This window comes from Rhizobium viscosum, assembly GCF_014873945.1.
Lineage (GTDB): Bacteria > Pseudomonadota > Alphaproteobacteria > Rhizobiales > Rhizobiaceae > Rhizobium > Rhizobium viscosum.
The window spans coordinates 1630333-1835000 of record NZ_JADBEC010000001.1 but is presented as its reverse complement, the minus strand read 5'-3'; the positions used below and the strand labels follow the sequence as shown (position 1 = coordinate 1835000).

Sequence of the window (204668 nt, the reverse complement as noted above, 5' to 3'; positions counted from 1 at the left end):
GTCTAAATAAGGGTCTTTGCGCCGAAAATGTAACGGGGCTAAAGCCATGCACCGAAGCTGAGGATTCCTCTTTGAGGAGTGGTAGCGGAGCGTTCCGTAAGCTGATGAAGGGAGACCCGTGAGGGCTCCTGGAGGTATCGGAAGTGCGAATGTTGACATGAGTAACGATAAAGAGGGTGAGAGACCCTCTCGCCGAAAGACCAAGGGTTCCTGCTTAAAGTTAATCTGAGCAGGGTTAGCCGGCCCCTAAGACGAGGCGGACACGCGTAGTCGATGGGAACCACGTTAATATTCGTGGGCCTGGTGGAAGTGACGGATCGCACAAGTTGTTCTGGTTTATTGGATTATCAGGGCAGCGGAGCGGTTCCAGGAAATAGCTCCACCGTATAGACCGTACCCGAAACCGACACAGGTGGTCAGGTAGAGTATACCAAGGCGCTTGAGAGAACTATGTTGAAGGAACTCGGCAAATTGCACGCGTAACTTCGGAAGAAGCGTGACCCCATTGTAGGCAACTATGGTGGGGTGGCACAGACCAGGGGGTAGCGACTGTTTATCAAAAACACAGGGCTCTGCGAAGTCGCAAGACGACGTATAGGGTCTGACGCCTGCCCGGTGCTGGAAGGTTAAGAGGAGAGGTGCAAGCTTTGAATCGAAGCCCCAGTAAACGGCGGCCGTAACTATAACGGTCCTAAGGTAGCGAAATTCCTTGTCGGGTAAGTTCCGACCTGCACGAATGGCGTAACGACTTCCCCGCTGTCTCCAACATAGACTCAGTGAAATTGAATTCCCCGTGAAGATGCGGGGTTCCTGCGGTCAGACGGAAAGACCCCGTGCACCTTTACTATAGCTTTACACTGGCATTCGTGTCGGCATGTGTAGGATAGGTGGTAGGCTTTGAAGCAGGGACGCCAGTTTCTGTGGAGCCATCCTTGAAATACCACCCTTATCGTCATGGATGTCTAACCGCGGCCCGTCATCCGGGTCCGGGACAGTGTATGGTGGGTAGTTTGACTGGGGCGGTCGCCTCCGAAAGAGTAACGGAGGCGCGCGATGGTGGGCTCAGACCGGTCGGAAATCGGTCGTCGAGTGCAATGGCATAAGCCCGCCTGACTGCGAGACTGACAAGTCGAGCAGAGACGAAAGTCGGTCATAGTGATCCGGTGGTCCCGCGTGGAAGGGCCATCGCTCAACGGATAAAAGGTACGCCGGGGATAACAGGCTGATGACCCCCAAGAGTCCATATCGACGGGGTTGTTTGGCACCTCGATGTCGGCTCATCGCATCCTGGGGCTGGAGCAGGTCCCAAGGGTTTGGCTGTTCGCCAATTAAAGCGGTACGTGAGCTGGGTTCAGAACGTCGTGAGACAGTTCGGTCCCTATCTGCCGTGGGTGTAGGAATATTGACAGGATCTGTCCCTAGTACGAGAGGACCGGGATGGACATATCTCTGGTGGACCTGTTGTCCTGCCAAGGGCATAGCAGGGTAGCTATATATGGACGGGATAACCGCTGAAGGCATCTAAGCGGGAAACCCACCTGGAAACGAGTGTTCCCTATCAGAGCCGTGGAAGACGACCACGTTGATAGGCCGGGTGTGGAAGTGCGGCAACGCATGAAGCTTACCGGTACTAATAGCTCGATTGGCTTGATCGTTCTCATTGACTATGCTCATCTCCCGGCAAACACGAAGTGTTTGTCCGGATCGATGATGCTTGACCTTCTGTCCTCACGCGCCAAAGGCGCTGCGGACGGCGCGCCGGACTTCCGGCGACGCGCCTTGCGCTTGCGGCCTCTGGCCGGCAGTGCCTCGCGAAAGGTTTTAAGACGTGTTCAAAAGAAAAAAGAAAACAGGCTAACGCCTGCCAGCTTCTCACACAAGTTGCGCTTCGCTGACCTGGTGGTTATGGCGGGGTGGCTGCACCCGTTCCCTTTCCGAACACGGCCGTGAAACGCCCCAGCGCCTATGGTACTTCGTCTTAAGACGCGGGAGAGTCGGTCGCTGCCAGGTCTGCTAAACGCAACTCGTGAATATCTTCTCAAAACGAAATCTTACGGCCCAAAGCCGACCAAAGGGCCGCTATCAAAGCGGCCTTTTGTGTTTGGGCACGGAGTAAAGGAACACGAGACAAATTGCTGAAGCAATTTGCTCGGCAGTGAGCGTAAAATGCCAGAGGCATTTACGCTATCGCGACAAATCCCAAAGGGATTTGCGCTGGCGCGGGGTGGAGCAGCCCGGTAGCTCGTCAGGCTCATAACCTGAAGGCCGCAGGTTCAAATCCTGCCCCCGCAACCAATCTCTTCCAATCACCAAGACCAGATCTCGCTGGCGCGAAGACTTCATCTTCGCTGGCGATCGGTAGCGCCTCGTCCTGCGGACCATAACCTGAAGGGTGAGCAACGCGAACGGGGCAAAGCCTGAACCCGAAACCAAACAAATAACCCGCTCTCAAGCGGGCTTTTTTGTTGCCAAACAGTCCAGGGCCTAACCTCTCCCCAAGAGGCCGCAAGCAGCCAAAGCAAACAAAGCGGCACAGGAAACCCATAAAGCCTGACAACGCAGCCAATTCAAGCCCGCACACGCGGGCTTTTTTTGTTGCTGAAAAATATCCAGACCAGACGGAATAAAAAGAATGCGCCGATGTCTACGTTCATGAAACCGCTCTGCATGAAAAGGAGCCCGCATGAACGTCTTTCCCCGAAAGAGATTCTTTCCGTTGGCAGCGTCGATCTTCATGATCCTGTCAGCTTCTGCCTTCGCCGACGATCCGGCATCGCATGAACACACAAACTCCGCGGTTACCGACGAGACTCCGTTCCTGACGGAAAACGAAGCAGCCATGGCGAAGATGATGAACGACATGGCGGTCAGGCCGACGGGCGACGTCAACAGGGACTTCGTCGAGATGATGATCCCTCATCATCAAGGGGCTATCGATATGGCGCAGACCTATCTGCGCTACGGCGGCAATGAGCAGCTCAAGCGCATCGCCCAGGAGATCATCGTCGATCAGCAGCAAGAAATTGCTGCGATGCGCCTGGCTCTCGGCGATCCCCTTCCGCCTTCGGATCCGGCGCCAACCCAAATTCCGCCGCAAAACCCCGCCTCTTCCGGCACCGGCATGTCGATGATGCCGGCTATGGATCCGAATATGAAAATGGGTAATTGAAAAGGACCCTGTCATGAAGTCTAGCCTTCTCGCCCTCAGCCTTCTCGCCGGCACGATGCTGGCGCCCTCAGCGAGCTTTGCCGGCCAGGCGCCGGATGCGACCTCTGATCCGGATATCCCGATCAGCAGCAAGGATCGCGTCTATGCGGCCGAACAATTCTCCAACACGGTTTCGGTCACCAACCCATCCACAAACAAACTGCTCGGCGTCATCCGTCTCGGCGATCCGCAGCCGGGCAATCTGAGCCCGCTCTATCGTGGACAGGTCCTGGTCCACGGGATGGGTTTTTCGCCCGACCACAAGACATTGGCTGTCGTTTCGATCGGCTCGAATTCGGTAACGTTCATCGACACGGCGACCAATGCCGTAAAGCACACCACCTATGTGGGCCGCTCACCGCATGAGGCATTCTTTACGCCTGATGGTAACGAAGTCTGGGTCACCGTTCGCGGAGAGGATTACATCTCCGTCATCGATGCGCATAGCTATGAGGAGAAGCTGCGGATCAAGGTGCCGGCCGGCCCAGGCATGCAGATCTTCTCGCCGGATGGCAAATACGGCTACGTCTGCTCGTCGTTCAATCCTGAGACCGTTGTCGTTTCCGTCGCCGATCACCAGATCGTCGGGCACATCAAGCAGGAAAGTCCCTTCTGCCCCAACATTGCTGCGACGCCTGATGGCAAGCAGGTCTGGTTCACCCTGAAGGATACTGGCAAGACGCAGGTCTTCAATGCCGAAGCACCCTTTGATCTCATCAAGACGATCGATACCGGGCCGATCACCAATCACGTCAACATCGTTCACAATGCCAATGGCGACTTTGCTTATATCTCCGTCGGCGGCCTCAACCAGGTGAAGGTCTATCGCACGGATAATTTCCAACAGGTCGCGACAATTCCTGTCGGCAATCTTCCGCATGGTGTGTGGCCATCAGGCGATGGCACGCGCGTCTATGTGGGCCTCGAAAACGCCGATGCGCTCGCAGCGATCGACACGCAGACAAACAAGGTGATTGCCACGATACCGATCGGTCAGGCGCCGCAGGCTGTCAACTATGTTCCCAATGCAGTCCCTGAGGGTGACGGCATGCAGAACCTCCAGCCGCTCGGCGTCGCCGGCGATGTGACGCATCTTGCCCTGCACGCGCCGAACGCAAAGCAGGATGGCGTTGCACCAACGAGTGTTTCTCTTTTCGATCAGGGTCTGTCGCAGGTGCTGCAGGCATCCGTGACGGGGCTGGAGCCCAAGAAGCCTTACATTCTTGCGCTCTCCGCGCGGGCTGACGGTTCTGGCGATCTTCAGCCTCTGGCGTCATTCACGACGAACCCGGCCGGTTCGGCGATCGTCAATGCCGTCGGCCCCATCCGGCAGATCGTCCAGAGTAGCGAGAAGGCAGAGCGCCGCTATCTCGTCATCACCGCTGCGGGGGATAAGAAGCCTGGCGAAGTCGTCCAGATCGAAGCGAAGTAAATCCCTCTCCCCCGTTGCCTGTGGTAGGGTGACGGGCGAAAGCTCCTGAAGGTAAGCCTCTCATGAGTGATATTCTGCAGCTTGTCGAACCGATCATCCCAGCGCTCCGCCGCTACGCCCGCGGATTGCTGAAAGATGCAACGGCAGCCGACGATCTCGTTCAGGATTGCCTGGAGCGGGTTATCGCGCATTGGCATCATCGCCGAAACGACGATCCGCGCACCTGGGTGTTCGCCATCCTTCATAATCTGGCCGTCAACCGGTTGAAACAGACCGCACGCCGTGGCGAACATCTGCCTTTTGAGAAGGTGGAAGAGAGCGCCTTTGCCCGGCAGCCGACACAGGAGGACAGTCTGATGGGCCGCGATATCCTTCAGGCGCTGGAGCAGCTTCCCGAGGAGCAGCGTAGCGTCTTGCTGCTGGTATCGGTCGAGGATCTGTCCTATTCGCAGACAGCGGAGGTCCTGGTGATCCCGATCGGCACCGTCATGTCGCGCCTGTCGCGCGCCCGTGAGCGGCTACGGCAGATATTGGAGAGCTCGGGGCAGACAAAGCAGGGCCCCGCCACCCATCTTCGGAGAATAAAATGAGCGTAAAACCGATCACCGAGGATGATCTCCATGGTTTTGTGGACGGTGCGCTGGACGAAGCGCGTGAAGCCGAGGTTTCGGTCTATCTTGAAACCCATCCCGAAATCGCCGCGCGAATCGACGGCTACGGCAGGCAGCGGCTCGATTTGCGGGCTGCGCTAAACTCTGTCGCGGAAGAACCAGTCCCCAGCCGGCTGAACCTCAGCCATCTGCTGGAGGTGCGCAAGCAAAGCCAGCCGCCCTTCTGGCGTATGGCTGCTGCCGCTGTCGTTCTTCTCGCCGTCGGCGGTTCCGGGGGCTGGATGCTGCATGGCATGTACCGGCAGCCGAACGAAGGCATGGTAATGCTGGCTGATGAAGCGGCCAACAGCTTCGCCACATACGCGTCCGACAGGATGAGGCCGGTCGAGCTCCGTGCCGACAACATGGCCGAACTCGTTGACTGGGCGACGGAGCGAATGGGCCGCAAGCCGGTGCTGCCGGATCTTTCCAAGTCGGGCTATCGCCTGATGGGCGGCAGGATGATCTCGACGTCGCACGGCGCCGGATTGATGCTGATGTATGATGATGATCGGGGAACGCGTCTCGTCATGCTGACGCGGCCAATGCTCGCCGATCAGAACAGGCCTATGGCGCCGCATGCGCAGGGCAATGTTCAGGGCTGGAGCTGGGCGTCCGGCGGTATGGGGTACAGCCTCGTCGGCACCTTGCCAGCCGATAGTCTGCATCCACTCGCCGATGATATCAGACAGCAGACCGAAACCGGTGCCTGAGCTCCGTCAGGCCTAAAGCGTGGCGCTTAAAAAATGCGCGGCGGTTTCGCGGTGGCGACATGTATCAAGCAAGGACCTAGTGCATGCGTGGGCGGCGTTTCTCGCCGCCGCGCTTTCCAGGCAATCCCATCATGCCTTCAGGAATCTGTTCATCGGCTTCCAACGCCGCAATGTGCTGACGTAGACGCCCAAGCGCCACGGAAGCAAATTCGGTATAGGGAATGGCGGCAGGATCGTCGGTATGGATATCCCGGATCGCCGCGAGCACCGTCTCGGCTTGCGTGAAACGGCGTGCTGCGATGAGGGCGATACCTTCCTTGTAGCGGGCCTGAACCACATGGGGCGCTTGCTCCCCGATGCGATGGAAGGTTAGGGCTGCATCCTCATAGAGTTTCAGTGCCAATTGCGTATCTCCAAGGCGAAGTGCAATCGGCAATGGCTCGGCGGTGCGTTCCAGCAGCAACTGATAGGCGGCAAGGGCTTCGGTCAGCTTTCCACGCTCGAAGAGCAGGTTGGCAAGGCCAAATTCGGCACCGGGATGCCCCGGCGACGATTGCAGAACCTGTGTGAAGACGATCTCGGCTTTTCCTTTCTCACCCTTTCGATACATTTCGAGTGCTTGCTCGTAGACATAGTTGACGCTGCGCGGATGCAGAACGCCGCCGAGGTTGCGTCCGTCGCGGGTCCTGAAGAGCGTATAACTGATCCGCCGCTCGTCAGCGCCGAAGACATATTTGTAAGGTTCGTTTCCGCGCAGGAAATCATAGAACAGGAAGCCGTCTTCGATCGCCCGGCGGATGCAATATCCATGCAGCATCAGACCGGGAGATGGCGTTTTCCAGTTCTCGTCACGACCGGTGATATAGAAGAGGATCGTCTTTTTCGGGCGGTCGACGATGTTGGCGAGGGCGCCGAGCGGCTGTTCACCGAACCAGAAGACAGGGACGTCGAGCGTGCCGCTCTTGAAGCAGTCCATCAGCATTTCACGCGTGGAATTGATCAGCCGCTCCGTCCGCTCCAGTCCTTTGCGCTCCGTCCATCGCGTGCGCCAGAAGTCAAAGAGAATGGTGAGGTCGCGGTCAATGGTCTCAGGTGTTGCCATCGTGATCCGGTAGCCTTCGTCGCCATCGAGCTTGCGCAGGAAGCGGCGCAGCTTCTGGCGTGTCTGACTGCTCATCTTCTGATCCAGATAATCATCCCAACTTGCAGGCAGGAAGACGACCGGGCAGATCGTATTGTCGATATTATCATGGCTGGCTAGGGCGTTGTCACGGAACATGACGAGTGGCCCCTGCAACGCCTGGATTATCTTGTCTCGCCGTTCCGGTGGCCCGCTGAAATGCTCCAGCCTGAGATGCGTCCAGTTCTGCTGTTTAAGATAAGCGGCAAAACCGGCGATGGCCTTTTGCTCGTAACCAGGCATGACGATGAGGCCGGTATAGTCGGCCGAATAATTCCCGCCCATGACGATTTCATCATAAAAAAGCCCGCTCTGCTCATCGAGTTTCGTGAGCAATCTCAGCGGCAAAAAGGCGACATAGGGAGCATCCCGCTCCCGCTCGCGCAGCGCCAGAACGAACCAGCGGCCGCGGTGCCCAAGAAAGTCTCTAAGCCATGTCCAGGAGAGGAAATGTTGGGCATCTGGATCGTCCCGATAGACCTGATCCCAGTTGTCGCGAACGGCGTCAAAACCGGCGACGGTATCAATGACATCGATGCGCATGCCCCCCTCCCAATACTCCGTACCTAATTCGGGAAATTCCAGTCTAATGGGAAACATCGATCTTCAAATAAACCGTCCGGGTGAATCCTTGAGACGAAATGGGATTAGCCCAAGGCAGCCGCTTTAGACGGGCAATGTTAGAGCGCTACAATCCGTGGGCTGGCATGGATGAAAGCCCAGAGCGCCTTGCTGATATTGACGATCTCGCCAATCGATTTCTCCAGGAGTTCCAATTCCCGATCATCCATTTGTTCGACCTTTCCGTAGCGAATTTCCTTGTCGTCCTCGACCAGGCGCATGAGCTGCGTGCTGGAGATTTCGCCCTTCTCGTCGAAGGAATAGATGCAATGATTGTATTTGTTGCGCATCTTCGATTCCTTCTTCAGGCGCGACATGGCCGAGAGAACGGCCTTGCGGTCCGCTGCTGGCGTCGAAGGAAGCTTTGCGAGACGCTCGACGAGATCTATGCGTGCACGTGTCGTATTAAGCGTCAGGAAGACCACGATCGCCGCCTCCTTCTCCACTTTGAGAAGGTGGGCTATAATATAGATCAGCAGGCTTTCTGTATTCGTCCAAACATAGTTTAAGCGCCCAACACTCAATAATACATCGGACATAGCCGGCATGCTGAACTCCCTCGGCTCAACGCTGACAATACATGGACTATATCAGATAATGTCGTTGTCCGCTTCGGCCATTTCTGCGCCTAACGCTCCTTAAATGCGCGTGACATGCTGTCGGCGATCGGTTTGCTCAGATATTCGAAGAAGGTGCGCTCCGAACTCTGGATCAGCACTTCGGCAGGCATGCCGGGAACCGGATGGAAGTTATGAACGCGGGCAATTTGCGAGTCCGGGATCTCTACACGCACGATGTATACGTCCTTGACGGACATGCCGGCATTTTCCTCAATGGAGTCGGCCGAAACATAGAAGACCTTGCCTTCCAGAACCGGCGTGGTGCGCCTGTTGAGGGCAGTCAGGCGGATTGCCGCCGTCTGCCCCTCGTGAAGCTGATCGATGGAGGTACGCAATACCTGCGCCTCCAAGATCAGCGGCACATGCGCCGGCAGGATCTCCATGATGGGCTTACCGGTGGTGATGACGCCACCAGCAGTGTGATAGTAGGAGCGCACAACGGTGCCGGTCACTGGCGAACGGATGACCGTACGCTCCAGAACGCCGGCTGCCTCATGCATCTGCTGACGTACGCTGTCGAGGTCTGATTCAGCAGTCTCCAGCGCATCGAGTGCTGCCTGCTTGTTGGAATTGACGGCGATGATGGCTTCCTGCCGGAATTTGGCGATTTCCGCCTCGCTCTCGTTCAGTTCACCGTTCAGGCGCGAAATATCACCCATCGCATCGGCGATGGCGCGCTCGATGGCCAGAAGATCGGTCTTGCGCATATAGCCGACCTTGACGAGCCGCTCCTTGGAGTCCCGCTCATCCGAGAGCAGGGCCAGTTGCCTTTCGAAGGCTTCGCGCTGGCCCTTGTAGCCGTCGAAGCGGTATTCCAGCGACTTGATGTTCTTTTCGATCAGGTTGAGCTGCTCGTCGAGCTTGACCTGCTTGCTGCGAAAGACGACGTTCTGGCTCTGGATGATGGCGTTGACGTCTGGGTCGCTCGCCTCGGCCATGACGATATCAGGAAGCTTCAATTCATTCGTTCCCTGTGCTTCGGCCCTGAGGCGCGCGACCACCGCCTCCAGGCGCAGCCGCCTCAGCTTCAGCATGCGTTCGTTGGTCAGGGCGGCTGTCTGGTCGAGCGTCAACAGTACGTCGCCTTCCTTGACGCTTGCGCCTTCGCCGACCATCATTTCCTTGATGATGCCACCTTCGAGGTGTTGAACGACCTTGTTGTTGCCGGTTGCCACGAAGCTGCCCTGCGCGATGATTGCCGATGCCAGCGGCGCTGTTGCCGCCCAATATCCAAAACCGCCGAAGGAGGCGAAAAGTACCGTTAGGCCAACAAAGCTGTGCAGACGGATGGAGCGCGGAACATCGCCATACCATTCGAGCTGTGCCGGGCCGGTTGATTCCTGCTTCTTCCTTCCCATCGCCCTTACCTTTCGATACGCGGCGTCTGCTGGCCGTTGCCGCCATTGCCCTTGGAGAGGGCCTGCAGCACCTCTATGCGCTCGCCGAACATGGCGACCGTGCCGTCCTTGAGGACCATGATCTTGTCCACGCACTGCAGAAGTGCCGGGCGCTGTGTGATCGTAACCGTTGTGATGCCCTGTTTCTTGGCATGGATCAGCGCTTTTGCGAGAGCGGCTTCACCCTGGGTGTCGAGGTTGGAATTGGGCTCGTCGAGCACGACGAATTTAGGATCGCCGAAGAATGCGCGTGCCAGCGCGATACGCTGTTTCTGGCCGCCCGAAAGCGGCGCGCCATCGGCTGCGACGACGGTCTCATAGCCCTGTGGGAAGCCGGCGATCAGTTCATGCACGTCGGCAAGGACGGCGGCTTCGTAGATCTGCCGGTCTTCGACGTCATCGCGCATGCGGCAGATATTGGCCTTGATGGTGCCCGGGAAGAGCTGCACGTCCTGCGGCAGATAGCCGATGCTCTCGCCGAACTGTCGTTGGTCCCAATTGCGCAGATCCATGAGGTCGAGGCGTACATTGCCCGAGGTCGGCAGGATCGAGCCCACCAGCATCTTGCCGAGTGTCGTTTTGCCGGAACCGGAATTGCCGATGATCGCCAGCGATTCACCTTTCCTCAGCGAGAAGGAGATGCCGTTCAGGATCACCTTCTTCTGAGGGGGCGGGACGAAGAGGATCCGCTCCACGTCCAGCCGCCCTTCCGGATTGGGAAGCCGCAGCCGCGGAAAGTTGAGCGGCGAGGTCAGCAGCAGATTCTTGATGCGGCCATAGGCGGCTGCCGATCGGTTGAACTGATGCCAGCCTTCGATCGCTCCTTCAATCGGCGCCAGCGCGCGGCCGGAAATGATCGAGGCGGCGATGACCATACCGCCCGTCAACTCTCCTGACAGCGACAGATGCGCACCCCAGCCCAGAAGCCCGACCTGCGTGATCATGCGGCAGGCCTTAGAAATGCCGGTGAAGATGATGTTGCGGTCCTGCGCCTGGACGTGGGATTTCAGCGAGCCGGCGGTTTCGCGGCCCCACATCTTCACCGCCTCCGGGATCATGGCGAGCGCGTTGATGATCTGCGAATTCCGCGACATGGAATCGAGATGGAAATTCGCGCGGCTGAGATAGCTATTGGATTCGGCGAACTGTTTGGCCGTGAACCTCTGGTTCAGGAAGGCGATCACAAACAGCACTGCGCAGCAGACCATGATGATGATGCCGAGATGCGGATGCACCAGGTAGACGACGATCACGAAGAGGGGCATCAGCGGCGCGTCGAGGAAGGCAATCAGCGTTCCTGAAGTCAAAAAGCTGCGGAGAGACTGAAGGTCCTGCAGGATCTGGTAATCCTTGCCACTTCCATGCAGCGAGGCGCGAGCAGCTGCACTGAGAATCGGGGCGCCTAGCTGGACTTCCAGTTCAACAGCAGTCCGCATCAGGATGAAGCGCCGGACAGAATCCAGGAAGGCCTGTATGAGGACGGCTCCCACCACCACGATGGAAAGCATCACCAACGTGTCGATGGAACGACTGGTCAGGACGCGGTCCGAAATCTGGAAGAGGTAGAGTGGGATCGCCAGCAGGAGCACGTTGATCGCGATCGTGAAGACCATCACGATGGCGAGGTTGCGCCTGATGACCGCGATGCCTCGCGCAAGGCTCAAGGCGAAATTCACCGGCTCGCTACGCTTGTGGAAGCCGCTGTTTCCGCCGCCGCCACCACCGCCGCCGCCGCCGAAATCCGGCTCCTTGCCGCCTCCGCCGCCGCCACCTGTACGCAGACGACGCTCATTTTCCTTCACCGGGCCGGTGTCGCTGTCGATCGTCTTGGCAAACGGAATATCCGGCTTTGCCTTGAACTCGTTGGGTTCATCGGGCGTCCGCCGTGCCTCGATACCGGGCGTCGCCCGCAGTTCTTGACCTGACTGCGGCTTTGTTTCCGGCTCTACAATATTGGTGACGGGTATGTCGTGGCGGGAACGTTGCCTTTCAGATTGTTCGGTCGGCATCACGGTTTGCACGTCATCCACCTTCTCTTCAGCAACAACCTCGGCAGCCTCGATTTCACGGGGATAGGAAGACACCTTGCGTGTCAGCTGGCGAAGATGATCCACTGCATCGTCGATGGCCGAAACGCAGGACTCCGTCAGAAAATCCTGAGGATTTGCCGCCGTGGGGGATGGCTTTTCGCCACGCAGATCGAGTGCGCTGCCATCTGCAAAAATCTGTTTTGAGATCTGGTTCATCGCGGTCTCTCCCAAGATACCAGGTCACGCGACCACGACTTGCATTACATCGGAAGGATGGGCGGACGACCATGAAAGGTCATGCCCGCCGTTGATGATGCCATCGCCACTGTCCGTGCCTTGGGGGCCATCGTCATCGAGAAAGGCGATGACTTCATTGGCAAGCTTTTCGCCTGCCATCTCGGGCGCGGTGGCATCGTGCTCTATGATCCCACCCTGAATGAGAATAGCGTCGGAATAGAGCTGACCGGCAATGTAAGTAGTATTGCCGAAGCTGTCGTAGTCGACGATTTGAGCGATGTTGGCGACGGTATTGCTGCCTGTATCGATCGTGATCACGGCGTCCTGATTATTCTTTAGGAGCTCGGCTGCGGCTTGGGTCACGTCGTCAGAATCTCCGAGCACGGCGACCTGTTTGATGATGGTCATGTCGAAGAGATTGCCGGTGATGTAGAGGACATTCAGGCCGACATAGCCCTGGAAATTGAGATCGGTGGACAAGCCTTCAGGCATTGTCGGATCGCGTTCCAGAATTCCCTTCTCTGCCTGATGCATATAGTCGGGCATGGTCTCGAACCGGTCATTGGCCCCGACATTGTGGATCGCTGCAAAGTTCCAGATGAGATTGTTGCCGGATTGGATGGCGGCATTGCCGTCCACGCCGTCCTCGGCGCGAACCCAGTCGTTGTCGTAGAGAAGCGAAATCTGCGTGATGCTGTTGATATCGTAGACGCTGCCGCCGACGATCACCAGATCGTATTGCAGGCCCATTTCGAAGAACGACGAGAAATTCAGTGTCGTATTGCCGCCGGTCAGAACAGTCGTTTGCGAGCCGCTCGTCGTGACGGTCATCGTGTCGTTATCGCTGACGAAATGATACTGCTCGACCCAGTTTACGAAAGATACGTCGCCGTTGACGATGCTGACCCGCCAGGCCATCGGAAAAATGGGATCGCCATGTGCATCGACTGTCGTCTCCGGCTGGGTCGATTGGTACGTGTCGCGTTCAAAGCTGGCGATATTGTAGGCCGTGACGCCGGCACCATCGGCCGCATCGGCCGAGGAATGGAACAACGAGGCGATATCGTCATCGTCGCTGTAGGCGTAAACCTGCGTGATGGCATCGATCTGGTGGTAGTCGCCCATGACCGCAGTCACGGAAGAGATTACCGCGGTGTTGATGACGGAGGCTATATTCGCGACGAGGTTTGCGCCGGCAGTGACCTCCAGGCTGCTTGAAGCCGGGTCATGCTGCTCAACCGATGTCTGGGTTTCGTCGGGATCTTCCGGCAGCTTGGCAAGGCCACGGTCCGGCAGCATATCGTCCAGCGCCGGAACCTCTGAAACAAGTTTGCCGTTCATGTGGGTTCCGGTGATCTCGGATCCTGCCAGAACGAAATCATGCGCCTGGTCGTTTGGATTGTCTGCCGGCGGTTCGTTCGTTCCGAACGATGTCTGGCCGGAATCCTTCACCGCACGAATGTAGGCTTCCATATCATTGGCGATATGCTTGACACCTTCGAAAGTGTCGGTCCGCTGCAGACTGGCAAAGGGAGTGAAGATTTCGGTTTGGGCACTGAACTCGGCCAGCCGTTCGGTGACGAAGCTCGTATCACGGGGGGCATGGTGGCCATCCGTCATATCGAGATAGTCGTCGTCAAAGAGAACGTTGACCTGCGTAGCGTATCCGATCACCGATCCGGGACCATTGAAAACCTGCAGCTGTTCGTCGTCCTCGACATTGATGTCCTGTGGGCTGCCGAACCGGGGCAGCGACGACATATCGCGGTGCGCAATCTCGGAGAGCTTTTCAATGCTCTCCTCGAAGGGGCGGCCGAATCGGCGGGCGCCGCCATAGATGATCTCATAGCTGACGCTTCTGTAGTTGACATCAGGATCGTAGTCCTGGAGCGCGAGATCGGAGGCGAAGGTGGGCGTGTTGGCGACCAGATCGTCAAGTGCCGGATTATTTTCGGCAGGGCCTGCACCCTCCGTCAGCTCCGCACGCAGCCTCATCTCTTCGGTCGTCGTTTCGAATATGCCGATGAAATGGGCGATGATTTCTGAGAATTTCTCAATCTGCATTGCCTTGGCCCTCCCTGTCGAAGAAACGACCGGCCATGCGATCCCCTTCTGCTGGAGCCGCGCTGTTCGTCAATTCGCACGCAAGCATTCAAACTGCACCGGCCGAAGCCGGTGCAGCCCTTTCTTGGTCTTGGAGGTTAGTGTCCGCTGGTATCTTCGCCGACATCGGAAACATGCGAGTTACCGCCGATGACGCTGGAGTCCACAGCGTTGCTGAGCATGTTCGCGCCCTGAACGAGCTCCATATGGAAGCCCGAATTGGCAAGAATTGCCGAAGCATCTGCTGTGGAAGTGCCTGTGACGTCGTCACCTGCCTTGAGGTCCCAGCCCTTGCTGTCCATATCCATGCCGTCAGCACCGTGCGCTGTGCCGGCATTCGCACTCAGGTGGTTCTGAGCGCCGCCGTTCTCCATCGTGATGTTCCAGGCCTTATCCTGGTCTGCGAGATGGTTGGCTTGGACAGTGCTGAAGACAGAATCGGCGCCTTCGCCGGAAAGCGAGCCGTTGAGGATATTGTCGATATTGAGGGTGAAGGAGAAGTCATCCCCGATGTCGAAGGTGAGATCGTGGCCGGCTACGCCGAGGTTCCCGAAGTCCTTGACATCGTCAATAACGGCAAAGTCCGTGTCCGTCTTGTTGAAGCTGTCGCTCGTATTGTGGCTACTGGTGGTCGTCTTGGTGTCGGTATCCGTGACCGTCTTGATGTCGGTGTCGATATCGGTCTTGGTGTTCGTGTCGTTATCGGTAATCGTCTTGATGTCAACGTCGTCGTCGCTGTATGACTTGGCGTCATAGCTCCAGTCGTAGTCCGACTTCGTGGTGGTGGTTGTGTCGTTGTCGTTGATGGTGGTCGTCTTGGTGTTCGTGTCGTCGTCCGACTTGTAGCTCCAGTCGTAGTCGTTGTCGCGGTTGTCGCCGTTGTCGGTCTTCACATCGAGATCGACATTGGCCTTGACGTCCACGTCTGTGCTGTTGTCGGTGTTGTTGCGATTGTCACCATTGGCGATACCGCCGACGTAACCGGTGGAATCATCATCGATTTCGGTTGAATTGATAGCGCTGGAAAGGCCGTCGGCCAGCGCGCCCACCTTGACGGTGTCGTCATCTGAGCCCAGCGGACCGGGCTTCGGATCATAAGGCATTACGTTTCCTCCAGAAAAAAACTGGAGCAGCTTTCGAAGTCCCTCTCATCTCAAATGGGATCTTTGCTCGCGCTTGCTCCAATGCGTTAACATCGGCAGATGGACTCGGTACCTTTTCACCTGCAGCTTCATCGCGATTTGTTGGCCAAATTCTGTATTGGGATTGTGCCTATTCAGTACAAGGACGCACAAATCCGGTCCCGGACTCGATATGAGCGCGAGCAAGGCAGTCGAACTTCTTTTTGAGTTCCCTCGAAAGAAGACCAAGTATCAAAAACACAGCTGATACTTGATTTTCACGTCGCCACTTTGGCAACCATTACAGATTGATGGAAAAAACTGGGTCCCGATAGATATCAATTCGGGCTAAGGCAGCTGAAGTCCGGCTCAATACTCCAGTTAAGCCACTGCTGGATCGCAGGCTCGGAGAAAGGCTATGTGCGAATTGGGGATGGCGTCCCATACTTCCGAATCCGGAGGCTTCGAATGATTGCGGTATCGCGAAGTTAAGCTCGAAAGGTTCTCCGTCTTATTTTGAAATATCGTCTGCCCATTACCACTTTGGTTTTGTATGTCTCGAACTAATACATGCTGCTTTATACCGTGATCTAGTCGAAATACCGCCCGCTAGTATGTTTCTTGTCGGAAATGCAACCATAAAGTGGCAGAAAATAAATATAACTTCGTGACAACTAACCCATTTGGGCCATTTCTTTCCTTTGAAATCCATATTACCATAATTAAGAAATGCCTAAAAGATAAGGCGGCCACATGCCTAGGGGCAATGTTCGTCGGCATGTAATACCCGCCATCGCGCCAATGGGAGTAGATGCTCCGAGTTTGAGTATAGTGTAGCGCTAGGGGAGGCGTATATGTTCATGGTTGGGTCGGAAGTAGGAGATTCGGATCAGGCAAGAAGACTGAGCCCGAATGGAGAAACAGTCCTGGTAATCGCCAAGGCGGACTTGTTCTCCGAGTGTATGGTTGAGGCACTGGCAAAGAAATTCCCGAATTTTGATGTCGTAAGCGTATCGAGCGCGCAGTCCATATCCGAGAAGGATATTCACGACATGCGGCTTGTCCTGTTCTATCATGTCGCCGGCGCCGAGTTGCACGATGCGCTGCAGGTCGTTCGTGAAAACCGTCCGGACGCATCCATCGGCCTTGTCGTCGAAGCTATCGATATGATGGAGCCCTATATCAGCCGTCTTGTCGAGGCGCGTGTCGTCGATGGCGTCCTGCCGCTCAATCTGCGTCTGGATGTCTTCATGGCGGCAATCGATCTACTGATGAAGGGCGGCGAACATTTTCCATCCGCGCTTCTGGGCCGTCTGTCCAACCGGCCGACGACCCAGCTCGAGCCCTCGCTGTATCAGACGAAGTCCGTCGACGCAGCGCGCGCCAATGCGCTGAAGCTTCGCCGCAACAGCATGGCGGCTCTGACCACGCGCGAGGTGCAGATTCTCGACCTCATCTGTAAGGGCACGCAGAACAAGATCATCGCCGACAAGCTTCATCTGTCCGAAAACACGGTGAAAGTTCACGTCCGCAATATCTATAAGAAGATGAATGTGAGAAATCGCACCGAAGCGGCCTCGCGTTTCTTCAACGATACGTCGGAAAGCAGCGATCTCTCCGGCCGGTGGCCGCACTAGACATCAATCTATCTGGGGCGAGCGGGCAAAGCAGCGTGATTTCTGGCCGAAACCGCTCGGCGAACAGATGTAAGGCGCGGAACCGGGATAGACCGCGGCGCTCACCTTAGCCGAAGCGGTCTTCGGTTCGGCAGCATAGGCGAAGTCCTTCGCGGCATGTGGCACGCTTGCCACAACGACATTCTTCTCCGTGCTTCCCACGATCGCGGTATCGACCACCGCACAAGAGATCGGTCCGATGGCCGAGAGAACGATCGTCGCAGCCAAAGCCAGAGAGCTGAAGCTGCACGGCGCTCTGCCAGGCATGCGATCATGAGTCGTCATTGAAAAACCCCTCTCTATAACCAGGGCAATAGCGACGCGCCCTCGCACACCAGTGGCTGGCCACTCCTTATATTGGCTTCATTGACTGAAGCTGGAGCGGCCAGGCAGAAAGCATGGCACCATAGTCATTGAGAGGGATTAATCAAGCAAATTCCGAAGTTTAATACTATAGCTATTTAGAATTGCTCCCGTGTTTTGAAGTTGACCTTCCCTGATATCCTCTTATCATTTTGAACATAGGTACAATTATCCGAAGAATAACCGAGTTGGTTATTTCATAGATACCACTTCGCGTTGAAGTTATCGAGGCGGATGAAGAGGGAGCCTAAAGTATAGAAGGGTCTAAGAAGACCACGCACATGGGAAGGAATTTGTAATGCGTAGTATTCCCACCGAAGGATATTCAGGAGCTGCATTCGCATCGCCACAACAGCGGTCAAAAACCGTGCTGGTCAACGGAGGCGCCGGTTTCCTGGGTTCCCATCTTTGCGAGCGACTTCTCGAGCTCGGCCATCAGGTCATCTGTCTCGACAATTTCTACACCGGCCGCCATGTCAATATCGAGCATCTGCTGCAGAATGCCCGTTTTCGGCTTTTGGAACATGACGTGCGCCAGCCCTATGACGTCGAGGCTTCCGTCATCTTCAACTTTGCTTCGCCAGCCTCGCCGCCGGACTATCAGCGTGATCCCGTCGGCACCTTGCTGACCAATGTGCTTGGAGCCGTCAATACGCTCGATGCGGCCCGCCGCAGCGGCGCGACGGTCGTCCAGTCCTCGACCTCGGAAGTCTATGGGGATCCGCACGAAAATCCGCAGCGCGAAACTTATTTCGGCAATGTCAACCCGATCGGCCCGCGCGGCTGCTACGACGAGGGCAAGCGGTCAGCCGAAACCCTGTTCTTCGACTATCATCGCAAGTATGCCGTCGATATCAAGGTTGGCCGGATCTTCAATACCTACGGCCCGCGTATGCGCCTTGATGATGGACGCGTCGTATCCAATTTCATCGTCCAGGCGCTCTCCAACGCCGACATAACGATCTATGGTGACGGCCGGCAGACCCGCTCCTTCTGCTATGTCGACGATCTCGTTGGTGGTTTCCTGCGTTTCGCCGAGGCCGGCGAAGATTGCGTCGGTCCGATCAATCTCGGCAATCCGACGGAGATCACCGTGCGGGATCTGGCAGAAATCGTCCTTGATCTGACCAATTCGCGCTCGCGCATCATTTACCTGCCGGCCGTGGCAGACGATCCGCAGCAACGCCGTCCGGATATTTCCAGAGCCAGAGAAGAGTTGAACTGGTGGCCGACGACGGAGCTGAAGACTGGGCTGAAGCGTACGATATCCTATTTCGATGCGCTGCTTGCCCGCAAGGAAGTGGTGGAGGCCGTATGAGATGCCCCGCTACATCCTGGTTACGGGTGGCGCCGGCTTCATCGGCAGCCACATCTGCAAGGCGCTTGCGCGTGCCGGCATGGTTCCGGTCACCTATGACAATCTTTCCACCGGACATATCGACAGCGTCCGGTGGGGGCCGCTGATCCAGGCGGATATCGCCGATGGCGCAAGGCTGCGGCATGTCATGGCCGAGTACTCGCCGGATTGTGTCATCCATTGCGGCGCCAATGCCTATGTCGGTGAATCCGTCGAAAAGCCGAGCATCTATTATCGCAACAATGTCATCGGCAGCCTATCGCTGCTGGACGCCTGTCTCGATTGCGGTATCGACAGGATCGTCTTCTCCAGCAGCTGCGCGACTTACGGCATTCCAGAGATGCTGCCGATCGGCGAGAAAACGCCGCAACAGCCGGTCAATCCCTATGGCAGGACCAAGCTGATCTTCGAAATGGCACTGGAGGATTATGCGGCCGCCTATAGCATCCGCTTTGCCGCGCTCCGTTACTTCAATGCAGCCGGCGCCGATCCGGAAGGCCAGCTTGCCGAGCGGCACTATCCCGAAACCCATCTGATCCCGCGCGCTCTTCTTGCCGCCAGCGGCCGGATCGAGAGCCTCGATATTTTCGGCACCGACTATGAGACGGAGGATGGCACCTGCGTCAGGGATTACATCCATGTCAGCGATCTTGCGGCAGCCCATCTTGCTGCCGTTCGCCACCTGCTGGTTGGTGGCAATTCCTTGAGCCTCAATCTGGGTTCCGGCCGTGGCACGTCGGTCGGCGAGATTCTCGCTGCCGTTAAACGAAAGACCGGCCACAGGGTGCCGATCTGCTGTCAGCCGCGCCGCGCCGGTGATCCGCCGGTGCTTTTCGCCGATACGAAAAGGGCTCGCCTGGAGCTGGACTTCATGCCGGCGCTTTCGGATATCGATACGATCATCCGCACGGCAGGCCCGACTTTCGGACTGGAAGTGATCGCATGAGCACCAGAGCCGGAATCGACCGCGCATATCGGTCCTCAGTTGCCAAATCCGAGATGTTCGAGCCGGTCTTTACCGGCTGGAATCGAGCCGCCTATGGTCTTGGCATCGTCTGCTGGCTGGCAGCACTCGCCTACTTCTGGCTCTGGTGGGCTGAGCCCACTCACGTCGTTTCATGGCCGGCATTCCTGCTCGTCACCCTCATCCTTGCCTGGGTCACCCTGATACCGGCCTATTTCATCCTGATCTTTCTGGATGCGAGGCAGGTCAGATCATCCGCCGACCTGCCGAAGGGTCGCGTCGCCATGGTGGTCACCAAGGCTCCATCAGAACCCTTCGCCGTCGTGCGCAAGACGCTTCTTGCGATGCTCGATCAGAAGGGCGTCGAGTTCGATGTCTGGCTCGCCGATGAAGATCCATCCGAGGAGACCAAGAGATGGTGCGGGCAGCACGGTGTCATGATCTCCACCCGCAAGGGCGTCAGCGAATATCACCGTCCCGTCTGGCCGCGCCGCACGCGCTGCAAGGAAGGCAATCTCGCCTATTTCTATGATCACTTCGGCTATGAGCGCTATGATTTCGTCGCCCAGTTCGATGCCGATCATGTGCCGACGCCGACCTATCTTCGCGAGGTCCTGCGACCCTTCTCCGATCCCGAAGTCGGCTATGTCTCGGCACCCAGCATCTGCGATGCCAATGCGGCCGAAAGCTGGGCCGCCCGCGGCCGGCTCTACGCCGAAGCGAGCCTTCATGGTTCGCTGCAGGCAGGATACAATAATGGTTGGGCGCCGCTCTGCATCGGCTCGCACTATGCCGTTCGCACGGCCGCCTTGAGGAAGGTCGGCGGGCTCGGTCCCGAGCTCGCGGAAGATCATTCGACCACGCTTATGATGAATGCCGGTGGCTGGCGCGGGGTCCATGCGGTCAATGCCATCGCCCATGGCGATGGACCGGTGACCTTTGCCGATCTGGTGGTGCAGGAATTCCAGTGGTCGCGCAGCCTGGTGACCATCCTCCTGCAGCATTCTCGCCGGCATGTCGCCCGGCTGCCGCTGAAACTGAAGTTCCAGTTCCTGTTTTCGCAGCTCTGGTATCCGCTGTTTTCGGTCTTCATGGCGGTGATGTTCCTGCTGCCGGTCGCAGCCCTGCTCACGGGCCATGTATTCGTCAACGTTACCTATCCGGCGTTCCTGCTGCATTCTCTGCCGCTTTCGATCGTGCTGACGGTATTCGCCGTCTTCTGGCGTGCGTCGGGCACATTCCGGCCATACGATGCGAAGCTCTTCGGCTGGGAAGGGGTGGTCTTCATCCTGCTGCGCTGGCCCTGGTCGCTTGCCGGCAGCCTTGCTGCCGCGCGCGATTACGTGACCGGCTCCTTCGTGGATTTCCGCATCACTCCGAAGGGTGATCAGGGACAGCGCAAATTGCCGGCTCGGATTGTCGCACCATACATCGCGCTGGCAGGCATTTGTGCCGCGGCCATGGTTTTTGCTGCCGATGGCGACGGTGCGCGTGGCTTCCAGATCTTCGCGGCGATCAACCTGCTGATCTATGTATCGCTCGCAATCCTGGTTGTCGTCCGCCATGCCATCGAGAACGGCCAGCCTCTTATGCTGCAAGCGCACAGCCTGCGGTTCGCCGCTGCCGGCAGTCTCGTCGCCTGTCTGGTCGGCGGGGCGCAACTCGGCAACCACGGGCTAACTGCCATGGAAGCGCTTTCGGACGGCCAGCCCTTCATCACCTTTACCCGGTCGCAATTTGCTGTGGCGGGTGCAGGGCTCGGTGGCGGCAAGACAAGGATCGTGAAATTCCGTCTCAAATGGCACGGTTTTGCCGAAGCTGGCCGTGAGCGAAGGGATGTTGGGGAGAACAGAAATGCGTGAGGAGGATAAAATGAGCATGACAATACGATTGAAGGGAGGAGCGCTGGCTCTGTGCCTCAGCCTCGTCCTCCCGACGGGCGCATTTGCGGCACAAAAGACGAAAGCACTGACACCGACGCCGCTGACTGCCGGTGAACTCTACGTGATCTACGCCGACAAGACCTGGACCTGGAATACGGGTGGCGGCCGTTTCATAGGCGAGGGCAGGCATTTCGTCGCCTGGGTGGACAATGGCGGCAAACAGTCTTTCGCCGAGGGCCGCTGGGTCGTCGATGATCTCGGTCAGATGTGCATGCGCGCAACCTGGACCAATAATGAGGGGGCGGCACGTGCCAGTACCTGCTTCGGCCACCGCAAGATCGGTAACACGATCTATCAGCGGCGTCAGCCGAGCGGGGACTGGTACGTATTCCGGCACGCTTCCACGAAAGCCGACGATGAGTTCCGGAAGCTGGTTCCGGCAGACACGGTGAGCCTGAAAGCCAAAGGGCTGAAGCAGGTTCTCGCGACTAATAAATAGCCGAAGGGAAGGAAAAGACCATGAAAACCCTGGCGAAGAAAATCTCGACGGCAACAATCGCGATGCTTCTGCTCGGCGTTGCCGATCTGTCGCACCGAAGCGAAGCGCAGAACGCCATCGCTGTCATGAATGCGGGTGCCCAGACGATCACCGACAAGACGATCACCGACAAGCGGCCGGCCATTCATGCCGATGGCATCAAGTTTGGTGCCTACGACCCGCATGGCGATTTCGGCGCGCAGCAGAGCGTGACAACAGAGCACCTCTTCCTTCCATGGGAGGACGTCGATCTCGAAACGCTGCGTGTGGCGGATGCCTATGCGCTGGCAAGAGGCCGCAACCTGCTGATCACGGTGGAGCCCTGGTCATGGGACGTGGATTGGCGGCTGACCTCAGATGAACTTCGCCGGAAGCTGTTTCGCGGTGATTACGATGTGAACATGCGGGCGATTGCCAGTATGGTCGCCCAGTTGAAAAGCCCGGTCATCGTCCGCTGGGGGCAGGAAATGGAGGACAAGTCCGGCCGCTTTTCGTGGTCCGACTGGAATCCTTCTGATTATATCGCCGCTTACAGGCGCATGATGGATATCGTGCGGGAGGAGGCGCCCGGTACGAAACTCATGTGGTCGCCGAAGGGGCTGCCTGGCCTCAACGCCTATTACCCCGGTGATGGCTACGTCGATTTCGTCGGCCTGTCCGTCTTCGGTCTGGAGCCCTATGACCAGATCGTTCACAAAGGTCCGCGAACTTTCTCCGAGGCGCTCAAGCCCGGCTACGACCTCGTCGCCCAGTATCACAAGCCGATCTGGGTCGCCGAACTCGGCTACGAGGGCAGTGATGGATACATCAAGCCGTGGATGGAAACGGCGACGATGAAGCAGAGCGATTTTCCCGAGCTGCAGGAGGTCGTCTATTTCAATGACCGCGACGTACACAGCTGGCCGTTCAACCTCGGCCGGCCCGATTGGAGGGTTATTGAAGACGCAAGCAACTAAGCTGGGGTTAGCAAAGGAAAAGGCCCGCTATCGGCGGGCCTTTGCTCGTTCACACAGGCGGTATCAACCCTTGATCGTTGCCTTGCCGGTTTCGACGAGCTTGGCTGCGGCATCGGCTACCGAGATGCGCTCGAAGGCGAGCTCATCGCAGGTCGGACGAAGAACACGCTGGTCGAATTCGGTCGCACCCATTGGCACCGGCCGCGGATATTCGCCGACTTGATCCTTGAGCAGGTTGACGTACTTGACCGTTTCCTGCTCCGTCGGGTTGAGCTGCGGCAGGATGGCTTCGCGAACCGCTGTCGACATGGGCACGCCGCGTTCGACGCCGAGGATCTTGCCGGCTTCCGGATCGTTGACGAAGAAGCTGATGAACTTTGCGGCGGCTTCACCCTGCTTGGTCGTGGCACCCACGCTCCAGATCAGGGCCGGGCGATAATAATGGCCCGACGGCCCGCCCTTCTTCTCGCGCGGCAGCATGGTGATGCCGAGCTTGTTCTTGATGATGAGCTGATAGCCGATCATCTGGTTGGAATAAGCCATGCCGATCACCGATTTGCCGAGGCCGAGGCAGTTGGTGTCGATCGTGTTCTGGTCAAGCGTCTGCACATCGGCGGCCACGGTGCCACCGGCCTTGCGCAGCTTTTCCCAATAATCGAACCATTCCTTGGCATCGTCGACCGTGAAGCCGAGGCCGACACCCTCCTTCGCGAAGAGGCTCTTGCCACGCTGGCGCAGCCAGGCGTCGAAGACATAGTTGTAACGCGCCGCATAGGGGCCGCCACCCTTGCCGGAGGCTTTGGCGAGTTCCACGGCGAGCTTGGCATATTCATCCCAGGTGAGATCGGGTGTCGGTAGCGGAATACCCGCCTTTTCGAATTCGACGGTATCGAAGAACATCGCGAAGGAATTGAGGCCGAGGCCGACACCATAGAGCTTGCCGTCAACCGTGGTCAGCTTCAGCATATCGGCACCGAAACTGTCGACCTTCAGCGTCGAAGGCACGAATTCATCGAGCGGCAGGCAGGCGCCGCGCTTCGAATAGTCGGAAATCGTGCCTGGTTCGAGCTGGAAGACGTCGGCGATAGAGCGGCCGGCCATCTGCGTTGCAAGTTTCGTCCAGTAGCCGTCGCCTGAAAGCGATTCACCGACCACGGTGACGCCGGGTGTCTTCGACTGATAGAGCTTGGCGACATCGAGTGTGCGTTTCGCGCGATCGTTGGAGCCCCACCACATGGCACGGAGTGAAGCGTCCTCGGCAAATGCGGGGATCGAGCTACCGGCGCCGAAGGCGAGGCCGGCCGCGGCACCCGCGGTTCCCATCAAGAATGAACGGCGATTGACCTGCATGATTTCCTCCTTTGTCTGATGCTCGATGCCATCCTCCAATGGTCTTTTCGAGCGTTCGGCAGATAGAGTACGCAAAAAATTTCTCTTTGCAAGAATTTATAGTTCTCTTGCAAATTTGCATAATTTGCATAATCTTTGCTGCATGAATGAGATCAAAATGAACGGGACCAAGATCAGAAAGCCGCGCCAGGCCGATATTGCCAGTCTGGCGGGCGTTTCCGTTTCCACAGTCTCGCGGGTGCTCGCCAATGAGCCCGGTATCAGCGAAAGCGTGCGGCGGCATATCTTGAAGGTCGCCGCCGACCATGGCTATCCGGTGAAGGCTGTTTCGGAAAGCGTTCCCGGCGGGCTTGCCCTGATTGCCAGCGACGGGGCGACCGGTGGCCTCAGCGTCTTCTACGAATCGATCGTTGAGGGCCTTCGCGCCGGTGCCGCCGAGGCCGGAATGCCTTTCGAGGTGCGGCTCGTGCGCGAGGACCGCACCACGCCTGACGTCGTCGGCGAATATATGCAGACGGCGGAAGCCGAAGGTCTTTTCCTCGTCGGCATCGATCCCGGCGATACGCTGCGGGTCTGGCTGGAGGAGACGGGAACGCCGACCGTTCTCGTCAACGGTACCGATCCGCGCCTCCGCCTCGATGGCGTCTCGCCCTCCAATTTTTTTGGGGCCTACGAGGCGACGAGCCGGCTCACGAAAGCCGGTCATCGTCGTATCCTGCATCTCACCGGCTCGCATCGCCACACGATCCGCGAACGTGTGCGGGGCTTCGAGGCGGCGATTGCCGCGGTTCCCGGTGCCGAAGGCCGGCTCGTTCCGCTCACCTTCCAGGGCAGCGCCAGCCGCGAGGCGCATGAGCGCACGGTCGCGATGCTCACGGAAGATCCCGGATATACGGCGGCCTTCTGCATGAATGATTTCATCGCCGTCGGCGTGCTCGAAGCCGTCACCGAAGCAGGCCTTCGCGTTCCCGAAGATTTCGCGATCGTCGGCTTCGATGACCTGCCCTGTGCCGTCATGACCAATCCCCGGCTTTCCACCATGCGCGTCGACCGCGCAGCGCTTGGCCGCGAGGCCGTCTCCCTGATGATCTCCCGCTACCGCGACAGGACCGCTCCCGCCCGCCATATCTGCCAGGCGGTCGTTCCCGTCGCCGGAGGCACCGTTCCCGATACCGACAAGCTGTGAGTGATGCCGATGACCTATGATCCCGCCAGCGCCAACCCGCTTGCAGGCAACCCGCTGAAGACCCGCGCCGACATGATCCGCGCCGTCAACGATCTGTTCAATCCGCTGCTTCCCTTCTTCTCAGATGGCAATGCCCGCGTTCGCCTCGATGGCGCCGGCGCTCATTTCGACCGGGCCGCTGCTGATCTCGAAGGCTTCGCCCGTCCGCTCTGGGGTCTTGCGCCGCTCGGCGCCGGCAAGAACGCTTTCGATCACTGGCACCGCTTTGCCGAAGGTCTTGCGAATGGCTGTGATCCGGCCCATCCCGAATATTGGGGTACGGTCAACGCACGCGACCAGCGCATGGTGGAACTCGCCGCCCTCGGTTTTGCCCTGGCGCTGGTGCCCGACAAGATCTGGGAGCCGCTCGACAAGCGCGCCCGCGACAACATCATCGCCTATTTCAAGCATGTCCGGCAGTTCGACTATGCCGACAACAATTGGAAATTCTTCCGGATCTTCGTCGATATCGCTCTCGACCGCCTCGGCGCGGATTTCGACCGCAGCCTGACCAGGCAATACCTTGAGGAACTCGAGGGCTTCTACATTGGCGACGGGTGGTATCGTGACGGTAATATCCGCCGCATCGACCACTACATTCCCTTCGCCATGCATTTCTACGGCTTGATCTATTCCAAGCTGGTTGATGACGACTATGCCAGACGCTACCGCGAGCGTGCCGTGCTCTTCGCCAAGGATTTCCGTCACTGGTTTGCGGCCGATGGTGCGACAATCCCCTTCGGCCGCAGCCTCACCTATCGTTTCGCCTGTGCCGGTTTCTGGTCGGCGCTCGCCTTCGCCGATCTGGAGGCATTGCCCTGGGGCGAGGTCAAGCATCTCTGCCTCGAGCATCTGCGTTGGTGGCAGGACAAGCCGATCACCAGCCACGACGGCGTTCTCTCCATCGGCTTCGGCTATCCGAACCTCTTGATGTCGGAGAGCTATAATTCTGCCGGCTCACCCTATTGGGCCTTCAAGGCCTTCCTGCCGCTCGCCATTGCTGAGGATCATCCCTTCTGGACCGCAGAGGAAAAGGCGCCTGAACAAGCCCCTGAGGTCGTTCCGCAACGTCATCCAGGCATGGTGGTCATGCGTGCCGGAAATGATGTCGTGGCGCTGTCTTCAGGCCAGGAAAACCTGCAGATGCGCTTCGGCACGGAGAAATACGCAAAGTTCGCCTATTCCGCTCGCTACGGTTTCAGCGTCGAAGCCGATGAGCGTGCCTTCGCACTTGGCGCCTTCGATTCCGCGCTCGCCTTCAGTGACGACGGCCTGCATTACCGCGTCCGCGAAACCAATGAAGAGGCAAAGATCGCCGGCAACATCCTTTATTCCAGATGGTCGGCCTTCAAGGATGTGAAGGTCGAAACCTGGCTCGTACCGTCGGCCCCATGGCATATCCGCGTTCACCGCATCACGACACCACGTCCGCTGCAGACCGCGGAAGGCGGCTTCGCGATCGCCAAACGCGATCTCGATGCGGACACGCTTTCAGCGGCTGAAGGCTCGGCTCATGCGATCGGCGAAGTGGATTTTACCGGCATCGTCGACTTGGGCTCGTCGATCAAACGAAACGGCCTTGCACAGAAAGCACTGCCGAATACGAACATGATTGTTTCCAAGACGCTCGTGCCGCAGCTGCGCGGTGAAATTCCTGCCGGCGAGACAGTTCTGATCACGGCTGCGCTCGCGTTAAACGATCCGGCTGCCGTATCGGGATCATGGACCACGCCACCGAAAGCACCCGATATTGTTGCGCTCCAGAAGCTGGTCAACGAGAACGGCGTGACCGTCAGCGCCATCGAAGCGCCAGGACATATGTCATGAACCGTGCCGCCATTGTCCTCGCCATGCAGCCCTCTCGCACCGAGCATGTGCTGCCCGAGGCGCTCCTTCGCCGGCTGGATGGCATCGGGCGTCTGCTCGATGCCGAACCGCTCCAGCACTTCGATGACGAGCGGGCAAAGCATCTATTGTCCGAGGCGGAAATCCTGATCACTGGCTGGGGCGCCCCCTATGTCGGCCGCGAAGCTCTGGCGCTTGCGCCGAAGCTGAAGCTCATCGTTCATGCGGCGGGAACAGTGAAGGGTCTCGTTGATGCCGGCATTTTCGAGGCCGGCGTCATCGTCAGCCATGCGGCCGAAGCCAATGCCGTGCCGGTCGCTGAATTCACGCTCGCTGCAATCATCTTTGCCGGCAAACATGTCTTCCGTTTCCGTGACATCTATGTTGGTGACCGCCATCGCGATCGCACCCATCCGATGCAGCGTGAGGCTATTGGCAATTATCGCCGCACGGTTGGAATTATCGGTGCGTCACGCATCGGTCGCCGCGTCATCGATCTGCTGAAGCCTTTCGATTACAAGGTACTTCTCTTCGATCCCACTATCGATGCCGATCGGGCGCGCGGAATGGGCGTGTACAAGGTGGAGCTCGACGACCTCATGCGTCATTCGGATATCGTCTCCCTCCACGCGCCATCACTGCCGTCCACCTACCATATGATCGATGCCGCAAAACTGGCGCTGATGAAGGATGGTGCGACGCTGATCAATACCGCGCGAGGTGCGCTGATCGATGAAGATGCTTTGCTTGATGTGCTGAAGACCGGCCGTATCGACGCCATTATCGATGTAACCGATCCCGAAATACCGGGACCGGAATCGGCGTTTTACGATCTGCCCAACGTCTTCCTGACGCCGCATATCGCCGGTGCCGTCGGACTCGAGCGCACTCGCCTCGGTGAAATGGCAGCAGATGAGGCTGAACGCTTCATCAAGGACGAGCCCCTGCTTTACCGGCTCACTCTCGAAAACCTGGAAAACACCGCCTGAAGCGTCTTACGACGCCTTCAGCGAGTTCGGCGAACCGTCATTGGCAAGCTCCGGCATAAGGTCCGAGATATTGACGACCTTGCCGGTACGCGAGCTTGTCAGCGCCGCGATGCCACACAGCACGGACATGGCGCCGGCCCGTGTGCCGGCCCGTTGCGCGAGCCTGTCCTGCATATCGGGCTTGAAAATCATGTTGCGCATTCGGTCGTCGCCACCGTAATGGCCGCCGGAGAAATGCGGCACCGTGATGCGCTCGACGGCCTCCTTGCCGTGCGGGAAGTTGCGGATCAGCAGGATCGTGTCTTCCTTCGGCTCTTCCCACGGCTGCGCTTCATATTGGCGGATTTCGATACGGCCTTTGGTGCCGTTAAAAGCCAGATGATGACCTTCGATCGGCTGGAACGTGTTCAGCGAATAGGAGACATGGACATTGTTTCGGTAGCGGATCGAAACAACCATCGTATCGGGAATGTCGATATCCTCGCGAAAAACGCAGCCGTCGCGGAAATAGCCGTCGATCTTCGAGGGATCCTCGTAAAGCGTGTCGAGAAAAGGATCATTTTCGAGATCGAGATAGTAATCGCACTCATGGCTGTGCGGACAGAGCTTGCAGCGCGGACCGCGGAAAGGCCCCTTGCGGCCATAATTCTGCAGGTCGGCAAAGGAGGTCACGGCATCGGGGTCGCTGTCCAGATACCAGTTCAGAAGGTCGAAATGGTGTGTCGCCTTGTGAACGAAGAGGCTGCCGGAATTTTCCGTATAGGCATGCCAGCGCCGGAAATAGTCGGCGCCGTGCTTGGTGTTGAGATACCAGTGAAAATCGACCGAGGTTACGCGGCCGATCTCGCCGGAATTCAGGAGTTCCTTGATCTTTGCAGCCGTCGGGGCATAGCGATAGTTGAAGGAAACGTCGACCCGGCGGCCGGTGCGCTTTTCGGCATCCAGAATCCGGCGAATCTTTTCCACCGAAGTCGTCATCGGCTTTTCGGTGATCACGTCGATGCCGGATTCCAGGGCACGCACGATGATATCGTCATGCGTATGGTCGGGCGTGCAAACGATCGCCAGATCCGGCTTCTGCTCTGCCAGCATCGCATCGATGTTTTCATAGAGCGGCGCGTTGCTGCCGATCATGGTGCGGGCGCGCTCGCCGCGCAGCGAATTCTTCTCGACGATCGCAGTCAGGTCGACATGCTCGCGCCAGCCGGAAAGCAGATCCTTGCCCCACATCGTGGTGCCGCGGTTACCGGTGCCGACTAGGGCAAAACGGCGTTTCTCCATCGAATGATTCCTCCTTCATACGTGATGAAACGATTGGATTTTAAAACTAGACTTGGCAGCAGCTCCTGAAGCGCTCGACGCAGGTGGCGATCACCTCATCGGCCGGACGCTTCCACCAGTTCTCAGCAGAGAAGATTTCGACCTCCTGCGCGCCGAAGAAGCCGGCGGCTTCCACCATCCGTCTTATGCCTTTGAGATCGATGACGCCATCGCCCATCATGCCGCGGTCGAGCAGCATGTCCTTGGTCGGCACCAGCCAGTCGCAGATGTGGTGGGCAAAGATGCGTTTCATGCGTCCGGCACGGGCAATCTGGTTGGCAAGATCAGGATCCCACCAGATGTGATAGACATCGACGGCAACACCGACATCCTCGCCGAGTTGCTCGCACATATCGAGAGCCTGGCCAAGCGTGTTCACGCAGGCACGGTCGGCGGCATACATCGGATGCAGCGGCTCGATCGCGAGCTTCACGCCCGAAGCCTGCGCATGCGGCAGCACGGCAGCGATGCCGTCGAACACCATCTTCCGGGCCGCAACGATATCCTTCGAACTGCCGGGCAGGCCGCCAACGACGAGCACGAGACAATCGGCCGAAAACGCCGCCGCCTCGTCGATAGCCCGTCTGTTGTCGTCGAGGTTCTTTTGCCACTCGCCCTCGCTTGCCGCCGGAAAGAAGCCGCCGCGGCAGAGCCCGGTCAGCTTGATACCGTTCGATTTGACGATACGCACCGCCTCGTCGAGGCCGGCCTTGGCGACCTGATCGCGCCAGGGCGCGATCGAGGTGATGCCGTGTTTCAGGCAGATATCGACGGCTTCGGCAAAGCCGCACTGCTCGCGGATCGTCGCAAGGTTGATCGAAAGTCCTTCGACCTGCATGTCATTCCCCTCCCATTGCCATTGCCGACGCTCAGTGAACGCCGTGGACGGCAAGCACCTGCTTCATCCGATTAGTCGCGACTTCCGGATCGGCGAGAACCCGAGCCTTGTCGGCAAGGCGGAAAAGCTCCGCCAGATGCGTCAGCGAGCGCGTGCTCTGCTGGCCGCCGATCATCGTGAAATGATCCTGCAACCCGTTGAGATAGGCGAGGAAAACGACGCCGGTCTTGTAGAAGCGGGTCGGCGCTTTGAAGATGTGGCGCGACAGCGGAACGGTCGGCTCGAGCAGGTCGAAGAATTCGTGGTTGCTCTTGCGGCCAAGCGCGTCGAGTGCGGCCGAAGCGGCAGGCGCGATGGCGTCAAAGATGCCGAGCAGGGCATCCGAATGGCCATGCTCGTCGCCAGCGATCAGTTCGGCGTAGTTGAAGTCATCGCCGGTATACATGCGCACGCCTTTCGGCAGCTGCCGGCGCATAGTCACTTCCTTCTCCTTGGAAAGAAGCGAAATCTTGATGCCGTCGACCTTTGCGGCATTGGCTTCGATGACCTGCAGGCAGGTTTCCATTGCCTTCAGATGGTCCCCATTGCCCCAATAACCCGCAAGCGCCGGGTCGAACATTTCACCAAGCCAATGGATGACGACGGGTTCTTTTACCTGGCGAAGGATCCGGTCATAGACCTTGCTATAATCGTCCGGGCCCTTGGCTGCGGCGGCAAGAGCGCGGCTCGCCATGAGGATGATGCGACCACCGGCGGCTTCCACCGTCTCGATCTGCTCCTCATAAGCCCTAATGATCGTGTCGATAGTCACATCGGGACCGGGCGTCAGATGGTCGGTGCCGGCACCGCATGCAATGAGTGCGTCCTTGCGGCCGGCGGCTTCGGCAAGCGCCCGGCGGATCAGTTCGCGGGCTTCCGGCCAGCCGAGCCCCATGCCGCGCTGCGCCGTATCCATCGCTTCGGCAACGCCGAGGCCGAGATCCCAGAGGCGATGGCGGAAGGCGAGGGTACGTTCCCAGTCGATCGCCGGTGTCAGCCAGGGATCATTGTCGGCGAATGGATCGGCGACGACGTGGGCGGCGGCAAAGGCAATGCGCGGGAAGCTCTTGGCATCCCGCTTCTTGAGTTCGATCGGCGCGCCGGTCAGCGTATAGGGGATGATCTTGCCGTCTAGGGGAAGATTGATCGTCGTCACGGCTCAGAACTCCAGCGTGGGAACATCGAGCCAGCGGCGCTCGGCCCAGGATTTCAGGCCGAGTTCTGCAAGCTGCACGCCCTTGGCGCCGGCTTCCAGCCCGTAGGGCCATGGAGCATCTTCGACGACGTGACGGATGAACATCTCCCACTGCGCCTTGAAACCGTTGTCGAAGGCCTGCGTATCCGGCACTTCGTCCCAGGTCTTGTAGAAATCGATCGTCTGCGGTTGGTCGGGATTCCAGACCGGCTTCGGCGTGTTGACGCGATGCTGACTCCAGCATTTGGTGAGGCCGGCAACGGCAGAGCCGTGCGTGCCGTCCACCTGGAAAGTCACGAGGTCGTCGCGGCGCACGCGCACCGCCCAGGAGGAGTTGATCTGCGCGATCGCGCCGCCTTCCAGCTCGAAGGTCGCATAGGCTGCATCATCGGTGTCGCAGTTGTAGGGCTTGCCCTGTTCATCGATACGCTGCGGAATATGGGTGGCGCCCAGGCACGAAACGGCCTTTACTTCGCCGAAGAGATTGTCGAGCACATAACGCCAGTGGCACAGCATATCGAGAATGATGCCGCCGCCATCGGCCTTGCGGTAGTTCCAGGACGGGCGCTGGGCCGGGACGCCCCAGTCGCCTTCGAAGACCCAGTAGCCGAATTCGCCGCGCACCGAGAGGATCTTGCCGAAGAAGCCGGAATCGCGCAGCAGCGCCAGTTTGCGCAGGCCGGGCAGGAACAGTTTGTCCTGCACGACGCCGTGCTTGAGGCCGGAGCCGCGCGCCTTGCGGGCGAGGTCGATCGCCACCTGCAGATCGTCGGAGATAGGCTTTTCGCAATAGACGTGCTTGCCTGCATCGAGCGCCTTGGACAGCAGTTCTGCGCGCATCAGCGTCGTTCCGGCATCGAAGAAGATGGTGTCATCGGGATTGGCGAGCGCAGCATCAAGATCGGTGGACCAGCGCTTGATATTATGCTTGCGGGCAAGCTCCTCCATCTTTGCGCCGTTGCGGCCGACGATGATCGGATCGATTTCCAGTTTCTCGCCTGATTTCAGCGTGATGCCGCCCTGATCGCGAAAGGCGAGGATCGAGCGAACGAGGTGCTGGTTGTAACCCATACGGCCGGTAACGCCGTGCAAAATGATCCCCAAACGTGCCACTTTTTCCTCCCTGGAAGCTTTTATGCATCGGGAGCGGGCAGTCAGGCCCGACCCTCCCGAGTTGGTAACTAAACAGTTACTTGATGGCAGAAGAGGAATATTGCTGTCAATAGCCAATTCGGTTTTTTGAAAATCAGCGCTTTATCGAAGCGAGCGTGACGTGAACGATGTGGCGTTCCCAAGCCTCGAGGTTGGCTGGCGTGATGAGATCGCGGCCGAAGATCGTCGAAAGCGTGTACTGGTTGGACAGGTAGAAATAGCCAAGTGAGGCGATTGTCAGATAGACATGCAGGGGATCGGCAGTCTCGATGAAGACGCCAGCCTTCTTACCTTCTTCCAGCACCTGCGAAAGCTCGCCGATCAGGTGCGAATGCAGCTCCTTGAGCCGCACGGACTGGCGCAGCCAACGGGCGCGGTGCAGGTTTTCCGTGCCGAGAAGGCTAAGGAATTCCGGATGCTGCAGGAAGTAGCGCCAGGTGAAGAGAGCAAGTTCCCCAATGCCTTCCTCAGGGCTGCGGGTGCCGATATTCAGTGCGCGCTCCGCTGTGCGGATGCTGACATAGGCTTCCTCCAGCACGCGTAGATAGAGCTGCTCCTTATCGCCAAAATAGTGGTAGAGCATGCGCTTATTGGTGCCGGCACGCTCGGCGATGGAATCGACTCGCGCACCACCCATGCCGTTTTCGGCAAATTCCCGCGTCGCGGCTTCAAGAATGGCTGCGCGCGTGCGCTCCGGATCGCGCTGAGCGGTTCGCTCGGCGGATGGACGCTTGGTCTTCTTTTTTGCGCTCTCCCCGGTGTCGTTCATGCGATTTCCCCTATCTTCCCTATGTTGTGCTGATAAAGCTTAAGCGGGAGAATGTAAAAACCCGAATTGATCAACGAAACTGGGTCACCAACACCGCTTGACAGCCCGGAGGCTTTGAACATAACTTGTAACCAATTAGTTATTTGTTGCAAGATAGCTAATTCGGAAGCGTGTGGAGGCGCTTCCTGTTGGGAGGAGGAAACCAATATGACTTTTCGCGTAAGCAGACGTAATTTCATGGCGGGAGGCGCAACGCTTCTTTCGCTTTCGGCGCTCGGAAACAGCGCTTTTGCCCAGGAAAACCGCCTGCGTCTCATCTGGTGGGGTTCTCAGCCGCGGGCTGACCGCACCAACAAGGTCTCCGACCTTTTCAAGGCGCAGCACAGCGGCGTTTCGATCACCGGCGAATTCCTCGGATGGGCCGATTACTGGCCGCGTCTCGCCACGCAGGTGGCTGGCCGCAACGCTCCCGACGTCATCCAGATGGACTATCGCTACATCGTCGAATATGCCCGGCGCGGCGCTCTCGCTCCGCTGGAATCCTACATGCCTTCGAAGCTGCAGCTCGATGATTTCGACCCGGCGCAGATCGAAGGCGGCAAGGTCGATGGACACTTCTACGGCGTCAGCCTCGGCGCAAACTCGGCAGCGACCGTCATCAACACCGTTGCCTTCAAAGAAGCCGGCATCGACGTGCCGACCAACAAGACGACTTGGGAGGAATTCGGCAAAATCGGTGCTGAAATCACCAAGGCCGGCAAGCGCAAGGGCTATTTCGGCTTTGCCGATGGCAGTGGCGGTGAACCGCTCTTCGAAAATTACCTGCGTCAGCGCGGCAAGGCGCTTTACACGTCGGATTCGAAGATTGCCTTCGGTGCCGAGGATGCTTCCGAATGGTTCGACATGTGGGCCAAGTTCCGTGAGGCCGGCGCCTGCGTAACGCCCGATATTCAGGCGCTCTACAAGGATACGATCGATACCAGCCCGCTGACCGTCGGAAAGGCTGCCTGCGATTATGCCCATTCCAACCAGTTCGTTGGCTATCAGGCGATGGTCAAGGACAAGTTGATGCTCAGCAACTATATGAGGATCAAGCCGGACTCGAAGGGCGGTCACTACCGCAAGCCTTCGATGTTCTTCTCGGTTTCCGCCCAGTCCAAGGCGATCGATCAGGCTGTCGATTACGTGAACTTCTTCGTCAAGAACCCCGATGCCGCCAAGATCCTCGATGTCGAGCGCGGTATTCCGGAATCGAAGGCGATGCGCGACGTCGTTGCCGGCACGCTCGATGAAACCGGCAAGGTCCCGCTCGAATATGTCAGCGGTCTCGGCGATCTCGCAGGCCCGCTTCCGCCCCCGCCGCCGACCGGTGCCGGCGAAGGCCAAGTTGTCCTGCGCACTATCTCGGAGCAGGTCGCTTTCGGCCAGCTTACGCCTGCTGATGCTGGCAAGCAGCTCGTGGATGAAATCACGCGAATTCTCGCGCGGGGTTGATCTTATATGACCAATGCGATGCGCACGTCCGCAGGGACGGTAACTGTGGAAAGATATCAGGGAGTACGGGCTGACGGACGCTTCCGGCGGCTGTGGAATGCCAATGCTCCCGGCTATCTTTTTCTGCTTCCGTGGCTGATAGGCTTCTTCGGCCTGACGCTCGGCCCGGCCCTGATTTCGCTCTACCTCTCCTTCACCGACTTCGACATGTTGAGGGCGCCGGGATGGGTAGGGGCCGCAAACTACGTGCGCATCGCCACGGCCGATCCGAAATTCGCTTCGGCCATGTCCGTCACGCTGACCTATGTCGTGCTGTCGGTTCCCTTCAAGCTGACCTTCGCGCTACTCGTCGCGCTTGCCCTGAACAGGGGTCTGCGCGGCCTGCCGATCTACCGCGCGATTTTCTACCTTCCGTCGCTTCTCGGCGGCAGCGTGGCGATTGCCGTGCTGTGGCGCCAGCTTTTCGCCAGCGATGGTCTCGTGAACGCCGCACTCTCGCATTTCGGCATCGTCGGCCCGAGCTGGATCTCGCATCCGAGCTATTCGATCTACACGCTGGTCGCGCTCTCCGTCTGGCAGTTCGGCTCGCCGATGATCATCTTCCTGGCCGGCCTGCGGCAGATCCCGCAGGACATGTATGAGGCTGCAAGCCTCGACGGTGCCTCGAAATTCCGCCAGTTCTACAAGATCACCCTGCCGCTTTTGACGCCGGTGATCTTCTTCAACGCTGTCGTTCAGACGATCGATGCGTTCAAGGCCTTCACGCCGGCCTTCATCATATCAGGCGGTACCGGCGGCCCGATCAATTCGACGCTGTTCTATACGCTCTATCTCTATCAGGAAGCCTTCGGCAATTTCCGCATGGGCTACGCCTCGGCACTCGCCTGGATCCTCGTGGTGATCATCGCGATCTTCACCGCCTTCTCCTTCCTGACCTCGCGCTACTGGGTGCACTACGATGACTGAGATGACCGCTTCCGTCACCGCGGCCAGGCCGCCATCGGATATCACCAAACGCAGCCTGCCGGCTTCGATCATCATCCATGCGCTGCTGATCGCCGCCTCGCTTCTGATGCTCTATCCGCTCTTGTGGATGGTGTCCGCATCGGTCAGGCCGGAAAACGAGATCTTCTCCTCGACTTCGCTCATTCCGTCGTCGGTCGATTTCTCGTCCTATGTGCGCGGCTGGACCGGCCTCGACATTACCTTTGGCCGCTTCTTCTGGAATTCGCTCGTCATCTCGCTGCTGGTTGTCGCTGGCAACGTCATTGCCTGCTCGCTGACCGCCTTTGCCTTCGCGCGGCTGCGTTTTGCTGGCCGGAATTTCTGGTTCGCGATCATGCTCGGCACGCTGATGATCCCCTATCACGTGACACTGATCCCGCAATATGTGCTCTTCCTCGATCTCGGCTGGGTCAACACCATCCTGCCGCTGGTCGTGCCGAAGTTCCTGGCGAGCGACGCCTTCTTCATCTTCCTCATGGTGCAGTTCTTCCGCGGCATCCCGCGCGAACTCGATGAAGCTGCCATGATGGACGGCTGCAGCGCCTGGCGCATCTATTGGAAGATCATGCTGCCGCTATCGCTGCCGGTTCTGGCAACGGCCGCCATCTTCTCGTTCATCTGGACCTGGGACGATTTCTTCGGTCCGCTGATCTACTTGAATGACATGAACACCTACACGATCCAACTCGGCCTGCGCACCTTCGTGGACTCCACCAGCGCATCGGACTGGGGCGGACTGTTTGCCATGTCGACGCTGACCCTCGTGCCCGTGTTCTTCTTCTTCCTGTTCTTCCAGCGCCTCTTGATCGAGGGCATCGCCACGACCGGCATGAAGCGTTGATGGACCGGGCAGGAAAGCCAGACAGGATAAAATGACATGAGCATCAAGACAGTCGCGATCGTCGGCTGCGGTATCGGCCGCTCTCACATCGTCGAAGGCTACCTGCCGCATCCAGACAAGTTCAAGGTCGCAGCGATCTGCGACCTGAACGAAGAACGCCTGAAGACGATCGGCGACGAATTCGGAATCGAGCGGCGCACGACCTCCTTCGATGAACTGCTTGCTGATGACAGCATCGACATCATCGATATCTGCACGCCGCCCGGTATCCATAAGGAGCAGGTCATCGCAGCACTTGCCGCCGGCAAGCATGTGGTCTGCGAAAAGCCGCTCACCGGCTCGCTCGCCAGTGCCGACGAAATCATCGCGGCCGAAAAGACTGCCAAGGGCACGCTGATGCCGATCTTCCAATATCGGTATGGCGATGGCGTCGAAAAGGCCAAGCGCATCATCGATGCCGGTCTTGCCGGCAAGTTCTATATGGGCTCGGTCGAAACCTTCTGGCGCCGCAAGCCGGAATATTATTCCGTGCCCTGGCGCGGCAAATGGGCAACCGAACTCGGTGGCGTGCTCGTTACTCATGCACTGCATCTGCACGACATGCTCTTCTATCTCGCCGGCCCGGCAACCCGTGTCTTCGGCCGTGTGGCCACACGCGTCAACGAGATCGAGGTCGAAGACTGCGCCTCTGTCAGCCTGCAGATGCAGAACGGTGCTTTCGTCTCGCTGTCCTGCACGCTTGGTTCGCAGAACGAAATCAGCCGGCTCCGGCTTCATTTCGAAAACATCACTTTCGAAAGCAATCATGAGGCCTATGCACCAGGCCAGGATCCCTGGCAGATCATCGCTGCCAATGATGAAGTACAGGCGAAGATCGATGCCGTCATCGCCGACTGGCAGCCCGTGCCGTTGCGCTTCAACACGCAGATGCTGCGCTTCCACGATTATCTGATGGGCACGGGATCGCTTCCGGTGACGAGCGCGGATGCAAGGCGCGCGCTGGAACTGGTCACGGCTATCTACCAATCCTCCGATAGCGGCGCCGATGTCGCCCTGCCGATCGGTCCTGACAGCCCGAAATACGCCGACTGGCGTGCAAGAACCAAATAAGAGGGGATTTCGGAACATGGCAACGAGTGTCGTTCTTCAGAAGGTCGAGAAGCGCTATGGCCAGCTGGATGTTATCCACGGCATCGACCTGACGATCGATCCCGGCGAATTCGCCGTTTTCGTCGGCCCGTCAGGCTGCGGCAAGTCCACACTGCTGCGCATGATTGCGGGCCTCGAGGAAATCTCCGGAGGCGCGCTGCTGCTCGACAATGAGCGCATGAACGAAGTGACGCCCGCCAAGCGCGGCATCGCCATGGTCTTCCAGTCCTATGCGCTCTATCCGCATATGTCGGTCTACAAGAACCTTGCCTTCGGCCTCGAAACGGCGGGCTACAAGAAGGCCGAGATCGAGCCGAAGGTGCGCCGTGCCGCGCAGATCCTGCAGATCGAGAAGCTACTCGAACGCAAGCCGAAGGCGCTCTCGGGCGGCCAGCGCCAGCGTGTCGCGATCGGCCGCGCCATCGTGCGCGAGCCGCGCATCTTCCTCTTTGACGAGCCGCTGTCCAACCTCGATGCCGAACTGCGCGTGCAGATGCGCGTGGAGATTTCCCGCCTGCATCGCAGCCTCGGCAACACGATGATCTACGTCACCCACGATCAGGTGGAGGCCATGACGATGGCCGACAAGATTGTCGTCCTGAATTCCGGCCGCATTGAACAGGTCGGCGCTCCGCTCGACCTTTACAACAATCCCGCCAACCGTTTCGTCGCCGGTTTCATCGGCAGCCCGAAGATGAACTTCCTCAATGCCAGGATCGAGAGCGTCACTGACACTGGCTCGACGCTCAATGTCTGCGGCAACGCCATTCAGCTCGACCGCCGGCTTGCCGGACAGGCGGGGCAGGACGTCACCTTCGGCATCCGCCCTGAACATCTTGCGTTGACGGAAGGCGGCACGGTTCTTTCGACCGTCAATGTCGATCTCGTCGAAAATCTCGGCGGCGCCACGATGCTCTACGCAACGACGCCGGACAATCAGGCGCTGACCATTGCGCTCGATGGCCAGCAGAAGGTCGAGCGCGGCACCAACGTGAAGGCGTCCTTCGATCCGGCACGCTGTCACGTTTTCGACGCCACCGGCAAGACGATCTGAAAAAAGCCGCGGCTTGACAGCCGATCCCTCTCAAGCCCATCATTTCCTTGAGGGCTACGAGGGGGATACGCGTGACGCCTGAAGAGAGGATTCATGCGCTTGGCATCTGGCGAGGCCCGATCGATATAGCCCCGATCACCGGAGGCCTCACCAACCGGAACTACCTGGTGAGAGATGGCGCGCAGCGTCGCGTCGTCCGTCTGGGCGATGATATTCCGGTTCATCATATCAGCAGGCAGAACGAGCTTGCGGCGAGCCGTGCCGCTCATGCGGCCGGCATCTCGCCCGCCGTTATCCATCACGTGCCAGGTGTGCTGGTTCTCGACTTCATCGATGCCGCGCCGCTGTCGCCCGAAGACATCCGCAAGCCGGAAACGCTTGCTCGTGTCATTCCGTTGATCCGTGCCTGCCATCACGACATGGCCCGCCATTTTCGTGGTCAGGCGATGATCTTCTGGGTCTTCCATGTGGTCAGGGATTATGTCGCCAACCTAAGGGCTGCAAACAGTCGGTATGTGCCGTTGCTGAACGGCCTGCTTGAGAAGGCGGAGCGTCTTGAGCGGGCGGCAGGTCCCTTCGAAATCGTCTTCGGCCACAATGATCTGCTGGCCACCAATTTCCTCGACGATGGCCGGCGGCTTTGGCTGATCGACTGGGATTATGCAGGCTTCAACACGCCGCTCTTCGATCTCGGCGGCCTTGCCTCTAACAGCGAGTTTTCGGAAGAGGCGGAGCGCCTCATGCTGGAAACCTATTTCGATCAGCCGCTGACGGGTGATCTCAGCCGCCGCTACCAGGCCATGAAATGCGCCTCGCTGCTGCGCGAGACGCTCTGGAGTATGATCTCCGAGATCCATTCGACCATCGATTTCGACTACGCTGCCTATACCGCCGAAAATCTCGCCCGCTTCGAGCGCGCCTATCGGGCATTTGAACAGGATCATTGAATGACGAAGGAATTACCGAAGACGGCAAAGGCCGTGGTCATCGGCGGCGGCATCATTGGCTGCTCGACCGCCTATCATCTGGCCAAGCTTGGCTGGACCGATACGGTGCTGCTGGAGCGTAAGAAGCTGACGTCAGGCACGACATTCCACGCCGCCGGCCTCGTCGGGCAATTGCGTACCAGCGCCAACATCACCCAGCTTCTGGGATATTCCGTCGATCTCTACAAGAAGCTTGAAGCCGAGACCGGTCTTGGCACCGGCTGGAAGATGAATGGCGGCTTGCGGCTTGCCTGCAATGAGGAACGCTGGACCGAGGTTAAGCGCCAGGCGACGACGGCGCAGTCATTCGGCCTCGAAATGCATCTTCTGAATCCGCAGGAGGCCTTTGATCTCTGGCCGCTGATGACGGTAGACGATCTCGTCGGCGCCGCCTATCTGCCGACGGATGGACAGGCCAATCCTTCCGATATCACCCAGGCGCTGGCAAAAGGCGCCCGCATGGCCGGCGTCTCGATCTTCGAGGATACAGAAGTTCTCGACCTCGAAATCGACAAGGGCAGAATCCGCGCCGTCATCACGGCACAAGGCCGCATCGAATGCGAACGGGTCGTGGTCTGCGCCGGCCAATGGACCCGCAGCTTTGCCGCTCGCTTCGGAGTCAACGTGCCGCTCGTCTCCGTCGAACATCAGTATATCATCACCGAATCCTTCGGCGTGCCCTCCAATCTTCCCACGTTGCGCGATCCCGATCGGCTGACCTATTACAAGGAGGAGGTCGGTGGCATGGTCATGGGCGGCTACGAGCCGAACCCTATTGGCTGGGCTCTGGACGGCATTCCCGAGGGCTTCCACTATACGCTGCTCGACAGCAACTTCGATCATTTCGAGCAGATCATGGAGCAGGCGCTCGGCCGTGTCCCGGCGCTTGAAAATGCCGGCATCAAACAGCTTCTGAACGGGCCTGAGAGTTTTACGCCCGACGGCAACTTCATTCTTGGCGAGGCACCGGAACTGAAGAATTTCTTCGTCGGTGCCGGTTTCAACGCTTTCGGCATTGCGTCTGCCGGTGGCGCCGGCATGGCGCTTGCCGAATGGGTGACGAAGGGCGAGCCGCCCTACGATCTCTGGCCGGTCGATATCCGCCGCTTCGGCCGCCCGCATTTCGATACGGACTGGGTTCGCACGAGAACGCTGGAGGCCTACGGCAAACACTACACGCTGGCTTTCCCCTTCGAGGAATACTCGAGCGGCCGCCCTTGCCGCAAGTCGCCGCTCTATGAACGGCTGAAGGCGCAGGGCGCCTGCTTCGGCGAAAAGCTCGGCTGGGAGCGGCCGAACTGGTTTGCCGATCTCTTCTCCAATGAAGAGCCGAGGGACATCTATACCTACGGCCGCCAGAACTGGTTCGATGCCGTCGGCCGCGAGCACAAGGCGGTGCGCGAGGCAGCCGTCATCTTCGACCAGACCTCCTTTGCCAAATTCGTGCTGAAGGGTAGGGATGCCGAGGCTGCCTTGTCATGGATTGCCGCCAATGACGTCGCAAAGCCCGAGGGATCGCTGATCTACACGCAGATGCTGAACGAAAAGGGTGGCATCGAATGCGACGTCACCTGCGCACGCATCGCCGAAAACGAATATTACATCGTCACCGGGACCGGTTTTGCCACGCACGATTTCGACTGGATCTCGCGTAGCATTCCCGACGGCCTCCACGCCGAACTCGTCGACGTCACCTCGGCTTACACTGTGCTCTCACTGATGGGACCGAATGCTCGTGCCATTCTCGAAAAGGTCACGACCAGCGATGTTTCCAATGCCGCTTTTCCCTTCGGTCGCGTCAAGACGATCGGTATCGCCGGCTGCCCTGTCCGGGCGCTACGCATCACCTATGTCGGTGAGCTCGGTTATGAGCTGCACGTGCCGATCGAATACGCAACGACCGTCTATGACGCTCTGATGGCCGCGGACGGCCAGTTCGGCCTCATCAATGCCGGTTACCGCGCCATCGAAAGCTGCCGCCTGGAAAAGGGCTATCGCGCCTGGGGTTCCGATATCGGCCCTGATCACACGCCTGTTGAAGCCGGCCTCGGCTGGGCGGTGAAGACGCGAAAGAACACGCCCTTCAAGGGCCGCGAGGCGATCGAGCGTCAGCTCGAAAGCGGTGTGAAGAAGATGCTAGCCTGCTTCGTACCTGACGATCCCGATATTGTGCTGCTCGGTCGCGAGACCATCTATCGTGACGGCAAGCGCGTCGGCTGGCTCTCCAGCGGCGGCTTCGGCTACACCATCGGCAGATCGATCGGTTATGGCTATGTCCGTAATCCTGACGGCGTAACGGAGGATTTTGTCCTCTCCGGCACGTATGAACTGGATGTCGCCCGCGAGCGCGTGCCCTGCAAGGTTTCGTTGAAGCCGCTCTATGACCCCGAAATGAAGCGAATAAAGGCTTAGAGCAATTGCAATGGGAACCGATTCCCCTGGCGTATTCTCATCTCATGGCAGCCATGGGATGAGAAGGGCTGGCTAACCCTTCAATAAAGGGGTAGCCTGTTATCCTGGATGAGAATCTCCAGCTTGTTCGCCACGTCCTCGGTCCACGCGATATTCGCGGTGAGCGCCTTCGGAAACAGCCCTGGCAGCTTGAACAGTGCAGCTGAGACCGCCCCGCCATTGCGTGGCACATCGGCAATCAAAGCCGTAATCTCCCCAGCTCGAGGATCACGCAACTCATAGCGCTCGCCATTGCGGTCGATGCCCATCGCATAGCGCATCCAGGCTGCGACGGCGATGGCATAGGTCTCCGCCTTGCTACCCTTGGCAAGCGCTTCCGTTGCCGGCTCCAGCAGTCGCTGCGGCAGTTTCTGCGTGCCGTCCATGGCGATCTGATAGGTGCGGTGGGCGATCGCCTTGTTTGCAAAGCGTGCTATCAATTCGTTCGCATAGACGTCGAGGTCGATCCCGGGAACCGGATCCAGCGTTGCCGCCGCCGCATTCATGTGCCGGCGCGCGAGTGCTGAAAGTCCGGCATCATCCATGACATCGCGGACGAATTCATAGCCTGCTGTATAGCCGAGATAGGCGAGCAGCGAATGCGCGCCATTCAGCATGCGTAGCTTCATCTTCTCATAGGCCGAGACTTCCTCGACCATCAGCGCGCCGTGAACCTCCTCCCAGGCAGGACGGCCGTTGGCGAAATGGTCTTCGATCACCCATTGGGTGAAGGGCTCCGTCTCGATTGCCGCCAGGTCCGTACGGCCCGTCAACCGCTTGGCATCGGCATAGGTCGCGTCGGTGCTTGCCGGTGTAATGCGGTCGACCATCGTGGACGGGAAGGGCACATTCGCCTCGATCCAGTCGCGCAACTCGGCATCGATACGGGCCGTGAATTCCAGAACGAGACGCTTGAGCACCGCGCCATTGCTCGGCAGGTTGTCGCAACTGAGTGGCGTAAAGGGCGCGATACCCTTTTGCCGGCGTCGCGCCAGACCCTCGACGAGGTAACCGATGACGCCACGCGGTGCATGCCGGTTGGCAAGGTCGGCGATGATATCGGGATGCTTGAGATCAAGCCCTCCGGTAGCCGGATCGAAACCATAGGCTTTCTCCGTCACCGTCATGCTGACGATGCGGATATCAGGGTCTTCGAGCCGTGCCAGCAGGCCCGCCGGATCGCGCGGCGCCACATGTGCTTTCAGGATCGAGCCCATAACATGCGCCGTCGTGCCCGAAGTATCGCGGATCAGCACCGTATAGAGCCCGTTCTGGGCGGAGAGATTGTCCGCGACATCGGGCGTGCGCAGGCTCGCCACCTCGATGCCCCAGTCGCCGCCGGCAGCCGCCAGTGCGCCATCCGTGAAAGGTGCGAAATGCGCACGGAAGAAGGCACCAGGGCCGAGGTGCAGGATGCCGGCCTTCAGGGCATTGCGGTCATAGGCAGGAAGCTTCGCCGTCGGCGCAAGGCCGGTTACGTTCTGCAGTCTGTCGCTCACAGCTTGTAGGCCTTCTTTGCATTGTCATAGGAAAGTTCGCGTGCGACAATCTCGGCTTGCTTCCTGGAAATCCGGTGCTCGGCCGCCAGCTGCGCCAGGAAGCGGCAGACCTCGCGGCGCCAGACATCGTGGCGGGCAGGGATCGACAGCAGCGCACGCGTATCGTCGTTGAAGCCGGCGAGATTGGCAAAGCCAGCCGTCTCCACCACTTGGTCGAGGTAACGGCGGATGCCAAGCGGGCTGTCGTGGAACCACCAGGGCGGGCCGATCATCAGGCAGGCCCAATGGCCGGCCATCGGCGCGAGTTCGCGGGCATAGGTCGTCTCGTCGAGCGTGAAAAGCAGGATGCGCAGATCAGGTGCATGGCCGTATTTCGACAGCAGCGCATTGAGGCCGCCGACCCAGTCGGTGCGCGTCGGAATATCGGCGCCCATGTTCGGTCCGCGGGTTTCGAAGAGCTCGCGGTCGGTATTGCGGCGCGAACCGGCATGGATCTGCATCACCATGCCATCTTCGGCAGAAAGGCCGGCCATTTCCGTCATCATCTGCCCACGGAAAAGTTCCGCGTCGGCGGCTGAAAGCGACCCCTTCAGTGCCTTTTCGAGCAGCGCCTGCTTTTCAGTAAGCGCTAGATCGGCGGTAAAGGCACTCGGCACGCCGTGATCGGTTGCCGTCGCCCCGAATTGACGGAAATAGGCGCGCCGTCTGCGATGCGCCTCAATGAGGCCATCCCATTTGGTGATGTCGCAGCCAGTGATCTCTCCGAACTTGATCAGATTGTCGCGGAAGCCGACGGCATCCGGATCGGTGACGCTGTCGGGCCTGTAGGTGGTGCGCACTTTGCCGATCCAGCCGTCCGCCGCCATCTTCTGGTGATGCGGCAGCGGGTCGAGCGCGCCTTCGGTCGTGGCGATCGTCTCGATGCCGAAGCGCTGGTGCAGCGCCCGCGGCCGGAACTCAGGAAGCTTGAGCTGTGCATTGATGTGGTCGTAGAGCGCATCGGCGCTGTCGGTCGTCAGCGGCTCGGTGCAGCCGAGCACGGCCGACATGGCGTGATCGACCCAAAGGCTCGACGGTGTCCCGCGGAAAAGATGGTATTTGGCGGCGAAAGCGCGCCAGATATCGCGGCCGCTCGAAACCGTCTTGCCGTCGAGACGCGGCACACCGAGCTGGTCAAGCCTGGTGCCGGTGCTGTGCAGCATACGGAAGAGGTAATGATCGGGAATGACAAGCAGCGAAGAGGCGTCTTCGAAGGCCTTGTCGTCAGCGAACCAGGATGGTTCCGTGTGCCCGTGCGGGCTGACGATCGGAAGAGCGCGCACCGTCTCATAGAGATCGCGCGCTATTGTCCGCGTTGTCGGATCGGCGGGAAAGAGCCGGTCCGGATGAAGAAAGCCATTGCCTACATCCATCAGTTTTCCTCCCTGATGGACAGTGGCCTACCCCACATCATCAGACGCGGCAAGGCCTTTTGGTAACCAGACGGTCCACTTTCGGATCGTTTTCGCGAGGACTCGAAACCATTGACGCTCTGGCCTATTTCGGCTTTGGAATGCCACCTGGTATCAGGGGAGAAAACCGATGTCCGACGAGGCAGCCCGCATCACAAGGCTCGAAGAAATGCTGGCCCACCAGGCAAAGACGATCGACGAACTTTCCGATCAGCTTGCCCAACAATGGAAGGTCATGGAGCAGACGCGCGCCAAGCTCGACCGATTGACCGAGCGCTTCCTCAGTCTCGAGGAGCAGTCGCTGGAAGCGCCGGCGATCACCAAGCCGCCGCACTACTGAGCGGCCCTGCCGCCGAACCGTGCTCGGCGGCGTCCGAAGGCTTCCTGCAGCAGGAAAGCGGTTTCGCGCTTTCGCCCTTTGCGCTATAGCCCGGAAAGACGAAGCTGAACGAGAGACATCCCATGGCGGCCACCATTCGTTATCACCAGGGCGATATTTCCGCGGCGGACGCCGCCCGTTACACTGGCGCGATCGCGATCGATACCGAAACGCTGGGCCTCGTGCCTCGCCGGGACCGCCTCTGCGTCGTGCAGCTTTCGCCGGGTGACGGCTCTGCCGATGTGATCCGCATCGCGGCCGGCCAGAAGGAAGCGCCGAACCTTACCGCGCTGCTTGCCGATCCGTCACGCCAGAAGATATTCCATTACGGCCGCTTCGATATCGCCGTACTCTTCCATACGTTCGGTGTCACCGCGACGCCGGTCTTCTGCACGAAGATCGCCTCGCGCCTCATCCGTACTTACACGGATCGTCACGGCCTGAAGGATAATCTCAAGGAAATGCTCGACGTCGATATCTCCAAGACGCAGCAATCTTCCGACTGGGCTGCCGAAACCCTCTCGCAGGCGCAGCTCGAATATGCCGCCTCCGACGTGCTCTACCTGCATGCGCTGCGCGACAAGCTGAACGAGCGCCTGATTCGCGACGGCCGTCTGGAGCATGCGACGGCGTGTTTCGAATTCCTGCCGACGCGCGCCAAGCTTGATCTTCTTGGCTGGGAAGAGGCGGATATCTTCGCCCATAGCTGATATGCCCTTTTATCGGACATGCCGGCACGGCCGTAGACTGGGCGTCTGCGGCCGTTAGCTATTCGTTAGGATATTTTCAGTAACATTATTCTTAATTTTTATGCATTCGACGGCGCGAAATGCGCCGATGCGGACAGGAGGATCTGCCGGGATGCAAGAGGCCGGATGAGCGCGGTCTCTTTGTAGAACCTGCTTTCATAGCCACTTTGCGAAAGGAGCGTGCCTGTGTTGTCTCCCATTCGTTCAGCGTCCAATGCAAGCCTTTCTTCTCAGGGCCAGACGGCGGCAATCGTTGCCGGTGGCCTCGACCGTTCGGTGGTCGCCCCCACCCCGGTGAATGCAGTTGAAGCAGCCGACCTCAATGCCGCGATTGCCGGCAAGCTCAATATTCTGCTCATTGCCGCGCGCCAGCGCATGATTGAAGCGCTTCTCGACATCATCAATGCTACGGGACGCAACATCGCACTACAACGCGGTGAGGGCGAATCCGATCAGGCCTTTGCCGCCCGTGTCGCTGATGCCATCCGTCGCATGCCCGATGCCGAGATCGATGCGGTCGAGCGTCAGCTTTCCGACGACGGACATAGCCTGCCGCTGAGAGTGATCGCCGCTGCCCTCAAGGACCCGACCGGGCCGGAGGCCACCCGTGTCATCGCCTATTTCGAGATTATCAGTTACAAAGACAGGGATCTCGCAGCCCGCGCCGTTGTCCGCTCTTATCGCCAGAATGATGCCGCGCCGCTGCCGCGCACCGAGCCGCGGCCGGAAATCAAGCTTCAGGGAGAAAACCTGTCCGCTGCACGTCAGTCCGCCGCAAAACCGGTTGAAAGTGCGGCGATGTCCGCTGCCGAAGAAATCGTTTCGGCCGAAGCAGTTGTTGTCATGACGACCGATCCAACCGTCGAGGACCAGCAGACCGGCAGTCAGCCCGCCACAGCGGCGCATGAAGCTTCATCGCAGGCGACCACCTTGAGAGAGACAGAAGAGGTCCAGGCTGCGCCGGTAGAACAGGAAGCGGTCGAGCCGGAACAGGCCGGGCCTGCTCTCGAACAGCAGACGATCTCCCCTAAGTCTGATCCGGTTATCCCGCGCAACTGGACCGGCATCGCCAGCTCCATGACCGAACAGGTTTCGCAAATGATCGCAACGATCATCCGCGAGCAGGAAGCAACTGTTCTGTTGACGGATACGCCCGTCGAAGCCGCCGTCGAAATCGATGTTATGCTGGACGAGGCCGTCATCAGCGAGGCGACGGAGAGCCTGGTTCGCACAACCCCGGAAGATGTGATCGAGCCTGCATCTGCCCAGGCCGCCCAGGCTTCTCGCCCATCTCAGGCAGAAGTCGCTGCGGCTGCCCAGACAGCGCGCCCTATCAGGGAAGCCGCTGCACAGCCGCAGCCGGTTCCCGTCCCGGTCGTCGAGACGCCTTCCTACGTTCCGCTCGCGGCCCGCATGCCGGAAGGGTTTCCCTACGCGCAAACGCCTTACCAGTTCGCCCGCGATGAATATAAGGCGACCAAGGCCGATGAACTCCCTCGTCGCCATCACGAAAACGGCAGCTCGCAGGATCAGCAGCAACAGCAGGCGCAATCCGGTCAGGGTGGCGACGAGCAGCAGGCCGGCGGGGAGGAAGCTCCACGAGAGGAGCGGCGACAGCCGAAAATGTTTGATCCCGATCCGTCTGCTGCTCCGGCAACGGTTGCCGACCCGGTCTATGCCCTCTACCAGCGCATGGTCGGCTGGGAATAATCCAGCCGGGAATTCAAATGCTCTCCCAAAACGAAAGAACCCGCCGGATCGCTCCGGCGGGTTCTTCATTTCAATGGATCAGCGAAGGATTATTCGCCGCCGCGGTTCTTCAGAGCCGCGCCGAGGATGTCGCCGAGCGAAGCGCCCGAGTCGGACGAACCGAACTGAGCAACGGCTTCCTTCTCTTCCGCGATTTCCAGAGCCTTGATGGACAGCATGATCTTGCGGTCCTTCTTGGAGAAGTTGGTAACGCGGGCGTCAACCGTCTGGCCGACCGAGAAGCGCTCAGGACGCTGCTCGTCGCGGTCGCGGGCGAGGTCTGCGCGACGGATGAAGGAAGTGATGTCCTCGTGGTTGACGAGCTTCACTTCGATACCGCCGTCGTTGATCGCGATGACTTCGCAGGAAACGACTGCATTCTTACGCAGGTCGCCGGAAGCTGCTGCTTCACCAACTGCATCCTTGCCGAGCTGCTTGATGCCGAGCGAGATGCGTTCCTTCTCGACGTCGACGTCGAGAACGACTGCCTTGACGACGTCGCCCTTGTTGAACTCCTCGATGACCTGTTCGCCCGGACGGTTCCAGTCGAGGTCGGAGAGGTGAACCATGCCGTCGACATCGCCGTCGAGGCCGATGAACAGGCCGAATTCGGTCTTGTTCTTGACTTCGCCTTCGACTTCAGTGCCGGCCGGATGGCTGCGGGCGAATGCTGCCCACGGGTTTTCCAGCGTCTGCTTGAGGCCGAGCGAAATACGGCGCTTGGACGGATCGACTTCGAGAACGACGACTTCGACTTCCTGGCTCGTGGACAGGATCTTGCCGGGGTGAACGTTCTTCTTGGTCCAGGACATTTCCGAGATGTGGATCAGGCCTTCGATGCCCGGCTCCAGCTCGACGAACGCACCGTAGTCGGTGATGTTCGTGACGGTACCGGAGATCTTCTTGCCTTCCGGATACTTGGCCTGGATGCCATCCCACGGATCGGACTCGAGCTGCTTCATGCCGAGCGAGATGCGGTGGGTTTCCTGGTTGATGCGGATGATCTGAACCTTGACCTGCTGGCCGATGTTCAGGATTTCCGACGGATGGTTCACGCGGCGCCATGCCATGTCGGTGACGTGCAGCAGGCCGTCGATGCCGCCGAGGTCAACGAACGCACCGTAATCGGTGATGTTCTTGACGACGCCGTCAACAACCTGGCCTTCTTCGAGGTTCTGAACGATTTCAGAACGCTGCTCGGCACGGGATTCTTCCAGAACCGTACGGCGCGAAACCACGATGTTGCCGCGGCGCTTGTCCATCTTGAGGATTTCGAAGGGCTGCGGGTTGTGCATCAGCGGAGTGACGTCGCGGATCGGACGGATGTCGACCTGAGAACGCGGCAGGAAGGCGATCGCACCGTCGAGGTCGACCGTGAAGCCACCCTTGACCTGGTTGAAGATAACGCCTTCGACGCGCTCGCCAGCTTCGAACTTGGCTTCGAGCTTGATCCAGCTTTCTTCGCGGCGAGCCTTCTCGCGCGACAGAACAGCTTCGCCAAGCGCGTTTTCGATGCGCTCGACATAGACTTCGACTTCGTCGCCGACCTTCAGCGAACCGTCCTTGGCACGTGCGCCGAATTCCTTGAGCGCGATGCGACCTTCGACCTTCAGGCCGACGTCAACAACGGCGACATCCTTTTCGATGCCCGTGACGATACCCTTGGTAACATAGCCTTCAGCCAGATCGTTCTTGGCAAAGGACTCTTCGAGAAGGGCCGCGAAATCCTCGCGAGAGGGAGTTGCTACTGACATAAAATCTCCTGCGTGGCCTTCGATAGCGTCAAGGCCCACGTATGCGCCGGTTGGTTCGAGTTGAATGGGCCTGAACCCAGTCCGCCCTCTTTCAGGAAGGCAATCCGGCGCTTGGACGGAATTTCAGGCTTGCTTTCGCATGAGCGTCCCGCGCACGAAGCGCGGAAAACCGCTTGATTTAGGCATTTCGGTTCAAGGCAGCGTCGATAATCGACTGAGCAGCTTGAAACGCGGCCTCTATACTCATTTCCGACGTGTCAAGCAAGTGCGCATCGACTGCCGGTTTCATCGGGCTGTCCGCCCGGTTCATATCGCGATCGTCACGTCGTTTGACGTCGTCGAAAATCGCATCGAAATCTGCTGTACCACCCTTGCCGATAATCTCGTCGTAGCGGCGTTTTGCACGCACTTCCGGCGAGGCCGTCACATAGAGTTTCACTGGTGCGTCGGGGCAGACGACGGTGCCGATATCGCGCCCGTCGAGAACTGTCCCCGGCGCTTTCTCGGAAAACCGCCGCTGCGCCTCGACCAGCGCCCGGCGAACCGCCGGCATGACAGCAATCTTCGAGGCGGCTTCGCCGATCTCATGTCTCGACAATATATCGCGATCCAGACCGGCGAGTTCAACCTCGCGTGCCATCTTTTCGGCGACCGTCTCGTCGTCGAGCGGCAGGCCGGCATCGATGAGCGCCTTGGCCGTCGCCCGATAGGTGAGGCCGGTATCAAGATGATGGAAGCCGTATTGCTCGGCGATCCCTCGCGAAAGCGTGCCTTTGCCTGCCGCGGCAGGGCCGTCGATGGCGATGATGAAGCTGCCGGTCATGAAGTCATTCCGTGCTGAGGCCGCCGTAACGGCGCACCAATTCCTGCATTTCGGCTCGCTCTGCCATCTCGTCGAGGCCCTTGGCAACACCCTCGCGGTCGGCGACCGGCCGATTCTGGCTTACTTTCCACTTGCCCCTCGATCGCGGCGATTTCGATTTCGACACCGATGATACCTTTGAGCTGTGCACGGATGAAGTCCTCCGGCGCACCTGCCGTGATCAGCAGGCCAAGTGGATGCGTACGGATCAGCGCATGCTGCACATTGAGATCGTCTTCGCGGAAATGCGATGGCCGGTACATATCAAGCCTGCTCGATCTTCGCCCCGAGGCTCTCCATCAGATCCATGAACTGCGGAAAGCTGGTCGTAATCATACTGCTGTCATCGATGCCGACAGGATGTTCCGAAGCCAGCCCCATGACAAGGAAGCTCATGGCGATACGATGGTCGAGATGCGTGACGACCCGTTCGCCTGCAGCATTGCCGAACCCCTTGCCGTCAGGCCGGCCGGTGACGGAAAGCCAGTCCTGGCCTTCTTCGCATTCGACCCCGTTGAGCTTCAACCCTTGCGCGATGGCTGAGAGCCGGTCCGACTCCTTGAACCGCAGCTCCTGCAGGCCGTTCATCACCGTCCGGCCCTTGGCAAAGGCGGCGGCGACGGCAAGAACCGGATACTCATCGATCATTGAGGGTGCCCGCTCCGCCGGCACGGTGACGCCCGTTAGTTCTGAGTGGCGCACGCGCAGATCCGCGACATCCTCACCGCCCGCAAGTCGTCGATTGAGGATCTCGATATCGGCGTCCATTTCCTGCAGCGTCAGGATCAGCCCGGTTCTCGTCGGGCTCATCAGCACATTGGAAATGGTGATGTCCGAGCCTGGTACGAGCAAAGCCGCGACGAGTGGGAAGGCGGCGGAAGAGGGGTCGCCGGGCACGTCGATGATCTGGCCGGTCAGTCTGCCGCGGCCCTGCAGCTGGATCGTCCGGGTGCCGTGCTTGTCGGTCTTGACTGATAGTTCTGCGCCGAAACCAGCCAGCATCTTTTCCGTATGGTCACGCGTTATCGCCGGCTCGATAACCGTCGTCACACCCGGTACATTGAGACCGGCCAGCAGTACCGCCGATTTTACCTGCGCCGAGGCGACGGACAGGGTGTAACGGATCGGGGCCGGCGTTTCCGGCCCGCGCAATATGACAGGCAGGCGGTCGCCTTCCACTGCCTTCACCTGCACACCCATGCGGCGCAACGGATCGAGCACGCGGCCCATCGGCCGTTGGGAGAGCGAGGCATCGCCGGTGAAGACCGTGTCGAAATCATAGACGCCTGCAAGGCCCATGGTCAGGCGTACGCCGGTACCAGAATTGCCAAAATCGAGCGAAACCTCTGGGGCAAGCAATGCGCCGTTGCCTGTTCCGTTGATGATCCACGCGCCGCCATCCTTGCGGATCACGGCACCCATGGCCTGCATCACCTTGCCGGTATTGAGCACATCCTCGCCTTTGAGGAGTCCGAAAATGCGCGTTTCCCCCGATGCCAGCCCGCCGAGTATCAGCGCGCGATGTGAGATCGACTTGTCACCGGGAATACGGACGGTTCCGGAAAGCCCAGACGATTTGCGGGCGATGGCCGGCTTCGATGCGGAACCCTGCGACATGGGTTAATCCCTTGCAAAGGCAATATATTCGCGCCGCTCAAAGCGCGCTGCCGGTATGTTTTCCCGGTTGGCCTTGCGGCAATCGCTGCTGGTTAGCACAAACTTGCCGGGAGGTCATCCGGCATGCCGGGCAAAAGCCTGAAGCGCCCTGTGAAGTTTAGCTTTGACACGGGAAGCCGTAGCGATTAAGGGGACCGGCTTATAAATTCCGAATAGAACGCCGGTTTGACGGCATTTGCCGAATCTTCGCATTCGGCCATTCTCACGAGGCTTATAGTGGCGAAAGCGGAACTTGGTACCAAGCGCACTGATCCGGAAACCGGCAAGAAGTTCTACGACCTGAACCGGGATCCGATCGTTTCTCCTTACACGGGCAAGTCCTACCCCCTGTCCTTCTTCCAGGAAACCTCGGCAGCCGCTGAAGTTCAGGACGAGGATGAGGTCGCAGAAGTCGATACCGAAAACACCGAAGTCGAACTGGTTTCGCTCGAGGACGCCGATGACAATTCCGGCGGCGACGACATCCCCGATATGGGCGATGACGATGTCGAAATCGAAGGCGATGACGACGATACCTTCCTTGAAGCCGATGAAGATGACGAAGATGACGACATGAGCGACATCATCGGCGTCACCGGCGACGAAGACGAAGTCTGATCCGACGAATATCGGCCCGGATGACAAAAATTTTCCGGGCCGAATTTTTTAGGCTTGCTATCTGCGAAAACCGCAAGTAATAAGCCGCCACTCCAGAGGAAACGCCCTCCGGAGTATCCCAGGACCGGCGCAAGCCGGACCACCCTGATGGGGCTATAGCTCAGCTGGGAGAGCGCTTGCATGGCATGCAAGAGGTCAGCGGTTCGATCCCGCTTAGCTCCACCAAATCTCTCCAAACGCGGTTCTGTAAGTACTTCAGGTCAGCATAACTGACATTCTTCAGTGATTGCTCAGTTGCTGCTTTGCTGACGGCTGAAAGCAGGTTCATATATTGGTCGTCGAGGTCAGCCGATTCGACGCTTCCCGGACCCGAACCATGACACGAGCAAGACGCCGCCGCATCATCAGAACCCGCAGGACCGCGACCGGTCTCGCGCTGGTCGGCTCGATTTCCTTTCTTGCGGGAATGACGGATGCGACCGGCCTGCTTCTGACCGGCGACTTCGTATCCTTCATGACGGGCAATACGACACGGGCGGCACTGGCGCTGAGCAGCGGTGATGTCAGGCATGCTGCCGTGCTTGTGTCGGCCATCATCGTCTTCGTGCTCGGCAATGCCGCCGGCATCGTCGTCGCGCACCGGGCCGACCGGCGCATCTTCGTGGTGCTCTGCTGCGTCAGCCTCATGCTGGCACTAGCCTCTATGATGACGCTGCGGGATCTGTTGATGACACGTTTCTATATGATCGTTCTCGCAATGGGCATGGTGAATGCGGCGGTCGAGCATATAGAAGGGCTACCGATCGGCCTGACCTATGTCACCGGCGCGCTGTCGCGCTTCGGCCGCGGCATAGGCCGCTGGATCATCGGCGACCGGCGCCTCGACTGGACTATCCAGATCGTGCCATGGGGTGGCATGGTGCTCGGTGCTGTCAGCGGAGCCCTCATGACACGTCTTGCGGGCGCGCAGGCGCTGTGGCTGGTCTCTGTCTTCGCGATGGCGCTGGCGATTGTGGCCCTGTTTATTCCCCGCCCACTGCAGCGTCGGTTCAATCAAAAGATCGGAACCTCCGGCCCGCATTCGGCGCGTGCCAGATAACCGCCCCGTTGGGGATGCCTTCGCGAATGGTACGGCCTCGCCGGCCGCACCTCGGCGTTCTTTCCGAACTGAGGCCTATTTCTTGGAGATGGTGACGAATTTCGTACCCCGCACGCGGGTAGTGACGACGCAAGGATCGCCGCCGGTGCGGTCGCAGAATCGCGGGTTCATTTTCATGGCGAGCACCATATTGCCGAAACGCTGGACGAAGTCGTAGCCATAGATCTGCGCGGTCGCGATCATGAAGTAGCCGCCTTCGGCCACCTGCAGATAAAAATTATAGGTGCAGCCGTCTTCGTTGCATTGCGGACCCTTCTGGCCGTCGCAGGTGAGTTCGCCCTCGTTGACGACCGCGTCCATCAGCCCGTCATTGTTGATATCCTGGCGGGTGAGGAAGCCCTCACCGAAGGATGCTTCCGTGCATTGCTCCTGGAAATGCTTCTTCTCGTAGATCTCCGGGTCAGAGATCAGCGATTGCTGTGCGAAGGCCGCGACTGGCATAACCAGCAGCAAAACGACGTTCAGGAGTACGGGCAACAGCGTCTTCACGGCTTTCCTCTTATGGATAAAGGCTCTCTGGCCTTCCATTCTGAGTGCGCCGCCTTGCGCCGCCCTTGCCGCGATGATTCAGTGTGCCTCGTTCCGCCGGTTTGGAGGCCTTGATGTCATTGCTTGTTTATCTCGATTACGCCGGCATTGCCCTCTTTGCCGCAACCGGCGCGCTGGCCGCCTCGCGCAAGCAGCTGGACCTGATCGGTTTCCTGTTCTTTGCGATCGTAACCGGCACCGGCGGCGGCACCGTACGTGATATTATTCTCGGCCGCGTGCCGGTCTTCTGGGTTTTGAATCCGTTCTATATCGTCATCTGCTGCATCGCGGGCATTGTCGTCTTCTTTACCGCACATCTCCTGGAATCGCGCTATCGCCTGCTGATCTGGCTGGATGCGGTCGGTCTTGCCGCCTATTGCGTGCTCGGCGCCGCCAAGGGGCTGGCCGCGACCGGCTCGCCGACAATCGCCATTGTCACCGGCGCCCTGACGGCGACCTTCGGCGGCATCCTGCGCGATCTCCTGGCAAACGAACCATCCGTGCTGCTGCGCCCGGAAATCTACGTGACGGCAGCCCTGGTGGGATCCGGTGTCTTTACCAGCGCCAACGCGCTAGGCGCTGAGATCTATATCGCGTCGGCCTGCGGTGTCGCGGCAGCCTTTGCGGTGCGTGGCGGAGCCCTGTGGTTCGGCTGGACGTTCCCGACCTATAAGCACAGGCCCGGCCGGCATCCTGACGATGTGATGTAAAAGTCAGCCCTGCTTCTGCCGCAGACGGATCACCACGTCGACATGGGCGATTTCCATGCCCTCGGGCGGCAACGGCAGATTGGCGATCGTCAGATTGCTGATCGGAATATCGAGCACCTCGTTTTCGCCTTCGACGAAAAAGTGATGGTGATCGGAGACATTGGTGTCGAAATAGGTCTTGGCGCTCTCGACGGCGAGAACGCGGATCAGACCGGCCTCTGTGAACTGATGCAACGTGTTGTAGACCGTCGCGAGCGACACCGGCACGCCGGCGGCAACCGCTTCCTCGTGCAGTTCCTCGACGGTCAGGTGCCGGTCGCCCTTCGCAAACAGGAGGTCGCCAAGCGCGACGCGCTGGCGGGTGGGACGCAGGCCTGCGCTGCGCAGCCTGACCTCAATGGCGATCGGGGTCTCACCCGTCATTAACACCAACTCCGGTTATTCTGGCGAAAAGCAATCATGTTTGTTCAAAGCGATATAACTTTTGCGCAAAAGCCTTTCAATAGTTCAATGGGGACAAGAGCCCTCGAAAGGCCGCAAAAACGGGCTTTTGACGCAATTAGGTCTGGTCGCGGCCTTGGCCTTCCTGTATGCGACCACCAAATACTGGCTCAGGCCCAGTCCGGAACGAAGAAATGAAGCCGCCATGCTTGCGCTTCATTTTCTCGTGAACTTGGACTAAAGACACACATCCATCGCCAAGAACGCGGGGGGAAACAGAGATTTATGACGACCAGACAGTCCAGCTACTCGTATGAAGAACTTATTGCCTGCGCACATGGCGAGCTGTTCGGGCCTGGCAATGCGCAACTGCCTTTGCCGCCTATGCTGATGGTTCATCGCATCACGGATATCTCTGAAACGGGCGGTGCCTTCGACAAGGGCTATCTGCGGGCCGAATACGATGTTCGCCCTGACGACTGGTATTTCCCCTGCCATTTCGAAGGCAATCCGATCATGCCCGGCTGCCTCGGCCTTGACGGCATGTGGCAGCTGACCGGCTTCTATCTGGGTTGGCTCGGTGAACAGGGCCGCGGCATGGCGCTCTCGACCGGCGAAGTGAAGTTCAAGGGCATGGTCCGTCCGCACACGAAGCTGATTGAATACGGTATCGATTTCAAGCGCGTCATGCGCGGCCGTCTGGTGCTCGGCACTGCCGATGGCTGGCTGAAGGCGGATGGCGAAACCATTTATCAAGCGACCGATCTTCGCGTCGGTCTCTCGAAAGACAAGACGGCCTGAAACCGCATTTCGAGCGGCTCACGAAAACAACAAGGGTTTGATCAGATGAGACGGGTAGTTGTCACGGGTCTAGGTGTCGTGTCTTCGATCGGAAACGACGCGGCCGAAGTCACCGAATCCCTGCGCCAGGCAAAGTCCGGTATTTCCTTCTCCAGCGATTTTGCCGAACACGGCTTCAAGTGCCAAGTCTGGGGCAGCCCCAAACTCGGCGCCGACAAGCTCGCCGAACTGGTCGATCGCCGCGCCATGCGCTTCCTCTCGCAGGGCGGTGCCTGGAACCATGTTGCCATGAAGCAGGCGATCGCCGATTCCGGCTTGGAAGACAAGGAATACAGCGAAAACGAACGCGTCGGCATCATCATGGGCTCCGGCGGTCCGTCCACGCGCACGCTCATCGAAGCCGCCGAGATCACCGTCAAGAACAACAGTCCGAAGCGCATCGGCCCCTTCGCCGTGCCGAAGGCCATGTCGTCTACCGCATCCGCAACGCTTGCCACCTGGTTCAAGATCCATGGTGTCAACTATTCCATCTCATCTGCCTGCTCCACGTCAGCGCACTGCATCGGCAATGCAGTCGAAATGATCCAGTGGGGCAAGCAGGACATGATGTTTGCCGGCGGCCATGAGGACCTCGACTGGACCATGTCGAACCTCTTCGATGCCATGGGCGCCATGTCCTCCAAGTATAACGACACGCCGGAATCGGCTTCGCGCGCCTATGATGTCAGCCGTGATGGCTTCGTCATCGCCGGCGGCGCAGGCGTCCTCGTGCTTGAAGAGTTGGAACATGCCAAGGCGCGCGGCGCCAAGATCTATGCGGAAGTCGTCGGCTACGGCGCGACCTCCGACGGCTATGACATGGTCGCTCCCTCGGGTGAAGGTGCTGCGCGCTGCATGCGCCAGGCGCTGGCGACCGTGAAGGGCGATATCGACTACATCAACACGCACGGGACCTCGACGCCGGTGGGCGACAGCAAGGAAATCGGCGCCATCCGCGAAGTCTTCGGCGACAAGCTGCCGCATATCCAGTCCACCAAGTCGCTGACGGGCCATTCGCTCGGCGCCGCCGGCGTGCAGGAATCGATCTATTCCCTGCTGATGATGCAGGAAGGCTTCATCGGCGAAAGCGCACATATCAAGGAACTCGATCCGGAATTCGACGGCGTGCCGGTCGTCCGCAAGCGCATCGACAATGCGAAGATCGACCTCGCCCTCTCCAACTCCTTCGGCTTCGGCGGCACCAACGCCACGCTCGTATTCCAGCGCTATAACGGACAATAACATGACGGGAATCATGCAGGGTAAGCGCGGCCTCATCATGGGCGTCGCAAACAACCATTCGATCGCCTGGGGGATTTCGAAGGCGCTCGCTGCACAGGGCGCAGAACTGGCTTTCACCTTCCAGGGCGATGCACTTGGCAAGCGCGTCAAGCCGCTGGCGGCTGAACTCGGCTCCGACTTTCTGCTCCCCTGCGATGTGGAAGATATCGCTTCGGTCGATACGGTCATTGAAGCGATCAAGGAGCGCTGGGGCAAGCTGGATTTCATCGTCCATGCCATCGGCTTTTCCGACAAGAACGAGCTGAAGGGCCTCTACGCCGATACGACGCGCGAGAATTTCAGCCGTACCATGGTCATCTCCTGTTTCTCCTTCACGGAGATCGCCAAGCGCTGTGCGCCGTTGATGGAAGATGGCGGCACCATGCTGACCCTGACCTATAACGGCTCCACACGCGTCATTCCGAACTACAACGTCATGGGTGTCGCCAAGGCTGCTCTGGAAGCTTCCGTGCGTTATCTGGCAGCCGATTACGGTCCGCGCGGCATCCGCGTCAACGCTATCTCGGCAGGCCCGATCCGCACACTCGCCGGCGCCGGCATTTCCGATGCCCGTGCCATCCTGTCATGGAACCAGCGCAACGCACCGCTGCGCAAGACCGTCACCATCGATCACGTCGGCAGCTCGGCACTGTACCTGCTTTCGGATCTCTCGATGGGCGTGACGGGCGAAATCCACTTCGTGGATGCCGGCTACAACATCACCTCCATGCCGACACTGGAGACGCTGCGCAAGGCAGACGTCGAGTAAGGCCGGACAAGGCTCAAAAAGAAAAGGCGGCCATCGGCCGCCTTTTTTATTGTCCATCTATTTTCGGGCCCACAACACCTTGAAACGGGCATTGCGGCAGGTTTCGCCGCTGTCCTTGAAATGCTCCGCAAGCACCGGTTCATATGGCAGGCCGCGGTTGGCCACCAGCATCAACCGCCCGCCGCCGCGCAGCGAAGAGGCCGCCGTCTTGATCATCGCCTGTCCGAGTGAGGGCTCAGCCGCATGGCCCTCATGGAAGGGCGGGTTCATGATGACGAGATCGTATTTGTCCCGCACCTGCTCGCCTGCCAGATCGTGCCAGAAGAAGCGCACAGGCGCGTCCGGGCAATTCTCCGCCAGATTGGCCTTGGCGGCCTCCAGGGCCTCGTGGTTGGCCTCGTAGAGGTCAAGGCGGGCAAGGTTTGGAGACTTCTGCGCCAGTTCGATGGAGAGATAGCCCCAGCCGGCGCCGAAATCGGCCGCATCGCCGGTAAAATCGGTTGGCAGTCGCGAGGCGAGAAGCTGCGAACCGGCGTCCAGCCGGTCATGCGAGAACATGCCGGGCGAGGCAATGAAGCGGCCGTCGACACGTACTGACGACTTGCCGAACTTCGCAACGATCTCGCTGACATCGGCCGGCCGGCCGAACCAGAAGGCGACACCATGATATTTCGGCATATGCTCGGTATCGAGGCCGAAACCTTCCACACGCTTGCGCAGCGGCTGGATACCGTCCTCCTTGCCGCCGGCGACGACGATCAGCCCGCCAGCCTTCACGCGGGAAAGGGCGGCGGCGATATTGGCTTCGTTTTCGCCCTTGTGCTTGGTGCAGAGCACCAGCGCTGCATCATAGTCTTCACCGTCGATCTCCGGCTTCGCCTCGATGCGCTGCGCCAGAAGCTGCCTGTAGAGGGGCTTGAAGCCCTGTACGGCCTCCAGGGACGCGGTAAAGCCCTCGGGCAGTGCGAAGCCCGCCTCGGCGCCGAGGAAGAGCACACGCTCGCCTTCGCCGGGCGGCGTGACGGTTTCGCTGGCAAAGGGGTGGAAAAGGGTCTTCAGCGTCTCGCGGCTCATGATCTGGTCCCGTCATCTGGAGCAATTCCAGGAAACTGCGCAGCGGTTTTCGTCCGCAATTGCGCAAAGGTCGAATACAAAAAAAGGGCGCGGAAACAGTCCCGCGCCCGGATATCAGCGGAGAAGGCGCGGCTTATTCGGCCGCTTCATCCTTCTTCTTGTCGCCCTTTTCGGCGGCCGGGATTTCCTGGCCGGTGGCCTGGTCGACAACCTTCATGGACAGGCGGACCTTGCCGCGCTCGTCGAAGCCGAGCAGCTTGACCCAGACCTTGTCGCCTTCCTTGACGACATCCTGGGTCTTCGCGACGCGCTCGGAAGCAAGCTGCGAGATGTGCACGAGACCATCACGGGCGCCGAAGAAGTTGACGAAGGCGCCGAAGTCGGCGGTCTTGACAACAGTACCTTCGTAGATCTGGCCAATTTCCGGCTCGGCGACGATCGAGTGGATCCACTTGCGGGCGGCTTCGATTTCCTTGCCCGAGGAGGAGGCGATCTTGACGGTGCCGTCGTCCTCGATGTTGATCTTCGCGCCGGTCTTTTCGACGATTTCGCGGATGACCTTGCCGCCGGAGCCGATGACTTCGCGGATCTTGTCGACCGGAATGTTCATGACTTCGATGCGCGGAGCGAATTCGCCGAGCTGGCCACGGCTTTCGGTGATGGCCTTGGCCATTTCGCCGAGGATGTGGGCGCGACCACCCTGAGCCTGGCTGAGAGCGACCTTCATGATCTCTTCGGTAATACCGGCGATCTTGATGTCCATCTGCAGCGAGGTAATGCCGTCAGCGGTACCTGCAACCTTGAAGTCCATGTCGCCGAGGTGGTCTTCATCACCGAGAATGTCGGAGAGGACTGCGAAGCGATCACCTTCGAGGATCAGGCCCATGGCGATACCGGCAACCGGCTTTGCGAGCGGTACACCTGCATCCATCAGCGCCAGCGAGGTGCCGCAGACGGTTGCCATGGAGGACGAACCGTTGGATTCGGTAATTTCAGAGACCACACGCAGCGTGTAGGGGAACTGCTCTGCCGACGGCAGCATCGGGTGGATGGCGCGCCATGCAAGCTTGCCGTGGCCGATTTCGCGACGGCCCGGCGAACCCATGCGGCCCGTCTCACCGACCGAGTAGGGCGGGAAGTTGTAGTGCAGCATGAAGTTTTCCTTGTACATGCCCGTCAAGGAATCGACATACTGCTCATCTTCGCCGGTGCCGAGCGTGGCAACGACGATGGCCTGGGTTTCACCACGGGTGAAGAGGGCCGAACCGTGCGTCCGCGGCAGCAGGCCGACTTCGGCAACGATCGGGCGAACTGTTTCCAGATCGCGGCCGTCGATGCGGCTCTTGGTGTCGAGAATGTTCCAGCGAACGATCTTGGCCTGCAGGTGCTTGAAGATCGCGCCGACTTCTTCGGGCGTATACTTGGCTTCGACGCCTTCCGGCAGGAAATGAGCCTTCACCTTCGCCTTGACGGCGTCGACGGCGGCGTAACGGTCAGCTTTCTGGGTGATCTTGTAGGCTTCGCGGAGTTCCGCTTCGAAATGCTTCAGCATTTCGCCTTCGAGTTCGGAATAGTCTTCCGGCTGGAAGTCACGCGGCTCCTTGGCGGCCACTTCGGCGAGCTTGATGATCGCGTCGAGAACCGGCTGGAAGCCCTTGTGGCCGAACATGACGGCGCCGAGCATGACGTCTTCCGGCAGTTCCTTGGCTTCGGATTCAACCATCAGAACGGCGTCGTAGGTACCGGCAACGACGAGGTCGAGGGTCGACTCGTCCATCTCGTCGAGATGCGGATTGAGAACGTATTCGCCGTTGATATAGCCGACGCGCGCGCCGCCGACCGGGCCCATGAAGGGAATGCCGGAAAGCGTCAGCGCAGCGGAGGTCGCGACCATGGACAGGATGTCCGGATCGTTCTCGAGGTCGTGCTGGATGACGGTGACGACGACCTGCGTGTCGTTCTTATAGCCTTCCGGGAAGAGCGGACGGATCGGGCGGTCGATCAGGCGAGAAACGAGCGTTTCGTTTTCGCTCGGGCGACCTTCGCGCTTGAAATATCCGCCGGGGATCTTGCCGGCCGCATAGGTCTTTTCCTGATAGTTGACCGTCAGCGGGAAGAAGTCCTGGCCGGGCTTCGGCGCCTTGGCGGAAACGACGGTCGCGAGAACGACGGTTTCGCCATAGGTGGCAAGCACGGCGCCGTCAGCCTGACGGGCGATCTTGCCGGTCTCGAGCTTGAGCGGGCGGCCTGCCCACTCGATTTCTACTTTATGTGTATCGAACATGTCTTGTCCTTCAATGCAGCCGACGCGCCGTCTCCGTGAGGAGCAGCACAGCGTCGACCACAATCAGTGTGACGCATCACGGGCAAGACAACGGGAAGCTTCGAGCGGACGATTTCCCTTGGGAAACCGGGCCAAAGCTCTTGCGAAACTCTGGCCGAAAGCATCCGGCAATCCTGCCCCATGACAGGTCAACGATTGGTCTGGCAGAACCGGCCCATCCGGGCCTGCCGTCTTTCCGTTCACGCAGATAGCGCGCGCCTGGAAAATGTCACCGGGAGAGGTACTCCCGAAAAACATTCGGCGGGCGAAGTGCTTCGCCCGCCGAAAAATCATTAGCGGCGGATACCCAGGCCGTTGATCAGCTTGGTGTAGCGGCCTTCGTCCTTCTTCTTGAGATAGTCAAGAAGCGAGCGGCGGCTGGAAACGAGCGTCAGCAGACCACGGCGGGAATGGTTATCCTTCTTGTGGTCCTTGAAGTGTTCGGTCAGGTTGTTGATGCGCTCGGTGAGGATCGCAACCTGTACTTCCGGCGAACCGGTGTCACCTTCGGCGGTCGCATATTCCTTGATCAGCGCAGCCTTGCGCTCAGCAGTGATCGACATCGGACAATCCTTTCGTTGAGAGGAATTTAAGTCGCCAAAAGCCGGGATGTCGTCCAGCCTTGGTCGCGAATGCAATCGGGGATACCCTGATGCTGGCGCTGCCTATAAACCAAATAAGCAGCGTTGGAAAGAGGGGGGCACCCGTAGCGGTTTCAGCGTCCCGCCATGGCATCCCGGATCATTGCATCGTATCCTTGGGGATCCTGCAGCATGGCGAAATGGCTGGCATCCTTCAGGATGACGAGTTTTGCACCTGGAATTTCCTTCGCCATCATCTCCGTATGGTCAATCTTCACGGCCTCGTCATGATCGCCGATGGCGAGCGTGACGGGTATCGTGATCTTTCCGAGATCCGCTGCCGTCCAGGAAGGCTGTGTCGCCCACATTTCCGAGATTTGTTTGACGAAAGCGTCGTATTCGTTCGGCGTCGGCGACAGCTTCTTGTAATATTCGCCAGCGACATTGATGTAGTCGTTGAAGGTCTTGTCGTTCATGACGTCGGATTTCACGCCGTCGGTCGTGACATTTGCCGCCTGGGCGATGACGCGCGTGAGTTTCTTCGGATATTTCATCGCCATATCGATGCCGATGATGCCGCCGTCCGACCAGCCGACCAGCGTCACCTTGCCGATTTTCAGATAGTCGAGAAGTGCTGCGTAATCCGATGTCATCAGATCATAGCCGAAGGGTTGCTGGCTGCGCGTCGAGCGCCCATGCCCGCGGCTGTCAGCGACGATGACAAGGTGATCCTTGGCGAAATCGGCGACCTGATGGCCCCAGACATCGGCATTTCCAAGCCCGCCGTGGATGAAGAGGATCGGATCGCCCTCGCCATATTCGGCGTAATACATCTTGATATCGTTGACATCAGCCATGCCGCTCGCCTTCGGCTCCGGCATGGGAGGAAAGGCCGGAAGTTCGGCCCAGCGCTCGCCAGATTGAGCGGTCGAAACCGTGAGAAACAGCGAAAAGAATGTCAGTATTCCCAATGCAATTCTGCCCATATTCTTCCCCTTTGACGGGCCGTTATGACCCGTCGGGAAACATATCGCATCGTTGCCTTCTGACAATTGCCGCGGTTGTGTAACCGTCAGCCGAAGACGCGCTTCGGCCGGAATTCACCCTGTCCGATCTCGCCGATCGCGATCAGCCTGCCGCGAGCCGTGGCATAGGCCTCGCTTTCGGCAACCGGCGCGTCGCGACCACGCACCAGGATAGGGTTGCCCATTTTCAGCCGGTGCGCCTGATCATCGCTGACGACAAGGTGCGGCAGGGCCGACAGCGCCTCGCAGGTATCGATCAAGAGTGCGTCGAGGGCGGCAAGACGTTCATCAATGTCCTCGATCTCTTCGAGCGCGGTGAGCTTTGCAAGCGGCACCATCGTCTCTTCGGCAAAGGGTGCTACGAAGGTGCGGCGCAGGCCGGAAATATGGCCGTAGCAGCCGAGCTCACGGCCGAAATCGCGGGCAAGCGCCCGTACATACGTGCCTTTGCCGCATTCCACCTCGAAATGCGCCGTATTGGCATCCGGGCAGGCGAGAAGCGTCAGACGATGAACCTCAACCTCGCGTGAGGGGATCTCGACCGCCTCACCGTCGCGCGCCAGATCATAGGCGCGTTCGCCGGCAATTTTGATCGCGGAAAACTGCGGCGGCACCTGGCTGATCGTGCCGATATATTTCGGCAGGATATCGCGGATTTGCTGCTCGTTCGGGCGCTTTTCGGAGCTCTGCGTCACGTCTCCCTCGAGGTCGTCGGTCGCCCGTTCTTCACCCCAACTGACAGTGAATTCGTAGATCTTGCGGCCGTCCATCACATAGGGAACGGTCTTGGTGGCATCGCCGAGCGCGATCGGCAGCATGCCCGAAGCAAGCGGGTCGAGCGTGCCGGCATGGCCGCATTTCTGCGCCTTGAAGAGCCACTTGATCTTGGAAACGGCTTCCGTCGAGCCGAAATCCACCGGCTTGTCGAGGATCAGCCAGCCGGAAATCGGGCGGCCCTTGGGTTTGCGAGGTCTGGACATCGGTATCTTCTGTTATTCGTCGTCATTGTCGAGATCGCGGCTCACCTCGGGCGAGCGCAGCAGGTCGTCGATCTTCTTGTAATTGTCAAAGCTGGTGTCGTCGCGGAAGCGCACTTCCGGCATGTATTTCATCTGCCGGAGCTGCGGTCCAAGCCGGCCCCGGATGAACTTCGCATTACGGTTCAGCGCGTTGATGACGATCGCGTGGTCGGAAACGCCGAGCGGCGTCACATAGGCCGTCGCGATCTTGAGGTCGGGCGACATGCGCACTTCCGAGATCGAGATCACGGTCGCCTCGATGATGTCGTCGCGCACTTCACCACGCTGCAGCACCTGGGTGATTGCTGCGCGAACCTGCTCGCCGACGCGCAGCATGCGCTGCGACGGTGCCGAGGATGTGGGTCTTGTTGCCATTGTTCTTTATCCCAAAAGGATCGGGCGCCGGACTGGATGATCCGGCGCCCGTCCAAGATTTCAATCGTGATCCGATCAGAGCGTGCGCGTGATATGTTCGACGCGGAAGCACTCGATCGTGTCGCCGGCGCGGATGTCTTCGTAATTCTCGAAGGCCATGCCGCATTCCTGGCCCATCGGCACTTCGGAGACTTCATCCTTGAAGCGCTTGAGTGTCTTGAGCTTGCCTTCGTGGATGACGACGTTGTCGCGGATGAGGCGCACGCCCGCACCACGCTCGACCTTGCCTTCCGTGACGCGGCAACCTGCGACCTTGCCGACCTTGGTGATGTTGAACACCTCCAGGATCTCGGCATTGCCGAGGAAGGTCTCGCGCCGTTCCGGCGAAAGAAGACCCGACATCGCTGCCTTCACGTCATCCACGAGGTCGTAGATGATGTTGTAGTAGCGGATCTCGATACCTTCGCGCTCGGCGAACTGGCGTGCCTGCGTATTCGCACGCACGTTGAAGCCGATGATGGCTGCACTGGACGCTTCGGCGAGCGAGATATCGGATTCGGTGATGCCGCCTGCGCCCGAATGGACGATACGGGCCCGAACCTCGTCGGTGCCGAGCTTGTCCAGGGCGCCGGCAATCGCTTCGATCGAGCCCTGCACGTCGCCCTTGATGACCAGCGGGAATTCCTTGACGCCGGTGCTCTGCAACTGCGTCATCATCTGCTCCAGCGAACCACGCTGTCCCGACTGGCGGGCAGCCGCCTTGTCGCGGGCAAGGCGCTGACGGTACTCCGAGATTTCGCGTGCGCGGCTTTCGCTTTCGACGACGGCGAATTTGTCGCCTGCCTGCGGCGTGCCGGAAAGACCGAGAACCTCGACCGGGGTCGCCGGACCTGCCTCCTTCACATGGTCGCCCTTGTCGGTCACGAGGGCGCGTACGCGGCCCCAAACGTCACCGGCAACGATGATCTGACCCGGACGCAGCGTGCCCTTCTGAACGAGCACTGTCGCCACCGAGCCGCGACCGCGGTCGAGCTGGGCTTCGATAACAGTACCTTCTGCCGTCCGGTTCGGATTGGCCTTGAGGTCGAGAATTTCAGCCTGCAGCAGGATCGCCTCAAGCAGCTTGTCGAGGTTCTTGCCGGTCTTGGCCGAAACTTCGACGTCGAGCACTTCACCGCCCATGGATTCGACAAAGACTTCGTGCTGCAGAAGCTGGTTGCGAACCTTCTGCGGGTCGGCCTCGTGCTTGTCGATCTTGTTGATCGCCACGATGATCGGAACGCCGGCCGCCTTGGCATGATTGATCGACTCGATCGTCTGCGGCATCACGCTGTCGTCAGCCGCGACCACCAGGATCGCGATGTCAGTGGCCTGCGCGCCGCGGGCACGCATCGCCGTGAAGGCTGCGTGGCCGGGAGTGTCGATGAAGGTGATCTTCTGGCCGTTCTGCTCTACCTGATAGGCGCCGATATGCTGCGTGATGCCACCGGCTTCGCCGGCGACCACGTTGGCATGACGGATTGCGTCGAGCAGCGAGGTCTTGCCGTGGTCGACGTGGCCCATGATGGTGACGACAGGCGGGCGCGAAACCAGTTCGCCCTCGTCGTCGGATACGTTGAAGATGCCGAGTTCGACGTCGGATTCGGAGACGCGCCTGACTGTATGGCCGAATTCACCGGCAATGAGTTCAGCGAGGTCGGCGTCGATGACGTCGCCCGGCTTCATCATCTGGCCTTCCTTCATCAGGTACTTGATGACGTCAACGGCACGTTCCGACATGCGCTGAGACAGTTCCTGGATGGTGATGGTTTCGGGCAGAACGACTTCGCGGGAGATCTTCTCGCGCGTTTCCTGCATCTGGCTGCGGCGGAATTTTTCCTGCCGGCGGCGCATGGCCGAAAGCGAACGCCCGCGCGCGTTGCCGTCGTCATCGACGTCTGCCGTCGTCACGGTCAGCTTGCCGCGGCGGCGCTCTTCCTCGCTCTTCGGACGGGTTGTCACAGGCTTTGCGGGCTCCGGACGAACCGGGCGGCCGCGGACCGGACCGCCGCGCGAAGCGCCACGGTCTTCATCTTCGCCTTCATTACGGCGACCACGGACGCCTGCCGGCGCGCTCGGCGCAGGCCGGGCGGTTGAGGGCGACGGAGCGGTTTCCGGGCGGCGAGCGACCGGTGCGGATGCCGGCTGCTGTGGACGCGGAGTTTCAGCACGTACTTCCGCTGCAGGAGCCGATGCTTCGGCCACCGCTGCTGCAGCAGCCTCGGCCTGGCGTGCAGCCTCTTCGGCGGCGCGCAGCTTGGCTTCTTCCGCCTCTGCAGCCTGACGTGCAGCCTCTTCGACGGCACGGCGCTTTTCTTCCTCGGCACGACGGACGGCGTCATGTGCGTCACGGGCCTGCGCTTCGGCAAGCGCGCGGCGGCGGGCATCCATTTCCTCGGGCGAAAGGTGGTTCAGAACCACGGGGCGTGGACGATCCTGCTGGCGCTGCGGCTGGTAGGATTGCTGCGGACGCTGGTTGGCCTGCTGTGGGCGCTGATTGTTCTGGCCGCCGGGCTGTTGCACGCGCGGAGCCGGAGCCGGCTGCTGCGGGCGTGCCTGTACGGGCGCCGGCGCCGGTTCGGGCGCGCGCACCGGGGCAGCCGGAGCAGGCGTTATCGGCTTTTCATCTTCAGGGCGCATCGGGCGCCGCTTGCGGGTCTCGACGACAACCGCTTTGGTGCGACCGCGACCCATATCCTGGCGAACGGTACCCTGGCTCATCCCTGACGGTTTGAGGGTGAGGGTCTTCTTCCCCGTTACGCTGATTGTCTTGTCGTCGTTGCTGTCGGTCATTCGTTCCCGTTCCTTCGGACAGGGAACGATGAAGCCATCAGACCCTGTCAATCACATACAATCGATCAATGATATTACGGCCGGCTTCCGCCGGTGACCGCATCATTGTTTTTGCTGGCCGGCGCCGCCCGGTGCCCGGGACTGACCGCCGTTACGGTACTGTTCGAGCATCTTTGCGCGCTTCACTACACCTTCACCCGCCTGCCCTGCAAGCACTGCGGCATGGATAAAAGCATTCTGGCCCATCACCCCTTCCATTTCGCTCTCCGAGAAGAGACGGAAGGAAGGTATTTCTTCCTCGGTTTCCATTCCGAGGTGCCAGGCCTTGCGAGCCTGGTCTATTTTTCTCACGCCATCGGCGGCGGCATCCGTCGAATGGAACACTGCAAGCGCAGCCCCGCTGCGTATTGCGGCATCCACCTTGGCCGAGCCAGTGACGAGCTGGCCCGCCTTGCGCGCCATGTTCATCATCTGCAGAAGCTGCTGCAGAAACAGCCGCTCCACGCGCTCGGCGAGGTCGTCGGCTGCCTTGACATCGGCCTTGAGGGCGCGGGCGAAGAGTTTCTTCGCCACCGCCTTCTCGACCAGCGACCGGTCAATCTTCACCCAGCAGCCGCGCCCCGGCAGCGTGCGCTTCAGATCCGGCACCACCGTCCCGTCAGGGGCGGCCACGAAGCGGATCAACTCATCCGGCGATCCGCTTTCGCGTGTTGCGATGCACATGCGGCCGTTCACGTCGTAACCTGCAAGATCATCGTCCTCAGGAGATGTGTCCGGCGTCAGTGTCATTATGCGTCCTGCTCGGTCACATCGGCTTCGACAGCCTCCGCGTCCTTCGCAAGGTCTTCTTCAGTGATCCAGCCGGCGAGCAGGCGGGCCTGCACAACCATCTGTTCGGCTTCGACGCGCGAAATGTCGAACTTCGAGAACAGGCCCTCGAACTTCTTCGTTTCGCCATTCTTGCGTTCGGTCCAGCCGACGAGATCGTCGGCTGCGCAGCCTGCGAAGTCCTCGATCGTCTTGATGCCGTCTTCGCCGAGCGCGACCATCATCTGGGCGGTTATGCCGTCGATCTGGCGCAGTTCGTCGGCAACGCCGAGAGCCTTGCGCTTCTCGTCCATTTCCGCCTCGAGCTTCTCGAGAAATTCGCGGGCGCGGGTCTGGATTTCCTGCGCCGTGTCCTCGTCGAAACCGTCGATCGAGGAGATTTCGTCGAGATCGACATAAGCCAGCTCCTCGACAGCGGCGAATCCTTCCGAAGCCAGAACCTGGCCGACCATCTCGTCGACGTCCAGCGCGTCCATGAAGAGGTTGGTGCGCTCGTTGAATTCCTTCTGACGGCGCTCGGACTCTTCGGCTTCCGTCATGATGTCTATGTCCCAGCCCGTCAGCTGCGACGCGAGGCGGACGTTCTGACCGCGACGGCCGATGGCGAGCGAAAGCTGTTCGTCCGGAACGACCACTTCGATGCGTTCCGCATCCTCGTCGAGAACGACCTTTGCGACTTCCGCCGGCTGCAGGGCATTGACGACGAAGGTCGCCGGGTCCTGCGACCAGGGAATGATGTCGATCTTCTCGCCCTGGAGCTCGCCGACGACGGCCTGGACGCGCGAACCACGCATACCGACGCAGGCGCCGACCGGATCGATCGAGCTGTCATTCGAGATCACGGCGATCTTGGCGCGCGAACCCGGGTCGCGGGCAACCGACTTCACCTGGATGATGCCGTCATAAATTTCCGGCACTTCCATGGTGAAGAGCTTCACCATGAACTGCGGATGCGTGCGCGACAGGAAGATCTGCGGGCCGCGCTGCTCGCGACGGACATCATATACGTATGCGCGAACGCGATCGCCATAGCGGACATTCTCGCGCGGGATCATTTCGTCGCGGCGGATGATGCCTTCACCACGGCCGAGATCGACGATGACGTTGCCATATTCGACGCGCTTGACCGTACCGTTGACGATTTCGCCGACGCGATCCTTGAATTCGTCGAACTGGCGGTCACGCTCGGCTTCACGCACCTTCTGGACGATGACCTGCTTGGCCGACTGTGCGGCGATACGGCCGAAATCCATCGGCGGCAGCGGATCGGCAATGAAGTCGCCGATGGCGGCGTCCGGATTGCGATCGCGGGCCAGTTCCAGCGGGATCTGCGTAGAATAGTCCTCGGCCTTCTCGACGACTTCGAGCAGACGCTGCAGGCGGATTTCGCCGGTCTTTGGGTTGATGTCGGCGCGGATATTGGATTCGGTACCGTAACGGGAACGCGCTGCCTTCTGGATGGCATCGGCCATCGCGGCAAGCACGATTTCGCGGTCGATGACCTTTTCGCGCGCCACTGCATCTGCGATCTGCAGAAGTTCGAGCCGGTTTGCACTGACTGCCATTGTTGTGTTTCTCCGTCCTTGACTACCCGGGTTCCCGTCCCTGGAGCTTGCGTTGATCGGTTATTCTTCGTCGTCCGCTTCGTTCTGGTTCGCAGCCTGCGCCTTTGCCAGCTTGTCGGCGCGCAATGCATCGCGGATCAGATCGTCGGTCAGAATGAGTTTGGCATCGCTGAGCGCGGTGAAGGGAATGACGACCTTCTGCTCCTCGCCGTAGGCAACCTGATCGCGTTCGATCGTAAACCCGTCGGCGTCCGCTTCGACGATCTTGCCGCGGAAGCGTTTGCGATTGCCGATCATGATCGACGTTTCGCACTTCACGAGGTGGCCTTGCCAGCGAACGAAATCGGATTTCCGCACCAGAGGGCGGTCGATACCCGGCGAAGACACTTCGAGATGATACTCTTTATCGATCGGATCTTCCACATCGAGCACCGGAGAAATCGCCATGGAGACCTGCTCGCAGTCCTCGACGGTCATCGTGCCATCGTTCTTCTCGGCCATGACCTGCATCGTCATGCCATTTTGGTTGAGCATGCGAACGCGAATGAGACGGAAACCGATGTCGATGAGGACAGGTTCGATAATGTCGGCAAGACGCTGGTCAAGCCCGGTCTCGGTGATCAGCCGCGGCTCATGTTGATTGTCTGCGTTTGTCAGATCCGACAAGCGGTGCGCTCCCTGCGATTTCTGGCATTCGGGGTGATCGCGCTAATAAAAAAGAGCGGGTCCTTGCGGCCCACTCTTCATCGAACGATCAAGAATTTGAGTGCCATATAGTCCCGTTTTTTAGAAATTGCAAGGTCGGCGCCGATTCCGCCTCTTCCACGCCTGCAAGTGCGAGCTAACCTATGGCGAGCACTTATCTTCCGCATATATTGCTGTTGAGGCACAACGATAAAAGCGGGGGAAACGTGGCCTATACGTCTTCGACATTTGCGCCTTTGCGACATGAGACCTACCGCACCATCTGGTTTGCAAGCCTCGCCTCGAACTTCGGTGGCCTGATTCAGGCCGTCGGTGCCGCTTGGATGATGACGGTCATCACCTCGTCCGAGGACATGATTGCGCTGGTCCAGACCTCGACGGCGCTGCCGATCATGCTGTTCTCGCTGATCTCGGGCGCTCTCGCCGACAATTATGATCGGCGCCGGATCATGCTGACGGCGCAATCCGCGATGCTCGTGGTTTCAATCGTATTGACGGCCTGCGCCTTTCTCGGCTGGGTTACACCCGGACTGCTGCTCTTCTTTACGTTTCTCATCGGCTGCGGCACGGCGCTCAACAATCCCTCCTGGCAGGCCTCGGTTGGCGACATGGTGCCGCGCGCCGATTTGCCGGGTGCGGTCACGCTGAACAGTATGGGCTTCAACATTACCCGCAGTGTCGGTCCGGCGATCGGCGGCGCCATCGTGGCCGCTGCAGGTGCCGCCGCAGCCTTTGCAGTGAACGCGCTGAGCTACGTTGCGCTCCTCTATGTGCTGTTCCGCTGGCGGCCGGGCACGCCTGCTTCGACGCTGCCGCGCGAAACACTCGGCAGCGCAATTTTTGCCGGCCTGCGTTATGTCTCCATGTCGCCCAACCTCGAGAAGATCATCCTGAGAGGGCTGGTATTCGGTATCGGTGCGAGTTCCATCCAGGCGCTGCTGCCGGTCGTTGCGCTCGATCTCGTCGCTGGCGGGCCGCTGACCTACGGTTTCATGCTCGGCGCTTTCGGCATCGGCGCGATCGGTGGCGCCATCCTGAGCACCAGGCTGCGCGAGATCTTCTCCAGCGAGACGATCATCCGCTTGGCCTTTTCTGGCTTTGCGCTCAGCGCCGTGATTGCAGCTCTCAGCCCAAGTGCCGCGCTCACCTCGGTGGGGCTGCTCATAGCCGGCGCCTGCTGGGTTTCGGCACTTTCGCTCTTCAATATCATCGTCCAGCTTTCGACGCCGCGCTGGGTGGTCGGCCGCGCTTTGTCGCTTTACCAGACCGTCACCTTCGGCGGCATTGCCGGCGGAAGCTGGCTCTGGGGTGTTGCCGCCGACCGGTATGGTCTTTCCAATGCACTGCTGATGTCGGCTGCGGTCCTGCTGCTTGGAGTCGTGATCGGCCTGCGCTTTTCCATGCCGGCTTTCGCCTCGCTCAATCTCGATCCGCTGAACCGCTTCATCGAGCCTGCATTGGGTCTCGATATCACGCCACGCAGCGGCCCGATCGTCATCCAGGTATATTACCAGATTGCCGATGACGACTTGGCTGAATTCATGACGCTGATGGAAGAGCGCCGCCGCATCCGCATCCGCGATGGCGCCCGCAACTGGGCACTGATGCGCGATCTCGAAAATCCCGGCCTCTGGACGGAAACCTATCACACGCCGACCTGGGTCGAATATATCAGGCACAACCAGCGCCGCACACAGGCCGATGCCGAAAATACCGACCGGCTTCGCGCCCTCCACCGCGGCGAGGGCCTGCCGAATGTTCACCGCATGATCGAGCGCCAAGCTATTCCGCCTGTCGATGACGTCTTCCACAAGGCGCCGATCGATCTGCATCATTGAGATCAACCATGCACATCTTCCGAAGCGCACGACAATCCGATCTCGCCGACATCATCCGGCTGCTCGCCGATGATGATCTCGGCAGCACGCGGGAGGTCGTCTCGGATCCCGTCGATCTACGCTATCTCGCAGCCTTCGCCGCAATCGAGGCAGATCCCAACCAGTTGCTGGCCGTTGCAGCCGACGAGACCGACCGGGTCGTCGGCTGCTTGCAGCTGAGCTTTCTTCCTGGCCTTTCGCGAAAGGGCATGTGGCGGGGCCAGATCGAAAGCGTGCGTATCGCCAGGGGCCATCGCGGCTCCGGCCTCGGCTCGCAATTCATCGAATGGGCAATCGCCTGCTGCGCCGAGCGCGGTTGCGGTCTCGTGCAGCTCACATCCGACAAGATGCGCGCGGATTCGATCCGCTTCTATGAAAAGCTCGGTTTTGTCGCGAGCCACGAAGGGCTGAAGCGCAGCCTGTAAAGCATCCGCCGAGGCGGAGGCTTCTTACTTCAGCCTGCTCTTCATCGATGCCTCTGGGAAGCACGTGGGCTTCATGCCGTTCTTTTCCTGCCATTGGCCGATTGAGCGTCGCGTCTTGTAGCCCGGCAATCCATCCGATCCCCCGACATCGTAGCCCTGCCGCTCAAGCGCCTTCTGCATGGCGGCGACATCCGAGCGCAGCATCTTGCCGACATCGCCCCATTGTCCCTGGAAGGCTCCGGAACCGGAGGCGATGCGGTCGGCAAGGTTGCCGATATAAAGGGCATAGAGGTCAGAGTTGTTGTATTCCTTGATGATATAGAAGTTCGGCGTGACGATGAATTCCGGCCCGTCACGTCCGGCCGGCACCAGCATCATGCCCTGCGCTTTTAACTCGCCGGATGGAAAACCCTTGCCGGAAATACGTTTGATGCCGAGTGACGTCCAGTGGGAGAGCGGCTTGGCAAGATCAGGCCCCTCCTGCGCGCAGGAGACGGCTTCCGGGATCGACACTTCAAAGCCCCAGTCGCGGTCGCGCTGCCAGCCTTTCTTCACGAGAAAGTTGGCAATCGAGGCGAGCGTGTCGGGAACCGAGGTCCAGATATTGCGGTGACCGTCGCCGTCGAAATCGACGGCATATTTCAGGTAGCTCGTCGGCATGAACTGCGGTTGGCCGAGTGCGCCTGCCGACGATCCCTTGAAATCCGCAGGGGTCACGTCACCGCCGTCGAGAATATGCAGCGCGGCGATCAGCTCCATGCGGAACATCTCCTTGCGCGTCGACATGAAGGCCTTGGTCGCCAGCACCTCGACCGCCGAACTGGGTATCTTCGCCGCGCCGAAGCCGGTCTCGCGTCCCCAGATTGCCAGCACGATCGGACCCGGCACGCCGTAGGTCTTTTCGATGCGGCTCAGCGTCGAGGCATATTGCGAGGCAAAGCCGCGTCCGGTCATCGCAAGCCGCTTCAGCCGATCCTCGTTGAAATAGGGGCCGGGCGAGGAAAACTCTGCCTGGGTCTGCTTCTGCTCCTTCGGCGGCGGAAAGCCGGGAGGGGCGAGATCGGTCAGGGTCCAATCCAGTTCGACGCCTGAAAAGGCGGCGCGGAAGGTCTTCTCCGAAATGCCGTTCTTCTTCGCGTCCGGCCAGAGATCGGTTTGAATCCATTTTTCGAACTGCACTTCGACATCAGCTTTCGAAGGAGCTGCGTAAGAGGGGAGAGGGAGAAATGCGGTTGCCAAAACAAATGCCAATATCCGCAGCGGCCGCAAAATACCCCCCTCTGCCCTGCCGGGCATCTCCCCCACAAGTGGGGAGATTGGCTGGGCGCGCCATTCTTCACCAGCTTTCGACGTCTCGACGGGGTAAGCCGTTCGTGAGGTGGGAGACCCGAGCCGCTCGTGATCTCCCTCCTTGTGGGGGAGATGCCCGGCAGGGCAGAGGGGGGTAAGTCGCCACATCCTCAGTTCCCTCATATTGCAGTCCGCGCTCGAAGCGCAGCCGACAGCGTACCCTCGTCGAGATAGTCGAGCTCGCCCCCCACAGGCACGCCATGCGCCAGCCGCGTGATCTTCACGTTGAGATCGGCGAGCTGGTCAGTGATGTAATGCGCCGTCGTCTGCCCCTCGACCGTCGCGTTGACCGCGATGATGATTTCCTTGATACCGCCTTCACCAACGCGATTGATCAGCCCGCGGATATTGAGATCGTCAGGGCCGACTCCGTCCAGCGGCGAGAGCGTGCCGCCAAGCACATGATAGGCGGCGTTCAGTGCGCCCGCGCGCTCCAGCGCCCAGAGATCCGAGACATCCTCGACGACGATGATCACGGATTGGTCGCGCTGCGCATCGGTGCAGACCGTACAGGGATCGACCGTATCGACATTGCCGCAGCGCGAGCAGATTTTCACCTTGTCATAGGCTTCACCCATCGCATGCGACAAGGGACCGAGAAGCTGGTCTTTCTTCTTGATCAGATGCAGTGCCGCCCGCCGCGCCGAACGCGGCCCTAGGCCCGGCACTTTCGCCAGAAGCTGGATCAGTTTTTCAATTTCGGGGCCGGTGACTCGCTTTGCCATGCGCCGTTCTTAACTGATATGGAACGAAAACGGAATCACGGAAGAATCGCTGAAACCATGAAAATCCTCGCCGTCTGTCGCGGTGCCGCCGAAAGACTGCCCGGCAAGAGCTACAAGACCGGTATCTTCAAGCATGCCGTCAGCGGCGGCGTCATGGTCGATGCCGAAGGCCTCGTCGGCGATGCGATCTGCAACAGGAAACATCACGGCGGCGTCGATCAGGCCGTCTATCTCGAGGGTTCGATCAGCCTCGACTGGTGGGCGAAAGAGCTTGGCCATCCCGTCGAACCCGGCACTTTCGGCGAAAACCTCGTCGTCGAAGGGCTCGACAACCGGCAGGTCGCAGTAGGCGACCGCTTCGTCACCGGCGAGTTGATCCTTGAAGTCACCTCCTGCCGCATTCCTTGCGCCACCTTCGCGGCGAAGATGAACGATCCGAAATTCGTCAAGCGCTATACCGTGGCCGCTCGTCCAGGCATCTATTGTCGCGTCATTCACGCAGGCATTGTGACGGCCGGCATGCCGGTGCTCTATCAAGCCTATGCGGGCGCGAGGGTAATGCTGCCGGAAATGATGGAAACCTTCGGCCGCCGCCTTTCAGATGAGGACCGGGCGCGATACCTCGCGGCCCCGATTGATTACAAGCTGCGGGCAATGCTGCAGGTCGAAGCCTGAAAATCAGCGCACGGCGATGGTGACGGCAGCCCCCGCCATCGTTCCCGCGCTCACCCGGTTGGCGATTTGCACGGCGCGCCGGCTCTTCAGGAAACCGCGCGCCTTTGCAGCAAGGAACATCCAGCTGAAATCGACGACAGCCAGTACGACGAAGAGGGTGACGACGAGTTCGGCCCAGCCGGCGAGCGACACCGAGGGGATATCGATGATCGACGGCAGAAGGGCCACATAGAACATCATGATCTTCGGATTGCCGAGCGCAATCGCCAGGCCGGTGAAAAACATCCGGCCGCGCGAACGCTCCTGCGGCAGCTCTTCTTCCTCGACTTCGGCTTTGGCAACCCACATTTTCCAGGCGAGATAGAGAAGATAGAGCACGCCGAGCCATTTGATGACGACGAAGACGTGGTAGAAACTTTCAGCGATCGCCGAGAGGCCGGCAATCGCGCAGGTGAGCCAGATCGCATCTCCGGCCCACATGCCGAACAGGAAAGGCAGCACGTCACGCGCGCCTTTCGAGATGACGCGGGCAACAAGCGCCGCGACGCTCGGCCCGGGTGTCCCCGCGGCAATGAAAAGAGCACCGGCAAAGACCAGCAGCGTCGTCAACGTCATCATCTTCCCGTCTCCTCTTCCGGGGTCAGTCAATTACCAGACCGGTCGATGAAATCAGAACGGCAGCTTGAAACCGGGCGGGATCGGCAGGCCGGCCGTCAATGCCTTGGTTTTTTCGGCGGCAATGGCTTCTGCCTTGTCCTTGGCGTCCTTATGGGCGGCAACGATCAGGTCTTCGAGGATTTCGACATCGTCTTCCTTGAAGAGGGAGGGGTCGATCTTCAGGCTCTTGAGTTCGCCCTTGCCGGAGATGATGACGGTGACGAGCCCGCCGCCTGCCTTGCCTTCGGCAGTCAGCTCGGCGATCTCCGCCTGCATCTGCTCCATCTTGGCCTGCATTTCCTTGACTTTGCCCATCATGCCCATGATGTCGCGCATCGTCTTCTCCTTCTTGAAATCAGAATTCTATATCGTCGCCGGGCAGGATATCGCCCTCTTCGGATTCGGCGGCGGCAGGCGGTTTGACCTCCTCCGCTTCTTCCTCGGGTGTCGGCGCCCGCACGCGCACGTCGATGATCTTGGCGCCCGGAAACTGGGCGAGGATTGCCGCGACGTCAGGATCCTGACGTGCATCGCTGACGCGCTGTTCCTGCGCCTTGGCTTCCGCCTCCACCATCGTCGGCCCGCCTTCTTCGCGGCTGGTGCTGACGATCCAGTGGATTCCGGTCCATTCCTTGAGCTTGACGGCAAGCTCGTTGAGCAGCGTGCCCGGCGCTCCCTCGGTGAGATTCACGTCTAGCCGGCCGGGCTCGATCCGTACGGGCCGCACGAAGTTGCGCACCAATGCCTTGAGCTTGACATCGCGTTTTTCGGCAGCGAGATCGACGATATCGCCGATCGAATTGACCGGCACGAGCGGCTTCGGCGCTTCCGCCGGCTTCGTCTCGACGCGGCCGATACTCTGCGGCTCCGGATTGGGCACGGCGCGCAGCATGGCGGTTGGCCCCGAGGGCTGCGGTCGCGGAGCCGTCTCGGGAGCCCGTGCCGTCACATTCGTCTGGTAGGGCACACGCGTGCCGCCGCCATTGCCCGAAGGCGCAGGTGAGGACGGACGTGGCGCACCGCCTTCATTGGAAAATTCCGCAAGTCGCCGCGCCGCATCCTCAGGTGCCGGCAGATGGGCTGCGTGTGCGAGCCGGATAAGCACCATCTCGGCTGCACCCGCCGTGCGCGAAGAATTTTCCGTCTCCGGAATACCTTTCAACAGCATCTGCCAGATGCGCGAGAGCGTCGTAACTGCCACCCCTTGCGCGAATTCCGCAGCCTTCGTGCGCTCTACCTCGCTGAGCGATGGGTCGTTCGCGGCATCAGGCACATATTTCAGCCGCGTTACCAGATGCGTGAAATCGGCAAGGTCCGTCAGCACCACGACCGGGTTGGCGCCGGCCTCGTACTGGCTCTGGAATTCATTGAGCGCGCTTGCGACATCGCCGCGCACGATATGCTGGAAGAGATCGACGATGCGGGCGCGATCGGCAAGGCCGAGCATGCCGCGCACGGCTTCCGCCTGCACCACGCCGCCGCCATGGGCGATCGCCTGGTCCATCAGCGACAGACCGTCACGGGCAGAGCCTTCCGCGGCGCGTGCGATCATCGCCAGCGCATCCGGCTCCGCCTCGATGCCTTCCTTGGCGGCGATCGTCGAGAACAGGCCGACAAGATCGGACGCGCTGATGCGGCGCAGGTCGAAGCGCTGGCAGCGCGAGAGAACGGTGATCGGAACCTTACGGATTTCCGTCGTCGCGAAGATGAATTTCACATGCTCCGGTGGCTCTTCGAGCGTCTTCAACAGCCCGTTGAAGGCGGCCGTCGAGAGCATGTGCACTTCGTCGATGATATAGACCTTGAAGCGTGCCGAAACCGGCCGGTAGCGCACCTGCTCGATGATCTCTCTGATGTCGTCGATGCCGGTATGCGAGGCGGCGTCCATCTCGATCACGTCGACATGGCGGCCTTCCATGATTGCCTGGCAATGTTCGCCAGGCACACGCAGGTCGATCGTCGGCTTGTCGATTTCAGCCGTCTTGTAATTCAGCGCCCGCGCAAGGATGCGCGCCGTCGTCGTCTTGCCCACGCCGCGAACGCCGGTCAGCATATAGGCCTGCGCGATGCGGCCGGTCTCGAAGGCGTTGGTAAGCGTGCGGACCATCGGCTCCTGGCCGACCATCAGGTCCGTAAAATCCTTGGGGCGGTATTTGCGTGCCAGCACCCGGTATCCGGTGCCTGTCGAGGCGGCATCTTGTGACTGTCGCTCGGTGTCGCTCATCGCCCTGCTTGCGCCCGAAAGCTCGGGCCTTTTGGAAGAGAAGGTGGGAGGCTGGCACGATGACCCGTGCCGGGCTCGTTAGGGCTGCTTCCTTCCGGACCTGACCCGGTTGGCGAGTGGCTCGTCCACCACCAACCTCCCGGATGCACATATCGGCAAAAACGTCATCAAAAGCAAGCCAAGCTCCGAAAAAACTGCTAGTCCATTGGAAAACATGAGGAGAATGCCCTTGAGCGATTTCGTGCTCGACCCCAGGCTCGAAAACGACAGCACCAGTATCATGGTGACTGGCCTGTGCGACATCAGGCTGTCGAAGGACGCTCGCTGGCCCTGGCTGATCCTGGTGCCGCGCAGAGCGGGCATCACAGAGATCTTCGAATTGACCCCGCTTGATCAGGTGCTGTTGACCTTCGAAATCGAGCTCGTCTCCGCAGCACTCAAGAAGGTCACCGGTGCCACAAAAATCAATGTCGGAGCTCTTGGCAATATCGTCCGCCAGCTTCATGTTCATGTCATTGCGCGTTCCGAAGGTGACGCGAACTGGCCGGGTCCCGTCTGGGGTTTCGGCAAGGCCGAGCCTTACAAGGACGCAACACGAGACAAATTCATAGCAAAGCTGCGGGAAGCCCTTTCATCATGAGTCATTCGCTTTTCGATTCGGACGTGCCGCATCCGGAACCCAGCAATCTCACCGCCTTTGCCGCAAACGACCTGCACCGCGACAGCGAACATCGCGATGAAGCCTCGGTCGAAAAGGCGCTTGCCCGCGAAGGCACGCATATTTTCGCCTTCGCCAAGGACAAGCTGGTGCTCAAGCACGACGGCCAGGTGCTCGATCCGCTCTTTGCCCGTTACGAGCTGCAGGAGCTGAAACCGAATTGGGATGAAACCGTACTGCTCGGCTATCGCAAAACCGGCGAGCCGCGCCTTGCCGTGCCCGTCGGCATCGATGTCGAGGATATGGCGAGCCAGTACAAGCCGGTCGACGGACGCTCGCTCTTCCGTGACGAGCTTGTCGACGAGATGCTGCTCGGCGAGTTCTCCCAGGCCGCAAGCCTCATTCGCTGGAATGGCGACAACCAGTTTTGCGGCCGTTGCGGCTCGGTCATGGAAATTCGCATCGGCGGCTACAAGCGGGTCTGCACTGCCTGCGAGCACATGATCTTCCCGCGCACCGATCCCGTCGTCATCATGCTGACGATCGACGAGGAGCGCGATCTCTGCCTGCTCGGTCGCAGCCCGCATTTCGCGCCGGGCATGTATTCCTGCCTGGCAGGCTTCCTGGAGCCTGGCGAGACCATTGAAAATGCGGTTCGCCGTGAAACGCTGGAAGAATCCGGCATCAGGACCGGCCGGATCCGCTATCATGCCTCTCAGCCCTGGCCGATGCCGCATTCGCTGATGATCGGCTGTTTTGCCGAGGCAAAGTCGCGTGATATCCATCGCGATGAGGCCGAACTCGAGGATTGCCGCTGGTTCACCCGCGAGGAAACCATCGAAATGCTGGAACGTCCTGGCGCCAACGGCAAGGCATCGCCGCCGAAGGGCGCGATTGCCCATCGACTGATGCGCGATTGGGTCGAGTGGAAACGGTGAGCAGGAAGCCGGACCGTATGGATGATCGTCACCCGGTCCGGCCCGTCTGCATGAGGATGTAATCATGGTCGCCCGCTCCGAACGGCTGCTGACCCTGCTTCAGACGCTCCGGCGCTATCGGCGGCCGGTTACCGGCATCGTGTTGGCAGAGGAAACGGGTGTCAGCCTTCGCACGCTCTACCGCGATATTGCGAGCCTTCAGGCGCAAGGCGCCATGATCGAGGGCGAGGCCGGCATAGGCTATGTGCTGAAACCCGGCTTCATGTTGCCGCCGATGATGTTTTCCGAGGAAGAGCTGGAAGCACTGGTGCTTGGTTCCCGTTGGGTGGCGCGCGCCGCCGAGCCGCGCCTGGCCAATGCCGGTGCTGATGCGCTGGCGAAGATCGCCGCCGTTTTGCCGCCCGACATGCGCGATATGGTCGATTCGGCCACACTTTTCGTCGGCCGCAAACGGCAGGATGAGGACAAGGCGGATGTTTCGGCCATCCGTAAGGCAATCCGCCTGGAGCGTATCCTTGAACTGCATTATGGCGACGAACAGGGGCGTATCTCCCGCCGCCGGGTCTGGCCTTTCGCGCTCGGCTATTTCGAGCATGTGCGCATCATCATGGCCTGGTGCGAACTACGCCAGGATTTCCGTCATTTCCGCACCGATCGCATCATCGATATGACGATCCACGACACGCGGTATCCGCGTCGCCGTACCGTTCTCCTGAAGGAATGGCGGGAAACACAGGACACCCCGATCGAGCACTAACGCTACTGCCATAAACTGTCAGCAGGCAGCGCTATTATCAGTACCAGTCCAGCAGGAAGGAGTACTGATCATGGGAATGCCTCAAGTCGTTCAATATGCCGGCCGTCGTACTTCAGTCGGAGCCGGAAAAACCCTTCGTTCGCGTCTGGTGTGCCTGTTTGCCGGCAGGTTCACAGGAACGTCATCACGCCGTCCGCGCCTCGATCTCGAGACGATGCCGCAATGGCGCAAGCGCGATCTCGGCCTCATGGACGGACAGGACTGGCGCGTCGGCGACGATCTCTTCCGTTAAGGCCGCACGCCGGCCTCATTGATATTCCTCCCGGGAACGAAGCGGCGCTGTCTGCAGCGCTGCGATCGGAGAGCTGCTGCCACAAAATGGCAGCAGCTTTCGGCCGGGCATCTTTCAACCCAATGGAGAACTGAAATGGCCAGCCCCAATCTTATCATCCTCTATGTCAAGGATCCCGCCGAAAGCGCCGCCTTCTATCGCAATATTCTGAGCCGCGAACCGGCTGTGGAGGCGCCGAATTTCGTAGCCTTTCCGCTCGATGGCGGCTTCACGCTCGGCCTCTGGCGCCGCAGCAGCGTCGAACCACAGCCCTCTGCCATTGGCAACCGCGGTGAGGTCGCCTTCATGGTCGATGGCGAAAATGCCGTCGCCAGGCACTACGAAGACTGGCGCGGCCGTGGCCTGCCCTTCGCTCAGGATCTCACTGAACTCGACTTCGGTCCGACCTTCGTCGTGCTGGACCCGGATGGGCACCGGTTGCGTGTTTGTGAGCCGGATAAATAAGCGAGATTTTAGCCTCTCTGACGGCCTGTCAGAGAGGCCTTTTACAGTCCTTATAGAAGCCCGCGCATCGGATGGCCCTTATAGACACCAAGGATGCGGACCTTCTCGGAGAAGAAACGCAATTCCTCTAGCGCCCGGCGCACATGCGCATCGTTTGGATGGCCTTCGATGTCGGCATAGAACTGCGTCGCTACAAATTTTCCGCCGAGCTGATAGCTTTCGAGCTTCGTCATGTTGATGTTATTCGTCGCAAAGCCGCCGAGCGCCTTGTAGAGGGCGGCCGGAATATTGCGGACGTTGAAGACGAAGGTGGTGACGATCTTTTCGTCACTCGCAGCGCGTTCTGCCCATTCCTCATCACGCGACAGCACAACGAAGCGCGTCACATTGTTTTCCGTGTCCTCGACATTCTCGGCGATGATATCGAGGCCGTAGAGGTCGGCGGCAAGGCGCGGTGCAAGCGCCGCCATCGAGCGGTCGCCCGTTTCCTTGACGAGCTTGGCGGCTCCCGCCGTATCGCCGGCGATCACAGGCTTCCAGCCATTGGCGCGTACGATCTTGCGGCACTGGCCGAGCGCGTGGATATGGCTGTGCACGGTACGAATCTCGTCCTTCGTCACCCCCGGCAGCACCATGAGCTGAAAGCGGATCGGCATGAAATATTCGCCGATGATGTGCAGCCGCGATTCCGGCAACAGGTGGTGGATGTCGGCGACGCGGCCCGCGATCGTGTTTTCGATCGGGATCATGCCGATATCGGCATCACCATTGTCGACCGCCGTGAAGGCATCCTCGAAGGTCTGGCAGGGCAACGGTTCCATGGTCGGAAACATGTCGCGGCTCGCCATGTCCGAATTGGCGCCGAAGTCGCCCTGGAAGGCGATCCTGTTGGTCTTGATGTTCATGAGGAAAATCCGTCAGTTGGCCTTCGCGGAGAGAATGCGCCGCGCCTTTTCGAGGTCGGCTGGAGTATCGACACCAAGCGGAACCGTGTCAACGATCTCGGCATCGATGCGCATCCCCGCTTCGAGTGCCCGCAACTGCTCCAGTGATTCGCGCTTTTCGAGCGTCGATGGGCCAAGCGAGACGAAACGCTCGAGTGCCGTGCGTCGGTAGGCGTAGAGCCCGATATGGTGATAGAGCGGCCCTTTGCCGTAAGGCGCGGTCGTGCGGGTGAAGTAGAGCGCACGCAGACGGCGGTCGGAGAGCGGTGAACCGACGACTTTCACAATGTGCGGCGCAGTCTTGTCTTCCTCGTTGTCGATCTCGGTCGTCAGCGTTCCAATATCGACGGCCTCGTTCTCAAGAGGACGCAAGGCCGCACGCACCGTTTCCGGCTCGATCGTCGGCAAGTCGCCTTGGACGTTGACGATGATTTTGGCCTTCGCATCTGGATCGACCTTGTTCAGCGCCTCGAAAATGCGGTCGGAGCCAGACTGATGGTCTTGGCGTGTCATGACCACTTCAAAGCCGGCTGCGGCGACAGTATCGAATACCTGCTGGTCGTCGACGGCGATGACCACCCGGCCGATTTCCGCTTCCTGTGCCCGTTTCGCCACCTGGACGATCATCGGCAGCCCGCAAATATCGGCCAGCGGCTTGCCCGGAAGGCGGGTGGAAGCCATGCGTGCAGGGATCAGCACCAGCACGCCATCCAATTTTGAATCAGTCATTGTTCGGGCCTTCTAATCCGGGCTGAAAAGTGGCAAAAAGTCTCACGCACAAGACCATTTAGACAGTTGCAACGAATAGCCAAAAGACATAGGTTCCGCGCAATTTCAAGATGGTCCGGTTTCTGGTCTGCCGGCTGCAAGGGGAGCATTGCAGATGAATTCATACGTCAATACGGCCGTGGGGGCGCTGCTGGGAACGATCTTCGTTCTTATGTCTATCTCCATTGCGTCCGAGGGGATCTTCCATTCCGAGGCGCCGGAGAAGGAAGGTTTTGCCATCGTCGCCGAGGAGGCACCCGCCGCCGGTGGTGAAGGCGCACCTGCTGCCGTTGCTGTTCCGATCGCGCAGCTTCTTGCCAGCGCCGACGCCAAGGCCGGCGAGACCGTATTCAAGAAGTGTCAGGCCTGTCATGACGGCACCAAGGGCGGACCGAACAAAGTCGGTCCGAATCTCTTTGGTATCGTAGATCGCCCGATCGCCTCGCATGAAGGCTTTGCGTACTCCTCCGCCATGAAGGACTTCTCCAAGGGCGGCAGCGAGCATTGGACCTTCGAAAACCTCAACAAGTTCCTGCTGGCGCCGAAGAAAGATGTCCCGGGCACCGCCATGGGCTTTGCGGGTCTGCCGAAGGATCAGGACCGCGCCAACGTCATTCTTTATCTGCACACGCTGGCAGATTCACCGGCTCCGTTGCCGGATCCGAATGCTCCGACTGCGACGCAGTAAGAAGCGACGAATTTTTCCAGAAGAAGCCCGGTCGCAAGCCGGGCTTTTTTGTTGTCTCAAGCGCCGAGAATATAGGCCCAGAAGGAAACGGTGATGGCGCCGAGCGCTGTGGTCACTGTGATCGTCGAGGCGGCAAGGCTGTGGCCGACGCCGAAGCGGTTGGCGATCAGCCAGGCATTCACCCCTGTCGGCACCGATGCGGTCAGCACCAGAGCCGCTGCCCATTCGTTGCTGAGGCCGAAAAGACGGCTTGCTGCCCACACGCAGCCAGGCAGCAGCAGCAGCTTGAAGGCTGAGGTTGCGCTGGCGATCCCGACATTGCCGGAGACTCCGTATTTCCGCAGCGCCATGCCGAGCGAAATCAGTGCCGCCGGACCGGCCGTGCCGGCGATCTGCCCGACAACTGACCTGATCGTTGCTGGCATGGTCAGGCCAGAGACGTGAAAGATGGCGCCTGCCGCGATGCCGATGACCAGCGGATTATGCAGCAGGTTCAGGCCGATCTGCTTCAGGACCAGGGTCATGCTGCGGTCGCTCTTGCCGGAAATCTTGCGCTCGGCATGTTCCATCATGATCGTGCCGGCCACCATCATGATCGGCAGATGCACGGCAAGCAGGATGGAAAGGGCGACAAGTCCTTCGCTGCCCACGGTGCGCTCGACCAGCGGCAGACCGATGAAGATGTTGTTGGCGAAAGCCGAGGATACGCCGGCAAGCACGCCAATCCGCTCATCGCGCCCGAAGAAACGCGTAGCGACAATGTGCCCGGCGGCCCATGTCACCGCAACGCCGGAGAAATAAACGAGCCAAAGCCGGAACGGCGATGCGCCATGGAAATCGGCCTCGGCGATAGTGCGGAAAAGCAGCAGCGGCACGGCGATCTTGAAGACGAACTCGCTCAAGGCATCCCCGACATTTGCGGTCAATATTCCGACGCGGACGATCAGCCAGCCGATGAGAATGAGAAGGAAGATCGGAAGAACGTCGAAGATGATGGCTGACATAAACTGCTGCTCTGCGCGGGGATCGCCGAGGTCTAGCAGCTAATTGCCAGCCATGACAAACGCCATGGATAAAATATCCTTCGCGGCGCAACAAAAAAAGCGGGCTAAGCCCGCTTTTCCGCATCCGGTCCTGCCGGATAGCCGGTTGCGATACTGCCAGTTCATCCGTGGTCAGCATCGTCCCGGTAAGACTGAAGGGATCATCCCTCCCACACCCGGCCATACGAGATACCTGCATGCCGGTCTTCCTGATGTTGTTTTTAGGTGGGCACGGTGACAGCGGCATGACGAATAAGCGGCAGTTTTGCGAAGACTTGGAAGGCGGTGTGCTGTTTACCCTTCCAATACCGGCAAATTTCGCTAAGACCGACTACCGGCTATCACAAATCCGGGACTTCCCATTTCATGACCAAATTCGATGTTCTGACAGTCGGCAATGCAATCGTCGATATTATCGCCCGTTGCGACGACCAGTTCCTCATTGACAACAAGATCACCAAGGCAGCGATGAACCTCATCGATGCCGATCGCGCCGGACTGCTCTATTCCCGGATGGGGCCGGCGCTCGAAGCTTCCGGCGGCAGCGCCGGCAATACGGCTGCAGGCGTCGCGAGCCTCGGCGGCAAGGCCGCCTATTTCGGCAAGGTCGCAGAAGACCAGCTCGGCGAGATCTTCGCGCATGACATCCGTGCTCAGGGCGTTCACTACCGGACCGAGGCCAAGGGCAAATTTCCGCCGACCGCACGCTCGATGATTTTCGTCACCGATGACGGCGAACGCTCGATGAACACCTATCTCGGCGCCTGCGTCGAACTCGGGCCCGAGGATGTCGAAGCGGATGTCGTGGCGCAAGCCAAGGTGACCTATTTCGAAGGTTATCTCTGGGATCCGCCGCGGGCCAAGGAAGCGATCCTCGATTGCGCCCGCATCGCCCACGAGAACGGCCGCGAAATGTCGATGACGCTCTCCGACAGCTTCTGCGTCGATCGTTACCGCAGCGAATTCCTGGACCTGATGCGCTCGGGCAAGGTCGATATCGTCTTCGCCAACCGCCAGGAAATCCTGTCGCTTTACGAGACCGACGATTTTGAGGAAGCGCTGAACAAGATCGCCAAGGATTGCAAGATCGCCGCCGTGACCATGAGCGAGGACGGCGCCGTGATCCTGAAGGGCAACGAGCGCCATTACGTCGATGCGATCAAGATCAATGAAGTGGTCGATACGACCGGCGCCGGCGATCTCTTCGCCTCGGGCTTCCTCTACGGCTACACGCAGGGCCGTACGCTGGAAGATTGCGGCAAGCTCGGTTGCCTTGCTGCCGGCATCGTCATTCAGCAGATCGGCCCGCGGCCGATGAAGTCGCTCTCCGATGCTGCCAGGGAGGCGGGCCTTATTTAAAGGCCTCGCCCGGATAGGCACCCCAGATTTCCGACTGCGCCACCCAGCCTTCGGCGCCGTCGGTTTTGGCGAAGCACCATTCGCCATTGCACTCGCCGATCGAGATCATCACGCCAGGCTCCAGCTTGGCGACGATGGAGGAGGATGGCTGTGACTCACGGCGCAGGTTGACATAGACGCCCTTGCCTTTGCCCTTCATCCACGGTGCTGCGATTGCGGCCCGCTGGCCCGACAGCAGCGACTGATTGACCCAGCCCTCCGTGCCGTCGGCATCGCGGATACGGCGCCAGTTGTCGTATTCCTGGATGATTTCGACTGGCAAACCCGTCTTCAGATACATCCAGGAAACCGCATAATCCGTTCCCGGGCCGATGCGCAGGTTCACGCGTTTGGACTTCAGCGTCACGAAGCGCGGCAACGGCAGGCCGCTCGGCCCCTTGGCCGCCTGGGCTTGCGCAAATTCGATGGTGCCTGCCGATACGACGAGGGCAACCGCCAGGACGAGGCAGGACTTAAGAACTGTGCGACGCATGGAAGCTTCCGTTGGCTCGAATTCGCAACAGGCCGCGCCTGCTCGCTTTCCGGGATTCCCCGGCCGCCACACGAGTTTTGTTTGTCTTCGCGTGCGGGTCTGGTAGAAAATGCCCGGAACGGGAAAATGATCGCCCATCTTGGTTAAAGACCTCTAAACAAGGCACTGCAAGCCGCTATGACGACGAAGAAAAAACCGAAGGTCTACATAACCCGCAAGCTGCCTGATGTCGTTGAAACCCGCATGCGCGAGCTTTTCGATGCCGAGTTGAATATCGACGATACGCCGCGATCCGTTCCCGAACTCGTCGAAGCCATCAGAACCTGCGATGTACTCGTGCCAACCGTGACCGACCGGATCGACGCGGCCCTCATCGAACAGGCTGGGCCGCAGATGAAGCTGATCGCCAGCTTTTCAAATGGCACCGATCATATCGATGTCGAAGCCGCCGCCCGCAAGGGCATCACTGTCACCAACACCCCGAACGTACTGACCGATGACACCGCCGACATGACCATGGCGCTGATCCTCGCCGTACCGCGACGGATCGGCGAAGGTGCGCGCGTGCTGACCGACAGGCCCGGCGAATGGGCCGGCTGGTCTCCGACATGGATGCTCGGGCGACGCATCCATGGAAAGCGAATCGGCATTGTCGGCATGGGCCGTATCGGCACGGCCGTTGCGCGCCGTGCCAAGGCCTTCGGCCTGTCCATCCATTATCACAACCGCAAGCGCGTCAATCCGGCCACCGAGGACGAGCTCGAGGCGACCTATTGGGAAAGCCTCGACCAGATGCTCGCCCGCGTCGACATCGTCTCGGTCAATTGCCCCTCGACGCCGGCAACCTTTCATCTCTTGTCGGCAAGGCGCCTGGCATTGCTCCAGCCGACCGCCTATCTCGTCAATACGGCCCGGGGTGACGTGATCGATGAAGCTGCCCTCATCAAATGCCTGCGGGAAGGAAAGATCGCCGGCGCCGGGCTCGATGTTTTCGAGAACGAACCTGTCGTCAATCCGAAGCTGGTGAAGCTCGCCAATGAGGGTAAGGTCGTGCTGCTGCCGCACATGAGCTCGGCGACGATCGAGGGGCGTGCGGAGATGGGTGACAAGGTCATCATCAACATCCGCGCCTTCATCGATGGCCATCGACCACCGAATCGGGTGCTGCCGGGCCGGTGACGGCCGGAGCGCTGCCATCTTTAGCCGGCCAGATCAGCCGGCGAGCGCTTTCCGCATCTCGATAAACGTTACCCGCGTAAAGCCCGGATGAGACCTTTCTGCGGTCTTCTCAAACCCCCAGGCCGCGAAGGTCGCGTGATTGCCGAAGAGCTCTATCCGCGTCTCGAGCCGCAAAGCCTGAAGGCCGAGGTCGCGCGCCGTCTCTTCCGCGATCTCAAGCAGGCGCCGGCCGATGCCCTTGCCTTGCGCAGATGGCAGAACTGCAAGTTTTCCGACATAGAGGCAATCGGCCTCCGGGCGCAGGAAAATGCAGCCGGTGAGCTGCCCCTTATTCTCTATGGCATAGGCGATTTCTGCCCTTGCCTTCTCCACCAGCGATTCCATCGTCAGGCGAGTTGCGGAGGAGGGCGGATCGATCCGGCCCTCCATATAGGCGAAGGATACGAGAATGAGATCGAGCAGCTCGGCCCAGCGGGCGAAGCTCTCATCGATGCGAAAAGGCGTCATGCGGTCCGGCTCTGCCGCGCGCGTCGGCGCTTGTAGCGGATCGTATCGAAACGGGCGGACAGGGCGTCATAGAGCAGCAGGCGGCCAATCAGCGGTTCGCCGGCACCCGTAATGAGCTTGATCGCCTCCATGGCCATCATCGTGCCGATCACGCCCGTCAATGCGCCAATGATCCCGGCCTCTGCGCAGGCGGGGATCAATCCGGCCGGTGGTGCTTCGGGAAAGAGATCACGATATCTGGGGTTCTGCGTACCGTCCTCGGCAGCCTCATAGGGTTTCAGCACCGTCAGCGATCCGTCGAAGCGGCCGACGGCACCTGTCACGAGTGGGATACGCGCTTCTTCCGCTGCATCGGCCGCCATATAGCGCGTATCGAAATTATCCGAGCCGTCGATCAAGAGATCAAAGCCGGAGAGGTGCAAACGCGCCGTATCGGCGGAAAGGCGCTCCGTGAAACGGATGACCTTGATGTGTGGGTTCAGCCGAGCGATCGCGATAGCAGCACTTTCCGTCTTCATTTCGCCGATCGTGCCGGAATCGTGGATCACCTGCCGCTGCAGGTTGGAGAGCGAAACACGGTCGTCATCGGCAATACCGAGCGTGCCGACGCCTGCGGCCGCCAGATATTGCAGGATCGGCGCGCCGAGCCCTCCGGCGCCTATGACAAGCACGCGCGCGGCCTTCAGCCTCTGCTGGCCCGCGCCGCCGATTTCCGGCAGCAGGATGTGGCGATGATAGCGTGCGATTTCGTCCGGGCTGAGGGGTTCCATGGGCGTGATGCTAACACGCCCCGAACCGCGGGGAGAAGCGCTATCGCTCATTCGAAAACCCTTCCGTCGGCAACCGTGAAAAACTGTGCCCGCTCGGCAAGTGCCGCAAACATCTGACGGTCCGTTCCCGTCATGAAGGCCTGGCCGCCAAGCCCGTCTATGAGGTCGAAAAGGGCAGCGCGACGTCCCTCGTCGAGATGGGCGGCAATCTCGTCCAGGAGCAGAACCGGCGCATGGCCAGTAAGGTTGCCGACGAGCCGCGCATGGGCAAGCACAAGGCCCACCAGCAGGGCTTTCTGTTCGCCGGTGGAGCAGCGCGCCGCTTCCATCTGCTTCTCGCGATGATGCACGATGAGATCGGCACGATGCGGCCCTTCCAGCGTGCGTCCGGCGCCGGCATCGCGGTAACGATTGGCGGCGAGCGTTGCCGCATACTCATCTTCCAGGTCGACCGAGGGGCGAGAGAATTGACCATCCATGAAGCCCGAGAGCTGCAGCGATGCCGATGGGAAGGGGGAGATCTCCCGGCTTTCCTCGACGAGGCGCGTCAGCAGGCCGAGCATTTCCTGCCGGGCGAGTGCCATGGCTATACCGAGGCTTGCCATCTGCTCCTCGATGCCGGAAAGCCAGGATGGATCGAAACGGCTTTCGTCGAGCAGTTTGTTGCGGCTGCGCATGGCGCGCTCGAAGTCGCTCGCCCGCCTGCCGTGTTCAGGGTCGAGCGACAGCACCAGCCTGTCGAGGAACCGCCGGCGGTCCGACGAGCCACCGGTAAAGAGCCCGTCCATCGCCGGTGTCAGCCAGAGCACGCGCAAATGATCAGTCAGTTCGTCGACTGTTTTTGCCGTCGTTCCGTTGATGCGCAGCCGGCGCGTCATCGCCTCGTCGCTGGCATCGATCCCCGTGCCGATCTCGACATCGCCTTCCATGCCATCAAGCGCGGCAAAGATCGAAAATCCGCCTGTAGCACCGACGCGGGTGATATCGCCATAGGCGGCGCGGCGCAGCCCGCGTCCCGGCGACAGGAAAGAGACCGCCTCCATCAGGTTGGTCTTGCCGGCGCCGTTGTCGCCGGTCAACACCACGTGCCGGCCGTCGAGCGCAAGCGAGGCCGACGCATAATTGCGAAAGTCGGTCAGCTTCAGATGGGAAAGGGCAACCTTGTGCGGCATCGGATATCCGGAAACATCAAGGCTGACAGTTGGAGCCTTTCCTGGTCAGAATGATTCAATCTGACCAGGAAAGGCTCTAAGCCGAAGCGCCAGGGATATCAAGACTGAGAGCCGTTTCGGCTGTCAATGCATGCGAGGCGTGGGCGCCTCGAGCTGTGCCTCGGCCTCCGCAATCGCCTTTTCGATCCAGTAGAGGAGATCCGGCCGGTCTCCGATCGAGCCGCGCAGCGATTTCAATGAATCGATCATCATCGTCAGTTTCTGGCGGCGCATATCGATGACGATACTGTCGGCACCAGATTTCCCGGTGGGAGCGGATGTCATGCAGTATTCGAAGCCTCTTGTCTGACCGGTACTGTGGGGTCCGGCGCGAGTAACTATCGTCCCATACAATGAAGTCAACTATAGGGTGTTCAATTTTTCGCGACATCGCCGCTAAGTCATCAAGCAATAATTAGAAGTTGCAAATCCGTGGAGCGAACAGTTATTTTGGCGGCGTAATGTCCAAAAAAAGTCGGTTGAAAATTGCAACTTCCGGGTTGAGATATTCAGCCGACGCTATATGGTAAATGAAGGGTTTCCGGGGAGAGAGTGCAGCAGTGCCAGATCCGATTGATATCATTGTCGGCCGCAACGTGAGACAGCTTCGCGCCCGCCGACGTGTTTCTCAACTGGAACTGGGCGAAGCGCTTGGCCTTACATTCCAGCAGATCCAGAAATACGAGAAGGGGACGAACCGCGTCTCTGCCAGCAAGCTGCATCAGATAGCGGTCTTCCTGAGGGTCGATATCTCCGAGCTATTTGAAGGCACGGGAATTTCCCAGTTTACCAACCGCATCGAGCTGAGCCCCGAGGCCTATGAACTGGCGGTTAGCTTTGACAGGTTGAGCTCGATTGCGGGCAAGCAGGCGGTCAAGACGATCCTCAACCTCATGTGCGGTCAGGCAACCGAAAACGCTGCTTGATGCATCGCATCTATCCTTGGAATCGATAGGATTTCAGTGAAGTTCGCGCTCGTGCAGAGCGACAAGCAGGGCGTCCTGCGTCTGATAGCCGGCGTGGTAGAGGTCGATCGCGATGCTGGCGATCGAAAGACCCTGCTGGCTGCGAAGCTTGATGCTGCGTTCGGCGCACCATGAATAGAGCGCACCTGCCAACGCATCGACATCTTCAGACAGACAATTTGAAAAACTCGTTGCCGACATGGAGATACCCTCTGTTAGTCCCGGACTGCGGGCCAAAGACACTATGGATTTCAGTAACTTGCAAGCGCCATCGGATCTGTGCGTTAACACAAGACATCTGCGTTTCGATCAGCGTCCCGGCTTGAGACAGCTGTCCCGAATTGGAGCGGACATGAAAAAAGCCGGAGGCGAAACCTCCGGCTTTCACAATTTCGATGCGTGTCGAGATCAGCCCTCGAAGAATTCCTTCATCCGGGCAAAAAAGCCGGTCGATTCCGGATTGTTCTCCTTGGAGGAGAGCTGCTCGAATTCCTGCAGAAGCTCGCGCTGGCGCTTGGAAAGCTTCTGCGGCGTCTCGATCTGGATCTGGATATAGAGATCGCCGGTCTGGCTGGAACGCAGCACCGGCATGCCCTTGCCCTTCAGGCGGAATTGCTTGCCAGCCTGCGTGCCCTCGGGAACGGTCACACGCGACTTTGTGCCGTCGAGCGTTGCCACATCGAAAGTGCCGCCGAGGGCTGCCGTCGTCATGGAGATCGGCACGGCGCAATAGAGATCGGCTCCATCGCGCTGGTAGAACTCATGCGGCTTTACCGACAGGAAGATATAGAGATCGCCAGCCGGGCCGCCACGCGTGCCGGCCTCGCCTTCGCCCTGCAGGCGGATGCGGGTGCCGTCCTCGATACCGGCCGGGATGTTGACCGACAGCGAACGCTCTTCAGTCACACGGCCCTGACCATGGCACTTCGGGCACGGATCGGGAATGATCTGGCCACGGCCATGACAGGTCGGGCAGGTGCGTTCGATGGAGAAGAAGCCCTGTGCGGCGCGTACACGGCCTGAGCCCTGACAGGTGCCGCAGGTCTTCGGCTGGGTGCCGGGCTTGGCGCCGGAACCGGAACAGACGTCGCAGGTGATCGATGTCGGAACACGGATCTGCGCCGTCTTGCCGGAAAAGGCCTCTTCGAGAGAGATTTCCATATTGTAGCGAAGGTCGGCGCCGCGCTCGCGTCCACCCGAAGAGCGCTGCCGTCCACGGCCGCCGCCCATCATCTCGCCGAAAATGTCCTCGAAAATGTCTGAAAAGCCGCCACCGGCAAATCCGGCGCCGCCGCCGAAGCCGCCCGCACCACCCATGCCGCCATGTTCGAAAGCCGCATGGCCATAACGGTCATAGGCCGCGCGCTTCTGCGGGTCCTTCAGCGTTTCGTAGGCTTCGTTGATTTCCTTGAACTTGCGTTCGGCGTCTTTGTCATCCGGGTTCTTGTCCGGATGGAATTTCATCGCCAGCTTGCGGAAGGCGCTTTTCAGCTCTTTTTCATCCGCCGTTTTGGCTACACCCAGAGTTTCGTAAAAGTCCGCTTTTGCCAATTTAAGCCCCGGAAATGGATTTCCGGCTGCCATGGTGAGCAGCCGGATGTCTATCGTCTAGCGTAGGCCGCGAGCCCGCCGATTAAGCGGACTTCTTGCGGTCGTCGTCCTTGACTTCTTCGTAGTCGGCGTCGACGACATTGTCATCCTCAGCCGAAGCATCGGTCGCGCCGCCTTCGGCCTGCTGGGCTTCATAGATCGCCTGGCCGAGCTTCATGGAAACTTCCATGAGGGTCTGGGTCTTGGCCTTGATGTCTTCGGCGTCGGCTTCAGTTGCTTCGGTCGCGGACTTCAGAGCGGCAATCGCATCGGAAATTGCAGTGCGGTCGGCTTCGGAAACCTTGTCACCATAATCCTTGAGCGACTTCTCCGTGGAATGGATCAGGCTTTCGGCCTGGTTCTTGGCTTCCACACCTTCGCGGCGCTTCTTGTCTTCGGCAGCATGCGATTCGGCATCCTTGACCATCTTTTCGATGTCGGCGTCGGAAAGACCACCGGAGGCCTGGATACGGATCTGCTGTTCCTTGCCGGTGCCCTTGTCCTTGGCCGAAACCTGCACGATGCCGTTCGCATCGATGTCGAAGGTGACTTCGATCTGTGGAACACCACGCGGTGCCGGCGGCAGGCCAACGAGGTCGAACTGGCCGAGCAGCTTGTTGTCGGCAGCCATTTCACGCTCGCCCTGCGAGACGCGGATGGTGACGGCCTGCTGGTTGTCGTCGGCGGTCGAGAAGGTCTGGCTCTTCTTCGTCGGGATCGTCGTGTTGCGTTCGATCAGGCGGGTGAAGACACCGCCGAGGGTCTCGATGCCGAGAGACAGCGGGGTTACGTCGAGAAGCAGAACGTCCTTGACGTCGCCCTGGAGAACGCCGGCCTGGATGGCAGCGCCGAGAGCAACGACTTCATCCGGGTTGACGCCCTTGTGCGGTTCCTTGCCGAACAGCTGCTTGACGACTTCCTGCACCTTCGGCATGCGGCTCATGCCGCCGACGAGAACGACTTCATCGATTTCGGCAGCGGTAACGCCGGCATCCTTGAGTGCTGCCTTGCACGGAGCGATCGTACGCTGAACGAGATCGTCGACCAGGCTTTCGAGCTTGGCGCGGGTCAGCTTCAGCGTCAGGTGCTTCGGGCCGGAAGCATCAGCCGTGATGAACGGCAGGTTGATTTCGGTCTGCTGCGAAGAGGACAGCTCGATCTTTGCCTTTTCGGCAGCTTCCTTGAGGCGCTGCAGGGCAAGCTTGTCGTTCTTCAGGTCGATACCGTTGTCCTTCTTGAACTCGGCAACGAGATATTCGACGAGACGCATGTCGAAGTCTTCACCGCCGAGGAACGTATCGCCGTTGGTGGACTTCACTTCGAAGACACCGTCGCCGATTTCGAGGATCGAGATATCGAAGGTGCCGCCGCCAAGGTCGTAGACGGCGATCGTCTTGCCGTCCTTCTTGTCGAGGCCATAGGCGAGAGCAGCAGCGGTCGGCTCGTTGATGATGCGGAGCACTTCAAGACCGGCGATCTTGCCGGCATCCTTGGTTGCCTGGCGCTGCGCGTCGTTGAAATATGCGGGAACGGTGATAACGGCTTTCTCGACCTTTTCACCGAGATAGGATTCGGCGGTTTCCTTCATCTTCTGAAGGATCATCGCGGAAATCTGTGCAGGCGAGTAGCCCTTGCCGTTGGCTTCGACCCAAGCGTCGCCATTATCGCCCTTGACGATCGTGAAAGGAACGAGGTGCTTGTCCTTCTCGACGGTCGGATCTTCGTAGCGGCGGCCGATGAGGCGCTTTACGGCGAAGAGTGTGTTCGTAGGGTTGGTGACCGCCTGGCGCTTGGCCGGCTGGCCGACGAGGCGTTCGCCGTCATCGGAAAATGCCACCATGGAAGGGGTTGTACGCGCGCCTTCAGCGTTCTCGATGACCTTTGCGTCCTTGCCGTCCATGACCGCGACGCAGGAATTTGTCGTTCCAAGGTCGATACCAATTACTTTTGCCATGTCATTCTCTCCTTGAAGCAAGCTGTCGGAACCCCGGTAAGGCATTTCCCTGACAGCCCCTTACGGGATGGGTCTACTAAGATTACGCAATCGTGATTGCGGTGATGCGGCGTATATAAGGAGCGGTTTTCTGGACTGCAAGGCGAGAAATGGCCTGGAATCCAGCAAAACGAATGTGTTGCATTCAATTTTTACAGTAGCCGGAAAAGGGTCTGCTTTGCACTGTCAAACCGTGCAAATCTTGCATGCCGAGCCTTGCGCGGGACGTGCTCCCGCAAGGCGTCTTATCCCGTCTCAATACTGTCTGCTGCCCCCTATTGCCCCATGATGAGATCGAGCAGGGTCGTGCGACGTGACTGCGCCCCTGATATTGCCTGCGGTCCGCCGACATCACCGGGCGGCACCATGTCATCATAACCGCCGCCGGCAACATCGGCGGGCGGTACAGGTCCGCCATTCACCGGCTGTCCGGGCGGCGGCGGATAGCGGTTCACGTCGGCATTGCCACCGAAGACACCGGAAATGATGCTCCCGACCGTCGAAGGCTGCTCAGGTGCCGGCTGCGCCTGCGCCATCGGCTGGCCGTTGGCGGGATCGGCGCCAGGGTTGGAGCCAGGATCGGAGAATGTCTGGCCCATGCCGAAAAGCGGCGCCGGCGAAAGCCCCTTATGCGCGGCGACCATGAATTCCTTCCAGGCCTTGGCCGGAAGCCCGCCGCCGGTCACCTTCTTCATTGGCGTACCGTCGTCATTGCCGAACCACACGCCCGTCGCAAGATTGCTGGTGAAGCCGACGAACAGCGCATCGCGCGAATTCTGCGTCGTGCCGGTCTTGCCGGCCGCCTGCCAGCCGGGAAGCTTGGCGCTCGAGCCTGTGCCGCCGTTGATGACGCCCATCATCATCATGTTCATTTCGGCAACGATCTGCTCGGAAAGCACACGCGGCGGATTGTCGTAGGTATTCTCGTAAAGCACCTTGCCGTCTGCGGTAGTCACCCTGCGGATCACATGCGGGGTCGCCTTGTAGCCGCCGTTCATGAAGGCGGCATAGGAGGCCGTCAGCTCCATGAGTGACACTTCCGAGGTGCCGAGCGCGATCGAGGCATTGGGCTGCAGGTCGGATTCGATGCCGAGGCGGTGGGCGAGCTTGATCACCTGATCCGGCCCGTCATACATCACGAGTTGGGCGGCCACTGTATTGAGCGACTTTGCGAGCGCAGTGCGGAGCGTCACTTCGCCATTGTATTTCTTCTCGTAATTTTCCGGCGTCCAGTTGCCGATGCGGATCGGCGCGTCGTTGAAAACGGAATCCGGTGTCAGGCCCTTTTCGAGCGCGGCAGCGTAAACGAATGGCTTGAAGGAAGAGCCCGGCTGGCGTTTGGCCTTGACGGCGCGGTTGAACTGGCTCGTCGCATAATCCCTGCCGCCGACGAGCGCCCGGATCGCGCCCGTACCGTCGATCGAGACGAGGGCGGCCTGCGATGCATCGAACTTGCCGCCTTCCTTATCGAGCACGTTGACCAGAGACTGTTCGGCTTTCTTTTCAAGATTCTTGTCGATGGTCGTATCGACAATGACGTCTTCCTTCACGTCGCCGACTAGCCCCTGCAACTCGTCCATTACCATATCGGCGACATATTGTCCGGCGCCCGACCAGTAGCTGCGGGCAGAAGCCGGCGTCTGCGACATCGCCGTCTTGATCTCGCCGTCGCTGATATAGCCCTGGTCGCGCATCGCCTGCAGCACGACCTGCGCACGGGCATTTGCCGCCTCCGGATCACGGGCCGGCGAAAGACGCGACGGCGCTTTGACGAGGCCCGCAAGCAGGGCCGCTTCGCCGAGATTCACATCGCGCGCCGACTTGTTGAAATAGCGGCGGGAAGCCGCTTCCACGCCATAGGCATTCGAGCCGAAATAGACGCGGTTCAGATACATCGCAAGGATCTGGTCCTTGGTGTATTTCTGCTCCAGCCAGAAGGAAAGCAGCACTTCCTGCACCTTGCGCTCGAGCGTGCGCTCCGGCGAGAGGAACAGGTTTTTGGCGAGCTGCTGCGTCAGCGTCGAGCCGCCTTGGATCGGCTGGCCGGTCGCATTGTTGACGAACGCGCGTGCGAGCCCGAACGGATCGACGCCGAAATGCGAATAGAAGCGTCGGTCTTCGATGGCGACGATCGCTTCGGGAATATAGGGAGACATGTTCTCCAGGGAGAGCTCCTCGCCGCCGGTCGCACCGCGGTTGGCGATCGCGCTGCCGTCCACGGCGGTGATCTTGACGTTTGGCGGCCGTTCCGGGATTGCCCAGGTGCTGGCGCTCGGCATGCGCGAACCATAATAGAACACGAGGCCGGCAACACCGATGCCGGCCCAGATGCCAAGCACGATGCACCAGTAGACGACCCTGCGCAGGAACGCGAACAGCCCGCCGCCTTCGCGCTCGCGTGGCTCACGACGACGCTTTGCCGGTGTGCGGCGGGGAGCGGGCGATCGCGACGGACGCTTGGAACCGTGCCGCCCGTCGATGCGGTCGTCGTCATCGAGCGCGAACTCGTCATCCTCCTCACGGCCGCCACGGCCGTTGAAGGACGGTTCGATCCTGTCGTCTGATCTGCGTCTGGCTACCATCGTGGAGCGGCTGAACCCTTGCTATAAGACCGCGCCCCCAGGCAACGGTTTTATCCGATTGAACTGTAAATGCGGCGAATTAACGGGCTGTTAAGAACACCGCCAATATGGCCAAGTACTCCCCCTGCCTATCTTTTTCCGTCAACCGGCCGCGACTTCGCCTCGTCTGAGAGGCAGATACGCGATATCCAGGCAGCAAATGACAATCGATCCCGACAGAATGGAAGAAGCTCGCCTCCGCGAAGTCTGGAGCGTGCATGCCTTTGCGCAGCATTATCGCCTCGACAGGATGGAAGAGAGCCGGCTGAAGATGCTGCTCGGCCCCTATGCAGAGATGCGCGACCTGCTGGCGACCCAGCGTCGTACATCTTCCGGCTGGTGAGGGAACCAATAGGCTTTGCAGCAGTTTTACCAAAAGCGGGACTACCCCTCATGTCCCGCTCAGATCGGCCGTCTCCCCTCAACACGCGCCGATCGATATCAGGCCCGGCGTATCACCAGATACGTCGGGTCCTTTTCTTTAGGGGGCGATAAAGCCCGCGCTCGCGATAATAATCCGGCGCAGATTTCTGATTGTCTTTCAAAGGCTTATAGGAGTATTCGGATGAACGCAGCTTGAACGGTGATCAAGGTTACCCCGAGGGGCTTGAAATGTGAAAAGTGGCTTCCGATATAAGGCTACAGAAATCGCAGCCCGGAAATGTTGTGCGCACTATCTGTCGCATCGTTTCCGCGATCTGGTTGAGCCGTTTACCGGCCGTAAACCTTTCGGGAACAGTCTGGCTGTGCACTATCCGCTTCTCCTTTGACCACGGATGTACTGGCACTGAGATGAGGCGGGTAACGGAAGGCCGGTTTGCCCCGGCCTTTTTGTTTGCAGATTTCGGATGGCGTGCCGCGCAGACCGCGGGCACGCCTTTTTCATGTCAGGCCGTCAGTGCAGCAAGGATACGTACCCAGGAGCGGATGCCCTTGTGGTAGGAGGCGAGCTCGTACTTTTCGTTCGGCGAATGGATGCGGTCGTCGGAAAGACCGAAGCCGACGAGCAGGGATTCCATGCCGAGCATCTTCTGAAAATCGCCGACGATCGGAATCGAGCCGCCCATGCCGATGACGATTGCAGGCTTCGGCCATTCATCGGAAAGCGCGTTGCGCGCCTTGGTCAGAACAGGCGAGTCATAGGAAAGATGAATGGCCGGCGAGGCGCCATGCGGATGGAACTCGACAGAGCAGTCGGCCGGGATCTTCGAGCGAACGTAGCTGCGGAAGCTTTCGCGGATCGCTGCCGGATCCTGCGTGCCGACGAGGCGGAAGGAAACCTTCGCCGATGCCTTGGCGGCAATGACAGTTTTAAAGCCTTCGCCGGTATAGCCGCCCCAGATGCCGTTAACTTCGGCCGTCGGGCGCGCCCAGGTGAGTTCCAGGACCGAGCGGCCCTTTTCGCCTGAGGGAATGGAGAGGCCGACTTCGCCGAGGAAGTTTTCCGCCGACTTGCCGAGCGCCTCCCAGGATGCCTTGATGTTGGCAGGCGTTTCCTCGACACCGTCGTAGAAACCTTTAAGCGTGATGCGCCCGGTCTCGTCATGCAGGCCGGCAAGAGCTTCCACGAGAATATGGATCGGGTTGGCGGCGGCACCCCCGAAGAGGCCGGAATGCAGGTCGCGGTCGGCGGCGGTTACTACGATTTCTTCGCCGACAAGGCCGCGAAGAGCGGCCGCGATTGCCGGCGTATCCTTGTCCCACATGCTGGTGTCGCAGACGAGGGCATAGTCGGCCTTGAGTTCGGCGGCATTGGCTTCGAGGAACGGCTTCAAGGACGGCGAGCCAGATTCTTCCTCGCCTTCGAAAAGAATGGTGACGCGGCAGGGAAGCGCGCCATTGATCTCCTTATAGGCGCGGCAGGCCTCGACGAAGGTCATCAGCTGGCCCTTGTCGTCGGCAGTGCCGCGGCCGGTCAGGATCTTGCGGCCGTTGCCGGCATCCTTGATGGCGGGCTCGAAAGGGTCGTTTTCCCAGAGCTCAATCGGATCGACCGGCTGCACGTCATAGTGACCGTAGAACAGGACGTGGGGCGCATCAGCCGAGGCGCCTTCGTGATGGGCGACCACCATCGGGTGGCCGGGCGTGTCGCGAACCGAGGCATCAAAGCCAAGCGTCTTGAGATAGGCCACCAGCCATTCGGCTGCCTTGCGGCATTCGGCCTTGTAGGCCGGATCGGTCGAGATCGACTTGATGCGCAAGAGCTCGAACAGCTTTTCGAGGCTTGAATCGAGATTCCGGTCGGCACGCGCAAGGATGGGATTTAGTTCGGTCATTTCCGACTCCTTCTGAAATTCGGCCGGACGATAGACCCAATTGGCTGCGGTTTCGAGCGTCAAATTTCAGGATGTTATGTTGGCGCTAAATGCTACAATAGAGGAAGTGGCGATGCCTAATGCAATTTACGGTTATTTAGCATACTCTAAATAATCTCGCCCAGAGGTCGGCTTTCGAGGTGGTGAATGTTCTCTGTCATTGCCTGCATCAGGGATAATCATGACTGGCGGCTCGTCATTGCCGCGGTGATCGTCTGCCTTGTCGGCAGTCTGACGACCATGCTCCTTCTCTTCCGTGCCCAGGAATGCGATGTCGGTCAGCGAAAACTCTGGATCGGCACGTCGGCTTTTGCCTGCGGCGTGGGCGTATGGGCAACGCATTTCATCGCGATGCTCGCCTATGATGGCGGCATGCCGATCAGCTACGACCTGCGCCTCACTTTTCTTTCGGTATTCCTGTCGATTTTCGGTTCCTGGGTGGCCATACTGATCGCGTCGGAAGGCAGGAGCGGCTATGCCTTTGCTTTCAGCGGCGTGCTGATGGCGCTTGGCATCACGGCCATGCATATGACTGGCATGCAGGCGATCGAGGCCCAGGCCGTCATCGTCTATGATGCCTTCACGTCGGTCGTTGCTTTCTGCTCCTGCGCGGTTCTGGCGACGATAGCCTTCCTCGCCTTCTTCCAGCTAAAGGGCATGAAACGCTTCGCCGCATCCTCCGGCGCCTTCGTGCTGGCGATCTGTACGCTGCATTTCATCTCGATGAGCAGCATCACGCTGGTGCCCGACCCGACGCGCGAGGTGCCCGCGATGGCGCTTCAGCCCGAGGTGCTTGCGGTGATCGTCATGGTTGTCGCAACCGGCCTCATCCTCATGGCCTTCGGCGCAGTCTTCCTCGAAAGCCATCTGACCGATCTTCGCGGCCTTGCCAACGTTTCGCAGGAGGGCCTTGTCATCCTGCGCGAAGGCAGGATCATCGACACCAATGAGCGCTTCCTGACCTTGTCTGGCTGGAAGCTTGCGGAACTCATCGGCAACATTCCCTCTGCCGTCCTGGCTCTCGTCCATGGTGAGCAGGAGAGCGATCACCGGGAAATGCTGCTGATTGCCAAGGATGAGAGGCAGATCCGTGTCGAGGTCGTCACACGGCCGATCGTCTATCGCGGGCGCCATTGCGATGTTCTCGTCATTCGCGACCTCACTCAGCACAGGCGCGCCGGAGAGATAAGCGAGCATCTCGCCCATCACGATGTTTCGCCAGGCGCTGCAGGTCGCTGAGCCGTCCCACCCCAGAGCGATTCAAAGTGCCTTGGCGTTGTTGATGAGGCGCCGGATATATTCAAGCATCAGCTCCCGCTCGAAGACTCGGAAGCCCTTGAACAGCGCAAGATCGGCCTCGCGCGCCGTGTCGATGGCCTCAGCCTCCATCGCCCTGGCTTTCTCGGTGAGGAAGATCAGCTGGGCGCGCTTGTCGGTGGGGTGCGGGCGGCGTTCGATCAGCCCGTCACGCACCATGCGAGAGAGCGTGTTGGCCATCGTCGCCTGCTCGATATCGACGCGCTCCAGAAGCTGCTTCTGGGTGAGCCCGTCTTCGGCCCAAAGTTCCAGAAGGATAGGGAACTGGCCGGGAGAAAAACCGAGTCCTGCCGCGCGCTGATGCAGCGAGCGGGCAAAACCCTTGGCCAGCTGGCTGGCAAGGTAGGCACCGGAATCCATTCGATTAAATCCCATGATTGTAAATTAGGCTCAAAATCGTGCAGTAGACAATGCAACAAATCGCATACGATCCATCAAAACATATGCGGCAAGCTCTTAAATTTTCGAGAGGTGAAGCGATTGGCTGAAAAACAAAGCCGCCATGGCCTGGAGGATGGCCATGGCGGCTTGAAAATGGGGACAAAGGCCCGGAGAGGGGGATGAGGCCTTTGTCCAAGCCTGACGCGGCGGGGGACAAGCCGGCTATCAGACCCGCGGCGCGATCAAACGCCGGTGACTTTGATTTGTGATTGAGAATGTGGTTTTTCAAGGGAAAGAGAAAAGACCGCCGATTACAAATTGGTAACAGTTTGGTGAGGCGGAATCTTTTTGCGCACCCAAGTTTATATGGACCTTGAAAGGCCGCCGCGCTATCCATGCTGCCATGAAAAAAGGCGATCACCTCTTCCTTGTCGACGGTTCGGGTTTCATCTTCCGGGCCTTTCACGCTTTGCCCCCGCTGACACGCAAATCCGACGGCCTGCCGGTCGGCGCGGTCTCCGGTTTCTGCAACATGCTTTGGAAGCTCTTGAGGGATGCACGCGGTACCGATGTGGCTGCCACGCCCACTCATCTTGCCGTCATTTTCGATTACTCGTCGAAGACCTTCCGCAAGGATCTCTATGACGCCTATAAGGCGAACCGTTCGGCGCCGCCCGAAGAGCTGGTGCCCCAGTTCGGTCTGATCCGCGAGGCGACGCGAGCTTTCAATCTGCCCTGCATCGAGACGGAAGGTTTCGAGGCCGACGACATCATCGCGACCTATGCCCGCCAGGCTGAAGCCGTCGGCGCCGATGTGACGATCGTCTCCTCCGACAAGGATCTGATGCAGCTCGTCACCTCGAATGTCCACATGTATGACAGCATGAAGGACAAGCAGATCAGCATCCCTGATGTCATCGAGAAATGGGGTGTGCCGCCGGAAAAGATGATCGATCTGCAGGCGATGACCGGCGATTCCGTCGACAATGTTCCCGGCATTCCAGGCATCGGCCCGAAGACGGCCGCCCAGCTTCTCGCCGAATATGGCGATCTCGATACGCTTCTCGAACGTGCCCATGAGATCAAGCAGGAAAAGCGCCGTCTGACCATTCTCGAAAACATCGACAAGGCAAAGCTGTCCCGCGAGCTGGTGCGCCTGCGCACCGACGTGCCGCTGGACCTCGATCTCGACGCGCTCGTGCTGGAGCCGCAGAACGGCCCCAAGCTGATCGGCTTCCTGAAGACCATGGAATTCACCACGCTGACGCGGCGCGTCGCGGAATTCTGCAATTGTGACGCCAGCGAGATCGAGCCTGCCTTCGTGAAGATCGAATGGGGTACGGACGCGCATGGCCCGGATCTTGATGCAGCCAAGCCGGAGCCTGTCGCAGGCACCGTTCCTGATGTGGGCGGCGAAGCCGTCGCGGTCCCGCCGCGCGCAAAGGCGAAGACATCAGTCGAAGGAACCTTCGCGCCGGCGGACCTTGCAAAGGCGCGCGCAGAAGCTTTCGCGACCCTGCCGTTCGACCATTCCTCCTATGTGACGATCCGTGACCTTGCGACCCTCGATCGGTGGATCGCCGATGCGAAGGATACCGGCCTCGTTGCCTTCGACACGGAAACGACCTCGCTCGATGCCATGCAGGCCGAGCTCGTTGGCTTCTCCATGGCGATTGCCGACAATGCCGCCGATCCGACCGGCACGCGCATCCGCGCCGCCTATGTGCCTGTTGGACACAAGACCGGCGTGGGCGATCTGCTCGGCGGTGGTCTCGCCGACAACCAGATCCCGATGGGCGATGTGCTGTTGCGGCTGAAGGCGCTGCTCGAGGATGAATCGATCCTCAAGGTGGCGCAGAACCTGAAATATGACTATCTGCTGATGAAGCGCTACGGCATCGAGACCAAGAGCTTCGACGACACGATGCTGATATCCTACGTGCTCGATGCCGGAACAGGCGCGCATGGCATGGACCCGCTGTCGGAAAAATTCCTTGGCCACACGCCGATCGCCTACAAGGACGTCGCCGGCTCCGGCAAGTCGAACGTGACCTTCGATCTCGTCGATATCGAGCGCGCGACACATTACGCCGCCGAAGACGCCGACGTGACGCTGCGCCTCTGGATGGTGCTGAAACCGCGTCTTGCCGCCATGCAGCTGACGCGTGTCTATGAGCGTCTGGAACGTCCGCTCCTGCCTGTTCTGGCGCGGATGGAAGCGCGCGGCATCACCGTCGACCGCCAGATCCTGTCGCGCCTGTCGGGTGAACTGGCCCAGGGTGCAGCCCGATACGAGGATGAAATCTATCAGCTTGCCGGCGAGAGGTTCAACATCGGCTCTCCCAAGCAGCTCGGCGACATCCTGTTCGGCAAGATGGGTCTTGCCGGCGGCACCAAGACCAAGACCGGCCAGTGGTCGACCTCGGCAAGCGTGCTGGAAGACCTGGCGGCGGCCGGCTTCGAGCTGCCGCGCAAGATCGTCGACTGGCGCCAGCTCACCAAGCTGAAATCTACCTATACGGATGCGCTTCCGGGCTATATCCATCCGGAAACGAAGCGGGTGCATACCTCCTATTCGCTGGCATCGACGACGACAGGCCGTCTTTCATCTTCGGAGCCGAACCTTCAGAACATTCCGGTGCGCACCGCCGAAGGCCGCAAGATTCGCACCGCCTTCATTTCGTCGCCGGGTCACAAGCTGATCTCGGCCGACTACAGCCAGATCGAGCTGCGCGTGCTTGCCCACGTCGCCGAAATTCCGCAGCTCGTGCGTGCTTTCGAGGATGGCATCGATATCCACGCGATGACCGCTTCCGAAATGTTCGGTGTGCCCGTCGAAGGCATGCCGAGCGAAGTGCGCCGCCGCGCCAAGGCCATCAACTTCGGCATCATCTACGGCATTTCCGCCTTCGGTCTCGCCAACCAGCTTTCCATCGAGCGCTCGGAAGCCGGCGACTACATCAAGAAATATTTCGAACGCTTTCCCGGCATCCGCGATTACATGGAAAGCCGCAAGCAGATGGCCCGCGACAAGGGCTATGTCGAGACGATCTTCGGCCGCCGAATCAATTATCCAGAGATTCGCTCGTCCAATCCTTCGGTGCGCGCCTTCAACGAACGTGCCGCCATCAACGCGCCGATCCAGGGTTCGGCCGCCGACGTCATCCGCCGCGCCATGATCAAGATCGAGCCGGCGCTCGCCGAGGCAGGCCTTGCCGATAGGGTGCGCATGCTCTTGCAGGTGCACGATGAATTGATCTTCGAGGTCGAAGACGAAGAGGTCGAAAAGGCGACGCCGATCATCGTTTCGGTCATGGAAAACGCGACGTCGCCGGCGCTGGAAATGCGCGTGCCGCTTCGGGTCGATGCCCGCTCAGCGACCAATTGGGACGAAGCGCACTGAGGCATGTCGCGCAAAACTGTGCAGCGGTTTTGCGATGACGACATGCGAAAACAAGTGCTTAAAGCGTGGCAAGCGAATCCTAGAGATCGCGACACGCTTTAAGGCGCTTCGTCAGATTACCCCAAAGATTTTTCCTGGAGAGTCAAATCCCTGAAACCAATGAGGTTTCGTCATTTTGGTCGTTCCGGAACGAGACGGCTGGAAGGAACTTATTAACCTTCATTTCCTATCCGGAAGGATGTCAGAATTTACCAAGCGTGAGTGAGTAACTGTCGCATGCGTTTTCCTAGAACCAATTTGACGGATGCCGGAGATTTCTCCTCCGGACTTGAAGCTGAACATCCCGAAAATGCACCCGTGGAATATGAAGGCGAAAAGCCGGTGCCGCCGCTCTGGCAGAGCAATTTCTCGCTCGCCCCGAACGTCCGTTTCACCCGCACGCCGGAAACGCTGATCAGCAAGCGCCACGCGCCGGAAAGGCCGGTTCGTGAGGAAATCGTAGCGCCTCCGCCGCAGGCCGTAGTAGCGCCGCAACCCGCAGCAGCACCGCAGATGCGCGCGCCGATCACGGTGAACGTACCCTTCGATATCTATCTGCCCGAAGTGGCCGAGACGATCGTCGCGCCGCAGCCGGAATCTCAGCCGCAGCCCGCTGCCGCAATTCCTGTCGAAACCACGCTACGCGCCGCAACGGAGCTTTCCTCCATTTCGGATTTCGCCTTCTGGGAGGTCATGGCCTTCGAGGAGACGGATGCGGCTCCATCACGCACCCCGGTTATTGCTTTGCAGCAGGCCGAACCCGAATCGATCACCTCGCGCTTCCGGATCATGGAATGGCGCCCGGGCCGGCATAATCCGGCGCCGGTGGCACCACGCGCAACGCTGCCCGTTGCACCCGCGCCAGTCCGCCCTGCACGTCCTCCGGCAGCACGCGTTGCTCCGGCTCCGGTCGATTCAACTCCCGTTGCCCAGGGTCCGATAGTTCAGACCCCAGATGTACAGGCGCCTGTGGTGCAGTCGAACCCGGCACCGGCAGAAGTCCCGCCGGCATCACGTGTCGAGATCACCGCACCTGCATTGTCCCCGGTTCGCCCAGGCCGCATGATCGTCGAGAAGGTCGATGCATCGGGCTACGAATTCCCGCCCCGCGCCCTGTTGCAGGAGCCGCCGGAGCGGCTCGGCGAGATCATGTCGCAGGAAACGCTGGAACAGAATGCCGGCCTTCTGGAAAGCGTGCTGGAGGATTTCGGCGTCAAGGGCGAGATCATCCATGTCCGCCCCGGTCCGGTCGTCACACTCTATGAATTCGAGCCGGCGCCGGGCGTGAAATCGTCCCGCGTCATCGGCCTTGCCGATGATATCGCCCGCTCCATGTCGGCGCTGTCAGCCCGTGTTGCTGTCGTTCCCGGCCGCAACGTCATCGGCATCGAACTGCCGAATGCGACGCGCGAAACCGTCTATTTCCGCGAGATGATCGAGAGCGAGGATTTCGACAAGAGCGGCTACAAGCTGGCGCTCGGCCTCGGCAAGACGATCGGCGGCGAACCCGTGATCGCCGAACTCGCGAAGATGCCGCATCTGCTCGTCGCCGGCACCACCGGTTCGGGCAAGTCCGTTGCCATCAACACGATGATCCTGTCACTGCTCTACCGCATGACGCCGGAACAATGCCGCCTCATCATGGTCGATCCCAAGATGCTGGAACTCTCCGTCTATGACGGTATCCCGCATCTGCTGACGCCCGTCGTCACCGATCCTAAGAAGGCGGTCATGGCGCTGAAATGGGCGGTGCGCGAGATGGAGGAGCGCTATCGCAAGATGTCGCGCCTCGGTGTGCGCAATATCGACGGTTACAACGGCCGCGTCAGCCAGGCCCGCGAGAAAGGCGAGACCATCCATATCATGGTCCAGGTCGGTTTCGACCGGCAGACGGGTGCGCCGATCGAGGAGCAGCAGGAACTGGATCTGGCTCCGATGCCCTATATCGTCGTCATCGTCGACGAAATGGCCGACCTGATGATGGTCGCCGGCAAGGAGATCGAAGGCGCGATCCAGCGTCTGGCGCAGATGGCGCGTGCCGCCGGCATCCATCTCATCATGGCAACCCAGCGTCCGTCCGTCGACGTCATTACCGGCACGATCAAGGCGAATTTCCCGACCCGCATCTCCTTCCAGGTCACCTCCAAGATCGACAGCCGTACGATCCTTGGCGAACAAGGCGCCGAACAGTTGCTCGGCCAGGGCGACATGCTGCATATGCAGGGCGGCGGCCGCATCTCCCGCGTCCACGGCCCCTTCGTTTCCGATGCCGAAGTCGAGAAGGTCGTGGCACACCTGAAGACGCAGGGCCGGCCGGAATATCTCGATACGGTCACGGCCGGCGAGGACGAGGAAGCCGAGGATGAAGAGGACGGCGCCGTCTTCGACAAGAGCGCCATGGGCGCCGAGGATGGCGACGAGCTCTACCAGCAGGCCGTCAAGGTCGTCATGCGCGACAAGAAGTGCTCGACCTCCTACATCCAGCGCCGCCTCGGCATCGGCTATAACCGCGCCGCCTCGCTAGTCGAGCGCATGGAAAAGGAAGGGCTGGTCGGCCCGGCAAACCACGTCGGTAAACGCGAGATCGTCTCGGGCCGCGGCGACGGCGAATAATCGGAGCGCGGCTGGTTATCCTTCCTTGGAGGCCAGCCGCAGCGTCTCGAGCACGAAGTCACGCTTGCCGCCTGTATAATAGTCCCAATCGCCATTTGCCTCGCCCATGAGCTTCATTTTGAGGATGGCATAGGCGTTCGCTCGTTCCGCGTGCGAGCGCAGATAGTCGCGAAACGCGATTCGGTCTCGTAAAACGGCATTGTTAGTCGAGCATAGATAGAGCCGTGCGCCGTACGAGCCCTTGCCGCTGGTGAAGGTCCATGTCTGCTGCTGGTACTTGTCGCCATGGAAGGTGTAGGCGCCGAGCGATTGCATTCGTTCGATCGCCTCGGGAAGCACATTCGCATTCGCAAAGGCAGCATGCAGGTCGATCTTCGGCTTGGCCGCCAGTCCGGGGACGGATGTGCTGCCGACGTGATGAAAGACGGGGGCGAGATCGGCGAGAAACGGCTCAAGCTCGCCGACGATCTGACGGAAGAGAGACGGCCATTCCGGGTCATAGTCGACGACATGAATGGCCATTCTCATTTCCCCCGTCTAGACGATTTCCTTCAGGAAACCATCAAGGATGTCGATCATCTTGCGTTCTGCCTCTTCCAGCGAGCCGCTGTTGTCGAGTTCCACGACATCGTAATCACCGCGCACCGTCAGCGGGCCGCGGGCCAGCCGTGCCATGATGTCCTCATGCGTCTCGCGGCCGCGCGCTTCCAGGCGGTTGGCCAGCACTTCCGGGCGGGCCGTCACATTGATGACCTTCAGCCGCGGAAAGGCGGCCTGGAAACGGTGCAGCGCCGAACGCGAACCGTTCGCGACGACAATGTGGCCCTTGGACAGCGCGACGGAAACCTCCGCCGGAATGGCGTATTTGAGACCATGCGCCTCCCACCAGACGGCAAAGGCACCGGACTGCTCCATCGATGCGAATCCCGCATCCGAAACGGCGAGGTGATCCTCTCCGCCGGCATCGCCTTCACGCGTGATGACGCGGCGGGCAAAATGCACGTCCTCCCGGCGATCGAAATGCCGGGCCGCCAGGTTCATCAGCGTATCCTTGCCAGCCCCGCTCGGGCCGACGACGACGACCATGATGCCGCGTTCGGCACCGGCGCCCGGATGGGGTTCGTGCATCATCATCATGCGACACGGCGTCCTTCACGCCAGACGGAGCGGGTCACCGGCACGCCATGCGAACGGTGAACGCGGACGAGATCGGCACGCAGGCCGGTTGCGATGCGGCCGCGATCGTTGAGGCTGACGGCGCGTGCTGGAGTTGCCGTCACCATTGCAATTGCCTTCGACAAAGTAATGCCCTCAACCTCGTCGGCAAGAATGAAGGGCGCATGCAGCAGGCTGAGCGGTACATAATCGGACGAAAGCACGTCGAGAACGCCGAGCTGCGCCAGATCACGCGCGGCGATATTGCCGGAGTGCGATTTGCCGCGCACGATGTTCGGTGCGCCCATCAGCACGCTCATGCCGTTTTCATGCGACAGCCGGGCCGCGTCGATGCTGGTCGGGAACTCGGCAAGGCGAACGCCGTTTTCGATCGCCTCATCGACATGAGCAGATGTGGCATCGTCATGGCTTGCGACGGTGATGCCGCGTTCGGCGCAGACCTTGGAGATCGCGTCGCGATTTGGCGTCGAATTGCGATCGGACTCGGCGATGCGTCTGGCGCAGAAGCGGGCGAACTCCTCATCGGAAAGACCGCGCTTCTTCTGATAGTAAAAGATGTACTGATCCATCGTCTGGAACTGGCGCTGGCCGGGCGCATGGTCCATCAGCGAGACGAGACGGACATAAGGATCATTCTCGAAATCGGCGAAGTGCTGCAGCACGTTGTCGGCCGAAACCTCGCAACGCAGATGGAGGAGATGCTCGGCGCGCAGACGCCCTTCCTTTTCGGCGGACTGGATGGCATCGGCCATCTCGCGCATTTCGCCGTGTTCGAAGCCGCCGTCTTCGTCAGCACCCATGCGCAGGCAGTCGAAGACCGTGGTGATGCCCGAGGTGACGATCTGCGCGTCATGGGCCTGTATGGCCGCCGTCTTGTTCCAGCGGATGCCCGGACGCGGCGAATAGTGGCCTTCCAGATGGTCCGTGTGCAGCTCGACGAGGCCGGGAATGATGTAGTCGCCCTCGAAATCCTCGCCGGCTACCGAACTGCCTTCCGAAATATCAGCGATCTTGCCGTCACGGATCAGGATTGAGCCCGAAAGAATATCGTCTTCGAGAACGATACGGGCATTTGAAAGAACGGTCTCTTTGCTCATGTCAGAAAATCTTTCAGCTTTTGGCGCCAGCAAGAGGCAGCCATGTGTGGACTTTGAAAGGCGCGCCGCGCGCCTCCTCGCGAAAGACGGCAAGGCCGGAAATGTGAAGCGGCCTGCCGGTGAAAGCTGCGAAACGCTCCGCCAGGATCGCCTTCATCACGTCCGCGCGCTCTTCCGGCACCTGGCCGGTCAGCGTCATGTGGAAGCCGAAGTCATCCATGACATATGGATAGCCCCAGCGCATGAGATTATTGCGCTGGCTCTCGGAAAGCCTTTCCGGTTTGCGCCTGATAATATCGGCATCGGAGAGTGCCGCCCGGAACGGCTCGAAAGACTTTACCACCTTTGCCGCGAAATCCTGAAGCGGTTGGTGTAGCGAACCCGGCACAAGCGCGAAGAAGCGGCCGAGCTGGCCGAGCACCAGCTCCGGGATTTCAAAGGCCGGCGTGTTGGCGGCAAAATCTTCGACGACCGCCATCAGGTCCTTTTCGGTCACGGATGAGGCAAGCTCAAATGGCGCCTTGATCGTCGCGTGGAAACCATAGCGGCGGGGATCGGCGGTCAGTTCGAATTGCTCGCTGGCTGGCAGCGTCTCATATTCGGGTGCAGGATAGGTCTCGCCGGTAAAGGCATTGCGGCCGAGCCAGACAGAGGCCGCATCCGTCAGGGAATGATCCTTAGACGGCGAAAAATAGAGAGCGTAGCGCAAGGCGTTTATCCTGGAGATCGTCCGAATGGGGAGCGCAATGTGCAGTGATTTGGCGGCGAACCGCAAGCACGCTCCGGCTAAAAGATTTCCATGACAGAATGATGATGACGGCAGCCCGTCATCATCTTTACTTCGGCTTAGTGACCGGCCTAGGTGCCCATCAGGCGATGGCGCAGCGCATTGGATGCTGTATCGAACAGGAAGACGACGATCAGGATCAGGATGACCATGTAGGCGACGTTTTCCCAGTTGGAATTGGTGCGCATGGCTTCCCAGAGCTTGAGGCCGATCCCGCCGGCACCAACGGCGCCGATGATCGTCGCGCCGCGAACGTTCGATTCCCACTGATAGAGCGTCTGGCTGACGATGACGGGGACGATCTGCGGCATGATGCCGTAGCGATGAACGAGTACGGTCGAGGCGCCCGTCGACTTCACGCCTTCGCGCGGTTTGTTGTCGATGTTTTCGAGGCCTTCCGAGTAGAGTTTGCCGAGCGTGCCGGTCTCCGTGAGGAAGATGGCGCCGGAACCGGCGAGCGGGCCGGGACCGAAGGCGCGCGTCAGAAAAAGTGCCCAGATCAGCATGTCGACCGAGCGAAGGAAGTCGAAGAACCGCTTCAGGGCTTGATTGAGGAACCTGTTGGGCGTGATGTTACGCGCTGCCATGAAAGCGAGCGGGAAGGCCGCAAGCGAGCCCAGCAGCGTGCCGAGGAAGGCCATCACGATCGTCTGGAACAGCTTGGTCCAGACATCGCCATGCTGCCATTCGCTGTTGTTCCAGATATTGTCGAAAGCGAGCGACAGGTTCGACTGATCGGTGTGGATCCGCGGGCCGGAGACGATGAGACTGATGACCTCGCTTGCCGGCTTGTCGAAGAAGGGCGACTGCGTATCGAACACGAAGTTCGCCCAGCCGATAAATCGCTTGCGCACCTTCACACGGTCGACGGAAATGCTGACATCCCCGGCAAAACCGAGATTGGCGAGCACGTTATCGTCATAGACCGTCATCCAGCTCGGAACCGGACCAACGACTTTCGGCGCGCCGCTGGAAACATCGACCGGCACCGTCATGCCATGGGCAACGATCGTCGTCTGGCTCTTGCTGACCGTCACCGTGCGGCCGCTGCCGCCGACGAGAACCGTGATGCTGCCATCGGTGTTGGTTTTCAGCCAATCCGGATGCGGATTGTCGCCGAGCGGCGAGAAGCGCGGATAGCGCGTCTGGATCGTCCCATCGTCCTGGATACGGAATTCCGGCTGCACGTCATAGCTGATCCACTGGCTCATATAGATGCCGAAGCGCTCCCAATGAGCTTCGGCGATGAGCTTCGGCAGGTCGAAGAACCAGACGGCATAGATGCCGTAGAGGATCGTGGCGAGCACAATGAGGAGACCGCCGAAACGCTGGCGGAATGACCGGTGGAAATATTCCGGATAGCGCGTTTCGATCTCATGCATGCGGTTTGCGTCGATGACCGTCATGGCAGCCTCAATGTTGCAGGAGGAAGGCGTGTTCGCCGACGAGACGGCGGCGCAGCCAGGCGGAGAACTGGTCGACCGCGACGATCGTCACGAAGAGCAGCAGCACGAGCGCCACGGTCTTCGCCCCGAAGCCGCGGGAAATGGAGAGCTTGAGCTCTTCGCCGATACCGCCGCCGCCGACGGCGCCGATGATGGTCGATGCGCGCACGTTGATCTCGAGGCGCAGCAGCGCATAGGACGCGTAGTTCGGCATGACCTGCGGCAGAGCGGCGAAACGCACGCGCTCCAGCCAGTTCGCGCCGACGGCCCGCATGCCTTCGTCCGGTTTCATGTCGATGTTTTCGGCGACTTCGTAGAAGAGCTTGCCGAGCGCGCCGATCGTATGGAGCGTGATCGCGATGATGGCCGCCACCGGTCCGATCGACAGGATCGCCGAAAACAGGCCGGCGATAACGATCTCCGGGAAGGCGCGCAGGAATTCCATGATGCGCTTGGTGAGGATGCGCAACGGCCAGTTCTTCGTCAGATTGCGCGCCGCAAAGAAGCTTAGCGGAACGGCGAAGACGAAGGCGATGATGGTCGAGACAAGCGCGATATTGATCGTGACGATCATCAGCTCGAAATATTCGGGGATATAGAAACTGCCCCAGACATAGACACGCCCGTTGGCGAAATTGAATTCTTCGCCACCCTTGTCATTCGGGCTCGCAATATCGAAAAGCGCGCGCCAGACATCGGTCCAGTCTTTTGGGATAAGCCAGCTCAGGAAATCGAAGAGATGCGGCAGGCGCTCGAAGAAGTGACCGGCATTGCTCTCGTCGGCAAAGCGCACGGAGCTGACGAAGGCGGCGATGAGGATCACCAGACCAAGCGCGGTATATAAACGCCGCCTCGCGATCATCCTGTCCCAGGCTGTGGCGATTTCCTTCGTGCTCTGCATCGGCACATGATGCTGTGTATCGGCAATAGTCATGAACGCCTCGCCTGGTCACAAGAAAAGGGGCGGCCGTTGCCGGCCGCCCTGTATACGGATTGTGCAATCAGCCGCCGATAGCAGCCTTACGAACTTCTACAACAGCGTTGTAGAAGTCGTGCTTGACCGGGGCGTAGCCCTTGTAGTCGCCGCCTTCGATAGCTGCGAAGCACTTGTGATCCTTCTCCGGCAGGGCCGTGAAGAAGGCGGTGAGCTTCTTCTGCCACTCTTCGCCGAGAGCGTTGCGAACGACGAGCGGGCCGTTCGGGATCAGCGGCGAACGCCATACTTCGACCAGCTTGTTCGGGTCGACGGCGCCCTTGTCGACTTCCTTGCGGAAGGTGCCGGAGGTGTAACCGTCCTTGAAGTCGCCGATGCCCGACGAGTCGTCAACGGCAACGTCGACCTTGCCGTCGTAGGCAGCGAGCAGGTTGTTCTCATGACCGCCGCTGAACTGCGTGGAAGCAAAGAACTTGTCGTTCGGCATGCCGGTGTCCTTCGGGATCTGCGTCAGCGGAACGAGGTAGCCCGAGGTGGAGTCCGGATCGGCGTAGCCGAGCTTCTTGCCCTTGGCGTCCTTGATCGTCTTGATGCCGGAGGACTTCAGAGCGAGACCGATCGAGTAGTAACCAGTGGAGCCGTCCTTCTGCTGCGTCGTCAGGATCGGCGTAACAGCCTTCGGGTCCTTGATGTAAACGGATGCGTAGCCGGAAGCGCCGAGTTCGGCGAAGTCGAGCGTGCCGCCGAGGAGGCCCTGGATAACGCCGTCATAGTCGGCGGCCGGGAAGAGCGAAACCTTCTCGAAGCCGAATTCCTGCTTCAGGTGGTCTGCAAGGCAGGCGTAGTTGCGCAGGCGGTCGGTTTCGTTTTCGCCGCCGAGGATGCCGACGCGGAATTCCTTGAGGTCAGCGGCATTGGCAGCGCCGGCTGCGAGCGACAGGATCGCCGTAGCCGCAAAAAGTGCTTTCTTCAACATGGGTTCTCTCCTGAATGACCGGGGACCCGGTCGTTTTGTTACGAAGAAATCTGCCCTTTACGCGGGCATTCGATCGCGGCCGTCCCTCTCACAGACCGGCCAGCGCCAGCGGTTGGTTGCCGGCGGATTGGTTTTCGGCTCCTTCCGGAACCATGTTGATGGCGGTCGAGGTCATCGTTTCGTCGATGCCCGCGCCATCCTTGTCCGTGCCGTAGATTTCCTTCACGGCCTCGGTCGTCAGTTCGGAGGGCTTGCCGTCGAATACGACGCGGCCACCTGCCATGCCGACGATGCGTTCGCAGTAGTTGCGGGCCGTATCGAGCGTGTGCAGGTTGGTGATGACGGTGATGCCTTCGCGCTCGTTGATATCGCGCAACGCGTCCATGACGATCTTGGCGTTCAGCGGGTCGAGCGAGGCGATCGGCTCGTCGGCGAGAACCATCTTCGGGTTCTGCATCAGAGCGCGGGCAATCGCCACACGCTGCTGCTGACCGCCCGAAAGCGTGCCGGCGGCCTGCAGCGCCGTCTGCTCGATGCCGAGGCGCTCGAGCGCCGCGATGGCCTGGATGCGCTCTTCACGGCTGAAGACGTTGAGCAGGCTAAGGATCGTCGAGCGATGGTTCAGCCGGCCGAGCATGACGTTGGTGAGCACGTCGAGGCGCGGCACGAGGTTGAACTGCTGGAAGATCATCGCGCAATCGCGCTGCCAGCTGCGCAGGGCCTGACCGCGAAGGCCGGAGACCTCGAGGCCGCCGAAATGGATGGTGCCGGAGGAGGGCTCCTGCAGGCGGTTGATCATGCGGAGCAGGGTGGACTTGCCGGCGCCCGAACGACCGATGATCCCGACCATTTGGCCCTGCGGAATGTCCAGCGTTACGGAATCGACAGCGAGCTTTTTTCCGAACCGGCGTGTGACATTCTTCAGCTCGAACATCATGCTCATCCTTCGCATTTCAGGCTTGCTTATGGGATCGCATTAGTCCCGCTTCGTGAACCTCGCGTGTCAGTTTTGTGTAAGTCCTGTCACAAAACTCTGCGCCGCAATATTCAGGTCAACCGCCATATCGGGAGAGGAAGTCTTCAGCCCCAAGTGCCCGGAAATCAGCCAGTGCATCGCGCAGCCGGTCGTGTTCCCAGTCCCACCAGGCAAGCCGATCCATGCGCTCGCCGATTTCCTTCGGGAAGCGTTCGCGGATGAGCTTGGCCGGCACACCGCCGACGATCGTGTAGGGAGCGACATCCTTCGAAACGACTGCGCCCGCACCGATGACGGCTCCGTTGCCAACGGTCACGCCGGGCAGGATCGTCGCGCCGTGGCCGATCCAGACATCATTGCCGATGGTGACACGGTTGGAACGGCGCCACTCGAAGAATTCCGCCTCCATATCGGCATCCGGCCAGTAGTCGACGGCGCGATAGGTGAAGTGATGCAGCGTCGCGCGCCAGGTCGGATGGTTGGTCGCATTGATGCGCACCGCAGCGGCGATGTTGACGAATTTGCCGATCGTCGCGCACCAGATGGAGCCGTCCTGCATGATGTAGGAATAGTCGCCGAATTCCGCCTCGCTGATGCGGCAACGCTCGGACACTTCCGTATAGCGGCCGAAGCTCGAATTGGAGACGGAGGCGGTTTCATGGAAGTAGGGCTCGATGCCCAGCTTGCGGCTCATGCTGCGATCGCCTTTCGGGGAGAGAACTGCTGAACGTCGAGAATGCGGTCGGCGGCGGCCTCGCGCACTTCCTCATCGTGGAAGATGCCGAGCAGCGCGACACCCGCCTTCTTCTTTTCCTCGATCATGCCGACGACGACGGCGCGGTTCTTCGCGTCGAGCGAGGCGGTCGGCTCGTCGAGTAGCAGGATCGTGTGATCGGTGATGAAGCCGCGGGCAATATTGACGCGCTGCTGTTCGCCGCCCGAGAAGGTGGCGGGCGGCAACTGCCAGAGCGCTTCCGGCAGGTTGAGCTTTTCGAGCAGCGCGGCAGCCTTTTGTCTGGCGCTGGCGGCAGCCTCACCGCGTGCGAGCAAGGGTTCGGCGACGACGTCGAGTGCCGCAACACGCGGCACGGTGCGCAGGAACTGGCTGACATAGCCGAGTGTCTGGCGCCGCACATCGAGAATGGTGCGCGGATCGGCTGTGGCAAGATCGACGATCCTGCCCTTGTGGTCGATGAGGATCTGTCCGGTATCGACGGCATAATTGCCGTAGATCATCTTGAGCAGCGAGCTTTTGCCGATGCCCGAGGGGCCACCGAGCACGACGCATTCGCCCGATGCGACCGAGAAGGAGACATCGGAGACAACAGGCAGCTTGATGCCGTCGCGCAGGTGCATGATGAAGCTCTTGGCGACTTCTGAAACGACGAGGGGCGTTGCCATGGTTCTTAAACCTGCAGGATCGAGGAAACGAGGAGCTGGGTATAGGGCTCGCGCGGGTCGTCCAGCACACGGTCGGTCAGGCCGTGCTCGATGACGAAGCCGTCCTTCATCACCATCATGCGATGGGAAAGAAGGCGGGCGACGGCGAGGTCGTGGGTGACGATGATGGCCGAGAGGCCGAGATCGTTGACGAGGCCGCGCACCAGATCGAGAAGGCGTGCCTGCACCGAGACGTCGAGGCCGCCGGTCGGCTCGTCCATGAAGACGAGGCGCGGGCCGGTGACGAGGTTGCGGGCGATCTGCAGACGCTGGCGCATGCCGCCGGAGAAGGCGCGCGGCTGGTCGTCGATGCGGTCGGCATCGATCTCGACGCGCTCCAGCCAGTCGATGGCGGTGGAGCGGATCTTGCCGTAGTGCCGGTCGCCGACCGCCATCAGGCGCTCGCCGACATTGGCGCCGGCAGAGACCGTCATGCGCAGCCCGTCGGCCGGGTTCTGGTGCACGAAGCCCCAGTCCGTGCGCATCAGGAAGCGGCGCTCGGCCTCGTTCATGTGGTAGAGGTCGCGGTAGCTGCCGTCGCGCATGTGGTACTCGACACTGCCGGTCGTCGGCATCAGCCGGGTGGAGATGCAGTTGAGTAGCGTCGTCTTGCCCGAGCCGGATTCACCGACGATGGCGAGCACTTCGCCGGGCCAGAGCTCGAAGGAGACGTTGCGGCAGCCGATGCGGTTGCCGTAGAACTTCGAGAGGTCGTTGACTTTGAGAAGCGGTGTGTCGGTCATTCGGCAGCCTCCCGGGCCAGCATCTCGCCGGCATGTCCGTGTGCCCGGCGGTCTTCGCAATGGTCGGTGTCGGAGCAGACGAACATGCGCCCGCCCTTGTCGTCGAGGATCACCTCGTCGAGATAGACGTCCTCGGCGCCGCAGAGCGCGCAGGGCTTGCCGAAGCGCTGGATCTCGAAAGGATGGTCTTCGAAGTCCAGGCTGACGACGTCTGTATAGGGCGGCACGGCATAGATGCGCTTTTCACGGCCGGCGCCGAAGAGCTGCAGTGCCTCGGACTTGTGCATTTTCGGATTGTCGAATTTCGGGGTCGGCGAGGGATCCATGACGTAGCGGCCATTGACCTTCACCGGATAGGCATAGGTCGTGGCGATGCGGCCGTTGCGGGCGATATCCTCATAGAGCTTCACATGCATGAGGCCGTATTCTTCCAGCGCATGCATCTTGCGCGTTTCGGTCTCGCGCGGTTCGAGGAAACGCAGCGGTTCCGGGATCGGCACCTGGTAGACGAGCACCTGGCCTTCGCCGAGTTTCTCCTCGGGGATGCGGTGGCGCGTCTGGATGATCGTCGCGTCCTTGGTGTGGGTGGTCACGGCGACATTGGCGACCTTCTGGAAGAACGCGCGGATGGAGACGGCGTTCGTCGTGTCGTCGGCACCCTGGTCGATGACCTTGAGAACGTCGTCAGGTCCGATGATCGAGGCCGTCACCTGTACGCCGCCCGTACCCCAGCCGTAGGGCATCGGCATTTCTCGGCTGGCAAAGGGTACCTGATAGCCGGGGATGGCGATCGCCTTCAGGATGGCGCGACGGATCATGCGTTTGGTCTGTTCGTCGAGATAGGCGAAATTGTAGGTGGCGAGATCACTCATTCGGCGGCCTCCTTTTGGGTCTCGCCGCTGTTGCGGGCGGCTTCGAATTCGCGGCGCATGCGGCGGACGAGGTCGAGTTCGGCCTGGAAGTCCACGTAGTGCGGAAGCTTCAGGTGCTCGACGAAACCGGTCGCCTGCACGTTGTCGGAATGGGAAATGACGAATTCCTCGTCCTGCGCCGGCGCGGTGATGTCCTCGCCAAGCTCTTCGGCGCGCAATGCGCGATCCACCAGCGACATGGCCATCGCCTTGCGCTCGCTCTGGCCGAAGACGAGGCCGTAGCCGCGGGTGAACTGCGGCGGAGCCTTGGCCGAACCCTTGAACTGGTTGACCATCTGGCATTCTGTGAGCTGGATCGTGCCGAGCGAAACGGCGAAGCCGAGCTCCGGCACGTCGAATTCCACCTCGACCTCGCCGATGCGGATTTCCCCGGTGAAGGGGTGGTTGCGGCCATAGCCGCGCTGGGTGGAATAGCCGAGTGCCAGAAGGAAGCCCTCGTCGCCGCGGGCAAGCGCCTGCAGGCGAAGATCCCTGGTCATCGGAAATTCCATCGGTTCGCGCGTCAGGTCGCCTGTCTCGTGATCCTCGGGCAGTTCGCCGTCATTTTCGATCAGGCCTTCCTGGCCGAGGATTTCGGAGACGCGCATGACGCGGCCGGTCTCGGCCGGACGCTGGGCAGGCTCTTCCACCGCCTCGTCCGTCAGCAGGCTCGGGTCGAGCAGGCGGTGCGTATAGTCGAAGGTCGGGCCGAGAAGCTGTCCGCCCGGGAGATCCTTGTAGGTGGCGGAGATGCGGCGCTCGATCTGCATGCCGGCCGTATCGAGCGGCCTGGAATAGCCGAAGCGCGGCAGTGTCGTGCGATAGGCGCGCAGCAGGAAGATCGCTTCGATCATGTCGCCGCGCGACTGGCGCACGGCAAGTGCGGCAAGCGTCCGGTCATAGAGCGAAGCTTCGGCCATGACGCGGTCGACGGCGAGCGCCAGCTGTTCGACGATCTGCTCGATGCCGATGGCAGGCACGGAGCGGTCGCCGCGCCGGCGGTCGGCGAGCAGGCGGTGGGCATTGGCGATGGCGGCCTCGCCACCCTTGACGGCAACATACATGAGCTCAGATCTCCGTTGCTGTGATCTTGGTGGTACGCGGCAGGCAGAGGAAACGCTTGCCCGCCGTCAGCACGATGTCGACGCCGCGCGGAAAGAGTGCGCGGTTTTCCGTCCAGAGGCGCAGGAAGGTCTCCGGCAGGCCGACAGGCGCGATCTCGGTCACGCTCTGGATACCCGGCCCCATCAAAGCGAGACGGCGCCCGCCTTCGAGGTCGGCAAGTTCGATCACGACGGTCGTGGAACGATCAGGGTATTCCTGCGTGCCTGATGCAAACAGGCCGAAGGTGGAAAGCGTGATGCCGGCTTCAACGAAGGCGAAGCGCGCTTCGGCCTTTTCGGTGGTCAGCGGCGCACCCGCATGGAAGCCCAGCCATTCCGGGACTGCCGACTTGGCGAGCCCGGCGGAAAGCCAGACCGGCGTGTCATGGTCGCAGAGCGTCAGGCCGATTGCGCTGGCGGCGATGCCGAGCGGTGCGGGCGGCATAACATCGGGCGTGACGGACTGGATCGTGCCGGGCCGTGCCATGCCGTCCATCAGCATCTTGAACACGCTCTGCGCGTTGAAAACCGGCTCAGTAAAGCCACCGGTCAGGACGTCGGTCTTGATGCCCATCAGTCTTCTCCCCGGACCATGGTGAAGAAGTCGACACGGGTCGCGGACGTTTCTTCAGCCTTGCGATTGTTGTCTTCGGCGATCCGCCGGGCGATCGGCGAAAGCAATTTTTCCTCGACGAAGCCTTTGGTCGCCTCTTCCTGCCAGAGCGCATCGAATATGGCGGAAAGCCGCGCCTTCTCGCGGTCAGTGCCGAGCGCCTGCGCATGGCCGACCGAGCCGGAGGCAAGGCGCACCGTTGCGCGCGTCACCGTCACTTCGCCGAGATTGAAGGGCGCACCGCCGCCGCCGATACGGCCGCGAACCATGACGAGGCCGGTCTCCGGGCCGCGCACCGACTGTGCCGCCGGCTTTTCGGCCAGCGCATCCCACGCCGCCAGCAATTCCTGTGTCTCGGCGCGGGCGAGCAGATCGACGGTGCGTTTGCGTCCGTTGCCTGCCTGCGCCGCAGCGTCTGTCTTCTCTGCTGCCGTCATCGTTTTTCCTCGAAATGTCTATTGATATAGACAACCATACAAGCTATACCTATCCCTAAATCGGCGAGGTGACAAGCGTGTGACACGACACGTCCAAAATTGGCCGGGCCCGAAGATGAATTGCGTCGAAAGTGATCAGGGAAGGGGTGCAATGGCAGGCATAAAGCAGGTGCAGCGGCAGACGGGCGTGGCGCTCTGGCGGCAGATCGCCGACCGGATCCGCGAGGCGATCAGCAGCGGTGCCTATGACGAAACGGGCATGGTGCCGCCTGAGACCGCTCTGGCGCTGCAGTTCGGCGTCAACAGGCATACGGTGCGCAGTGCCCTTGCAGCCCTTGCTCAGGAAGGCATCGTGCGCGCGGTGCAGGGCCGCGGCACACTGATCGAGCGCAAGGAGCGCCTGAATTTTCCGATCAGCCGCCGCACCCGCTTTACCGATGGTCTGGGTGACCAGGCACGCGAGACGCACTCGCTCCTGCTCGAACATGCGCAAGAGCCGGCCAATGCCGAGGTGGCCCGCTGGCTCCGCATCGAACAGGGTACGCCGGTCATCCGGCTGGAAACGGTGCGCGATGCCGACAGGCGGCCAGTCGCACGCGGCACGAGCTGGTTTCCGGCAGCGCGCTTTCCTGGCCTCGTCGAGACCTATCGCCAGACCGAGTCCATCACCAAGGCTTTCGCCGCACTCGGCCTTTCGGATTATGTGCGCGCCACGACCGAGATCACTGCCGCCCACGCCGATTCCGGCGACCTCGCCGATCTGGAACTGACGCCCGGCGCCGTGCTCCTGATCACCAAGGCGATGAATACCGATCTGGAAGGCGTGCCGGTGCAATATTCGATCAGCCGCTTTGCCGCAGACCGCGTCCAGTTCACCATCGAGAACTGAAAACGAAAAAGGCCGGGCTCATGCCCAGCCCCCTAACCGAAATGTGGAATCCCAACGGATGTTGATGCCAGGTCCGCTTGCGGCGCGGCTGTTTCAGGTGGGCCATCTTGCTGGAGATATGTTCGTGAAGCATTCCGCTCACTCAACTGTCACGGAATATCCATTTTAGCGACGTCCCAAAACACAATTGCAAAACTGTCGCTTTAATCGGGACTTTTGTGACAAGCGCCTGATTGACAATTTTTGAAAATTTGCCCTCCTTGTCGTGTCTCAATCTCAACTGGAAAGAGACAGCAATGCGCAAATCCTTCTATGCTTCCCAAAGCATCTACTCGGAACCTGGGCCGTATCGCGAAACATTGATGCGCGGTGGCGTCGAGCCCAAGTCAATTGCCCGGTGGATTAGCTCATTTATGCAGCACCCTCGCGGGGCTGAGTCCGAAGAACGAGGCTTCACACCTGAACAGGCCGCCGATCTGGAGCTTCGTTCATTGGCAGAGCTTCTGTCTGTCGCTGTAAAACGCAATTTGCTTGAAGGCGATTCCGCACAGCACAAGGTCGGCGGCGTATGCCGGGATTTCGCTATACTGGCGGTTAGTAGATTTCGTGAGCGCGGCACCCCGGCTCGCCTCCGTGTCGGATTTGCCGACTATCTGGTGCCTGGACATTGGGAAGATCATTGGCTTTGCGAATGGCATGACGGCGTGCGTTGGAAACGGCTCGATGTGGAGTTTGCAGCTATCGAGGGAGTTTCCTTCGATCCCTTGGACGTGCCGCGCGAGCGGTTCCTGACGGCAGGCGAGGCATGGTTTCGGATCAAAGACGAGCCGGAGATCGCCTCCCGATTTGGCGTGTCGAGCCTCGACCTTGGCGGGGAGTGGTTCGTCGCGGGAAGCCTGCTTCAGGAAATCGCAGCCCTGCGTAAGCTGGAACTGAAACCTTGGGATTACTGGGGTCTATCAAAGGACCTCTCCCCCGTTTCAACCGAGTTGCCGCACCAGGCGAGAGCGACGCTAGACCATCTCGTTTCACGGCTCAGGACCGTCACTATCGATGGGGAGGACGAGCCGGAAACTTTAGCGGACTGGCCTTTACCAGAGGAGGTTATCAGCTTCCCACAAGGTGAGGCTGTAGCTGTCGTGTTGCGTAATTCCTAACTTCCGCGACATACAACCGACTCTGAAATCTAACGGGAAATCCTGTCGCCAATATCGGACGCAAAGGTCGGAGTTTCGCGACAGGAAGTATTCCGCATTTAAGTTAGGGGCTGGGACTCTCACGCCCGGCCTCTGCTACTTTAGCTATGATCGCAATCAGTGCGCGCCGGACATGTCGCCGAGCACTTCCTTGGAAGCGACGGTCGAATCTGCCTTCAGCTTGTAGACCATGGGCACGCCCGTCGCGAGATTCAGCGAAAGAACCTGCTCGCGGGTGAGGCGGTCGAGAACCATGACGAGCGAACGCAGCGAATTGCCGTGCGCGGCAACCAGCACCTTTTCGCCGCGCAGGACGCGCGGAAGGATTTCCGTCAGGTAATAAGGCCAGACGCGGGCGCCGGTGTCGCGCAGGCTCTCGCCGCCCGGAGGCGGAACGTCATAGGAGCGGCGCCAGACATGCACCTGCTCTTCGCCCCACTTGGCGCGGGCATCGTCCTTGTTGAGACCGGAAAGATCGCCGTAGTCGCGTTCGTTGAGCGCCTGGTCGCGGATCGTCTGCAGGTCCGGCTGGCCGACCTTGTCGAGGACGAGCTTCAGCGTGTGCTGCGCGCGCACCAGTGCGGAGGTGAAGGCAATATCGAACTTGATCCCGTAGTCGGCAAGCGCCTGGCCGCCGGTCGTGGCTTCCTGGATGCCGAGTTCGGTCAGATCGGGGTCCTTCCAGCCGGTGAAGAGATTCTTGAGATTCCAGTCGCTCTGGCCGTGGCGAACGAGGACGAGGGTACCGCTCATGAAAAATGCCTCCGAGAAATGGTCAATGGGAAGAAAGCCCGAGAACATCGAGCATGGAATAGAGCCCCGGCTTCTTGTCGCGCGCCCAAAGGGCTGCCTTGATGGCGCCACGCGCGAAGATCGAACGGTCGGTTGCGCTGTGCGAAAGCGTGACGGTCTCGCCTTCGCCGGCAAAGAGCACGGAATGCTCGCCGATGACCGAGCCGCCGCGCAGCGTCGCAAAGCCGATGGTGCCGGCTTCCCGCGGTCCGGTATGGCCGTCGCGTACGCGTACGGACTTCGCGGCAAGATCGATATTGCGGCCCTTTGCGGCTGCCTCACCGAAAAGCAGCGCCGTGCCCGAGGGTGCGTCGACCTTGCGTTTGTGATGCATTTCAAGAATTTCGATATCCCAGTCGGCGGGATCGAGCGCCTGAGCTGCCTGCTGCACGAGAACGCTGAGCAGGTTGACGCCGAGGCTCATATTGCCTGATTTGACCACACGGGCATGACGCGCGGCAGCCGCGATTTTGGCATTGTCCTCATCGGAGCAGCCCGTCGTGCCGACGACATGGACGATGCGCGCCTGCGCCGCCAGACCGGCAAATTCCACCGTGCCGGCTGGCGAGGTGAAGTCCAGCACGCCCTCGGCATGCAGGAACGCTGCCAGCGGATCGTCACCGATGATGATGCCGTTTGCGCCGAGCCCGGAGATCTCACCGGCATCCTTGCCGACGAAAGGCGAGCCGGGACGCTCGATCGCTGCATGCAGCGTCACGCCATCGATGGAATGAATGAGACGGATGAGCGTCTGTCCCATGCGCCCCGCCGCTCCGACCACCACCAGTTTCATCGCAGCGTCGCTCATGTCAGTTCATCATCCCGATCAGTATGAATCAGAAGCCGAAGGCCTCTGCAGATTGTTGAGGCGAGCGTAAAGACCGTCACTGACCTTCGCAAGCGTCTCGTGATTGCCTTCTTCGACGACGCGGCCCTGCTGCATCACGATGATCTTGTCGGCACGCACCACGGTCGAGAGACGATGGGCGATGACGACGACCGTGCGGCCGGTCATGGCCTCGTCGAGCGCCTTCTGTACGGCGGCTTCCGATTCCGTATCGAGCGCCGAGGTCGCCTCGTCGAGCAGCAGGATCGGTGCATTGCGCACCAGAGCGCGGGCGATCGACAGCCGCTGGCGCTGGCCGCCTGACAGCGTCACGCCGTTTTCACCGACGGGCGTATCGTAGCCCTGCGGCTGCGCGACGATGAAATCATGCGCATAGGCAAGCCGCGCCGCCTTCTCGATATCTTCGTCCGTCGCGTCCGGACGGCCGTAACGGATATTGTCGCGGATCGTGCCTTCGAAGAGGTAGGGCTGCTGCGAGACATAGGCGAGCTGCCGGCGCAGCGACTGTTTGGTGATATGGGCGATATCCTGTCCGTCGATCAGGATCTCGCCTTCCTTCGGATCGTAGAAGCGCGGAATGAGGCTGATGACGGTAGATTTACCGGCGCCCGAAGGACCGACGAGCGCCGTCGTCTTGCCGCCTTCGGCCGTCAGCGTCACGCCGTCAAGCACGCGTTCATTGCCATAGGCGAAGGAGACGTTGCGGAATTCGATCTTCGCTTCGGTGACAACAAGCGGCTTGGCATCCGGCAGGTCACGCTGGCGCGGTTCCATGTCGAGCAGCTCGTAGATCATCCGGGCGTTGACGACGGCGCGCTCCATCTGCACCTGCAGGCGGGCAAGGCGTCGGGCCGGATCGTAAGCGAGCAGCAGCGCCGTGACGAAGGAGAAGAAGGCGCCCGGTGGCACGCCCTGATAGATCGAGCGATAGGCGGCATAGGCAAGCACGCTCGCCACGGCAAAGCCGGCAAAGCTTTCCGTCAGCGGCGAGGTGCGCTCGGAAAGCCGCGCAATGCGGTTCGCTCGGCCTTCGGCAGCGCCGATAAGCTTGTTGACCTTGTTCTCCAGCGCCTCTTCCATCGTGAAGGCTTTCACGATCGAAATGCCCTGGATCGTCTCCTGCATGGCGCCGAGAACGTGACTGTTGAGGTCGACGGCCTCGCGGGTGGCAGAGCGCAGCCGCTTGGAAACGTAGCGCAGCGCATAAAGCAGAGGCGGCGCCAGAATGAAGACGGCAAGGCTCAGCAGCGGATCCTGAACGACCATGACGCCGATCAGCGAGACGAAGGTCAGGAGATCGCGCACGGTCGACGTGATGGTGAGGTTCAATACGTCGCGGATACCGGTAACGTTCTGGCTCACCTGAGCCGCGATCTGGGCGGAGCGAGACTCGTTGAAGTAGCCGACGGAGAGCGTCATCAGGTGCGAATAGATCCGTCGCTGATAGCGCGCGACGATATCGTTGCCGATCCTTGAAAGGGCAACGCCCTGTCCGTAGCTCGCAAAACCGCGCAGCATGAAGGCGATGAAAATGGAAAGACAGATGATCCAGACGACGTCGGCGCGCCGGTTGGCGAAAGCCTCGTCGATGATCGCCCGCATGATCCAGGCCGTGAACGCCGTCGAAAGCGCTACAATAACAAGGCAGGAGATCGCGAAGACATAGCCCCAGAGATGGTCCCGGCCGTTTTCCGCAATGATGCGCTTCAGGATGCCCGTCACGGTATCGCTGTTGACGTGTGGCTTTCTGCTGTCGGCGGCTTCCAAAAAATAGGCTTCCTGTCTCGGGGCTGCGTGCCACAGGCGCGGCACGCATATGCGCGGGCTCTATAAAGAGTTGAAGGAGCTTTGGCTAGCTGACTCAGGCCCGCCAGCGCCGTCCATCCGTCGAAAGGCCGAAGTTTGCGGGCATGCGTGCATAGGAGGAAAGCCCGGCAAGAGCAGCCAGCGGATGCGTCACGACATAGGTCGGGATCGTGCGCAGCAGGGCCGAATGCGGCGCCTTGTCTTCGAATGCGGCCCGGAATTCAGGCTTTTTCAGTGCCGGAAGGATCTTCTGCGAGATGCCGCCCGAGAGATAGACGCCACCGCGGGCCATGAACACCAGCGCCATGTCGCCCGCCACGCGGCCGAGATAGGTGGCAAACAGCGAGACGGTTTCGACCGCGGCCTTGTCGCTGCCGACGAGCGCATGCGACGTGATGTCCGCCGGGTCGCTCATGGTTGGCGTGGCGCCGTCGGCCGCGCAGATGGCGCGGTAAAGGTTGACGATGCCGCGGCCGCAGAGGATCTGTTCGGCGGAAATGCGGCCCTCGATGGTTTCGACATGCGGGAAGATCTCATAGTCGCGCTTGCTGCGCGGCCCAAGGTCGACATGCCCGCCTTCGCCCGGAACCGGAATCCAGGTCGACTGGGTATGGACCAGGCCACCAACGCCGAGGCCGGTGCCGGGTCCGAGAACGACGCGGGAGGCCACCATGTCACCGGAAGCGTTGCCGATGCGCTCGCGATTGTCGTCGGAAAGGGCTGCGATCGCCAGCGCTTGCGCTTCAAAGTCGTTGACGACGAGCACGTCGACGAGGCCGAGACCCTCGATCATCCTTTTCGGGCGCACCACCCAGGGGCAGTTGGTCAGCGGAATTTCATCGGCCTTGATCGGGCCGGCAACGGCAAGGATCGCAGCGCGCGGCTGTACGGAAGTCTTGTCGAGCACACCCTTCTGGATCGCCTCGTCGATCGTCTCGTAATCGGCCGTGCGCACATTGGGAAACTGCTTCGGCTCCGCATAGGCATCCGTCAGGATGGAGAAGCGGGCATTCGTGCCACCGATGTCGCCGATCAGGATCGGAAAGGGCAAGGGAGTAGAGGATGCAGTCATGGCCGGTTCCGTGCTGTAGCCCGAGAAATCAGGCGTTGAGGGTAGGGAGAAGCTTTTCGGCTGTCGACTCGTTCAGCGCCATCGGAATGTCGTAGACGATCGCAAGCCGCATCAGCGCCTTCACATCGACATCATGCGGCATCGGCGTCAGCGGGTCCACGAAGAAGATCAGGGCGCTGACCTCGCCGGTGGAGATCAGTGCGCCGATCTGCTGGTCGCCGCCGAGCGGGCCGCTCTTCAGCCTGATCACGTGAAGGTCGGGAACTGCGTCGAGCACCCGCCCGCCGGTCGTGCCGGTGGCGACGATTTTCCATTGGGCGAGGTGGTCTCTGTTGCGGCGGGCAAACTCCGCCATCTCGTTCTTCTTCTGGTCATGCGCAATCAATGCTAGGCATTTGCCGCCGGCCATGAACGGGTTCTCCACACGTAATTCAATCGATTTGACCGCTTCTACACCAGGCGTTTGTGATTTGAAAGACAGCCGCCGGCCCGCCTGTTCAGCCTATCAAGCCTATTGCACCATCGGCTTGTCGTTCGGAACCGGGCCGACGGAAGGAAGCGCGCTGCCCGTATCGACGGGTGGTGCGGCAGCCGGGGCTGCAGTCAGTGCGCTCGCCGCGGAGGGACCGCCATAGGTCCCGGCTTCCGTAGAGGCTATGGACGGGGCATCGACAACGGCAGAGCAGGCCTTCGGCAGGTCGGAAACCATGACCTCACGCGGCGGCTTCGGCGGCTTTGTGCTGGGCTTCGGCGCCGCCCAAGGCTCCTTGGTGAACCACCAGGCAAGCGACTTGTCGCAGCCGTCGCCGGCCGCCACCGGCGCCTGCCCTGTACAGCCTTTGGCGCCCGGTGGGCACTTGATGCGGATATGGAAATGCGAATCGTGCCCGTATTCGGGCCTGAGCTTGGCGAGATTGGTGCGGTCGCCCGTCCAGGTGTCGCACATCTTCTTCTTGATTGCCGGGTTGACGAAGATGCGCTCGACCTGCGGATAGCTTGCCGCCAGCATCAGGAGTTCCGCCCGCTGCTCGCTCCACACTTTCGGGTCGACGGTCAGGAACTTGTCCTTCTGCAACATCGTGGTGAAGGGCAGGTCTTCCCGCTGTTCGTAGCTCAGGCGCTGCGAGGGCATGGGTGTAAACCAGACATCGGCATCCAGCCCGATCTGGTGCGAGGCATGGCCGTTGAACATCGGCCCGCCGCGCGGCTGGGCAATATCGCCGACGAGGATACCCGGCCAGCCGATCCTGGCACGCGCATCCTGCGAGAATTTTTCCAGAAGCGATATCATCACCGGATTGCCCCAGCGCCGGTTGCGCGAAAGGCGCATCGCCTGCCAGGTCGGCCCGTCGGCCGGCAGCGCCTCGGCCCCGGTCATGCAGCCCTTGGCGTAAAAACCAATCGGCTGCGCCGGCCCCTGCGTCGGCAATTTCTCCGCACCGAAAATCGCCTTGGCGCTGCCGGGGCTCGGCGTCTTCTGCTGTGCACCGACATCGCCGGCGACAAGGCTTGCGCCTATTGTGCCGGCAAGCGTCAGCTTGCCAAACGTCCTGAAATCGAGCGTCAGTTTACCGAAAGTCCTGAAAGCCTGAGTCAAGCCGAAAGCCATGCCGTTCCCTTGCTGCTGCCGCAGCATCGGCCCGAAAATCGAAATCGATTTTCGGAAAGCCTGATGCGTCGATCCAAAATATTAGAGCGTCCTTTGTGCATCCGAATGGACGCACGGCGCTCTAAGGTGATTTGCAATCGAATCTACCGTGAAAAGTAATTTTGGTGAATCGATGATTTGGCAGGCGGCGCGGGGACGGATCGCCGCAGCATGATCAGTTGGCCAGAACCTCGGCCGTTTTGCGCACGCGCGAAAGGCGCGGCAGGATGCGCTCGCAGGCAAGCGAATGCATTTCGGCGGTGAAGGTGCTCATCGCATCCTCGACGGCGAGGACAGCGTAATTATGGGCATACGCATCGCGGATCGTCGCTTCGACGCCGAAATTCGTGGCGATGCCGGTCAGGATGACGGTTCTGATGCCGCGGCGGCGAAGCTGGAGATCCAGCTCCGTGCCGTAGAAGGCGCTCCACTGACGCTTGACGATATGGACGTCGACGGCGAGCGCGGCGATTTCCGCCGGTGCCGCAAGTGCCGCCGCCGAAAGGCCGCCTTCGGGGAAAACCGCCGGCTCGTCCACCGGCTGGTTGACAGCATCGGCATAGTCCGGGGAGAATCCGACGGTAACGAGGATCACCGTCCCGCCTTCCGACTTCAGTTTGGCGGCAATGGCCGCGGTATTCTCGATCACCTGCCGGGCGGGATGGGGCGCAAGCTGCCGGCCGACGATGAAGCCTTGCAGGTCGATGGAAACGAGTGCAGTGGTCCTGGGATCGTAAAGGGACATGGGGAATCTCCGGGGAAGGAAATATGAGGGAATCCTCACAATGACAAATACGAGGATTGCCTCACAAAAATCAAGCCCTGAACCGCAGACCCGTGTGCCGAAGCGCCAGCGCGGCCATGAGCGCGTCGCGATCCTGCTGGAAGCGGCAGCCAGGGTCTTTCTCGAAAAAGGCTATGATGCGGCGACGATGACGGAGATTGCCGCGGCCGCAAATTCTTCGATCGGTTCGCTCTATCAGTTCTTCCCGACCAAGCTTCTGCTCGCCGAGGCGCTGCATATCGATCGCCTGCAGCGTTTGAACAGCGGGCTCGCCGAACTCGCGGAAAAGAGCAGGGGGAAGAGTGCTGCCGAAATCGGCGATGCGATTTTCACGCGGTTCGGCCGGTTCATCGAGGAGTACCCGGAATTTCCGGTTCTCGCCGCGCGGCGCGATGTGCCCAAGGAGCGCAAGGCGAAGTCGCGCGCGGAGCTTCGTGCCAGCATCACGGCGCTGTTGAGGAATGCCGAGCCTTCGGTGGAACGCGATGTCGATCTCCTGGGCGCCCTCGTCCTGGAGCTGCTGCGCATCGTCGTCGCGGCCGCCAACGACCCCGACGGCTCGGGCGATCCGCGCCTGGTCGGAGAGCTGCGGCGCATGCTTCGCAAGCGTCTCGAGGAAGTGACGCCCTGACCTCCGCTGCTAAGGTCAAAATTTCGCGAGCCCGGTAAAAAACAAAGTCTTTCCTGTTTTTCGCCTGCATTTCTCGTATTGTCGAATCAATGAAAAATCAGGGGAAAGCGTGAATGGCGGCTCTGTGGTCGAAGATCGGTCTGTTTCTGTCGCTTGCGGTTCTTCTTCTTCCGCTTTCGTCAATGGCGGAGGATCAGGAGTTCCGCATCGGAAGTTCTGTTATCAATGAACCGAAATATCAGCCCGGCTTCACCCATTTCGACTACGTCAATCCGAACGCTCCGAAGGGTGGCGACCTTCGTCTCTCGACGACAGGCACGTTCGATACGTTCAATCCCGTGCTGGATAAGGGCGAGGTGGCGACCGGGCTGACGCTGGTCTACGACACGCTGATGAAATCCGCCGATGAGGAGCTTCTTGTTTCCTATGGCCTGCTTGCCGAAGGCCTCTCCTTCCCGCCTGACGTTTCCAGCGCGACATTTCGTCTGCGCAAGGAAGCGAAATGGGCGGACGGCCAGCCGGTGACGCCCGAAGACGTGGTCTTCAGCTTCGACAAGACCAAGGAACTCAATCCGCTCACCTTCAATTATTACCGCCACGTGGTGAAGGCCGAAAAGACCGGCGACCGCGACGTCACCTTCACCTTCGACGAGAAGAACAACCGGGAGCTTCCGAATATTCTCGGCCAGTTGACGATCGTCCCGAAACATTGGTGGGAGGCGCCTGGGCCGGATGGCAAGCCGCGCGACATTTCCAGGACGACGTTGGAACCCGTCATGGGTTCCGGTCCCTATAAGATCGCCGATTTCTCCCCCGGCGCGACAATCCGTTATGAACTGCGTGACGATTATTGGGGCAAGGACCTCAATGTGAATGTCGGCCAGAACAATTTCCGCAACGTCATCTACAGCTACTTCGGCGATCGGGATGTCGAGTTCGAGGCCTTCCGTGCCGGCAACGTGGATTATCGCCAGGACAATCAGGCGAGCCGCTGGGCGACGGCTTACGATTTTCCTGCCGTGAAGGATGGCCGCGTCAAGCGCGAGGAGCCGACGAACGCGTTGCGCGCGACGGGCATCATGCAGGCCCTGGTGCCCAATATGCGGCGCGACCTCTTCAAGGACATCAGGGTGCGCGAGGCATTGAACTATGCCTTCGACTTCGAGGACCTCAATCGCAACCTCGCTTACAACGCCTTCGAGCGGATCGACAGCTATTTCTGGAATACCGAACTCGCCTCCTCCGGCCTGCCGCAGGGGCGTGAGCTGGAAATACTGCAGGGTCTGAAGGACAAGGTTCCCCCTGCGGTCTTCACGACGCCCTACACCAATCCTGTTGCAGGTGACCCGCAAAAGCTTCGTGACAACCTGCGCAAGGCCATTGCTCTTTTCAAGGAGGCGGGTTGGGAGCTCAAGGGCAATCGCATGGTCAACGTGGCGACCGGCCAGCCGATGAGTTTCGAAATCCTCTTGTCCAACCCTTCTTTCGAACGTTCGGTTCTTCCCTACACGAATAACCTCAGGAAGATCGGCGTCGATGCACGCCTGCGCACGGTCGATGCCTCGCAATATACCAACCGCGTCAGAAGCTTCGATTACGACATGATCTGGGGCATCTGGGGCGAGACGATGAATCCCGGCAACGAGCAGGCCGACTACTGGGGTTCCGAGGCGGCGAAACAGACGGGTTCGCGCAACTATGCCGGTATTGCCGATCCTGCCGTCGATGCTCTGATCCGCATGGTTATTTTCGCGCCGAACCGGGCCGAACAGGTCGCAGCGATCAAAGCGATGGACCGCGTCCTGCTCGCCAATCATTATGTCGTGCCGCTGTTTTACTCCAGGACATCCCGCATCGCCTATTGGAACACGATCACGCGGCCGGCCGAGTTTCCGGCCTACGGCCTGGGCTTCCCCGCAGCCTGGTGGTCTACCTCGGCAAAATGAGCGGGCTTGCAATGAAGGGGGCCGGGGCTCCAAATGGCACGAGCGAATCACGACACGTCGGCGGGGGCCGACAAGGGAAGGCTGGCGGATTGAGCGGCATTAGACTGGACGGCGGGCAGACGAGAAAAACATTTCCGGAGGCTGAAGGCTGATGGGCGCCTATGTCATTCGCCGCCTGCTTCTGATGATACCGACCATCGTCGGCATCATGGCGATTTCCTTCATCGTCGTTCAATTCGCGCCCGGCGGCCCCGTCGAGCAGGTGATCGCCCAGTTGACCGGTCAGGCCGACAGCGCCGACCAGCGCCTGTCCGGAGGCGGCGATCTTCTCGGCGGAGGTGGCGGCGAAGAAGGTTCGAAATATCGCGGTGCGCAGGGCCTCGATCCGGAGTTCATCGCCAAGCTCGAAAAGCAGTTCGGCTTCGACAAGCCGCCGCTGACCCGCTTCGGCGAGATGATGTGGAACTATATCCGCTTCGATTTCGGCGAGAGTTTCTTCCGCAATACGAGCGTTCTCAATCTCATCAAGGAGAAGCTGCCGGTCTCGATCTCGCTCGGCATCTGGATCCTGATCTTCTCCTACGCCATCTCCATCCCGCTCGGCATTCGCAAGGCTGTGAAGGACGGATCGACCTTCGACGTCTGGACGTCAGGCATCATCGTCATCGGTTATGCCGTGCCGAGTTTCCTCTTCGGCATCCTTCTGATCGTGCTTTTCGCCGGCGGCTCCTTCTATGACTGGTTCCCTCTGCGCGGCCTCGTCTCGGACAATTTCGACCAGCTCGCCTGGTGGCAGAAGCCGCTCGATTATTTCTGGCACCTCACGCTGCCGCTGATCTCGCTGTCGCTGGCATCCTTTGCCACGACGACGCTTCTGACCAAGAATTCCTTCATCGACGAGATCAAGAAGCAATATGTCATTACCGCGCGCGCCAAGGGCCTGAATGAACGGCAGGTGCTCTACGGCCATGTTTTCCGAAATGCCATGCTGATCGTCATTGCGAGCTTCCCGAGCGCCTTCATCTCCGCCTTCTTCACCGGCTCGCTCCTGATCGAAAACATCTTCTCGCTCGATGGCCTCGGCCGCCTCGGCTACCTCTCCGTCGTCAACCGCGATTATCCGATCGTCTTTGCGACGCTCTACATCTTCTCGCTGCTCGGCCTCTTCGTCGGCCTGATTTCGGACCTGATCTATACCTGGATCGATCCGCGCATCGATTTCGAGCGGAGGGATGTCTGATGGATGTCGCCGCAAACCCAACGACATCAGCGCCCGTCCGCCCGCCCCGCAAGGGCATCTTGTCACCGACCAACGTCAGGCGGTGGCGGAACTTCAAGGCCAACAGGCGCGGCTACTGGTCGCTCTGGCTGTTCCTCGTCCTCTTCGTGCTCAGCTTGCTTGCCGAGTTCATCGCCAATGACAGGCCGATCATCGCCTCCTACAAGGGCGAGATCCTTTTCCCCGTCATCATCGATTATCCCGAGGAGAAGTTCGGCGGCTTCCTGGCCGAAACGGACTATCGCTCCTCCGTTATATCGGATGAGATCGAGGCCAACGGATGGATGATCTGGCCGCCGATCCGTTATTCCTACCAGTCGGTCAATTCCAATATCCCGCATTCGGCCCCGACCGCGCCCTTCTGGCTGATGTCATCGCAGGAGCGCTGCTCGGCCTATCCTGAGGGCGTCAACGATCCCGGCTGCAGGCTCGGCAATCTCAACTGGCTCGGCACCGACGATCAGGCCCGCGACGTGCTCGCCCGCGTCATCTACGGTTTCCGCATTTCCGTTCTCTTCGGCCTGGTGCTCACCATCTGCTCGGCCGTCATCGGCGTGACGGCCGGTGCCATCCAGGGCTATTTCGGCGGCTGGACGGACCTGTTTTTCCAGCGTTTCATCGAGATCTGGTCCTCGATGCCGGTGCTCTACATTCTGCTGATCATCGCCGCCATCCTGCCGCCCGGCTTCTTCGTGCTGCTCGGCATCATGCTGCTCTTCTCCTGGGTGGGCTTCGTGGGCGTCGTGCGCGCCGAGTTCCTGCGCGCCCGCAATTTCGAATATGTCCGGGCTGCAAGGGCGCTTGGCGTCAACAACCGCACCATCATGTGGCGGCACATGCTGCCGAATGCGATGGTGGCGACGCTGACCTTCCTGCCCTTCATACTCTCGGGCTCGATCACCACGCTGACCTCGCTCGACTTCCTGGGTTTCGGCATGCCACCGGGCTCTCCCTCGCTCGGTGAACTGATCGCCCAGGGCAAGGCCAATCTTCAGGCGCCATGGCTCGGGCTGACGGCCTTCTTCACCATGTCGATCATGCTGTCGCTGCTGATCTTCATCGGCGAGGCGGTGCGCGATGCCTTCGATCCGAGAAAGACGTTCGGATGAGTGGAGTCATCTCGTCATTTGCAGACGTTCAGACTAAGGTTGGGTATGACGCAACTTTTGAGGCACAGGCCGATGAACAAGATCGTGTTTGAGCATTATCCTGCATCGAATCTGCCGGAAGAACTCCGAAAGGGCCTGGAGAAAGACGCCATGGTGCGTGTGGTGATTGAGGAGGAAGCCAAGGATGAGGAGAGAGACCCTTTTCCGGGTTTCAGAAACCTGCCGAAGATTGAGCGGAAGCCGATGACCAGAGGCGAAACCCTCGCCGCCATTCGGCGCATAAAAGCGGAAGACAGGCCATCGGTGAGTGCCGAGGAAGCGGTCGCTAGAATTCGTCGGCTGCGGGATGAATGGGATGATTGATGCAAGGTGTCAGTAGAATTTATCTCGACACGAATATTTTCATCATGGCATTCGAGAGGCGGGACGAGACGAGTGATCGCCTCGCTCAACTGCTTGCAGCAGGCGATGCTGATGCCGAGCCGAGATTTGTGACGAGTGAGTTGACGCTATCCGAGCTTCTGGTGACGCCATATCGTCAGAATGACGACAGTCTGATTGATGTTTATGAAGGGCTGATCCTAACGAACAGCTGGCTTGAAGTGCTCCCGATCGTTCCGCCCACACTTCGATATGCTGCTGTGCTGCGGTCTCAATATGGCAGCCTGAAATTACCGGACGCCATTCATCTATCGACGGCCATCGGTGCAAACTGTTCGCATGTCCTGACGGACGATCGGGGAATAAAGGACGAATACCGGCTCACCCATCGCAGATATGGGCGGACAACGGAAGCTCGGCCCTTGACCGTTCTTCGCCCGGATGAACCCACTCTTTCCTCCCTCCTGAAAAATCCAGTCGAATGACAGAACCGCTGCTCTCCGTCCGCGATCTCTCGGTCGCCTTCCATCAGGGCGGCGAAACCTCGCTCGCCGTCGACCGCATCTCCTTCGATATCGGCAAGGGCGAGGTTGTTGCACTGGTCGGTGAATCCGGTTCCGGTAAGTCGGTCTCGGCGAATTCGGTGCTGCGGCTTCTGCCCTATCCCGCCGCCAGCCATCCGAGCGGCGAAATCCTCTTCAAGGGCAAGGATCTCCTGAAGGCTGGCGATCGCGAGATGCGCGCGGTGCGCGGCAACGACATCACCATGATCTTCCAGGAGCCGATGACCTCGCTCAATCCGCTCCATACGATCGAAGGGCAGATTGCCGAAATCCTGGCCCTGCATCAGGGCGTGACCGGGCAGGCGGCGCGTACCCGGGTGCTGGAACTGCTGAACCAGGTCGGCATCCGCGAGCCGGAAAAGCGCCTGAAGGCCTATCCGCACGAGCTCTCGGGCGGCCAGCGCCAGCGCGTGATGATCGCCATGGCGCTCGCCAATCGGCCGGAATTGCTGATTGCCGACGAGCCAACCACCGCGCTCGACGTCACCGTCCAGGCGCAGATCCTCGAGCTCCTGCGCAAGCTGAAAGGCGAGCACGGCATGTCCATGCTCTTCATCACCCACGACCTCGGCATCGTGCGCAAATTCGCCGACCGTGTCTGTGTGATGACCAAGGGGAAGATCGTCGAAACCGGACCGGTGGAAGAGGTCTTCACCAATCCGAAGCACGACTATACCCGCCATCTGCTCGCCTCCGAGCCGCGCGGCGAACCGCCGGTGACCGATCCCTCCAAGCCTGTCGTCATGGAAGGCAATGACATCAAGGTCTGGTTCCCGATCAAGGCCGGCCTCATGCGCAAGGTCGTCGACCATGTGAAGGCTGTCGATGGCATCGACCTGACGCTCAGGGCCGGACAGACGCTCGGCGTCGTCGGTGAATCCGGCTCCGGCAAGACTACGCTCGGCCTGGCGCTGACCCGCCTCATTTCGTCGAAGGGCCGCATTTCCTTCGTCGGCAAGGATATAGCCAGCTATTCATTCACGGATATGCGGCCGCTGCGCAACCAGCTGCAGGTCGTCTTCCAGGATCCCTACGGCTCGCTGAGCCCGCGCATGTCCGTCGGCGATATCGTTGCAGAAGGCTTGAAAGTGCACGAGCGCTCGCTCTCGGCCGAGGAGCGCGACCAGCGCGTCTGCTGGGCGCTGGAAGAAGTCGGCCTCGATCCGCTCACCCGCTGGCGTTTCCCTCATGAATTTTCCGGCGGCCAGCGCCAGCGCATCGCGATCGCCCGCGCCATGGTGCTGAAACCGCGCTTCGTCATGCTCGATGAGCCGACCTCGGCGCTCGACATGAGCGTGCAGGCGCAGGTGGTGGATCTGCTGCGAGACCTGCAGAAGAAGCACGATCTCGCCTATCTCTTCATCAGCCACGACCTGAAAGTGGTCAAGGCGCTCGCCAACGACGTCATCGTCATGCGCTTCGGCAAGGTGGTGGAGCAGGGGCCGTCGGCGGAAATCTTCCAGGCGCCGAAGGATGACTATACCAGGGCGCTGATGGCCGCCGCCTTCAATATCGAGGCGGTACCCACATCAGCCGTTCAGCAATAAAAACGGGCAGCAGTAAAGAAGATCATGTCATCAAGACTTCCAATTCTCGTCGATCTCAAGTTCGACCCCGAGACCGTTGCCCGCATTCTCAAGACCGCCTTTGCCGACCGCGGCAGCATCAACCTTGCCGATCCCGCGAGCAAGGCGCTCGATCTGACCGGTATCGACTATGCGCTGCTGTGGAAACCGGATGCCGATATCTTCAAGCGCGCGCCGAACCTGAAGGTGCTGTTTTCCGGCGGTGCCGGGGTCGATAGCATCCTGTCCATTCCCGATCTGCCCGATATCCCGATCGTCCGCTTCGCCGATCGCAGCCTGACGACGCGCATGAGCGAATGGGTCGTCATGCAGTGCCTCATGCACCTGCGCCTGCAGCGCGCGCATGACCGGGACCAGCGCGACCGTGTCTGGGGCAAGCTCGTCCCGCCGGAAGCCGCCGAAGTCACTGTCGGCGTCATGGGTCTCGGCATTCTCGGCCAGGATGCCGTCGCCAAGCTCAGGGTCATGGGCTTCAACGTGATCGGCTGGTCGCGCTCGAAGAAGCAGGTTGAAGGCATCGAAACCTTCGACGGCCCGCAGCTCGACACATTCCTGTCGAAGACCGATATCGTTGTCGGCCTGCTGCCGCTGACGCCTGACACGACCGGCCTCTACGACAAGGCCTTCTTCAAGAGGCTTCGCCAGGGCGGCGCGCTCGGCAAGCCTGTTTTCATCAATGCCGGCCGCGGCAAGAGCCAGGTCCAGGCCGATATCGTCGCCTCGATTGAAAGCGGCGTGCTCGGCGGCGCCTCGCTCGATGTCTTCGAGGTCGAGCCGCTGCCGGCGAACGATCCGCTCTGGCATCTGGAGAATGTCTTCATCACTCCGCATGACGCCGCGATCTCCGAAGAAAACGCGCTGTTCCGCCACGTCGAAACCCAGATCGCCCGCCTCGAACGCGGCGAGCCGCTGCAATTCGTCGTCGACCGCAAGGCGGGGTACTAGAGCGCCGTGCATCCGTTCGGACGCACAAAGGACGCTCTAACTCTTTGATTCTTAGCATCAGCTTTTCCGAAAATCGCTTCCGATTTTCGGGCCGACGCTGTAGCGCGAGTCGCGCAAAAGCGCGGAACTATTGAGCAAGCGCTGCCAATGTCCGTTTCCGGCCCAAAGCGGTCATTCGCCGCCACAAAGATTGGCAGTTGCGCGATCAGGACGTGACGACCGGTATCCATATCTCCATCTCACCACGGCCAGTTCCGCCATCGAACCGGTGGTCATATAGTTCAAAGTCAGGTGCTTTGGCGGCCTCAAGCCCGGATTCTGGCATTGTCTTGTTCCAGATCGTGTAGATGGTTTTTGACAGATCGGAGATATGCCCGCTGTGTGTAAATACGGCATAATGCTGCCAACACAGCTCGATCTGCTCCATCCCCGGCGTTGAAGCCGACGCCTCGACGCCGGCGATGTAGCGGAAATTGCCTGCCTCATCGCCCATACAGCAAACACCATAAGCTGCTCCTGGCACTACACCGACGATGTTGCTTTCACGCGCGAAAAAGGATTGCCAGAGCGCCGGAATGGCTCCTGTTTTCGCGAACGAGCAGTCAGTGCCGAGGCCGACGACACGAAAGGGCGCACGTTCGCGTTTCTGGGGCGGGCGGACCGGAACGATCATTTCTTTATTCATCTCAAACGGCTCCATAAGTTCTAGTTCCAGAGCGAAGCGCCCATTGCGCAAGCTGCTTGGTGCAGTGCCGAAATAGCTTGCGAAGGCGCGTGTGAAAGCCTCATGTGAACCGTAGCCTGCGTCCAACGCGACCGTGATAATGTTGGCATTGCTCGATACGATCACGCGGGCTGCGTTGGACAGCCTGCGCGCCCGCACGTAGGACATGATCGACATTCCGGTGGCGAGTTGAAACGCTCGACACATATGGTGGACGTTGACGGCGCAACGTTCCGACAATGATGGAAGGGACAGCTCTGAGTCCAGATTTGTTTCAATTTGCCAGATCAGCCTATCCAAAAGGGGCATGGATACTCCTGTGGTTCACCTTCCCTTTTTCCAACAGAACGTGTCCGTTTGCTTGACCGCATTTGACTTTGTAACTGCACACAAAGGGCTGCTCGCGACGTGGCCGTCATGGCTGGTCCCGCTCCCACTTGCTTGGCGTTTCTAAACGCACTTTGCCGCCTCGCGGTGCGGGCTGACCGCTCGTGAGCAGCATCACGTATCATTTGCCGGTGGATTCAGTACCACAAGAAACTCGACTAAAGCGACACTGGGGTTGATGACTTTCACGCAAGGCCACCAAGGGCAGGCGACTAAAACCTAAGTACAAGCGCTAGCTTTCCCAATGACCGCTTTTGGCGCGAAGCAGACAATGACCGCTGGGGCTCTCGGACCTGAACTTGTAAGACGCTCGCGCTTTCGGCTGGTGGCATTTGCGACATTATTCCGCAAAACTGTGCAGCGGTTTTGCGATAACGACATGCTCTAGAAAGCCCTTCGGAACCATCCGGCACCACTCTCGTTTCCTATCCGAAGTTCCGTGAGCCTTGCCCGCGGAATACCGCAAGGAGACGACCATGGCTCGTATGGAAACGCGGTGGGAAAAGTCCGATCGCAAGCTTCATGCCGAAGAACGGATTTCGCCTGTCAAGGCCAGGCAGGGTCGTACGGGTTATCGCATCCTGACCGTGCTGGTTGCCGCGCTGGTGCTGGCCTTCCTTGTCTGGATCCCCGTCGAGATCTGGGGTCAGAAGGAAGCCGATGATGTCGCCCCGCAGCAGCCCGGTCAGCAGATGCAGTCTGAGGTTCCGGCAACTCCGCCGCAGAATGGCGGCCCAGCCCCGGCTCAGCCCGCGCCGTCAGCACGATAGTGTGCGGATATCAGGCATTTAAATCACGTCCCGCAGCCATTCCCGCTGTGGGACGTTGCCTGTTGTTTTTTCTGGACTTTGCCGATCGATTTTTCGATAAGAAAGCGCACGAGCCGGTTTGTGCGCTGGCCGTTTGAGGCGCCGCACCTGACCGGATTGACGGACAGGCAGGAGCTTCATGGCCAGGACCGATATCGCAAGGCGCGTCTACAATCACACCTGGAAACTCGATCCGATCGTGCGCAGTCTGATCGATACGGATTTCTACAAGCTCCTGATGCTGCAGATGATCTGGAAGCTCTATCCGGACGTCAACGCCTCCTTCACCCTCATCAACCGCACCAAGCGCGTGCGTCTCGCCGAACAGATCGACGAGGGCGAACTGCGCGAACAGCTCGATCATGCGCGCACGCTGAGGCTCGCCAAGAAAGAAATGATCTGGCTCGCCGGTAACAGCTTCTATGGCCGCGCCCAGATCTTCGAGCCGGAATTCCTCGCCTGGCTCTCCAATTTCCAGCTGCCGGAATACGAGCTCTCCAAGAAGGACGGGCAATATGTGCTCGATTTCCATGGGTCGTGGAAGGAAACGACCATGTGGGAAATCCCGGCCCTTGCCATCATCAACGAGATGCGCTCCCGCGCGGCCATGAAGGCGATGGGGCCTTTTACGCTCGATGTTCTCTATGCCCGAGCCAAGGCCAAGATGTGGGCCAAGGTGGAGAAGCTGCGCGAGCTGCCCGGCCTCAGGATTTCCGATTTCGGCACCCGCCGCCGCCACAGCTTCCTCTGGCAGCGCTGGTGCGTGGAAGCGCTGAAGGAAGGCATCGGCCCGGCATTTACCGGCACCAGCAATGTATTGCTGGCTATGGATTCCGATCTCGAAGCCGTCGGCACCAATGCGCACGAGCTGCCGATGGTCGCCGCAGCTCTCGCCGAGACGGACGAGCAGTTGAAGAACGCGCCTTACAAGGTGCTGCGCGACTGGAACAAGCTCTACGGCGGCAACCTGCTGATCGTGCTGCCGGACGCCTTCGGAACGGCTGCCTTCCTGCGCGACGCGCCGGAATGGGTGGCCGACTGGACCGGCTTCCGCCCGGACAGCGCCCCGCCCATCGAAGGCGGCGAGAAGATCATCGACTGGTGGAAGAAGATGGGCCGCGACCCGCGCCAGAAGCTCCTGATCTTCTCCGATGGCTTGGATGTCGATGCGATCATCGACACCTACAGGCATTTCGAAGGCCGCGCGCGCATGAGCTTCGGCTGGGGCACGAACCTGACGAACGACTTCGCCGGCTGCGCGCCGAACGACAGTTCCGATTTCCTGCCGATTTCCATCGTCTGCAAGGTGAGCGACGCCAATGGCCGTCCGGCGGTGAAGCTCTCGGACAATCCGCAGAAAGCGACCGGCGAACCGGCCGAGGTCGAGCGCTACCTGAAATTCTTCGGCACCGAGGACCGGACCGATCAGGCCGTGCTGGTCTAAAACTGCGATCCCTTTTGACGGCTGGACTGGCGCCCGTAGCCCCTCATCCGGATCTTCGAGCCACCTTCTCCCCGAGGGGAGAAGGGGCGTGCAGCGGCGTCTTCATTCCCTTCTCCCCAGCGGGGAGAAGGTGCCCGAAGGGCGGATGAGGGGGCCGCGGATGCCAACAGCCGATGCCGATGCGCTCTTCGGTGTTGTTCTTGAGAGGGCTGAGGTCGCTTTTTGACGGCTGGACTGGTGCTCGTGGCCCCTCATCCGGATCTTGGAGCCATCCGACCGGGTTCTAAGGTGAGGTGCGCAACGCCGGCCAATGCTGGCGCGGCTCCTCGGTGACAGGCTTTCCGCCACGGCGTTTCGGCTGGATGGTGACACTGTCATCCGGTGGCAGGGCGATACCGAGCTTCTCGGCGAGCGAACGGGCATCGGCCGGCGCGCGTACTTTCACGTCATTGTCGAAATAGACATAGACATCGCGGCCTTTTGCCGAGCGTTTCAGCGGCGGCTTGATGCGATTGGCGTCGCCGGGCTCGATCCCGTGCGTCCAGGCATCGATGCGCCCGGCCCAGCGATCGAGCGCCTCGCCGCTGTAGCCGCTGACGTAAAGCTGCTCCGATCCATGCAGGCGGCAATAGACGAAATCAGCCGTCACATCCATCAGCAGCGGCCATTCCACGGTATCGGCAACCACCAGCCCGACATTGTGCTTGCGCAGCAGTTCGATGAAGCCGGGTGTGCAGAAACTGTCGTGGCGGATTTCCAGCGCATGGCGCATCGGCTGTGCCGTCTCGCTCTTCGTCCAGGCGCGGCCGTTGAGCCGTTCGTCATGCCGTTTCGCCATATCGGCCGCAGCATCCGTATCCCTGGGCAGCATTGCCAGAAAACGGTCGAAGAGCTCGGCATCGAATGTCTGCCTCGGCGGAAATTGCCAGAGCATCGGCCCGAGCTTCGGGCCTAGTCGCAGCAGGCCGGAGGCGAGGAAATTGGCAAGCGGTTTCTCGATGTCGCGCAGGCGCTTCAGATGGGTGATGTAGCGCGAGCCCTTCACCGAAAAGATGAAACCATCGGGCGTTTCATCGCGCCAGCTGGCGAAAGCATCCGGCTTCTGCAGCCCGTAAAATGTGCCGTTAATCTCGATGGAGGGAAATTGCCGCGAGGCATAGGCAAGCTCGCTCTTCCTAGCCAATCCCCTAGGGTAGAAGACGCCGCGCCAGGGCGCATAGGTCCATCCCGATATGCCGATGCGGATCGTGCCTGTTTTTGCCATGGGACAGGAACTGTGCCGGCGCGCTCTTGTTCCCGAATGCAATAAGGCGCCGCCCTGGCGGCAGCGCCTCGCATCGGGTAAGCTCAGCCGGCCGGTTTCAGCGAGCTGATGATGGCGATCAGCTCGTCGTCATGGGCATCCTGCTTGCCCTTGGTGCCCCAGTAGGTGATCAGGAGCAGCTTGCCTTCGCTTGGCGAAAGCACGGCGACGCCGATATTGACCGGCCCTTCCTTGTCGCTGCCGTCCCAGTCGAAGGTTTTCATCTTCATGCCGTTGATTTCGGCTTCGGATTCCTTCTGGGTCTTTTCGTCTATGGTGACACCATTCTTCTGCAGGAAGGCGAAGGCCTCGTCGATGATCTTGTCGCTCGTCTTTTCATCGGCAACGTCGATCGAAAGATAGATCGCCGAATCCTCGGACTGGGCGTCGATGCCGGTCTCCGTCTCCTTCGGCCCCCAATTGTCGGGAATGGTCACGCTCGCGACCGGATCGTCGCTCGGAAATTCCAGCGTTTCCGCCTGGGCCATCACAGGCAGGAATGCCGCGAAAGCGGCCGCAATGATGAGCTTCTTCATGGTAGGTCCCCGCATGGTCGCGTCCCGGCGGGCAGCAGCCCTTGCCGCCCCTCTCGCTCCGGATCGCGCCACATCGGATCGTTACCGGGTTTTGCTTTGCCAAGCCTTACCAGGAGCCGGGACAAGCGCATGCCATCGCAATCCATTTTTGGTGTCTTCGGGAAGATGGCGGGCAGGGGGTGCCAAATGTGTGTTGAGCCAAAGGAGATGCCCGCCGCATCGGCGTGACTTCTTCCTCTCAACTATCCGCCTCTACAGATACGCCTGGATACGTCAGGATCTGGAGAGAGACCGTGGAAGTCACCCCGAAAATTCTGCTGAACATCAGGCAAGTCACAGAGGCAACCGGCATCAGCCGCGCCAGCATTTACCGGCAGGTGAAGGCCGGCCAGCTTCCCTTCGTGAAACTCGGTTCCCGCACGCTGTTCCGCCCGGCGGATCTGCAGGATTTCGTCAACCGGAACCTCCAGGTTTCGGACTAGCGCCTTCATCGGTCAGGCACCGCGCTTGCCATCAACAGCTCTCTCGATGACAGCATCGAGCAGACACCGCCGGCGTATAACAGCATCATCCGCCGGTATCCGTGGCCCTCTCATCCGGCTCTTCGAGCCACCTTCTCCCCGCTGGGGAGAAGGGAAACAAGCAGCTCCACCTTTCACCCGGAAAATTTCATGTCACGAACACATGCATACGCATCCTCGGGCGACATTGACGATATCGCACGTCTGCGGCGCGACGTGTCGCTGTCTTCGACCGTCACGCAATATGGCTACAAGCTCGGCCGGAATGGACGGGAGTTCGAAACCTGCTGCCCGTTCCATGCCGAAGACACGCCATCGTTCAAGGTTTTCATAGCACACGATGGAGTGGAGCGTTTCCATTGCTTCGGCTGCGGCAAGCAAGGCGATGTCCTTGATTTCGTGCGGGAGGTGAAGGGCGTCGATCTGCCTGAAGCGATCCGCATCCTCGGCGGCGGCATCGGCAGCCGGCCGAACGCCCGGCTAGAGCAGGCCAGGGCGCCGGATGTCTATGAGGGCATAACGGCCCTGCCGCCGCCTGCGGAGGTGCCGGCGCCCGGCCAGCGTATCAGGCTCTATAATCCCAAGCGCAGGGGCGGGCGCTCCGAATGGGGCTCCTTTGCGCCGTCGATGGTCTTTCCCTATCGCAACGTCGATGGTTCGCTCCTTGGCTACGTGCTGCGCCATGATCTCGCCGACGGCGGCAAGGAAACGCCGATGGTCATGTTTGCCCGCCTGCCCGACGGAACGGAGACATGGTGCCGCTTGCCGTTCGCCAAGCCGCGGCCGCTCTACGGTCTGCAGGATATCGGCGACCGGCCAGATATCGGCGAGGAAGAAGTGATCATTGTCGAGGGCGAGAAGTGCCGCGACAGGCTCAGCATGGCGAGCGGGCGGGCGGTCGTTTCCTGGGCGGGCGGGACGCAGGGCGTCAAGCACGCCGATTGGTCGCTCCTCTCCGGCCGCGACGTGCTGATATGGCCGGATTTCGATCGCCCGGGCATGGCGGCGGCGCATGAAATCGCGCTGCACCTGATGAGCCTTGGAGCGCGCATCCGGCTTGTCGGCCTTGCCGATGTCGATGCCGCCAGTGAGCGCGAATGCTATCGTTTCGAGGACTGGCGCGCCGGCCTGTTTCCAGGCCGCGGCTGGGACTGCGCCGATGCGCTCGATGACGGATGGACGCCGGCTGAGATCAATGCCTTCATGCGTGCCACCATGCGCCCCTTCGCGGCCGCGGATGCAGAGGACGAAAAACCGGTCGAGCCTGTGGGCCGCGCATCGCGGCGCAAACCGGTCGTCCGTGACCTGCCCCCACCGACCAGAGAGGAAGACGAACGGCCGACGCTGATCTTCCATGAAGGCGACCTTTCGGAAGCGGTAACGGATGCCTGCCGCCTGGCAGTCGAGGCCGGCGCGCCGCTCTATGCCCGCGACACGGTCCTCTATCACGCCGTCCGCATCACGGGGAAGGAAAAGACGGTGCTGGTCACCGCCAATGAACATGTGATGATCGGAGTGCTGACGAAATACGTGCGCTGGCTGAAACCCGACGCAAAAAGTCCGCCCGGCTACAACGCCGTGTCCTGCCCGGCGCTGGTCGCGAGATCCGTCATTGCCCGGCACGGGGACTGGTCTTTCCCGCAGATCAGGGCGGTCGTATCTCAGCCGACGATGCGCAGCGATGGCACCGTCATCAACGTCAAGGGCTTCGACCGGCAATCCGCCATACTCTTCGAATCGGACAAGGCATGGCCCGAAATCCCCGAACGCCCCGATAGGGCAACAGCCATAACGGCGCTGGACAGTATCAGGAAGCTTGTGGCGAGCTTCCCCTTCGTGAGCGGCATCGATGAATCGGCAGCACTCGCCATGATCCTGACGGCAATCGTCCGCCCCGGCCTGAAGACCGCGCCGCTCTTCGGCGTGAATGCGACGGCGCCCGGTACGGGCAAATCCAAGCTGGTGGATGTTGCCGCCATTCTCGCGACCGGCCGGCCCGCAGCGGTCAATTCCTATGCGGGCGACGATAACGAGCTGCGCAAGGTCCTGGAGTCGCGTCTCCTGCATGGCGACAGCTTCATCAATCTCGACAACCTGTCGGTGGCGCTTCGCTCCGATCACCTCTGCCAGGTCCTGTCCCAGGAGGAAATCAACATTCGCCCGCTCGGCAAGACCGCCTCGCTGGATTCGGCAACGACGGCGATGCTCTGCGCCACGGGAAATGGCTTGCGCTTCGCCGGCGACCTGACGCGGCGCGTGGTCTTGATCAATCTCGATGCCGGCGTCGAGCGACCGGAAGAGCGCGTCTTTGCGAGCGACGTCGTCGAGGATGCGCGCCGCCAGCGGGTGGAGATCGTCACATCAGGATTGACCGTCCTGCGGGCCTTCGTGGCGAATGAGGCAGACAAGGTCTCGCCGGCCCTCGGTTCCTTCGAGCACTGGTCCAATCTCGTCCGCTCCGCGCTCGTCTGGCTCGGCCTGCCCGATCCGCTCGGCAATGCGGCCAGGATCCGCGACAACGACCCGGAGAAAGAGCGAACCTCGGCGATCCTGTCAGCGCTGCCGGCCGGCAAGTCCTGGGCTGCGGCTGACATTGCCAGGATGGTGGAGGAGGGGGCCTTCGATCCTGTTGGTAACCGCCGGCATGAAGCGCTGGTGGAAGCGCTTGGCGATCTCATCGAGCGCGGGCGGCTGAATACGACGCGCTTCAGCGGCTTCCTGCGTAAGAACTGCGGGCGGATCGTCAACGGGCAGATGATCGTCAGCGCGGGGAAGAACCGCGTGAACGCGGCTCTTTGGAAAGTCGAAAACGCGGGGAAAAGCTGAGGCCAGGGCGCTGGCTCCATGACAACGCCAGTCCGCACGGATGCTCTCGTCGAAATGGATGTTCATCGCGGCAGCCGACCGATAATCCCGCCCCGATGAGGCGCTTTCAGCCACCTCTCTGCATAGGATGCATAACTTGCATAGGATTTTTCCATACTTCGCGTGAGAAATGTCAGATGGTGACACGACAGATATTGAATCTGACATTTCCTAGGGAGCGTTGAAAACTGCCCCTGCATCCTATGCATCCTATGCAGTCGGAGCCCGAGATCAGGCCCGCACTCTTCCGACTTTGGCGTGATTGCCGATCTTGCTTCCGCAAGAGGCTATCTATTTCGACAGCCAGCTTTCGAAATAGTGGCGCACAGCCGCACCCGCGCCGAAATGATCGGTCGTATCCAGCCTCGCAACCGCGCCGCGCACGACATCAGCCATGACGGCTGCAGGCACGATGCCGGACTTGACCAGGGATTGAAACAGTTCCTCCACCAGGATGATCGTCCCGATCGCTTCGTCCTCAGCCTTGAAATTCGCCATCGCTGGTCTCCCCCTCTGCGTCGTTGGCAATGAAGTGGCTGTGTGCTGAAAGTTTGGACCACCTTATCGTCTTGCGATGGCGTTGTGGAGGAGGCTTGGATTTCAACCAGAATAAACGATGTGCAGGTCGTGAGTTATCCGAATGTGAATGGCGGGTCGAGAACGACGAAACGGAAACTATGTCTACGCTATTCCCCTCAATGGCCCTCCTTAATGCCTGATCGGGAAGCAGAATGGGCAGGGTTCTAATCGCGAATCTCACGACGTTTTCCCTCACCAAACTTCTCAGTTGTGAAATCCAGGAAGCTCCGAAGTTTGGGCGTCATCTGTCGATCTGACGCATAAAGTGCATGTAGGGCACGCGGTGGTGGTTCATATTCAGGGAGGAGCCGGACCAGTTTGCCTGCGGATATCTCATCAGCAACAAGCTCGTAGGGCTGAAAAAGGATGCCCATGCCCGAGAGCGCCGCGGCGCGTAGCGCTTCGCCACTGTTGGCACAGAAGCGGCCCGCGATCGGAACCGTCACTCGGCCTTCTGGCCCAATGAATGACCAGTGGGTGCGAAGCGATGAATGAGTGAAGATCAGGCATTCGTGCGCGGCTAGATCCTGCGGTGTCTCCAGGCTGCCCGCGGACTCTATGTAGGCAGGCGCGGCACAGAGAATGAGGTGATAGGGCGCAAGACGCTTCGCGATGAGGCTGCTGTCGGGAAGGTCGCCGGCGCGAAAGATCACATCGAAGCCCTCCTCGACCAGATCGACATTTCGGTTCGTCAGATTGAGGTCCACCGACACCTCGGGGTGTCGCCTGAGATATTCTGAAAGTCCGGGCGCGAGCGCGTGGCTGCCAAAGGTCACCGGGGCGCTGATACGCAGCCTCCCCCTGGGCTCCGACCTTGTCTCCGCCATCAGCGCTTCCGCCACGTCCATTTCCGCGAGAATGTTCTTCGCTCGCTCGTAGAACACTTGCCCGCTGTCGGTAAGGCTTTGCCGGCGCGTCGTTCTGGCCAGCAACTTCACGCCCAATCCGTCCTCCAGGGCGCGTATCTGCTTACCGGCAAGCTGTGAGGATATCTCCAACTCGAGCGCCGCTGAGGAGATGGACCCCGCTTCAACGGCCTTTACGAAGACTCTCATGCCGGCGAATCTGTCCATTAGAAACTATCCATTTCCATTATTGAAATGATGCGCCCATTTTACCCACTGTGTTTCATTATTACAATGCGCATGAAAGCTGTCCTCACCCCACGACTGACCACGTCAGCATCACATAGAAAGAAAGGCATAAAGCCATGCAGCCTGTCTCTGATACAACAAGCGCCGCCACCAGTTCCGGTGCACAGCAACCAACCGTCGTCCTTGTGCATGGAGCGTGGGCCGACGGATCAACCTGGAGCCGGTTGATCTCCCTGCTTCAAGAAAAAGGCGTGAATGTCGTAGCCGTACAGAACCCGCTGACGTCCCTGGCAGACGACATTGCGACCACCCAGCGCGCGCTTGACAACCTAAAAGACCCGGTGGTGCTTGTCGGCTGGTCGTACGGCGGAGCCGTGATTACCGAAGCTGGCGAGAACGACAATGTGAAAGCGCTCGTCTATGTGGCTGCCTTCGCGCTGTCCGAAGGAATGTCGGTCAACGAAACGGCCAAGGACTATCCGCCCCCTTCCGGCTTTAGCCACGTGCAGGCAGACAAAAATGGTTTCCTGACCTTGACGCTGGAAGGAGTGCAGCAGCACCTTGCTCAGGACATCGCACCTGAGCAGACCAAGGTGATATTCGCCACGCAGCATCCAACCCACGCCCAGAACTTCGACGGCAAGGTGTCCGCAGCCGCCTGGACGACGAAGCCGTCCTGGTATGTGGTGAGTGAGCAAGATCGCATGATCCAGCCAGATCTTCAGATTGCAATGGCGCAGAAGATTTCGGCAAACGTGACCACTCTGCAAGCCGGACACGCTCCGCACATTTCCCGGTCATCAGAAGTCGCGAAGGTCATTTTTGAGGCGATTGCCCACATCACGAAGTGAAATGCAGCCGGCCCCAAAAGCGAGCCACAACGACTCAAAGCCTGCCTCGAACCGAGGCAGGCCTTTTTTACGCCGCCAGAATTGCTGACGAAATCTCACTTCTGGGCCGGGCACTCATATCCTGCTGACCAGCGGTATAGTGGCCGGAAGCCACCAAGCGGGCTTAAGGCGTCACTTCGCATGCAGTCGACCTGGGCAATCGACCCAACGGAATCCGTTCCTGGCGAGCGTATCACCGGCCTGACGTAGATTCGCGATCAGGCGCGGGCCAATGCCGCCGTGCGTATCATGAGGAGCAGAAGCACGCTGTTGCGTATGCTGGTAACTGCGAAGGAAGGAAGATCGGCGGGAAGCGGCGTTCCCGTTTTTTTTCAGAAATGGCGGACAGAGAGGGATTCGAACCCTCGGTACGCTTTCACGTACACACGCGTTCCAGGCGTGCGCCTTCAACCACTCGGCCACCTGTCCATTTTGCGTTTCGCACCGGAGAGGAGCAAATCGTCGGAACGGCGCGATATATACCGATGAATTTTTGCCGATCAACCCAAATCTAACAGTTTTTTGACTTCTTCCGATAAAACTGCGCGCATGCCGTCCATTGCGCCGTGCCCGCTCCAAGCCTATCTCTAGGCTTGAGTGGAAAATGGCGCGGCTCGCCGGACATCAGGCACACCCGTCGTCGGAGGATTTGATGCGTTTCTTGTTGCGTCTTGCCAGCCTGTTTGCGCTGGCAGTTGCCGTCATTGCCGGAGCCATCGATTCCATTCAGTCCGTCGCATCCTCGCAAGTGGTCATGACCCCGATGTCGGATGCATGGCAGGATGTCAGCCCTACGACGCTGATCGCGCTGCAGTCTTCCGTTTCCTATTATGTCCATCCGCGTTTCTACGCCTTCATCTTCCAGTGGCTGATGCTGCAGCCGGCCTTTGCCGTGTTTCTGGTGCTCTCGCTCATCCTGTGGATGATCGGTTACAAGAAGCCGCCGGTGGCCGGCCGCTTTACCGCATAGCTGAAGGGCCGGAGGGTCTGAAAAAGTGCAATCGGCAGTTCCTGAAACGGCCGGATGATGAGCCTGATGCCGCCAGGGCATTGGTTAGAAAATCCGCATTTTAGCGGTCGATTTGCCCAGAATTCAGGACCTGTGGACTGATTTTCGGCAATCATGGCAAATCTTTACCAACCGAAAAATTTCTCGTGAATTTTTCGTTGAGCCATGCAAGGATGCACGCAGCCAGGCCTCCGGGGGGAGGTCGGTGGTTCCGCAGACATGCCTGAAAAAGGCTTGCGGGAGGACCCCAAACAAATAGCAACAACAGGGCTGCAAACTCATGAAAAAATCCCTTCTCACCCTCCTTGCCGTGGCAGCGATGTCGACGACGGCGCTTGCCGCCGACATCAAGCCGGCGCTCGTTTACGGCACCGGCGGGAAGTTCGATAAGTCCTTCAACGAAGCTGCCTTCAACGGCGCTGAAAAGTTCAAGAAGGAAACCGGCATCGCCTACCGCGATTTCGAGCCGACCGGCGACACCCAGGGCGAGCAGGCTATCCGCAACTTCGCAAGCCGCGGCTTCAACCCGGTCGTTGCCGTTTCCTTCGCCTGGACCTCGGCTGTCGAGAAGGTTGCCGCTGAATTCCCGGACACCAAGTTCATCATCGTCGACTCCGTCGTCGACAAGCCGAACGTCCGCTCCGTTCTCTACAAGGAAGAGGAAGGCTCCTATCTCGTCGGCATTCTCGCCGGCATGGCGTCGAAGACCGGCAAGGTCGGCTTCGTCGGCGGCATGGACATTCCGCTGATCCGCAAGTTCGAATGCGGCTACGAGCAGGGCGCACGCGCCGCCAAGGCAGACATCGAAGTCTTCCAGAACATGACCGGCACGACCGGTGCAGCCTGGAACGACCCGGTTCGCGGCGGCGAGCTCACCAAGAACCAGATCGACCAGGGTGCCGACGTCGTTTACGCGGCAGCCGGTGCAACCGGTCTCGGCGTTCTGCAGACGGCAGCCGACAACAAGAAACTGTCGATCGGCGTCGATTCCAACCAGAACCACCTGCATCCGGGTTCCGTTCTGACTTCGATGGTCAAGCGCGTCGATCTCGCCGTCTACAACGCCTTCAACGACACCAAGAGCGACAAGTTCACGGCGGGCGTCCAGTCTCTCGGCATCAAAGAAGACGGCGTTGCCGCCGCCATGGACGAGAACAACAAGCCGCTGATCACGCCGGAGATGCAGGCTGCCGTCGACAAGGCCAAGGCCGACATCATTGCGGGCACCGTCAAAGTTCACGATTACACCACGGACAATGCCTGCCCGAAGTGAGTCGTAACTGAGATCGGGCGTATGGCGGACAAGGATTTTCGCCATACGCCCTTTTCTTATTTGGAGCCTGCTGTGACAGACCAGCCCGCTATCGAACTTGTCGGCATCGACAAGAAATTCGGCGCCGTTCACGCCAACAAGGACATCAACCTGACCGTCGCCAAGGGCTCGATCCATGGCATTATCGGGGAAAACGGCGCTGGCAAATCGACCCTGATGTCCATCATCTACGGTTTTTACCAGGCCGACAGCGGTGAGATCCGCGTCAACGGCCAGCCCATCACCATCAGGGACAGCCAGGCAGCCATCGCCGCTGGCATCGGCATGGTGCACCAGCATTTCATGCTGGTCGACAATTTCACCGTTCTCGAAAACATCATGCTCGGCGCCGAAGGCGGCGCGCTGCTGGCAAGGGGCGTTGCTTCCGCGCGCGCCGAGCTCAAGCGGCTGGAGACGGAGTACGGCCTGGAGGTCAATCCGGATGCGCTGATCGAGCAGCTTCCGGTCGGCCTGCAGCAGCGTGTGGAAATCCTGAAAGCCATGTACCGCGGCGCCGAGATCCTGATCCTCGACGAGCCGACGGGCGTGCTGACCCCGGCCGAGGCCGATCACCTGTTCCGCATCCTCGGCGTGCTGCGCGACGAGGGCAAGACCGTTGTCCTCATCACCCACAAGCTGCGCGAAATCATGGCGATCACCGATACCGTCTCCGTCATGCGCCGCGGCGAGATGGTCGCCACCCGCAAGACCAGCGAGACCACGGTGGAAGAACTGGCCGAACTCATGGTCGGCCGCCGCGTGCTCTTGCGCGTCCAGAAAGGCGAGGCCAAGCCTGCCGATGTCTTGCTGTCCGTCCGCAACCTGACGGTCAAGGATAACCGCGGCGTGACGATGGTCGACAACGTCTCCTTCGATGTCCGCGCCGGCGAGATCGTCGGCATTGCCGGTGTCGCCGGCAACGGCCAGTCGGAACTGCTGGAGGCGATCGCGGGTATCCGCAAGCCGGCGTCAGGCGAAATCCTGCTCGACGGCCAGCCGATCGACAAGGCCGATCCGGCCCGCCTGCGTGAACTCGGCCTCGCGCATATTCCCGAAGACCGCCACCATATGGGCCTGGTGCTGAAATTCGAGGAATATGAAAATGCCGTGCTCGGCTATCACCACCGTCCCGAGTACAGCCGCGGACCGCTGCTCGATCTCGAAGCCATCCGCAAGGATGCCATGGAAAAGATCGAGAAATACGACATCCGCCCGCCGAACCCGCGCCTGAAGACGGCGAATTTTTCCGGCGGCAACCAGCAGAAGATCGTCGTCGCCCGCGAGATCGAGCGCGATCCGAAAATGCTGATCATCGGCCAGCCGACCCGCGGCGTCGATATCGGCGCCATCGAATTCATCCATCGTCGGATCATCGAGATGCGCGATGCGGGCAAGGCGATCCTGCTCGTCTCCGTCGAACTCGACGAAATCCGCGCCCTTTCAGACCGTATCCTTGTCATGTTCGCCGGCCATGTCGTCGGCGAGAAGACGCCCGATGCCGGTGAACAGACCCTCGGCCTGATGATGGCCGGCATTGCCGCGTGAGGCCTCGATGAGCACTGCTTCCGTAACCCTACCGAGATGGATCAATTACGGTCTGATCCCTCTTCTGAATCTGATCGTTGCCTTCCTGATCTCAGGCTTCGTCGTCTGGCTGATCGGCGAAAGCCCGCTTGCCGCCCTCTCGCTGCTCATCGAAGGCGCCTTCGGCAGCGGTGAGGGCATCGGCTTCACGCTCTATTACGCGACGAGCTTCATTTTCACCGGCCTTTCGGTCGCCGTCGCCATCCATGCCGGCCTCTTCAATATCGGCTCGGAAGGTCAGGCCTATATTGGCGGGCTCGGCTGTGCGCTGGTGGCGCTGGCGCTCGACCATTACGTGCCCTGGTATGTGACGATGCCGGTTGCCGTTATCGGCGCCGGTCTGTTCGGGGCGGCCTGGGCCTTCATTCCCGCCTTCCTGCAGGCCAAGCGCGGCAGCCATATCGTCATCACGACGATCATGTTCAACTATATCGCCGCCGCCCTCATGGTCTATCTGCTGGTGCATGTGCTGATCGTGCCGGGCAAGATGGCGCCGGAAACCCGCACCTTCCTCGAAGGCGGGCAGCTTCCGAAGCTCGGCTGGGTCATGACGATGTTCGGTTCCAAGTTGGGTGCCGCCCCGTTCAACGTCTCCTTCATCATCGCGCTGGTTGCGGCCTGGTTCGTCTGGGTGCTGGTCTGGCGCACCAAGCTCGGCTTCGAGATGCGAACTCTTGGCGTCAGCCCCACAGCGGCCTCCTATGCCGGCATTCCCTATGCGCGCATCGTCATTATCGCCATGCTGCTCTCAGGCGCGCTCGCCGGCATGATGGCGCTGAACCCGGTCATGGGCTCGTCGGCGCGCCTGCAGGTGGAGTTCGTCGGTGGCGCGGGCTTCGTCGGCATCGCCGTGTCGCTGATGGGACGAAACCATCCGCTCGGCATCATCTTCGCCGCGATCCTCTTCGGCGTGCTCTATCAGGGGGGCGACTGGATCTCCTTCGAAATGCCCAACATCACCCGCGAGATGATCCTCGTCATCCAGGGTCTGGTGATCCTGTTTGCCGGTGCGCTGGAATATATGTTCCGCCCGGCGATGGTGCGCATCTATCAGCAGTTCAAGCGAGCCTGAGGGGCGGACGATGGAATATTATGAAATTTTCATCAGCGTTCTGAGCTCGACGATCCGGCTCTCCATTCCGCTGATCTTCACGGCACTTGCCGGCCTGTTTTCCGAACGCGCCGGCATCTTCGATATCGGTCTCGAAGGCAAGATGCTGGGCTCGGCCTTCGCCGCCGCCTGCGTCGCCTACCTCACCGGCTCGGCCTGGGCAGGCCTGGGTGCCGGCGTGGCCTGCTCGGTGGCGCTCAGCCTCGTGCACGGCTTTGCCTCGATCACCAATCGCGGCAACCAGATCATCTCGGGTGTGGCCATCAACTTCTTCATCGCCGGTATCACCATCGTGCTCGGCCAGGCCTGGTTCGGGCAGGGCGGCCGCACGCCGCAATTGCTGCCGGAGGCGCGCTTCGCACCGATCATTCTGCCTGGCGCCGATGCCATCCGTGGCGTGCCGATCGTCGGCCCGCTCTACGCAGGCGTTATCTCCGGCAACAATATCCTCACCTATCTCGCTTTCCTCGCCGTGCCTTTCTCCTGGTGGGTTCTCTATCGCACGCGCTTCGGCCTTCGCTTGCGCGCCGTCGGTGAAAATCCGGGTGCGGTCGATACGGCAGGCATTTCGGTGGCCTGGCTGCGCTACCGCGCCGTCATGTGCGCCGGCATTCTCTGCGGCTTTGCCGGCACCTATCTGTCGATCGCCCAGTCTGCGGCCTTCATCAAGGACATGTCGGCCGGCAAAGGCTATATCGCGCTCGCAGCCCTCGTCTTCGCCAAGTGGCGGCCGGTGCCCGTCATGTTCGCCTGCCTGCTTTTCGGCTTCCTCGATGCGCTGTCGAATTTCATGCAGGGCAAGTCGGTACCGCTGATCGGTGAAGTGCCGGTTCAGGTTTTCCAGGCTCTGCCCTATATCCTTACCTGTGTTCTGCTCGCCGGCTTCATCGGCGTTGCAATCCCGCCGAAGGCCGGCGGCGTGCCCTATGTGAAGGAGCGCTGATATGTCTCACGACCTGTTCGAAGCGGCTCGCGGCGCCATGGCCTTCGCGCACGCTCCTTATTCCAAGTTCCCGGTGGGCGCGGCGATCCGCGCCGAAGACGGCAAGGTCTATACCGGCGCCAATATCGAGAACCTTTCCTTCCCGCAGGGCTGGTGTGCCGAGCCGACGGCGATCGGCGCCATGATCATGGGCGGCGCCAAGAAGATCGTCGAAATGGCCGTCATCGCCGAAAAACTGCCGCTCTGCCCGCCCTGCGGCGGCTGCCGGCAGAAGATCTCGGAATTTGCCTCGAAGGAGACGAAAATCTATCTCTGCGACGAAGCCGGCGTGAAGAAGACCATGACCATGGAAGAGCTTCTGCCCTTCAGCTTTGAGACCGAACTCGGATGAACGCGACCGTCGATCTGCTGGCTGCTTTGCTCGGCGGGCTCAAGCCGCGTTACGGCATCGTGCTCGGCTCGGGCCTCGGCTCATTGGTCGATCAGGTCACGGATGCTGTCTGCATCCCCTACAAGGACCTGCCGGGCTTTCCGGTCAGTGCCGTCTCCGGTCATGCCGGAAACGTCGTTGCCGGCCATCTCGGTTCGGAGCCGGTCATCATGCTCTCCGGCCGCGTCCATTATTATGAAAAGGGCGATGCCAACGCCATGCGCGTCCCGATCGAGGTTTTGCAGGCCCTCGGCGTCGAAGCCCTGATCCTCACCAATTCGGCAGGCTCCCTGAAAGAGGAGATACCGCCGGGCTCCGTCATGCAGATTGCCGATCACATCAATTATTCCGGCATGAACCCGCTGATCGGGCAGGAGAGCGATCATCGTTTCGTCGGCATGACCAATGCCTATGACGCCGAGCTTTCGGCGGCCATGCGAGATGCGGCAAAGACGCTTGATATCCCGCTCGCAAGCGGCGTCTACATGTGGTTCTCCGGCCCGAGCTTCGAAACGCCGGCCGAAATCCGCATGGCCCGTATTCTCGGCGCCGATGCGGTCGGCATGTCGACCGTGCCTGAAGTCATCATCGCAAGAATGCTGGGCCTGAGGGTTGCGGCAGCCTCCGTAATCACCAACTATGGGGCTGGCATGACCGGAAACGAACTCAGCCACGAGGAAACCAAGGATATGGCGCCGGTTGGCGGTGCCCGTCTCGCCGCTATACTCAAAGAAATGATTGCCGGAAGCTGATTGCCGGCGGAGGAAGCGAATATGAATAGCCATTCCAGCCGGGAAACGGCTGCCGTCGCCCTGTCCCTTCTCGATCTCACCAATCTGAAGGACGATTGCACGCAGGAGCAGATCGACACGCTTTGCGCCCGCGCGCAGACACCCTATGGCACCAGTGCTGCAATCTGCATCTGGCCGCGTTTCGTCGCTCATGCCCGCATCGTGCTCGGCAAGGGCCACCCGGTCCGCATCGCGACCGTCGTCAATTTTCCCTCCGGCGACATGGAAATCGCCGATGTCGCCGCCGAAACGCGTGAGGCGATTGCCGACGGCGCCGATGAGATCGATCTCGTCATCCCCTATCGCAAGCTGATGGCAGGCAACGAGAAAGCCGTCACCGACATGGTTGCGGCCGTACGCGCCGAATGCGTTGCGCCTGTCCTGCTGAAGGTCATCATCGAGACCGGTGAGCTGAAGGATGCCGCCCTCATCCGCCGCGCTTCCGAACTGGCGATCGAAGCGGGCGCCGATTTCATCAAGACCTCCACCGGCAAGGTTGCCGTCAACGCGACGCTGGAAGCGGCCGACATCATGATCCGCGCTATCAGAGAGAGCGGTCGCAAGGTGGGCTTCAAGCCGGCCGGCGGCATTTCGACCGTTGCCGATGCTGCGCTTTATCTGAGCCTCGCCGAAACCATCATGACGCCGGACTGGGCCATGCCCTCCACCTTCCGTTTCGGCGCTTCCGGCCTCCTCGACAACATCCTTTCCGTTCTCAGCGGCACGGAACCCAAGCCGGCGGCAGCCTCGAGCTATTGAGATGATCCCGCAGGAGATCATCCGCCAGAAGCGCAACGGCGCCGAACTGCCGACTGGCGATATCGACGCCTTTATCGCGGCGCTTGCGGCGGGCGACCTGTCGGAAGGTCAGATCGGTGCCTTCGCCATGGCGGTCTGGTTCAAGGGCATGTCGCGCACCGAAACCGTTGCGCTGACGCTCGCCATGGCGCGCTCCGGCGACATGCTCTCCTGGGACGGCATCGACCGCCCGGTTGCCGACAAGCACTCGACCGGCGGGGTGGGCGACAACGTCTCGCTGATGCTTGCCCCGATCGCGGCCGCCTGCGGCCTGGCCGTGCCGATGATATCAGGCCGCGGCCTTGGTCATACCGGCGGCACGCTGGACAAGCTCGAATCCATTCCAGGCTATACGATCAATCCGGATGCCGCTCTCTTCCGAAAGGTGGTGAAGGAAGTCGGCTGCGCCATCATCGGCCCGACGGGTGCATTGGCCCCGGCCGATGGCCGGCTCTATGCCGTGCGCGACGTGACGGCGACCGTCGATTCCATCCCGCTGATCACAGCCTCGATCCTGTCGAAGAAACTCGCCGCCGGCCTGCAGACGCTGGTGCTCGACGTCAAGACCGGCAACGGCGCTTTCATGGCCGATCCCGAGCAGGCGATCGCGCTGGCGCATTCGCTGGTGGAAGTCGCAAATGGCGCGGGCGTGAAGACATCCGCACTGATCACGGACATGAACCAGCCGCTTGCCGATAGCGCCGGCAATGCCGTGGAACTGCGCAACTGCCTCGATTTCCTGGCAGGCCGAAAGACCGGTACCCGCCTCGAAACGATCGTGCTTGCCTTCGCCGCCGAAATGCTCGTGCAGTCGGGTATCGCGACTTCGCTCCTCGAGGCGGAGAGCAAGGCACAGGATGCTCTCTCTTCCGGCAAGGCTGCCGAGATCTTCGGGCGCATGGTGCATATGCTGGGCGGCCCGGCCGATCTTCTGGAGCGGCCGGATGCCTATCTGCGCCGGGCGCCGGTCGAGCGTCCCGTTCCGGCATCCCGTTCTGGCTGGCTCGCCGCCTGCGATGCCCGTGATGTCGGCGTCAGCGTCATCGACCTCGGCGGCGGACGCCGCCACCCGGCCGACAGGATCGACCACAGCGTCGGCTTCACCGGCCTGCTGCCGCTTGGAACGCATGTGCATGAAGGCGATCCGATCGCTCTCGTTCACGCCTCGGACGAGGCTTCTGCCGAAAGGGCCGTCGTCGCCCTTGCCGCAAACTATCGTATTGCCGACGAGAAGCCGGAGCTTCCCCCGGTTATCGCCGGCCGTATCTGATGGAACTTACTGCTTGAGGCTGAGTGAGCCGTCGGCCACTGAGTAGGAGGCAAGCTTCTGCAGGAAGCTCATACCGACAAGCGTGCCGCTCAACGCCTCGTCTTTCAGCACGAAGGCTTCGACGCTGCGAACGCGAATGCCGCCGATTTCCACGCGGTCGAGCATCACATGCGCCGCCTTGGTCTGGCCGTTCGCCGTATTCACGGCATAGCGGAAATCGAGCTGGTTGCCGGAAAAGCCGAGCCTGCGGGCGAGGCTTTCGTTGAGTGCGACATAGGTGGCGCCGGTATCGATCAGCCCCTGTACGGGCTTGCCGTTGATCCTGAAATTGCCGGTATAGTGGCCCTGGGCATCCGCCTGCAGGCGGATCATGCCCCCATTGGCGATCGTAGCAGGCGCATCGGGCGCGCTATCCTCGGTCGAGACGAAATTTGCGGAAATCGTATTGCCGGGCTGCGTCATGCGGGTGAGCAGAGAAGGCACCTGTGTCGCCAGCGCCGCCGCGATGCTGGCAAATATGACGGTACGCATGAGCATGAAACAGAAATCCTTCCTGTATAAACCCCGCCTCATGCGGGACCTCACGCTTCAGGCAGCTAAGCCATAAGTGCTGAAAAGTCGCTAACGGCGACATAAAAAGGCCCGGAACGAAGTACCCGGGCCTTGAAGTGCTTTCGAATTGGTAAAGGAAGCTGAAATTATTTGGTACCGTACATCCGGTCGCCGGCATCGCCGAGACCGGGCACGATATAGCCCTTCTCGTTCAGATGACTGTCGATTGCCGCGGTGAAGACCGGAACGTCCGGATGCGCGGCACGGAAGTTCTTGATACCTTCAGGAGCGGCCAGCAGGCAGAGGAAGCGAATATTGTGCGCTCCGCGCTCCTTCAGCTTGTCGATGGCGGCAATCGAGGAATTGCCGGTCGCAAGCATCGGATCGACGACGATGATCAGGCGCTCGGCGACATCCTCAGGCGCCTTGAAGTAATATTCGACCGGCTGCAGCGTTTCATGGTCGCGATAAACGCCGATATGCGAGACGCGGGCCGACGGTACCAGATCGAGCATGCCTTCCAGCAGCCCGTTGCCGGCGCGCAGGATGGAGGCAAAGACCAGCTTCTTGCCTTCGAGGATCGGCGACTGCATTTCCTGGATCGGCGTTTCGATCGTCTCCATGGTCAGTTCCAGATCGCGCGTCACTTCATAACAAAGCAGTGTCGAGATTTCGCGCAACAGCCGGCGGAAGCTGCCTGTCGAGGTTTCCTTGCGCCGCATGATGGTGAGTTTGTGCTGCACGAGCGGGTGATCGATGACTGTGACGCCGTCCATAGGGAAACCTTCCAATTCTTTGTTCTTATCGGCTGTTTCTTTCATGGAAACCGCCTTCACTTCAAGAGCGGAGGCGAATTTGCCTGGACCATTAACAATCTCACGCGCCTTTAAAGGCGGGCAAGCAACGCTCTGCGGGTCCCTTCATCGACGAAAGCAGCTTCGATTGCCGTTCGCGTCATTGCATTGATTTCGGCATCGCTGAAGCCGAAGGTTTCCGAGGCAAGCTCGTATTCCCGCTTCAGCGATGTGTGGAAGAAGGGTGGATCATCGGAGCTGATCGTCACATTCACGCCGGCATCCCGCAGTTGACGCAGCGGGTGCGAGACGAAATCCGGGAAAACCTTGAGCGCGATATTCGAGCCGGGGCAGACCTCCAGCACCGTGCCGAGGTCTGCGAGCCGCTTGACGAGGTCGGCATCCTCGATTGCCCGCACACCGTGGCCGATCCGCGAGGGGCGCACCTCGTCCAGTGCGTCCGAAACGCTGAAGGCGCCGCAAACTTCACCGGCATGGATGGTCAGGCCGAGCCCTGCATCGCGGGCGATGTCGAAGGCACGCGCATAGTCGGCAACGCGGCCCATCCGCTCCTCGCCGGCGAGATTGAAGCCCGTGATCAGTGGATTATTGGCCTTCGCCGCATATTCCGCAGCGCCGATCACGCTTTCCGGACCGAAATGCCGTTCCCCGGTCACGATCAGCCGCGCCTCGATGCCGCTTTTTGCCTTCGCCCGGCGGATGCCTTCGCAAACACCGGACATATAGGCGTCTGCACCAAGGCCGATGCGCTTGCCGTGATCGGGCGAAACGATGAGCTCGCTGTAGATCGTACCGATGCCGGCAAGTTCTTCCAGATAGGTTTCCGTCAGCAGTGCATAGTCTTCCTCGGTCTTGTAGACCTCGGAAACCTTGTCGTAACATTCGAGAAAGCTTGCAAAATCGTGCCAGACATAGGTGCTGCCCTGCAGATGGGCGCTGATGTCGATGTTGTATTTGCGCGCCTGAGCCTCGGTCAGAGCAGGGGGAGCGGCACCCTCCAGATGGCAGTGCAGCTCGACCTTCTTCAAATGCGATGTCACAGAAAACTCCTCCCGTACGGCCCCGCGGGAATGCCGAGATGCCGCGCAACGCTTTCGCCGATATCGGCATAGGTCCGACGCACGCCGACCGAACGTGACCTGATGCCGGGACCGTAAGCGATAACAGGCACGCGCTCGCGCGTATGGTCCGTGCCGCGCCAGGTCGGGTCGCAGCCGTGATCGGCGGTCAGGATCACGAGGTCGCCGGCCCGCAGTTTCTGGTTAACCTCAGTCAGACGTTCGTCGAAGGCTTCGAGAGCCGCCGCATAACCCGGCACGTCGCGGCGATGGCCATACAGCATGTCGAAATCGACGAAATTGGTGAAGACGAGATCGCCGTCCTCCGCCTCGTCGATCGCAGCAAGGGAAGCATCCATCAGGGCATCGTTGCCATTTGCCTTGATGACCCTGGAAACGCCCTGGTGGGCGAAGATATCGCCGATCTTGCCGATAGCGTGCACATTGCGGCCATGCTGGACGAGCCGGTCGAGCAGCGTCGGCTCCGGCGGCGGCACCGAAAAGTCACGGCGGTTGCCCGTTCTCTGGAAGGTCGCAGCGCTCTGGCCAATGAAGGGGCGCGCGATGACGCGGCCGATATTGTAGGGGTCGAGCAGGCTGCGGGCGATCTGGCAGAAGTTGAGCAGGCGGTCGAGACCGAAATAGACCTCATGAGCGGCCACCTGGAACACGGAATCCGAGGAAGTGTAGCAGATCGGCTTGCCGCTGCGCATATGCTCTTCACCGTAACGGGCGATGATCTCGGTTCCCGAGGCATGGCAATTGCCGAGAATGCCCGGCACATCAGCTGCGCGGCAGAGCGCTTCGATCAGTTCCTGCGGAAAGGCATCGCCTTCGCTCGGAAAATAACCCCAGTCGAAGGTGACGGGCGTTCCGGCGATTTCCCAATGACCTGACGGCGTGTCCTTGCCGCGCGAAGTTTCGTTGGCGGCGCCATAGAGGCCGTAGATCTTGTCCGGCAGCGGCATGCCGGCCGGAAACTGGCCGGAGGCCGCCCGCGCGATATGCAGCAGCCCGAGCGCCGACATGTTCGGCAGTGTGAGGGCCCCCGAACGCAGGCCGGCGCGGTCGGCAGCACCTGCCGCACAGAATTCGGCGATATGGCCGAGCGTATCGGCGCCTTCATCGCCATAGGCTGCCGCATCCGGCGCTCCGCCGACACCGAAGGAATCCAGAACGAAGAGAAAGGCACGCGCCATTTTTCACCCGTATTGACTGCTGTCGTCAGCCTGTGGCTGGAACGACCTGATTACAGCGCCGCGCGTCTTTTCGGACGCGCAAAGGACGCTGTAGCACTTTAAATTGCTGCATAATTTTATCCTTAAATCGATTCCGATTTAAGGAATTATGCAGGAGCGCCCAGCCATATAATGACGGGAACCGCTTGGCAAATTTGCGGTGTGGAACTTAAAGTTTGGCGGGCGGATCGGGGGCGGCGCGCTTTAGCAATCGCCGCAGGGAATATTTTCACCCTGCCGCTGGCGATAGAAATAGCTGCGGCTGATCGTGATGGTGCGCGTCTCCGCCGGCAAGAAGCTGGGAGCAAAGACGAGCAGCGTATAGGGCGTGCTGAGCTCGGTGCGGATGAGGAAGCTGTTTGCCTTCTTCATTTCCGTCGGCACATCGGAAACCGCGCTGTTTTTGGCATAGGGTGCCGCACCGCTTGGGGCCCAGGACCAGAGAACCGTGGGATTGGCGCTGCCGTCGATCTGGATTGCCGTGACCTTCAATGAGAGAGCGGAACCGTCAAAAGGCGCAAAGATCGCCGGGGCGGCTTTGGCGATATCTGTAAGCGAGCTTTTGGTGACGCTCTGCTGCTGGGTGATGATATCGGCGATCGAGCCGGCCGCACGTGTCGTGCGCTTGCTGACGTTGAGCCCGATCGTGATCTCGAATGCGCCGAGATAGAGCATGACCAGAACCGGGAAGATGATTGCAAACTCGATGGCGCCCACGCCCTTCCGGTCGTGTACAAGGCGCCGCGCCGTCGAGGCCAGCCATATCAGAGGTGTGCGGCGCGCCATCATGGATACTGCTCATTCTGGAAGGCCGCCGTGGCGACAACAAGATATTCGCTCGGCATGGAACTGCCGACCGGGCGAAGGCCGGTGACATAGGGACGGACGAGATCGACCATGATGGACCAGCGGTAATAGGCACGCACCATGTTGATCGAGCCGGGGCCGCCAGGCGTGAACTTGAAATCCGAAACCTTGAGATCGGAATATTTATCCGCAGACACGCGCGGGATCGTCGTCGGGATCGAGGCAAAGGTCGTGAAGCTGCGCACATCCAGATAAAGCTTGTCTGGTGTCGCCGCCTCCGTCTGCGAACAGCGGATGATGATCGAGATTTCGTCGCAGAAGGCCTGCCGGAACTGTGTCTGCGTTTTATAGCCCGCGCGCGTGGGATCGACGAATGTGATCTGCCCCGTCCGCATCTGGCGGCTCATCGTATCGACGGCGTTCGAGACGAGCTGCTCCGCCGCAAAGGCGATGAAGGTTTCCAGGATGGCGAATATGATGATGAAATAAGGAATGGCGAGCAGCGCGAATTCGATCGCGGCGGAACCGTCGCGCGAGCGGGCCAGGGCGCGAAGTCTGGATAAACGGAGGGACGCACGCACCTTGCCCGTCTCCTGCTCACTGATCGCCATAGTCTGGCCCCGAAAATGTTCTTCGGGCGCCACACTAAGGGGCGTTCGTTGATTTTCCGTTTCAGGTCGGAGCAGCTATTTTAACGAATAGGTGTGAGCTGGGCGTAATCAGCTAGTTTCCGGAAGCCGCTTCACCCTGCTGTGAATGCTGCTCGCAATTGGGCGTGCAGGAAAGAACCGAGCGCTCCGTCTGGCGAAAAACGCGCACTGTATTGCCTTCATCGATGGAGACGAGAATGCGTTCGTCCAGAATGGCGTTGCCGTCGCGATCGAGCAGCACGATGTTGGTCGTGCCGAAGGCGCGGCCCGTCAATACGATCGTCTTTGCGTCGGCGACCGTCGCATCGGCAACCTTGGAATTGCCGACGATGACCTTGCTGACCGGCCGGTCGAGCTTCAGGACGCGCGCGTGATCCATATAGACGCGCAGCATGTCTTCCTGGGCGGAGGCCGCGGATGCCGTAAGAGCCGCAATCACCCAGGCAAAGAAAACGGTCTTGCCGTTCGATGGCATTTTGGCCCTCTTTCACGATCGCAATGCAAATTGCAGATAGAATGGAAAAAAATGGTGAACGAAGCTTTAAGCCTTCCATGCCATGTTCATGAGTGAAACGCCCTGGATTGTTTAGGCACGCCTCGATGAGGCATGAAATCGACGGGCACCGGAAATTCGTGCCATTTCTGGATGATTGAAAGCTATTGCTACACTTTGCTTCCGAAAATTCCTTAGAAATGCAAGCAATGTAGTAAGGAGTTACTTACCCTGATGGGGCCGGTTGTCTCGTTTACACCTTGTTAACGTATTTCATTAAGTCGATGGAAACGGCCATTCGCTAGGTTGCAGCCATCCGATCAACGGCAACAGTTGGCGGACGTGCTGAACATCAACTGGAGTTAGAGGTAACCATGACCAAGCTTTTTAGCCGTTTTCTGAAGGATGAATCCGGCGCGACCGCAATCGAATACGGCCTGATCGCCGCCCTCATTTCCGTAGCGCTCATCGCTGGCGCCACAACGCTCGGCGGCAAGATCGGCGACACGTTCAATAATCTTGGCGTTCAGATGGATAAGGCCAAGACCGCTTCTGCGACAACCCCGGCAACGCAGCAATAAGGTTTGCTGCAAGGCATGAATAGTTAAGGGCTGGATTTGATCTGGCCGACACATTGAGTGGGCTCACAGCTGAACGGCGGTGAGCCTTTTCGAATCCTGCTATGATCAGGTGAGAATATGATAGCAGCTGCAGTTTTTGTGACACTGCCACTCTGCCTCGCTATGGCGGCATTCTCGGATCTATTTACGATGACGATCCCGAACCGTATTTCGCTGATCCTTATCGCTTCTTTTGTCATTATTGCGCCGCTATCCGGCCTCGGTTGGGAAATCATCGGCATGCATTTTGCCGGCGCAGCGATCGTCTTTTGCGCCTGCTTTGCGCTGTTTGCGGTCAACGTCATGGGCGGCGGAGATGCCAAGCTCTTGAGTGCCGCCGCACTCTGGTTCGGCTTCAACCAATCGCTTCTTCTTTTAGTAGCCGATATCGGATTGATAGGCGGTGTCCTGACACTGCTTATTCTACTGGTAAGATCGCAAGCGAACACAATTCTCGCCATCGGCTTGCCATTACCGACTTCTGTCCTGCTTGCGAAGAAAATACCCTACGGTATTGCTATCGCGATCGGCGGCTTCATGGCCTTCCCGTCATCGCCGCTGTTCATTGCGGCACTGGAAAGCCTGAAATGACGGCACTTTAATCGGCCGTTAACTTAGAATCTAAGTGTTCCATTAACCATAATTATACCAATTCCTGAGCATTCTGCGGGGCGAACGCGTTGTGCCCCAAGGAATGATCAATGAAACCGGCCCGCCTTATTATCCTAGCTGTCGCCGTGGTGGCAGCCGGCCTTGCCGGTCTTCTTGCGATGAACATGGCCGGTAGTGGCGGTGTCGTAACGAAAGTCCAATCCGTTATCGAGAAGGAGCCGACCGTCAACGTCCTGGTCTCCAGTGCCAATCTTCCTGTCGGCGCGAGACTGGATGAGAAGGCCGTCCACTGGATGGCCTGGCCGCAGAATGGTGTTGTCCAGGGCTTCATTACCGAGACTGACCGGCCGGACGCGATCAAGGATCTGCAGGGCGCCGTCGTGCGCTTGCCCGTCTTCGAAGGAGAGCCGATCCGTCCGGAGAAGGTCGCCGATTCCAACAGCCGTATCCTGTCCTCGCTGCTGCCTGCCGGCAAGCGCGCCGTGGCGACCGAGATTTCCGTCGCGACTGGTGCGGGCGGCTTCATCCTCCCCAACGACCGCGTCGACGTCAACATGGTGCGCAAAGGGCAGGGCACGGACAAATACATAACCGAAACCGTGCTGAGCAATGTCCGTGTTCTCGCCATCGACCAGCAGATCGAGGAAAAGGAAGACGGCACTAAGGCAGCGGTTGGCACGACAGCAACGCTGGAACTGACCCCCGACCAGACCAAGGTTCTGGCCGTCGCGCAACAGATGGCCGATCGCCTTTCGCTTGCCTTGCGCTCCGTTGCCGACGCGAAGGAGCAGGACACCAGCGCGGCAGATTATCTGCTGAGCGGCGATAACGGCAGCGCACTCATCCAGGTCATCAAGTCCGGCTCCATCGTCACGGATGCCACCGGCTCAGTGAAGCCGGAGTAAGGGAAATGCAGATGGGCAACTCAACACAGCGCACCAGGCTTTTCCTCACCGCCTGCCTTTCCCTGGCAATGGCTGCCGCCGGCATCACGCCGGTCTCCTTCATCGCATCCTCGGGTATCGAACAGGCCAATGCCGCGTCGGAAAGCCTCATCCGCATATCGCAGGGCGGCCCCGGCGCGCATCGTCGCGTGAAGCTCGGTCTCAACAAGGCTGTCGTCGTCGATCTGCCCGCCGACGCGCACGATATTCTCGTTTCCGACCCGGTCATGGCCGATGCCGTGACCCGTACCTCGCGGCGCATCTACCTGTTCGGCAAGAAGGTCGGACAGACCAATATTTTCGTATTCGGCGCCAGCGGCGAAGAGGTCGTCAGCCTCGATGTCGAGATCGAACGCGACGTCTCCGGTCTCGAGACCAATCTGCGCCGCTTCATCCCGGACTCCGCCATCAAGGTCGAGATCGTTTCCGACAATATCGTGCTGACCGGTACCGTTCGCACACCGCAGGATGCCGTCCAGGCGGCAGCGCTCGCCAAGGCCTTCCTGAAAGGCGGCGAGGCCACGACGCGCGAAAGAAGCATTTCCGGCAGCGGTGGAGACAATGCGGTTGCGCTCTTTGACGAAGCCCGCCAGGAGTCCCAGGTCGTCAACCTCCTGAAGATCGAGGGCGAGGACCAGGTCACGCTCAAGGTCACGATCGCCGAGGTTCGCCGCGAAGTCCTGAAACAGCTTGGTTTCGACAATCTCGTCACCAATTCCTCGGGCATGACCGTCGCCCAGCTCGGCAACCCATCGACGAATACTGCCACATCCGTCATCGGTGGCGGCCTCGCAGCACTCTTCAAGAACTCGATCGGCAAATACGATATTTCGACCTATCTGAACGCGCTGGAACAGGGCAAGGTTGTCCGCACGCTGGCCGAGCCCACGTTGACGGCGATCTCTGGACAGGCCGCGACTTTCAATTCCGGTGGCCAGGTTCTCTACTCGACGACGGACAATAACGGCAATGTCACCGTCGTCCCCTATAACTACGGTATCAATCTGGCCTTCAAGCCGGTCGTCCTGTCTTCCGGCCGCATCGCGCTGCAGATCAAGACCAACGTCTCCGAGCCGGCGCCGTCGGTATCGGGTGCAGCCCCCACCTATCAGCGCCGCTCGGCCGAAACTTCGGTCGAACTTCCCTCGGGTGGTTCGATCGCTCTTGCAGGCCTCATCCGCGACAACATTTCCCAGACGATGAACGGCACACCTGGCGTCTCGAAGCTCCCGCTTCTCGGCACGCTCTTCCGCCAGAAGGGGGTTGAGCGCCAGGAAACGGAGCTCGTCATCATCGCGACGCCCTACCTGGTGCGTCCGGTGGCGCGCAATCAGCTTAACAGGCCGGATGACAATTTCAGCCCGACGAATGATGCGTCCGCCTTTTTCATGAACCGCGTCAATAAGGTTTACGGCAGCTCTCAGGCGCCGGTTGCCGATGCGCAGTTCCACGGTTCCATCGGATTTATCTACAAATGAGCGGGGCACGGTCTGAACCGATGAAAACGAACAGAGATCAGGCGATGGCCCATTGGAGCGCGAAACATTCCCGCACGACGAAGCCTCTGTTCGTGGCTGCATCACTCGCCGTTGCCATCCTTTCCGGCTGCGCCGGCCCGCGTGACCAGCTTACGACCGGTGGCATTCCCGATGATTACCGGGAGCGCCACCCCATTGTCGTGACGGAAGCCGAACAGACGGTAGATATTCCCGTCGCCTCTAGCGATCGCCGCCTATCGATCGCCCAGCGCGAACTGATCCGTGGTTTTGCGCAAAATTACGTGTCACGCGCCTCCGGCCCAGTCTACATCCTGTCCCCTGAGGGTTCAGCAAATGCAGGAGCAGCGCGTGCCTTGCGCAGCCAGGTTCGCGTTGAACTTGCTTCGCGCGGCATTGCCAGCAACAAGATCATCAATACGTCCTATGCGGCGCCCGGCGTTCTCGACGCCGCGCCAATACGCTTGAGCTTCACTGGTACGACGGCGGTAACGACCCAGTGCGGTCAGTGGCCGAAGGATATCTCGGCCGATTTCACGAACCAGAATTACTACAATTTCGGCTGCGCCTCGCAGAACAACCTCGCCGCCCAGGTCGCCAATCCGGAAGATTTCGTCGCTCCCCGTGGCATGACCCCGATCGATGCGGAGCGGCGTAACGAGGCGATCAAGGAATACCGGACGACGACGTCCACAATCGAGGAGATCGATTCCGGCCAGACCGGTTTCTGATCAGACGGAATGGAACAATGAGCACCGTCGACTACGAGATCAAGAATACCAGCGAGCTTCGCCATGCCGAAGAGGCGATGCGCATGGGCGAACTGGAAAATATGCGGCCGCTGCCGCGCATCTCCGTTCACGCCTTCTGCGAAAGCGAAGGATTGCAGCGGATGATGGAGCGCTGCGCCAACGACCGGCGCCTGTCGAAAGTCAGTCTGCGTATCACCAGCGGCGGCACGGCGGCGGCTGCGAACATGTTCGCAGGCGCACCGACACCGAACCTGATCATCCTGGAAACCAGGGCGAACCCGGCCAACCTGCTCGCCGAGCTCGCGCCGCTCGCCGCCGTCTGCGATCCCTCGACCAAAGTCATCATCGTCGGTTACTACAATGATATCGGTCTCTACCGCGATCTGATCCGCAACGGCATTTCCGAATATATGGTCCAGCCTGTCGCCATGCCCGATATCATGGGCGCGATGGCGACGATCTTCGTCGATCCGGAAGCCGAGCCGCTTGGCCGCAGCATCGCCTTCATCGGCGCCAAGGGCGGGGTCGGCGCATCGACTGTCGCTCATAATTGCGCCTTCGGCATCTCGAACCTGTTCTCGACCGAGACGATCCTGGCCGATCTCGACCTGCCCTATGGCACGGCGAACATCGATTTCGATCAGGATCCGGCCCAGGGCATTGCCGAAGCCGTCTTTGCGCCGGAGCGGCTTGACGAGGTTTTTCTCGATCGCCTGCTGACCAAGTGCTCGGAGCATCTTTCGCTGCTGGCTGCCCCCTCGCTGCTCGACCGCGCCTATGATTTCGAGGGCCAGGCCTTCCAGCCTGTCATGGATGTGCTGCAGCGCAGCGCGCCCGTAACGGTGCTCGACGTTCCGCATGCCTGGTCGGACTGGACCCGCTCGGTACTGTCGAACGCCGACGAAGTGGTTATCTGCGCGGTTCCCGATCTCGCCAACCTGCGCAATACCAAGAACATGCTTGATGCGCTCCGCAAGATGCGCCCGAACGACAAGGTACCGCATCTCATTCTCAATCAGGTCGGCATGCCGAAGCGGCCGGAAATCTCGGTTTCCGATTTCTGCGAGCCGCTGGAGGTCGAACCGATTGCCATCATCCCCTTCGATATCGGCCTCTTCGGAAACGCCGCCAACAGTGGCCGGATGATTTCGGAGGTCGATCCGAAGTCTCCGACGGCGGAGACTTTTTCGCAGATCTCGCACATCGTTACGGGGCGCGTGGCAATCAAGAAATCCAGGAAGGGCGGCCTTCTCGGCCTTCTGAAGCGTAAGTGAACGAGTAGGATTGGATCGGATCGATGTTCGGAAAACGCGGAAATGAAGGTTTCGGAAAGGCCGGTGCTGGCGGTATCGCCGCTGCGCCGCCGCCGATGCCGGCTGCCGCCCCGGCAGCCTCATCCGGTCCCGCAGTGCTCGTCGAGCCGTCGCGCGAGCCCGTCCGCCAGCAGGTGGCGCCGCCGCCGATGCAGACGCCGCAGCGCAAGCGCCCCGCCCGCACGGACGAATATTACGATACCAAGGCGCAGGTTTTTTCCGCGCTGATCGATACGATTGACCTCTCGCAGCTTTCCAAGCTGGATGGCGAAAGCGCGCGCGAGGAAATCCGCGATATCGTCAACGATATCATCACCATCAAGAATTTCGCAATGTCGATCTCCGAGCAGGAGGAACTGCTCGAGGATATCTGCAACGACGTGCTTGGCTACGGTCCGCTGGAGCCGCTGCTGGCGCGCGACGACATTGCCGATATCATGGTCAATGGTGCTGGCCAGACCTTCATCGAAGTCGGCGGCAAGACCATCGAATCCGAAATCCGCTTCCGCGACAATTCGCAGCTTCTGTCGATCTGCCAGCGCATCGTCAGCCAGGTCGGCCGTCGCGTCGATGAATCGAGCCCGATCTGCGACGCGCGTCTGCCCGACGGTTCGCGTGTCAATGTCATCGCGCCGCCGCTTTCGATTGATGGTCCGGCACTCACCATCCGCAAGTTCAAGAAGGACAAGCTGACGCTTGATCAGCTGGTTCGCTTCGGTGCGATCACGCCGGAAGGCGCGACCGTCCTGCAGATCATCGGCCGCGTCCGCTGCAACGTCATCATCTCCGGCGGTACGGGTTCCGGCAAGACTACGCTTCTGAACTGCCTGACGAACTATATCGACCGCGACGAGCGCGTCATCACCTGCGAGGATACGGCCGAACTGCAGCTCCAGCAGCCGCACGTGGTGCGCCTGGAAACCCGCCCGCCGAACATCGAAGGTGAGGGCGAGATCACCATGCGCGACCTTGTCAAGAACTGCCTGCGTATGCGTCCCGAACGCATCATCGTCGGCGAAGTGCGCGGACCGGAAGTTTTCGACCTCCTGCAGGCCATGAACACCGGTCACGACGGCTCCATGGGCACGATCCACGCCAACAACCCGCGCGAATGCCTGAGCCGTATGGAATCGATGATCGCCATGGGCGGCTTCACCTTGCCGGCAAAGACCGTGCGCGAGATCATCTCCTCCTCGATCGACGTCATCATCCAGGCGCAGCGCCTGCGCGACGGTTCGCGTCGCATCACCCAGATCACCGAGGTGGTCGGCATGGAAGGTGACGTCATCATCACTCAGGACCTGATGCGCTACGAGATCGAAGGTGAGGACGCGAGCGGTCGTCTGATCGGCCGTCATATGTCTGCCGGTATCGGCAAGCCGCACTTCTGGGATCGCGCCCGCTACTACAACGAAGAAAAACGCCTCGCCGCCGCGCTCGACGAGATGGAATCGAAATCGAAGGATTGAGATGTTCGGCATCGATCCGACAGTGCTGGCAATTGTCGTTCTCGCAGCCGTTGCGGCGGCAGCAGTGAGCTATGCCGTATTGTTCTCACGTATCGAGAGCGACAAGAAATCGGCAAGCCGCATCAACCGCGTCAAATCGGCCGAACTTGATCGCACCAAGGTCAAGGCCGCCCGTGACCGTGTGCAGGAACTGTCGAAGCGCCGCAAATCGGTTCAGGACAACCTGAAGGATCTCGAAAAGCGGCAGCATGAAAAGACCAAAAAGACCCTGTCGCTGAAGTCGAGGCTGATCCAGGCCGGGCTGCCGATTACGCCGGCTCGTTTTTATATTTTCAGCGCTCTCCTGGCTCTTGTTCTGCTGGTTGTGCTTTTCATTGCCGGTGCATCGCCGCTGGTCATGCTCGGAGTCGCTGTTGTTGCGGGGCTGGGTCTGCCGCGATGGGTAGTCGGCTTTCTGATTTCGCGTCGTCAGAACAAGTTTCTCAATGAGTTTCCGAATGCGCTCGACGTTATCGTCCGCTCCATTCGTTCCGGCTTGCCTTTGAACGATGCGATCCGGCTCATAGCCAACGAAGGGACTGAGCCCGTCAAGAGCGAGTTCCTCCGCGTCGTCGAAGCACAGCAGGTCGGTCTCAGCATTCCGGAAGCCTGCGCCCGAATGACCAACCAGATGCCACTGCAGGAGGTCAATTTCTTCGCGATCGTGATCGCCATCCAGTCACAGGCCGGCGGCAATCTCTCTGAAGCGATCGGCAATCTCTCCAAAGTGCTGCGCGATCGCAAGAAGATGAAGGCCAAAGTCAAGGCGCTGTCGATGGAAGCCAAGGCATCTGCCGTCATCATCGGCGCTCTGCCGTTCATCGTTGCCCTGCTCGTCTACCTGACATCGCCGCAATATATGATGATCCTGTTCACCGATCCGCGCGGCCACTTCATCCTGGGTTTTTCAGCCATCTGGATGTCGATCGGCATCTTCGTGATGCGCAGCATGGTCAATTTCGACATATAGCGGGGAGGGGACCATGTCGGCGGAACTTGCAGCAAAACTCACCGATCCTGCGATGCTTGTGGCGGTCCTTGTCGCCATTGCCGTCTTCGCGACATTCTATACGCTCGCCGTTCCCTTCTTCGAACGCGGTGATCTCAACAAGCGCATGAAGGCCGTCTCGACCGAGCGTGAGCAGATCCGCGCTCGTGAACGCGCCCGCATGAATGCCGATACTGGCAGCAAGGCGACGCTCAGAAACCAGAACAATCAATCTGTCCGTCAAATCGTCGAACGCTTCAACTTGCGCAAGGCGCTCGTCGACGACAACACGATGAACAAGCTGCGCGCTGCGGGTTTGCGTTCTGAAAACGCGCTGAACACCTTCCTCGTCGCGCGGTTTCTCTTGCCGTTCGTCTTTCTGGCGGCTGCCGCCTTCTGGATATACGGTCTCGGCAATTTTGCCAGCAGAGGTCCGGCCATCCAGTTCCTTGCTGTCATCGGCATCGCCTATATCGGCTTCTACACTCCGAACATCTATATTTCCAATCGGATGACCAAACGGCAGCACTCTATCAAGCGTGCCTGGCCTGACGCACTGGATCTGATGCTGATCTGCGTGGAATCGGGCATTTCCATCGAAGCGGCCATGCGTCGCGTCTCCGAAGAGCTCGGCGAGCAATCGCCGCCACTTGCCGAAGAAATGGTGCTGACGACCGCTGAGCTCTCCTTCCTGCCGGACAGGCGCGTCGCGCTCGAAAATCTCGCAACCCGCACCCAGATCGACCTCGTCCGTTCGGTCACCCAGGCGCTCATTCAGGCCGACCGCTATGGCACGCCGGTCGCGACGGCATTGCGGGTGCTTGCGCAGGAAGGCCGCGACGAACGCATGAACGAGGCGGAAAAGAAGGCTGCTGCCCTGCCGCCGAAGCTGACCGTCCCGATGATCCTCTTCTTCCTGCCGGTACTGATCGCCGTCATTCTCGGCCCTGCCGGCATCCAAGTCGCCGACCGATTCTGACGCTTGCCGCTGTTGAAGAATGCGGTTAGCGTGCGCCCTGCGTAACCGGCGAACAGGATGGGGAGCCATCTGGGCGCGGACGTTTCTGCCGTTCGAGCCGCCAATCTTCGATCGCGTGAAAGCAGGGCTTTGTTATGTCTTCTCTCGGTATCTTTATCAGTATCATCAGTGCCTTGATGATCGGCGCCATGAGCCCCGGTCCAAGTTTCGTCGTCGTCTCGCGCATTGCCATTTCCCGTTCTCGTTTTGACGGGTTTGCCGCTGCACTCGGCATGGGCATCGGCGGCGTGACCTTCGCTATCCTTGCGCTTGCCGGCTTGACGGCGCTGCTTTCACAATTCGAGTGGCTCTATCTGGTGTTGAAGATCGCTGGCGGGGCCTACCTGCTCTACATCGCCTTCGCTATCTGGAAGGGAGCGAGCGAGCCGCTTCTGTTGTCGGACGATGTTGCCGGCAAAAGCATGCCGGCGCGCAGTTTTACCTCTGCTCTGTTGACGCAGCTAAGCAATCCGAAGGCAATCGTTGTCTACGCCAGCATCTTTGCAGCACTCTTACCCAAAACCGTGCCGGTAGAGCTTTTGCTGGCGCTGCCGGTGGGCGTCTTCCTGGTCGAAGCGGGATGGTATGCGATTGTGGCATTTGCCTTTTCGGCTCACCATCCACGGAAGCTCTATATTGCCGCCAAGGCCTGGATCGACAGGGCGGCAGGCGCCGTCATGGCCGGCCTGGGCCTGCGTCTCATCCTTTCGGGACTGAGCAGCAAATAGGTCAGTTGGTGTTGGCGGCAGCAGCCGACGTCGTGTCTTTTGCCGCCAGCTTCTGCCAGGAATTCTGCTGGGAAAGCATACCGCGCAGATAGGCGACGTTGGCGTCGGCCTGCTGCGGCGAAAGCTCGCGCCGGGCGATCTGCTCCGCCTCGGGAAAACGGCCCTGCAGGCCGACGGCGAGAGCGAGGTTCTGGCGCACGCGGCTATCGGCCGAGGGCTGGCCTGCCGCCGAACGAAGATAGGTTTCCGCCGTGCGCAGATCGCCCGTCAGAAGATAGGACATGCCGAGGTTGGAAAGCACCGACGGCTCGTTCGGCTGGATGTCGAGCGCATCGCGATAGCGCTGGCGTGCATCGTTTGGCTTGCCCATCTGATCGAGGATCGCGCCTTCCGCCGAGATCAGCCGCCAGTCGGGCCGATCGGGCGTCTGTGCCCTGCCGATCGTATCCAGCGCCTGCTGAAGCTGCCCCGCGGCGGCCTGCGCTTTGCCGTAGGCGGCGAGCACGTTGCGATCAGCGGGATTGGCGATGGCAACCTGCTGCATGACGGCAAGCGCCTGTGCGTCGCGACCATTCATGCGCAGCAGATTGGCGTAGTTGACGCCATTGACCGGATCGCGCGGGTTCTTCTCATAGGCCTGGCCGACGCGGTCGGTGGCAGCCCGTAATTGGTTGGTGTCCATCTGCTCGACCGGCTTATCGAGTTTTGGGATGGAACCGGTCGTCATCCGGTCCTTTGCCGTCGTCGAGCAGCCGGCAAGCGCCAGCATGATGACAACAGCCGCGGTTCCCTGCAAAATACGCTTCGTGAGAGGAGTGGAGGCCGAGACGGGCATTGCGCGTTCCTGAATGAAATCGGCGCCTGACCTCAAAACGGAACACGGAAAGGTTTTGACGCAATCTTCGCTCCAGCAATAGTCTGTTAACCCTAACAGACAGTTAAGAAGTGATTCTGCCCCCGCCTCTAAGGACAAACATGGCCCCCTTCCAGTTCACCGAAAGACCGACGCCTTTCAACACCAAGGGTGGGTCGACGCTGCCGATCTTTGCTGTCACGCCCGCCCATATCGAGACCGGAACAATCGATCCGATCGCCCTCGATTGGGCGCGCAAAGCCGGCTACAAGGCGGAAAGCGGTTCACTGCTTCTGATCCCGACGGCCGACGGTCACCTGGGCGGCGCGCTCTTCGGCCTCGGTACCAATCCATCGGAGCAGCCTTATATAACCGGCAAGCTCGCACGCGCGCTTCCGGCCGGCGACTGGCACATCGAGACCGCGCCGCTGACGGCAAACCGCCTGTCGCTCGGCTTCGGCCTCGGCAGCTATCGTTTCGACCGTTACAAGTCCGAAAAATCCCCGGCTGCGACGCTGATGATCCCGCGCGATGCCGACGCCAACGAAATCAAGCGCCAACTCGCCGGCGTCTTCCTCGCCCGCGACCTCATCAATACGCCGACCAACGACATGGGACCGGAGCAGCTCGAAGCCGCTTTCCGGGATCTTGCCGTCCACTACAAGGCCGAGATGTCGGTCATCATTGGGGACGACCTGCTGAAGGAAAACTTCCCGCTGGTCCATACCGTCGGCCGCGCCAGCGCCGATGCGCCGCGCCTGCTGGAGCTGCGCTGGGGCAAGAAGGGCCATCGCAAGGTGACGCTGGTCGGCAAGGGCGTCTGCTTCGATACGGGCGGTCTCGACATCAAGCCTGCATCCTCCATGCTGCTGATGAAGAAGGACATGGGCGGTGCCGCAAACGTCATGGGCCTCGCGCTCATGATCATGGACGCCAAGCTGAAGGTTGATCTGCGCGTCATTATCCCGGTCGTCGAGAATTCCATCTCGTCGAATGCCTTCCGCCCCGGCGATATCTACAGGAGCCGCAAGGGCCTGACGGTCCAGATCGACAATACCGATGCCGAAGGCCGCCTGATTCTCGCCGATGCGCTTGCCTATGCCGACGAGGAAGAACCGGATCTGCTGATCGACATGGCGACCCTGACCGGTGCTGCCCGCGTTGCCCTCGGCCCCGATCTGCCGCCCTTCTTCACCGATGACGCGACCCTCGCTCATGACCTGATGGAAGCAAGCCTCGAGACGGACGATCCGCTGTGGCAACTGCCGCTCTATGCCGGCTACGAAAAGGATATCCGCACCAAGTTCGCTGACATCACCAATGCTCCGGCGGGCGGCATGGCAGGCGCCATCACCGCGGCACTCTTCCTCAAGCGCTTCGTCAGCAAGGCGAAAAGCTGGGCGCATTTCGATATCTACGGCTGGGCGCCGAACGAGCGCGCCCATTCGCCCGGAGGCGGCGAGGCACAGGCCATCCGTGCGCTCTATCACCATATCCGCCACAGCATTCGCTGAGCATGTCGCGCAAAAGTGTGCAGCGGTTTTGCGATAACGACATGCGAAAACAAAAGGCTCTGCGCGCCAATCGTTAAAATTTTATTCACCTTGTGAGGCGGCATTCTGTGCCGCCTCTTGCTTGCGCGCCGTAACTGCCGGAAAATGAAACGTTAGCGTAACGATTTCCGGAGGGGCCGTGCCGATCGAACTGACCGCCTCGCAGGCGCTTGGCCTCTGGCACAGTGTGGCGCTCAACCAGGTCCGTCACGACAACAGAGATTTGACGTTGCGCCAGATGGCGATCCTGCTGCATATCTATCTGGTGCCGCCGCCGCATACCGTGCGCGGACTGGCTGCGACGCTGAATGTGACGAAGCCGGTCATTACCCGGGCGCTGGATACGATGGGGGAAATGGGCCTCGTCGATCGTGTCCGCGACGATGCCGACCGGCGCAACGTCATCATCAAGCGCACCGTTGGCGGTGCGCTCTATCTTGAAAAGCTCGGCGACCTCGTGCGCGAGCAGGGCCGCAAGCTTCCGGTCTGAAAGGCCCCGACCGAAAGGCCACTCTGAAAGGAATCCCATGACGATGCTCGACCGCCGTCTCCACGCCTATCGCCCGGATCTCGCGGAAGCCGGCCTTGAGGGCAAGGTCGAAGCGACGCGCTTCGTCAGCGGCACGCCCGCCCGCATCGGCGTCCCGGTCGTTGCCTTGCGCCCTCAGCCGGACCTTGCCCGCGGCATCGACACGGAACTGCTTTATGGCGAGGATGTCACGATATTCGATCGCGCTGACGGCTGGTGCTGGGTCAAGGCCGCAGCCGATGGCTATGTCGGTTACCTGCCCGAAAGCGCAGTTGCAGAAGCAGCCAGCGCCCCGACCCATGTCGTCGTTTCGCAGCGCACTTTCCTTTATCCGGAACCAGAATTGCGTAAACCGTATAAGACAGTGCTCTCCATGGGCAGTCGTGTCCATATTGCCGGTAAAACGGAAGCGCGCGGCAATCACTATCTGGTGCTCGATGACGGCACCGCGATCTTCTCCAAGCATCTCCAGCCGCTGGGTGCCTTGGACGGCCAGGATTATGTCGATATCGCTGCCCGCTTTCTGGAAACACCCTATCTCTGGGGCGGCCGTTCAGGCCTTGGCATCGATTGCTCCGGCCTCGTCCAGCTTGCCTTGCAGATGACCGGCAGAAGCGCGCCGCGCGATACCGACATGCAGGCGGCAGGCCTCGGAGAACCGATCGAGCGCTCGGATGTGCGCCGCGGTGATCTGGTCTTCTGGAAGGGGCATGTTGCCATTTTCGAAGATCCCGAAACCATCATCCATGCCAACGGTCATACGATGAGCGTTGCGCGCGAAAATTTCGAGGCCGCCGTCGAGCGCATCGGCTGGCTCTACGAGCAACCGACCGGCTATCGCCGTCCGTTCTGACGTTCCCTGCGATCGTCAGGCCGCAGGCGGCTTTGGCCAGTTTTTCACGCCACCCGTCCAGTTTTCGAAGGCTTTCGAAAGCCTGAGCACCCGCATATCATCGAAGCGCGGCCCGACGATCTGCAGGCCGATCGGCATGCCCTTCGAGAAGCCGCAATTGATGGACGACGCCGGCTGCTCCGACATGTTCCACGGCACGGTGAAGGCGATATGCTCGAAGGGCAGCTTCGGATCATTGGTCGGCGAGGGCCATTCGGCCGGATAGGAGACGATCGGATTGGTCGGTGACAACACCGCATCGACCTCGGTGAAAAGCCGGCCGCAGGTCTTTCGCATCTCGATCGTCTGATTGAAACCCTTGACGGCATCCACGCCGCTGATATCGGCACCGCCCTTCGCCCATTCGTAAATATAGGGAAGAATACTCTCGCGGCGTTCCTCGCTGAGCCCGGCAATGTCGCCCCAGAAACGTGAGCGCCAGAAATTGTCGAGCCCATCCAGCATGGCGCGCGTCAGCACCGGTCCAGCTGGAACGATCGTTGCCCCGGCCTTCTCGAAGAGCTTCGCGGCCTCTTCGACCGCTATCCTCACATCTTCATCGACGGCAAGACCGCAGCCGGCATCGAGCATCAGCCCGATCCGCATGCCGCTGAGATCGATATCGAGGTCCATCCAGTCGAAGTCATTCGGCGGCAGGCTGGTGCCATCGCGCCAGTCGGGGCGGGAAAGGGTTGCCATCGACCAGGCGGCGTCCTCCACCGTGCGGGTTATCGGTCCCGCGCAGCGCCCGACATAATAGGGGTCGACCGGAATGCGCCCATGGCTCGGCTTGAAGCCGAAGACTCCCGTCCAGCCCGCCGGCAGGCGCACGGAGCCGCCAATATCGGTGCCGACATGCAGCGGTCCGTAGCCGGCAGCGGCGGCCGCCGAGGCCCCTGCGCTGGAACCGCCGGGGTTCTGCGTGATGTCCCAGGGATTGCGGCTCAGAGGATGGAAGCTCGAAAGTCCCGAAGACAGCATGCCGTAGTCGGGGCAGGTCGTCTTGGCGAAGATAACAGCGCCATCCTCCCGCAACCGTGCCGCCGCCGGGGCATCTGCTTCCGCAGGCGTCAGTTCGACTGCCTTCGTGCCCAGCGGTACAGGCTGGTCCTTGGTCGCGATCAGTTCTTTCAGCGTGACCGGGATGCCGTCCAGCGGACCGAGTGTTCCACCCTTCATCCAGCGTTCGCTCGATGCCTTCGCCTGCTCGCGCGCGGCTTGCGGATCATAGAGGTAGAGCGCCGCAATCGAGGGCTCCCAGGCGTCTATATGTTTTTCCAGAGCAAGCCAGTAGTCGAGTGGCGAGAGGCTTTTCTCGGCAAAGCGCCGCCTGAGTTCGCGGATGGTGAAATCGGTTTCGGTCATGATCTGGTCTTTTCGGGCGTTTTGTCTTGGGAGGACATCAGCGGCTCGCCTCGCGCGGGTCGAACAGATCGCGCAACCCGTCACCCAGCATGTTGAAGCCGAAGACGGTGAGCGCGATCGCAAGGCCGGGCAGGATCGCCAGCCAGGGAGCAAGCGAAAGGAAGGTCTGGGCATCCGCCAGCATGCGCCCCCAGGTCGGCGCCGGCGGCGCCATGCCGAGACCGAGAAACGAGAGGCCGGCTTCGGTCAGGATCGCAAGACCGAGCTGGATCGCCGCATGCACGATGATCTGGCTGACGATGTTCGGCAGCACGTGCCGCACCGAGATGGTGAAACGGCTGTTGCCGATCGCCTGCGCCGCCAGAACATAATCGCGGCTCCAGGCCTGCAATGAAGTGGCGAGCGTTACACGCGCAAAAACCGGCACCATGAAGACGGCGATGGCGGTAATCGCCGTAAAGCGCCCCGGTCCGAGAAAAGCGCCGAGCACCATGGCCGAAAGGATCGGCGGCAGCGCGAAGATCACGTCGCAGGCGCGCATCAAAAGCGCCTCATAGGGGCCGCGGATGGCTGCCGCAGAAATCCCGGCAATGGAGCCGAGTGTGCCGCCGATGGCGACCGCGCTGACGGCGATCGACAGCGAATTCCAGCACCCGACCATCAGCATGGAAAGCACATCGCGGCCGAACTGGTCCGTACCGAGGAGGCCGAAGGCAAGCGGCGGCTGCAGCTTGTGAATGATCTGCATCTTGGCCGGTGGCAGCGGTGTCCAGAAGAGCGACAGCAGGGCAATGGCGGCCAAGAGGCCGATGACGATGGTCCCTGTGATGAGATTCTTTCGCCGGCTAAGCCTGAAGCTTCGGCGCCGTGGAAAGATGGCGGAGGAGACGATCGGAGCCATCATGCCGCCTTTCGCATGCGCGGGTCGATCGCCAGATAGGAGAGATCGACGATGAAGTTCATGACGATGACGAGGCCGGCGAAGAACAGCACGACATCCTGCATCACGATGATATCGCGCTGCGACAGGGCTTGAAAGGCAAGCCGTCCCAGCCCCGGCAGATTGAAGACGTTTTCGACCAGCACTGCGCCGGCGACGAGAAAGGTGAATTGCAGCCCGAGGATCGTCAGGATCGGCACCAGTGCATTCGGCACGATATGGCGCCAGAGCACCGCGCTGCGCGACAATCCTTTGGCAACGGCCGTGCGCGCGAAATCCTCATGCATCGTGTCGAGCACGGCGGATCGCGTCACACGCGTCAGCACGCCGGCCTGCGGCAGTGCCAGCGCGACAGCCGGCATTATCAGCGCCTGCAAAGCGGGCAGGAACCCGGTCCCCCACCCCGGAAAGCCGCCCGCCGGCATGAGACCAAGCGTGGTGGAAAACAGAATGATGAGCAGCAGCGCCACCCAGAAGGCGGGCACGGCGATGCTCACCTGTGAGAAGACCGTGGCGATCGCGTCCATGATGCCGCCGCGCCGCGCTGCGGCCAGAACGCCGAGCGGCAATGCGATCAGTACGGAGAGCATGATGGCGATCAGAGCGAGCGGCAGCGTCACGGCCAGCCGCTCGATAATCAGCCCGGCGACCGGAACGCCATAGGTGTAGGATTGTCCGAGATTGCCGGAGAATACGCCGGCAAGCCATTGGCCGTAGCGAATGAGCAGTGGCTGGTCGAGGCCGAGATCGCGGCGCAGTGCCGCCAGCGTTTCGGGGCTGGCCGAAGTGCCGAGCATGATCGAAGCAGGATCGCCGGGCAGCAGGTCCATGACGGCGAAGATCACCAGGGACACGACGAGAAGGGTGATGACGAGACCGGCGAGGCGGCGGGAAAGCAGTGCGATCATATCGTCTTCATCACCCTGTCCGCCGCCCGCGCTCGATTGTCTACTCTTCCCAGGAAACGTTGCTGAGAACGTTGGAGGGGATCGGCTCGTTCTCCCAAAGCCCCTTCAGCTTCTTGTCCCAGACGCCGAGCTTGGGCATGACGAAGAGATAGAGCGCCGGTACGTCCTCGGCGAGGATCTTCTGCGCTTCACCGTAGATCTTCGCCTGCTCGGCGGGGTCCGCGGTGTTCTGCACCTTTTTCATGAGGTCGTTGAAGGCCGGATTCTTGTAGTTGAAGTAATAGGGGTCACGCGAATAGATATCGATGTCCATCGGTTCGGCATGGGCGACGATGGTCATGTCGTAGTCACGGCTGGTCATCACATCCTTCACCCACTTCGCCGGAAATTCCGTGGGCTCGATATTCATCGTCACGCCGATCTCGGCCAACATCGCCTGTATCACCTGTGCGCTGCGCGGCGCATAGGCCATCTGCGGCGATTTGATTGTGAAGGTGAAGCCGTTGGGATAGCCGGCCTCGGCAAGCAGCGCCTTTGCCTTTTCAACATTGTAGGGCAATACGCCAGTCATGTCCTGATAGCCCGGATCGTTCGGCGTGTAATGGCTGCCGATCGCGGTGCCGAGGCCGGACCATGCCCCGTCGATGACGGTCTGGCGGTCGATCGCCATCATCAGGGCCTGGCGCACGCGTTTGTCGTCGAAAGGCTTGCGGGCATTGTTCATGCCGGCGACGACCTTGAGCTCGGTATTGCCGATCTTGGTCGTCAGGCGGGCGTCGCCATCGAAGGAGCTCATCAGCTCCGGCGCCGCAAATTCCGGAAAGGCGTCGAGATCGCCGGATTTCAGGGCTGCTGCCTGTGCCTGCGGGTCGTTGATGAAGCGGAAGGTGACCTTGTCGAGCTTGGCCGCGTCATCCTTGTTCCAGTAGTCAGCATTCTTGACGAGTTCCACGTGGTCGCCCTTGGCCCAGGTGGAAAATTTGAACGGCCCAGTGCCGACAGGCGTCGTCTTGTCGTCGGCCGCAGACTTCGGACCGACCATGACGGAAGCCGGCCAGCCAAGCCAGTAGACCAGGCTGCCGGTCGGGCTGGAAAGATGCAGCACCAGAGTTTCGGCATCCGGCGTGTCGATCGATGCGATCGAGCTAAAGAAGCGCTTTTGCGGATTGACGGAATCCTTGCCGCGGGCGCGGTCGAGGGCAAACTTGGCGGCGGCGGAATCGAAGGCCTCGCCATCGTGGAATTTGACACCGCTCTGCAGCTTGAACGTATAGGTCAGCCCATCGGGGGAAATCTCCCAGCTCTTGGCGAGCTGTGGCTGCACCTTACCGGTCTCGTCGATGCTAACAAGACCTTCGAAGATATTCTGCCAAGTTACCTGGCCGATGGCGACGGGGGCGGCGATCGTCGGGTCGAGTCCAGCAGGCTCGACGCTCATGCCGAGATTGAGTGTGGTTTTTGCGGCCTCGGCGGGCGTCAGCGCCAGCACCATGATGCCGGCGGAAAGGGCAGCGCCCATGGAAATGCGCCGCATGAGACGCGCCGACGGCGCGAGCGAAACCTTGATCATCCTGTTCCCCTGTCTGGCCCCGCTGCTTGGCGGATCCCTTTTGCGAATAGAGTGACACCGCGATAGTGCACACACAATGACGATTTTGTGTGCTCAGTGTAGCCGAAAAAGCTACACCGCAATTCTTGCCCTGATGCAAGTCCGTGAGTTCTACTCTTTGCTGGCGGTCTTATCTTTGCCGATAGTTTGGCGGTTCGACCGCTCGCGCATGAAGCGTTCGATGAAATCGAGAAGCTTCGTGGCGGCAAAGGAGAGCTGTCGATCGGGCGCCACGCAGAGATCGACATGCGTGCGGATGCTGGTCTTGCCGGCAAGAGGAATGGCGCAGAGCTGCCCTGCCTCTATCTCGCGGCGAACGGTCAGTGCCGGCAGCAGCGTCACCGCCGCGTTGCTCAACACCAGTTCTTTGAGCATCTCGAGCGAACTCGTCACGAAAACCGGATCGAGGCTCAGCCCTTCCTTCTCGAAGAGCGCGTCGAAGGCCTGACGGAAGCCGAAGGATTGATCGGGCAGAGCCAGCGCATAATCGGCCATTTCCTTCAGCTGAATATCCGGACGTGTCGCCGCTGGATGGCTCGGCGAGGTGATGAGGTCATAGGCGATTTCCGAGCGCAGCCGCACCTTGGTGCCTGACATCGGCGGCGCAAACAGGGTCACCGCAATATCGGCTTCCGCGCTGTTGACCGCTTCGATTGCCGCCCGCGCGCTGGTGATGGTCACGGCAAAGCGCAGCTTCGGATATTTCAAGCTGAATTCGGCCAGCGCAGGCGCAAGCAGATTGGCGACGGTCGCCCCGTTCGCGTAAATGTTGACACGGCCGCGCTGCAGGCCCTTCAGGTCTTCGATCAGCTGCTGCACGTGGTCGAGTTCGCGCAGCGTGCGGCCTGCGCGGGCCGCCAGCAGCTCGCCGGCAGCCGTCAGCTTCACACCGCGGGCGCTGCGTTCGACTAACGGCGCGCCAAAATGGTATTCGAGGTTCTCGATCTGCCGGCTGATCGCCGTCGGAGCGACATTCAGGTTTTCGGCCGCCTGGCGCATGGAGTTGGTTCGCACCAGTTCGTCGAAATACATCAGCGCCCGAATCTGCATTCAACCATTCTCCGCCGTCAGGCAATTTTCACGATAGTCTAAGCAATCAGCGTCCGGCCGCATAGCGGTCGCGCCATGCCATAAGCGCACCCCGCACCGGAAGCGCCGTCGCCTCGTAGACGCCGCGCGCGATCGCCCGCGCCATGACGATCCCGGCGAGATGACACAATTCCATCAGGCTTGCCATGTCGTTGCGCTCGTGTTTGCCGGTGGAGGCCGCAAAAATCGTATCGCCGTCGAGCGGCAGGTGGGCAGGCAGCACTGCACGCGCCAATCCGTCATGAGCAGCGATGGAGAGCCGGTGCGCCTCCGCCTTGGTAAGCGATGCGTCGGTGACAACAGCGCCGATTGTTGTTGCCGTCGTCTTCACGCCTTTCAGCCGCAGGCTATGGTCCATCTGGTCGGGCATGCCGAGCCCGCCGAATTCTCCATCCTGCTCGAAGGGTGCGGCCCAGAAATGCGGGCCTTCGCCGATCGTCGCGGTGCCCACGGCATTCACGGCGACGATGGCCGCGATGCGGTGCCCGGAACTGCTGACGGCACTTGCCGAGCCGAGCCCGCCCTTGAAGGTCGCGGTCGTCGCACCGGTGCCGGCACCAACAGTACCGAGATCGAAAGCGCCCTTGTGGGCAGCCCTGACGGCTTCATATCCCATATCGCGATAAGGCGAATGCAGACCCCAGTCCTTGTCGCCGCCGTTTAGCAGGTCCATCAGGATCGCCTGTGGTACGATCGGGATGCGCACCGGACCGACCTGGAATCCGCGTCCCATCTCCCGCAATCCCGCCTGCACGCCGCCTGCCGCGTCGAGACCAAAGGCCGATCCGCCCGACAGCACGAAGGCGTCGACGGCATCGACCACCATGGAAGGGTCGAGCAGCGCCGTATCGCGCCCGCCCGGCGCACCGCCGAGCACGCTGCCGGAAGCGACTGCCGGTTCATCGAAGACGATGGCCGTGACGCCGGAACCGAGCGATAGGTCGGTCGCGTGGCCGACGGAAACGCCGTCGATATCGGTGAGGAGATTGAGAAGATCGGACAAGTGCGCGCTCCTGTCATGAAGGGAAGCGCACCGATAGGAAGTCAAATGCCTTTAAAAAACAAGACGGGCAAAAAAACAAGACCGGCCCGTTTTGCCGGGCCGGTCGGAAATCCTCTGATAGTGCTGAAGCCGCGTTCTGCGTCAGGCATGAAGGGGCTTCGGGTGGCGGCGGGTCATCAGATCGTGAATGGCCAGCTTCACCTCGGCGGGCGAGCTGAAATGCTGCTCATCGAGGTCATGGACATGGAATTTGACGGCGATGAATTTCAGCCGGTCTTCATCCGGAATGACGATCCCGACCGGGATGCCTGCATATTCGATAACTTCTTTTTTCATTACATAGAACTCCTGCCGCGCGGATGCGCTGGCTATGGCGAATTGACTTGTCTGGTACCGTTTGAAAGGGGGACGAACGTCACATTCGACAGTTCGGGCGGGAGAGGGCGCCCGGACGGTCATTGCCAAGCACAGATCGCCCAGGCAGTACGGCGAGAATTTCGAAATCAACCATGTCTCGTTCCTTGCGTTGGCGTTGCACTTGCGAGGTCCCGGAAGAGCCGGGGCCGGTGAAAGACCATCTCTATAATCTACAAACTTGGTAGAGAATAGCTGACGGCCTATAAGAAACATATTCCGAAACGTGTCAAAATATCGACGATCCGAAAAATTTCATTCCATCACATTTCGATTTGCAGGAACAATTCTATCACGCCTTCGTGCAATCAATGTGACGGTCGAGACGCCTCGAAATCGCCGAGGCAGACATAGGAAGTCGATCTGATTCCGGCAATGGGGTGTTTGGCTAAAAATCGGAAAATCTCGAAAAGACCAAATTCGTTAATGGCCGCAGTTCCTTGTCTACCAGCCTTCCCGAAGCACCTTTTCCAGCATGTCGACGAAGAAATCGGCACTTTGTTCGCTCAGGCAGAGTGGCGGTTTGATCTTCAACACGTTCAGGTGATCACCCGTCGGCTGCATGATGACGCCGAGTTCCAAGAGTCGATCGCAGATCGCCGCCGTCTCTTCGCTCGCCGGCTCCAGCGTCACTCTGTCGCGCACGAATTCGAGGCCGAGATAGAGGCCCATGCCATGCACGGCGCCCACAATCGGATAGCGGTCGATGAGTGCCGCCAGCCGCGCCTTCAGATGGTCGCCCACCTCCCGGGCATTGTCCTGCAGCCGCTCCTCGGCCATGACATCGAGAACCGTCATGCCGGCAACGCAACTGACCGGGCTGCCGCCGGCCGACGAGAAGAAATAGCCTTCCTTCTCCAGGCAAGCGGCGATCTCCTTCGTCGTAATGACGGCGCCAAGCGGATGACCATCGCCCATGCCCTTGGCAATGGTGATGATATCAGGCACGACGCCTTGCTGCTCGAAGCCCCAGAAATAGTGGCCAAGCCGCCCGTAGCCCACCTGTACCTCGTCGGCGATGCAGAGGCCGCCGCGCTCCCGCACCTGCCGGTAGACTTCCGTCAGATAGCCGTCGGGCAGTGGAATGCCGCCAGCATTGCCATAGACCGATTCGGCGATAAAGCCGGCCAGCCCTTCGCCCTCGGCATCAATGGCCTCCAGCACCGGCATTACCGTGCCGAGATAATCCGCAGTCGACTCCGGCCCGCGGAACTGGCCGCGATAGGTGTTGGGCGAAACGACGGCGTGAACCCAGTCCGGCCGTGTCGTCAACGCCTGCGGATTGTCGGCGATCGAAGTGGAGACGGCGTCGCTTGCCACCGACCAGCCGTGATAGCCCTCCAGCAGGCAGACCATGTTGCGTCGGCCGCTATGCGCCCAGGCAAGCCGCAGCGCCAGATCGTTGGCTTCCGAGCCGCTGTTGACGAGGAACACGGCATCCAGGCCCTCGGGCGCCAGGGACGCAAGGCTCTCGGAGAATTCCGCGACGGCGGCATAGTGGAACCGCGAATTGGTGTTCAGCATCAGCCATTGCTGGCCGATCGCTTCCGCCATGCGCGGATGACCATGGCCGAGGATCGTGACGTTGTTGACCATATCGAGATAGGCGCGTCCTTCGACATCGAAGAGATGCTCCTTCCAGCCGCGCTCGATCTGCGGCGGGCGCGCGTAATAATTCTTCTGCGGGCTGGCGAAATGCGCCTGCCGCAGCTCGAAAAGCGCTGCCGCTTCCGGTTTCGGCGCGTTGGCGCGCGGTCCGAGCAGTACCGAAGGCGAGGGGCAGAGCGCGGACCACGCATCCGCCTGTTGCGGTGTGGCAAAGAGTGGCGGCTCGAAGCCGGCGATGCTGCAAAGCTGCAGGCGCAATCCGCCGAGAGAGGATGTCTCGCCGGAGACGGTGCCGAGCCCCTGACCGGCGGCGACCTCACTGCCGTCCTCAACCGAAAGCTCAATGCCGTCGATATGCAGCTTCATATCGGCGCCTGTGAGGACCAGATGCTGGTCGTACCAGGTTATCCGGCCTGCAAAGGGCGCAGCGACGATACTGCCCGCCGCAAGGCAGATATCCATATGCAAGGCATAGGTTGCCTGGGCTTTTGCACGGTGCAGGCCGGCGCGGGACAGGCGATATTCGCCGTAACGCGTCGCCGCGGTTCCCGTTTCCGCCGCCGCGCGGGCAAGAAGCCGCCAGTCCATGTCGGTCGTGAGCCAGTTGCCATCGGAAAAATGCGGGCTCTGCACGCCGAGATCGACATAGGCGATGGATGCGGGATCGATCTCCGGCAGGAGCGGCTGCCAGTTCGACGTATCGGCACCGGCTATATCGAGACCGGCCGCTTTCAGGATAGCCGCTTCCATCAGTTCGAACGGCACGGACATCGCAGTATCGAAGATGCGCCGCTCGCCCTCCAGATTGCCTCTGACGTAGTCATTGTCAGGATCGATCGAGATCTGCTGCTCACTGCTGGCGACGAGGATGACGGCGCGCGCCACAATGAGCGGCCAGAGTGCCTTCAGCTCGTCCTCGATCAGCGGGTAAATCTCGTGATAGGCTTTCACCGCCGGCAAAGTGTAAAAGGGGTCGCCGTCTGCCTGATGCAGCAGCGAGGCGCAGGTGACGGCAAGGTCGCCGACCAGCCAGCCGCGGATGATGTCGCCGAAATCGATCACTCCATCAGGAACAGGCCGCCCATGCACATCAGGGTGGCTGACGACATTATCACCCGTCACGTCGTGATGAACCGCCTGAAGCCGCAGCGATGGCGCAAGCGGCTGGATGCGGCGCACGGCCATGACCATCGTCTTGGCGATCCTGTCGCGTGCGGCGCTGTCGGTAATGGAGGAAAGCAGCTGCACGGCCACAGGCCCGGCGCGGCGCAGGTCCCATTGCAGGCTGCGGTCGAGTCCGGGATGGGTGAAATCGGCAAGTGCCTCGGCCAGACGTGCACAGAGCGCGCCGAGCGCCGCGACCGAGGCCGGTGCCAGATAGGCACGGTGCGTCAGGCCTTCGCCTTCGAGATATTCCAGCAGACGGACCTGATAATCCTGCTCCCGCACGCTGACGGAAACGATCTCCTGCCCCTCGGTGGACGCTATCACGTTGGGAACACGGGGCGCATCCGCCTTGGCACGCAAATGGTGGATCGCCGCATTCTGCGCTTCGAGCTCTTCGGTCTCGTAGGCGGCATGGCAGATCTTCAGGACATAGCGGCCGTCTTCCGTGTCGAGCCGGTAATTGCGGTCCTGCTGGCTGCCAAGTTCGGACAGCGTGCCGGAAAGTCCGTAATGGGACAGCAGAATATCCGCCGCTTCGGAAGCGGCAATCTCGGGGCGCGGCAGCGCCATGCGGTCCACAAGCGCTTCCTCGGTCATGGCACCCCTCCGCGGCATGATTCGATTACCTATTGAAACAGATAATCAAGCACTTGCCGACAAGCAACGGAAGATTGCACGACAGCATCGGCCCGAAAATCGTAATCGATTTTCGGAAAGCCTGATGCGTAGGTTAAAAGAGCTAGAGCGCCGTGCATCCGAATGGACGCACGGCGCTCTAGCCGCGGATTTGGCGAAAACGGATTGTTTGTCTCAACCCATGCGTTCGGAGGCGTAGCTTCCGGGGCTGGCGGGGAAGACGATCGTGCGGTTGCCATTGAGGAAGACGCGGCGATGAATATGCGCATGGATGGCGCGCGCCAGCACCTGGCTTTCGACATCGCGGCCGATCGAGACATAATCTTCGGCCGACTGCGCATGCGTGATGCGGGCCGTGTCCTGCTCGATGATCGGGCCTTCGTCGAGATCGGCTGTCACGTAATGCGCCGTGGCGCCGATCAGCTTCACGCCGCGCTCATAGGCCTGCTTGTAGGGGTTGGCGCCCTTGAAGCTTGGCAGGAAGGAATGGTGGATATTGATGATGCGGCCAGACATTTTCCGGCACATGGCATCCGACAGGACCTGCATGTAGCGGGCGAGAACGACGAGCTCCGTGCCGGTCTGCTCGACGAGATCCAGCAGCTGTGCTTCGGCCTGCGGCTTGTTTTCCTTCGTCACCTTGATGTGGTGGAAGGGGATGTCGTGGTTGACGACGACCTTCTGGTAATCGAAATGGTTGGAGACGACGCCGACGATGTCGATCGGCAAAGCGCCGATCTTCCAGCGGTAGAGCAGGTCGTTGAGACAGTGGCCGAAACGGGAGACCATCAGGAGCACCTTCAGGCGCTCGCTCCCGTCATGCACTTCCGCATCCATGCCGAACTTCTCGTAGATCGGCTTGAAGCCTTCCTTGATCTCCGCAAGGGTGACGCCCTCTTCGGAGATGAAGCTGACGCGCATGAAGAATTTGCCGGTATCGAGGTCGTCGAACTGCGAACTGTCGATGATGTTGCAACCCTTTTCGGCGAGATAGGTCGAAATCGCCGCCACGACGCCGCGCGTCGACTTGCAGGTTACCGTCAATACATAGTCCGTCATGTCCTCTTCCCTCTCTCCAGCCGCCGGGCCGTGCTTAGATCAAAGCCGCGGCGGCGAACAGGCCGGCACGCTTTCATTTCTGCAATAAATTGCAAGCCGAACTTTCATGCCTGCGGCATTTGCTTTCATGGCCGCAAGCTTATGACAGGCCGCGCGGGATTCCGTTCTGCCTGCGCCGTTCGAAATCCCGTCCTCGCCTTCTGATGTTTTGACGTCAGGTGGCTGGCCGGTTGGCGATCCGGACTTTTCTGCGTGGGGTGATGATTTCGTGAATGATCGCCCCCACGATGGAAGAGAGCACGAGGCAGAGGATCACGAAGATAACAGGCTGCTGAAGCGCGCCGATCGGGAAATGATTGGCGATGATCCGGAGGAACGCCAGCGTGAAGGCATGCGTGATGTAGATTTCGTAGGAGGCGTCGCCGAGATAGTTGAGCCACCCGACAAAGGGCAGTTTCGAGAAGTCGATGGATATGGCGCTGTAGACGATGAAGATCGCCGGTATGCCCCAACTATAATAACGGTCGTCCGGTCGCATCAGATCCTCGTTGATAAAGAGGAAGGCGAAGCCGACGGCCAGGAGAACCCAGGCCCAGCGCTGCGGCAGCAGAAGCTTCTGGAGATAGAGCCAACCGAGCACCGCGCCGGCCAGAAATTCGAGAATGATGGGCTCGCCGTAGAATTTGGTGGCTGTCGTTTCCGGCAGCAGGTGGCAGACGATCAGGATGGCTGCAAAGGCACCGCAGAGAGCGGGCAGCCGATAGTCCTCGCGGATCGGCAACAGCAGTGCGAAGACGAAATAGAAGAACATTTCGTAATTCAGCGTCCAGCCGGGCACGATGACAGGCGCGATCATCGTCGGGTCGACCGGGTTGATCCACGGTATGAAGAGCAGCGAGGCCATCAGATGCGGCAGATCGAAGGCTGTCGACTTGAGGAGCGATGGCGCGATGAGCGCCACAGCCGCCGAAAACAGCGTCGCCAGCCAGTAGAGCGGCACGATCCTTTTGATGCGCTTGCGTGCGAAATCGACCGGCGTCATGGCGCGCCCGCTCGTGGTCAGCCACATCACGAACCCGCTGAGCACGAAGAAGATATCGACACCCGTTTCGCCATAGATGAACGAGGTCGCGTCGATGGCGGGATTGACCTTGGCAAGCTGCAGGATGGCATGGAAGTAAACGACCATCAGCGCCGCGATGGCACGCAGATATTGCAGCTGGACAAGCATCCGGTGTCTTGCTCCCACAGGCTCTCGCGGATCGCCCTTCGGGCAGGCCGCTTCGTCAACTCAGTACATTTGCCGGACGACCCTGCCGGATGCGTGGCGTGTCGCGGAAACGCATGAACCCGATGACAAGCCAGAGGAGGCCGGCGATCTTCATCGAGAAGATTGCCGTTCCCCCGATCATCATATTCAGAAAAATGAAAAGAGAAAGTGAATGGGCGCAGCGCCTTTGTGCCGGGCTCGTGCCCGCGGGAAACAGGCAGACGAACAGCCAGAAGGCGATGACGCCGAAGATCGTCGCTCCATAGACGAGATAGACATAGCCGCTATCGGCGAATTCGGCGACTTTGTCGACCGAAAGCCCGAGGATCGCCAGCGGATCGAGATCCATCAGTTTCTTCATCGTCAGGTTGATGCGCCCGGTGAAATTGTCGCCGATCGCATTGGGGTCTTTCGTGTAGACGAGGAAGCCGGCGCAGACGATGAGCGGCATCAGCGCCAGATTGAAGGCCTTGGGAATTTTCGGAAAGACGAAATAGCCGCCGATACAGCAGATGCAGAAGATCAGCATCGTGCGGGTATCGTTGGTCGTGAGGATCAGCAGCGCGGTTGCGATCGCCAGCGTCCGGTCGGTCCGCGTCAGCCGATCCCACATCGAAATCAGATAGACCGCGATCACGCCGCAGAAATTGGCGAGCGATACCTGCTCCAGGAAGATCGAGGACGAGCGGTGATCGATGATGCCGAATGAGAATCGGCCGGGAAAGCCGAGTGCATTCTGGAAAAGACCGGTTGTGTTGAAGCTGAGCGGCTTCAGCCCGCGCGTATTGGCGAAATAGTCCGAGGGATGCACGATACTGACATAGAAGGGCACGCTGATGATCTCGAAGATCAGGAAAAGCAGCACCATGAAACAGGCCACACGGAAGATCAGCTTCAGCGTCCGCTCGTTGCACCAGCCTCCAAGCCCCGTGAAGCAGAAGATGATCAGCACGTTGCGGAAATGATCGATAAAGGCCATGCGGTTGAGCACGCTGACATAGACTGTCACGATCAGCGTGAAGAGCATGAACAGGAGGGCCGGAAGGTCCTCCTCGTAGATCCCTTTATGCAGGATATAGATGATTGCGCTCGCCATGATCAGGCCTTCGCTGGCCGCAACATGCGTCATCGAAAGCGGCATGACGTTGTGGTTTATGAAGGCCAGGATGCCATTGTAGAGAACCGAGAGCAGCCCGAGGATCAAAACAGGGTAATCGAGACGCGAAGCCGGGCCGGCCGCATCTGTGACAGTTTCGAATCTCGTGCTCGTTTCTCCGATTGCTGCCATGTCACTTCCCCGCAGGCTTTACCGCTGCGCAGACGGGCGCATGTCTGGCCACCATCTGCTCAAGCAGGCGCAATTGCGGGCGCTCGGGTGTATCACGCGGCTGCACGTTGAAGGGTTCGGTCGCCGGCCACCATTCCCCTGCTGCCCAATAGGAGAAGCCGAGCCAGACGTCGCTATTGTCGGACATGGTGGTGAGCATGGTCTTCAGGCCATCGAGGCAATCCGGATTTGCGGATGCGCCGAATTCACCGAGGAAGCCGCGTTTGCCGTTCGTCTTCAGCCACGCGGTTACGTTGGTGATGGCATCGGTCGCGGCCTTTGCGCCCTCGCAGGTCTCGTGCGTGCCGGAGGAATCCGCGTCGAGATACTGATGGAATTCATAGGCGTAGAAATCGAGCGGATCACGCATGCCGAGCATGACGGTTCCGTTCGCGCCGCCGATCACATCGGTTTCCCAGCTTGCCGCTCCGCTCCAGGCAGTGCCGGGAACAAGGATGAGATTGCGCGCGCCGACCGCTCGAATGCCGCGGATCGCGGCGTTGGCAGCTTTCAGCCAGTCGGTCGCGGGAATGTCGTGCGGCTCGTTCATCAGCCCGAAAAGCACGCCGTCCTGATTGGCAAATTCGACGGAAAGCCGCGCCCAGAAATCGGCAAAGGCCGCATTCGTTGCTGGCGGCTTGCCGACCTGGCCCTTGTCGTAATAGCCGAAATTGTGCGGATCGAGCAGCACGTTTATCTTGTGCTTGCGAACCAGCGCAACCGTGTCCTTCAAGCGCTGCAGTTCATCATCATCGAGCCGCGCGCCAAGCGTCGGCTGCAGCCGCTCCCAGCGGAAGGGCAGGCGGATGATCGTCATGCCCTTCTTCGCGAAATAGCTGATCGTTTCTTCGGTCGGGTAGGTATAATTCGTGCCGTAGATGCCACCGCGCTCGCCATATTCGGCGCCGGAGAGATTGACGCCATAATAGCAAAGTGGTGCGTCAGCGGCATGGGCAGTGGACGAAATGGCCGTGACGGCGGCAACCAGCAGCCTGTGCAGCAGTCTTTTCCGTTTCATGGCTATCCTCGCGGGTCGCGGCAGGTCGCCACGTCGGCTTCGATGCCGGCATCTTAACGGTCCGTTAGCTAAGAATTTCTAAAGTCGCTCTGTCTCGGCCGTCCTTTCTTGCCGGGCGGATGCGGTGTTATGAATCAGTATGACGGGAACAGGGTGAGCCGCCTGCCTGCCTGGCGCAGTTATGAGTCGTCTCAGCCTGCGCCTGAAGGCACCCGTGCGCGCAGCCCGATCATCCGGCCGACCGATTTCGTTCCGCCTCCACCGGCTCCCGAGCCCGGTCCTCCTCCGGTTCGCCCGACAGTATCGGAAAGCCGCGCCGCGCCGCCGCCGCGCCGCGATATTCCTGCCGTCCCCGAACCCTCGCCAGCACCAGAGCCTGTGGTCGAGCAGGCGCCAGATGTCGCCGGGCCATTGCTGGATATCAGATCTGCCGTTGCCGCCGTCTGGAGTAGGCGCCTGATCATTGCCGGTCTTTGCCTTGTCGGTGCTGCCGCCGGCGCGGTGATCGCGCCCCGTATTCCGCAGAAATTCACCGCCGTTGCCGCCCTCTATTTCGATCCGCGCCAGATCGGCCTTGCCGACAGCGGCTCGCAGAATGCGGCCCCGTCGCCGGAAATGATTTCGACGCTGATCGACAGCCAGGTTCAGCTGCTGACCTCGGGCAACGTATTGCGTCGCGTTGCCGACGCCATGAAGCTCGACCAGGATCCGGAATTCACCGGCGGCAGGACGGATGGCGCCGCCATCATCGGCACCCTTCAGAAGGCTCTGCTGATCACACGCGAGAATAACACCTACGTGGTCTCGCTTGCCGCGACGACGCGTGATCCGGAAAAATCCGCGAAGCTCGCAAACCAGGTCGTCACCTCCTTCATGCAGGAGGAAAGCAGCGCATCATCAGGCCTTTACGAGACCACCTCGTCGGCACTCGACGGCCGTCTCGACGATCTGCGCGGCAAGGTGCAGGAAGCGGAGCAGGCGGTCGAAACCTTCCGCGCCGACAACGACATGGCGGCGACCGAGGGCAATCTGATCTCCGATCAGCGCCTTTCGTCCCTGAATACGCTGCTCGTCACCGCCCAGGAAAAGACCATTCAGGCCAAGGCCCGCGCCGACGCCGCCGCAAATCTGCGGGTCGAAGATGTCGTTGCCGGCAGCCAGACGGATGGCGCCACAGGCACATCACCGCTCGTCAGCCTGCGGCAGCAATATGCCGCCCAGGCCGCAATCGTCGGCAGCCTGCAGAGCCAGATGGGTTCGCGTCATCCGCGCCTTCAGGCAGCCCGTTCCTCGCTTGACAGCATCGGGGTGGAGATCAAAGGCGAACTCCAGAGGGTCGCGACCTCGGCAAGAGCCGAATATGAGCAGGCCAAGAAGGCCGAAGACGATATCGCCAAGGAGCTGGCAGTGCAGAAAGCCCTGCAGGCAACGACCTCGGACAAACAAGTGCAACTGAACGAGCTGCAGCGCAAGGCGACGGCCGCCCGCGAACTTTACGAATCAGTTCTGAAGCGTTCCGGCGAGACCAGCGAAGAGCAGAACCTGAGCCAAAGCAATATCCGCGTCGTCTCGCCCGCCGAAGTTCCCGTCAAGGCAGATGGGCCGAGCAAGAAAGTCATCATGGTCGCAGGCATGATCGGCGGCCTTCTTGCCGGTTTTGCCGTCGGTGCCGGTTTTGCAATCCTCGCCGGCCTCTTTTCTCATCCGATCATCAGAAGTTATTTCCGCAAGCCCGCCCGCGCTTCCGCTTGATGGCGACTTCCGATCTTCCTACATCCTGGACATGGGCACCGAACGAAAGACGCCCGTGAAAGAGGTTGTGATGCGGTTCGCTGCGGTTCTCCTGCTGTCGCTTGTTGCCGGCGCTTCGGCTGCGCCCGCCTTTGCCATAGACTGGCAGAATTCCGGCAAGCAGGCCGTGCAGCCGCTCTATCCCTACAAGGATCTTCCGGGCGTGAAAGCGCAGCCGGACAAGAAGGTGGAAGAATCGTACGACTGCCACACCGAGACGGTACAAATCCGCCGCCGCTACGACCAGATTTTCCGCTCCGGCGGCATGCCGACTTTGATGTATGTCTGCGAGCGCGACGGCGTCGTGTCTATGGACAGCCGGGTGCCGCTGCGCGGCCATTATCAGCCGGTGCGGTGAAAACCGCAGCAAGTCCCCGCGAGGTTATTGCCTGTAAGGAGAGATAGCTTGATCACCGTTCAATGAATTGACGGCGACTGCAAACAATCTTTTGGCCGCATCAATCTTCAGCCAGCGGGCTGAAATGCCAATTGCGGCACTTCGCCACCAAGGATACGGTCGGCAAAGGACACGTTGGAGAGACCGTAGCGCTGATACAGCTCATTGTCCTGGTTGGCCCGAAACTCCGCCTGATCGGACGGCGAAGAGAAATATTTCCCGATCAAGAGCGGCAGGCGAACGGTTTTCAGGTTCTTTTGCTGGAACACATGCCAGAACAGTGCATCGCCGACCGATCTGATAAGGGATCCGTCGCCGAAGTAGCTCGGATAGTATTTCCCGACCATTTTCGGGCTCCAGAGTGTTGCCGGACCGAAAGTACCGCGCTCACCGGTACCCGATCCAAGCCTCAGGCGTTCACGCGGCTTCGGAGGCCAGTCCGGCGCAAATTCGGACGCCGTCAGTATCGGCGCTTTGAAAGGCTCATCGAGATGGGAATTATCAAAGCAGACCAGCCACTCGCCTCCAACCATTCCGGCGGAAGAAGCGCAAGCTGCTCCGACCAGGAGCTCGACCGCATTTGTGGCCAGGCGGTCATCCATATTGAGGTTCATCACGAACAGTGAATTGCTCAATGCCACTGCCGCCGACCAAGCCTCGTAGATAGAGAGTGCCTGAGAGAAGACGTAACAGTCCGCGTCCAGCCATTCGGGCGGCATATCACCATTGTCGAAGATATAGATGATGCGCACGCCGACACTTTGTTGGCGCAGGTTTATGTAGTGCGACTTCAGCAGGTCCAGCTTGTTGTTCTGACGGTGCCATACCGCACAGAACACCGTAACCAGCGCCGTCTCATTATCACTCTGCGTCCTTGCTTTAATAAAATGCATCTCGGGCAATTCCTTTCGCGCAAGGTTCGCGCATGGCAGAGGCGGCATTGGTGTTAACCATGAAGGAGATGGCATGAGCCGGGCATTCGCGTCAATTGCCGTGCTTAGAAATCCTGGGGGCGGCCACGCGGTCATCTGAAATCGGCATTTTTACATATTCGTTGTGTCGCCAAGGATGCGCCCCAGCGGGAAATAAGGAAATTGGATGCAGCAAAAGCGCGACCTGACCTCTGCCAGCCGAAGGCTCTCGGCGGGGTGCGCAGTTCATCGAGAGGTGCGTCCATGCGGGTCCTGGTAACCGGGGCAGGCGGCATCCTGGGCAGGCATGTCATCAGGCATCTCGCCCAATTCGCGCCAGGCGCCGATGTGATCGTCAACAAGGCGGACCTCACGGATCTGGATGCGATGCGAGCGGCAATCGCCGCCCTTCAGCCGATCGATAAGGTTATTCATCTAGCAGCCTTGGTGCCGGTGGCATCGGTCAAGGCAGATCCTGCCCGTGCCTATGCCGTGAATGTCGGCGGTACGATCAATCTCCTCTCGGCGCTCGAGAGGCACCCGGCCACGTTCCTCTACTGCTCATCAAGCCATATCTATGCGCCGTCGGATCTGCCGATAGCTGAGGACGCCGAAAAGGCGCCACCCTCTTTCTACGGACGGACAAAATGGGTCGGCGAGAGTGTTGCGGCCGACATTTGCGAGGTATCCGGCCGCGCCTATTGTGCGGCACGCGTTTTCTCGATTCACGATCCAGCGCAAACCGGCTCGTTCCTTCGGCCATCCATCGAGCGTCGGCTGGCAGAAGAGGACCTGAGCCAGCCGTTCATGCTTCCGGGTGGTGACAGCGTCAGAGATTTTCTGCCGGCGGCGGATGCGGCGGCGCTTGTCGTGCGTCTCGCCCTTTCCTCCGCAACAGGAGCCGTCAATGTCGGCTCCGGCCGCGGCACAACCATCCGCGATTTTGTTCAGGGGTTCAGTTCCCGGCCGCTCGATATCAGGGCGACCGGCGGCTCCGACACCCTCGTGGCCGATATCTCGCGGCTTAGACAGTTACTAGGAGACGCTGATGTCTGAGACTGTTTCCATTGTCATTCCGACCTTTAACCGAGCAGGAATGCTGCCTGTCGCCATAGACAGCGCCTTGAACCAAACGAGAGCATGCGAGGTCATCGTCGTCGACCACGGCTCGACCGACGATACGCCGGAGGTCGCCGAGGCCTACGGCGACCGCATCCTCTACATCCGCCGTGAGCGTGACTTCGGCCCACATTTCTGCTGGCTTGAAGGTGTGCTGCATACCAGCGGAGAATTCGTCCATCTGCAATACGACGACGACTGGATCGCACCGACCTTCATCGAGGCATGCCTTTCCGTTATCACGCCGGAAACCGGCTTCGCCTTCACGGGCGCCGACGTGTCCGACGGCCCCGGCCTGCCCACCAAGCTTCGTCAATTCACCGACTGGCTGCCGGCGACCGGCACCTATCCGGTCGATGCGCTGGAAAGACAGATTCTCGGCTCGCTTATCTCGCCTGGCGCAGCGCTCTATCGCCGACAGATCCTGATCGACGCGCTCTATCCGGGGCGATTGCCGCTTCAGATCAACGAATATCGTGGCGTCGGCCCGGATGCTTTCGTCTCGCTGCTTTCAATGCTGCGCTATCCAGCGATCGGCTTCGTGCGTGAACCGCTTGCCTTCTTCCGCTTCCACGAGGGTTCGATCACCATCGACGCCTTCGCATCCGGCGAGAAGACTGCGCGACTGCGCGCCGCTTACGCAGAAGTTACCCGGCACTATCTCGAAATGAAAGTGATGCGCGCTGTGCGTATCAGGGAGGCATCGTAATGACCGTAGGGCGTCCAATCCGCTTAGTCACTCAAGATCGTCCAATCCGCCTTGCAGAGGAAACCATCGATCAGGGTGAACTCGAGGCACTCTCCGAATGGATGCTCGCAGGCAACCGCCTGACCAAGGCCGAGCAGACGCTCGCCTTCGAGCAGGAATTCGCTGTCTGGATGAATTGCCGCCACGCGGTCTATGTCAATTCCGGCTCATCGGCGAACCTTTTAATGATTGCGGCACTCAAGGAAGCGGGCCGCCTGCGCAACACCAAGGCGATCGCCGCTGGCGTCAGCTGGGTCACCACGGTTTCGCCGCTGCTGCAGCTCGGCTTCGATGTACGCCTCTGCGATTGCGATTCGAAGTCGCTGGGCATCGATCTCAACCACCTGGAAGACCTTTGCCGCACGGATCCGCCGGCGCTGCTGATCCTCGTCCACGTTCTCGGGCACGCCGGTGACATGGACGCTATCAGGGACATCTGCCAGCGTTACGATGTCATTCTGCTGGAAGATTCCTGCGAGGCGCTCGGCTCGACCTACAAGGGCCGCAAGCTGGGCACGATCGGCACGGCAGGCAGCTTCTCCTTCTACTATGGCCATCATATTTCGACGATCGAAGGCGGCATGGTCGTCACTGACGACGCCGATCTGCACCAGCTGATGCTGTCTCTGCGCTCGCACGGCTGGAGCCGCGATCTCAAGCCGGAACTGCGCCAATCTCTGGCGGAGGAGAATGGGGTCGACGAGTTCAAGAACCTCTACACCTTCTACCATGCCGGCTATAACTTGCGCTCCACAGACCTGCAGGCATTCCTCGGTCGGTCGCAGCTCAGGAAGCTCGATCAGATCGTCGAACGCCGCCGTATCAATTTCGACCTTTACCGCAAGGCATTGCCGGACTTCTTCTCCCAGTCGGGGGATACGGAGGTCCTGTCGTCCTTCGCCTACGGCACCTTCATCGAGAACCGGCTGGAAACCTACAAGCACATCAACGCGCTCGACATCGAGTGCCGGCCGCTGATCTGCGGCAACATTGCGCGCCATCCCTTCTGGCTCCGCGACCATCCGCGGCTCGCCCTTCCGAATGCCGACAAGGTGCACGACTACGGCATCTATCTGCCGAACCACCATAATCTGAATGAAGCGGACATTGCGCGCGTGGCCGACGCCTTCGCCTCTGTTGCCCGCCCCTGCTAAGAGCGAAGACAAATGACGAATAGGGCTCCAAAGCGCGCGCTGATCACGGGTGTAACCGGACAGGACGGTTCCTATCTTGCGGAACTCCTACTTTCCAAAGGCTACGAAGTACACGGCATCAAGCGCCGGTCATCGAGTTTCAACACGGCGCGCGTCGACCACCTCTATGAAGACGTGCACGAGGTGGATCGCCACTTCACGCTGCACTATGGCGACATGACCGATTCCACCAATCTGATCCGCCTGATCCAGGAAGTGCAGCCGGATGAGATCTATAACCTGGCCGCCCAATCGCACGTCCATGTGAGCTTCGAGACGCCGGAATATACCGCCAACGCGGACGGTATGGGCACGTTGCGCATCCTGGAAGCCCTGCGCATCCTGCGCATGGACAAAACGCGCTTCTATCAGGCCTCGACCTCTGAACTCTATGGCAAAGTGGTGGAGACACCGCAGAAGGAAACGACCCCTTTCTATCCGCGTTCACCCTATGGTGTGGCCAAGCTCTATGCATACTGGATCACGGTCAACTACCGCGAATCCTATGGAATGCATGCCTCGAACGGCATTCTCTTCAACCACGAAAGCCCGCGCCGCGGCGAAACCTTCGTGACGCGCAAGATCACTCGCGCCGTGGCGGCGATTGCCGCAGGTGATCAGGATCGCCTTTATCTCGGCAATCTGGATTCTATGCGCGATTGGGGCCATGCTCGCGACTACGTCGAGGGCATGTGGCGTATACTGCAGCAGGACAACCCGGGCGACTACGTGCTGGCGACGGGGCGTACCGTCAGCGTGCGCGAGTTCGTGGATACCGCTTTCCGGGTCGCAGGCATGGATATAGAATGGCGCGGTAAGGGCGTGGATGAGCGCGGTTACGTTCGTGGCACCGATCGCTGCCTGATCGAGGTCGATCCGCGCTATTTCCGTCCGACGGAGGTCGATCTGCTGCTGGGCGATCCCACCAAGGCAGAAAGAGAGCTTGGATGGCGCGCCACGACGACGCTTGAGGAAATGATCGTCGAAATGGTCAATTCCGATATCCGGGAACATGCGACAAATTCGGTTCATCAGCGAGACAAGGACTGACGGATGAACCCGGTTTTTCAGATCGAGGGAAAACGGATCTGGGTCGCCGGCCATCGCGGCATGGTCGGCTCGGCCCTGGTTCGGGTGCTCTCGCAGCTGGATTGCGAGGTGCTGACCACACCGCGCAGCGAGGTCGATCTCACCGATCAGGCCGCGACTCGTCGCTGGGTGCTGGACAACAAGCCGGATGCCGTCATCGTCGCCGCTGCACGGGTTGGTGGCATCGCCGCCAACAGCGCCTCGCCGGTTGCCTTTCTCTACGACAACCTCATGATCGAGGCGAATATCATCGAAGCTGCCGCTCGCGCCGACGTGAGCAAGCTTCTTCTTCTCGGTTCCACCTGCATCTACCCGCGCGACGCCGAACAGCCGATCCGCGAGGAATCCCTGCTCACCGGCCCGCTTGAAAAGACCAATGAGTGGTACGCCATCGCCAAGATTGCCGGCATCAAGCTTTGCCAGGCCTATCGCCAGGAGCAGGGACGCGATTTCATATCGGCCCAGCCGACCAATCTCTACGGTCCCGGCGATAACTACGACCTGGAAACGAGCCACGTTCTGCCGGCCCTGATCCGCAAGGCCCATGAGGCCAAGGTCAATAGTGCGGAATCACTGACGATCTGGGGCAGCGGTACGCCATTGCGGGAATTCCTGCATGTGGATGACCTTGCCGACGCCGTCATTTTCCTGCTGCGCAATTATTCCGGTCCGGTGCCAATCAATATCGGTTCTGGTGAGGAATTGTCGATTGCCGAGCTTGCCCGCCTCGTGAGCAAGACGATCGGCTTCGATGGTTCGCTCACCTTCGATACCACGCGACCGGACGGGACGCCGCGCAAGCTAGCCGATCTTCGGCGCCTGCATGAACTTGGCTGGAACAATGCCCGTCCGCTGATGACCGGTCTCAAGCAAACCTATCAAAGTTTCTTGAATACGCGCGACAATTGAGTGGTGCGGAAACAACGAACTGACGCAGGCATGGACCAAAAGAACCAGTCGAGTTGACTAGGACAACACCCGGGAAAGCTTAACACCATGAAAATATGCCTCCTGATAACAACGCATAGGCGCGATATCCAGCTGGTGCGTCTGCTCTCCCAAATCATGGATCTGCGCAGCAAATATACCGGCCCCGCCGTCTTCGAGACAGCGGTAACGGATTCCGAACTCGACAACGCCGCCAGACACATTCTCGAGCCGCTTTGTGATCTCTATGTAACCAACAAGGGGTCCGGCTTCGACGACAACCTGTTTCACTTCTACGCAGACCATGCTCGGAACTACGACTTCATCTTCAGCATAAGCGATGACGACGTTTTCAGCTGCGGTCAGGTGAATCCGCTCGATCTGCTGGAACTCGCTGCCAAGCAGCAACACGATGCCGTTCTGTTCAATCATTGCGAATACAGATCGGCAGACATGCTCGCGACCGAGCTGACATATACGTTGTCGCCATCATTCTATACCAATCCCAAGCTGATGGACGAGCCGGAAGCGTTTCGCCGGCACTTCCTCGGCTGCGTTCCCCGACATGTCGGCCTTCTCTACCGGAGCAGCTTCATCATCGAAAATCTCGGGAAGCTTGCTGCTTTCCGAAACACGCTGCATCTCTATGCCGTGCCTCTCCTGCTGGCGCTCGAGAAGAATAGGGCGATGTTCTTCGACTATCCCTTGAATTACTTCGCCGCGGACAGGCCCCGCGACGGCGCCTGGGAGGATTGGACGAACGTATTCATGGGCCTGTATCGCTTCCTTCTTGCCGCGAAAGCCATCCTGTCGCCGGCAAGTTTCGCAATCACGAAACAGGGCTTCATGGCCAACTATCTCAATGACCGTTCCTGGCTGCGCGGATCTCTGTCCCACAGTGTTCCGAGCGAGGCGCAAATATTGCGAGAGTTGGATGGGACGCTCGAAAGCCTCCCACAAGCTTAAATCTCTAGAAACATTTTGTCGCTCTACGCCTCAAAGCTGAAGACTTCGGCGTGGTTCAGCAAAGCCAATGATCAAGGATTCCCAATGTCGAAGTGTTGTTCTCTGTGTCATGGGCAGATGTTGAACAAATTTCTGGATTTGGGGCGCCAACCCCTCGCGAACAAATATCCAAAGCCGAGTGATTTTCAGGAGGAGAAGTTCTTCCCGCTCGAGGTGTTCTTTTGCGAGACCTGCAAGAATGTTCAACTTGGCGAGATGGTCCCGCGATCCCTCATGTTCGAGGATTACTATTACCTGAGTTCGGTCAATGGGGGCCTGGTCCGCCATTTCGAAGCCCTCGCCGAGGAGCTGAAGGAGGCGAAATTCGTCGTCGATGTGGGCTCCAACGATGGCGTGTTGCTGCGTCCACTCAAAGGTCTCGGAGTTCGGGCACTGGGGGTCGAACCTTCGATCAATGTCTCCAAGCTCGCAAATGACGAGGGGCTGGAAACGCTCTGCGCCTTCTTCGAGGAAACCTCGGCCCGGCAGGTGCTGGACAGCCACGGCCCGGCGGATGTGATCGTCGCCAGCAGCGTCTTCACGCATCTCGACGCACCGGATCAATTCATCCGCGCAGCGGACATCCTGCTGGCCAAAGACGGCAAGCTGGTGATCGAGGTCGAGTATATCCTCAACATGATCAGCCAGGTGCAGTTCGAGCGATTCTACCTCGACCGGATCTTCTACTACTCGATCTCGTCGATGAAGCAGCTGTTCGGCAAGCACGGCATGGTGATCACCGGGCTTGAGCCTGTGGCCCAGCATGGCGGCTCTCTTCGGTTCACATTGATGCGCGAGGCGGCCGGCACCGAGGCCCCGGAGTTGGCGGAGCTGATCGCGACCGAGTTGAAGGTGCTGAACACTGCTGCACTGACAGATTTTGGCCAGCGCTGCCGCGATCTGACCGACAGGTTGGTCGCTGGCTTGAAGCGCTGGCGGGAAGAGGGCGTCAAGGTGGCAGGCTACGGCGCGCCTGCCCGGCTTTCGACCATCACAAACTTTGGTGGCATCGACAGAGAGCTGCTGCCTTTCACGATCGATGACAGCCCGCTGAAACAGGGGCGCACCTCGCCCGGCGCACATATCCCGGTTGTGGCGGCCTCTGAACTTGAGACCTATCAGCCTGAAGTGCTGGTGGTCTTCGCCTACGAATACATCGACGACATTCGGAAAAAGACTAGCAATGCATATGACTACTACATGCCAATTCCGCTTGTTGAACTCATAGCTTCCTGATCACTGGAATGGGGAAAGAAATGTCGAAAGAAATTCAACGTATTGTCGAGCGGCTTGGTGCTAAT

The 204668-nt window shown here is 60.2% G+C and carries 188 protein-coding genes, 3 tRNA genes, 2 rRNA genes, 1 other RNA gene and 2 pseudogenes (2 of these 196 only partly in view); 96 read left to right on the top strand and 100 right to left on the bottom strand.

Going from position 1 to position 204668, the window contains the following annotated elements; genetic code table 11:
- From H4W29_RS09200 to H4W29_RS09170, 7 genes are all read left to right on the top strand, one after another.
- Positions 1–1655 (top strand): 23S ribosomal RNA (locus H4W29_RS09200) (it extends 1144 nt beyond the left edge of the window).
- A gap of 240 nt (positions 1656–1895) precedes the next feature.
- Positions 1896–2010, top strand: a 5S ribosomal RNA gene (gene rrf, locus H4W29_RS09195).
- A gap of 208 nt (positions 2011–2218) precedes the next feature.
- Positions 2219–2295, top strand: a tRNA-Met gene (locus H4W29_RS09190).
- 388 nt (positions 2296–2683) lie between these two features.
- Positions 2684–3169 (top strand): DUF305 domain-containing protein, encoded by a 486-nt coding sequence (locus H4W29_RS09185; protein WP_192728654.1) that lies wholly within the window; start codon positions 2684–2686, stop codon positions 3167–3169.
- Positions 3170–3182: 13 nt separating this feature from the next.
- A complete protein-coding gene (locus tag H4W29_RS09180) occupies positions 3183–4640 on the top strand; it encodes a YncE family protein (protein WP_192728653.1) in 1458 nt (485 codons plus the stop codon).
- A gap of 62 nt (positions 4641–4702) precedes the next feature.
- Positions 4703–5230 (top strand): RNA polymerase sigma factor, encoded by a 528-nt coding sequence (locus H4W29_RS09175; protein WP_192728652.1) that lies wholly within the window; start codon positions 4703–4705, stop codon positions 5228–5230.
- Positions 5227–6003 carry an anti-sigma factor family protein gene (locus H4W29_RS09170; RefSeq protein ID WP_192728651.1) on the top strand — a complete coding sequence of 259 codons (777 nt, stop codon included), beginning with the start codon at positions 5227–5229 and terminating at the stop codon, positions 6001–6003. The genes H4W29_RS09175 and H4W29_RS09170 overlap by 4 nt, the downstream gene beginning before the upstream one ends.
- 76 nt (positions 6004–6079) lie before the next feature.
- Here the strand turns inward: H4W29_RS09170 and H4W29_RS09165 are convergent, their stop codons facing one another.
- From H4W29_RS09165 to H4W29_RS09140, 6 genes are all read right to left on the bottom strand, one after another.
- Positions 6080–7726, bottom strand: a complete 1647-nt coding sequence (locus H4W29_RS09165) for a GNAT family N-acetyltransferase (RefSeq protein WP_192728650.1) — start codon at positions 7724–7726, stop codon at positions 6080–6082.
- Positions 7727–7863: 137 nt separating this feature from the next.
- Positions 7864–8352 carry a hypothetical protein gene (locus H4W29_RS09160; RefSeq protein WP_192728649.1) on the bottom strand — a complete coding sequence of 163 codons (489 nt, stop codon included), beginning with the start codon at positions 8350–8352 and terminating at the stop codon, positions 7864–7866.
- Between the two features lie 80 nt (positions 8353–8432).
- Complete coding sequence (locus H4W29_RS09155; RefSeq protein ID WP_192728648.1) at positions 8433–9782, bottom strand: HlyD family type I secretion periplasmic adaptor subunit; 1350 nt, start codon at positions 9780–9782, stop codon at positions 8433–8435.
- Between the two features lie 5 nt (positions 9783–9787).
- Positions 9788–12067: a type I secretion system permease/ATPase gene (locus H4W29_RS09150; RefSeq protein ID WP_192728647.1), complete on the bottom strand. Its 2280-nt coding sequence runs from the start codon at positions 12065–12067 to the stop codon at positions 9788–9790.
- Positions 12068–12091: 24 nt separating this feature from the next.
- Positions 12092–14152 (bottom strand): hypothetical protein, encoded by a 2061-nt coding sequence (locus H4W29_RS09145; RefSeq protein WP_192728646.1) that lies wholly within the window; start codon positions 14150–14152, stop codon positions 12092–12094.
- 137 nt (positions 14153–14289) lie between these two features.
- Positions 14290–15294 carry a fibrinogen-binding protein gene (locus H4W29_RS09140; RefSeq protein ID WP_192728645.1) on the bottom strand — a complete coding sequence of 335 codons (1005 nt, stop codon included), beginning with the start codon at positions 15292–15294 and terminating at the stop codon, positions 14290–14292.
- A gap of 872 nt (positions 15295–16166) precedes the next feature.
- Here H4W29_RS09140 and H4W29_RS09135 point away from each other — a divergent pair.
- On the top strand, positions 16167–16949 hold the full coding sequence (locus H4W29_RS09135; RefSeq protein WP_192728644.1) for a helix-turn-helix transcriptional regulator: 783 nt from the start codon (positions 16167–16169) through the stop codon (positions 16947–16949).
- Positions 16950–16952: 3 nt separating this feature from the next.
- On the opposite strand, the gene H4W29_RS09130 is transcribed toward H4W29_RS09135, so the two are convergent.
- Complete coding sequence (locus H4W29_RS09130; RefSeq protein WP_192728643.1) at positions 16953–17273, bottom strand: hypothetical protein; 321 nt, start codon at positions 17271–17273, stop codon at positions 16953–16955.
- A gap of 376 nt (positions 17274–17649) precedes the next feature.
- Here H4W29_RS09130 and H4W29_RS09125 point away from each other — a divergent pair, with 376 nt between their 5' ends.
- From H4W29_RS09125 to H4W29_RS09105, 5 genes are read left to right on the top strand one after another with little or no spacing between them, the layout of a single operon-like run.
- Complete coding sequence (locus H4W29_RS09125) at positions 17650–18669, top strand: UDP-glucuronic acid decarboxylase family protein (protein ID WP_192728642.1); 1020 nt, start codon at positions 17650–17652, stop codon at positions 18667–18669.
- A gap of 1 nt (position 18670) precedes the next feature.
- Positions 18671–19654: a UDP-glucose 4-epimerase GalE gene (gene galE, locus H4W29_RS09120; RefSeq protein WP_192728641.1), complete on the top strand. Its 984-nt coding sequence runs from the start codon at positions 18671–18673 to the stop codon at positions 19652–19654.
- Entirely contained in the window at positions 19651–21534 is a 1884-nt protein-coding gene (locus tag H4W29_RS09115; protein WP_192728640.1) for a glycosyltransferase family 2 protein, read from the top strand. Before galE ends, H4W29_RS09115 begins: the two co-directional genes overlap by 4 nt.
- A 10-nt stretch (positions 21535–21544) precedes the next feature.
- Complete coding sequence (locus H4W29_RS09110) at positions 21545–22054, top strand: DUF995 domain-containing protein (RefSeq protein ID WP_192728639.1); 510 nt, start codon at positions 21545–21547, stop codon at positions 22052–22054.
- A gap of 20 nt (positions 22055–22074) precedes the next feature.
- Complete coding sequence (locus tag H4W29_RS09105) at positions 22075–23049, top strand: glycoside hydrolase family 26 protein (protein WP_192728638.1); 975 nt, start codon at positions 22075–22077, stop codon at positions 23047–23049.
- Positions 23050–23112: 63 nt separating this feature from the next.
- On the opposite strand, the gene H4W29_RS09100 is transcribed toward H4W29_RS09105, so the two are convergent.
- Positions 23113–24399: an ABC transporter substrate-binding protein gene (locus H4W29_RS09100; RefSeq protein ID WP_192728637.1), complete on the bottom strand. Its 1287-nt coding sequence runs from the start codon at positions 24397–24399 to the stop codon at positions 23113–23115.
- A 157-nt stretch (positions 24400–24556) separates the two neighbouring features.
- Here H4W29_RS09100 and H4W29_RS09095 point away from each other — a divergent pair, with 157 nt between their 5' ends.
- From H4W29_RS09095 to H4W29_RS09085, 3 genes are read left to right on the top strand one after another with little or no spacing between them, the layout of a single operon-like run.
- Entirely contained in the window at positions 24557–25585 is a 1029-nt protein-coding gene (locus H4W29_RS09095; RefSeq protein WP_192728636.1) for a LacI family DNA-binding transcriptional regulator, read from the top strand.
- Between the two features lie 9 nt (positions 25586–25594).
- A complete protein-coding gene (locus tag H4W29_RS09090) occupies positions 25595–27451 on the top strand; it encodes a DUF2264 domain-containing protein (RefSeq protein ID WP_192728635.1) in 1857 nt (618 codons plus the stop codon).
- A complete protein-coding gene (locus tag H4W29_RS09085) occupies positions 27448–28458 on the top strand; it encodes a hydroxyacid dehydrogenase (RefSeq protein ID WP_192728634.1) in 1011 nt (336 codons plus the stop codon). Before H4W29_RS09090 ends, H4W29_RS09085 begins: the two co-directional genes overlap by 4 nt.
- 6 nt (positions 28459–28464) lie before the next feature.
- Here the strand turns inward: H4W29_RS09085 and H4W29_RS09080 are convergent, their stop codons facing one another.
- From H4W29_RS09080 to H4W29_RS09060, 5 genes are all read right to left on the bottom strand, one after another.
- Positions 28465–29739: a Gfo/Idh/MocA family protein gene (locus H4W29_RS09080; protein WP_192728633.1), complete on the bottom strand. Its 1275-nt coding sequence runs from the start codon at positions 29737–29739 to the stop codon at positions 28465–28467.
- A gap of 46 nt (positions 29740–29785) precedes the next feature.
- A complete protein-coding gene (locus H4W29_RS09075) occupies positions 29786–30616 on the bottom strand; it encodes a sugar phosphate isomerase/epimerase family protein (RefSeq protein ID WP_192728632.1) in 831 nt (276 codons plus the stop codon).
- A gap of 31 nt (positions 30617–30647) precedes the next feature.
- Positions 30648–31811 carry a dihydrodipicolinate synthase family protein gene (locus H4W29_RS09070; protein WP_192728631.1) on the bottom strand — a complete coding sequence of 388 codons (1164 nt, stop codon included), beginning with the start codon at positions 31809–31811 and terminating at the stop codon, positions 30648–30650.
- 3 nt (positions 31812–31814) lie between these two features.
- Complete coding sequence (locus tag H4W29_RS09065) at positions 31815–32963, bottom strand: Gfo/Idh/MocA family protein (protein ID WP_192728630.1); 1149 nt, start codon at positions 32961–32963, stop codon at positions 31815–31817.
- 133 nt (positions 32964–33096) lie between these two features.
- Entirely contained in the window at positions 33097–33771 is a 675-nt protein-coding gene (locus tag H4W29_RS09060) for a TetR/AcrR family transcriptional regulator (protein ID WP_192728629.1), read from the bottom strand.
- Positions 33772–33978: 207 nt separating this feature from the next.
- On the opposite strand from H4W29_RS09060, the gene H4W29_RS09055 reads away from it, so the two are divergent.
- From H4W29_RS09055 to H4W29_RS09025, 7 genes are all read left to right on the top strand, one after another.
- Positions 33979–35265: an ABC transporter substrate-binding protein gene (locus H4W29_RS09055; protein WP_192728628.1), complete on the top strand. Its 1287-nt coding sequence runs from the start codon at positions 33979–33981 to the stop codon at positions 35263–35265.
- A gap of 6 nt (positions 35266–35271) precedes the next feature.
- Positions 35272–36231, top strand: a complete 960-nt coding sequence (locus H4W29_RS09050; protein WP_165911866.1) for a carbohydrate ABC transporter permease — start codon at positions 35272–35274, stop codon at positions 36229–36231.
- Entirely contained in the window at positions 36224–37111 is an 888-nt protein-coding gene (locus tag H4W29_RS09045) for a carbohydrate ABC transporter permease (protein WP_376776552.1), read from the top strand. Before H4W29_RS09050 ends, H4W29_RS09045 begins: the two co-directional genes overlap by 8 nt.
- A gap of 36 nt (positions 37112–37147) precedes the next feature.
- Entirely contained in the window at positions 37148–38221 is a 1074-nt protein-coding gene (locus H4W29_RS09040) for a Gfo/Idh/MocA family protein (RefSeq protein WP_192728627.1), read from the top strand.
- A gap of 16 nt (positions 38222–38237) precedes the next feature.
- Positions 38238–39314, top strand: coding sequence for an ABC transporter ATP-binding protein (locus H4W29_RS09035; protein WP_192728626.1), 1077 nt, complete (start codon positions 38238–38240; stop codon positions 39312–39314).
- 71 nt (positions 39315–39385) lie between these two features.
- Positions 39386–40261: a phosphotransferase gene (locus H4W29_RS09030; protein ID WP_192728625.1), complete on the top strand. Its 876-nt coding sequence runs from the start codon at positions 39386–39388 to the stop codon at positions 40259–40261.
- A complete protein-coding gene (locus H4W29_RS09025) occupies positions 40262–42712 on the top strand; it encodes a GcvT family protein (RefSeq protein ID WP_192728624.1) in 2451 nt (816 codons plus the stop codon).
- A gap of 80 nt (positions 42713–42792) precedes the next feature.
- Here the strand turns inward: H4W29_RS09025 and H4W29_RS09020 are convergent, their stop codons facing one another.
- Together H4W29_RS09020 and uxaC are read right to left on the bottom strand one after the other, a co-directional pair.
- Entirely contained in the window at positions 42793–44250 is a 1458-nt protein-coding gene (locus H4W29_RS09020; protein WP_192728623.1) for a mannitol dehydrogenase family protein, read from the bottom strand.
- Positions 44247–45662, bottom strand: coding sequence for a glucuronate isomerase (gene uxaC, locus H4W29_RS09015; RefSeq protein ID WP_192728622.1), 1416 nt, complete (start codon positions 45660–45662; stop codon positions 44247–44249). The genes H4W29_RS09020 and uxaC overlap by 4 nt, the downstream gene beginning before the upstream one ends.
- Before the next feature lie 169 nt (positions 45663–45831).
- Between uxaC and H4W29_RS09010 the strand changes: the two genes are divergently transcribed.
- From H4W29_RS09010 to H4W29_RS09000, 3 genes are all read left to right on the top strand, one after another.
- The gene (locus H4W29_RS09010) at positions 45832–46041 is read left to right on the top strand and encodes a SlyX family protein (protein WP_192728621.1); all 210 of its coding nucleotides are present in this window, start codon (positions 45832–45834) and stop codon (positions 46039–46041) included.
- A gap of 122 nt (positions 46042–46163) precedes the next feature.
- Entirely contained in the window at positions 46164–46790 is a 627-nt protein-coding gene (locus tag H4W29_RS09005; RefSeq protein WP_007814121.1) for a ribonuclease D, read from the top strand.
- Between the two features lie 225 nt (positions 46791–47015).
- Positions 47016–48539: a hypothetical protein gene (locus tag H4W29_RS09000; RefSeq protein WP_192728620.1), complete on the top strand. Its 1524-nt coding sequence runs from the start codon at positions 47016–47018 to the stop codon at positions 48537–48539.
- An 89-nt stretch (positions 48540–48628) separates the two neighbouring features.
- Here H4W29_RS09000 and rpsA read toward each other — a convergent pair whose 3' ends face one another.
- From rpsA to aroA, 4 genes and pseudogenes are all read right to left on the bottom strand, one after another.
- Positions 48629–50332, bottom strand: a complete 1704-nt coding sequence (gene rpsA, locus H4W29_RS08995) for a 30S ribosomal protein S1 (protein WP_037100373.1) — start codon at positions 50330–50332, stop codon at positions 48629–48631.
- Between the two features lie 178 nt (positions 50333–50510).
- Positions 50511–51155 (bottom strand): (d)CMP kinase, encoded by a 645-nt coding sequence (gene cmk, locus H4W29_RS08990; RefSeq protein WP_192728619.1) that lies wholly within the window; start codon positions 51153–51155, stop codon positions 50511–50513.
- A gap of 4 nt (positions 51156–51159) precedes the next feature.
- Positions 51160–51457 (bottom strand): annotated as a pseudogene (locus tag H4W29_RS08985) (FMN-binding negative transcriptional regulator).
- A gap of 1 nt (position 51458) precedes the next feature.
- On the bottom strand, positions 51459–52811 hold the full coding sequence (aroA, locus tag H4W29_RS08980) for a 3-phosphoshikimate 1-carboxyvinyltransferase (protein ID WP_192728618.1): 1353 nt from the start codon (positions 52809–52811) through the stop codon (positions 51459–51461).
- Between the two features lie 276 nt (positions 52812–53087).
- Here aroA and H4W29_RS08975 point away from each other — a divergent pair, with 276 nt between their 5' ends.
- The 3 genes from H4W29_RS08975 (at position 53088) to H4W29_RS08965 (ending at position 54567) form a co-directional block, all read left to right on the top strand.
- Positions 53088–53468 (top strand): TIGR02300 family protein, encoded by a 381-nt coding sequence (locus tag H4W29_RS08975; protein WP_192728617.1) that lies wholly within the window; start codon positions 53088–53090, stop codon positions 53466–53468.
- 149 nt (positions 53469–53617) lie between these two features.
- Positions 53618–53693 (top strand) — tRNA-Ala (locus H4W29_RS08970).
- A 151-nt stretch (positions 53694–53844) separates the two neighbouring features.
- Positions 53845–54567, top strand: coding sequence for a YoaK family protein (locus H4W29_RS08965; RefSeq protein ID WP_192728616.1), 723 nt, complete (start codon positions 53845–53847; stop codon positions 54565–54567).
- A 75-nt stretch (positions 54568–54642) separates the two neighbouring features.
- Here the strand turns inward: H4W29_RS08965 and H4W29_RS08960 are convergent, their stop codons facing one another.
- Positions 54643–55116 (bottom strand): hypothetical protein, encoded by a 474-nt coding sequence (locus H4W29_RS08960; RefSeq protein WP_192728615.1) that lies wholly within the window; start codon positions 55114–55116, stop codon positions 54643–54645.
- Between the two features lie 113 nt (positions 55117–55229).
- Here H4W29_RS08960 and H4W29_RS08955 point away from each other — a divergent pair, with 113 nt between their 5' ends.
- The gene (locus H4W29_RS08955; protein ID WP_192728614.1) at positions 55230–55865 is read left to right on the top strand and encodes a trimeric intracellular cation channel family protein; all 636 of its coding nucleotides are present in this window, start codon (positions 55230–55232) and stop codon (positions 55863–55865) included.
- Positions 55866–55868: 3 nt separating this feature from the next.
- Here the strand turns inward: H4W29_RS08955 and irrA are convergent, their stop codons facing one another.
- Complete coding sequence (gene irrA, locus H4W29_RS08950; protein WP_192728613.1) at positions 55869–56288, bottom strand: iron response transcriptional regulator IrrA; 420 nt, start codon at positions 56286–56288, stop codon at positions 55869–55871.
- A gap of 303 nt (positions 56289–56591) precedes the next feature.
- Here irrA and fabA point away from each other — a divergent pair, with 303 nt between their 5' ends.
- The 3 genes from fabA to fabI are packed head-to-tail and all read left to right on the top strand — an operon-like array spanning position 56592 to position 59196.
- Complete coding sequence (fabA, locus tag H4W29_RS08945) at positions 56592–57107, top strand: 3-hydroxyacyl-[acyl-carrier-protein] dehydratase FabA (protein WP_007814145.1); 516 nt, start codon at positions 56592–56594, stop codon at positions 57105–57107.
- A gap of 45 nt (positions 57108–57152) precedes the next feature.
- Positions 57153–58388, top strand: a complete 1236-nt coding sequence (gene fabB, locus H4W29_RS08940) for a beta-ketoacyl-ACP synthase I (protein ID WP_192728612.1) — start codon at positions 57153–57155, stop codon at positions 58386–58388.
- A 1-nt stretch (position 58389) separates the two neighbouring features.
- Positions 58390–59196, top strand: a complete 807-nt coding sequence (fabI, locus tag H4W29_RS08935; protein WP_192728611.1) for an enoyl-ACP reductase FabI — start codon at positions 58390–58392, stop codon at positions 59194–59196.
- A 57-nt stretch (positions 59197–59253) separates the two neighbouring features.
- Here the strand turns inward: fabI and H4W29_RS08930 are convergent, their stop codons facing one another.
- From H4W29_RS08930 to rimP, 10 genes are all read right to left on the bottom strand, one after another.
- Positions 59254–60270, bottom strand: coding sequence for a class I SAM-dependent methyltransferase (locus tag H4W29_RS08930; RefSeq protein WP_192728610.1), 1017 nt, complete (start codon positions 60268–60270; stop codon positions 59254–59256).
- A gap of 133 nt (positions 60271–60403) precedes the next feature.
- Positions 60404–62554, bottom strand: a complete 2151-nt coding sequence (pnp, locus tag H4W29_RS08925) for a polyribonucleotide nucleotidyltransferase (protein ID WP_192728609.1) — start codon at positions 62552–62554, stop codon at positions 60404–60406.
- A 332-nt stretch (positions 62555–62886) separates the two neighbouring features.
- Positions 62887–63156: a 30S ribosomal protein S15 gene (rpsO, locus tag H4W29_RS08920; RefSeq protein ID WP_183745507.1), complete on the bottom strand. Its 270-nt coding sequence runs from the start codon at positions 63154–63156 to the stop codon at positions 62887–62889.
- A gap of 152 nt (positions 63157–63308) precedes the next feature.
- The gene (locus H4W29_RS08915; protein WP_192728608.1) at positions 63309–64160 is read right to left on the bottom strand and encodes an alpha/beta fold hydrolase; all 852 of its coding nucleotides are present in this window, start codon (positions 64158–64160) and stop codon (positions 63309–63311) included.
- Between the two features lie 86 nt (positions 64161–64246).
- Positions 64247–65179, bottom strand: a complete 933-nt coding sequence (gene truB, locus H4W29_RS08910; protein ID WP_192728607.1) for a tRNA pseudouridine(55) synthase TruB — start codon at positions 65177–65179, stop codon at positions 64247–64249.
- Positions 65180–65191: 12 nt separating this feature from the next.
- Complete coding sequence (gene rbfA / locus H4W29_RS08905; protein WP_192728606.1) at positions 65192–65593, bottom strand: 30S ribosome-binding factor RbfA; 402 nt, start codon at positions 65591–65593, stop codon at positions 65192–65194.
- 75 nt (positions 65594–65668) lie between these two features.
- Positions 65669–68425 carry a translation initiation factor IF-2 gene (gene infB / locus H4W29_RS08900; RefSeq protein ID WP_192728605.1) on the bottom strand — a complete coding sequence of 919 codons (2757 nt, stop codon included), beginning with the start codon at positions 68423–68425 and terminating at the stop codon, positions 65669–65671.
- A 102-nt stretch (positions 68426–68527) separates the two neighbouring features.
- Complete coding sequence (locus H4W29_RS08895; protein ID WP_192728604.1) at positions 68528–69214, bottom strand: RNA-binding protein; 687 nt, start codon at positions 69212–69214, stop codon at positions 68528–68530.
- Entirely contained in the window at positions 69214–70818 is a 1605-nt protein-coding gene (nusA, locus tag H4W29_RS08890; RefSeq protein WP_192728603.1) for a transcription termination factor NusA, read from the bottom strand. Before nusA ends, H4W29_RS08895 begins: the two co-directional genes overlap by 1 nt.
- A gap of 60 nt (positions 70819–70878) precedes the next feature.
- A complete protein-coding gene (gene rimP / locus H4W29_RS08885) occupies positions 70879–71484 on the bottom strand; it encodes a ribosome maturation factor RimP (RefSeq protein WP_192728602.1) in 606 nt (201 codons plus the stop codon).
- Between the two features lie 245 nt (positions 71485–71729).
- Here rimP and H4W29_RS08880 point away from each other — a divergent pair, with 245 nt between their 5' ends.
- The gene (locus tag H4W29_RS08880) at positions 71730–73361 is read left to right on the top strand and encodes an MFS transporter (protein ID WP_192728601.1); all 1632 of its coding nucleotides are present in this window, start codon (positions 71730–71732) and stop codon (positions 73359–73361) included.
- A gap of 8 nt (positions 73362–73369) precedes the next feature.
- Positions 73370–73825 (top strand): GNAT family N-acetyltransferase, encoded by a 456-nt coding sequence (locus H4W29_RS08875; RefSeq protein WP_192728600.1) that lies wholly within the window; start codon positions 73370–73372, stop codon positions 73823–73825.
- A gap of 24 nt (positions 73826–73849) precedes the next feature.
- On the opposite strand, the gene H4W29_RS08870 is transcribed toward H4W29_RS08875, so the two are convergent.
- Positions 73850–75121 (bottom strand): lytic murein transglycosylase, encoded by a 1272-nt coding sequence (locus tag H4W29_RS08870; protein ID WP_192728599.1) that lies wholly within the window; start codon positions 75119–75121, stop codon positions 73850–73852.
- A gap of 173 nt (positions 75122–75294) precedes the next feature.
- Positions 75295–75900, bottom strand: coding sequence for a recombination mediator RecR (gene recR, locus H4W29_RS08865; protein ID WP_112542843.1), 606 nt, complete (start codon positions 75898–75900; stop codon positions 75295–75297).
- Positions 75901–75957: 57 nt separating this feature from the next.
- Between recR and H4W29_RS08860 the strand changes: the two genes are divergently transcribed.
- Positions 75958–76575, top strand: coding sequence for an MOSC domain-containing protein (locus H4W29_RS08860; RefSeq protein ID WP_192728598.1), 618 nt, complete (start codon positions 75958–75960; stop codon positions 76573–76575).
- A 3-nt stretch (positions 76576–76578) separates the two neighbouring features.
- Here H4W29_RS08860 and H4W29_RS08855 read toward each other — a convergent pair whose 3' ends face one another.
- From H4W29_RS08855 to ffs, 4 genes are all read right to left on the bottom strand, one after another.
- Entirely contained in the window at positions 76579–77190 is a 612-nt protein-coding gene (locus H4W29_RS08855; protein WP_192730697.1) for a LysE family translocator, read from the bottom strand.
- A gap of 54 nt (positions 77191–77244) precedes the next feature.
- Positions 77245–77568 carry a YbaB/EbfC family nucleoid-associated protein gene (locus H4W29_RS08850; RefSeq protein WP_007813855.1) on the bottom strand — a complete coding sequence of 108 codons (324 nt, stop codon included), beginning with the start codon at positions 77566–77568 and terminating at the stop codon, positions 77245–77247.
- A 19-nt stretch (positions 77569–77587) separates the two neighbouring features.
- Positions 77588–79456 carry a DNA polymerase III subunit gamma/tau gene (locus H4W29_RS08845; RefSeq protein WP_192728597.1) on the bottom strand — a complete coding sequence of 623 codons (1869 nt, stop codon included), beginning with the start codon at positions 79454–79456 and terminating at the stop codon, positions 77588–77590.
- A 43-nt stretch (positions 79457–79499) separates the two neighbouring features.
- An RNA gene (gene ffs, locus H4W29_RS08840) (signal recognition particle sRNA small type) lies at positions 79500–79596 on the bottom strand.
- An 89-nt stretch (positions 79597–79685) separates the two neighbouring features.
- Here ffs and H4W29_RS08835 point away from each other — a divergent pair.
- The 5 genes from H4W29_RS08835 (at position 79686) to H4W29_RS08815 (ending at position 82605) form a co-directional block, all read left to right on the top strand.
- Entirely contained in the window at positions 79686–80096 is a 411-nt protein-coding gene (locus H4W29_RS08835) for an HIT domain-containing protein (protein ID WP_192728596.1), read from the top strand.
- Positions 80093–81052 carry an NAD(+) diphosphatase gene (gene nudC, locus H4W29_RS08830; protein WP_192728595.1) on the top strand — a complete coding sequence of 320 codons (960 nt, stop codon included), beginning with the start codon at positions 80093–80095 and terminating at the stop codon, positions 81050–81052. Before H4W29_RS08835 ends, nudC begins: the two co-directional genes overlap by 4 nt.
- Positions 81053–81113: 61 nt before the next feature.
- Positions 81114–81809 carry a helix-turn-helix transcriptional regulator gene (locus H4W29_RS08825; protein ID WP_025669403.1) on the top strand — a complete coding sequence of 232 codons (696 nt, stop codon included), beginning with the start codon at positions 81114–81116 and terminating at the stop codon, positions 81807–81809.
- 70 nt (positions 81810–81879) lie between these two features.
- Positions 81880–82101 (top strand): hypothetical protein, encoded by a 222-nt coding sequence (locus tag H4W29_RS08820; protein WP_192730819.1) that lies wholly within the window; start codon positions 81880–81882, stop codon positions 82099–82101.
- A gap of 135 nt (positions 82102–82236) precedes the next feature.
- The gene (locus H4W29_RS08815; RefSeq protein WP_025669404.1) at positions 82237–82605 is read left to right on the top strand and encodes a VOC family protein; all 369 of its coding nucleotides are present in this window, start codon (positions 82237–82239) and stop codon (positions 82603–82605) included.
- A gap of 50 nt (positions 82606–82655) precedes the next feature.
- Here H4W29_RS08815 and H4W29_RS08810 read toward each other — a convergent pair whose 3' ends face one another.
- Both H4W29_RS08810 and H4W29_RS08805 read right to left on the bottom strand, forming a co-directional pair.
- Entirely contained in the window at positions 82656–83510 is an 855-nt protein-coding gene (locus H4W29_RS08810; protein WP_025669405.1) for a prephenate dehydratase, read from the bottom strand.
- A 12-nt stretch (positions 83511–83522) separates the two neighbouring features.
- Positions 83523–84278 (bottom strand): 3-deoxy-manno-octulosonate cytidylyltransferase, encoded by a 756-nt coding sequence (locus H4W29_RS08805; protein ID WP_192728594.1) that lies wholly within the window; start codon positions 84276–84278, stop codon positions 83523–83525.
- Positions 84279–84432: 154 nt separating this feature from the next.
- On the opposite strand from H4W29_RS08805, the gene H4W29_RS08800 reads away from it, so the two are divergent.
- The gene (locus H4W29_RS08800) at positions 84433–85005 is read left to right on the top strand and encodes a c-type cytochrome (protein WP_192728593.1); all 573 of its coding nucleotides are present in this window, start codon (positions 84433–84435) and stop codon (positions 85003–85005) included.
- 56 nt (positions 85006–85061) lie between these two features.
- Here the strand turns inward: H4W29_RS08800 and H4W29_RS08795 are convergent, their stop codons facing one another.
- A complete protein-coding gene (locus tag H4W29_RS08795; RefSeq protein WP_192728592.1) occupies positions 85062–86009 on the bottom strand; it encodes an AEC family transporter in 948 nt (315 codons plus the stop codon).
- Between the two features lie 405 nt (positions 86010–86414).
- Between H4W29_RS08795 and H4W29_RS08790 the strand changes: the two genes are divergently transcribed.
- Positions 86415–87407 carry an adenosine kinase gene (locus H4W29_RS08790; protein WP_192728591.1) on the top strand — a complete coding sequence of 331 codons (993 nt, stop codon included), beginning with the start codon at positions 86415–86417 and terminating at the stop codon, positions 87405–87407.
- Here H4W29_RS08790 and H4W29_RS08785 read toward each other — a convergent pair.
- Entirely contained in the window at positions 87400–87939 is a 540-nt protein-coding gene (locus H4W29_RS08785; protein ID WP_192728590.1) for an SH3 domain-containing protein, read from the bottom strand. The genes H4W29_RS08790 and H4W29_RS08785 overlap by 8 nt on opposite strands.
- 177 nt (positions 87940–88116) lie before the next feature.
- Between H4W29_RS08785 and H4W29_RS08780 the strand changes: the two genes are divergently transcribed.
- Positions 88117–89118 carry a 2-hydroxyacid dehydrogenase gene (locus H4W29_RS08780; RefSeq protein WP_183823683.1) on the top strand — a complete coding sequence of 334 codons (1002 nt, stop codon included), beginning with the start codon at positions 88117–88119 and terminating at the stop codon, positions 89116–89118.
- Between the two features lie 33 nt (positions 89119–89151).
- On the opposite strand, the gene H4W29_RS08775 is transcribed toward H4W29_RS08780, so the two are convergent.
- From H4W29_RS08775 to H4W29_RS08760, 4 genes are all read right to left on the bottom strand, one after another.
- Positions 89152–89625: a GNAT family N-acetyltransferase gene (locus H4W29_RS08775; RefSeq protein WP_192728589.1), complete on the bottom strand. Its 474-nt coding sequence runs from the start codon at positions 89623–89625 to the stop codon at positions 89152–89154.
- Positions 89622–90446: a molybdopterin-synthase adenylyltransferase MoeB gene (locus H4W29_RS08770; RefSeq protein WP_192728588.1), complete on the bottom strand. Its 825-nt coding sequence runs from the start codon at positions 90444–90446 to the stop codon at positions 89622–89624. Before H4W29_RS08770 ends, H4W29_RS08775 begins: the two co-directional genes overlap by 4 nt.
- A complete protein-coding gene (recF, locus tag H4W29_RS08765) occupies positions 90443–91567 on the bottom strand; it encodes a DNA replication/repair protein RecF (protein ID WP_192728587.1) in 1125 nt (374 codons plus the stop codon). The genes H4W29_RS08770 and recF overlap by 4 nt, the downstream gene beginning before the upstream one ends.
- A 123-nt stretch (positions 91568–91690) precedes the next feature.
- Complete coding sequence (locus H4W29_RS08760; protein WP_192728586.1) at positions 91691–91891, bottom strand: hypothetical protein; 201 nt, start codon at positions 91889–91891, stop codon at positions 91691–91693.
- A 275-nt stretch (positions 91892–92166) separates the two neighbouring features.
- On the opposite strand from H4W29_RS08760, the gene H4W29_RS08755 reads away from it, so the two are divergent.
- The gene (locus tag H4W29_RS08755) at positions 92167–92532 is read left to right on the top strand and encodes a helix-turn-helix domain-containing protein (protein WP_192728585.1); all 366 of its coding nucleotides are present in this window, start codon (positions 92167–92169) and stop codon (positions 92530–92532) included.
- A gap of 33 nt (positions 92533–92565) precedes the next feature.
- Here H4W29_RS08755 and H4W29_RS08750 read toward each other — a convergent pair whose 3' ends face one another.
- The 4 genes from H4W29_RS08750 to H4W29_RS08735 form a co-directional block, all read right to left on the bottom strand.
- The gene (locus H4W29_RS08750) at positions 92566–92772 is read right to left on the bottom strand and encodes a hypothetical protein (protein WP_192728584.1); all 207 of its coding nucleotides are present in this window, start codon (positions 92770–92772) and stop codon (positions 92566–92568) included.
- 207 nt (positions 92773–92979) lie between these two features.
- Positions 92980–94122, bottom strand: a complete 1143-nt coding sequence (gene dnaJ, locus H4W29_RS08745; RefSeq protein WP_192728583.1) for a molecular chaperone DnaJ — start codon at positions 94120–94122, stop codon at positions 92980–92982.
- A gap of 82 nt (positions 94123–94204) precedes the next feature.
- Positions 94205–96115, bottom strand: coding sequence for a molecular chaperone DnaK (gene dnaK, locus H4W29_RS08740; protein WP_192728582.1), 1911 nt, complete (start codon positions 96113–96115; stop codon positions 94205–94207).
- A 314-nt stretch (positions 96116–96429) separates the two neighbouring features.
- Positions 96430–98736 carry a transglycosylase domain-containing protein gene (locus tag H4W29_RS08735; protein ID WP_192728581.1) on the bottom strand — a complete coding sequence of 769 codons (2307 nt, stop codon included), beginning with the start codon at positions 98734–98736 and terminating at the stop codon, positions 96430–96432.
- Between the two features lie 220 nt (positions 98737–98956).
- On the opposite strand from H4W29_RS08735, the gene H4W29_RS08730 reads away from it, so the two are divergent.
- Entirely contained in the window at positions 98957–99118 is a 162-nt protein-coding gene (locus H4W29_RS08730; RefSeq protein WP_376776551.1) for a hypothetical protein, read from the top strand.
- A gap of 544 nt (positions 99119–99662) precedes the next feature.
- Here the strand turns inward: H4W29_RS08730 and H4W29_RS08725 are convergent.
- Positions 99663–101051, bottom strand: a complete 1389-nt coding sequence (locus H4W29_RS08725; RefSeq protein ID WP_192728579.1) for a dipeptidase — start codon at positions 101049–101051, stop codon at positions 99663–99665.
- Positions 101052–101237: 186 nt separating this feature from the next.
- Between H4W29_RS08725 and H4W29_RS08720 the strand changes: the two are divergent.
- Positions 101238–102305 (top strand): annotated as a pseudogene (locus H4W29_RS08720) (MHYT domain-containing protein); the annotation flags it as partial.
- A gap of 45 nt (positions 102306–102350) precedes the next feature.
- Here the strand turns inward: H4W29_RS08720 and H4W29_RS08715 are convergent.
- The gene (locus H4W29_RS08715) at positions 102351–102767 is read right to left on the bottom strand and encodes a MarR family winged helix-turn-helix transcriptional regulator (RefSeq protein ID WP_192728577.1); all 417 of its coding nucleotides are present in this window, start codon (positions 102765–102767) and stop codon (positions 102351–102353) included.
- Positions 102768–103191: 424 nt separating this feature from the next.
- On the opposite strand from H4W29_RS08715, the gene polA reads away from it, so the two are divergent.
- Both polA and H4W29_RS08705 read left to right on the top strand, forming a co-directional pair.
- Positions 103192–106191, top strand: a complete 3000-nt coding sequence (polA, locus tag H4W29_RS08710; RefSeq protein WP_192728576.1) for a DNA polymerase I — start codon at positions 103192–103194, stop codon at positions 106189–106191.
- A 276-nt stretch (positions 106192–106467) separates the two neighbouring features.
- Positions 106468–108843, top strand: a complete 2376-nt coding sequence (locus tag H4W29_RS08705) for a DNA translocase FtsK (protein WP_192728575.1) — start codon at positions 106468–106470, stop codon at positions 108841–108843.
- A gap of 15 nt (positions 108844–108858) precedes the next feature.
- On the opposite strand, the gene H4W29_RS08700 is transcribed toward H4W29_RS08705, so the two are convergent.
- From H4W29_RS08700 to phnG, 15 genes are all read right to left on the bottom strand, one after another.
- Positions 108859–109365, bottom strand: a complete 507-nt coding sequence (locus H4W29_RS08700) for a GrpB family protein (RefSeq protein WP_376776550.1) — start codon at positions 109363–109365, stop codon at positions 108859–108861.
- Positions 109366–109380: 15 nt separating this feature from the next.
- Positions 109381–109974 (bottom strand): phosphonate metabolism protein/1,5-bisphosphokinase (PRPP-forming) PhnN, encoded by a 594-nt coding sequence (phnN, locus tag H4W29_RS08695; protein ID WP_192730696.1) that lies wholly within the window; start codon positions 109972–109974, stop codon positions 109381–109383.
- Between the two features lie 2 nt (positions 109975–109976).
- Positions 109977–111116: an alpha-D-ribose 1-methylphosphonate 5-triphosphate diphosphatase gene (locus tag H4W29_RS08690; RefSeq protein ID WP_192728573.1), complete on the bottom strand. Its 1140-nt coding sequence runs from the start codon at positions 111114–111116 to the stop codon at positions 109977–109979.
- A 13-nt stretch (positions 111117–111129) separates the two neighbouring features.
- Positions 111130–111825 (bottom strand): DUF1045 domain-containing protein, encoded by a 696-nt coding sequence (locus H4W29_RS08685; RefSeq protein ID WP_192728572.1) that lies wholly within the window; start codon positions 111823–111825, stop codon positions 111130–111132.
- A 149-nt stretch (positions 111826–111974) separates the two neighbouring features.
- Positions 111975–113309 (bottom strand): phosphonate ABC transporter, permease protein PhnE, encoded by a 1335-nt coding sequence (gene phnE / locus H4W29_RS08680; RefSeq protein WP_192728571.1) that lies wholly within the window; start codon positions 113307–113309, stop codon positions 111975–111977.
- A 7-nt stretch (positions 113310–113316) separates the two neighbouring features.
- Positions 113317–114282 carry a phosphonate ABC transporter, permease protein PhnE gene (gene phnE / locus H4W29_RS08675; RefSeq protein ID WP_192728570.1) on the bottom strand — a complete coding sequence of 322 codons (966 nt, stop codon included), beginning with the start codon at positions 114280–114282 and terminating at the stop codon, positions 113317–113319.
- 67 nt (positions 114283–114349) lie between these two features.
- Positions 114350–115258, bottom strand: a complete 909-nt coding sequence (gene phnD / locus H4W29_RS08670; RefSeq protein ID WP_192728569.1) for a phosphonate ABC transporter substrate-binding protein — start codon at positions 115256–115258, stop codon at positions 114350–114352.
- A gap of 88 nt (positions 115259–115346) precedes the next feature.
- Positions 115347–116192: a phosphonate ABC transporter ATP-binding protein gene (gene phnC / locus H4W29_RS08665; protein WP_192730695.1), complete on the bottom strand. Its 846-nt coding sequence runs from the start codon at positions 116190–116192 to the stop codon at positions 115347–115349.
- A gap of 118 nt (positions 116193–116310) precedes the next feature.
- Positions 116311–116928 (bottom strand): DapH/DapD/GlmU-related protein, encoded by a 618-nt coding sequence (locus tag H4W29_RS08660; RefSeq protein WP_192728568.1) that lies wholly within the window; start codon positions 116926–116928, stop codon positions 116311–116313.
- The gene (phnL, locus tag H4W29_RS08655; RefSeq protein ID WP_192728567.1) at positions 116925–117635 is read right to left on the bottom strand and encodes a phosphonate C-P lyase system protein PhnL; all 711 of its coding nucleotides are present in this window, start codon (positions 117633–117635) and stop codon (positions 116925–116927) included. The genes H4W29_RS08660 and phnL overlap by 4 nt, the downstream gene beginning before the upstream one ends.
- 5 nt (positions 117636–117640) lie before the next feature.
- On the bottom strand, positions 117641–118417 hold the full coding sequence (gene phnK, locus H4W29_RS08650; RefSeq protein WP_192728566.1) for a phosphonate C-P lyase system protein PhnK: 777 nt from the start codon (positions 118415–118417) through the stop codon (positions 117641–117643).
- Positions 118414–119289 carry an alpha-D-ribose 1-methylphosphonate 5-phosphate C-P-lyase PhnJ gene (locus H4W29_RS08645; protein WP_192728565.1) on the bottom strand — a complete coding sequence of 292 codons (876 nt, stop codon included), beginning with the start codon at positions 119287–119289 and terminating at the stop codon, positions 118414–118416. Before H4W29_RS08645 ends, phnK begins: the two co-directional genes overlap by 4 nt.
- Entirely contained in the window at positions 119286–120392 is a 1107-nt protein-coding gene (locus H4W29_RS08640) for a carbon-phosphorus lyase complex subunit (protein ID WP_192728564.1), read from the bottom strand. The genes H4W29_RS08645 and H4W29_RS08640 overlap by 4 nt, the downstream gene beginning before the upstream one ends.
- A 4-nt stretch (positions 120393–120396) precedes the next feature.
- Positions 120397–121005 carry a phosphonate C-P lyase system protein PhnH gene (gene phnH, locus H4W29_RS08635; RefSeq protein WP_192728563.1) on the bottom strand — a complete coding sequence of 203 codons (609 nt, stop codon included), beginning with the start codon at positions 121003–121005 and terminating at the stop codon, positions 120397–120399.
- The gene (phnG, locus tag H4W29_RS08630) at positions 121005–121481 is read right to left on the bottom strand and encodes a phosphonate C-P lyase system protein PhnG (protein ID WP_192728562.1); all 477 of its coding nucleotides are present in this window, start codon (positions 121479–121481) and stop codon (positions 121005–121007) included. The genes phnH and phnG overlap by 1 nt, the downstream gene beginning before the upstream one ends.
- Before the next feature lie 151 nt (positions 121482–121632).
- On the opposite strand from phnG, the gene phnF reads away from it, so the two are divergent.
- Together phnF and H4W29_RS08620 are read left to right on the top strand one after the other, a co-directional pair.
- Positions 121633–122370, top strand: coding sequence for a phosphonate metabolism transcriptional regulator PhnF (gene phnF / locus H4W29_RS08625; protein ID WP_192728561.1), 738 nt, complete (start codon positions 121633–121635; stop codon positions 122368–122370).
- Positions 122371–122666: 296 nt separating this feature from the next.
- Positions 122667–123527, top strand: a complete 861-nt coding sequence (locus tag H4W29_RS08620; protein WP_192728560.1) for a transglutaminase-like domain-containing protein — start codon at positions 122667–122669, stop codon at positions 123525–123527.
- Between the two features lie 156 nt (positions 123528–123683).
- On the opposite strand, the gene H4W29_RS08615 is transcribed toward H4W29_RS08620, so the two are convergent.
- From H4W29_RS08615 to H4W29_RS08585, 7 genes are all read right to left on the bottom strand, one after another.
- Positions 123684–124319: a 2,3-bisphosphoglycerate-dependent phosphoglycerate mutase gene (locus H4W29_RS08615; protein ID WP_192728559.1), complete on the bottom strand. Its 636-nt coding sequence runs from the start codon at positions 124317–124319 to the stop codon at positions 123684–123686.
- Positions 124320–124341: 22 nt separating this feature from the next.
- Positions 124342–125166, bottom strand: a complete 825-nt coding sequence (gene dapB / locus H4W29_RS08610; protein ID WP_192728558.1) for a 4-hydroxy-tetrahydrodipicolinate reductase — start codon at positions 125164–125166, stop codon at positions 124342–124344.
- A gap of 18 nt (positions 125167–125184) precedes the next feature.
- Positions 125185–126972 (bottom strand): ABC transporter ATP-binding protein, encoded by a 1788-nt coding sequence (locus tag H4W29_RS08605; protein WP_192728557.1) that lies wholly within the window; start codon positions 126970–126972, stop codon positions 125185–125187.
- Between the two features lie 94 nt (positions 126973–127066).
- The gene (locus tag H4W29_RS08600; protein ID WP_192728556.1) at positions 127067–128083 is read right to left on the bottom strand and encodes a glucokinase; all 1017 of its coding nucleotides are present in this window, start codon (positions 128081–128083) and stop codon (positions 127067–127069) included.
- Between the two features lie 28 nt (positions 128084–128111).
- On the bottom strand, positions 128112–128492 hold the full coding sequence (locus H4W29_RS08595) for a methylglyoxal synthase (RefSeq protein ID WP_192728555.1): 381 nt from the start codon (positions 128490–128492) through the stop codon (positions 128112–128114).
- A 102-nt stretch (positions 128493–128594) separates the two neighbouring features.
- On the bottom strand, positions 128595–129692 hold the full coding sequence (mepA, locus tag H4W29_RS08590) for a penicillin-insensitive murein endopeptidase (protein ID WP_192728554.1): 1098 nt from the start codon (positions 129690–129692) through the stop codon (positions 128595–128597).
- A 214-nt stretch (positions 129693–129906) separates the two neighbouring features.
- Positions 129907–130476, bottom strand: coding sequence for a hydrolase (locus H4W29_RS08585; RefSeq protein ID WP_192728553.1), 570 nt, complete (start codon positions 130474–130476; stop codon positions 129907–129909).
- A 40-nt stretch (positions 130477–130516) separates the two neighbouring features.
- On the opposite strand from H4W29_RS08585, the gene H4W29_RS08580 reads away from it, so the two are divergent.
- The 8 genes from H4W29_RS08580 to H4W29_RS08545 all read left to right on the top strand — a co-directional run bounded on the left by H4W29_RS08580 (position 130517) and on the right by H4W29_RS08545 (position 138955).
- On the top strand, positions 130517–131146 hold the full coding sequence (locus H4W29_RS08580; RefSeq protein WP_192728552.1) for a TetR/AcrR family transcriptional regulator: 630 nt from the start codon (positions 130517–130519) through the stop codon (positions 131144–131146).
- A gap of 113 nt (positions 131147–131259) precedes the next feature.
- Complete coding sequence (locus H4W29_RS08575) at positions 131260–133092, top strand: extracellular solute-binding protein (RefSeq protein WP_192728551.1); 1833 nt, start codon at positions 131260–131262, stop codon at positions 133090–133092.
- Positions 133093–133243: 151 nt separating this feature from the next.
- Positions 133244–134332 (top strand): microcin C ABC transporter permease YejB, encoded by a 1089-nt coding sequence (locus H4W29_RS08570; RefSeq protein ID WP_192728550.1) that lies wholly within the window; start codon positions 133244–133246, stop codon positions 134330–134332.
- Complete coding sequence (locus H4W29_RS08565) at positions 134332–135480, top strand: ABC transporter permease (protein ID WP_192728549.1); 1149 nt, start codon at positions 134332–134334, stop codon at positions 135478–135480. The genes H4W29_RS08570 and H4W29_RS08565 overlap by 1 nt, the downstream gene beginning before the upstream one ends.
- Before the next feature lie 72 nt (positions 135481–135552).
- Positions 135553–135843, top strand: a complete 291-nt coding sequence (locus tag H4W29_RS08560; RefSeq protein ID WP_192728548.1) for a hypothetical protein — start codon at positions 135553–135555, stop codon at positions 135841–135843.
- Entirely contained in the window at positions 135843–136346 is a 504-nt protein-coding gene (locus H4W29_RS08555) for a type II toxin-antitoxin system VapC family toxin (protein ID WP_192728547.1), read from the top strand. Before H4W29_RS08560 ends, H4W29_RS08555 begins: the two co-directional genes overlap by 1 nt.
- On the top strand, positions 136343–137971 hold the full coding sequence (locus H4W29_RS08550) for an ABC transporter ATP-binding protein (RefSeq protein WP_192728546.1): 1629 nt from the start codon (positions 136343–136345) through the stop codon (positions 137969–137971). The genes H4W29_RS08555 and H4W29_RS08550 overlap by 4 nt, the downstream gene beginning before the upstream one ends.
- 24 nt (positions 137972–137995) lie before the next feature.
- On the top strand, positions 137996–138955 hold the full coding sequence (locus tag H4W29_RS08545) for a 2-hydroxyacid dehydrogenase (protein ID WP_192728545.1): 960 nt from the start codon (positions 137996–137998) through the stop codon (positions 138953–138955).
- Between the two features lie 205 nt (positions 138956–139160).
- On the opposite strand, the gene H4W29_RS08540 is transcribed toward H4W29_RS08545, so the two are convergent.
- Positions 139161–139988, bottom strand: coding sequence for an AraC family transcriptional regulator (locus tag H4W29_RS08540; RefSeq protein ID WP_192728544.1), 828 nt, complete (start codon positions 139986–139988; stop codon positions 139161–139163).
- 554 nt (positions 139989–140542) lie between these two features.
- Here H4W29_RS08540 and H4W29_RS08535 point away from each other — a divergent pair.
- Together H4W29_RS08535 and pncB are read left to right on the top strand one after the other, a co-directional pair.
- Positions 140543–140836 (top strand): hypothetical protein, encoded by a 294-nt coding sequence (locus tag H4W29_RS08535; RefSeq protein WP_192728543.1) that lies wholly within the window; start codon positions 140543–140545, stop codon positions 140834–140836.
- A gap of 178 nt (positions 140837–141014) precedes the next feature.
- Positions 141015–142319, top strand: coding sequence for a nicotinate phosphoribosyltransferase (gene pncB / locus H4W29_RS08530; RefSeq protein ID WP_192728542.1), 1305 nt, complete (start codon positions 141015–141017; stop codon positions 142317–142319).
- A 283-nt stretch (positions 142320–142602) separates the two neighbouring features.
- On the opposite strand, the gene H4W29_RS08525 is transcribed toward pncB, so the two are convergent.
- Positions 142603–143583, bottom strand: coding sequence for a DUF72 domain-containing protein (locus H4W29_RS08525; protein ID WP_192728541.1), 981 nt, complete (start codon positions 143581–143583; stop codon positions 142603–142605).
- Positions 143584–143666: 83 nt separating this feature from the next.
- Positions 143667–144158, bottom strand: coding sequence for a histidine kinase (locus H4W29_RS08520; protein ID WP_192728540.1), 492 nt, complete (start codon positions 144156–144158; stop codon positions 143667–143669).
- A 293-nt stretch (positions 144159–144451) separates the two neighbouring features.
- Between H4W29_RS08520 and H4W29_RS08515 the strand changes: the two genes are divergently transcribed.
- On the top strand, positions 144452–144640 hold the full coding sequence (locus H4W29_RS08515) for a helix-turn-helix transcriptional regulator (protein ID WP_192728539.1): 189 nt from the start codon (positions 144452–144454) through the stop codon (positions 144638–144640).
- Between the two features lie 189 nt (positions 144641–144829).
- Positions 144830–147505: a CHC2 zinc finger domain-containing protein gene (locus H4W29_RS08510; protein WP_192728538.1), complete on the top strand. Its 2676-nt coding sequence runs from the start codon at positions 144830–144832 to the stop codon at positions 147503–147505.
- A gap of 330 nt (positions 147506–147835) precedes the next feature.
- Here the strand turns inward: H4W29_RS08510 and H4W29_RS08505 are convergent, their stop codons facing one another.
- Both H4W29_RS08505 and H4W29_RS08500 read right to left on the bottom strand, forming a co-directional pair.
- Entirely contained in the window at positions 147836–148042 is a 207-nt protein-coding gene (locus H4W29_RS08505; protein ID WP_113320548.1) for a hypothetical protein, read from the bottom strand.
- 245 nt (positions 148043–148287) lie between these two features.
- Positions 148288–149196: a LysR family transcriptional regulator gene (locus H4W29_RS08500; protein WP_192728537.1), complete on the bottom strand. Its 909-nt coding sequence runs from the start codon at positions 149194–149196 to the stop codon at positions 148288–148290.
- A gap of 137 nt (positions 149197–149333) precedes the next feature.
- On the opposite strand from H4W29_RS08500, the gene H4W29_RS08495 reads away from it, so the two are divergent.
- On the top strand, positions 149334–150068 hold the full coding sequence (locus tag H4W29_RS08495) for an alpha/beta fold hydrolase (protein WP_192728536.1): 735 nt from the start codon (positions 149334–149336) through the stop codon (positions 150066–150068).
- Between the two features lie 378 nt (positions 150069–150446).
- Here the strand turns inward: H4W29_RS08495 and H4W29_RS08490 are convergent.
- Positions 150447–150536 (bottom strand) — tRNA-Ser (locus H4W29_RS08490).
- A gap of 223 nt (positions 150537–150759) precedes the next feature.
- Here H4W29_RS08490 and H4W29_RS08485 point away from each other — a divergent pair.
- The 9 genes from H4W29_RS08485 to deoA all read left to right on the top strand — a co-directional run bounded on the left by H4W29_RS08485 (position 150760) and on the right by deoA (position 159355).
- Positions 150760–151077 (top strand): hypothetical protein, encoded by a 318-nt coding sequence (locus tag H4W29_RS08485; RefSeq protein WP_192728535.1) that lies wholly within the window; start codon positions 150760–150762, stop codon positions 151075–151077.
- Positions 151078–151396: 319 nt separating this feature from the next.
- Positions 151397–152389, top strand: coding sequence for a BMP family lipoprotein (locus H4W29_RS08480; protein ID WP_192728534.1), 993 nt, complete (start codon positions 151397–151399; stop codon positions 152387–152389).
- 72 nt (positions 152390–152461) lie between these two features.
- On the top strand, positions 152462–153973 hold the full coding sequence (locus H4W29_RS08475) for an ABC transporter ATP-binding protein (RefSeq protein ID WP_192728533.1): 1512 nt from the start codon (positions 152462–152464) through the stop codon (positions 153971–153973).
- A gap of 7 nt (positions 153974–153980) precedes the next feature.
- Positions 153981–155084 (top strand): ABC transporter permease, encoded by a 1104-nt coding sequence (locus tag H4W29_RS08470; protein WP_192728532.1) that lies wholly within the window; start codon positions 153981–153983, stop codon positions 155082–155084.
- A 10-nt stretch (positions 155085–155094) separates the two neighbouring features.
- The gene (locus tag H4W29_RS08465; RefSeq protein WP_192728531.1) at positions 155095–156066 is read left to right on the top strand and encodes an ABC transporter permease; all 972 of its coding nucleotides are present in this window, start codon (positions 155095–155097) and stop codon (positions 156064–156066) included.
- Between the two features lies 1 nt (position 156067).
- Complete coding sequence (locus H4W29_RS08460; protein ID WP_003544464.1) at positions 156068–156457, top strand: cytidine deaminase; 390 nt, start codon at positions 156068–156070, stop codon at positions 156455–156457.
- Positions 156454–157248, top strand: a complete 795-nt coding sequence (locus H4W29_RS08455; RefSeq protein ID WP_192728530.1) for a purine-nucleoside phosphorylase — start codon at positions 156454–156456, stop codon at positions 157246–157248. The genes H4W29_RS08460 and H4W29_RS08455 overlap by 4 nt, the downstream gene beginning before the upstream one ends.
- A 21-nt stretch (positions 157249–157269) precedes the next feature.
- Positions 157270–158046, top strand: a complete 777-nt coding sequence (gene deoC / locus H4W29_RS08450; RefSeq protein ID WP_192728529.1) for a deoxyribose-phosphate aldolase — start codon at positions 157270–157272, stop codon at positions 158044–158046.
- Between the two features lies 1 nt (position 158047).
- Positions 158048–159355 carry a thymidine phosphorylase gene (gene deoA, locus H4W29_RS08445; RefSeq protein WP_192728528.1) on the top strand — a complete coding sequence of 436 codons (1308 nt, stop codon included), beginning with the start codon at positions 158048–158050 and terminating at the stop codon, positions 159353–159355.
- 6 nt (positions 159356–159361) lie between these two features.
- Here the strand turns inward: deoA and H4W29_RS08440 are convergent, their stop codons facing one another.
- The 7 genes from H4W29_RS08440 to H4W29_RS08410 all read right to left on the bottom strand — a co-directional run bounded on the left by H4W29_RS08440 (position 159362) and on the right by H4W29_RS08410 (position 164950).
- Positions 159362–159928: a TIGR02281 family clan AA aspartic protease gene (locus tag H4W29_RS08440; RefSeq protein WP_192728527.1), complete on the bottom strand. Its 567-nt coding sequence runs from the start codon at positions 159926–159928 to the stop codon at positions 159362–159364.
- 125 nt (positions 159929–160053) lie between these two features.
- Positions 160054–160683 carry a uracil phosphoribosyltransferase gene (gene upp / locus H4W29_RS08435; RefSeq protein WP_037100564.1) on the bottom strand — a complete coding sequence of 210 codons (630 nt, stop codon included), beginning with the start codon at positions 160681–160683 and terminating at the stop codon, positions 160054–160056.
- A 110-nt stretch (positions 160684–160793) separates the two neighbouring features.
- Positions 160794–161762 carry an adenosine deaminase gene (locus H4W29_RS08430; RefSeq protein ID WP_192728526.1) on the bottom strand — a complete coding sequence of 323 codons (969 nt, stop codon included), beginning with the start codon at positions 161760–161762 and terminating at the stop codon, positions 160794–160796.
- On the bottom strand, positions 161759–162979 hold the full coding sequence (locus H4W29_RS08425) for a phosphopentomutase (RefSeq protein ID WP_192728525.1): 1221 nt from the start codon (positions 162977–162979) through the stop codon (positions 161759–161761). Before H4W29_RS08425 ends, H4W29_RS08430 begins: the two co-directional genes overlap by 4 nt.
- Before the next feature lie 243 nt (positions 162980–163222).
- Entirely contained in the window at positions 163223–163804 is a 582-nt protein-coding gene (locus H4W29_RS08420; RefSeq protein ID WP_192730694.1) for a TadE/TadG family type IV pilus assembly protein, read from the bottom strand.
- Entirely contained in the window at positions 163804–164436 is a 633-nt protein-coding gene (locus tag H4W29_RS08415) for a TadE/TadG family type IV pilus assembly protein (protein WP_192728524.1), read from the bottom strand. Before H4W29_RS08415 ends, H4W29_RS08420 begins: the two co-directional genes overlap by 1 nt.
- A 112-nt stretch (positions 164437–164548) precedes the next feature.
- The gene (locus H4W29_RS08410; RefSeq protein WP_192728523.1) at positions 164549–164950 is read right to left on the bottom strand and encodes a pilus assembly protein N-terminal domain-containing protein; all 402 of its coding nucleotides are present in this window, start codon (positions 164948–164950) and stop codon (positions 164549–164551) included.
- A 392-nt stretch (positions 164951–165342) separates the two neighbouring features.
- Between H4W29_RS08410 and H4W29_RS08405 the strand changes: the two genes are divergently transcribed.
- The 10 genes from H4W29_RS08405 (at position 165343) to H4W29_RS08360 (ending at position 174947) form a co-directional block, all read left to right on the top strand.
- Entirely contained in the window at positions 165343–165549 is a 207-nt protein-coding gene (locus H4W29_RS08405; protein WP_192728522.1) for a Flp family type IVb pilin, read from the top strand.
- A 117-nt stretch (positions 165550–165666) separates the two neighbouring features.
- Positions 165667–166179: an A24 family peptidase gene (locus H4W29_RS08400; protein ID WP_192728521.1), complete on the top strand. Its 513-nt coding sequence runs from the start codon at positions 165667–165669 to the stop codon at positions 166177–166179.
- A 110-nt stretch (positions 166180–166289) separates the two neighbouring features.
- Entirely contained in the window at positions 166290–167105 is an 816-nt protein-coding gene (cpaB, locus tag H4W29_RS08395; protein ID WP_192728520.1) for a Flp pilus assembly protein CpaB, read from the top strand.
- Positions 167106–167110: 5 nt separating this feature from the next.
- Positions 167111–168622, top strand: coding sequence for a type II and III secretion system protein family protein (locus H4W29_RS08390; protein ID WP_192728519.1), 1512 nt, complete (start codon positions 167111–167113; stop codon positions 168620–168622).
- Positions 168619–169371, top strand: coding sequence for a CpaD family pilus assembly protein (locus H4W29_RS08385; RefSeq protein ID WP_192728518.1), 753 nt, complete (start codon positions 168619–168621; stop codon positions 169369–169371). The genes H4W29_RS08390 and H4W29_RS08385 overlap by 4 nt, the downstream gene beginning before the upstream one ends.
- A gap of 17 nt (positions 169372–169388) precedes the next feature.
- Positions 169389–170666 carry a CpaE/TadZ family protein gene (locus tag H4W29_RS08380; protein WP_192728517.1) on the top strand — a complete coding sequence of 426 codons (1278 nt, stop codon included), beginning with the start codon at positions 169389–169391 and terminating at the stop codon, positions 170664–170666.
- Between the two features lie 23 nt (positions 170667–170689).
- Positions 170690–172174, top strand: a complete 1485-nt coding sequence (locus H4W29_RS08375) for a TadA family conjugal transfer-associated ATPase (protein WP_192728516.1) — start codon at positions 170690–170692, stop codon at positions 172172–172174.
- Between the two features lies 1 nt (position 172175).
- Positions 172176–173183, top strand: a complete 1008-nt coding sequence (locus tag H4W29_RS08370; RefSeq protein WP_192728515.1) for a type II secretion system F family protein — start codon at positions 172176–172178, stop codon at positions 173181–173183.
- Between the two features lie 13 nt (positions 173184–173196).
- The gene (locus tag H4W29_RS08365) at positions 173197–174180 is read left to right on the top strand and encodes a type II secretion system F family protein (RefSeq protein ID WP_192728514.1); all 984 of its coding nucleotides are present in this window, start codon (positions 173197–173199) and stop codon (positions 174178–174180) included.
- A 134-nt stretch (positions 174181–174314) separates the two neighbouring features.
- A complete protein-coding gene (locus H4W29_RS08360; RefSeq protein ID WP_192728513.1) occupies positions 174315–174947 on the top strand; it encodes a LysE family translocator in 633 nt (210 codons plus the stop codon).
- Position 174948: 1 nt separating this feature from the next.
- Here the strand turns inward: H4W29_RS08360 and H4W29_RS08355 are convergent, their stop codons facing one another.
- Positions 174949–175782, bottom strand: coding sequence for a tetratricopeptide repeat protein (locus tag H4W29_RS08355; protein WP_192728512.1), 834 nt, complete (start codon positions 175780–175782; stop codon positions 174949–174951).
- A 140-nt stretch (positions 175783–175922) separates the two neighbouring features.
- Between H4W29_RS08355 and H4W29_RS08350 the strand changes: the two genes are divergently transcribed.
- The 3 genes from H4W29_RS08350 to H4W29_RS08340 all read left to right on the top strand — a co-directional run bounded on the left by H4W29_RS08350 (position 175923) and on the right by H4W29_RS08340 (position 178735).
- Positions 175923–177314: a leucyl aminopeptidase family protein gene (locus H4W29_RS08350; protein ID WP_192728511.1), complete on the top strand. Its 1392-nt coding sequence runs from the start codon at positions 175923–175925 to the stop codon at positions 177312–177314.
- A 178-nt stretch (positions 177315–177492) separates the two neighbouring features.
- Positions 177493–177843, top strand: coding sequence for a MarR family transcriptional regulator (locus H4W29_RS08345; RefSeq protein WP_037100586.1), 351 nt, complete (start codon positions 177493–177495; stop codon positions 177841–177843).
- Between the two features lie 37 nt (positions 177844–177880).
- A complete protein-coding gene (locus H4W29_RS08340) occupies positions 177881–178735 on the top strand; it encodes a C40 family peptidase (RefSeq protein WP_192728510.1) in 855 nt (284 codons plus the stop codon).
- A 15-nt stretch (positions 178736–178750) separates the two neighbouring features.
- Here H4W29_RS08340 and H4W29_RS08335 read toward each other — a convergent pair whose 3' ends face one another.
- From H4W29_RS08335 to H4W29_RS08280, 12 genes are all read right to left on the bottom strand, one after another.
- Complete coding sequence (locus H4W29_RS08335) at positions 178751–180139, bottom strand: amidase (RefSeq protein ID WP_192728509.1); 1389 nt, start codon at positions 180137–180139, stop codon at positions 178751–178753.
- Between the two features lie 37 nt (positions 180140–180176).
- Entirely contained in the window at positions 180177–181040 is an 864-nt protein-coding gene (locus tag H4W29_RS08330; protein ID WP_192730693.1) for an ABC transporter permease, read from the bottom strand.
- The gene (locus tag H4W29_RS08325) at positions 181040–181987 is read right to left on the bottom strand and encodes an ABC transporter permease (RefSeq protein WP_192728508.1); all 948 of its coding nucleotides are present in this window, start codon (positions 181985–181987) and stop codon (positions 181040–181042) included. Before H4W29_RS08325 ends, H4W29_RS08330 begins: the two co-directional genes overlap by 1 nt.
- 40 nt (positions 181988–182027) lie before the next feature.
- Positions 182028–183557 carry an ABC transporter substrate-binding protein gene (locus tag H4W29_RS08320; RefSeq protein ID WP_192728507.1) on the bottom strand — a complete coding sequence of 510 codons (1530 nt, stop codon included), beginning with the start codon at positions 183555–183557 and terminating at the stop codon, positions 182028–182030.
- Between the two features lie 150 nt (positions 183558–183707).
- Positions 183708–184646, bottom strand: coding sequence for a LysR family transcriptional regulator (locus H4W29_RS08315; RefSeq protein WP_192728506.1), 939 nt, complete (start codon positions 184644–184646; stop codon positions 183708–183710).
- 46 nt (positions 184647–184692) lie between these two features.
- Positions 184693–185688, bottom strand: coding sequence for a P1 family peptidase (locus H4W29_RS08310; protein WP_192728505.1), 996 nt, complete (start codon positions 185686–185688; stop codon positions 184693–184695).
- 141 nt (positions 185689–185829) lie between these two features.
- A complete protein-coding gene (locus H4W29_RS08305) occupies positions 185830–186024 on the bottom strand; it encodes a hypothetical protein (protein ID WP_007813230.1) in 195 nt (64 codons plus the stop codon).
- A gap of 522 nt (positions 186025–186546) precedes the next feature.
- A complete protein-coding gene (locus H4W29_RS08300) occupies positions 186547–189474 on the bottom strand; it encodes an aminotransferase (RefSeq protein WP_192728504.1) in 2928 nt (975 codons plus the stop codon).
- A gap of 213 nt (positions 189475–189687) precedes the next feature.
- Entirely contained in the window at positions 189688–190572 is an 885-nt protein-coding gene (gene purU, locus H4W29_RS08295; protein WP_192728503.1) for a formyltetrahydrofolate deformylase, read from the bottom strand.
- 214 nt (positions 190573–190786) lie between these two features.
- Complete coding sequence (locus tag H4W29_RS08290) at positions 190787–191803, bottom strand: acyltransferase family protein (protein ID WP_192728502.1); 1017 nt, start codon at positions 191801–191803, stop codon at positions 190787–190789.
- A gap of 55 nt (positions 191804–191858) precedes the next feature.
- On the bottom strand, positions 191859–193130 hold the full coding sequence (locus tag H4W29_RS08285; protein ID WP_192728501.1) for a hypothetical protein: 1272 nt from the start codon (positions 193128–193130) through the stop codon (positions 191859–191861).
- A gap of 1 nt (position 193131) precedes the next feature.
- The gene (locus tag H4W29_RS08280) at positions 193132–194187 is read right to left on the bottom strand and encodes a glycoside hydrolase family 5 protein (RefSeq protein WP_192728500.1); all 1056 of its coding nucleotides are present in this window, start codon (positions 194185–194187) and stop codon (positions 193132–193134) included.
- A 129-nt stretch (positions 194188–194316) separates the two neighbouring features.
- Between H4W29_RS08280 and H4W29_RS08275 the strand changes: the two genes are divergently transcribed.
- Together H4W29_RS08275 and H4W29_RS08270 are read left to right on the top strand one after the other, a co-directional pair.
- Positions 194317–195939 carry a GumC family protein gene (locus H4W29_RS08275; RefSeq protein WP_192728499.1) on the top strand — a complete coding sequence of 541 codons (1623 nt, stop codon included), beginning with the start codon at positions 194317–194319 and terminating at the stop codon, positions 195937–195939.
- A 70-nt stretch (positions 195940–196009) separates the two neighbouring features.
- Entirely contained in the window at positions 196010–196336 is a 327-nt protein-coding gene (locus H4W29_RS08270) for a hypothetical protein (RefSeq protein WP_192728498.1), read from the top strand.
- 107 nt (positions 196337–196443) lie between these two features.
- Here the strand turns inward: H4W29_RS08270 and H4W29_RS08265 are convergent, their stop codons facing one another.
- On the bottom strand, positions 196444–197268 hold the full coding sequence (locus H4W29_RS08265) for a glycosyltransferase family 2 protein (RefSeq protein WP_192728497.1): 825 nt from the start codon (positions 197266–197268) through the stop codon (positions 196444–196446).
- Between the two features lie 282 nt (positions 197269–197550).
- Here H4W29_RS08265 and H4W29_RS08260 point away from each other — a divergent pair, with 282 nt between their 5' ends.
- The 8 genes from H4W29_RS08260 to H4W29_RS08225 all read left to right on the top strand — a co-directional run.
- The gene (locus H4W29_RS08260; protein WP_192728496.1) at positions 197551–198342 is read left to right on the top strand and encodes an NAD-dependent epimerase/dehydratase family protein; all 792 of its coding nucleotides are present in this window, start codon (positions 197551–197553) and stop codon (positions 198340–198342) included.
- A complete protein-coding gene (locus H4W29_RS08255; RefSeq protein ID WP_192728495.1) occupies positions 198335–199114 on the top strand; it encodes a glycosyltransferase family 2 protein in 780 nt (259 codons plus the stop codon). Before H4W29_RS08260 ends, H4W29_RS08255 begins: the two co-directional genes overlap by 8 nt.
- Positions 199114–200307: a DegT/DnrJ/EryC1/StrS family aminotransferase gene (locus H4W29_RS08250; protein ID WP_192728494.1), complete on the top strand. Its 1194-nt coding sequence runs from the start codon at positions 199114–199116 to the stop codon at positions 200305–200307. The genes H4W29_RS08255 and H4W29_RS08250 overlap by 1 nt, the downstream gene beginning before the upstream one ends.
- 12 nt (positions 200308–200319) lie before the next feature.
- Positions 200320–201396, top strand: a complete 1077-nt coding sequence (gmd, locus tag H4W29_RS08245; RefSeq protein WP_192728493.1) for a GDP-mannose 4,6-dehydratase — start codon at positions 200320–200322, stop codon at positions 201394–201396.
- A 3-nt stretch (positions 201397–201399) separates the two neighbouring features.
- Complete coding sequence (locus H4W29_RS08240; protein WP_210332155.1) at positions 201400–202344, top strand: GDP-L-fucose synthase family protein; 945 nt, start codon at positions 201400–201402, stop codon at positions 202342–202344.
- A gap of 87 nt (positions 202345–202431) precedes the next feature.
- On the top strand, positions 202432–203328 hold the full coding sequence (locus H4W29_RS08235) for a hypothetical protein (RefSeq protein WP_192728492.1): 897 nt from the start codon (positions 202432–202434) through the stop codon (positions 203326–203328).
- A gap of 84 nt (positions 203329–203412) precedes the next feature.
- Positions 203413–204603 carry a class I SAM-dependent methyltransferase gene (locus H4W29_RS08230; protein ID WP_192730691.1) on the top strand — a complete coding sequence of 397 codons (1191 nt, stop codon included), beginning with the start codon at positions 203413–203415 and terminating at the stop codon, positions 204601–204603.
- Positions 204604–204623: 20 nt separating this feature from the next.
- Positions 204624–204668 carry the 5' end (the start) of an NAD-dependent epimerase/dehydratase family protein gene (locus tag H4W29_RS08225; RefSeq protein ID WP_246517144.1) on the top strand. The gene runs 1041 nt beyond the window's last position, so 45 of the gene's 1086 nt are visible here — the first part of the coding sequence; the start codon lies at positions 204624–204626; the stop codon falls past the right edge of the window.

What these genes read in the sequence shown, in the direction of transcription:
- H4W29_RS08375 (WP_192728516.1), top strand. Translation starts at nt 170,690, where the DNA reads ATGTTCGGAAAACGCGGAAATGAAGGTTTCGGAAAGGCCGGTGCTGGC.
- phnD (WP_192728569.1), bottom strand. Translation starts at nt 115,258, where the DNA reads ATGTTGAAGAAAGCACTTTTTGCGGCTACGGCGATCCTGTCGCTCGCA.
- H4W29_RS08545 (WP_192728545.1), top strand. Translation starts at nt 137,996, where the DNA reads ATGTCATCAAGACTTCCAATTCTCGTCGATCTCAAGTTCGACCCCGAG.
- H4W29_RS09100 (WP_192728637.1), bottom strand. Translation starts at nt 24,399, where the DNA reads ATGCAGGTCAATCGCCGTTCATTCTTGATGGGAACCGCGGGTGCCGCG.
- H4W29_RS08420 (WP_192730694.1), bottom strand. Translation starts at nt 163,804, where the DNA reads ATGGCGCGCCGCACACCTCTGATATGGCTGGCCTCGACGGCGCGGCGC.
- H4W29_RS08700 (WP_376776550.1), bottom strand. Translation starts at nt 109,365, where the DNA reads ATGGCCATTCATGTCGTCGACTATGACCCGGAATGGCCGTCTCTCTTC.
- H4W29_RS08780 (WP_183823683.1), top strand. Translation starts at nt 88,117, where the DNA reads ATGACGACGAAGAAAAAACCGAAGGTCTACATAACCCGCAAGCTGCCT.
- H4W29_RS08955 (WP_192728614.1), top strand. Translation starts at nt 55,230, where the DNA reads ATGTCATTGCTTGTTTATCTCGATTACGCCGGCATTGCCCTCTTTGCC.
- H4W29_RS08250 (WP_192728494.1), top strand. Translation starts at nt 199,114, where the DNA reads ATGACCGTAGGGCGTCCAATCCGCTTAGTCACTCAAGATCGTCCAATC.
- H4W29_RS08275 (WP_192728499.1), top strand. Translation starts at nt 194,317, where the DNA reads ATGAATCAGTATGACGGGAACAGGGTGAGCCGCCTGCCTGCCTGGCGC.
- fabA (WP_007814145.1), top strand. Translation starts at nt 56,592, where the DNA reads ATGACGACCAGACAGTCCAGCTACTCGTATGAAGAACTTATTGCCTGC.
- H4W29_RS08645 (WP_192728565.1), bottom strand. Translation starts at nt 119,289, where the DNA reads ATGAGTGATCTCGCCACCTACAATTTCGCCTATCTCGACGAACAGACC.
- H4W29_RS08580 (WP_192728552.1), top strand. Translation starts at nt 130,517, where the DNA reads ATGACAAATACGAGGATTGCCTCACAAAAATCAAGCCCTGAACCGCAG.
- phnC (WP_192730695.1), bottom strand. Translation starts at nt 116,192, where the DNA reads ATGTTCGAGCTGAAGAATGTCACACGCCGGTTCGGAAAAAAGCTCGCT.
- H4W29_RS09150 (WP_192728647.1), bottom strand. Translation starts at nt 12,067, where the DNA reads ATGAACCAGATCTCAAAACAGATTTTTGCAGATGGCAGCGCACTCGAT.
- H4W29_RS09115 (WP_192728640.1), top strand. Translation starts at nt 19,651, where the DNA reads ATGAGCACCAGAGCCGGAATCGACCGCGCATATCGGTCCTCAGTTGCC.
- H4W29_RS09155 (WP_192728648.1), bottom strand. Translation starts at nt 9,782, where the DNA reads ATGGGAAGGAAGAAGCAGGAATCAACCGGCCCGGCACAGCTCGAATGG.
- phnF (WP_192728561.1), top strand. Translation starts at nt 121,633, where the DNA reads ATGGCAGGCATAAAGCAGGTGCAGCGGCAGACGGGCGTGGCGCTCTGG.
- H4W29_RS08770 (WP_192728588.1), bottom strand. Translation starts at nt 90,446, where the DNA reads ATGAGCGATAGCGCTTCTCCCCGCGGTTCGGGGCGTGTTAGCATCACG.
- H4W29_RS08730 (WP_376776551.1), top strand. Translation starts at nt 98,957, where the DNA reads ATGGAAGAAGCTCGCCTCCGCGAAGTCTGGAGCGTGCATGCCTTTGCG.
- H4W29_RS08810 (WP_025669405.1), bottom strand. Translation starts at nt 83,510, where the DNA reads ATGAACATCAAGACCAACAGGATCGCCTTCCAGGGCGACTTCGGCGCC.
- H4W29_RS08470 (WP_192728532.1), top strand. Translation starts at nt 153,981, where the DNA reads ATGAGCACTGCTTCCGTAACCCTACCGAGATGGATCAATTACGGTCTG.
- H4W29_RS09005 (WP_007814121.1), top strand. Translation starts at nt 46,164, where the DNA reads ATGGCGGCCACCATTCGTTATCACCAGGGCGATATTTCCGCGGCGGAC.
- H4W29_RS09090 (WP_192728635.1), top strand. Translation starts at nt 25,595, where the DNA reads ATGACCTATGATCCCGCCAGCGCCAACCCGCTTGCAGGCAACCCGCTG.
- H4W29_RS08500 (WP_192728537.1), bottom strand. Translation starts at nt 149,196, where the DNA reads ATGGACAGATTCGCCGGCATGAGAGTCTTCGTAAAGGCCGTTGAAGCG.
- phnN (WP_192730696.1), bottom strand. Translation starts at nt 109,974, where the DNA reads ATGATGCACGAACCCCATCCGGGCGCCGGTGCCGAACGCGGCATCATG.
- H4W29_RS08425 (WP_192728525.1), bottom strand. Translation starts at nt 162,979, where the DNA reads ATGGCGCGTGCCTTTCTCTTCGTTCTGGATTCCTTCGGTGTCGGCGGA.
- dapB (WP_192728558.1), bottom strand. Translation starts at nt 125,166, where the DNA reads ATGAGCGACGCTGCGATGAAACTGGTGGTGGTCGGAGCGGCGGGGCGC.
- H4W29_RS08285 (WP_192728501.1), bottom strand. Translation starts at nt 193,130, where the DNA reads ATGGCAGCAATCGGAGAAACGAGCACGAGATTCGAAACTGTCACAGAT.
- H4W29_RS08340 (WP_192728510.1), top strand. Translation starts at nt 177,881, where the DNA reads ATGACGATGCTCGACCGCCGTCTCCACGCCTATCGCCCGGATCTCGCG.
- dnaK (WP_192728582.1), bottom strand. Translation starts at nt 96,115, where the DNA reads ATGGCAAAAGTAATTGGTATCGACCTTGGAACGACAAATTCCTGCGTC.
- H4W29_RS08255 (WP_192728495.1), top strand. Translation starts at nt 198,335, where the DNA reads ATGTCTGAGACTGTTTCCATTGTCATTCCGACCTTTAACCGAGCAGGA.
- phnK (WP_192728566.1), bottom strand. Translation starts at nt 118,417, where the DNA reads ATGACCGACACACCGCTTCTCAAAGTCAACGACCTCTCGAAGTTCTAC.
- H4W29_RS09160 (WP_192728649.1), bottom strand. Translation starts at nt 8,352, where the DNA reads ATGCCGGCTATGTCCGATGTATTATTGAGTGTTGGGCGCTTAAACTAT.
- H4W29_RS08235 (WP_192728492.1), top strand. Translation starts at nt 202,432, where the DNA reads ATGAAAATATGCCTCCTGATAACAACGCATAGGCGCGATATCCAGCTG.
- truB (WP_192728607.1), bottom strand. Translation starts at nt 65,179, where the DNA reads ATGTCCAGACCTCGCAAACCCAAGGGCCGCCCGATTTCCGGCTGGCTG.
- H4W29_RS09085 (WP_192728634.1), top strand. Translation starts at nt 27,448, where the DNA reads ATGAACCGTGCCGCCATTGTCCTCGCCATGCAGCCCTCTCGCACCGAG.
- H4W29_RS09110 (WP_192728639.1), top strand. Translation starts at nt 21,545, where the DNA reads ATGAGCATGACAATACGATTGAAGGGAGGAGCGCTGGCTCTGTGCCTC.
- H4W29_RS08875 (WP_192728600.1), top strand. Translation starts at nt 73,370, where the DNA reads ATGCACATCTTCCGAAGCGCACGACAATCCGATCTCGCCGACATCATC.
- H4W29_RS08320 (WP_192728507.1), bottom strand. Translation starts at nt 183,557, where the DNA reads ATGATCAAGGTTTCGCTCGCGCCGTCGGCGCGTCTCATGCGGCGCATT.
- H4W29_RS08510 (WP_192728538.1), top strand. Translation starts at nt 144,830, where the DNA reads ATGTCACGAACACATGCATACGCATCCTCGGGCGACATTGACGATATC.
- H4W29_RS08820 (WP_192730819.1), top strand. Translation starts at nt 81,880, where the DNA reads ATGGGAATGCCTCAAGTCGTTCAATATGCCGGCCGTCGTACTTCAGTC.
- H4W29_RS08895 (WP_192728604.1), bottom strand. Translation starts at nt 69,214, where the DNA reads ATGACACTGACGCCGGACACATCTCCTGAGGACGATGATCTTGCAGGT.
- H4W29_RS08715 (WP_192728577.1), bottom strand. Translation starts at nt 102,767, where the DNA reads ATGGATTCCGGTGCCTACCTTGCCAGCCAGCTGGCCAAGGGTTTTGCC.
- H4W29_RS09135 (WP_192728644.1), top strand. Translation starts at nt 16,167, where the DNA reads ATGTTCATGGTTGGGTCGGAAGTAGGAGATTCGGATCAGGCAAGAAGA.
- H4W29_RS08845 (WP_192728597.1), bottom strand. Translation starts at nt 79,456, where the DNA reads ATGAGCGACACCGAGCGACAGTCACAAGATGCCGCCTCGACAGGCACC.
- H4W29_RS08270 (WP_192728498.1), top strand. Translation starts at nt 196,010, where the DNA reads ATGCGGTTCGCTGCGGTTCTCCTGCTGTCGCTTGTTGCCGGCGCTTCG.
- H4W29_RS08860 (WP_192728598.1), top strand. Translation starts at nt 75,958, where the DNA reads ATGAAAATCCTCGCCGTCTGTCGCGGTGCCGCCGAAAGACTGCCCGGC.
- mepA (WP_192728554.1), bottom strand. Translation starts at nt 129,692, where the DNA reads ATGGCTTTCGGCTTGACTCAGGCTTTCAGGACTTTCGGTAAACTGACG.
- H4W29_RS08620 (WP_192728560.1), top strand. Translation starts at nt 122,667, where the DNA reads ATGCGCAAATCCTTCTATGCTTCCCAAAGCATCTACTCGGAACCTGGG.
- fabI (WP_192728611.1), top strand. Translation starts at nt 58,390, where the DNA reads ATGACGGGAATCATGCAGGGTAAGCGCGGCCTCATCATGGGCGTCGCA.
- H4W29_RS08725 (WP_192728579.1), bottom strand. Translation starts at nt 101,051, where the DNA reads ATGACCGAACTAAATCCCATCCTTGCGCGTGCCGACCGGAATCTCGAT.
- H4W29_RS08350 (WP_192728511.1), top strand. Translation starts at nt 175,923, where the DNA reads ATGGCCCCCTTCCAGTTCACCGAAAGACCGACGCCTTTCAACACCAAG.
- H4W29_RS08485 (WP_192728535.1), top strand. Translation starts at nt 150,760, where the DNA reads ATGCGTTTCTTGTTGCGTCTTGCCAGCCTGTTTGCGCTGGCAGTTGCC.
- H4W29_RS08735 (WP_192728581.1), bottom strand. Translation starts at nt 98,736, where the DNA reads ATGGTAGCCAGACGCAGATCAGACGACAGGATCGAACCGTCCTTCAAC.
- H4W29_RS08330 (WP_192730693.1), bottom strand. Translation starts at nt 181,040, where the DNA reads ATGGCTCCGATCGTCTCCTCCGCCATCTTTCCACGGCGCCGAAGCTTC.
- H4W29_RS08230 (WP_192730691.1), top strand. Translation starts at nt 203,413, where the DNA reads ATGTCGAAGTGTTGTTCTCTGTGTCATGGGCAGATGTTGAACAAATTT.
- fabB (WP_192728612.1), top strand. Translation starts at nt 57,153, where the DNA reads ATGAGACGGGTAGTTGTCACGGGTCTAGGTGTCGTGTCTTCGATCGGA.
- phnG (WP_192728562.1), bottom strand. Translation starts at nt 121,481, where the DNA reads ATGACGGCAGCAGAGAAGACAGACGCTGCGGCGCAGGCAGGCAACGGA.
- H4W29_RS08575 (WP_192728551.1), top strand. Translation starts at nt 131,260, where the DNA reads ATGGCGGCTCTGTGGTCGAAGATCGGTCTGTTTCTGTCGCTTGCGGTT.
- H4W29_RS08335 (WP_192728509.1), bottom strand. Translation starts at nt 180,139, where the DNA reads ATGACCGAAACCGATTTCACCATCCGCGAACTCAGGCGGCGCTTTGCC.
- deoC (WP_192728529.1), top strand. Translation starts at nt 157,270, where the DNA reads ATGAATAGCCATTCCAGCCGGGAAACGGCTGCCGTCGCCCTGTCCCTT.
- H4W29_RS08540 (WP_192728544.1), bottom strand. Translation starts at nt 139,988, where the DNA reads ATGCCCCTTTTGGATAGGCTGATCTGGCAAATTGAAACAAATCTGGAC.
- H4W29_RS08760 (WP_192728586.1), bottom strand. Translation starts at nt 91,891, where the DNA reads ATGACATCCGCTCCCACCGGGAAATCTGGTGCCGACAGTATCGTCATC.
- H4W29_RS08260 (WP_192728496.1), top strand. Translation starts at nt 197,551, where the DNA reads ATGCGGGTCCTGGTAACCGGGGCAGGCGGCATCCTGGGCAGGCATGTC.
- H4W29_RS08930 (WP_192728610.1), bottom strand. Translation starts at nt 60,270, where the DNA reads ATGAGCCGCGAGACGCTGAAGACCCTTTTCCACCCCTTTGCCAGCGAA.
- cpaB (WP_192728520.1), top strand. Translation starts at nt 166,290, where the DNA reads ATGAAACCGGCCCGCCTTATTATCCTAGCTGTCGCCGTGGTGGCAGCC.
- aroA (WP_192728618.1), bottom strand. Translation starts at nt 52,811, where the DNA reads ATGTCGCAGGGTTCCGCATCGAAGCCGGCCATCGCCCGCAAATCGTCT.
- phnL (WP_192728567.1), bottom strand. Translation starts at nt 117,635, where the DNA reads ATGGCAACGCCCCTCGTCGTTTCAGAAGTCGCCAAGAGCTTCATCATG.
- nusA (WP_192728603.1), bottom strand. Translation starts at nt 70,818, where the DNA reads ATGGCAGTCAGTGCAAACCGGCTCGAACTTCTGCAGATCGCAGATGCA.
- H4W29_RS08400 (WP_192728521.1), top strand. Translation starts at nt 165,667, where the DNA reads ATGATAGCAGCTGCAGTTTTTGTGACACTGCCACTCTGCCTCGCTATG.
- H4W29_RS08565 (WP_192728549.1), top strand. Translation starts at nt 134,332, where the DNA reads ATGGATGTCGCCGCAAACCCAACGACATCAGCGCCCGTCCGCCCGCCC.
- H4W29_RS08870 (WP_192728599.1), bottom strand. Translation starts at nt 75,121, where the DNA reads ATGCCCGGCAGGGCAGAGGGGGGTATTTTGCGGCCGCTGCGGATATTG.
- H4W29_RS09180 (WP_192728653.1), top strand. Translation starts at nt 3,183, where the DNA reads ATGAAGTCTAGCCTTCTCGCCCTCAGCCTTCTCGCCGGCACGATGCTG.
- H4W29_RS08705 (WP_192728575.1), top strand. Translation starts at nt 106,468, where the DNA reads ATGCGTTTTCCTAGAACCAATTTGACGGATGCCGGAGATTTCTCCTCC.
- rpsA (WP_037100373.1), bottom strand. Translation starts at nt 50,332, where the DNA reads ATGTCAGTAGCAACTCCCTCTCGCGAGGATTTCGCGGCCCTTCTCGAA.
- H4W29_RS08465 (WP_192728531.1), top strand. Translation starts at nt 155,095, where the DNA reads ATGGAATATTATGAAATTTTCATCAGCGTTCTGAGCTCGACGATCCGG.
- rbfA (WP_192728606.1), bottom strand. Translation starts at nt 65,593, where the DNA reads ATGGCAACAAGACCCACATCCTCGGCACCGTCGCAGCGCATGCTGCGC.
- uxaC (WP_192728622.1), bottom strand. Translation starts at nt 45,662, where the DNA reads ATGGATGTAGGCAATGGCTTTCTTCATCCGGACCGGCTCTTTCCCGCC.
- H4W29_RS09125 (WP_192728642.1), top strand. Translation starts at nt 17,650, where the DNA reads ATGCGTAGTATTCCCACCGAAGGATATTCAGGAGCTGCATTCGCATCG.
- H4W29_RS09075 (WP_192728632.1), bottom strand. Translation starts at nt 30,616, where the DNA reads ATGCAGGTCGAAGGACTTTCGATCAACCTTGCGACGATCCGCGAGCAG.
- phnH (WP_192728563.1), bottom strand. Translation starts at nt 121,005, where the DNA reads ATGGGCATCAAGACCGACGTCCTGACCGGTGGCTTTACTGAGCCGGTT.
- H4W29_RS09130 (WP_192728643.1), bottom strand. Translation starts at nt 17,273, where the DNA reads ATGACGACTCATGATCGCATGCCTGGCAGAGCGCCGTGCAGCTTCAGC.
- H4W29_RS09165 (WP_192728650.1), bottom strand. Translation starts at nt 7,726, where the DNA reads ATGCGCATCGATGTCATTGATACCGTCGCCGGTTTTGACGCCGTTCGC.
- H4W29_RS09080 (WP_192728633.1), bottom strand. Translation starts at nt 29,739, where the DNA reads ATGGAGAAACGCCGTTTTGCCCTAGTCGGCACCGGTAACCGCGGCACC.
- H4W29_RS09035 (WP_192728626.1), top strand. Translation starts at nt 38,238, where the DNA reads ATGGCAACGAGTGTCGTTCTTCAGAAGGTCGAGAAGCGCTATGGCCAG.
- gmd (WP_192728493.1), top strand. Translation starts at nt 200,320, where the DNA reads ATGACGAATAGGGCTCCAAAGCGCGCGCTGATCACGGGTGTAACCGGA.
- recF (WP_192728587.1), bottom strand. Translation starts at nt 91,567, where the DNA reads ATGCCGCACAAGGTTGCCCTTTCCCATCTGAAGCTGACCGACTTTCGC.
- H4W29_RS08300 (WP_192728504.1), bottom strand. Translation starts at nt 189,474, where the DNA reads ATGACCGAGGAAGCGCTTGTGGACCGCATGGCGCTGCCGCGCCCCGAG.
- H4W29_RS08800 (WP_192728593.1), top strand. Translation starts at nt 84,433, where the DNA reads ATGAATTCATACGTCAATACGGCCGTGGGGGCGCTGCTGGGAACGATC.
- H4W29_RS08365 (WP_192728514.1), top strand. Translation starts at nt 173,197, where the DNA reads ATGTCGGCGGAACTTGCAGCAAAACTCACCGATCCTGCGATGCTTGTG.
- H4W29_RS09060 (WP_192728629.1), bottom strand. Translation starts at nt 33,771, where the DNA reads ATGAACGACACCGGGGAGAGCGCAAAAAAGAAGACCAAGCGTCCATCC.
- H4W29_RS08325 (WP_192728508.1), bottom strand. Translation starts at nt 181,987, where the DNA reads ATGATCGCACTGCTTTCCCGCCGCCTCGCCGGTCTCGTCATCACCCTT.
- H4W29_RS08855 (WP_192730697.1), bottom strand. Translation starts at nt 77,190, where the DNA reads ATGACGTTGACGACGCTGCTGGTCTTTGCCGGTGCTCTTTTCATTGCC.
- H4W29_RS09010 (WP_192728621.1), top strand. Translation starts at nt 45,832, where the DNA reads ATGTCCGACGAGGCAGCCCGCATCACAAGGCTCGAAGAAATGCTGGCC.
- galE (WP_192728641.1), top strand. Translation starts at nt 18,671, where the DNA reads ATGCCCCGCTACATCCTGGTTACGGGTGGCGCCGGCTTCATCGGCAGC.
- H4W29_RS09145 (WP_192728646.1), bottom strand. Translation starts at nt 14,152, where the DNA reads ATGCAGATTGAGAAATTCTCAGAAATCATCGCCCATTTCATCGGCATA.
- H4W29_RS08915 (WP_192728608.1), bottom strand. Translation starts at nt 64,160, where the DNA reads ATGGGCAGAATTGCATTGGGAATACTGACATTCTTTTCGCTGTTTCTC.
- H4W29_RS08415 (WP_192728524.1), bottom strand. Translation starts at nt 164,436, where the DNA reads ATGGCGATCAGTGAGCAGGAGACGGGCAAGGTGCGTGCGTCCCTCCGT.
- deoA (WP_192728528.1), top strand. Translation starts at nt 158,048, where the DNA reads ATGATCCCGCAGGAGATCATCCGCCAGAAGCGCAACGGCGCCGAACTG.
- infB (WP_192728605.1), bottom strand. Translation starts at nt 68,425, where the DNA reads ATGACCGACAGCAACGACGACAAGACAATCAGCGTAACGGGGAAGAAG.
- upp (WP_037100564.1), bottom strand. Translation starts at nt 160,683, where the DNA reads ATGGACGGCGTCACAGTCATCGATCACCCGCTCGTGCAGCACAAACTC.
- H4W29_RS08355 (WP_192728512.1), bottom strand. Translation starts at nt 175,782, where the DNA reads ATGCCCGTCTCGGCCTCCACTCCTCTCACGAAGCGTATTTTGCAGGGA.
- H4W29_RS08555 (WP_192728547.1), top strand. Translation starts at nt 135,843, where the DNA reads ATGCAAGGTGTCAGTAGAATTTATCTCGACACGAATATTTTCATCATG.
- cmk (WP_192728619.1), bottom strand. Translation starts at nt 51,155, where the DNA reads ATGACCGGCAGCTTCATCATCGCCATCGACGGCCCTGCCGCGGCAGGC.
- H4W29_RS08305 (WP_007813230.1), bottom strand. Translation starts at nt 186,024, where the DNA reads ATGAAAAAAGAAGTTATCGAATATGCAGGCATCCCGGTCGGGATCGTC.
- H4W29_RS09185 (WP_192728654.1), top strand. Translation starts at nt 2,684, where the DNA reads ATGAACGTCTTTCCCCGAAAGAGATTCTTTCCGTTGGCAGCGTCGATC.
- H4W29_RS08460 (WP_003544464.1), top strand. Translation starts at nt 156,068, where the DNA reads ATGTCTCACGACCTGTTCGAAGCGGCTCGCGGCGCCATGGCCTTCGCG.
- H4W29_RS08525 (WP_192728541.1), bottom strand. Translation starts at nt 143,583, where the DNA reads ATGGCAAAAACAGGCACGATCCGCATCGGCATATCGGGATGGACCTAT.
- H4W29_RS08290 (WP_192728502.1), bottom strand. Translation starts at nt 191,803, where the DNA reads ATGCTTGTCCAGCTGCAATATCTGCGTGCCATCGCGGCGCTGATGGTC.
- H4W29_RS08455 (WP_192728530.1), top strand. Translation starts at nt 156,454, where the DNA reads ATGAACGCGACCGTCGATCTGCTGGCTGCTTTGCTCGGCGGGCTCAAG.
- H4W29_RS08550 (WP_192728546.1), top strand. Translation starts at nt 136,343, where the DNA reads ATGACAGAACCGCTGCTCTCCGTCCGCGATCTCTCGGTCGCCTTCCAT.
- H4W29_RS08600 (WP_192728556.1), bottom strand. Translation starts at nt 128,083, where the DNA reads ATGACTGCATCCTCTACTCCCTTGCCCTTTCCGATCCTGATCGGCGAC.
- H4W29_RS08795 (WP_192728592.1), bottom strand. Translation starts at nt 86,009, where the DNA reads ATGTCAGCCATCATCTTCGACGTTCTTCCGATCTTCCTTCTCATTCTC.
- H4W29_RS08520 (WP_192728540.1), bottom strand. Translation starts at nt 144,158, where the DNA reads ATGAAGAAGCTCATCATTGCGGCCGCTTTCGCGGCATTCCTGCCTGTG.
- H4W29_RS08495 (WP_192728536.1), top strand. Translation starts at nt 149,334, where the DNA reads ATGCAGCCTGTCTCTGATACAACAAGCGCCGCCACCAGTTCCGGTGCA.
- H4W29_RS08535 (WP_192728543.1), top strand. Translation starts at nt 140,543, where the DNA reads ATGGCTCGTATGGAAACGCGGTGGGAAAAGTCCGATCGCAAGCTTCAT.
- phnE (WP_192728571.1), bottom strand. Translation starts at nt 113,309, where the DNA reads ATGACGGTCATCGACGCAAACCGCATGCATGAGATCGAAACGCGCTAT.
- H4W29_RS08370 (WP_192728515.1), top strand. Translation starts at nt 172,176, where the DNA reads ATGTTCGGCATCGATCCGACAGTGCTGGCAATTGTCGTTCTCGCAGCC.
- H4W29_RS08240 (WP_210332155.1), top strand. Translation starts at nt 201,400, where the DNA reads ATGAACCCGGTTTTTCAGATCGAGGGAAAACGGATCTGGGTCGCCGGC.
- H4W29_RS08815 (WP_025669404.1), top strand. Translation starts at nt 82,237, where the DNA reads ATGGCCAGCCCCAATCTTATCATCCTCTATGTCAAGGATCCCGCCGAA.
- H4W29_RS08640 (WP_192728564.1), bottom strand. Translation starts at nt 120,392, where the DNA reads ATGTATGTTGCCGTCAAGGGTGGCGAGGCCGCCATCGCCAATGCCCAC.
- H4W29_RS09105 (WP_192728638.1), top strand. Translation starts at nt 22,075, where the DNA reads ATGAAAACCCTGGCGAAGAAAATCTCGACGGCAACAATCGCGATGCTT.
- H4W29_RS08315 (WP_192728506.1), bottom strand. Translation starts at nt 184,646, where the DNA reads ATGCAGATTCGGGCGCTGATGTATTTCGACGAACTGGTGCGAACCAAC.
- H4W29_RS08380 (WP_192728517.1), top strand. Translation starts at nt 169,389, where the DNA reads ATGAGCACCGTCGACTACGAGATCAAGAATACCAGCGAGCTTCGCCAT.
- H4W29_RS08775 (WP_192728589.1), bottom strand. Translation starts at nt 89,625, where the DNA reads ATGACGCCTTTTCGCATCGATGAGAGCTTCGCCCGCTGGGCCGAGCTG.
- H4W29_RS08405 (WP_192728522.1), top strand. Translation starts at nt 165,343, where the DNA reads ATGACCAAGCTTTTTAGCCGTTTTCTGAAGGATGAATCCGGCGCGACC.
- nudC (WP_192728595.1), top strand. Translation starts at nt 80,093, where the DNA reads ATGAGTCATTCGCTTTTCGATTCGGACGTGCCGCATCCGGAACCCAGC.
- H4W29_RS08265 (WP_192728497.1), bottom strand. Translation starts at nt 197,268, where the DNA reads ATGCATTTTATTAAAGCAAGGACGCAGAGTGATAATGAGACGGCGCTG.
- H4W29_RS09050 (WP_165911866.1), top strand. Translation starts at nt 35,272, where the DNA reads ATGACCAATGCGATGCGCACGTCCGCAGGGACGGTAACTGTGGAAAGA.
- H4W29_RS09055 (WP_192728628.1), top strand. Translation starts at nt 33,979, where the DNA reads ATGACTTTTCGCGTAAGCAGACGTAATTTCATGGCGGGAGGCGCAACG.
- H4W29_RS08440 (WP_192728527.1), bottom strand. Translation starts at nt 159,928, where the DNA reads ATGAGGCGGGGTTTATACAGGAAGGATTTCTGTTTCATGCTCATGCGT.
- H4W29_RS09170 (WP_192728651.1), top strand. Translation starts at nt 5,227, where the DNA reads ATGAGCGTAAAACCGATCACCGAGGATGATCTCCATGGTTTTGTGGAC.
- H4W29_RS08410 (WP_192728523.1), bottom strand. Translation starts at nt 164,950, where the DNA reads ATGCCATCGAACGGCAAGACCGTTTTCTTTGCCTGGGTGATTGCGGCT.
- H4W29_RS09045 (WP_376776552.1), top strand. Translation starts at nt 36,224, where the DNA reads ATGACTGAGATGACCGCTTCCGTCACCGCGGCCAGGCCGCCATCGGAT.
- recR (WP_112542843.1), bottom strand. Translation starts at nt 75,900, where the DNA reads ATGGCAAAGCGAGTCACCGGCCCCGAAATTGAAAAACTGATCCAGCTT.
- H4W29_RS08390 (WP_192728519.1), top strand. Translation starts at nt 167,111, where the DNA reads ATGCAGATGGGCAACTCAACACAGCGCACCAGGCTTTTCCTCACCGCC.
- H4W29_RS08480 (WP_192728534.1), top strand. Translation starts at nt 151,397, where the DNA reads ATGAAAAAATCCCTTCTCACCCTCCTTGCCGTGGCAGCGATGTCGACG.
- H4W29_RS08965 (WP_192728616.1), top strand. Translation starts at nt 53,845, where the DNA reads ATGACACGAGCAAGACGCCGCCGCATCATCAGAACCCGCAGGACCGCG.
- H4W29_RS09040 (WP_192728627.1), top strand. Translation starts at nt 37,148, where the DNA reads ATGAGCATCAAGACAGTCGCGATCGTCGGCTGCGGTATCGGCCGCTCT.
- H4W29_RS08850 (WP_007813855.1), bottom strand. Translation starts at nt 77,568, where the DNA reads ATGCGCGACATCATGGGCATGATGGGCAAAGTCAAGGAAATGCAGGCC.
- H4W29_RS08280 (WP_192728500.1), bottom strand. Translation starts at nt 194,187, where the DNA reads ATGAAACGGAAAAGACTGCTGCACAGGCTGCTGGTTGCCGCCGTCACG.
- irrA (WP_192728613.1), bottom strand. Translation starts at nt 56,288, where the DNA reads ATGACGGGTGAGACCCCGATCGCCATTGAGGTCAGGCTGCGCAGCGCA.
- H4W29_RS08805 (WP_192728594.1), bottom strand. Translation starts at nt 84,278, where the DNA reads ATGACTGATTCAAAATTGGATGGCGTGCTGGTGCTGATCCCTGCACGC.
- polA (WP_192728576.1), top strand. Translation starts at nt 103,192, where the DNA reads ATGAAAAAAGGCGATCACCTCTTCCTTGTCGACGGTTCGGGTTTCATC.
- H4W29_RS08385 (WP_192728518.1), top strand. Translation starts at nt 168,619, where the DNA reads ATGAGCGGGGCACGGTCTGAACCGATGAAAACGAACAGAGATCAGGCG.
- H4W29_RS09025 (WP_192728624.1), top strand. Translation starts at nt 40,262, where the DNA reads ATGACGAAGGAATTACCGAAGACGGCAAAGGCCGTGGTCATCGGCGGC.
- H4W29_RS08585 (WP_192728553.1), bottom strand. Translation starts at nt 130,476, where the DNA reads ATGTCCCTTTACGATCCCAGGACCACTGCACTCGTTTCCATCGACCTG.
- H4W29_RS08660 (WP_192728568.1), bottom strand. Translation starts at nt 116,928, where the DNA reads ATGAGCCGCAAGCTGGGCATCGAGCCCTACTTCCATGAAACCGCCTCC.
- H4W29_RS08360 (WP_192728513.1), top strand. Translation starts at nt 174,315, where the DNA reads ATGTCTTCTCTCGGTATCTTTATCAGTATCATCAGTGCCTTGATGATC.
- pnp (WP_192728609.1), bottom strand. Translation starts at nt 62,554, where the DNA reads ATGTTCGATACACATAAAGTAGAAATCGAGTGGGCAGGCCGCCCGCTC.
- H4W29_RS08690 (WP_192728573.1), bottom strand. Translation starts at nt 111,116, where the DNA reads ATGAGCAAAGAGACCGTTCTTTCAAATGCCCGTATCGTTCTCGAAGAC.
- purU (WP_192728503.1), bottom strand. Translation starts at nt 190,572, where the DNA reads ATGACGGACTATGTATTGACGGTAACCTGCAAGTCGACGCGCGGCGTC.
- H4W29_RS08750 (WP_192728584.1), bottom strand. Translation starts at nt 92,772, where the DNA reads ATGTCGGCAACGAGTTTTTCAAATTGTCTGTCTGAAGATGTCGATGCG.
- H4W29_RS08595 (WP_192728555.1), bottom strand. Translation starts at nt 128,492, where the DNA reads ATGGCCGGCGGCAAATGCCTAGCATTGATTGCGCATGACCAGAAGAAG.
- H4W29_RS08505 (WP_113320548.1), bottom strand. Translation starts at nt 148,042, where the DNA reads ATGGCGAATTTCAAGGCTGAGGACGAAGCGATCGGGACGATCATCCTG.
- H4W29_RS09095 (WP_192728636.1), top strand. Translation starts at nt 24,557, where the DNA reads ATGAACGGGACCAAGATCAGAAAGCCGCGCCAGGCCGATATTGCCAGT.
- H4W29_RS08560 (WP_192728548.1), top strand. Translation starts at nt 135,553, where the DNA reads ATGAACAAGATCGTGTTTGAGCATTATCCTGCATCGAATCTGCCGGAA.
- H4W29_RS09175 (WP_192728652.1), top strand. Translation starts at nt 4,703, where the DNA reads ATGAGTGATATTCTGCAGCTTGTCGAACCGATCATCCCAGCGCTCCGC.
- H4W29_RS08615 (WP_192728559.1), bottom strand. Translation starts at nt 124,319, where the DNA reads ATGAGCGGTACCCTCGTCCTCGTTCGCCACGGCCAGAGCGACTGGAAT.
- phnE (WP_192728570.1), bottom strand. Translation starts at nt 114,282, where the DNA reads ATGACTATTGCCGATACACAGCATCATGTGCCGATGCAGAGCACGAAG.
- H4W29_RS08570 (WP_192728550.1), top strand. Translation starts at nt 133,244, where the DNA reads ATGGGCGCCTATGTCATTCGCCGCCTGCTTCTGATGATACCGACCATC.
- H4W29_RS09140 (WP_192728645.1), bottom strand. Translation starts at nt 15,294, where the DNA reads ATGCCTTATGATCCGAAGCCCGGTCCGCTGGGCTCAGATGACGACACC.
- rpsO (WP_183745507.1), bottom strand. Translation starts at nt 63,156, where the DNA reads ATGTCGATCACTGCTGAGCGCAAGGCTGCGCTGATCAAGGAATATGCG.
- H4W29_RS08790 (WP_192728591.1), top strand. Translation starts at nt 86,415, where the DNA reads ATGACCAAATTCGATGTTCTGACAGTCGGCAATGCAATCGTCGATATT.
- H4W29_RS08785 (WP_192728590.1), bottom strand. Translation starts at nt 87,939, where the DNA reads ATGCGTCGCACAGTTCTTAAGTCCTGCCTCGTCCTGGCGGTTGCCCTC.
- pncB (WP_192728542.1), top strand. Translation starts at nt 141,015, where the DNA reads ATGGCCAGGACCGATATCGCAAGGCGCGTCTACAATCACACCTGGAAA.